The sequence below is a fragment of the Bibersteinia trehalosi genome (genome assembly GCF_004346205.1).
In the GTDB taxonomy this organism is placed as follows: Bacteria; Pseudomonadota; Gammaproteobacteria; order Enterobacterales; family Pasteurellaceae; genus Bibersteinia; species Bibersteinia trehalosi.
In genome coordinates this window covers 1-221,695 of record NZ_SMAM01000005.1, presented here as the reverse complement: position 1 = coordinate 221,695, position 221,695 = coordinate 1, and the positions used below count along the sequence as shown (strand labels likewise).

The window sequence follows — 221,695 nt, the reverse complement described above, 5'->3', positions numbered from 1 at the left end:
AAGCGACAACGGTAAAGTTATCTTGAAACTACAAGGTAATGCGAATACCCGTGGAGACTTTGGTGGTTCTGTTGGTGTAGGTTATCAATGGTAATTTCGCCAAAAGAAGATAAATAAGCGAAAACGGAGAGCTTAGGCTCTCCGTTTTTTTATGGGCGGTATAATCGATATTCATGCCAGTATGGCTGTACAAGCTTCTCATATTACACGATTTTTTGCCAAACTTTAGTAAGAAATAACCGCTTGTTGTTTATAGTTTATCTGCGTGATGAATTAATACAAACCGTTCCCAAAGTTGTTCTTCGCTTTCAATATTTTCGGGATCGGTAATAATGCAGTTATTGATCGGGCAAACTTTCTGGCAGGTTGGCGTTTCGTAGTGTCCAACGCATTCAGTGCAGAGTGCAGGGTCAATAACGTAGATTTCTTCTCCCATCGAAATAGCCTGATTGGGGCATTCCGGCTCGCACATGTCGCAGTTTGTGCATTTGTGGGTGATGAGTAACGCCATAGCAAAATGTTTAGTGAAGTTTCCAAAAGGCGGGCATTATCTACGATCCACTATACATTGTCCATTGATAAAACCACTCTTTTAGCCTATCATTTAAACTGAGTTTTTGGGGGAATCATGTCTAATTTTGCTTATCTTCAACACAAGCGTAAACAGCTTAATTTAAAAGTAAACGATATTTGTCAGCAAGCAGGCGTTACTCGAGCCTACTTTAACCAGCTGGTAAGTGGGAAAATTAAAAATCCGAGTGCCGCAAAGCTACAGGCCTTGCATAAGACGTTGGAGATTGTTGATGAGCCTTCTTTGCGTGTTGGTGTGATTTTTGGGAAGTTTTATCCGGTGCATACAGGGCATATCAATATGATCTACGAGGCATTTAGCAAAGTTGATATGCTACATGTTGTGGTTTGTACCGATACTGAGCGCGATTTACAACTCTTCCACGATAGTAAAATGAAACGTATGCCGACCAACGAAGATAGGCTACGTTGGATGCAGCAGATTTTTAAATATCAACAAAAGCAGATCATTATTCATCATTTAAATGAAGACGGTATTCCAAGCTATCCGAATGGCTGGGAAGGCTGGGCAAATCGGGTAAAAGAATTGTTTCAAGAAAAGAATATTCAGCCTAGCATTGTCTTTAGCAGTGAAATACAAGATAAAGTACCGTATGAGCAATATCTTGGCTTAGAAGTTCATTTGGTTGATCCAGAGCGAAGTTCGTTTAATGTTTCTGCGACGAAAATTCGTAATAATCCTTTCCAATACTGGCGTTTTATTCCGAAAGAGGTTCGCCCGTTTTTTGTAAAAACAATCGCCATTTTAGGTGGAGAAAGCAGTGGTAAGAGTGTATTGGTTAGTAAACTAGCTAATGTGTTTAATACAACCTCAGCTTGGGAATATGGGCGAGAGTTTGTTTTTGAGCAGCTTGGTGGAAATGAGCAAGCGATGCAATATTCAGATTACCCGCAAATGGCATTAGGGCATAAACGTTATGTTGATTTTGCGATGAAACAAGCCCATAAAGTGGCAATTATTGATACTGACTATATTACGACTCAGGCATTTTGTATCCAATATGAGGGTAAAGCGCATCCGTTCTTAGATTCTATGATCAAAGAGTATCCGTTTGATGTGACGATTTTGTTGTCAAATAATACCAAATGGGTGGATGACGGCTTACGTAGTCTTGGTTCGCAGAAGCAACGTCAGGCATTTCAGCAGTTGTTAAAAAAATTGCTGGAGAAATATAAAGTGCCTTACATCGAAATTGAATCGCCGAGCTATTTAGATCGCTATAATCAAACTAAACAGATTATTGAAGCGATTTTGAATGAAGAGCCAATTTCATTGACATTTAAAACTGATAACGAGAAGAAAGAATGATACTGTTTGCGGGTGATCCACATGGAAGTTACGCTCATCTTTACCCCTTTGTGCAAGAGCAGGAAAATGTAGCCTTAGTCATTTTAGGCGATTTGCAGCTAACTACGCCAGGTGAGTTAGACCAACTGGCGCAGCACTGTGATATTTGGTTTATCCATGGTAATCATGATAGTAAAACAGTGCAGGCGTTTGATGCAATTTGGGGATCAGAATGGAAACAGCGTAATCTGCATAGCCGAGTCGTTGATATCCAAGGGGTTAAAATTGCAGGGTTAGGTGGCGTTTTCCGCGGGCATATTTGGATGCCTCCTCACCGCCCAATGTTTTTTGATCCAATCCATTATTGTCAATATTGTCCACAGGAGCGTATTTGGCGAGGCGGTGTTCCATTACGCCATCGTTCCTCTATTTTTCCGTCAGATATTGAAAATTTGGAACAGCAGCAAGCCGATATATTGATTACTCATGAGGCACCGCGTCCGCATCCACAAGGATTCTCCGTAATTAATCAACTGGCGCGTAAAATGGGGGTGAAGAAAATATTCCATGGTCATCACCACGATAATTTTGATTACCGTCCAATTAATCGTAATAAAGCTTGCGAGATCTTTAATATTGGCTTTCGTAGTTTAGCAGATATTAATGGTAACTATTTATTGGTTGGCGTAGATGATAGGGATCTCAAATAATGGCAAAAGTAGGCTTAGTACTAGAAGGCGGCGCGATGCGGGGGATGTTTACCGCAGGAGTGCTGGATGTATTTTTAGATGAAGCTATTCAAATTGACGGCATTGTTGCCGTGTCTGCTGGCGCGTTATTTGGGGTAAATTTCCCGTCAAAACAACGTGGGCGGGCATTACGTTATAACCTACGTTTTCTTACTAATCCGCGCTATATTGGGTTCCGTAATTGGTTACGAGAGGGTAATGTAGTTGGGCGAGATTTCGCTTTTTACGATGTGCCATTCAAGCTAGATATTTTTGATAATCAGACATTTAAGCAATCAAAAATCCCCTTTTATGCTACGCTTACTAATGTATCAACCGGCAAAGCAGAGTATCATCAAATTCACGATGTCTTTGAACAAATGGAAACATTACGAGCAACCTCAGCACTCCCTTTCTTTTCTAAGATGGTTGAAGTTAATGGGCAAAAATATCTTGATGGTGCAGAAGCCGATAGTATACCTTTAAATTTTTGCCAACAGCTTGGTTTTGACAAAATTATTGTAGTTTTAACGCGTCCTGCTGATTATCGTAAAGCACCTGCTTTGCAGTGGTTAAATAAATTGGTTTATGGTAAATACCCTAATTTAGTAAACACGATGAATAATCGCTACGCTGATTATAATCAGCGTATTGAACAAATTAATCAATTGGGTGAACAAGGTGATATTTTTGTTTTGCGTCCGTCACAAAAGATAGCGATAAAACGTTTAGAAAATGACCCCAAGAAGATCCAAGCAATGTATGAGCTCGGGATAAGAGATGCAACCGCGCAAATGCCGCTGTTGAAAACATACCTTACAACCTAACCGTGAATGCCCGCTATCAAGCGGGTATTTTTTCATTAAATTCTGCAAATTGTGGTAGTAACTGCACAATCAGTCGTAGTTGCTGTATTAAGACTAGCGACTGTGCATTTAACTGTGTTTTATATGTTTGTTCAAGTTGCTTAATTTGTTGATCTATTTGTTCAATTTCAGTGTGGCAATTTTGTTGCTGAGCAATTCTCTCCAGAATAATTGCAATTAATTTGCTCTGTTTGAAAAATGCGCTGGCAAAATCAATATGTTGGTTGATCTCTGCACCTTCTTGGCGGTGAGCGGCCAGTGCTGAAATATAGCTGAGCAATGTGTAATTGAGCCCTAGTAATGTCGGCGCAATGGTAAGCGTTTTAGAGTATTTTTTTGGCTCTTCTGTAATATGAGAGACTGCGGTGCTTAATGCTGCCGCAGCATTTTGTGCAGCACGCCGTGCGATGCGATAGCTAAAGAGATCTCGATAGCCGAATTGAAGCTGGGCGATAATGTGTCGTAAATATGTCGCACAACTTTGTAAAGATGTTGCCACATTTTGCTGTAAATTGAGGTACTTCCAATCTGGCCACAAATAAGCCACAGCAATCCAAGCAATGCCAGCGCCAAGTAGTGTGTCGAATACTCTGGGTAAGATGGCGCTATTTGCGCCAAAACCGACAACATCAAAACTGACTAGAACTTGAATTGTAATAAAAAAAGTAGAGAAGCTATAGTTATTTGTACGAAACAAGAAAAACAGCGTACTTGACGCCACAATAATGCCCAATTGTGCTTCTAACGTTGGCGAGAGATAACGCAATGACATGCCAACGATCACCCCTAAAATTGTGCCGATTATCCGTTGGATAAGGCGTTTTTTGGTAGCAGAATAATTTGGCTGACACACAAGAATAGCGGTGAGTAAAATCCAATAGCCTTGTTCTATATGGAAGAATTCAACGAGCAAACTGGCGATAAAAACCACTATGGATAAGCGTACGGCATGGCGGAATAATTGTGAGCGAAAATGACATTGGCTTCGCACTGCTTGCAACATATTACGCCAACCTGAAACATTTTCAGCGATCAAGCGGGCTGATTTTACTGATTTTTTGCCATTAGGCGTATGATTTTCTAGCTGGGAAAGTTGTCCTTCAATATGCCGCAGATTATCTATAATAGATTGTAGTTTATGTAGCTGTTGAGCTTTATTTTGTTTATGGAAAGTCATGGAATGGGCTAGCCCCGCAAGAACTCTTTCACCACGAGTATTATGTGTATAAACAGTGTTATGGCGTAATGCGCTGGCAATTTGTTGGCAGGCTATGGCTTGTAATTCCAGAATGCGTTGTAGGCGGAAGATAAGATCACTATTTTGCCAGCCATCAAAAAGTTTTTGATATTCAGAATGGCTTGAACCTGCACGTTCCCAAATATCTTGTGCGGTGAAAAAATAGCGTAACATTTTCTGTGTTCTTAAATGGCGGTGTTGCCCACGTAAGCGGTAAAAAAGTGAGACTCGTGCTTTGTCTAATGTACTCATCACGATGCTATTCGCTTTAGCGAGGGCAAGCTGCTTCTGCGGTAGATTGTCTGTGTCATCAGGATCAAAAAAATCGGCTTTAATTTGTAGATATTGGCTCAGTGCTTCATAGTATTGCGCCATATTTTCTTGTACAGCTCGGTTTGGGAAAAGTAGATAAATAATAACGGCCACAAGCCCATAAATTAGGGTGCCAAATAAAATCAATAGTGTATTTGAATACCAAGCGACATCTGGCGTGTAGCTGAGCGTAGTATAGATAGCCACAAGCAGAGTACCAAATGCAATAGTGCTATAGCGTTGCCCAATTGCGCCTAGCATAATGACAATAAAAGTAATGATTGTGATCAAGGGGATAAATAACCAACTATGTGTAAGCGCAAGCTGTGAGCTAAGTGAAGAAATCGCAAAAGCAATTAAGGTAAATAGTAGGTTTGCAATTCGACCTGTAAGGCGATTATCTAAGTCAGATAAACCAGCGGCAATAATGCCGAGTACAAGTGGCATAGTATGTTGTGAAATATTAAGTTGCCAAATAACGAATGCAGCGAGGTTGGCGGCAAAAAAGATAGGCAATGTGCCAATAAGATTAGCATTTAACCAATATAATGGTAGTTTATGGCGTAAGGTATTCATAATAAGCGGTCGGTTTAGGGCAATATTTTGCAAATACGTAGCTATATAATGAAATAGAAAAAACCCCGAACAGAGTCGGGGCTTATGATTTAAAGACAAGATTATTTAAATTCGTAACGATGAATTGTTTTTAAATCTGCATCTTCATGGTTGTATTCGTCAGTCACGTTCACACGCGCGCCTACAGCGGCGTGAGCATCATATTTACGAGTCATGGTGACTAATTCACCGTTGTCTTTTTGTACAACTAATTCAACAACTTCAGGTGATAAATCTTTGCTCGATAAAATTGTTGCATTGCCTTTTGTCGAGTAAACATCCTGAGTACAAGCCGCCAATGCAGCGCCCATTAATACAACAAGAGAAAGTTTTTTCATTGTGTTTCCTTAAATTTAAAAGGTTAATAATTATAAAAGGGAAACGTTGAGATCGGAGCTAGAGCCTACGATTCTAACACGTTTTCCAGGAACAAAACCGTCCTCTTTCTTTTGAACGACAACGATTTCTTGTCCATCATCTTTGCGAATTACCATTTCTAATGAAGAAACTTGATTCGCTTTTTCTTCTACTGTGCTACCGATCATTGCACCAGCAATTGCACCTACTGCACTTGCTACTGCTGAGCCTCGTCCACCACCGATAGTTGAGCCAGCAATACCACCTAGTACGCCACCACCAACTGTACCAATTGCACCAGAGCTATCCGCTTGGATTTTTACTTCACGTACAGAAACGATAGTACCGTAATTAATAGAACGGGCTTCTTTTGCTTGGTCACCGCGATAAACATTACCACTGTAAATATCCGTATTTGCACAGCCAGCTAAAGTTAAACTTGCCATTAATGCCGCAGCTAATCCAAATTTTTTCATATTCTTTATTCTCCAATAGAGTTAAGGACGCCCAAAACTAGAAAATATCAGGCTATTTATAACACAATGCGATTGTTTAAGACAAGAATTATTGTAATTAGTTGCAGCGTTTAAATTAATTTTGCCGACAAATTTCTTGTATTGAATAAGGATGTAATTTTAGCGCGCAGAAATTATAAAATTCTTTATTAAGCGAAATGGCAATACTTGGGTTTGGCAATAATTCCCCTGCTACCTGAGGCTGACTAATTTTTAGATGAATTTGCAAATTTTCTTGTAAATTCCACCGCTTGCAGCAACGTTCAATCCACTGCTCCACACTTTCATTTTCCTGCATAGGTACGACAATCTCAATATGTTCCCAGCCTTCTTGTGGGTAAGTTTTGCCTTTGGGAAAAGGGAGTTCAATAATAGATACGGATTGTTCGCAAAACATGGGTGGTTGATTGAGGATAAATAATCCGATAGGGCGACCGTTCACCTCGCTTTCTTTTAAAATTGTCGCATCGGTTAATAACATTTCTCGCCATATTTTTGCAGTTTCAAGTTGATTCATTCTAACTGCAAGATGATCGATTTCAAACTGGCTTAAATCAATGCTACAAATTTCAGCGATTTGTTGAATTTTCTGCTCAAATTCAGCCAAATTACCAAAACAAGCGGTCAATTTGTGGGAAAAATCTGCATTTTCTTGTATCATAGACGGCATTTTTCACTTGTTAAAATTAGGAATTTATTTTGAATATTCAGCATATTTTATCTGAAAAAGTAAAATCGGCAATGATTGCAGCAGGGGCGGCAAATGATGTTGAGCCGTTAGTGCGTCAATCTGGTAAAGTGCAATTTGGTGATTATCAAGCTAACGGTATCATGGGTGCTGCGAAAAAATTAGGGTTAAATCCACGAGAGTTTGCACAAAAAACCTTAGAACATTTAGATTTATCCGATATCGCAGAGAAACTAGAAATTGCTGGGCCGGGGTTTATTAACATTTTCTTAAAACCACAATGGTTGGCTCAGAATGCAGATTTAGCCTTACAAGCGGTCAATTTCGGCATAAAAACAGCAAATCCACAAACTGTCGTGGTGGATTACTCTTCGCCAAACGTAGCAAAAGAGATGCACGTCGGGCATTTGCGTTCAACCATTATTGGTGATGCAGTAGTGCGTGCATTGGAATTTATGGGCAATAATGTGATTCGTGCTAACCACGTGGGCGACTGGGGAACGCAATTTGGTATGCTTATCGCTTATCTTGAAAAAATGGAAAACGAACATGCCAGCGCAATGGAATTAAGCGATTTAGAAGCTTTTTACCGTGCTGCGAAAGAGCATTATGACAGCGATGCCGATTTTGCCGAAAAAGCGCGTGGTTATGTGGTGAAATTACAAGGTGGTGATGCGTATTGTCGCACAATGTGGAAAAAGCTTGTGGATATGACAATGAGCCAAAACCAACGTAACTATGAACGCTTAAATGTGACGCTCACCGAAAACGATGTGATGGGTGAAAGCCTTTACAATCCAATGTTACCTGAAATTGTGGCAGATTTGAAAGCACAAGGCTTAGCGGTGGAAGATGATGGGGCGTTGGTGGTTTACCTTGATGAATTTAAAAATAAAGAAGGTGAACCTATGGGTGTGATCGTGCAGAAAAAAGATGGCGGCTTCCTTTATACCACCACTGACATTGCAGCCGCAAAATATCGTTTCCATACTTTACACGCAGACCGCGCATTAGTTTTCTCAGACACTCGCCAAAGCCAACATATGCAACAGGCGTGGTTAATTACCCGTAAAGCAGGTTATGTGCCAGAGAGTTTCAGCCTTGAACATCACAACTTCGGTATGATGCTAGGCAAAGATGGTAAGCCATTTAAAACTCGCACAGGTGGTACGGTAAAACTGGTGGATTTGCTTGATGAAGCCGAAGAGCGTGCGGAAAAATTGATTCGTGAGAAAAATCCAGCATTGAGCGAAACAGAATTGCGTGCAGTGGTAGAAGCGGTGGGCATTGGCTCGGTGAAATATGCTGACCTTGCGAAAAATCGCACGACTGATTATGTGTTTGACTGGGACAATATGCTGAGTTTTGAAGGCAATACTGCACCTTATATGCAATATGCTTATACCCGTATCCGTTCTATTTTTAGCCGAGCGGGGATTGACGCTGACAGCGTTGTTGGCGACATTGCGATCAATGAAGAAAAAGAACGTGCATTAGCGGTTAAATTACTGCAATTTGAAGAAGCGGTATCCACAGTGGCAAAAGACGGGACACCGCACGTACTTTGCCAATATATTTATGAATTAGCTGGCATTTTCTCTTCATTCTATGAGGCTTGTCCAATTTTGAATGCGGAGGAAAATGTGAAAAACAGCCGTTTAAAATTAGCTAATTTAACGGCGAAAACCTTAAAACAAGGGTTGGATTTGTTAGGCATTAAGACAGCTGAGAAGATGTAGTTAGCTTTTTGTTAATTGCTTAAAATCTGCTTGATTAGGGTGCGATATTTGTGATATATTTCGCACCCTATTTGCATAGGGCAAGTAGATTCGTCCCGAAAGGGTGTTTTTTTTATTTAACGGAGCACTAATATGATCCAAGAACAGACTATGCTGGATGTTGCTGATAACTCAGGGGCTCGTAGCGTAATGTGTATCAAGGTTCTAGGTGGCTCGCACCGTCGTTACGCTGCTATCGGCGATATCATCAAAGTTACCGTGAAGGAAGCAATTCCACGTGGTAAAGTAAAAAAAGGTGATGTGTTAAAAGCAGTTGTGGTGCGCACCAAGAAGGGTGTTCGTCGCCCAGATGGCGCTGTTATTCGCTTCGATGGTAACGCTTGTGTAATTTTAAATAATAACACTGAGCAACCAATCGGTACTCGTATTTTTGGACCTGTGACTCGTGAACTTCGTTCTGAGAAGTTTATGAAGATCATCTCTTTAGCTCCAGAAGTACTGTAAGGAGAAGTGAAAAATGGCATCTAAAATCCGTCAAAATGACGAAGTGATCGTTCTTACCGGTAAAGATAAAGGTAAGCGTGGCAAGGTAACTAAAGTGTTACCAAACGGTAAAGTGGTTGTTGAAGGTATCAATATCGTAACTAAACACGAAAAACCAGTTCCTGCATTAGGCAAGGCTGGCGGTTTAGTGAAAAAAGAAGCAGCAATTGACGTATCAAACGTTGCGATCTTTAACCCTGAAACAAATAAAGCTGACCGTGTAGGATTTAGATTTGAAGATGGTAAAAAAGTACGTTTCTTCAAATCTAACGAGAAAACTATTTAATTAACTGGAGTAATGTGATGGCGAAACTGCATGATTACTACAGAGATACAGTAGTTAATGAATTAAAAGCAAAATTCAACTACTCATCTGTCATGCAAGTCCCACGAATCGAAAAGATTACCCTGAATATGGGTGTGGGTGAAGCATTGACCGACAAAAAACTGTTAGATAACGCAGTAGCGGATTTAGCAGCAATCAGCGGTCAAAAACCTTTAGTAACTAAAGCTCGCAAATCTGTTGCAGGCTTTAAAATCCGTCAAGGGTATCCAATCGGTTGCAAAGTGACCCTACGTGGTGAACGTATGTGGGAATTCTTTGAAAGATTGATTACTATCGCTGTTCCACGTATCCGTGACTTCCGTGGTTTAAACGCTAAGTCATTTGATGGTCGTGGTAATTACAGTATGGGTGTTCGTGAACAAATCATTTTCCCTGAAATCGACTACGATAAAGTAGATCGTGTGCGTGGTTTAGATATTACTATCACCACTACAGCGAAAAGTGATGAAGAAGGTCAGGCTTTATTAGCGGCTTTCAATTTCCCATTCCGTAAATAAGGTAGGTTATCGTGGCAAAACAATCAATGATCGCACGCGATGTGAAACGTGCTAAATTAGCTGATAAATTTTACGCGAAACGTCAAGAGCTGAAAAAAATCATTTCTGATGTGAATGCTTCTGACGAAGACCGTTGGGCAGCAGTGTTAAAATTACAAACACTTCCACGTGATTCAAGCCCAAGCCGTCAGCGTAATCGTTGCCGCCAAACTGGTCGTCCACATGGTGTACTTCGTAAGTTTGGTTTAAGCCGTATTAAGGTTCGTGAAGCTGCTATGCGTGGCGAAATCCCGGGTCTTAAGAAAGCAAGCTGGTAATAACCTCTTTTAATTTGGAATCATGGGAGTAAATACATGAGCATGCAAGATCCAATCGCAGATATGCTGACCCGTATTCGTAACGGTCAAGCTGCGAATAAAGTTGCAATCAGTATGCCTTCATCTAAGTTAAAAGTTGCTATTGCAAATGTTTTAGCTGAAGAAGGTTATATCGAAAGCGTTAAAGTTGTTGAGGGTGTTAAACCTGAACTGGAAATTACTTTAAAATATTTCCAAAACAAACCAGTTGTAGAAAGTATTCAACGTGTGAGCCGCCCTGGTTTACGTATTTATAAACGTAAAGATGAATTACCAAAAGTAATGGGTGGTTTAGGTATCGCAGTTGTTTCTACTTCTAAAGGTGTAATGACCGACCGTGCTGCACGTCAAGCAGGCCTCGGCGGTGAAATTATCTGTTACGTAGCATAATAGTGAGGTAGGAAAATATGTCTCGTGTTGCAAAGGCACCTGTTAATGTTCCTGCCGGTGTTGAAGTTAAACTCAACGGTCAGCTATTAACAGTTAAAGGTAAAAACGGCGAGTTATCTCGTGAAATTCACAATGCAGTTGAAGTAAAATTTGATGCTAACGTGTTTACTTTTGCACCAAAAGATGAGACTGCTCAAGCAAACGCTTTAGCAGGTACAACTCGTGCATTAGTAAACAACATGGTTATCGGTGTTACCGAGGGCTTTACTAAGAAATTGCAATTAGTGGGTGTTGGTTACAGAGCACAAATGAAAGGCAATTCTGTTGCTTTAAGTTTAGGTTTTTCTCACCCAGTAGAACACGCTCTACCAGCTGGTGTAACTGGTGAATGTCCATCACAAACAGAAATTGTTCTGAAAAGTGCTGACAAACAGTTGATCGGTCAAGTAGCAGCAGATATTCGTGCATACCGCAAACCTGAGCCTTATAAAGGTAAAGGTGTACGTTACGCTGATGAAGTTGTACGTACTAAAGAAGCGAAGAAAAAGTAAGGTAAGGTAACACTATGGATAAGAAAGTAGCTCGTATCCGTCGTGCAAGCCGTGCACGTCACTTAATGAGAGAGCAAGGTGCAACACGCTTAGTCGTGCATCGTACCCCGCGTCATATCTATGCGCAGGTTATCGCACCAAACGGCTCAGAAGTTTTAGCAGCAGCTTCAACTGTTGAGAAAGTAATTAAAGAGCAAGTTAAATATACTGGTAATAAAGATGCAGCAGCAGTAGTTGGTAAACTCGTTGCGGAGCGTGCTTTAGAAAAAGGTATTAAAGCAGTTGCATTTGACCGTTCTGGTTTCAAATACCATGGTCGTGTGCAAGTATTAGCAGATGCTGCTCGTGAAGCTGGTCTTCAGTTCTAATAGAGGAATTTTAGATGTCAAACATCGAAAAACAAGCTGGTGAACTGCAGGAAAAGCTAATCGCGGTTAACCGTGTATCAAAAACCGTAAAAGGTGGTCGTATTATGAGTTTCACTGCTTTAACAGTAGTGGGCGATGGTAACGGTCGTGTAGGTTTTGGTTATGGTAAAGCTCGTGAAGTTCCAGCAGCAATCCAAAAAGCGATGGAAAAAGCTCGTCGCAATATGGTTAATGTCGCGTTAAAAGACGGTACATTACAACACCCTGTTAAGGGTTCTCATACTGGTTCACGCGTATTTATGCAACCAGCTAGCGAAGGTACAGGTATCATCGCAGGTGGTGCAATGCGTGCAGTATTAGAAGTTGCAGGTGTTCACAACGTACTTTCTAAAGCGTACGGTTCAACCAACCCAATTAACGTTGTTCGTGCAACTATTGATGCACTTGCAAATATGAAATCACCTGAAATGGTTGCTGCGAAACGTGGCAAAACCGTTGAAGAAATTTTGGGGTAATTGAATATGGCAAAAATTAAAGTAACTCAAACTCGTAGCTCTATCGCTCGTTTACCGAAACATAAAGCAACGTTGAAAGGCTTAGGTCTTCGTCATATTCGTCATACTGTTGAGTTGGAAGATACTCCAGCTATTCGTGGTATGATTAATCAAGTTTCTTACATGGTTAAGGTTGAGGAGTAATAGAATGCGTTTAAATACTCTCTCTCCAGCTGAAGGTGCTAAACACAGTGCTAAACGTCTTGGTCGTGGTATTGGTTCTGGTTTAGGTAAAACTGGTGGTCGTGGTCATAAAGGTCAAAAATCTCGTACCGGTGGTAAAGTTCGCCGCGGTTTCGAAGGTGGTCAAATGCCTTTATACCGTCGTTTACCAAAATTTGGTTTTACTTCATTAAAATCATTCCATGTTGCTGAGATTCGTTTAGATGAATTAGCAAAAGTAGATGGCAATGTAGTAACCTTAGAAGCATTAAAAGCTGCTAACGTAATCACCAAAGATATTTTATCTGCAAAAGTTATTCTTTCTGGTAAAGTTGAGAAAGCATTCGTAGTAAAAGGCTTAGGTGTAACCAAAGGTGCTAAAGCTGCTATCGAAGCTGCTGGTGGTTCTATCGAGGAATAATAAATGGCTAAACAACCAGGTTATCAAGGGAATACTCAAAAAAGTACTGGTGAATTAAAATCTAGATTATTGTTCGTATTAGGTGCATTAATCGTTTTCCGTATCGGTTCTTTTATTCCTGTTCCTGGTATTGATGCTTCAGTATTATCCGATTTAGTACAGCAACAAAAAGGCACCATCATTGATATGTTTAATATGTTCTCTGGTGGTGCTTTAAGCCGAGCGTCTATTTTTGCGTTGGGTATTATGCCTTATATTTCTGCGTCAATTATTATTCAGCTATTGACGGCAGTTCATCCTGCATTGGCTGAATTGAAAAAAGAAGGTGAAGCAGGAAGACGTAAAATCAGTAAATATACACGCTATGCAACGTTATTATTAGCATTTATTCAGTCTATTGGTATTTCTTTGGCCCTTCCAGGAATGGTACAAGGATTAGTTCCTAATCCAAATGTCTTATTCTATGTGACGTCTGTTGTCAGTTTAGTGACAGGGACAATGTTCCTTATGTGGTTAGGTGAGCAAATCACCGAACGTGGTATTGGAAACGGCATCTCTCTCATTATCTTTGCAGGGATTGTTGCAGACTTACCTTCCGCTATCGGGCAGACAATCGAACAATCACGTCAAGGTGAAATTTCTTTACTTGTCTTATTACTAATAGCTGTTATAGCATTTGCTGTAACGTATTTTGTTGTCTTTGTTGAACGTGGACAAAGAAGAATTGTTGTAAACTACGCAAGTCGCCAACAAGGTAGAATGATGGCTCCCGCGAGATCATCTCATTTACCTTTAAAAGTAAATATGGCTGGTGTAATTCCAGCAATCTTCGCATCGAGTATTATTCTATTCCCTGCAACAGTTGCACAATGGTTTGGCTCAAGTGAAGGTTTTGAATGGTTATTTGATTTATCTCAGCTGCTTCAGCCGGGACAGCCTTTATATATCATTCTATTTACGATGGCAGTTATCTTCTTTGCATTTTTCTATACAGGAATGCAATATAATCCTCGTGATACTGCGGATAATCTGAAAAAATCAGGTGCGTTTGTACCAGGTTATCGACCAGGCGAGCAAACTTCTCGTTATATCGATAAAGTAATGACGCGTTTGACCTTAATTGGTGCGTTATATATTACCTTTGTTTGTTTGGTTCCTTATATCATTACATCAGTTTGGAAGGTCTCTTTCCAATTAGGTGGTACTTCATTACTGATTGTTGTGGTTGTTATTATGGATTTCATCGCACAGGTTCAAAGTCATTTAATGTCATTACAGTATGACTCTGTGTTGAAGAAAGCCAATTTGAAAGGCTTAGGTCAATAAGACCTTAAGAAAAGGATAAGCAATGAAAGTTCGTGCTTCAGTAAAAAGAATGTGTCGTAACTGTAAAGTTGTTAAACGTGAAGGTGTTGTTCGTGTAATTTGTAGCGACCCTAAACATAAACAACGTCAAGGTTAATTTGATAAATTTCTTGCAAAGAACCTGCTGAGCAGTTATACTGCTCAGCTCATTTCGTCCTGATATGCTGTTTGAGTATCCTGAAACGGGCTTTTCAAGATCAGCATATCAATAACTTTAAATAATAGGAGTGCATAGTGGCCCGTATTGCAGGCATTAACATTCCTGATCAAAAACATACTGTAATCGCTTTAACTGCAATTTATGGTATCGGTAAGACTCGTGCAAAAGCTATCTGTGCTGCAACGGGTATTGCTGAAGATGTAAAGATCAGAGAATTGTCTGAAGAGCAGATTGAAAAACTGCGTGAAGAAGTTGGTAAATTTACTGTCGAAGGTGATTTACGTCGTGAAGTAACTTTAAGCATCAAACGTCTTTTAGACCTTGGTTGCTACCGTGGTTTACGTCACCGTCGTAGTCTCCCTGTACGTGGTCAACGTACTAAGACTAATGCGCGTACCCGTAAGGGTCCTCGTAAACCGATCAAGAAATAATCGGAGTAAATAATGGCTAAAACACCAGTTCGCGCACGTAAGCGCGTTAAAAAACAGATCGCAGATGGCGTAGCTCATATCCACGCATCTTTCAATAATACAATCGTGACTATTACTGACCGTCAAGGCAATGCTCTAGCATGGGCTACTGCTGGTGGTTCTGGTTTCCGTGGTTCTCGTAAATCAACTCCGTTTGCTGCACAAGTTGCTGCTGAACGTTGTGCCGAAATGGTAAAAGAGTTCGGTTTAAAGAATTTGGAAGTTATGGTTAAAGGTCCGGGTCCAGGTCGTGAATCTACAATCCGCGCATTAAATGCAGCAGGTTTCCGTATCACGAATATTACTGATGTGACTCCGATTCCTCATAACGGTTGTCGTCCACCGAAAAAACGTCGCGTGTAATTGACGTTAGGATAATTGGAGAAAGAAAATGGCAAGATATTTGGGTCCAAAACTCAAGCTAAGCCGTCGTGAAGGTACCGATTTATTCCTTAAATCAGGTGTTCGCGCGATCGAGTCAAAATGTAAAATTGATACCGCACCAGGTCAACATGGTGCTCGTAAACCTCGCTTATCTGACTACGGTAGTCAGCTTCGTGAAAAACAAAAAGTTCGCCGTATCTATGGTATTTTGGAACGTCAATTCCGTAACTACTATAAAGAAGCTAACCGCTTAAAAGGCAATACCGGTGAGAACTTATTAGTATTGTTAGAAGGTCGTTTAGACAACGTTGTTTATCGTTTAGGTTTCGCAGCAACTCGTGCAGAAGCTCGCCAATTAGTGAGCCACAAATCTATCGTAGTAAATGGTCGTGTTGTAAACATCCCTTCATATCAAGTTTCTGTTGATGATGTCATTGCAGTGCGTGAAAAATCTAAAAAACAAGCACGTATCAAAGCTGCATTGGAATTAGCTGCAAGTAACCGTGAAAAACCGACTTGGTTAGAAGTTGATGCAACTAAAATGGAAGGTGTATTTAAACGCACTCCAGAGCGTTCTGATCTATCAGCAGATATTAATGAACATCTGATCGTTGAGCTTTACTCTAAATAATAGTTAATTTTTTAATTACATTATTTTTAGTTATTAAAGCTTAAAAGCAAAGAGAGGATAAAATGCAGGGTTCTGTAACAGAATTTTTAAAGCCCCACTTAGTGAATATTGAACAGGTTAGTTCAACTCACGCAAAAGTGACCTTAGAGCCGTTAGAACGTGGCTTTGGCCACACCTTAGGTAACGCACTTCGTCGCATTTTACTTTCGTCTATGCCTGGTTGCGCAGTTACAGAAGTAGAAATTGATGGTGTATTACATGAATACAGCAGCAAAGAAGGCGTACAAGAAGATATTCTTGAAGTATTGTTAAACCTTAAAGGTCTAGCGGTAAAAGTGCAAAATAAAGACGATATTATTTTGACACTAACTAAATCTGGGATTGGCCCTGTAACTGCAGCCGATATCACCGCCGATGCTGATGTTGAAATTGTGAACCCAGATCACGTTATCTGTCATTTAACAGATAAAAATGCCTCTATTAGCATGCGCATTCGTGTACAGCGTGGTCGTGGTTATGTGCCAGCATCTGCTCGTGTACATTCACAACATGAAGATCGTCCAATCGGTCGCTTATTAGTCGATGCTCGTTTCTCACCTGTAGATCGTATTGCTTACAATGTTGAAGCTGCTCGTGTTGAACAACGCACAGACTTAGATAAGCTTGTTATTGAGATGGAAACTAATGGAACATTAGATCCAGAAGAAGCCATCCGTCGTGCTGCAACGATTTTAGCAGAGCAACTCGCTGCATTCGTTGATTTGCGTGATGTTCGTCAGCCAGAAGTGAAAGAGGAAAAACCGGAGTTTGATCCAATTCTTCTTCGTCCAGTAGATGACTTAGAGCTGACAGTTCGTTCTGCTAACTGTTTGAAAGCAGAGACAATTCACTATATCGGTGATTTAGTCCAACGTACGGAAGTTGAACTACTTAAAACCCCTAACTTGGGTAAAAAATCTCTTACTGAGATTAAAGATGTACTCGCTTCTCGTGGCTTATCACTGGGTATGCGCCTTGAAAACTGGCCGCCTGCAAGTATTGCAGAAGACTAGTTTCGGTATAGATTTTCTAAGAAGGAATAGGTTATGCGCCATCGTAAGAGTGGACGTCAATTAAACCGTAACAGTAGCCATCGCCAAGCGATGTTCCGTAATATGGCAAGTTCTCTTGTTGAACACGAAATCATCAAGACTACGTTACCAAAAGCGAAAGAGTTACGTCGTGTAGTTGAACCATTAATCACATTAGCAAAAGTGGATAGCGTTGCTAACCGTCGTTTAGCTTTTGCTCGTACTCGCAACATCGAAACCGTTGCAAAATTATTCAATGAATTAGGTCCACGTTTTGCACAGCGTGCTGGTGGTTACACCCGTATCTTAAAATGTGGTTTCCGTGCAGGTGACAATGCGCCAATGGCTTACATTGAGTTAGTTGATCGTCCTGAAGTTGCAGAAGCAGCGGAATAATCTCTAAATTAGATTGAAGCAAAGCCCCGATAGAACTATCGGGGTTTTGTTTTTATGATTTATAGCATTCTTATTATTAATAAGAGTAAAAATAATTTAGTCAAAAGCGTGATTAAGGGAGTATTTCTTGTTTTTTTGCAAAAAATCTGTATAATCCGACCGCTTGTTTTCCATTTTGAGAGAGCAAGTTCACGCCCTCACCTCGAACGAGGGTTTTTCTTTTTACTATCATTTATTTTTAAGGAACGTTATGGTAACCATTCGTTTAACTCGTGGCGGAGCTAAAAAACGCCCATTCTATCAAATCGTGGTTGCGGACAGCCGTAGCCCACGTGACGGTCGCTTCATCGAGCGTATCGGTTTCTTCAACCCAATCGCAGCTGGTCAAGCTGAGCGTTTACGCTTAGATGTGGCTAAAGTAGATGCATGGTTAGCAAAAGGTGCATCACTGTCTGACCGTGTTGCAGCATTAGTGAAAGAAGCGCGTAAAGCAGCTTAATTCCACAAATTTAATAATAGGTGGCGAAAATGAGCGAACAAAAAATTGAAACTGTCGGTAAACTAGGTTCAACCTATGGGATCCGTGGTTGGTTACGCCTTTATTCTTCCACCGAATACCCAGAAAGCATTTTTGACTACCAGCCGTGGTTCTTAAAAATTAAAGGGCAATGGCAGGGCGTTGAATTAGAAAGCTGGCGTTATCACAACAATGATTTGATTGTGAAACTCAAAGGCACAGACGACCGTGAAACCGCTCAGCTCTTAACCAATGCCGAAATCGGCGTGGATTTGAGTGTCTTCCCTGAGTTGGAAGAAGGCGATTACTACTGGCACGATTTGATCGGCTGTTCAGTGGTAAACGAACAAGGTTACACAATGGGCGTGGTTGCTGAAATGATGGAAACAGGTTCAAATGATGTGTTAGTGGTACGCAATAGCGGTAAAGATGCTTTCGGTAAACAAGAACGACTTATTCCGTTCTTATATGAACAAGTAGTTAAAAGAGTAGATCTCACCACCAAAACCATTACGGTGGATTGGGACGCTGGTTTCTAACCTCAGGTATGCAGTGAGCTTTTAAGGAACATTATGTGGATTGGCATAATCTCGCTCTTCCCCGAAATGTTTAAAGCAATTACTGAATACGGGGTAACAGGCAGAGCCGTAAAACAGAATCTGTTGCAAGTACAAACGTGGAATCCTCGTGATTTTACCTTTGATAAACATAAAACGGTGGACGACCGTCCTTATGGCGGTGGGCCGGGAATGTTGATGATGGTGCAGCCCTTGCGTGATGCAATAAAATCCGCAAAAGCGACCGCTTGCAAACAGGGTGGAGAAGTTAAAGTGATTTATCTTTCTCCGCAGGGACGTAAACTAGATCAAGCTGGCGTAGAAGAGTTATCCAAAAATCAAAATTTAATTTTGGTTTGTGGTCGCTACGAAGGTATTGATGAAAGATTGATTCAAACTGAAATTGATGAGGAATGGTCAATCGGTGATTATGTCCTAACAGGGGGAGAATTACCTGCAATGACATTGATTGATGCTGTTGCAAGGTTTATTCCGGGCGTATTAGGCAAACAGGCTTCCGCGTTAGAAGATTCTTTTGCAGAAGGGTTATTAGATTGCCCACACTATACCCGCCCCGAAGTGTTAGATGGTTTGGAAGTGCCACCCGTGCTGATGTCGGGACACCACGAACAAATTCGCAAATGGCGGTTGGAACAATCGCTAGAACGAACGTGGTTAAGACGCCCTGAGCTATTGGATAGCCTAGCTCTGACTGACGAACAAAAGGCGTTGCTGAAACAAATCAAACAGCGACACAAACTCAGTTAATTCTAGGATTTAGAAGGTTTTTATAATGAGCAACATTATCAAACAAATTGAACAAGAACAGTTAAAACAAAACGTACCTAGCTTCCGTCCAGGTGACACATTAGAAGTGAAGGTATGGGTAGTAGAAGGTAGCAAAAAGCGTTTGCAAGCGTTCGAAGGCGTGGTTATTGCAATTCGTAACCGTGGCTTGCACTCTGCATTCACATTACGCAAAATCTCAAACGGCGTAGGTGTTGAACGTGTATTCCAAACTCACTCACCAGCAATTGACAGCATCGCTGTTAAACGTAAAGGTGCGGTACGTAAAGCGAAACTTTACTACTTACGTGAGCGTAGCGGTAAATCTGCACGTATCAAAGAGCGTTTGGGCGACTAATTATCGCTTTGATGTGAAAAGAAAGGCTTGGGATCTCCAAGCCTTTAATTCTTTTAATAAATTATTTTGTTTTTAACAACTCAATCACCTCTTTCAACGCAGTAATTTCATTCTCTTTAGCTTCTAACAACAATTTCAATTTCTCATTTTCCATTGCCACAATTTCATTTACGCCAACATAATTATGGTTATTTGTGTTATCCCCAATAGAAAAAAAGAAAGAACGATCATTTTGGGCAATCAATTCCACGACATCAATATTAAAAATCTGAGCAATCTGTTTTAATTTATCTAGGGTTAAATTAGTTTTACCGTGTTCAATTTTGGCATAACCTGTAGGCGACATTTCTAATTTTTCCGCCATCTCTTCTTGCGACCACTGATTGATTTCTCGCATTACTCTGATTTTATCATGGACTTCCATTTTTATTTCCTAATTGTTTGATTTTAAAGACTATTTGTCAGATTTTGATAACCGATAGTTTATGGTTTATGAAATGTTAGCAGTATATCATTCTTTACTGTTTAATATGCAATCTATAGGTGAACTTATGAACAAATTACTTTCTTTGGCATTATCTGTAAGCTTATTGTCTGCTTGTTCTTCTCAATTTGTAGGAAATACAAGTTTAAGAGATACCCACAACAGTATAATTGACCAAAAAATTATTCCGAATGAAACCACTAAACAGCAAGTAAGAGAAATGTTTGGTGAACCAACGAAAACTGAAACTAGACCCTATGATTTGAGTGAGATTTGGACATATGATGCATATGATGAACATACAAACTATGTCCCAACAGCACTGTTTCCTATCACTTTACCATTAAGTATTGTGTTTGGGCATAATTTAATGAGACCAACGGTAAAAAAAGAAAATCAAAAGCAATTACGTATTCAATTTGAAAACAACAAGGCAACAAAATTTTCTACTGCAGTAGATAATAAGAACTGGTATTAATGCAAAGACTATTTGTCAGATTTTCTGACTTTTAGTTTATGGTTTAGTAAACGGTGTGAGTATATCATCTTGACGTTTTTTATCCAACTTAGGAGTAACTATGCAACGTCATTTTCTTAAATCTTTATTTGCAACAGCAGTCATCGTCGGTTTAACTGCTTGTGGTTCTAGCGGTGGTGGTTCAGGCTCTGCGACAACCCCTGATGGTGATACAATCAATTTATCAGGTAGCCCACAAGGTACAATTACAGCAGATACTACCTATGGCAACTTAACAGGGCAAAATAACCCAAATTCATTCTATGGGGTATGGCAACACAATAGTGGTTCACTCTATCAATTGCGTTATCAAGGCACAGAAGCAACCAATATTCCGACTTCTGGTAAAGCAACTTATGTTGGTGATGCTATTTGGTTAGGTTCACTTTCTAATTCTTATCGTCAAGGTGGAACAACCACATTAAATGTGGATTTTGGACAAAAAACCGTAGATGGCAAAATTGCATTTAGTTTGTTAAATGATGGTCGTTCTCGTGATATTACACTTCATCAAACCACACTTAATGGGACAAAATTTAGCGGGCAAGCCAGTGTATTATTAAACAGCAGTGGTACTCATAAAGGAGCTTTATTCGGAAATGGGGCAACCGAAGCAGCTGGGCTGGTTAATTTTGCTAATGATAGTTCTCTTGATGTTAGCTTTGGCGGTAAACGTTAATCGCTATTTTCAATGATATAAATCTGTATTTTGAATCAAACTGTTGCTCAAAATGCAGATTTTTTCTTAATTATTCAATGATGAAAAAAGCACTTCTTTCCATTTTTCTTATCCCCTCTCTGCTTTTGGCACAAGAAACGGAGAGCAGTTATCGTGTCGCGGAATTAAAGCAAGATCCTGCGACAACAGAACGTTTGTTAATTTTTGCTTTGCAAACAGAGCAATGGTTTTCAGTAAAACGTTTATTGGCTATTTATTCGACGTTTTCCCAAACAGATCAGCGACTTGTCAGTTACGCTAACATTCGCCTTGCCCAGCAGTCATTTTTTAATTACCGAAATCGTGAAGCACGCAAAGCATTTCAAGCGGTGCAAAATCAGGCAAATGTAGCCAATGAAGAACGAGAAATTGTTGAGCAGTATTTGAGTGTGATTGATAAACGAGAAAGCTGGCAATTTTCAGGGCGGGTGAATTATGTTTATGACAAAAACGTGAATAAAACCTCATCAGATCATCATATTGAAGATACAGGGTTTATTAAAGGCGAGGGAATGTTACCTCAAAAAGCACACGGTTTTGCTTATTCGGCAGAAGTGGAGAAAAATTGGAATTTAAACGGTTCACACAATCTCAATTTTGCCAATGAAATCAGTGGAAAAAGCTATTGGGATAACCATGATTATGATGAATTAAATAATCGTACCTATTTGGGATATGCGTTCCAAAATGCCCAATATCGTTGGGCAATAAGACCATTTTATGAACGTCAATGGCTTGGCAACCATCGCTATAATTGGGCAAATGGGGTGAGAATGGAATATCGCCAAGCCTTTGCAAAAAATTGGCAAATTTCTACCGCTTGGGAGTTTAGCCAGCCACGTTATTTTAAACAGCAAGATCGTAATGGCACAATTAAATTAGCTTCGGCTACACTTGTTTATGCGTTTAGTGAAAAAGGTTATCTCTATTTAGGCACGGATTTTATCCGTGAACAAACAAGGGAAAAACAGTACAGCAATGATCTAAAATCATTGCGTGCAGGGTGGAAACAGACGTGGGGTTATAGTATTAGCACACAATTAAACGGCTCAATTTCACTACGACAATATAAAGATTTTGCCTCTTTGGGTGGGATTTTGCCATTAAATGCAATTCGCCGAGATAAAATCTACACAGCAAATTTAACGCTTTGGAAAAATAATTGGCATTGGTATGGATTTACCCCGAAGGTTCAATGGCGATGGAAACGGCAAAGTAGCAACATTCCATCTATGTTCTCTTATTCGGATAACTATGTGCAGATGCTAATAGAGAAAGCGTTTTAAACTGAATTAAAAGCTTGGAAGCTTGAGTGGCTCCCAAGCCTTTGGGGTTTAAGCGGTTATCTTTTCGATAAATCTTGCAAAATTATCGAAAAATTTACCCGCTTGTTGAGTTTCTTTCAATGCTAAAAATCTTCAAAGAATTGTTGAATCGTTGCAATATCATTTGTTTGTGTTAAAGCAAGTTGTAGTAATACCCGAGCTTTTTGAGGATTGAGTGTGCCTGAGGCAGCAAAACCTAACTTGCTGTCATCTACTTCTGCATCTCTCGTGGTATAACCTGTTGGTACGCGAGACGAACGTACTACAGCTATGCCTTTTTTCGCCGCTTCTTCTAAAAGCGCAAGATTTGCCGCATTCATATTTCCATTACCCACACCAGCAATAACGATTCCTTTATAACCAGCATCTAATAAGGCTTGGAGAGGTTCAGTAGGCATATTCGAATAGGCATAGATGATACCTACTTTCGGTAGTTCGCTTAATTTATCAACGTTGAATGGAGTATTTACGGTATGCTTGCTTTCAGGAGAACGCTCATAATCTACTTTGCTATTATGAATATAGCCGAGAGAACCAAAATTTGGTGAGCTAAATGTGTGCACGGCGGTTGTACTGGTTTTGGTCACATCTCTTGCCCCCAAAACGGTATCGTTCATCGCAACTAACACACCACGTTTTGCTGATTTTGGATCTTTGGCAACAACAATTGAATTGTATAAATTCAATGGGCCATCAGCACTTTTTTCTGTAGCAGGTCTCATAGCCCCGACTAGTACTACAGGTTTTTCGCATTTAACGGTCATATCCAAAAAGTAAGCCGTTTCTTCCATGGTATCTGTACCGTGTGTAATCACAAAACCATCAGTATCTGCACATTGCTGATTAATTGATTTTGCTAGTTTTAGCCATACTTCATCAGACATATCTTGTGAGCCAATTTTGACAATTTGTTCTCCTTTGATATTGGCTAATGTTTTCATTTCAGGTACTGCTTCGATTAAGACATCAATATTTAATTGCCCTGCTTGGTAAGCACTACTATTAGCATTTTGCTGGCTACCAGCAATGGTTCCCCCTGTTGCTAAAATAGTAATACTAGGCAATTCTGTTGCATTTACACAGGTTAATGCGCTGGCTAAAAGTGCAGAGAGTAATAATTTTTTAAATTTCATATAAACTCCTTAAAGGTAAAAAAGCGAGCTGATCGTACTGTTAAATGCACATAAATAGTTTGATCGCAAACATGAAAGTGAAAAGTAGAGTGCAAATAAAAAAGTGCGGTGATTTTCATCACTGCACTTTTGCATTTTTTCTGTAATGTTTACCGCTTGTTTTGCTGAAATAACCATTCTTTTATCGTCTTAATATCATAAGCTATCTTCCATGTTGCAATATGTGCTCCTGTGAGGCTTTTAGCGTTGGCTTGCGCTTGGTCAGGCAAAGTTTGTGATTTAACTGTCATATAGTAGATATTACCTTCACGTGCTAACAGCTGCTCAACTTCTTGATTGATTTGGCTCAAGTCAGCATTGCCGTTAGGTAAAATGGCTTTTTGCACAATAGCACCATTTAAAGCAAGCTCTTCGATGATCTTATTTTGTTCAGGGAAGGCTTTAGGATCATCTTCTGAAACAAGGATAAATTGATGAGTTCGAGCCATTGGGGCAACTTTTTCCGCAGCCCATTGCCCAGCAACAATATAGCTAGCGGCAAAGAAATCAGGGTATTTGATATTCATTGCAATAGACATCATCGCACCGTCTGATTGCCCTGTGGTATAGAGACGGTTTTCATCGATACTATATTCAGCCATGAGCGATTTAATGAGATTCATCGTTGGATCTAAATCGGTAGGATCATCGGCATTATCATTAACAATAGGGTGATCAAATTGTGGTGCAAGTACAAAAGCAGGGTGTTCGTTCTGCCAAATCGGATCTGCCCAAGTAGTTGCACCATTACCTTGCCATAGCGTGTTTCTTACATTGCTATTAGTTGCCTCTGCATCATGGATAAACATCACCAGAGGATAGTTTTTTTGTGGGTCGTAATTTTGTGGAACAAATAAGTTATAGCGAATCTTTACACCACTCTTGTCATGAAATTCCCGTTGTTCAAATTGCTCAGCAATTTGATGGCTAACGGTTTGAGTTTCAATCTGTTGTGGTGCTATTTCAATAATACTATTTTGTTGCTCAGCATAAATATTTTCAGTTTGGATAATTTGGAATTGCGGCTGGCGTTCTAGCGCAGCAGTCCGAGGAGCAGGCTGCATCGTCACTTTTAAATAGCGATCATTAGGATCGGGCATGGCTAAGTGTAAAACCAACTCATGGCTGCGACAAATTTTGCGATTATCAACACATTTACCAAGTGATATACGTTCAATTTGATGATCTTTGAGCGTGAATGCGCTGAGATTTGGTAAATATTCTGCATTTAGTAATTCATCGTAACGAATAATGACACGACTATAACGTTGTCCATAACCACTCGGTTCACTGATAACTTTAGCAGATTGCATACCTGCTTGAGCGACGGGAACGCAGGCTAACAGCATGAAACTCAGTAGCGCTCTATGCATAAGCTTTCCTAAGGAGTGTTGAGAATTCAAATTCATTAGAGATTGCCTCTAGCAATGATTATTTAAAAAAGCATGCTTATCTTTGATATCCAAGCTTTCGTGTAGTTCAGACCAAACGATAACGACTTTATCTGATTTAAGCTGTGCAAGCAGTCGTTCACGTTTCTCTTCCAAACTGAGTTCTCGCTCTCCGTAATCGGTTCCTTCACGTAAAATAAAGGAATCCAACACATTATATAATGTGCTTTCTTCCAATTCTTGCCAAGGGATAATCATAGTAGCTCCTAGTAGAATAGCGGTTTGAGATATGCCCACTGCTTTTCAAAATTTTGCTGTGGATTAAATGCAAAGTTCGAACGCACGAGTCGGACAAACTGTCCTTCACAAAAATTGACTAAATAACCCGCTAGTGCGCGTTCATCAGAAAAAGCTTTACCCTCGCGCAGTTTGCTCATTTGCAGAATATTGATAAATTGCAATTCTAAGCCATCAAAGAATTTAGCTACGCGCGCCTTTAGCATCTGATCTTCAAACATCAGTGCGTGGCTAGTAAGAATACGGGTCACACCTGGATTTTTTTGTGCAAAATCAATGACAGAACGCAAAATAGCTTTTATTGCTTCTGCCGTGCTATTTTGACGTTTTGCAGCATTCACATAGCTATTGAGCGTAATTTCGATTTGCTCAATCAATGCTTCAAACATTTTGGTTTTACTTGGGAAATAGCGATATAACGCTCCTTCCGACACACCGACTTCCTTGGCAAGTCGTTCGGTAGTAATACGTTGCATGCCATCTTCAGAATTCAGCAACTTAATTAACTCTTCTAAAACTTGCTGACGACGCTCTTTTACCGGGCGTTTTGGCATCTTAATACTAATTTCCACCATTCTTATTCCTTATTGCTTACCAGAATGCCCAAAACCGCCTTCGCCACGTTCGGTCTGAGTGAATTCTTGCACAATGTTAAAGCTTGCTTGTACCACAGGTACAAATACAAGTTGTGCAATGCGGTCACCTACATTCACGCTAAAATCTTCTTGGCTACGGTTCCACAGAGAAACTTTAAGTTCGCCTTGATAGTCACTGTCAATTAAGCCCACTAAATTGCCTAACACAATTCCATTCTTATGCCCTAAGCCAGAACGAGGTAAAATCACGGCCGCTAAATTCGGATCGGCAATATAAATTGAAATACCGGTTGGAATTAACACGGTTTCCCCTGCTTTCACCGTAAGTGGTTCAGTGATTAACGCACGTAAATCTAAACCAGCAGAACCTTCTGTGGCATAAGCAGGAAGCGGAAATTCATTGCCAATACGGCTGTCTAAAATTTTTAAATCAATTTGTTTCATTTTGTTTTTCCTTTTGTAAATTGTTCCGAAATCTCTTGAACTAACTGTTTTGCGAGTTGATTTTTATCGGCAAGCGGTAATTTTTTCTCGCCGTTTTGCCAAAAAATATGTAGTGCATTGTGATCTTGTCCGAACACTTGCCCGCCTGAGACATCATTGGCACAAATCATATCTAAATTTTTGCGTTGTAATTTCGATTTCGCATATTCCGCTACATTTTGTGTTTCAGCGGCAAAGCCGACAACGAATGGGCGATTTTCCTTTATTTTCGCTACTGTTGCGATAATATCGGGGTTTTTCACCAGTTTTAGCGTCAGTTCATCGCTGTCATCCGTTTTCTTGATTTTTTGATCGGAAACGTTCGCCACTCGATAATCCGCCACTGCTGCACAACCAATAAAAATGGCAGATTTTGAAGCAAATTTGACCGCTTGTTCAAACATCTCTTGGGCGGAAACCACATCGACACGCTCGACATTTTGCGGGGTTGGCAAGTTAGTCACACCCGAAATCAGCACCACTTTCGCCCCTCGTTTGGCAAAGTTTTCGGCAATCGCATAGCCCATTTTGCCCGAGCTGTGGTTGCTGATATAACGCACCGGATCAATAGCCTCCCGTGTGCCGCCGGCAGTAATGACGACACTGAGATCGGCAAGGTCGTGACAAGCAGTCAGAATTTGCTGAATTTCTGCAAAAATCTCGGCGGGTTCAGACATTCGCCCTTCGCCCACATCGCCACAGGCTTGGAAACCGCTGTTCGGCCCGACCGTTAAAACGCCTTGCTCCCGCACTTTTTGCAAATTTTCTTGCACCGCAGACCGCTTGTACATCTGCTGATTCATCGCAGGGGCAAGCAAAATAGGCGCAGGTGTTGCTAGGCAAAGCGTTGAAAGCAAATCATTGCCCATTCCAATACGCAAGCGAGCGATAAAGTCAGCACTTGCTGGTGCTATTACTACTAAATCCGCCCATTTCGCCAATTCAATATGCCCCATTGCAAGCTCAGCTTGTGGGTCGAGTAATGAGGTGGAAACCACGTTGCCTGAAATGGCTTGTAAAGTCAAAGGCGTAACAAATTCCGCCGCTGCAGGGGTTAGCACTACTCGCACTTCTGCATTGGCTTTTTTTAACAAGCGGATAAGCTCAATGCTTTTGTAAGCGGCAATGCCACCTGTAACGCCGACTAAAATATTCTTGTTTGCCAACATAGGCGTTCCTTTGTTTGGTAGGGTCAGAAAAAATTGCTGGCTATTTTACGCAAACACCCACTCACTTACAACGCCCAATTTTTTCGATCTCGATCGAAAATTAACAAAAATTTTTTGAGGAAGTAGAGCGAATTCGCTAATCTGTGGCTGAATTTTACTCAGATAAGATAAGCAATGAACCAAGAAGAACAGAATTTAATGCCACGAGAGAAATTATTACGTTTCGGGGCTGATAAGTTAAGTGATATTGAATTACTCGCGATTTTCTTACGCACAGGTATAAAAAATATACCTGTGATGACGTTATCTGAGCATGTATTGCAGAAATTTGGTTCCTTAAGAGGGTTATTAACCGCAGATATTGAGCAATTTTGTCAAGTAAAGGGGTTGGGGCAGACTCAGTATATCCAGTTGCAAGCAACGAAAGAGATGACTAAACGTTATCTTGTGCAGCAGATGGAGAAGAATGACACGATCACCGACCCAATGTTAGCGGTAATGTACTCACAGGCAGAATTAGAAAATGATGAACGTGAGGTTTTTATGGTGCTATTTTTAGATAATCAGCATCGCTTACTTAAAATTGAAAAGTTGTTTTTTGGTACGGTAAATCAGACAGAAGTACATCCTAGAGAAATTATCAAAGCAGTGCTGAAATATAATGCAGCGGCAATTATTATTGCACATAATCATCCTTCCGGTAGTTGTGAACCGAGTGAAGCAGATAGAAGTGTGACACAAAAAATTGAAAGTGCTTGTGAACTGTTCAATATTCGGATGCTAGATCATATTATTGTCGGGAAAGGAGACTATTTTTCATTTGCTGAAGAGAAGTTGGAGCTGGAAATTCCTTCATTTACCCCTTGAAGGGAGGGGAGAAGATCTGTATAATCTGCGGTCTTTAAATGTCTGTGGTCGGGTTAATGCCTGACGAGGCAATCAAACGGAAAAGCCAGTTGAGCGGCTTTTTTTGTGCCTGATCGCCCGAACCATTTTTAAGCTTAAAATTATTGGAGAAATTCAAATGTCTAGAGTTTGCCAAGTAACCGGCAAGCGTCCAGCAGTTGGTAACAACCGCTCACACGCAATGAATGCGACTAAACGTCGTTTCTTACCTAACCTTCATACTCACCGTTTCTGGGTTGAGAGCGAAAACCGTTTCGTAACCTTACGTTTAACTGCGAAAGGTATGCGTATTATCGACAAAAAAGGCATTGATGCAGTATTAGCTGAAATCCGTGCTCGTGGCGAAAAAATCTAAGGAGTTGAGAAATGGCAGCTAAAGGTAATCGTGAGAAAATCCGTTTAGTTTCTACTGCAGAAACCGGTCACTTCTACACTACAACTAAAAACAAACGTAATATGCCAGAAAAAATGGAAATCAAAAAATTTGATCCAGTTGTGCGTAAACACGTTATCTACAAAGAAGCAAAAATCAAATAATTTGCTTTGGATAGAAAAACCCAGCTTTTTAGCTGGGTTTTTTGCTATTTAAGTTTCACGCCAAAATGATTCGCTACTTGTCGTTCACTACCTTGCAGAATTGGTAAAGAATTGACCCGCTTGTTTTCGACTACCATGCCTGAACTTCCGCCACCATCTAAGTTGATGGCGCGTGAGAGCCCCAGATTTTTTGCAAGCGTTGCTAATTCATCTAGCGAGACACCTCGAAAAGTGAGCTGCCTTCCTTCTACAACCACCAGATAAAGTAAGTTCTTTTCTTCATCTAAGCCGAGCATAGTACGAGGATGTTTGCCGTCATAAATATCCTGCTTACAGCCAACTTTATCTGTGGGCGCGCATTCAAATTTTCCTGTTTTCGCATTATAAAAGTGCCAACCGGCAATGGCGAGTTGCCATTTTTTATTTAGTGGTGTTGCTTTATTTTTATCCTCAATAAAACAGTTATTCGCTTTATCACAAGCAAAAACCACTCGAGAACGTGTATCACCATATTTTGACCAACGTTTGCCATTGCTAACCACAAGCCCAATTGGCGTATAATCTTTCCAATAGAAATTCGCATTAATGGCAACATTTGTTTGATATTTATTGGCAAATTCAGAAACAGTTTTACCGTTATCGCTTTTTTCTGAACCAAGAAGTTCTATATTTTTGCAGTTGAGATCTACTCGAGCAATATGAAATGGCGACTTATTTAGATACTCAATGCAATTTTTTGCATAAACTGAACCGCTTGCAAGTAAGAAAAACAGAGGAAAGAAGCTTTTCATAACGTTTAATTAAGAGGATTGACATTAGGCATGCCAAGTATACCTTATTTGGTATAAGCCTTCACTTGTGGCTGAAGGGGATAATTACCCTTAATTTTGCTCAGGCTGCCATGCTATAAATTTTTAATTGAGTCAATCACGACATCCCAAAAACGCACGGTATCTAATTTTTTTGCTACCCAAGTATTGCACGGTTTAGGAGGATAACGGAAATCTGCTACCGTCATTCCTAATGTATGCGTGCCTGTTAATTCAATATTCACTGGTACTTGTTGCACTTCTATCAATGTTGGGTCAATGACATAAGCCACAGCGCAGGCATCGTGTACTGGTGGAGAATCAAAGTTTTGCGCTTGCTTATACATTTTTCCGAAAAACTCAAGCAGCTCTACCACGAATTTCCCCGGTTTACTGTTAAGTGCAGCAAAACGAGCCACCACATCAGGCGTAGCAAGAGCTTGGTGAGTGAGATCAAGCCCTACCATGGTAACTTTCCAGCCGGCATTAAAGACAATATGAGCAGCCTCAGGATCGATCTTAATATTAAATTCTGCTACTGCACTCCAGTTCCCTGTATGGTAACCACCGCCCATGAGCACCACTTCTTTTACTCGTTCAATAATTCGTGGTTCTAATCGTGCTGCTAAAGCAATATTAGTTAAGCCAGCGGTTGGTACTAATGTGATTGTTTTGGGAGGGTATGACATCACCAGCTCAATAATTAAAAGTGCGGCATGTTTATCTGAAAATTGCTGAGTGGGTTCAGGTAATAACGGGCCATCCATTCCGGAATCACCATGGATATCTGGTGCGTTTTCGACTTCTCGTACTAATGGTCTAGGGCAGCCTTTCGCAAATGGAATATGACGAATATTCGCAATTTCCGCCACGGCTAATGCGTTGCGAGATACTTTTTCTAAGGTTTGGTTACCAACTACGGTCGTAACAGCCAATAAATCAATGTTAGGATTTCCCCAAGCTAACATCATCGCAATCGCGTCATCATGCCCTGGGTCACAGTCTAAGATAATTTTTTGAGCCATTCTCATCTCCTTTAAAAAAGGGAGAGCCGAAGCTCTCCCTAAATTCAGTTGCGATTAGCAGTCTTGTTTGCCGTACTTCTCTTGGCGGAGAATCTGGCGTACAGACTCGTCAAACTGTGCCAATACTTCATCGGCATTTTTCGGATCAGTGCCGCGTGCATCTAAGTAGAATTTCACTTTTGGTTCAGTACCGGAAGGACGCACGATTAAACGGCTGCCGTTTTCTAATACGAATACCAAGATGTCGCTTGCGCGGTCAGTTTTAGTGTGGTCGATGAATTGTGCTACTTTAAACCCACCCACTTCTACTGGGGGATCATTGCGCAGCGCAGTCATCATTTTGCCGATATCTGGCAACTCATTTACACGAATAGAGATCTGTCCGCTGACATAAGCACCAAATTCGGCAGTGAAGTCGTTAGCGTAATCAGCAAGGGTTTTGCCTTGTTTTTTCAAGCTACGAACTAAATCTAAGAAAACAATTGCCGCGGAGATACCATCTTTATCGCGTACTTTATCTGGATCGACTAAGTAACCTAATGCTTCTTCAAAGCCAAATAATAAGCCATTTACTTTGCCGATATATTTAAAGCCAGTTAAGGTTTCTTCTGATTTAAAGCCGTATTTATTAGCAATTTCAGCTAATGCTGGGCTAGAAACTAATGAGCAAGCTAATGTACCTTGTTTACCTTGTGCATGGTACTGCTTCGCTAAGTACCAACCTAAGAAACAGCCAATCACATTACCGTGTAAAGGCTTCCAGTTACCTTGCGCATCCGGCACTGCTACTGCTAAACGGTCTGCATCTGGGTCATTGGCAATGATAAATTCGGCATTTTTCTCTTTGGCGACTTTAATTGCTAAGTCTAATGCGCCTTTTTCTTCTGGGTTAGGGAAGTTTACTGTTGGGAATGTACCGTCTGGCCATACTTGCTCTGCAACAACATGTGGTTGTGGTAAACCAGCTTTTGCTAAGGTTTTACTTAACACTTCGTAGCCTACACCATGCATAGCTGTATAAACATAGTTGATGTCAGCCTCAGGTTCTTTGGCAAGACTTGCTGTTTTAGTAATATAAGCATCAACAATTTCATCATCTAAGATGGTGAAATCTTGGCTGCGTGGTAGGTGACGAATATCGCCTGCAGCGACTTTGTCGATTAACGCTGCAATATCTTTATCTGCCGGAGAAACGATTTGACCGCCACCATTTGCTTTGCCTAAATATACTTTGTAACCATTATCTTCTGGTGGATTGTGGCTTGCTGTCACCATTACTCCTGCAGTGGTATCAAAATATTGGATAGCATAAGCAAGAACAGGTGTTGGTAATTTGCGTGATAGCAAGTAAGTTTTAATACCTGCTCCAGCCATAATTTCTGCTGTATCGCGTGCAAAAACATCTGAATTCTTACGGCCATCGTAACCAATTACAATAGATGGTTCTTTATCATATTCTTTTAGGTAATCAGCTAAACCGCCTGCTGCTTGTGCAACTAATACGCGATTCATGCCCATTGAGCCAGCCATGAGACGACCACGTAGACCAGCTGTACCAAATTGTAAACGGCCATCAAAGCGTGCTGCTAATTCTTTGTGAGCGTTAGCATCACCAGCTTGTGCTTGATTGAGCAATGCTTCCAGTTCTGCACGGGTTTCCACATCGGGATCTTGCGCTAACCAATTTTGAGCAGTAGTAAAAAGTGTAGTCATAGGATCTCCTCCATATTTAAGAATAGACGACAATTGCAACGAGTATATAACAGCTTGAAAGGTAAATCATTTCCAATTTCTGCTTTTTGTGCATTTATTTGAGAGAACGCAAAGTTAAACGTTTGGCAATGTTTTTCGTTAAATATTGCGTTTGTAAAACCAATGATAACAAGCTTGTTGGTTTGCTCCGAGCGTTTGGTAGCAGGCTATTGCCGCATGATTTTCCGGTTGTGTCGCAACCCAAAGAGAATCAGCTTTCTGCTGCTTAGCCCATTGTTTTGCTGCTTGAAGTAAACGAGTTGCTACGCCGTGGCGTTGAAAGTTTGGTGAGACGGCGAGTAAACCAATACGGGCAATCTTGGCATGAAGACGCACGCTAATTGCGCCACAAATGACATCATCTACTTTTTCAAGCAAACAAATATCATCAAAAGTTCCTTGTACAGCTTGGCTAATCCAATGACGATAGAAATGTTGTTGTTCTGCTAAGCTGAAGTAAGGAGGACGAAAACGGCTATGTGGAAAAGCAGATTCAAACAATTTATGCAAGGCTGGTATATCTTGTGTGCTTGCATAGCAAAAAGGGTGGGCGGGGAGAGGTAATGTGCTAAGTGTAAAGCAGAAATCCACTTCACCGGTGACTAACTCAAACCCTTGCTGTTGGAGCAAGCTAATTTGCGTTTTTGCCTGACAGGCAATTTTGGCTTGGATTAAATCGTAATGCTGATGAGGTAACCAAGATGGTGAATGGGAAAATTGTAGTGTACCAATCTTTCTACCAAAAAACGCGCTTTCCCACTGGCTTGGAACGACTACGCCAAGCATATTTTTTTCTAACGCAGCCATATGCCTCGAGTATCCACGATTACTTTGTTTTCCGGTGCTTGCATCTGTTTGAAGGCTTGGTGATCTACCAGTAAAACCACCACATCCGCAGATTGTAATGCTTGTGCAAGCGGTACTAAATTTGCTTTATTTTGCAAAATGGTTGGTAATTGTTGAATATGGGGCTCAACCACCCAAAGTTCACCTTGATGCCATTGAGCCAAATTTTGGGTAATTTCTAGTGCGGGGCTTTCTCGTAGGTCATCAACATCAGCTTTAAAGCTTAAACCTAGACAAGCAATGCGAATATCACTTGGCTTTTTATCGTTAGCCATCGCATAATCTGCTACAGCTAGTTTGACTTTTTCAATTACCCATGCTGGTTTACTGTCATTTACCGTGCGTGCCATGTGGATTAAACGAGCCTGCTTCGGGGATTGCGCCACGATGAAATGGGGATCGACTGCAATACAGTGCCCCCCAACCCCAGCTCCAGGTTGTAAGATATTGACTCTAGGGTGACGATTAGCAAGGCGAATCAGCTCCCACACGCTGATATTAAGATGATCGCAGATCAATGATAATTCATTCGCAAACGCAATATTGACATCACGGAAACTATTTTCGGTGAGCTTACACATTTCTGCTAAGCGAGCGCTGGTAGGCACACATTCACCTTTGGTAAAAATTTGGTATAAATGTACCGCTTGCGCAGTGGCTTGTGCGCTTAAACCGCCAATAATACGATCGTTATGATAGATCTCTTGCATCATTTTTCCTGGCAACACACGTTCGGGACAATAGGCAAAAAGTAACTCAGAGAGATCTGGGCGGAGCTCTTTTAACCATTGGGCTAATTGTTCTGTCGTGCCAACAGGTGAGGTTGATTCCAATACGATTAAATTGCCGTTAGCCAACACTGGAGCAATGCTTTCACTTGCTTGGCGGATATAGCTCAGATCTGGCTGTTGGGCATCATTTAATGGGGTTGGAACAGCAATAATAAACACATCAGCAGCTTCAGGACGAGATTTTGCAGAAAAATAGCCACTTTGGAGCGCTTGTTGTAGCTTCTCTGTAAGCTGGGGTTCAAGAAAGTGCAGTTTCCCTTGGGCTAAGCTCTCAATCACTTGTGGATTGGTATCTACGCCGATAACTTGTTTGCCTGCCAGTGCAAAAACGGTTGCAGTGGGTAAGCCGATATAACCTAAGCCGATAACGCAGAGTTTATTGATCATATTGGAATTTGTATCCTTGCTTGAGAATTTGCACAATATATTGGCTGGCCTGCCCATTGCCATAAGGGCTTTGGGCTTGTGTCATTGCTTGGTAACTTGTTTGATCATCAAGTAGCTGTTGCACATGTTGCACAATACGCATGGCATCTGTGCCGACTAATTTTACACTGCCTGCATGAATTGCCTCATGGCGCTCACTTGTCTCGCGCATAACCAGCACAGGCTTTGATAATGCGGTTGCTTCTTCTTGAATACCGCCAGAGTCGGTTAAAATAAGGTAAGCTTGTTCCATTAGATAGACAAACGACACATACTCTTGTGGCTTGATTAAAAATACATTCTCAATATTGCCGAGTAGTCGGTAAACAGGTGCCTGCACATGCGGATTGAGATGAACAGGATAGACAAATTGTACATCTTGATATTGGTGAGCAAGCTTAGCAATTGCGAGACAAATCTGTTCCACACCATCGCCGAAACTTTCTCGCCGATGCCCTGTAACCAATATGAGCTTTTTATCCTGCTTCAGGAATGGATAGCAGCTTGCACATTGTTGAACAAGCGCTGGATTTTGCTGAATTTTTTGCAAAGTTTGTTGTAAGGTATCTATTACAGTATTACCTGTGACCCAAATTTGTTCAGCAGGGATCCCTTCATTTAATAGATGCTGTTTTGCACTGAAGGTTGGAGCAAAATGCCACTGGGCAAGTACAGCAGTTAAACGCCGGTTGATTTCTTCAGGGAAGGGGCTATAGCGCTGATAGGTGCGTAAACCAGCTTCCACATGTGCTACGGGAATTTTTTGGTAAAAAGCCGCGAGGCTAGTTGCAAAGCTGGTTGTTGTATCGCCATGAACAATGACGAGATGAGGGCGAAATTTACTTAACACGGCATGCATTTTTTGCAGAATTCGGCTAGTCAGATCGCCAAGATCTTGTTCAGCTTGCATTAAATCTAAATCATAGTCTGGAGCAATCTCAAATAGCTGCAACACCTGATCAAGCATCTGGCGATGCTGAGCTGTGTTGCAGATTTTCAATTCAAACGCGCTATCTTGTTGCAGGAGCTTAATTAAGGGAACGAGTTTGATTGCCTCAGGCCGCGTACCGAATACGATGAGAGTTTTTATTTTGCTCATTATTTCCGGCGGAATAAGGTAAGCAGTAAGCCCAATAAAAATCCGATGCCTGCACCGAACCCAATGGATTCAGTAAGGTTGTCGGGTTGTTCTGCTTTAGTTGCTGGGCTTGGTTTTTGCTCAAAATGGTACGCGGTCAATTGATTATCTAATGGTTGAACTGACTGCATTAAATTCAATTTACCTTTCCAGCTCTCACCTAAATTTGCATCTGCTGATTGTTTTACATTTTGGAATAAGAACTTCCATTTCGCAACTAAATCATCATTTAATACTTTACGGCTTTGTTCTGTAGTTAAAGCAATGAACTCATTTAATACTTGTACGGACTGAGTCGGATTAACCAGCGCAAAACTTAAGCTGTTATCTGCTGGGTTGAATTGCAGTTTTTCGCTTAGTTGGTTTACAACCTCATTCAAGGGTTTGTTATGCACTTCGGCAATCTGCTTTATTATCGCATTATTACTTAAGAACTGTTGGCGGTTATCCGCTGAAGCGAGTTGGCGTGTAAATTCAGTAAAGGCGGCCTGTGTGACATTTTGCTCTAAATTAGGATCTGCTTTGCCATCATTTTGTACTAATGTATAGGTGCTTAGTAATGAGAAATAGTTGCCCAGATCGGCAACTTTTGGCGCTTCAAATTTTGCTGTAGCTTTCCACTGCTGCGGCTGTGAAGTTGCATGCCAATAGCCTGCACCAGCGCCGCTGGCGGCTAGAATAAGCGCTGTGAGGAAGCTGGTCATAAAGCCACTTTTTACGGTATTTTGAGTTTGTTCTGATTGCATGATAGATCCTTAAATAAGTTGTTTTTTTCTAGCACGGCGTTTATGACGGCGCACAAAACGAGTAATCCGCCACGCATGCACAATAGAATAAGAATATAAGAAAAACAGAGAAACGAAAGAGAGAAACATCACCCATTGGTTCCAATAATAGACTTCTCCCAGCACGCCAAAAGCGGCACAAAGTGCTGAGCCAAATGTGATTACGGCAAGCGCTTGGCGGGAAGAAAGACCTGCACGCATCATTAAATGATGGATATGCAAGCGATCTGGACGGAAGGGGCTTTTTCCTTTTTTTAGACGGCGGAAGAAGACGGCTACCATATCAATTAATGGTACAGCAATCAGCCATAAGCCCGTAATTGGGCTAATTGGGTGGCCCTGTCCCTGCGTACTAAGGAGCAGAATCCAAATAATGGTAAAGCCAATTAACGTACTTCCTGAATCGCCCATAAAGACTTTCCATCTTGCTCCAAACAGACTTAAATTAAACAGTGCATAGGGAAGTAATACTAAGATAATTGCTAGGCACCAACCGGCAATATTGTATTGCCCATCAAGATACATTAATGTGCCTAACCCAGCAAAACTGACACTAGATAAACCCGCTAGTAGGCCATCAATCCCATCAATCATATTAAAAGCGTTAATTACACCAATGGTGATAAACACGGTGAGAACAATGCCTAATGCACCGATTTCTAGACTAAATGGGGCGATGAGCTGTCCGAGATTTTCGATAGATAAACCGCTATAAATCATTGCGCCAGCAAGCAGAGCTTGGATCCCCGCACGTAAAAATGGGCTGATGTCGAAACGATCATCTAATACTCCAATGACTAATAAGATCGTTAAAGCGCTTAGATAAAGTTCGGGTAATCGCATTTGTTGCCATTCTAAAAGATAGAAGGCTAGGTTACCAAGATAGAGGGCGATGCCACCGATAAGTGGGATAACGCCCTGGTGGCGTTTACGGAAATTGGGCTTATCGACTAAGCCTATCTTTTCGGCAACAGGACGCATAGCCATCAGTGTAATAAAGGACACTGATAATACTGCGAGAAATGTTAGCCACATAGTTGAAAATACCCAAATAAAAGACAGAAAAACGGTGGTTAGCATAGCATAAGAACAGCATAAAGTAGAGAGTAGGCTAAGGAAAATCAGGTGAGATTAGAGTAGAATAGCTCGGTTGCCTAATTTAATCGCTTGTATGAGGAGTATAGAATGAAATTTAAACTTATTGGGTTTGATCTTGATGGAACATTGGTAGATAGTTTACCTGATCTGGCTTTATCGCTAAATTCAGCATTGAGCGAATTTGCATTACCGAATGCACCAGAAGAGTTGGTACTCACTTGGATTGGGAATGGGGCTGATATCTTGTTAGCAAGAGCGCTAGAATGGACAGGAAGATCTGATGAATTTCAAGGTGAAAAACTACAACAATTAAAGCAGTGTTTTAGCAGCCATTACGGTAAAAATGTGTGTAATAAAAGCCGTTTATATCCAAATGTGCGGGAAACATTAGAAGCTCTGCATAGCAAGGGCTATCTACTCGCCGTAGTCACCAATAAACCTACAAAACATGTCTTGCCAGTATTAAAAGCATTTAAAATTGATCATTTATTTGTAGAAAGCCTCGGTGGGCAGTCACTCCCCGTAATTAAACCACACCCTGCGCCGCTCTATTATTTGTGTGGAAAATTTGGTTTATATCCATATGAGATGCTTTTTGTAGGAGATTCTAAGAACGATATCCTTGCTGCAAAAGCGGTGGGGTGTCAAAGTGTTGGGCTCACCTATGGCTATAATTACAATTTGCCAATTGCTGATAGTCAGCCTGATTATGTATTTGATGATTTCGCAAAATTAGTAGAGATCGTGTAGTGTTGTGCCAAGTAAATTTCCCTTATTAGGGATACGAGGCTTCGGAGTGTGCATTTGCAAAATATGTTAGTAATGTCACCGCTTGTTATCTGCTTTTCTCAAGATAATTCAGACCACTTTTACTTGGTCGTCTATTTAAAGAGTGATATTTCAGGCGATGGTATTATTCTTTGAATTGTAGCCAGTAAAAAACCCTGCTAAATGCAGGGTTCTTAAATAGCTTCTGAAGATTATTCAGCAATGATGCTTACATATTTGCGATTTTTATCGCCTTTTACTTCAAATTTTACTTTACCATCGGCAGTTGCGAATAAAGTGTGGTCTTTACCCATACCTACGTTTTGACCTGCGTGGAATTTAGTACCACGTTGACGCACGATGATGCTGCCTGCTAATACTGATTCGCCACCGAAACGTTTAACACCAAGGCGTTTAGCTTCAGAATCACGACCGTTACGAGTTGAACCACCAGCTTTTTTAGTTGCCATCTTCTAGATCTCCTCTGAAATTATGCTTGAATACCAGTGATTTTCACTTCGGTGAACCACTGACGATGACCTTGTTGTTTACGGCTGTGTTTACGACGACGGAATTTAACGATGCGAACTTTTTCGCCACGACCGTGTGCAACCACTTCTGCCACTACTTTACCACCAGCAACAACTGGGGTACCGATTTTAACATCTTCACCGTTAACGACCATCAACACTGAATCGAATTCAACTTTCTCACCAGTTGCTACTTCAAGTTTTTCTAAACGAACAACTTGACCTTCACTTACTCGGTGTTGTTTGCCGCCACTTTGGAAAACTGCGTACATATTTACTCCGCTAATTTGTGCCATTTGCTTATCCATAAGGGTTTGCGCTAGGCACGCTTAAATTCATACAAAATAGGGCGACAATTCTACGCAAAAAGAAGATTGAGAGCAAGCAAGATTTGCAGAAATTTTGTAGATTTTAACCGCTTGTTGGAAAAAATGACTTAATTTGCGTTCCAAACGCCATTCACCACGGTACCAATCACTTTAAATTGATTGTCAAAAACAGCGATATTAGCGATTTTTCCAACTTCAATAGACCCTAATTTATCCTCAACATGAATGGCTTTGGCAGGATAAAGCGTACACATTCGGATCGCTTCTTCAAGAGAAATATCACAATGCTGGATCACATTGCGGATCGACTCGATCATGGTGATCGAAGCTCCCCCTAAAGCTCCAAATTCATCAACACATTTGCCATCAATGACTTTAACAACTTTGCCCACAAAGATAAACTGCTCAATGTTCGCTCCAGCAGCGGCGGTAGAATCCGTCACAATAATGAGCTTATCGCCCTTAGCTTTTTTCGCAATGCGGATATTACCCCAATCAACATGTAAACCATCGACGATGATACCTGCGTAAATATCACTATCCAATACTGCCCCTACGACACCACCTTCACGCCCACTACTTACTGGCGACATCGCATTATGCAGATGGGTCGCAAATCCTACACCTTGCTCAATGCGTGCTTTGGTTTGTGCGTAGGTTGCATTGGAATGCCCAACGGAAACAATAATACCTGCATCTTTTAATTTCGGTAAATAATCCATTGTGGCATTTTCAGCAGCAATGGTCATTTTGGTGATGACATCGCTATTTTTGCAAAAAAAGTCGATCATTTCAGCGCTTGCTTCGCGGATATATTCGGGGCGATGCACACCTTTTTTGGCAACGCTTAAATAAGGCCCTTCCAAATGTAGCCCTAATGCCTGATTTTGGTATTGGGATAAATATTCACGCATGGTTTGTACCGCCCTTTTCATACCTTCATCAGTATCGGTGATAAAGGTAGGTAAATAGCTGGTACAGCCTGATTTCAAATTAGTTTCCTGCATAATTTCGAGCGTGCGAACGCTGGTGTCCTCATTAAACATCACCCCTCCACAGCCATTGAGTTGCAGATCAATAAAACCTGCTGAAAGATTTGCGCCTTGTAGATCGATTCGCGTGATCTCATGTGGTAGCCTTTCTTGTGGCACAATCGCGGCAATTTTATCGTCTTGAATTATTACTGCATGCTGATATAGCACCTTTTCGCCGGTATAAATAACGCAGTTGCTTAACGCATAATGGGTCATAATTTATCCTTTTTAACGAGCGATATTTTGCTCTAACTGTTTGAAATATTTGACGGTTTTTACTTTCAGTTCTTGAGTAGCTGGCTCATCGCAGACAATAATTGCTCGGCGGTGAAGTTGTAGCGCAGAAATTGTCCATAAATGATTCACCGGCCCTTCTACCCCTGCTTGTAACGCCAGTGCTTTATTATAGCCTGTAACTAACAATAAGACCTCTTCTGCATCAAGTAAAGTTCCCACACCAACAGTTAAGGCAAATTTTGGCACCTGATTAATATCATCGTCAAAGAAGCGAGAATTGGCGAGCAAAGTATCTTCGGTGAGTGTTTTGATTCGAGTTCGCGAGCTAAGTGAAGAGGCTGGCTCATTGAAAGCGATATGCCCATCAACACCCACCCCCCCCATAAAGAGATGAATTTTTCCATATGCACGGATTTTTGCTTCATAACGTGCACATTCTGCTTCAATATCTTCGGCCATGCCATTTAGCAAATTGATATTCGCTTCAGGAATATCAATATATTGGAAGAAATTTTTGTACATAAAAGTGTGATAACTTTCAGGATGATCGGCAGGCAAACCCACGTATTCATCCATATTAAACGTCACTACATGTTTAAAGCTGACCTTACCTGCTTGGTAGAGCTTAATGAGTTCTTGGTAAGTTGCCAATGGCGTACCGCCGGTTGGTAAGCCTAAGACAAATGGTTTTTCAGCTGTTGGCTGGAAAGCATTGATTTTATCAGCGATGTAACGAGCAGCCCAGCGGCTGACTTGTTCTGCGCTATCTAATGGTACTAAACGCATAATTTCTTCCTCATAATAGTAATTTGAAATAAAACTTCATAAATTTGGATTATAGAAGAAATTTTGCTTCAGTAATGGTTAATCTTACAAAAATTTGAAGTAAATCACATTTATCGTGTTTGGATTAAACGACTTACTACTTGCCCTGCACTTTTCTCTTTTAAAATTTGCCAATTTTCAGGTAGAGATAGCGGTGCATGTGTTTTTTCCGTCTCCACATAAATTAATGCATTTTCCGCAAGCCAGCCGTTTTCTGCTAATGATTGCAAGACTTGAGGGACAAAACCTTGATGGAAAGGGGGGTCGATAAACACAATGTCAAAAGGCGCTTCGCTATTTTTTTGAGCAAGAAACAGCAAACTATCGGTGTTAAAAACTTTGCCTTTTTCGGTTTTTAACGCCTGTAAATTCTTTTTAAGTTGATTAGCCGCATTTGCAAATTTTTCAAGAAAAACCACCGCTTGTGCTTGGCGAGATAAGGCCTCAATCCCAAGTGAGCCACTGCCTGAAAAGCAGTCTAAGCAACGGCTTTCTGCAATATCCATCATCAACCAATTAAAGAGAGTCTCCTTTACTCGGTCGGTGGTTGGACGTAGCCCTTCGGCGTTTAATACGGGCAATTTACGCCCACGCCAAAGCCCTGCGATGATTCGAACTTCGCCTAATGCCTGTTTTTGTTGTGGATTTCGATTTTTTTTCATACTCAATTTATTGTAAATAGTGGTAAACTCTTGCGTAATTGTGTTTAGTGTATTCCATTTTTAGTGAAAAATGGATTTTTAATTTTAGAGAGAAAAAAATGGCAGAAGAGAAGAAAAAAGGTTTTTGGTCGTGGTTAGGCTTCGGTAAAAAGGAAGAACAGGCTGAAACCGTAGCAACGATTGAGGAAGAAAGTGAAGGAATTGCTTTACCACAAGACGAAGCCGTAGGGGCGGAAAATGTCCACCCGAGCGAGCCAGAAATCACAGATGTTGCTGATGATGAAAATGGGCGTATGCCATACGCCTCTACAGAACCACTGGGAGAGCAAGCGGTTGAAATTTCAGAAAATTCTGCAAATGCTTCTGAAGAGATTACAACCAACGAAGAAACCACAGGGGCGGAAAATGTACGCCCAAGCGAACGAGAAACAACCGATTTGGTTGATGATGAAAATGGGCGTATGCCATACGCCCCTACAGAACCACTGGAAGAGCAAGCGGTTGAAATTTCAGAAAATTCTGCAAATGCTTCTGAAGAGATTACAACCAGCGAAGAAAACGTAGGGGTGGAAAATGTACGCCCAAGCGAACGAGAAATAACTGATGTAGTTGATGATGAAAATGGGCGTATGCCATACGCCCCTACAGAACCACTGGAAGAGCAAGCGCTTGAAATTTCAGAAAATTCTGCAAAATCAAATGAGCCTGAAACCCAAGAAAAACCAAGTGAAGGTGGTTTTTTCAGTCGCCTCATTAAAGGATTAATTAAAACTAAACAAAATATCGGTTCTGGTTTCCGCAATCTTTTCCGTGGCAAAAAAATTGATGATGATCTCTTTGAAGAATTAGAGGAACAGCTCTTAATTGCTGACCTTGGTATGCCAACGACTACCAAAATCATCAATAATCTCACTCAACATGCTACCAAAGCTCAACTGCGTGATGCAGAGCAACTTTATGTCAAACTCAAAGACGAGTTAGCTGAAGTATTAAAACCTGTGGCTCAGCCATTGGTGCTAGAAAATAAAAAGCCTTATGTGATTTTGATGGTAGGTGTGAATGGCGTGGGCAAAACGACAACTATTGGCAAACTGGCACGTAAATTCCAAGCAGAAGGCAAATCGGTGATGCTTGCCGCTGGCGATACTTTCCGCGCTGCGGCTGTGGAGCAATTACAAGTTTGGGGTGAGCGTAATCAGATTCCTGTCGTTGCTCAAGCAACTGGGGCTGATTCAGCTTCGGTGATTTTCGATGCAATGCAATCGGCGGCGGCGAAAGGTATTGATGTGCTGATTGCGGATACAGCAGGACGTTTGCAGAATAAAAATAACTTGATGGATGAGCTGAAAAAAATCGTGCGAGTCATGAAAAAATATGATGAGACTGCACCACATGAAATTATGCTGACGCTTGATGCTGGTACTGGGCAGAATGCAATTAGCCAAGCGAAACTGTTTAATGAGGCGGTAGGGCTAACAGGTATTACGCTGACTAAATTAGATGGTACAGCAAAAGGTGGTGTCATTTTTGCGATTGCCGATCAATTTAATATTCCGATTCGCTATATCGGTGTAGGTGAGAAAATTGATGATTTACGTCCATTCAATGCTGAAGAATTTATCGAAGCGTTATTTAGTCATGAGGATGAAAAATAATGATCAAATTTAGCAACGTGAGTAAAGTCTATAAAGGCGGTGGAAAGCCCGCTTTACAAGGAATTAGCTTCCATTTGCCGAAAGGAGAAATGGCATATATTACTGGGCATTCGGGGGCGGGGAAAACCACGTTGCTGAAATTGATTATGGGCATTGAGCGTGCCAATGGTGGGCAGATAGTGTTTAATGGGCATGATATTACTCGCCTCACGGAGCACGAGCTGCCGTTTTTACGTCGCCAAATTGGTATGGTGCATCAAAATTATAGTCTACTGACTGATCGTTCAGTATTAGATAATGTGGCCTTACCGCTGATTATTATGGGACAGAGCCAAACTATTGTAGAACGTGAAGCAAAAATGGCGCTCAAACTTGTCGGATTAGAAAATAAGGCAAACTTTTTACCGATGCATTTGTCTGGCGGTGAACAACAGCGAGTGGATATTGCTAGAGCAATCGTGCATCGCCCTCAGTTACTGTTGGCTGATGAGCCAACAGGGAATTTAGACGACCGTTTATCCTTTGAGATTTTCCGTTTATTTGAAGAGATCAACAAAACAGGCACAACGGTGCTCATTGCCACCCACGATACGCATATTATTGCCCAACGTCCAAAACCACGTTTGGAGCTAGAAGAAGGCTATTTGAAGTAAGGAAAGAATATGAATTTCTTGAGTATGCAAACACGTTATATTTTACGCTCCGTCTGGCAAGATCTGCTCAAACGCAAATTTGCGACCTTTCTTACCGTACTCGTGATTGCGGTATCATTAACGATTCCTACCGTGAGTTATTTATTGTGGAAAAATACCTCTCAGGCGGTATCACAATTTTATCCTGAACCAGAATTGACCATCTATCTGCACAAGAATCTAGCAGAACACGATGTAAATGCAGTGGTTGAGAATATTCGTCGTTTTGAAAATGAGAAGATGGAAAATTTACACTACATTTCTCGTCAGCAAAGTATGGAAGAATTTCGAGCTTGGTCGGCAACCTTAAGTGATGCGTTGGATATTTTAGATGATAATCCTCTGCCAGCCGTAGTGGTACTTAAGCCTAAAAAAGCGTTTCGTTCGACCAATCACATGATTACTTTCCGCGATGGTTTACAACAGATTAAAGGCGTACAAGATGTGCGATTAGATAATGATTGGATAGCCAAGTTGGCGGCACTCAGTACCTTGATTGCTCGCGTTGCTATTACTTGTACGCTGCTGATGTTCTTTGCCGTCTTTTTGGTGATTAGCAATAGCGTACGTTCGGATGTAGCAAATCGCCGAGCATCAATTGATGTGATGCAGCTATTGGGGGCAACCGACTACTTTATTTCTCGCCCGTTTGTTTATGTGGCAATGATATACGGCTTTTTAGGTAGCTTGCTGGCAATGTTATTTAGCATGATGACGATCAGTTATTTTACTGGGGTAGTGCGTTATGTGGCGGATATGTTCACCGTTAAATTTGAGATTCATGGTTTCAATGCCAGTGAGATGCTCCTTATTGTGGTGAGTAGCGTTTTCTTAGGCTGGCTCTCGGCAAACATTGCTACAAATCGCTATATTCAAAAAATAGGTGGGCGTCATTAAGTAAAAGCAAGCGCTTGAAAATGCGCAATAATTTGCAAAAAGGCTGAGCTCGCTCAGCCTTTTTTAGGTTTTAGAATTTATAACTTACACTTGCATTAATGTTCCGTCCTGCACCGTAGTAGCAGTAGTTATCACAAGCTGCAACATAACGGCGGTCTCCGACATTATCTGCATTAACTTGTAATGCAATGCCATTTTTAAATTGGTAGCGTGCCATTAAATCTACCACTGTTGCACTTGGTACACGCACACTTGGGTAAATTGCATAATCTTTTTGTCCTACACTAGAACCAATATGGCGAACGCCAGCTCCGAGCATTAAACCTTCGAAGGCACCAGAGAAGTTATAAGCTGTACGAGCAGCTAAGGTATTTTTGGGCAGTAATGGACGACGTACATTTCCGACAGGTGTTTGTGAGTAGGCTTGTAGATAAGTATAAGCCATGCCCAAATTCCAGTTATTGGTCAGATTAACATCGGCTTGTAATTCTATCCCACGGCGACGAATAGGATCTTCGCTGCTAACGGTTGCCCCTCTATCACGAGACACTAATGCTCCTGTATCTTTTGCTTGGAAAGTAGCAATAGAAATTGTGCCATCTAGCCAAGTTGGAAGGTATTTTATGCCTACTTCATATTGTTTCGTTGTTTGTGGACTGTAGAGTTTATTTACTCCGCTTATCCCAACGGGCATATGGAATGCTTCACTGTATGAAAGATACGGATTAATCCCAACAGCAGATTCATACATCAATGAATATGAGTAAGATGTTTCATTATATTTTGCCTCTTCGGCTAATTGATATTCTTTAATCTTTGCACGGTCGTGGCGAATGCCCAACCCTAGCACTAGGTTCTCTGCAAAACGGCTTTGATTTTGTAGATAGAAGCCGAATTGTTGAGCTTTGAGATTCACATGTGGTGCTGTACTCACATCTTGTGCTTGATTATAACCTGCTGTTGGATTTGAAATATCTGCTTCTGAAGTTGTTCCAAATAAAGTATAACGGGCATCGACATTTTGATAGCGATAGTCAGTGCCGATCACTAAAGTATTTTTGAACCAATTAGTAATATTTGCGTTCCAGGTTAAGTGATTATCGGCGGTGTGTGATTTCGCTTTACCATCATTGAAGACAACGCCACGAATCACGCTATAATTATTTGCACTTGGAGTGATTAGATTCCAAGTGGCATCGTAAGCAGACGGATAGATGTATGAACCTCGGTGGAAATTATCAATATGGCTATAACGATAGCGAGAATTAATGCTTAAGCCGTTAGCAAAATCGTGGGCAAATTCATACCCTACGCTATATTGGCGGTTGGTTTCGGTATCATTTACAGGGTCACCAAAGTTTGCCGAGCGAGAAATATAACCATTTGGCGATGCAATAACAGTGCCTTCCTGTGGTAAGAAATTGGAACTCGGGATACCGTGATCACGCTGATAATTAGCAAGCAAAGTTAAGCGCGTACGCTCTGTCAGATCAAATTCCACACTCGGCGCAATATAAATTGTTTCATTTTTCGTATTATCTGATTGCCCATCTTTACCACCATAGTAACCTACAAAACGATAACGAGCATTTTCCGCAAACTGTCCTGTATAATCAGCACCAATACCATACTGAGTATTATTACCAATATTCAGTTTTAACTCGCCTTGCCCTACTTGTTCTTTATGTGGACGTTTAGAAACATAGTTAATTAAACCACCAGATTGCGCAGCTCCGAAAGTCATCGCATCAGCCCCTTTGGTGATTTCCACTGCTTCTAAGCCAAAACTATTCACATAAGGATTAAAGAAACCATAGCTAAATGTAGGTAAACCATCCACCGCTTGTGAAACTTCTGCTCCACGTACACGCAACCAGTTGGTATTAGTATCTTCACCAAAAATTTGATTTGCAAAACCTGCTTGGTAACGGGCAATTTCGTCCACTTTATTCACCGCTTGCTGATCGAGCATTTCACGGTTTATTGCCACTGCGGATTTTGCTTGATGAACAGGCACTTCCCCCATACGGTACATTGAACCACCAGAAACGGTAATTTCATCTAAATGGGCAATCTCTTCATTTGCCATTGCAGGCAGTGTAATAGCAACAAAAATAGCTTGTGAAAGTGCGGAAATCGCAAAGTTTTTTTTCATTTTTTGTCCTTAAAAATGTTGTTAAGAAAATGATAAGGTAAATTAGTCATTTAAATGTCGTATTTGGTTGTAGGGGCGGACCGATGTGTCCGCCCATTTTATTTTGTGGTTAATTTATTGGTGCATAATGCACCAGCATCAATTATTAAATTCTTCTCACCATCAATAAAAAATAAGTTCCCCCAATCAATGTCGCCACTAAACCTGCTGGAATTTCATAAGGGAAGAGTATTTGTCTGCCAAGAAAATCGGCAAATACCATCATCAATCCGCCTAATAACGCAGAGATAAACAGCTGGCTGCGTACCTGTGTTGCCCCTAAAAAATGGCTGATTTGCGGCACGAGCAAACCAATAAAACTTAATGGCCCGATCATCAATGTGGCGAGAGCCGTTAATAATGCACTAAACAGAATTAACACTAAACGGCTATGTTTGATATTCAGCCCCAATGCCTGTGCGGTTGGGACTTGCAAAGAGAATAATGCTAACCAACGGCTAAAGAGCAAACTGATGCCCCATAATGCCATTGCAACACCTAAAAACGGTAAAGCAAATGAGAGCGTGGCTTGTTGTGTTGAACCCGATGTCCAGCTGAGTAGCTGTAATGCACGCAAATCACCGCTAGCAATCGCAAGGCGTTGTAAACTATCAAATAATGCCGAAAGGCTAATCCCTGTCAGTAATACTTTTTCGGGTAACATACCATTACGTTGGTTAATCAACATAATCACTAATAGTGCAATAATCGCACCAATAATGCCTGCTAATCCAAATAGGCTTTGATGTTCACTCGTTGATACAAAAAGTAAGATCAAAATGCCGATACTTGTCCCCGATGAGACCCCTAATAGTTCGGGGCTTGCCATCGGATTGAGCGTTAGCCGTTGCAAAATAACCCCTGCCACCGCCAACAATATGCCCACAGCAAAGGCAACTAAAATACGTGGTATGCGAAGGGCGATTAACTCTGGCGAGTATGACCAAGTCCAACCTGTTGTACTGCGACCAAATAGAAAAGCGATCAGTAATGTGATGATAAAAAGTGCAGTCAGCCCATAAGCAGTTTGCTTGGTAAAACGTTGTGTTATCCGTTGCCCTTGCTCGGTGAATCGCCCTGTATGGGCAAGGCTACGAAACATCAACCATAATAATAGCGGCGTGCCGATCAGTGCCGTTACCGCCCCAGTAGGTAAATGGATCGCATAGTAGTGAGCAATCAGTTGCAAGCCGAGATCGGTAATAGCGAGTAATAGCCCACCTAACAAAAATGCACCAAGTAGTTGCCCTTTAAAATGTTGTACGCCAAGTTGGCGAATTAACGTCGCCGCAGCCAAGCCAACAAAGCCCAGCATACCTACTTTACTCACGACCGCTGCAATAAGCAATGCACTGATGAAGACCCCAATTAAACGTAATTTGGCGACTGGGACCCCCAAACTTTGAGCGTTATTATCATTCAACGACAACAGACTAAATGGGCGAATCAACATTATCATTAACCCAAGTGGTATAACCGCTTGCAATGCTAATAATTGACTGTCCCACCAGCTTTCTTGCACTAGCGAACCCGCCCCCCATTGAGCAAGTCCCCTGCTCTCTTCGGGGTAAAACAACATCATCAAGGCAGAAAATGAGCCAAAATAGAGATTGACCACTAATCCTGCCAGAATGAGTAAGAGGGGAGAAAGGGTTTTACGCATGGCTAAACCGAGTACCAACAATAAACTCACTCCAGCACCAATCAAAGCGATAATGCTCGCACCATATTCCAACCAATTTGGCATAAAAATCGCCGTTAAAAAGAGTGCAAACTGCGATCCTGCACTGATCCCGAGTGTATTATCCGAAGCCAAAGGATTATTCATTATCTGCTGTAAAAGCAAACTTGCCACACCAAGTAGCCCACCAGCGAGCAATGCCATCGCAATACGAGGTAGGGTATAGTTTTGTAGCAAAAGCAGATCGAGATTTTCACTTGGGGAAAATAGGGCAAACAAAGATGAATTGGTTGGCAAAATAGCGGAAAGCAGCCAAATAAAAAGGGCGATAAATACCACGAGTAAGATCGCTAAACTAGCGAGCGCAAAATACGAATATGACAGACGCAAGCGTTGCGTCCCGACATTTTTATTTTTTACCATTGCTCACCACCATTCAATAATCCGTCCGCTAAACTTTGCGCAAATCGCTGTGCAGACGGTACCCCACCAAAGGTCCAAATGGCAGGTAAAATCAACGGATCTTTTGCCAAAGGCAATTGTTGCCAAAGCGTATTGTGTTTTAATGCGGTTTCAATGTTGGCAGGGTAAGGCTTTATCACCACCAAACGGCTATTTTTCGGCAATTTTGCCAACTGAGTGATCTCAATGTTTTCAAAGCCCCAAAAATTCACCTCTGTTTGCCAAGCGTTCATCAAGCCTAACTGGTTTAATACCTCACCAAAAGGGCTATTTTTGCCATAAATTCGCAGATGACGACTATCTGCAAATTGCACCAGTGCTATCGGGCGAGTTTGATAAGGCTGAACAAGCGGTTGGATTTCCGCTATTTTTTGCGAAAAATCGTTAATCAACTGTTCGGCTTGTTTGGGTTTGCCAATGTGTTTCGCCACTTGGCGAGTCGCAGTGAGAATATTCTGCCATGCATTACCTGCCTGATAAAAATCCACGATCTCTACTGTGCCAAATCGGTTTAAGTTTGTGGTTGTTTGGGCATAAAACGAGGTATTGATAAACACCATTTCACCCTGTTGTTTCAACGCCAAAAGCTGTTCCAAATTCGGTTGTAAGCGAACGCCGAGATCGTAGGTTGTATCGGGCAAACTGGGCTGTTGTACCCACACTTGATAGCTCTGCTTATTTCCCACTGCAATTGGTTTTTCCCCCAGTGCAATTAAAGTTTCAGCCACCGTCCAGTCTAGGGTGGCGATTTTGGCGAAAAGGGGATTTGCAAAGAATAAGGATAAAACGACCGCTATGAACTTGATTTGCACCGATCTGATCCCCCTCTTTAGCAAAGAGGGGTTAGGGGAGATTTGGCAGAAGTCATTTCCGAAGAAAGCGAGTGTTTTTAAATCTCCCCCCCGCCCCTCTTTTTCAAAGAGGGGAGCTTGTTTTGTACTTAATTTCAACATCAATAAAAACTCACTGGACGTTTGGTTTGTGGGTGTTCAATCACATTCAACTCAATACCATAAATCGCTTTGAGTGATGGTGAATTAACAATTTGATGGGCATTGCCTTCGGCAAGCAGCTTTCCGCTGTGTAAGGCAACAAGATGATCACAGTAGCGTGCAGCAAGGTTGATGTCGTGAATGACGATAATCACGCCTAAATTGAGTTCTCGGCTGAGTTTATGAATCAGTTCCATGACTTCCACTTGATGAGCAATGTCTAATGCGGCTAGCGGTTCATCGAGCAATAAAAATTGGCTCTGCTGAGCCAGCAACATCGCTAGCCAAACACGAGAACGCTCACCGCCTGATAAAACATCTATATTTTGATTGGCAAATTTTTCCGTGTGCGTTAAAGCGAGTGCTTGCTCAATGGCTTGGCGGTCTGCATTACTTTCTCGCCCAAATAAACCTTGATGAGCATAACGCCCCATCGCAACGAGTTCTCGAGCGGTTAAGTTGGTGGCATTGGGTAAATGTTGTGGCAGATAGGCAACGTGGCGAGCAAATTCGCGGCTTGACCAATGTGCAAGCGGTCGGTTTTGGAAAAAAATCTGCCCTGTTGACATCGCTTGTTGCTTAGCAAGCAATTTGATCAGTGTAGATTTACCTGAACCATTGTGCCCAATTAAACCGTAGATTTTGCCTTGCTCAAAGGTAAGTGAAATAGGCTGTAGCAGGGGACGCTCAGGAATGGCAAAACTAGCTTGCTCCACAGTAAACACAATGACTCCATGTCAAAATAAAAAACGTTCCCATTTTAATTAAAAACGATTGCGCTTTGAAGTCTTTTCTCTTTTGGTAAAATTTTGTGGATTTCTGGGCGCTTGTAAATCAGTTATACTGCGAACAGATTTCACATTTGAAGAGTATCAGGATGAAATACAAAAATTTACGTGATTTTTTGGCATTACTGGAGCAAAAAGGCGAACTTAAACGTATTTACCAAGAAATCGATCCTTATTTGGAAATGACCGAAATTGCTGACCGTACATTGCGTATGGGCGGACCAGCATTACTATTTGAAAATCCAAAGGGCTATGATATGCCTGTGCTGTGCAATCTGTTTGGTACACCAAAGCGTGTGGCAATGGGTATGGGACAGGAAGACGTTTCCTCTTTGCGTGATCTGGGGAAATTACTGGCTTTTTTGAAAGAGCCTGAGCCACCGAAGGGATTTAAAGATCTGATTGGGCAGTTGCCTCAATGGAAACAAATTCTCAATATGCCAAGTAAAGTATTAGGCAAAGCGGAATGTCAGCAAATCGTGCTTTCTGGTGATGAGGTTGATTTGTACAAATTACCGATAATGCACTGTTGGCAGGGCGATATTGCCCCACTTGTCACGTGGGGGCTCACCATTACCAAAGGCCCACTCAAAAAACGTTTAAATCTAGGCATTTATCGCCAACAGCTGATTGGCAAAAATAAATTGATTATGCGTTGGCTTTCCCATCGTGGAGGGGCGTTAGATTTTCAAGAGTGGAAAGAAACGCACCCGAATGAGCCTTTCCCTGTGTCTGTGGCGTTGGGGGCTGATCCTGCGACCATTCTTGCGGCGGTTACTCCTGTGCCAGATACATTGTCGGAATATGCGTTTGCAGGGCTGTTGCGAGGCAATAAAACCGAAACCGTCAAATCAGTAAGTAATGATTTGGAAGTGCCTGCCAGTGCGGAAATTGTGTTAGAGGGCTATATTGATCCAAATGAAACGGCATTGGAAGGCCCTTATGGCGACCACACAGGCTACTACAACGAGCAGGAATACTTCCCTGTGTTTACGATAACACATATCACAATGCGCAAAGATCCGATTTATCACAGCACCTACACGGGCAGACCGCCTGATGAACCTGCGGTATTAGGTGAAGCGTTAAATGAAGTGTTTATCCCGATTTTGCAAAAGCAATTCCCTGAAATTGTGGATTTTTACCTACCGCCAGAAGGCTGTTCTTACCGCTTGGCAGTGGTAACGATTAAGAAACAGTATGCAGGGCACGCTAAGCGTGTGATGATGGGGGTTTGGTCGTTTTTACGTCAGTTTATGTACACCAAATTTGTGATTGTGTGTGATGATGATGTGAACGCCCGAGATTGGAAAGATGTGATTTGGGCGATTACCACCCGTTGCGATCCTGCACGAGATACCACGATGATTGAACATACTCCGATTGATTACTTGGATTTCGCTTCCCCTATCGCAGGGCTTGGCTCAAAAATGGGGATTGATGCCACCAACAAATGGGCAGGTGAAACCAACCGAGAATGGGGCGTGCCAATTAAAAAAGATCCTGATGTGGTAAAACGTATTGATGAAATTTGGGACGATTTGCAGATTTTTACGGAAAAATAATCGCTTGTTTAACTAAAAGCCGCTATACTTGACCGCTTTTCAGCCTATCTGTTTTCGGGCTGGAAAGCGGTAGTTTTTTCGCTCTTTTTTGCAAAAATTGCAAAAGCGTTTTTTCACTCTCTAGATAGAAGGACTAAAAAAATTGGTTAAATTCGGTCGTACATTTTTTGCCAAAATATTGGCAACTGTGGTGGCTTTTTCTGCGTTAAGTGCACAAGCAGCAGAGAAACTCTATGTGTATAACTGGACGGAATATGTACCGTCATCGTTGCTTGAACAGTTTCAAAAAGAAACGGGCATTGAGGTGATTTATTCCACCTTTGAAAGCAATGAGGAAATGTATTCTAAATTAAAACTTTCTAATGGTGGCGGCTACGACATCGTTTTTCCATCAAGCTACTATGTGGGCAAAATGGCAAAAGAAGGCATGCTGGCAGAAATTGAGCATGCTAAATTAAGCAATTTTGCGAATGTGAGCAAAGAATTGATGGGCAAGCCGTTTGACCCTGAAAATAAATACTCTCTTCCTTATGTTTACGGCTTAACTGGAATTGGAGTGAATACCGCTGAAATCGACTCAAGTAGCTTAAATAGCTGGGGCGATTTGTGGAGAAAAGAATTCAAAGGCAAAGTGTTGCTAATGAATGACGCGCGTGAAGTATTCCATATCGCTTTGTTGTTAGATGGCAAATCGCCAAATACACAAGACGAAACGGAAATTAAAGCCGCTTACGAGCGTTTACAAAAACTCGTGCCAAATGTGTTGGTGTTTAATTCAGACTCGCCAGAAATGCCTTATTTACAGGGGGAAGTGGCAGTTGGAATGCAATGGACAGGTTCGGCACACCGTGCGAAAAGCGAAAATCCAGATATTCAATTTATTTTCCCAAAAGAAGGGGCGGTAGTTTGGATGGATAATTACGCAATTCCAAAACAGGCAAAAAACAAGGAAGCAGCACATAAGTTTATCGACTTTTTGTTGCGTCCTGAAAGCGCCAAAGAGGTGATCGAAACAATGGGATTCTCAATGCCGAATGAAGCAGTAAAAGCAATTTTACCTGTAGAAACGGTTGAAGATCCGTTAGTTTTTCCACCGATTGAAGAAATTGAAAAAGGTATTTTGCAAGCAGATGTTGGCGAAGCTGTCGATATTTATGAGAAATACTGGAACTTACTCAGAACACAAAAATAGAGGTTTTAAATGTCAGCTCCAAATTCAGGAACTAACCCGGCTCCGCTCGGTTTATGCGGTTTTGCTTTAACCACTTTCTTATTAAGCTTAATTAACAATGGCACATTCAGTGGCGAAAATGTGGGCTTAGTATTAGCCATGGGCTTTGCTTTTGGCGGTACGGCACAGATGATCGCAGGGATGTTTGAGTTTGCCAAAGGTAATACTTTTGGTTTTACGGCATTTACTAGCTATGGCGCATTCTGGTGGTCTTTCGCACTGTTTAAAGTATTCTTTGCTGAAGGTGTATCTGCTGATTTTGTGGGTTGGTACTTGATTGCATGGGGAACATTCACGTTGATGATGTTTATCGGTACTTTAGCAAAAGCACGCGCATTACAAGCCATTTTCCTGTTCTTAACCATTACGTTCTATCTCCTTGCTTGGGGGGATTTCTCTGGTAGTAAAGCGATCACTCACATTGGTGGTAACTTTGGTTTAATCACAGCTTTCTTAGCGTTTTATTTAGCGGCAGCTGATATTATTAACGAAAGTTTTGGTCGCACAGTATTACCAATCGGTGAGCCGAAATAATTTTGTAAATTTTTACTTAAAAATGACCGCTTACAGTGCTTTGCTGTAAGCGGTTTTTTTGTGATTTTTTGATAATTTTTTTGTTAGAAAAAAATAAAATATAGAGATTTTTGACGAAATTTCCCATAAAAATATGAACCAGATCACATTTTTAGTGAAACTAACTTGCTCATAGCCCAGAAAGTTTTAGAATTCGCTCCAATTTCACTCTATTTGAGATGAAAATCCTTTTTGTTTTTAATCATCCTAAGGAGCATACGATGAGCATTGCTATCATCATAGCAACCCACGGTGTCGCCGCAGAGCAGCTTCTCAAAACCACTGAGATGTTGATTGGTGAGCAAAGCGATGTAGCTTACATTGACTTTGTTGCCGGTGAAAATGCGGAAACTATTATGGGTAAATATCAGGAAAAACTCAGCACAGAACTCGCTCACTGCGATGAAGTGTTGTTTTTGGTAGATATGTGGGGCGGTAGCCCGTTTAATGCCGCAAACCGTGTAATTGACGGTAAAACTAACATGGATATCGTTGCTGGTGTCAATATTCCAATGTTGGTGAATACCTGTATGGCACGTGATGACGTAGAAACCCTTGCCGAATTAGTGGAGGTGGCATTGGAATCTGGGTTAAGCGGTGTGCGTTCGCTCAACTTCCAACCAGCAGAAAAAACGGAAGCTGCGCCACAGCCAGCAGCAACAGAAACTGCTCCTGCACAGCCACTAAAAGAAGGTAATTTGGTCGTTGGTCTCGCTCGTATTGATGACCGTTTAATTCATGGTCAGGTTGCTACTCGCTGGACTAAAGAGAGCCGAGTTTCTCGCATTGTGGTTGTCAGCGATGAAGTTGCGAAAGATAAAGTGCGCACGCAAATGCTGAAAAGTGTTGCACCGCCAGGGGTAACCGCTCATGTAGTGGATGTTCAGAAGATGATTCGTGTTTGGAATAACCCTGAATATGCCGATGAGCGTATGATGTTACTCTTTACTAATCCAACTGATGTTCTTGCATTACTTGAGGCAGGTGTAGATATTAAATCGGTGAATATCGGTGGTATGGCATACCGTGAAGGTAAACAGATGATCACTAGCGCTGTTTCAGTAGATGATAAAGACATTGCTGCATTTAAAGCGATTGATGCAATGAATATTGAGCTGGATGTGCGTAAAGTATCAAATGATAGCCGTCAATATATGATGGATCTGTTAAAAGCGAAAAATCTAATCTAAGGAAATTATTATGGAAATTTCTGCAATTCAAATTGTACTTGTATTTTTGGTTGCCTGTATCTCTGGTATGGGTTCAATTCTTGACGAATGGCAAACACACCGTCCACTGATTGCTTGTACCTTAATTGGTATCGTATTAGGCGATATGAAAACCGGCATTATTGTTGGCGGTTCATTAGAATTATTGGCTTTAGGCTGGATGAACATTGGTGCGGCACTTGCTCCTGATGCAGCATTAGCTTCTGTAGTTTCTACTATCTTGGTTATCGTAGGTGGTCAAGATATTTCAACAGGTATTGCAATTGCGATTCCGCTTGCTGCTGCAGGTCAAGTATTAACTTATGTGGTGCGTGCAATCACTGTTGGTTTCCAACACGCAGCGGATAAATCAATTGAAGATGGTAACTTAAACCGTTTAGACTGGATTCATCGTGGTGCATTGTTATTACAAGCGATGCGTATCGCAATCCCTGCGCTATTAGTTGCATTAACTGCAGGCACAGATACTGTTCAAACCATGCTTGCGGCGATCCCTGATGTGGTAACTACAGGTCTGAAAATTGCAGGTGGTTTCATTGCTGTAGTGGGTTATGCGATGGTAATCAATATGATGCGTGCAGGTCACTTAATGCCATTCTTCTATGCAGGTTTTGTGGTTGCGGCATTTACCGATTTCAACCTTGTCGCATTAGGGGTAATCGGCACCATTATGGCAATCATCTACATTCAACTTCACCCGAAATATAACAAAAGCCAAGTTGTACAAGTAGTAAACAGCAACAACGGCGCAGACAACCGTTTAGACTAAGAGGGCATTTAAAATGACAACAGAAATCAAAAAAGTAACTCAAAGCGATTTGAATGCCGTTGTACGCCGTTCAAACTTATTCCAAGGCTCGTGGAACTTTGAGCGTATGCAAGCACTTGGTTTTGCTTACTCAATGGTACCTGTAATTAAACGTTTATATCCAGATCCAAATTCACAAGAACGTAAAGATGCGATTAAACGCCACCTTGAATTCTTTAATACTCAACCATTCGTTGCTGCACCTGTACTTGGTGTAACCATTGCAATGGAAGAAGAGCGTGCTAATGGTAAAGAGATTGATGATGCAGCAATCAACGGTATCAAAGTCGGCTTAATGGGACCGCTTGCAGGTGTGGGTGATCCAATCTATTGGGGGACTGCACGCCCTGTCTTTGCTGCATTAGGTGCGGGTTTAGCGTTAAGTGGTAATATTCTCGGCCCAATCTTATTCTTCTTGCTATTTAACTTAGTGCGTTTAGGCACTCGTTACTATGGCGTAACCTATGGCTATAAAAAAGGCTTAGACGTGGTGCAAGACATGAGTGGCGGTTTACTACAAAAACTGACTGAAGGGGCATCAATTCTCGGCTTATTTATTATGGGGGCATTGGTGCAGAAATGGACAAGCATTAATGTACCATTCAAGGTAGCTGAAATTCAAATGCAAGATGGTTCAGTGAAAGTAGAAACGGTGCAAACTATTTTAGATAGCTTAATGCCAGGTTTACTGCCATTGTTATTAACATTCGCTTGTATGTGGTTGTTACGTAACCGTGTAAATGCACTCTGGATTATCATTGGTTTCTTTGCGATTGGTATCTTCGGTGCTTGGACTGGTATCCTTGCATAATCTCCACCAATTTAGACCGCTTGCATGCCAAGCGGTCTTTTTTCGTTAAAAATCTGCAAATTTGATATGACAAACACGATTCTTTTTCTAATTATTTTTACCTGTTTAGCATATGCTATTTATGATCAATTTCTATTGTCTCGCTTAAATGGCGAAACAAAATTAGCAGTAAGTTTACAGCGCCAAACGATAGACGGCTGGATTTTATTTGGTTTAATTTTATTAACTGCTACACAAGGGCTAGCTGAAGGATTAAGCTCATTAACACTATTCTTATTGGCGGTATGTATTACACTTGCATTGTATGCCGTACTATTTCGTGAGCCCCGCTGGTTATTTAAAACGCAAGGGTTTTATTTGAATGCCCTTTTCATTGATTACAAGAAAATTCGCGCGGTGAATCAGGCTGAGTTTAAAAATAAGCCCGTATTTGTGATTGATTTAACCAATGGTAAGCGGTTATTTGCGCGCCTAAAAGTGCAAGAAGATGCAGAAAAAATTATTAAATTTTTAGCGAATGTGGGAGAAAAAGCATGATTTTTAAACTACAAGGGAGTTATCAACATTATGCATGGGGAGGCTCAGATTTTATTCCCTGCTGGCAACAGTTGGCTATGCAAACGCCTCATAAACCTTATGCAGAATATTGGCTTGGTGCTCACCCTTCATCACCTTCGTTGATTACAGCGGGGCAAGACTCCTTAGCGCTTGATCAGTTATTAGCGGCTCATCCTGAGCTACTTGGCACAAAAAGTCGCGAGCAATTTGGCGATGAGTTACCGTTTTTATTGAAAATTTTAGATGTTAAGCAACCCCTTTCAATTCAGCTTCACCCAACTAAAGCCCAGGCAGAGCAAGGATTTGAACGGGAAAATCAAGCGGGCATTGCATTGGATGCTCCAAATCGAACTTATAAAGATCGTAATCACAAACCAGAAATGATGATTGCCTTATCAGATTTTTGGTTATTGCATGGCTTTCAGCCGATTGAGCAGATTAAGGTGAATTTAAGTTGCCATCCAAGTTTGCAGCCGCTGAAAATATTGCTTGAAAACCAAGGGCTAGAAGCACTTTACAAGCAGATTATGCTGGCTGAACAAGCCAAACTCGCTGAATGGTTACTACCTATCATACACGCTCGAAAATCTGACTTTAACGCAGGGAAAATTGCTTTGCATGAGCCAGATTACTGGCTGCTTTATGCAATGCAAGCGATGGATATCCATGAGGAGAAATTAGATGCTGGCTTACTCTGTTTTTACTTATTTAATATTGTTAATGTGAAAAAAGACGAAGGGATTTATCAAGGGGCAGGCTTGCCACATGCTTATTTACGCGGTCAGTGTATTGAATTGATGGCCGCTTCAGATAATGTGATTCGTGGTGGGCTTACACCAAAATATATTGATATTCCAGCACTCCTACAAACAGTGGACTATTGTGAAATTGTGCCGCAGCTGATTGCTCCAGCGCCTCAAATAACGGGGCAGAGTTATCTTTATCCGACACCCGCGGCAAAAGATTTTGCGTTGCAACATTTGGCATTTGGTGCAAGTGAAGCTTATTCACAAGCCATTGAGAATGCAGCAATTTTATTGGTGATGGAAGGAATAATTGAAGCGAGTGAGCAGGATAATATATACCGCTTAAAGCAGGGGGAAGCACTCTTTATCGGCGCTAACAGCACATTGAATTTGACTGTGCAACAAGCCGGATACGCGGTATTGGCGACTTTGCCATAACTATTTTGCATTTTTTGCAATAAAACAGACCGCTTGCGATTTCACAATCAACTTGAGTGCTTAAACATGGTGGAGCTACCGTATTTTGCCAATCTTTAGCTAAACAGATTTGAAGGATTAGCACCAGCCAAGCGCTGGTGCTATTTTTTTGATGAGTTTGTATCGTTTGGCCAGAAATCCAGCACTTGCTTGTGGCGTGTTAAGCCTCAGGTCTTAGCAGGAATAAGCCTTGTTGAGAAAGTTGAACATATGCTTGCTGTATATTTGGATTAAAACCCTCTGGATTTGCATTCACCCAAAGCTCTGTCCCCCCCCAATCGGCAACGACTTCCCAGTGGTTGCCCATATACACTGCTTTTTTAATTTCACAGCGTTGTGCTTCTTCACCACTGCTAGCAAGGGTTACCGCTTCTGGGCGAATACCGACCAAGCATTTGCCATCAGATAAACCAAATTGAGCTGCATTTTCCACAGGATAGCGATGTCCATTAATGATGACGTTATCCTGTTGTAACTCCCCATTAAAAATACTACTTTCGCCCATAAAGTTGGCAAGGAAAAGCGAGTTAGGGCGCTGATAAAGCTCTTTTGCAGGGGCTTTTTGCATAATTTTACCCTTGTTCATTACGATAACTTCATCTGAAACCGCAAAAGCTTCGGTTTGGTCGTGGGTAACATAAAGGGAAGTAATGCCTAAACGTTGTTGCAATTCACGGATTTTTTCACGCATTGAACGACGCAAGTTCGCATCAAGGTTACTTAACGGTTCATCAAAGAGTAATACTTTTGGTTTGAGAACTAATGCACGAGCAAGTGCAACACGTTGTTGCTGACCACCAGAAATTTGATCCACATAGCGATCTTCAAAGCCCCCTAAGTCCACCAATTCCAACGCTTCTTTTACACGCTGTTCACGTTCTGCTTTATCCACGCCTTGCATTTTTAAGCCGTAGCCCACGTTATCACCAATAGACATATGCGGGAATAAAGCGTAAGACTGGAATACGATACAAATATCACGATTTTGGATTGAAGATTTAGTCACATCTTCACCATCAATAAAAATTTGACCACTTGTCGGATTTTCCAAACCTGCCACTAAGCGTAATACGGTTGTTTTCCCACAGCCAGAAGGCCCTAATAGCGTAACCATTGTGCCACGTTTGATCACTAAGTCTAAGTTATCAATCACTGTTGCTTTACCGAATGATTTGGTAATGTTTTTTAATACTAAAAAATCGTTGTTCATAATTCAGTTCCTTCTAATTCATTTTTTTTGCTTTGGAACGAGAGATACGGGTGTCTCCTACAATCCAGTCAAAGAAGAGAATAATTGCCATCATCACCACAATGAGAATTGAGCCGTAAGCGATCGCAATACCATATTCGCCATCTTCTACTCGGTTTAAGATGTAAGCGGTTGCCACACGAGTATCCGCAGTAACTAAGAAGACTATCGCACTCACTGTGGTCATTGCACGTACGAAGCTGGTCACAAGCGCTGAGAGTAACGCAGGTTTGAGTAGAGGGAAAACGATAAACCAAATTGTTTTAAATGAGCTGCCTTTGAGTGATAAAGAGGCTTCATCGAGTGATTTATCTAATTGTCCTAAACCTGCAATCGCTGCACGCATACCAATTGGTAAATCACGCATCACCATTGAGATGATAATAATGATACCTGTACCAGTGATATACATTGGTGCATTGTTAAACGCAAGGATATAAGAGACCCCAGCTACAGTACCTGGTACCGCAAAGCAAAGCATGGTTAAAAATTCAAGGGTTTTCTTACCTTGGAAATCTTTACGCACCACGATATAAGCAATAAGTAAGCCGAATAATGCAGTAAGCGGTGCAGAAATACCTGCATAGATTAAAGTGTTGATGAGTGAAGGCCACGCGCCATCGCTTAAACCTTGACCAAATAACATCGTATAGTTTTTCATGGTTAAGGTGTAATCCACACCCCAGTTCACGGTGAAGCTACCGTAGAAAATACTGCCGTAAAGTGCAAGGTTGAATGCAATCCAGAAAGCAAGCATGACCACAATGGTATATTTCAAGCCATTTGGTAATTCTTGCACATCACCACGATACGATTTTCCTGACACCGTTACATAAGAGCGGTTACCAATCCAAATATATTGAATCACGAAAATCGCCAATGAGAAGATTAACAACATTGAACCAAGCGTACTTGCAGAGGCATAATCTAATTGTGAACCTGCGATGTAGAAGTAGATTTGAGTTGCAATCACGTCAAAGCTACCACCAAGCACCAATGGGTTACTAAAATCGGCAAGTGATTGAATAAACACAATCAAGAATGAGTTAGCCAATGCTGGACGAAGAAGAGGAAAAATGATGTTATAGAATGTTTGGTAACGGTTTGCACGCAAGGTGTAAGAGGCTTCTTCTACTGATGGGTGAATCGATTTCAACGCACCATCTAAAATCATAAATGACATTGGCGAGAAAGCGAGAATTTGTGCAATTGCAATCCCATTGAAACCATAAAGCCAGTTGCTGCTAAGACCAAACCAACTATTGAGCCATTCGGTTACATAGCCAGAACGACCTAGCATTAAGGTTACCCCTAAACCAACTACAAAAGGAGGAGTAACAATCGGTAAGATAGAGAAAATTTTACCAATAAATGCCGTACGGCGCGCAATACGAGTGGTATAAAGCGCAAACGCCAAACCAAATACCGTAGAGACCAAACCAACGAAAGAAGATAAGAACAGTGAATTACTGATTACCCGAACAATATAGCCTTGACTTAAAATCGTAACGACTTGCTCAGGTGCAAAGGTATCACCGTCGTAGAACATTGACACAAAAATCGCCAATGTTGGGTAAACGATAAAGAAGAAAATCAGCAAGATAATGCAAAGCAGTGATGCGATAATAAATTTATCGCCTTGCATTACTTTCAATTTGGCTAACGATAGAGTAGCAAGGGCTGTCAGTACCATAAACAGTACAACGATTGAATAGCCTAGGCTTACTTTTAGAATGCTTGCTGAAATAAAGACAAATAAAGCGTTAAATGCGATAAGAGCAAGCTCAGCTTTAGCCTGTTTTATGCTGTCAAGCCCTAATGTGGGCAGAATAAAGAAAGCAAGCAGGGGCAAAAACCAAAGCTGTGTGATATTGATGGATGACCATCCCATTGCTGCTAAAAATTCATCCGAAGTGCTATCTAAAATACCGTAATCTAACGCAGTAGATGGTAGAACTAGAAATGCAATAAATGCAAGAATGACCCAAAAGGATGCTTTCTGTGTCATTGGTGTTTTTATACAATCCATAAAAACCTCAAGATAAAATGAAAAAGCAGGGGATATACCCCTGCTCGGAGGGAGAGATTATTTGGCGAGTTTAACTTCATTTACCCATTTGTTGATTAAGCGTTTCCGCTCATCAGAGGCACCATATTTTTCAAAATCGTAGTTGATTAAGTTTAGTTTCTCAGGGTCGAAAGCGTGTGGAGATTGTTCAGCTGTTGTATTTGTCAGCGTTTGGAAAGCTTGTCCTTTTTTCCATGCTAATTCTTGACCTTCTTTAGATAGCGCCCAATCAACGAATAGTTTTGCATTATCAATATTACGAGCACCTTTAATGATGCTTACTCCGCCAAGCTCATAGCCAGTGCCTTCACAAGGCACAACCATTTCAACAGGTGCACCATTTTGGATTTGTAGCGCGTAGTCATGTAAAAAACCAACCCCGATAGTCGTTTCGCCGCGTGCCGTATTTTGAGAAGGGGTTACGCCAGATTTTGTATATTGAGAAACATTTGGATGTAAATCTTTGAAGAATTTGAATGCTTCATCTTCTCCCCAGAGTTGTACGAAAGTCGCAATTGCCGTATAAGCCGTGCCCGCACTTTGTGGATCTGAAATTTGTACTTCACCTTTTAAGCGCGGATCGGTTAAGTCTTTCCAGCATTTTGGCACCTCGGTAATGCCTAATTTTTTCAAACGTTCGGTATTTACCCCAAAACCTAAAATACCCATATAAATAGCAGAGCTTAAGTTACCTTTTACTTTTGCAGGATCTTGGAAACGTGGCATAATTTGATCAACATTTGGGGAGCGATAAGCTTCTAACAAACCAATTTCACCAGCTTGTGATTGAGGGTCTAGCGTGCCACCATACCAAACATCAGCTTGAGGATTATTTTTCTCTGCTTCTAATTTTGCGAATGTGCTACCAGAACCATTGCGAATAAAGGAAGTTTTCACATCATATTTTTCGCCGAAGGCTTTAGTTTCTTCCTCACACATAATATTAGTTGCACTACAATAAACCACTAAGCGACCTTTTGCTTGAGCGATATTACTGCTTGCAGCTAAGCCTGTTACGGCAATGCTGACGGCTAATGCCGCTGTTTTTAATGCTGTTTTCATCGTATTTTCCTTATATTTGTTAGTGAGATACCGCGTTATTATAGTCAAACTTACTGACTAAAACCGTGATCCACTTCACAAAATACTGGACGTAAAAACAATAAAAAAGCTGAACCCTTGCAGATTCAGCTTCTCGTTAGCGTTTAAGAAATTAACCTTCACAGCTACTACAGCTCAATAAATTACGGTTAAATACTTGTGCCGCACTCATTGAGTATTGGTAGTAAATAGATTTCAGACCAAGTTCTTCTGCGGTGAGATAGAGTTGGTTCAAATCTCTTGCCGGTGTTGCTGGGTGCACCATAATGTTGATGCTTTGTCCTTGGTCAATATATTTTTGACGTTGTGCTGCTTGTTGAATTACGCTTAATTGGCTGATTTCAGAGAAGGTTTTAAACACTTCTTTTTCATGCTCTGAAAGCTGTTCTAAGTGCTGCACAGAACCATCATTGAGTAGGATGCTTTCCCATGTTTCTTCGGTATCTAAACCTTTTTCTTGAAGTAATTTTTCTAAGAATGGGTTTTTGTACACGGTTTTGATCTTAGCTAGATCTTTTACATAGTAGTTTGATTTAAATGGTTCAACCGAAGGAGATACACTACCTAAAATAAAACTACTTGATTTCGTTGGTGCGATACTCATTAAGGTTGTATTACGGCGCCCATAGCCTTTGAGAATTTCTGGCTCACCAAAGCGACGCGCTAATTCTTGTGAAGCTTTTAACGTTTTTTCTTGCAGGGTTCTGAAGATTAAATTGTTCTTCTGCATCGCTTCAAAACTATCAAACGCAATGTTATTTGCTTGCAAGTAACTATGCCATCCGAGCACTCCTAAGCCTAGAGCACGATGGCGGCGCGCAAAGCGATTCGCGCGATCTAGGAATGGCATATCGGCACTTTTCTCAATAAACTCGCTCATGACTACATCCAAGAAGTAAGTCAAAACTTCAGGTGCATCGGTGTCTTTCCACTCATCAAAATAGAGTAGATTCATTGACGATAAGCAGCAAACAAAACTTTCCTCGTTGTTTGATGGCAACATAATCTCTGTACAGAGATTTGAAGCATGAATAGTCATATTTTTATCTTTATACACATCAGGGCGACCTGCATTTGCGTTGTCTTTAAAGAATAAATATGGAATTCCAGTTTCCGTTTTTCTTTGCAAAAGTTTTGCCCAAAGCTGGCGCTTGTATGGGTCACCGGCTTTCATTGATTCTAACCAATCATGCCCTACGCAAACACCGTAGTACATCAGCTGAATAGGGTTACCTTCAGTATGAATATCCAGCCATTCATCAATATCGCCATGCTCAATATCAATATAACCCGCAAATTGTCCTTTACGTGAAGTGCCTTGTGAAATCACGTCAATGACAGTATCAAACAGTTTACTAAAGTTAAATGAGCCATCGGATTTACCGTTATTCTTGATAGCACTACCACGCGGGCGAATATCACCAAAGTAAGCAGAGGTGCCACCACCAATTTTGCTCATCATCCCGACTTCAGCGGTTGTTACCATAATTTCATGGATAGAATCGCCAATGTAGCTCCCAAAGCAAGAAATAGGTAAGCCACGATCTAATCCAAAGTTAGACCAAATTGGTGAAGAGAGTGAGAAGTAGCCACGCGCCATATAGTGATAGAATTTATCCGCATAGCCTTCGATGCCAAGTTTGTGCTCAGCATGCTCAGCGATAAAGCGGATACGATCTAATGCTGTAGTGCCTTCTAGCAGATAACCGCGTTGCAAAAATAAACGGCTATCTTCATTTAGCCAAGCAAAATCAGGACGTTCAGAATTTGTATAAGTCATTTTAAACAGTATTCGTTAATAAAATAGAAAATAGTTGGGTGCAACATGTTGCACCCTACGAATTAGAATAGATCATCAGCAGTAATCTGCTTCATTTTTTTGCTGTAATCGGTACTGCGTTTGTTGAAGAAATCGGTTTCTTTAGTAGAAAGGATTTCAATATCAAACCACTCTGTTTCCTTTAATAAGTCAGGATCAACATCATACGGTGGTTCCAAACCTAAAGTCATTAATGAATTGTTATAGCGAGATCTAATGTAGTTCTCTACAGTTTTTTGGCTGATAAAGCTTAAATCACCTTCTTCAAAGATCCAGTCTAAAATACCTCGTTCTGCTTCAAAAGCCTGTTGTGATAAGGTTTTTAGCTCTTCATAGAATTCAGCTGTAAAGAGTTCGCTGTGTTCATCACGTAGAATTTCGTAAAGTGCTATGCCGAAACGGCCGTGGATCTCTTCTTCTTTAGAAGTTGCCTCAACAGCATTCGAAATCCCTTTAAACAGGTTTTTATGCTTGTTGAACGACATCATAATTAAGAACTGACCAAACAGGGAAATGTGTTCAACAAAGAGAGAAAATAACACTAAAGAAAGTACAAATTGCCCTTTACCTGCATCTTTCTCACGCATGAACTCTTCCATATATTCAATCCGCTTCATTAGCGGTTTGATTTCAGTGATTTGTGAGAACATTTCATTCAAGCCAAGTTTTTCCAGCAAGAAAGAATAAGCATCTTTATGGCGAACTTCACTTTCTGCAAAGGTACCACCCACATCATCCATTTCTGGTTTTGGAAAGTAGCGATATAACTCCCCCCAGAAACGCTTTACATTCACTTCGATCTGAGAAATTGCCAACATTGCACGGGTTAGCACATGACGCTCGTGATCGTTGATATTAGTTCGATAGTCCTGAATATCACCAGTGAAATTAAATTCGGTATGCAACCAATATGAGTGACGAATAGCGTCTTTAAACTCCAAGAGTTCTGGGTATTCATAAGGTTTGATTTGAATACGTTTTTTGAAAATATTACGGGACATAGCGAGCCTAAGATTTGAATAAAGATGCGCAGTATTCTAGTCATATTTTTTCATAGAACAAGTCTTGACAAATTTTGCTGGTTGAAACTTGGTAAGTAGTGTTTGATTTTAAAGGGATTTTTTATTCTGATAGATCCTGTAGTTTCACTCCAAAAGTTTAGATAAGGATGGATTAAAAGTTCGGCTTTGTTTTATGTGAAATAGCGTTTATAATCCGCACAATTTTCGAAACGAAAGATGAATCGAAACAAAAGTGTCTAAACGAAATACACAACAACGTCGCCAATTTATTGCAAATTTAGTTCAAACAATAGGTGAAGTGAGCGTTGAACAGCTTGCAATGGAATTAGAAACCTCTGAAGTGACTATTCGTAAAGATCTTACCGCTTTAGAAGAAAGCGGTTTTTTATTGCGCCGTTATGGTGGGGCAATTCGAATGCCACTTGAGATCGCAGAGGAAAATGAGGCTACGTTTTCAAAACAAAAGTTAGCGATAGCCTTGGCTGCACTGAACCATATTCGCGAGCATAATCGGATTATTATTGATAGTGGCAGTACCACGAAAGCTCTGGTGAAACAGTTAAATTTGCAGGGGCTAGTGGTGATGACTAATTCACTATCATTAGCCAATGAACTGACCACGTTAGAATGTGAACCAACAATTTTAATGACAGGTGGAACTTGGGATACTCGCTCGGAGTCTTTCCAAGGCAAGGTCGCGGAACAGGTATTACGTTCGTATGATTTCGATCAGCTTTTTATTGGCGCTGATGGTATTGATTTAGCGCGTGGCACAACAACTTTTAACGAGCTGCTTAGTTTAAGTCAAGTGATGGCAGATGTGAGTCGTGAAGTGATAGTCTTAATTGAATCACAGAAAATTGGACGCAAAATGCCAAATGTAGAACTCACGTGGCAGCAGATTGATAAATTGATTACCGATGATCAGCTTGAACCTGAAATTCAGCAACAAATTGAAGCAAAAGGCGTAAAAGTGATTATCGCTAAATAATGCAAGCGCCTCCTTTTGCAGAAAATTTTGCAAAATTGACCGCTTGCTAGGCAAGAATCTTTTAACTTTATAAATAAGGAAACAAAACTATGTGTGGAATTGTTGGGGCAATTGCCCAACGTGATATCGCAGAGATCTTAGTAGATGGGTTACATCGCTTAGAATATCGTGGTTATGACTCAGCAGGTGTTGCGGTATTAGATCAAAATCACAATATGCAAATTGTACGTCGAGTAGGTAAAGTGAAAGCATTAGACGATGCATTAGCTGAAAATTTCACCCATGGCGGTACGGGGATCGCACACACTCGCTGGGCAACCCATGGTGAGCCTTCTGAAACCAATGCACACCCACATCGTAGTGGTAAAATTGCCGTGGTACATAATGGGATTATTGAAAACTACGAAGAATTACGTGAATCGCTACAAGCTCGTGGTTATATTTTCCAATCGCAAACCGATACTGAAGTTATCGCTCACTTAGTGGAGTGGGAATTTCGTACAGCTGCTTCTTTATTAGAGGCAGTACAAAAAACCGTAAAACAATTACGTGGTGCTTATGGTACTGTGGTAATGAATCAAGACGATCCAAACCGCTTAATTGTGGCACGTTCAGGCAGTCCGCTTGTTATCGGACACGGTATTGGTGAAAACTTTATCGCCTCTGATCCATTAGCATTATTAAGCGTAACTAGCCGTTTTACTTACTTAGAAGAGGGGGATGTCGCAGAAATCACGCGTGAAAGTGTGGCAATTTTTGATCATAATGGCAATAAAGTAGAGCGTGAGTTACACGAAGGAAACTTTGAACACGATGCGGCAGATAAAGGTCCATATCGCCACTATATGCAGAAAGAAATTTTTGAGCAACCAGTAGCAATTCGCAACACGCTAGAAGGGCGTATCGCGAACGACCGTGTTTTAATTGATGCGATCGGGGCAAATGCTGAAGAAATTCTGAAAAAAGTAGAACATGTACAAATTGTGGCTTGTGGTACGTCTTACAATGCAGGTATGGTGGCTCGTTATTGGTTTGAAGCAATTGCTGGGGTTTCTTGTGATGTGGAAATTGCCTCAGAATTCCGTTACCGCAAATTTGTTACTCGCCCAAATAGCTTATTAATCACCCTTTCACAATCTGGTGAAACTGCAGATACCCTTGCGGCACTACGCTTAGCGAAAGAGTCTGGTTTTATGTCTGCTATGACAATTTGTAACGTAGCAAGCTCATCACTTGTACGTGAATCGGATTTTGCCTTTATGACTAAAGCGGGGGTAGAAATTGGCGTAGCTTCAACCAAAGCTTTTACCACCCAATTAACCTGCTTATTGCTTTTAAATGTCGCGATTGGTCGTTTAAAAGGTACGGTAAGTGAAGAAAAAGAGCGTGAGATTATCCATGCATTGCAATTATTACCTGCACAGGTAGAAAGCGCGTTAGTCTTCGATAAAGCGATTGAGAAACTTTCTGAAGACTTTGCCAATAAACATCACACGCTCTTCTTAGGCCGTGGTGAATATTACCCAATCGCGATGGAATCTGCATTGAAATTAAAAGAGATTTCTTATATTCACGCAGAGGCTTATGCGGCAGGAGAATTAAAACATGGCCCACTAGCATTAATTGATAGTGATATGCCTGTAATTGTCGTTGCGCCGGAAAATGATTTACTTGAAAAAGTAAAATCAAACATTGAAGAAGTGCGTGCTCGTGGCGGTCAGCTCTATGTGTTTGCCGATAACGAAGCCGGTTTTGCAGATGCGGAAGGGTTTAAAACCATCACATTGCCAAAAGTAAGCGAAGTAACAGCACCAATTTTCTATACTGTGCCGTTACAATTACTTTCTTACCACATTGCTTTAATTAAAGGAACTGACGTGGATCAGCCACGTAACCTTGCGAAAGCGGTAACAGTAGAATAATTTGTAAAATTCTGATGAAAAATAACCGCTTGTATTTTTACAAGCGGTTATTTTTCTAATTCGTTTATAAGAAATATATTATTTCACGCTAATGTCTTTACCGAAGAACTGTTCACCGATTTTTTTCAATGTACCCTCTTCGCGTAACTCAACAATTGCCGCACTAATTTTAGCTAAAGCCTCATCATTGCCTTTGTTTGCGATTAAACCAGCCCCAACTTTTTCCTCTGCTTCCCAAACAATTTTTAGGCCTGAATTAGGATTTTTCTTTAAGTAATCTAACAGTGACAAACTATCGTTGAAGGTGGCATCTGCTCGTTTTTGTTGGATTAATAATAACCCTTGTGCCATTCCATCGATAGGTACGATTTCAGCCCCGTTATCGCGAGCCATCTCGCCATAGTTAGAACTTAACGTTTGTGCAGTTTTTACGCCTTTCACATCTGCGGGTTTAGTGATAGTGGTATTATCTTCGCGTGTCACTAGTGCTGCGCCAGACCAGCTATAAGACTCTGATTTATCGAAAGTCGCTTGGCGTTCTGGCGTTGTTAAGCCCACTTGGTTTGCCACTAAATCAAAACGCTCGCCTTTTAAACCAGCTAACATGGCATCCCATTGAGTTTCTTTAAAATCAACGGTTACGCCCAGTTTTTCTGCTACTGCACGTGTTACTTCCACATCATAACCTGTTAATTTACCGCTTTCATCATGGTAAGTATAAGGAGCATAAGTACCTTCTGTCCCTACTGTAATAGTGCCTTTTGCGTTAATGCGATCAAGCAGTGAATCTCTTGCAGAAGCTGAAACTGAAACCGCTAGAGCTAATGCGACAACAGATAATTTTTTTAACATATGTTATTCCTTTGTGTGTTCACAATCTATTTTTGCAAATTTATGCGGATTTCTGAGCGCTTGCAAATAACTAAATGGAATAATAAATAATAAAGTGCCAGAGTTGCTTGAGATTTTTACTGATTTAATTAAAATTGAGAATTAATATTATTTTTTGTGTAATGCTAATGGTATTGAAAAACTTTTTAATGGTAGTCGGTTTACTAAGTGCAATCGGCATAAAAATGACTTACACATTTCTTTACCCAAGAGAACAGTTTCCTGATTGGCTTTTTTGGGGACTTATGTGGGTATGTGGAGTCTCTTTTTATGGGATTTTTAGATTAGGATATCGTTACTTTCAGCTGTCTTTTAAGCTATACCAGCATGCCTTAAGCTTATTATTGCTGATTCCAATAGTGATAGTTATGTGGCGCTTATATCTGCTTTATGCTTGTAACTGTCCCTATCAAGGTGGTATAGCTTATGTGATTCTTGTTATGTTTGGTAGCTTGATTTTTGCTGTGCAGCTTAAAAAAGTAACTGCACAAGATTTGCAGAAAATTAGCAAGCAATCACCGCTATAGCACGCCGCAACAGTGCTTAAATTTCTTTCCCGAGCCACAAATACAGGCTTGTTTCATGCTGGGGAGCGGTACGGTTGGATCAACGAAATACCAATTCCCATCAATCTGTACAAATAGTGAGAGCTCGTGGTGGGTATCAAGACCATTTTCTGTTTGGAAGTGAGCTTTAAATTCCACTGTAGCATGTTGTTTGGAAAAGCGAGGGTTGTATTTCAGAATTTCTAGCCCCGCCCATTGGGTATTCTTTCCCCATTCATGCATAGCCTGCTGATCGAGTAAATTCTGTTGGCTAGGTACAGTTGTCGCAATAATATAGTCGATATTTACCATGGTGTAAGCTGTATAACGCGAGCGCATGAGTTGCTCGGCTGTCGAGGGCATTTGCTTGCCAGTATGAAAAGGTTGGCAACATTCGGCATAAGATTTGTTAGATTGGCAAGGGCAAAGTGAAACTGTCATTTTGTAAAATTTTTTAAAAAAGAGAGCGCTTGAAATAAAAAACCTGCATATCGCTATGCAGGTTCATTATCAATTATTTATGGCGACTATGTAAGCCTTTTTTCTCTAAATTACGATAGATTAGCCATTGCTGCACAATCGTAATTAGGTTTGAAGTGAGCCAGTAAAGTACTAAACCTGATGGGAACCATAAGAAGAATACAGTAAACATCACCGGCATAAAGGTCATCACTTTTTGCTGCATAGGATCAGCAACAGGTGTTGGTGACATTTTCTGTAATAAGAACATTGAGCCGCCCATGAGTAGTGGCAGAATGTAATATGGATCTTGTGCCGATAAGTCTTGAATCCAACCAAAGAATGGAGCATGGCGCAGCTCTACTGCTTCCATAAATGTCCAGTATAACGCAATGAAGATCGGCATTTGCAGCAAGATTGGTAAACAGCCACCCATTGGGTTTACTTTCTCTTCTTTATAGAGCTTCATCATTTCTTGGCTCATGCGTTGGCGGTCATCACCGAAACGTTCACGCATTTCTTGAATGCGTGGTTGCAGCATACGCATTTTTGCCATAGAAGTGTATTGTGCTTTGGTGAGTGGATAAAGAATAGTTTTTACTACCAGTGTTACCCCAATAATTGCTAAACCCCAGTTGCTGACGATGCTCTGAATGAAAGTCAGTAACCAGAATAGCGGTTTTGCAATGAACCACGCCCAGCCATAGTCCACGGTTAAATCAAAGTTGTTGGCAGCGGCTGCCATCGCATCTTGATCTTTCGGACCAGTCCATAAGTTACTGCTGATAGTTGCTTGAGAATTTGGTGCAACGCTAGTTATTTCACCGCGATAACCGATTGTAGCGATGCCATTTGCAGTGCGAGTATAAAGATTATTTTGTGCATCTTGGTTTGGAATCCAAGCTGAAACAAAATAGTGTTGTAGCACCGCAGCCCAGCCGGCTTTAGTATCAATAGATAAGTTTGCTTTAGCCATATCATCGAAACTATATTTTTTGTAATTTGTTTCAGATGAAGAATAAGCGCCCCCTGTATAAGTAGGCATCGCAAAGTTGCCAGAGCTTTCTACGATCGAGTGTTTTAATTGACCATATGGCTGAACTTCTAACGTTTCAGCAGTTGGGTTATTGATATTAAAATCAACTGCAATATTGTAGCTGCCACGTTTGAGCGTGAAGGTTTTGGTATAGGTGACACCATCTTTTTCAAATACTAATGGCACGGCAATTTCATCTTGGCCTTCTGCAAGTGTAAAGCTATCTGCACTGGTTTGATATTGCGGGCGACCAGCATTAGTATCAATACCGTTTTTACCCACTAAACCACTTTGTGCGACATAGGTAAAGTTGCCTTTATTTTGTAATAGCTCAAATGGGGTATTGGAATGAAGTTCGGCATTGTGTTGTAACAATTTAGAATCGACTACATCACCACCTAATGTATCTACGGTTAAACGCAATACATCGGTTTCGATTGTGATAGTTTTACCTTGAGCAGCGAGATCGCTAATCGGTGTATTCGCATTGGAAGAGGCTGGAACATCGCCAGATTGCATTGCAACTTGTGCTTGCTGTGCTTGTTTTTGCGCTTGAATTTCAGGATCGAAATCTTGTTGCCACTGAATAAACATCAAAAACGACACAAGCAGCAAACCCATAATTAGTAAACTACGGTTTGAGTTCATTTTAGGTTCTCTGTGTGATTAAAGTGAAATGGGTTTCCCCACGCTGAAAGGCTCATATTCTAATATAGCAAGGGGCTGTGAACAATTTATTTTTAAACAAACAAGCGGACAAATTTTGCATTTTTTCTGCAAAATCTGCCCGCTTGCTTAATGAGTGAGATTATTTACGGTTATGTAACGCTTGCACCGAATACACATCAAATTCGTTGATATGTGCCACCGCATAAGAAACCGCTTCAGCCCCTGCCACCGTGGTGTAAACAGGAATGCGTTGTTGCAATGCGGTGCGGCGGATAGAATGGCTATCTGCAATCACTTCGGGATCGCCGTTTACTGTATTGACAATTAACGCAATTTCATTGTTTTTGATTGCATCAACAATATGCGGTCTGCCTTCACGCACTTTATTGATGGTTTGGATCACAATGCCGTTTTCACGCAGGAATTTTGCCGTGCCGAAAGTCGCACACAAGCCATAGCCTTGCTCTTGTAGGCGTTTTGCCACTTCAAGAGTGCGAGCTTTATCTTGATCAGTAACCGATAAGAACACTTTACCCACGCTTGGAATACGCTCGTTTGCCCCTAATTGTGATTTATAGAAGGCTTCAGCAAAGGTTTCACCTACGCCCATCACTTCACCGGTTGAACGCATTTCTGGCCCAAGAATGGTATCTACACCCGGGAATTTAATGAATGGGAAGACGGCTTCTTTGACGAAGTATTTGCTTGGGATCACTTCTTTGGTTGCACCAAGCTGTGCAAGGGTTTCCCCCGCCATCACACGAGCAGCAATTTTTGCGAGCGGTTGTCCCGTTGCTTTACTGACAAACGGCACAGTACGGCTAGCACGAGGATTGACTTCCAACACATAGACCACATCATTTTGTACCGCAAATTGTACGTTCATCAAGCCTTTCACGCCCAATGCAAACGCCATTTCTTTGGTTTGTCGGCGGATTTCATCTTGAATCTCTTTACCGAGTGAATATGGCGGTAACGAACAAGCGGAGTCGCCACTGTGGATCCCTGCTTGCTCGATATGTTGCATAATGCCACCGATAACGACATTTTCGCCATCGCAGATACAGTCCACGTCCACTTCTATGGCATTATTTAAGAAGTGATCGAGTAGAATTGGGCTGTCGTTAGAGACTGATACCGCCTCACGCATATATTTGTTTAGCTCTTCATCGTTATAGACGATCTGCATTGCACGCCCACCGAGTACATAAGATGGACGTACCACCAGCGGATAGCCGACTTCATTAGCAAGTTCTACCGCTTCAATCGCATTGCGAGCTGTGCGATTGGCCGGCTGTTTTAAGTTGAGTTTATGCAGGATTTGTTGGAAACGTTCACGGTCTTCGGCAGCATCAATGCTATCTGCTGATGTCCCGATAATGTTTACCCCATTTTCGTGTAATGCATTGGCTAATTTCAGTGGGGTTTGACCACCATAATGCACAATCACGCCCCACGGTTGTTCTACACGCACGATTTCTAACACATCTTCAAGGGTTAATGGCTCAAAATACAAGCGGTCGGAGGTGTCAAAATCGGTAGAAACGGTTTCAGGGTTGCAGTTCACCATAATGGTTTCAAAACCTGCTTCACGCAAGGCGAGGCTGGCGTGCACACAGCAGTAGTCAAACTCAATCCCTTGTCCGATACGATTCGGGCCACCGCCTAAGATCATTACTTTTTTACGATCTGATGGGTTGGCTTCGCACTCTTCTTCATAAGTTGAATAGAGGTAAGCAGTATCACTTGCAAATTCAGCCGCACAGGTATCCACACGTTTATACACCGGCACAACGCCCAAGCTGTGGCGGTAATCACGCACGGCTTTTTCGCTGACTTTGGTCAGTTGGGCGATACGTTTATCGGAAAACCCTTTGCGTTTTAAACGGCGAATTTCGGCTTTATCTAAATCGCTGAATTGTTTTTTCTCTAATGCTAATTCTTCTTGCACCAGATCTTGGATCTGAATTAAGAACCACGGATCAATTTTGGAGTAGTGGTGAACTTCTTCTAATGAGAAACCAGCACCGAATGCGTCTGCCACATAAAGAATACGGTTCGGGCCTGGATTTGCCAGCTCACGGCGGATTTTTTCAGGCTCTTCAGAAAGCAAGTTGAAGCCGCAAATCCCCGTTTCTAAGCCACGCAACGCTTTTTGCAAACTTTCTTGGAAGGTTCTGCCCATTGCCATCACTTCGCCCACCGATTTCATTTGGGTCGTCAAGCGGTCGTCAGCATTGGCAAATTTTTCAAAGGCAAAGCGTGGGATTTTGGTCACGACATAGTCCAGCGTTGGCTCAAAAGAGGCAGGAATTAAACCGCCAGTGATGTCGTTACGCAATTCATTTAAGGTGTAACCCACCGCTAATTTCGCTGCCACTTTCGCAATTGGGAAACCTGTTGCTTTTGAAGCCAATGCAGAAGAACGGCTCACACGAGGGTTCATCTCAATCACGATCATTTCACCATTTTCAGGGTTGATCGCAAACTGCACGTTTGAACCGCCAGTATCCACCCCGATTTCACGCAACACCGCCAAAGAGGCATTACGCATAATTTGGTATTCACGGTCGGTTAAGGTTTGAGCAGGTGCAACAGTGATAGAGTCGCCAGTATGCACGCCCATTGGGTCAAAGTTTTCAATTGAGCAGACGATAATGCAGTTATCCGCTTTATCACGCACCACTTCCATTTCGTACTCTTTCCAACCAAGCACTGACTGCTCAATCAATAATTCGTGGGTTGGCGAGGCCTCAAAACCACGTTCGCAAATCGCCATAAATTCATCTTTGTTATAAGCGATACCGCCACCCGAACCGCCCATTGTAAACGATGGACGAATTAAGGTTGGGAAACCCACTTGCTCTTGTGCTGCCAACGCTTCTTCAAAGCTGTGGCACACGAACGATTTTGGCGTATTTAAACCAATTTTGGTCATCGCATCTTTGAAACGACCACGATCTTCGGCTTTATCAATCGCATCTTCACTTGCCCCGATCAACTCCACGCCATATTTTTTCAATACACCATTTTTAGAAAGATCCAACGCACAGTTCAATGCGGTTTGCCCGCCCATTGTCGGCAAAATCGCATCTGGGCGTTCTTTTTCAATGATTTTCTCAACGGTTTTCCACTCAATCGGCTCGATGTAGGTCACATCTGCCATATTTGGATCGGTCATAATGGTCGCTGGGTTAGAGTTTACCAACACCACTTTATAGCCTTCTTCCCGCAACGCCTTACACGCCTGTGCACCCGAGTAGTCAAATTCACACGCCTGCCCGATAACGATTGGGCCTGCACCGATAATTAAGATAGTTTTTATGTCTGTTCTTTTTGGCATAATTAAATTCCCTTTCTCTATAATTTTGCTCGATCTGATCCCCCTCTTTAGCAAAGAGGGGTTAGGGGAGATTTGGCAGACTTCATTGGCGAAGTGAGAGAATGAATAGGTGATTTTTGATGTTATACAACCAAGGCAACTTAAATTATGCTCTCGTTAATCACTTCTGCCAAATCTCCCCCCGCCCCTCTTTGCTAAAGAGGGGTGTTCGATCTCTATAACTTTCTCATTCTTCTGTCTTCATCGATAAGTGGTCTCTTTTTGCCGATTTTTTACAAAATCAAACCGCTTGTTACCCCTTCGCTTTTTGCATATCGCGAATAAAGCGATCAAACAAATAAGCCACATCGTGCGGGCCGGGGCTGGCTTCTGGGTGCCCTTGGAAAGAAAACGCAGGTTGGTCGGTAAGTTCAATCCCTTGCACTGTACCGTCAAATAATGAGCGGTGAGTCACACGCACATTTGCTGGTAAACTCGCTTCGTCCACTTCAAAACCGTGATTTTGGCTGGTGATGAGCACTTTTTGGCTATCTAAATCTTGCACAGGGTGGTTCGCACCGTGGTGTCCGAACGCCATTTTTTTGGTTTTACCGCCTGCGGCTAAGCCTAAGAGCTGATGCCCCAAACAGATGCCGAACACAGGGAGCTTCGTTTCAAGAATGGTTTTAATCGCAGAAATTGCATAATCGCACGGCTCTGGATCGCCTGGCCCATTAGAAAGGAATACACCATCAGGATTATAGGCAAGCACTTCTTCGGCAGTGGTTTTCGCAGGTACAACGGTAATTTTGCAACCACGCTCTGCAAGCATACGCAAGATATTGGTTTTTACGCCAAAATCGTACGCGACGATATGAAATTCGGGATGTTGTTGCGTGTTGAATGGTTTGCCATGATTGGTAACAGGTAAATGCCATTCGCATTCTGTCCATTCGTAAGGCTGCTCACAGGTGACGACTTGGGCAAGATCAAGCCCAGCCATTGAGCCGAAAGATTTTGCTAACGCTAACGCTTTCGCTTCATCATCGCCCACTAAAATACAGCCTGCTTGTGCGCCTTTATCACGCAAAATACGGGTTAAACGGCGAGTATCAATATCGGCAATAGCGACAACGTTATGTTGAATGAGGTAATCAGAAAGGGAGGAATTTGCTCGGAAATTGCTATGAATTAAAGGGAGATCACGAATGATTAAACCGCTGGCACAGATTTTTTTGGATTCTTCGTCTTCGTTATTTGTTCCTGTATTGCCAATATGGGGATAGGTTAGCGTTACCATCTGCTTAGTATAGGAAGGATCGGTGAGAATTTCTTGATAGCCTGTCATTGCCGTGTTGAAGACAACTTCACCGATACTATGACCGTCCGCCCCAATGGATTTACCGTGAAAAACCGAACCATCGGCGAGAACGAGAATTGCGGGTTTGAACATTCTTTTTACTCCTAATATCAAATTGATTTCGCCTTAGAAGTAAGGCGGCTAAGTTTAATCAAGCAAACGGTTGCGTTCAAGTGAAAATTCGCAAAAGTTGTTGATGTTGTGTTTTATTGAAAAATTATGCATTTATTTTGCATTTTTATTCACTGTTAAGCAAGGAAAAATTTATGATTTTTAGCTGACAAGCGGGTAGAATGGCATCATTTTATGCAAAAACGATAGAGAATTAATAAGATGCATACTCAATTTCCTTTTTCAGATCAACTGCTTGCAATTGTTAGGCGCGATGTCGCACCGGCTTTAGGTTGTACTGAACCAATTTCTCTTGCGCTTGCTGCGGCAATTGCAAAATCCTATCTCTCTTCGCCATTAAGCGCAATTCAAGCTAAGGTATCACCTAATCTAATGAAAAATGGTATGGGGGTTACTGTACCAGGTACGGGAATGGTTGGTTTACCTATTGCTGCAAGTATTGGTGCTATTGCAGGAGATGCGCATGCTGGTTTGGAAGTGTTAAAAAAGATTCAGCCTACGGATGTGCTGGCAGCCAAAGATTTTCTTCCTAAAGTGAGTGTTGATATTGCTAATGTGGATTTTCCACTCTATTCCGAGGCGCTATTACTCGGAGAACACGATTGGGTAAAAGTATGCATTCAGGATAGTCATACAAATGTTGTGCGAATTGAGAAAAATGGTGAGGTATTGTTTGAACAAGCCGTACAAGCAGTAGATATTCCAGATGAGTATGCTTTTTTTGAGCATCTTTCTGCTCAGCAAATCTATGACTTTGCTATGCAAGCACCATTAGAGCAGCTCGCTTTTATTGCTGAATCTGCACAATTAAATGCGGCGCTTTCTAAAGAAGGGCTGGCACAAGAATATGGATTGCATATTGGGCGAACATTAAAAAATCAGATTGCACGTGGGTTAATGTCAGATGATTTATTGAGCAAAATTGTGATTGAAACGACTGCCGCGAGCGATGCGCGTATGGGCGGAGCGCTGTTACCGGCGATGAGTAATTCTGGTTCAGGTAATCAGGGGATTGCGGCTACAATGCCCTCAGTTGTTGTTGCACGTTTTGTTGATGCCGATGATGAACAGCTTATTCGAGCGCTATTTTTGTCGCATACCATTGCGATTTATATTCACTCTAAGCTACCGAAACTTTCGGCGCTTTGTGCAGTAACAACCGCGGCAATGGGCAGTGCTGCGGGAATGGCATATTTGCTGGGGGGGGATTTCAAAGCGGTAAGTCAAGCAATTTGCAGTATGATTGGTGATATTAGTGGCGTGCTTTGCGATGGTGCAGCCAATAGCTGTGCAATGAAAGTCTCAACAGGCGTTTCGTCTGCTTACAAGGCTGTGCTGATGGCGTTAGAAAATAGCCGTGTAACAGGGGATGAAGGGATTGTAGAACATAGTGTCGATAAATCGATCAACAACCTTTGTGCTATCGCATCAAAATCTATGGTTTATATGGATAGGCAGATCATTGAAATTATGTCGGCAAAGGGGCAAGAATGCTAGGGTTGTCAGGCATTTAAATGAATTGGTGCTGGCTTTTCATCTCAATATAGTCAAACAGACCGCTTACAAGCGGTCTGTTCTCAACAAAATTTTACAAATTTACCACATATTTTCCCACGCCTAGCTCATCTTCTTTACGAGTGCGTTGGATAACGGCTTGTGGCGATTGCACCACACGCAATCCCATCTGCTCTTCGGTGCGAACGACTTCGCCACGCAATGAGTTAGTGTAAACATCGGTAATTTTTACATCAACAAATTTACCAATCATATCTGGTGTGCCTTGGAAATTCACAATGCGGTTAGTTTCCGTTCTGCCAGTGAGTTCCATAATGTCTTTTTTGCTTGGGCCTTCGACCAAAATACGCTGTTCTGTACCGAGCATTAAGCGGCTAAATTGCTGAGCTTGGTGGTTAATACGTTGTTGTAGGCGATAGAGTCGCTCTTTTTTCTCTTCATCGCTCACATCATCAGGTAAATCCGCCGCAGGTGTTCCTGGACGAGCAGAATAAATGAAGCTAAAACTCATATCAAAATTAACTTGCTCGATGATTTTCATGGTATCTTCAAAATCTTTGGCGGTTTCGCCCGGAAAACCAACAATGAAATCTGAACTGATTTGAATATTTGGACGAGCTTCACGCAGTTTGCGGATAATCGCTTTATATTCTAATGCGGTGTGGCTACGTTTCATCATGGTTAGAACTCGGTCTGAACCGCTTTGAATTGGTAAATGCAAGAAACTCACTAATTCTGGTGTATCGCGATAGACTTCAATAATATCATCACTAAATTCAATCGGGTGGCTAGTGGTAAAACGCAGGCGATCAATACCGTCAATACTCGCCACTAAACGGAGTAATTCAGCAAAAGTACAGATGCCGCCGTCAAAGGTTTCACCACGATAGGCATTTACATTTTGTCCAAGTAAATTGACCTCACGAACGCCTTGTTCGGCAAGTTGAGCGATTTCAAATAATACATCGTCCACCGGACGGCTCACTTCTTCCCCACGAGTGTAAGGCACCACGCAGAATGAGCAGTATTTATTACAACCTTCCATAATGGAAACGAATGCGGTAGGGCCTTCTGCTTTCGGCTCTGGCAAGCGGTCAAATTTCTCTATTTCTGGGAAAGAAATATCCACCACTGAACTTTTACCGCCACGAATTTGGTTAATCATTTCAGGTAAGCGATGTAAGGTCTGTGGCCCAAAAATAATATCCACATAAGGTGCGCGCTCACGAATGTGTTCGCCTTCTTGAGAAGCCACGCAGCCTCCAACACCAATGATAAGATCAGGTTTGTCTTGCTTCCAGTTTTTCCAACGTCCTAGTTGAGAAAACACTTTTTCCTGTGCTTTCTCGCGGATAGAACATGTATTTAGCAGTAAAACATCGGCATCTTCAGGATTTTCGGTGAGTTCAAAACCGTGTGTAGAATTGAGTAAATCAGCCATTTTTGAAGAGTCATACTCATTCATCTGGCAGCCCCAAGTGGTAATATGTAATTTCTGTGTCATTGTAAAATAATAAGTGAATCAAATAGTTAGAAAAGAAAAGCGTAAAGCATAATTTAACTTAGGCTTTACGCAAAAACTTGGGCGCTATTCTACCCGTTTGATTGGATTTTGGCTATAAAAAAACCACGACAAGCGGTCGTGGTTTCACTATTTTTTGCAAATTATTTGGTTAAGGTCAATACGACACTTTCGCCTTGTTTAACTTCGCCAGACAATTTTTGTAAGTTACTGATTTCATCCATATTGGAAATCACGATAGGAGTTAATACTGATTTTGCTTTATCAGTTAAAAACGCGAGATCAAATTTGATAATTGGGTCACCAATTTTTACGCTCTGTCCTTCTTCAGCTAAGCGGGTAAAGCCTTCACCTTTTAGCTCTACAGTATCAATGCCGAAGTGAACAAATAGCTCAACACCTTCTTCTGATTCAATAGAAAATGCGTGATTGGTTTCAAAAATTTTACCAATCGTACCATTAACAGGCGCTACAATAGTATCACCAGCAGGTTTGATTGCTACACCATCTCCTACAATTTTCTCAGAAAATACCACATCGGGCACATCTTCAATATTCACAATCTCACCAGAAAGAGGCGCGTAAATCTTTACTTCTTTAGCAACAGCTTCTTTCTTACCAAAGATTTTATCAAGAAATCCCATAGTTAGTCTCCATTCATTTATGAACAAAATTCCCGCATATTTTATACGAGAATTTTGCATTTGTATTGTTTAATTGAGTTTTTGGTAGAATTCGTCAACTAATTTTTCGATATCTGCCGCAGTTGGTTGTGCTAATGCTTCATCAGCGAGTGCTTTAGCTTGTGCGAAATTGATACTGCGAACAAGTTTTTTCACATGTGGTACAGAGATACCGCTCATGCTAAATTCGTCTAAGCCCATGCCAAGCAGTAAAGCGGTTGCTTTAACATCACCGGCTAATTCTCCACACATTCCTGTCCATTTACCTTCAGCATGCGATGCATCAATCACCTGTTTAATGAGATTTAGCACTGACGGCGTCATTGGGTTGTATAAGTGCGCAATGAGCTCATTACCGCGATCTACCGCTAATGTATATTGAGTTAAGTCATTTGTGCCAATGCTGAAGAAATCAACTTCTTTTGCCAAGTGGCGAGCATTGACCGCAGCAGACGGAGTTTCCACCATTACGCCAACTTGTAGATTATTATCAAAGGCTTTCCCTTCAATATGCAATTGCTCTTTTAACTCAGCAATAATGCCTTTTAGAGTGCGGATCTCTTCCACAGAGATAATCATTGGGAACATGACTGCAAGCTTACCAAATGCAGATGCTCGTAATACTGCACGTAACTGGGTATTCAAGATTTCACGACGATCTAAGCCGATCCGTACCGCACGCCAGCCTAAGAATGGATTCATTTCTTTTGGTAATTCTAAATAAGGCAAATCTTTATCACCACCAATATCCATCGTACGCAATACGACTAATTTACCTTGCATTGCTTCGACAATTTCTTTGTAAGCTTGGAATTGTTCTTCTTCACCTGGTAATTGGTTTCTATCCATAAATAGGAACTCGGTACGATATAAGCCAACTCCTTCGCCACCATTACGTAGTACGCCGTCCACATCACGAATTGTACCAATATTTCCTACAACCTCAACACGATGTCCATCTAAGGTTTCAGCTGGTAGGTCTTTTAATTTAGCTAATTCGGCTTTTTCGGCTGCGATTTTGTCTTGTAATGTTTGGGCTGCGGCTAATTTTTCTGCGCTAGGGTTAATTTCTACGCTATTATTAATTGCATCTAAAATTAATGTATCGCCAGTATTTACAAGGCTGGTGACATTATTTGTTCCCACAATTGCTGGTAGTTCTAAAGAACGTGCCATGATTGAGGTGTGAGAGGTACGACCACCAATATCGGTAACAAATCCCAGCACTTTATCTAAGTTTAGCTGTGCAGTTTCTGATGGTGTTAAGTCGTAAGCAACTAAGATTACTTCTTCCTGAATATCACCTAAATCAATGATATGCATACCAAGAATGTTACGAATTAGACGGTTACCAATATCACGGATATCGCCTGCACGTTCTTTTAGATATTCATCATCAATTTCAGATAACATTGCTACCTGCATATCAATGATTTTGCTAGCTGCAACATCTGCGGTGACTAAATTCTCTTCTAGATAAGCAAGAATTTCTTCTTCTAATTCTTCATCTTCTAAGATCATTAAATGACCTTCAAAGATAGCCTCTTTTTCTTCGCCTAATGTGCGTTTAGCCTTTTCTTTGATAGCGATAAGCTGCTCAGCCGCTTTTTCACGACCTGCAAAAAATTTGGCTTTTTCACTATCAACTTGATTTGGTGTGATTTTTTGCGTGTTGAGAATAATTGGTTCTTCTTTTAGTACAAGTGCTTTACCAAAGACGATACCAGGAGAAGCAGGAATACCTGTAATCATAAATGAGTCCTTTAGGGAATGATTCAATGGTGCTAAATAGCATAAACGACTTTATCGGCAAAACGATAAAGTCGTCAATTCAGTGCGGATTATTCCAAAGTAGGGATTAAATCTACTAGCGTATCGACCGCTTTTTGCTCGTCTTCGCCTTCAGCAGAAATAGTGATAACGGTACCTTGAGTTAAGCCTAAAGTTTGTAATTTGAACAGACTTTTTGCGCTCGCTTCTTTACCGCCAGATACTACGGTGATGCTTGAAGCGAAACTTTTTGCTACTTTCACAAACTCAGCCGCAGGGCGGGTATGCAATCCATTTGGAGCCGTAATCGTTACTTCTTTTGAGTACATAAAGAACTTCCTCTTTTATCAAATAAAGTTAAAAAAATCTGTTAAGACATCATGGAAGAATGTCTGAAATACAGCGCTCACTTTACTACAAAATTGAGCCAATTACACGCTCAAACGGGCTGAATTTCGCAATTAATTTAATAAATTTATTTAATTCGTCGCGAAACTCGCCAGATTTTTGATAAAAATCAAATGCCTTATTGGAGTTACTAGGCAAACGATGACTAAAATTTTAAGGAGTGAATTAATTTGAATTATTAGTAATTTCTTAGGCTGCTGAGCAAAATTTGGCAAATAAATTAAATCATTTGCAATTGTGCATAAAATCTTGTATTTATCCTATTTTCACTTTAAACAAACACAACTTTTTAGGAGCAAAAAATGCAAAATGTCGGTTTCGTCGGTTGGCGCGGTATGGTGGGTTCTGTTTTAATGGACAGAATGGTACAAGAGAATAACTTCGCTAACATTAACCCTATCTTTTTCACCACTTCACAAGCGGGTCAAAAAGCCCCAACTTTTGCAGGCAAAGATGCTGGCACACTCAAAAATGCTTTTGACATTGAAGAACTACAAAAATTAGACATCATTGTTACCTGTCAAGGCGGCGATTACACCAACGAAGTTTATCCAAAATTAAAAGCAATAGGCTGGAACGGATATTGGATTGATGCAGCGTCTGCATTGCGTATGGAAAAAGATGCGATCATCGTATTAGATCCTGTAAACCAAAATGTGATTGATGAAGGCTTAAAAAATGGTATTAAAACCTTTGTTGGTGGTAACTGCACCGTAAGCCTTATGTTAATGGCAATTGGTGGCTTGTTTGAGAAAGATTTGGTTGAATGGGTATCCGTGGCGACCTATCAAGCGGCAAGTGGTGCAGGTGCAAAAAATATGCGTGAATTGCTTTCACAGATGGGCATTTTAGAGCAATCAGTGAAAGCAGAATTGGCTGACCCTGCCTCTTCTATTTTAGAGATTGAACGTAAAGTGACTGCACAAATGCGAGCAGACGATTTCCCAACTGCAAACTTTGGGGCAGCATTAGGCGGTAGCCTTATTCCTTGGATTGATAAACTTTTACCAGAAACGGGGCAAACCAAAGAAGAGTGGAAAGGCTATGCAGAAACTAACAAAATTCTAGGTTTAAGCGACAATCCAATTCCAGTTGATGGCTTATGTGTGCGTATCGGTGCATTACGTTGCCATAGCCAAGCGTTTACCATCAAGCTCAAAAAAGATTTACCACTTGAAGAAATTGAACAAATTATCGCCTCGCATAACGAGTGGGTGAAAGTGATTCCAAATGATAAAGAAACCACTTTACGTGAATTAACCCCTGCGAAAGTAACAGGTACATTAAGCGTACCAGTTGGACGTTTACGTAAACTCGCAATGGGCGGTGAATACCTTGCAGCCTTTACCGTTGGCGACCAATTATTATGGGGTGCCGCAGAGCCTGTTCGCCGTATTTTGGTGCAATTGACTCAGTAAATCTGGGCTCCCCTTTGTCTTAAGGGGCGTTTAAAACCCTTATAGCCCTGCAAGCGCTCGTTTTGCGGGGCTTTTTTGCAAAAGGAAAAACCATGTTTTTAAGACGTTTGGAAATTATTGGTTTTCGGGGCATAAATCGCCTGTCTATGACCTTGCAGCCAAATATGGTGTTAATTGGGGAAAACGCTTGGGGTAAAACCAGTTTATTTGATGCACTAAGTTTGATTTTTAACCATCAGCAGACGCTGTATCGTTTTTGTGAGTCTGACTTTCATATTGCTCAAAAAGATGGACAGCGCACCAAACAAATCACTTTATTATTCACCTTTGCCGAGCATTTTCCAAATGAGCGACATGATGCTCATAATTATCTGTTTCAGCGTTTTTTTATTGCAAATGGCGCGAAAGATTATCAGATTTATTTGAGGGTAAATGGCTCGATTTCTGCAGATAATCAAATTCATACCGATTATGCTTTTCTTGACCAAGATGGACGAGAGATCCAAACAGCAAAAGTGAGTGAATTAGTGAAAGCATTGATAGCGCGCTTTCCTATTTACTCCATTCGTCATGTAGCGTTACACGATAGTCGGCATTTAGTCGATTTAAGTCAGTTTGATCCACAAATTCGGCAACAGCCCTATTACGATAAAATTCAAGCCTTTTCATTACTAATTCAATACTATTATTTTAATCATGAAGCAAGGCAGTTTGTTGGTTCGAAGCTGCAAGATCTCTCTGCATTATGGGGGAAGGTCAAAGAATTGTGTTATTTGCTACGTTTGGGGGATCGAGAATTACGTCAGCGGTTATTTCGCCTGTTTTCTCAGCTTTTTGTTGCAGAGGGGGCATTAATGCCAGTAGATGGCATACATCCTATCGTATTATTTGAAGATCCCGATGCGCGTCTACATCCGCGTTTAGTTGCAATTATGTGGGAGCTTATCAGCTATTTGCCTTTACAGCGAATTACAACAACCAATTCCGTGGAATTACTTTCGCAAGTGGCATTGCATGAAATTTGCCGCCTAGTACGTACGTCTAACGAAATTAAAACCTATCGTTTAAGCCGGCATAGTTTGTCGAAGCAAGCATTACGGCGGCTCACATTCCATATTCACTATAATCGTAGTCTTGCGCTATTTGCCAGTAGCTGGATTTTAGTTGAAGGTGAAACGGAAGTGTGGCTTCTTTCTGCCTTAGCAGAACAGATGGGGTTGAATTTGGAGCTAGAGGGCATAAAGATTGTTGAGTTTGCCCAGTGCGGGCTTTCTCCTTTGATTAAATATGTTAAAGCAATGGGGATTGAATGGCATGTTTTAGCTGATGGCGATAGCGCTGGTAAGAAATATGCAGATACGGTTCGATCATTATTAGATAAAAATGAAACTCTGCTTACACGTTTAACACTTTTACCAAAACGTGATATTGAGCATTTTCTTTATTTTTCAGGTTTTGAGCATGTTTTTGTGCGGCTTGCTCGCTGGCAAGATTTGAGCAATTCTCGTCCTGCAAGCCGTATTATTCAGCAGGCGATAAAAAAGAGCTCAAAGCCAGATTTAGCCATAGCCCTTGCCGGCGAGATTGAACGTCAGGGCAAACATGCAATTCCAATTCTATTACAGCGAATGTTTAGAAAGGTACTTAATTTAACTAAAGGATAAAACATGAATATCTATCATATTGAAGCGAAGGGCAGTATGGAGCAGCTGTCACATTTGGAAATGGAGCTACTTACCGAGCAAGCTGAAGGGGAGCTCTACACGTTATTTCGTAACTGTGCATTAGCGGTATTAAATTCGGGGGCGATTACTGATGACAGTCGTGCCTTGTTAAGTCGTTACCGTGATTTTAAAATCAATCTTATTCGTCATGAGCGGGGAATGGCGCTGGAATTACACAATCCGCCGGAGTCTGCATTTGTCGATGATAAAATGATTTTGAATATTCAATATCATCTCTTTGCTGTTTTGCGCGATATTCTATTTTTGAATGCGCTCACACCTTGTGTACAAATTGGTGAACGAAACCTGACGACTGCACAAACCAACCAGATTTTTCTGATTTTGCGTAATGCAAAAATGTTGCCGCTGAATAATGATCCTAATATTGCCGTTTGTTGGGGTGGGCATTCAATTAGTGAGATAGAATACCAATATTGCCGAGCGGTTGGTTTGGAACTGGGCTTGCGTGAAATGAATATCATGACCGGCTGTGGCACTGGTGTGATGGAGGCTCCAATGAAAGGGGCGGCAGTAGGGCATGCCAACCAACGTTATCGCAATAGCCGTTTTATTGGGGTGACCGAGCCGTCAATTATTGCTTCTGAACCACCTAATCCGATTGTGAATGAATTGGTGATTATGCCAGATATTGAAAAGCGCTTAGAAGCTTTTGTACGATTAGGGCATGCAATTATTATTTTTCCTGGTGGCCCAGGGACATTTGAAGAGCTACTCTATATTTTAGGGGTGAAACTGAACCCCGAAAATAGCCAGCAGAAACTACCACTGATTTTAACTGGACCAGAAGAAAGCCGTGCTTATTTCGATGCGATTGATCGTTTTATTGGTGAAACGCTGGGTAAGCAGGCGCAAGCCATGTATGAAATTATTATTAATGATCCTGTGCAAGTGGCGCAAAAAGTAAGTCGTTCAATGAAAGAGATTAAAGAATATCGCCGTGTAATTGGTGATTCTTATGCGTTTAATTGGACGCTCAAAATTGCGGAGGAATTACAGCAGCCATTTTTCCCAACCCATGAAAATATGGCAGCACTGAATCTGACTCTTGAGCAATCACAATCTGAACTCGTTGCCAATTTGCGCCGAGCATTTTCTGGTATTGTGGCGGGGAATATAAAATCAGAAACTGTTGAGCAAATTGAACAAAAAGGCCGATTTAAGCTTTCGGGGGATCCGGCGTTAATGGCAAAAATTGATCGCTTATTGTGGGATTTTATTGAGCAAGATCGTATGAAATTGCCAAGTGATGAACCTTATCAGCCCTGTTATGAGATTGTGTAATCTAAATAAAAATCCCAAAGGTGTTAGTCTTTGGGATTTCTCGTTTAAGTTAAGCAAGCGGTTTAATTTGGATAATTTTTTGCAAAATTAAGCCAGAACTCGAGCGCTTGTATGCTTACCAGTAAACACGGAAGCCGGCAACGGTGGTATTATTGCGTGATTTATTGCCAGTTTGAACGCCGTTTGTATAGTGTTTAGTACGGGTAGTTTGCCATTCTAAGAATGCTTTCGCGCGCAGTTTGTATTGTGCAAGCGTTTCTTTTGCAATAGCGTGTTCAGTACCAATCATAAATTGGTTTTTTCGGCTTTCAGATGTTACGCCATTTACTGCGTTTAATTTGTTACGTTTGTGAGCGTACATCCCATAAGCATTCCATTGATCAGTTAAACGATGGAATAATACGGTACGCACTTCTTTTTCAACACGCTCGTTACCAATAACATATTGATCTTCAGTATTGCGACGTTCTAAATCAAGACCAAGCGTTGTTGCTCCGAAAGTATAAGCCGTACCAAATGCGTAAGCGACACGGTTGAATTCTGGTAATGCCGCATTTGCTTTATAGTTTTCACGGGTAAAACCTGCGCCGAATTTCACGCTTTGGTTATCAGCTAATTGCCAACGATAAGTTGCACCAGCACCATATTCGTTATCAAGTTTCTGTATTAAATCGCGGTTTGCATCGTTACGCTTGCTGCTACCCGCATAGTAACCACCAATACGTAAGCCTTCTACGCCGTTGTAAACATATTGTACTGAACGACGTGCTGCAAAATCCAATAAACCATCACTTAGGCTTAAGGTATTTGGCAAATCGGTTTGTTTTACTTCATCGGTAATGGTGGTTTGGTTACCGTAAGTTAATTCACCTAATTGCTTATGACCAATACCTGCATAAAGCTGACGCACATAAAGGTGGTCGAAATCATGTTGTGATGAAGAAACACCTTCAGTATCCATACCACGAGCACGCCATTCAACACGTCCTAATGCATAGAACCCTTCTGCTAAATCTTGCGTAATTTTGAAACCAAAACGTGAACCATTGTTACTAATTGCGTGGTTAACGTGGTTACGAGTTACTACGTGATTTGCGGTAGTTGAACGATCTGAAGTGCTTTTCCACATTAAACGTAGAGAACCTGTAAAGTCCACTTTCGTACCTGTTTCTTGGCTATCAACGATAGTTAAAGCAGATGCTGAATTTGCTGCAAACGCCGCAACGCTTAATGCTAACAGAGTTTTTTTCATAAGTTTGCTCCCACAAAAGACAAATAATTATAAATGGAAAATAATCTCCAAATGAAGTGTAGTGTACTCCGTTGCGCAAAGTCAATCGGATTTTGTTCTGCCATATGCAGAAGTGTTATAACACTGTTTGCGGTTGTAAGGCTGAACCCCCTATAATAGCGGTTGTTTTTTCTTAATTTTTTGCAAAATATGACCACTTTATCTCCAACTATTGCGATTGTTGCTGGCGAAGTCTCAGGCGATATTTTAGGGGCAGGCTTGATCGATGCGCTTAAACAACATTATCCCAATGCCCGTTTTATTGGTGTTGCAGGCGAGCACATGCTCAGTGCCGGTTGCGAAACCTTGTTTGATATGGAAGAACTTTCGGTAATGGGGTTAGCAGAAGTATTGAAACATTTACCGAGATTGCTCAAACGCCGTCAACAGGTGATAGACACGATGCTGCAATTAAAGCCTGATGTATTTATTGGGATTGATGCCCCTGATTTTAATTTGACGGTGGAAGAAAAACTTAAAACTGCAGGGATCAAAACGATTCACTATGTGAGTCCGTCAGTGTGGGCATGGCGGCAAAAGCGAGTGTTTAAAATCAAGCGAGCGGTCGATATGGTGCTTGCCTTTTTGCCGTTTGAAAAGGCGTTTTATGATCGTTTTGATGTGCCGTGTCGTTTTATCGGGCATACCATGGCAGACAGTATTGAGATTGAGCCAAATCGAGCAGAGGCTTGTGCCAAATTAAATCTTGACCCAAACCAACGTTATCTCGCGATTTTGGTCGGTAGTCGAGGCAGTGAAGTAGGCTTTTTGGCAGAGCCTTTCTTACAAACCGCACAATTATTGAAAGCAAGATTCCCTGATTTGCAATTTCTTGTTCCCTTGGTTAATCAAAAACGGCGTGAACAGTTTATTGAGATAAAGGCTCGTTTTGCCCCTGATTTAGATCTGATTTTGCTTGATGGTAATGCCCGTCAAGCGATGATTGCTGCCGATGCAACTTTGCTCGCTTCAGGCACAGCAGCATTGGAAGCAATGTTATGTAAGTCGCCAATGGTAGTAGGGTATCGAATGAAACCTCTGACTTATTGGCTTGCTAAGCGTTTAGTCAAAACAGATTACATCTCTTTGCCAAATTTACTCGCAAATGCACCGCTTGTGCCTGAGTTGATACAAGCAGAATGTAATCCACAAAATCTTGCAAAGCATTTAGGCGAGTATCTCTCTGATGAACCTACTGCTCAGCAAAAAACCGCTGAATTAAAACAGCGGTTTGTCGAGCTTCATCAACAGATTCAATGCGATGCTGATAAGCAGGCGGCGCAAGCAGTAGTAGATTTATTGTCGCAAGAGCGAAAATCGTAAAAATTCAACAAAATGATACGCCCAATGGCTTTCATGGTGAATTTCATTCGCCATTATTTTCAGACGGATATTATCAAGCGGATGCCCTGTACGGATTAAGGCTTGATAATAATGCAGGGTACAGTCGATGTAGGCTTGATTCATATTTTGAATAAATTTAGCATCGACTTCATCACCTTCGTTTGTTCCCACTTGGATAAAAACGCGGTTGTCGTGGTTGAGCGGTTTTTTATGTAAGAAATCGAGAAAGTCAGGCTCACTAAACCACGAAGCGAGTGAGAATACACCTAAATGTCCAAATACCTCAGGATAAGCAGCCCCCATATAAGCAGTGATAATGCCGCCCATTGAGCTACCTGCGAGCAACGTATTTTCTCGTTCTGGCATTGTGCGATAATGGTAATCAATAAAGGGCTTAACATGATGGACTACCCAATCGCCATATTTAATTCCATCACCGCCAGCGCTAGAAAAATCGTGTGTGCCAGTATTCGTTTGCCACGGGCCATATTCATCTAAACGGCGTTCACCTGCGTTATCAATTCCCACTACAATAAATTTTGGAAATTCTTTGTGCTTTTTAATCGTTGGAATAATTTTCCACGAATAGCCTGAATAGGACTCTTTGCTATAAAACACATTCTGCCCATCATGCATATAAAGTACCGGATAACGATGCCAAGGTTCATTGTAATAGCCTTCGGGCAGTAAAACACGAATACGGCGATGGTGGTTATAATAGGGAACAAACAGATGATGTTCTTCCATTTTTAATTGAGAATAAAAACTGAGTGGTTTTTTCACTAGGAATCCTGCTGTATCTGATGGTGTTTATTTGGGCGGACCATGTGTCCGCCCTGATATTTCTAAGATATTAATTTCGGAGTTTCGCCAAAACGCCTTTCAATCTCTTATCCAATGGCGCAGTTACCACCATTTCTTCCCCTGTTTTAGGGTGTTGAAAACGGATTGAATAAGCGTGGAGAAATAAGCGGTTTAAGCCGATTTCTTGCATTTTTTGGTCGAAATCACGTTCACCGTATTTATCATCGCAGGCGATTGGGTGTCCTGCATATTGGGTATGCACACGGATTTGGTGCGTTCTGCCCGTGACAGGTGATGCTTTGACTAATGTCGCTATTTCATAACGTTCTTCAATACGGAAACGAGTTTCAGACGGCTTTCCCTGTTCACTGACTTTGACAATCCGTTCACCGCTAGCAAGCTCGTTTTTTAGTAGAGGGGCTTTAATCACTTTGACGTGAGATTGCCACTGCCCACGCACCAAGGCAAGATAGTCTTTCTGCACCACTTTTTCACGCAGTTGCTCGTGAAGCGAGCGTAGAGCAGAGCGTTTTTTTGCCACCAGTAAAATACCTGAGGTATCACGGTCGATACGGTGGACTAACTCTAAAAAACGGGCTTGTGGCCGCAAGGCTCGTAATGCTTCGATCACGCCAAAACTTAATCCGCTACCACCGTGTACTGCAATGCCTGATGGTTTGTTAATGATCAGCATTACATCATCTTCAAATAGAATTTGGTTTTCTAATTCGGCAACTTTATTTAGTTTAGTTGAGATTTGTGGCTCATTTTTTTCCGCAACACGCACAGGTGGCACACGCACCACATCGCCATCTTGCAATTTGTATTCAGGCTTAATCCTGCCTTTGTTTACTCGCACTTCGCCTTTTCGCACAATACGATAAATAAGGCTTTTTGGCACGCCTTTGAGCTTGGCAAGTAAGAAATTATCAAGGCGTTGCCCGCTCTCATCATCGCTGATGGTAAAAAACTGCACACTGGCACTGATGACTTTGTCGTTCATGGTTATTCAATATTCAAAAAATTTTGCAGATCCTACCATAAATTCAATGAATTTTGATCTGATACGACTTGGATAAATTGCAAAACTAAACCGTTTTAGCTAGTATGTCGCATGAATATTTTTGACTAAAAAAGGAACATTTATGAGCAAGATTTGGGTACTCGGTGATGCGGTGGTGGATTTAATCCCTGATGGTGAAAATCACTACTTAAAATGCGCCGGTGGCGCACCAGCAAACGTTGCAGTTGGCGTTTCCCGCTTAGGCGTTTCTGCTGGCTTTATTGGACGAGTGGGTCATGATCCACTAGGTAAATTTATGCAACAAACGCTCAAAGCCGAAAATGTTGGTGTTGAGCAAATGATTTTAGATCCTAAGCAACGTACCTCAACGGTGATTGTGGGATTAGATGATGGTGAGCGTAGTTTTACTTTTATGGTCAATCCAAGTGCTGATCAATTTTTAGAAGTAGCCGATCTACCTCAATTCCAAGCTGACGAATGGCTACACTGCTGTTCAATTGCGTTAATTAACGAGCCGTCTCGTTCAACGACTTTTGAGGCCATTCGCAGAATTAAACAAGCTGGTGGTTTTTTCTCTTTTGATCCAAACTTGCGTGAAAGTTTATGGAAATCGCTAGATGAGATGAAACAAGTGGTGAATCAAGCGGTTGCTTTAGCTGATGTATTGAAATTTTCGGAAGAAGAATTAACCCTTTTGACTGATACAACAACCCTTGAAGCCGCAACGGCAGCGATTACGGCACAGTACCCGGAAAAACTGATTATTATTACACTAGGCAAAGACGGTGCGGTTTACCATTTAAATGGCGAAAGCAAATTAGTTGCTGGTAAAGCGTTAAAGCCTGTGGATACTACAGGGGCTGGCGATGCTTTCGTGAGTGGTTTACTCGCCGGACTTTCCCAATCAAGCGATTGGAAAAAAGAAAGCGTTTTAGTTGATATTATTCGCAAAGCAAATGCGTCTGGTGCATTGGCAACTACCCAAAAAGGGGCGATGTCAGCATTGCCAAGTAAAGCCCAATTAGAGCAATTTTTGGCAGAATAAAAACTCCCCTCTTTTTCAAAGAGGGGGATCAGATCGAAGTAAAATTGATTTTATAAGACTTAGAAACCTATGCAAATTTTCAACAACGGCAAATATAAATCACTACATGCCCAATCTGAAGGCGAATTATCCGCTATTGCGGCAACAGTAGCTCAAGATATTCATTTTCGCCCCAGCTACCATCTTACTCCGCCAACAGGCTTGCTGAATGATCCAAATGGTTTGATTTTTGATGGCGAAAAATATCACATTTTTTACCAATGGTTTCCTTATGACGCTATTCACGGAATGAAACACTGGAAACATTTTATTACCACTGATTTTCAGTCCTATATGGAAGCCGATCCACTTATTCCTGATGAAATGTTTGAGAGCCACGGTTGCTATTCAGGAGGGGCTATCTTGTGGCAGGATAAAATCGTCGCGTTTTATACGGGGAATACTCGTAGAGCGAGTGATAACCAGCGTGTACCACATCAAAATATCGCAGTTTTCAACAAAGATGGTAAATTACTAGAAAAGCGTTGCATTATTGAGCAAGCCCCTCAAGGCTATAGCGAACATGTACGTGATCCGAAGCCTTTTGTGACCAAAGACGGTAAAATCCGCTTTGTGCTTGGTGCTCAACGGGAAAACCTTACCGGCACGGCATTGTTATATGAGATGGACGATTTAAAGAGTACGCCACGTTTGCTTGGTGAGCTGGATATTAATGGCTTTGATAACCACAATGTATTTATGTGGGAATGTCCGGATTTATTCCAACTTAGCGGTAAAGATGTGTTTGTTTGGTCACCACAAGGTAAATTACGTGAAGCAACACGTTTTCAAAATAATTATCATGCGACTTATGCTCTTGGTTCATTAAATGGCTTGAGTTTCAATGTAGAACAGCTTGATGAGTTAGATTACGGCTTTGATTTCTATGCACCACAAACCGTACAAAATAGTGATCGTATTTTATTTGGTTGGGTAGGATTGCCAGATTTAACGTATCCTACCGATCGCTATAAATGGCATTCTATGCTGAGTTTGCCGCGCAAAATTGCTTTAGAAAATGGCAAAATTAAACAACAGCCCATCGTGCAATTAGCTAAAAAGCAAGCGGTCGAATTAAGCGAAAAATCTGCAATCTCAGGATTAGATAGCAGCTATTTGCAAATTTCTGTGCAAAATCAACCGCTTGAGTTGAAATTTTTTGAGAATGAACAAGGGCAGCATTTAGCATTGCGCTATGAAAATGGCGTATTAAGCTTAGATCGTTCTCATACAGAACAGACAGACTTAATGCAACAATTTGGTTCGCTACGCCATTGTGAAGTCGGTGAATTGCACACACTTGAGTGCTATTTTGATCGTTCTGTCTTAGAAATTTTTATTAATGATGGTGAAAAAGTGATGACTTCACGCTTCTTCATTGCAAATCGCTCAATACAGTTAGAGAGTTCACGCAATATTACGGCAATAGTTGCACAGATTGCACCAATCGTTTATAAATAGTGGTGTTTGAGGGCGTAATCATACGCCCTCTTTTTATGACTGAGAGTAAGAGAATGATAATAAAAAAGCGGATGACATTAAGTGACATCGCATTGCTCGCCGGGGTATCTAAAACCACTGCAAGTATGATTTTAAATGGGCAAGCGGATCAGTATCGAATTAAAGAAGAGACACGAGAGAAAGTCTTAGCAGTTGCTAAACAGTATGGCTATCGAGCTAATGCTTATGCCAAGGCTTTAAAATTACGCCGAACCAATGTGGTCGGTTTAATTATTCCTGATCTTACGAACTATGGTTTTGCAACGACCGCTAAGGGACTTGAAAAACTTTGTCGTGAAAATGGGCTGTATCTATTGATTGCTTGTTCAGATGATAATCCTCAACAAGAAAAAATGGTGATTGAACGCTTACTTGATCGCCAAGTCGATTTGTTAGTGACTGCTCCAACTCATCAGGATCCAACTTATTATAAATCAGTACAAAAGCAGACATTATTACTACAGCTTGATCGCCAAGTGCCAGATTTAGAACTCTGTTATGTAGGCAGTGCGGATAGTGAAAAAATTGCAGAATTAGTGTCGAAGATGGTTAAAAGTTACCAACTAGATGAGTTTTTTTATTTTGGTGGGCAGCTTTCTCTTTCACCGAGTAATTCACGTTTAAATGGCTTTCGTCAAGGCTTAGCGGACGCAGAATTGGTTGAAAATGCACAGTGGATTTTGCATAAAGATTATCAGCCTCATTCTGGGTATGTATTAATGCAACAAACTGTGGAGCGTTTAGGACGTTTGCCACAAGCGGTATTTACGGCGTCTTATACGATTTTGGAGGGCGTATTACGCTATCTTGCTGAACACAATTACACGGATAAATTGATTCAGCAAGAATTACATCTTGCGACCTTTGATGATCATCATTTGTTAAATGCATTACCATTCCATATTCATTCTATTTCACAAGATCATGAGCAGATTGTTACGCAATTATTTAAGCTTATTCAACAAAAATTGCAGGGTAACAAGCAAATTTATGCTGTGAAAGCTGAATGTCAGATAATTTGGCGAGAATAGTCGAAATTTTGTTAAATTATTGAGAAATTTTTAACATGAGGTTGTTCTGCATTTTATCTTTTCAGTTAGTGTAAAGAACTGCTTTGGAAAATAAATTAGAATAAAAAACCATGATTATTTAAAATTATGGTTTTTTGTTTCTAAAATTGCTTCAATGTGTCAGATTTTTAGCACTTTACATTGATAAAATAATTAGGCATAGTTTCTAACCTTGCGAATCTGTCGCAATAGGAATTCTATTTAAAATGATGAGAAGTTAGGGCTTATTTGTTAAGTTGAACCAAATGTCAATAGGTACTGACTCGTTTTAATAAATAGGTATTAACTATATTTGAGGTACTTACTGTGTCTAATTCAAATTCAAAAGCACCGAAAAGAGAAACCTTCTCTGGACGTAGTGCGTTTATTTTAGCTGCTATCGGCTCTGCTGTTGGTCTTGGCAATATCTGGCGTTTCCCTTATACCACTTATGAAAATGGTGGCGGTGCATTTATTGTGCCTTATCTAATTGCTTTATTAACCGCAGGGATTCCGCTGCTTTTCTTAGATTATGCCATCGGGCATAAACATCGTGGTGGTGCACCACTTTCTTTCCATCGTTTTGTTCCTAAATTTGAAACCTTTGGTTGGTGGCAGGTGATGATCAATGTGATTATTGGTGTTTACTATGCAGTGGTTTTAGGTTGGGCCGCGAGCTATACCTATTTCTCAATTAGCGGCGCTTGGGGAGATAAACCGGTTGATTTCTTTATTGGCGAATTCTTAAAAATGGGCGATATAGCTAATGGCGTAAGCTTTGAATTTGTTGGTATGGTAACCGGCCCATTAATTGCTGTATGGCTTGTTGCATTAGGTGTATTAGCGTTAGGGATTCAAAAAGGAATTTCTAAATCGGCAAATATCTTAATGCCGGTGTTAATCGTGATGTTTTTAACCTTAGTTGGCTACGCTTTAACCTTACCAGGGGCTGCAAAAGGCTTAGATGCACTCTTTACTCCAGATTGGTCAAAATTAACTGATCCAAGTGTGTGGATTGCCGCTTATGGTCAAATTTTCTTCTCTCTTTCTATCTGTTTTGGGATTATGATCACCTATTCTTCTTACTTGAAGAAAGACACAGATTTAACGGGGTCAGGCTTGGTAGTTGGTTTTGCTAACTCAAGTTTTGAATTGTTGGCAGGTATCGGTGTGTTTGCTGCATTAGGTTTTATGGCAACAGCAGCAGGTTCAGAGGTTAATGAAGTGGCAAAAGGCGGTATTGGCTTAGCTTTCTTTGCTTTCCCAACGATTATTAACGAAGCTCCATTTGGTACATTACTCGGTATTTTATTCTTTGGTTCATTAACCTTTGCGGCTTTAACTTCTTTCATTTCTGTTATTGAAGTTATTATCTCTGCGGTACAAGATAAATTCAATTTACGCCGTGCAAAAGCAACCTTTATGGTTGGTTTACCAATGATGTTTGTTTCTGTGATTTTATTTGGTACAACCACTGGCTTACCAATGTTAGATGTGTTCGATAAATTCGTGAATTATTTTGGTATTGTTGCGGTTGCCTTTGTTTCTTTGATCGCAATTGTAGCAAACGAAAAATTAGGCGTATTAGGTGATCATTTAAATGAAACGTCATCATTCAAAGTAGGCTTTATCTGGCGCTTATGTATTGTAGTAACCACAGGTATCCTTGCCTTTATGTTATTCAGCGAAGGAGCAAAAGTGTACTCCGAAGGCTATGAAGGTTATCCAAGTTGGTTTGTAAATACGTTTGGATGGGGTATGGCGATTGCTTTAGTCGTCGTGTCTTACTTACTTTCTCGTCTGCCATGGAAACATGAAGTAAAAGGAGCATAATATGAGTAGCGCAGCAATTATAACTATGCTTGTTGCAATGGCAATTCTTTGGGGTGGATTAGCTTTTGCAATTAAACGCTTGCCAAAAGAAGAGCAATAGTTTGCCAATTTAGTCTAAAAAGAGACCGCTTGTAGTATGTGTGATACAAGCGGTCTTTTTTGACCATTTTTTCACAAATAATTAGATGCTGAACGAAGAGCCACAGCCGCAGGTCGAACTAGCATTTGGATTTTGTACCACAAAACGGGAACCTTCTAAGCCATCGACATAATCCACTGTTGCCCCAATCAAATATTGTAAGCTCATCGGATCGACCACCAAGCCAACATTTTGATTTTCTACGGTCAAATCACCGTCATTAATTTGATCATCGAATGTAAAGCCATATTGGAAACCACTACAGCCACCGCCAGTGATATAAACACGTAAACGTAGGTTTGGATTATCTTCGCCTTCGATAAGGAACTTCACCTTGTTTGCTGCTGCATCGGTGAAAGTCAGAGGAATGTTGATATCGTTCATTTTTGTTTTAGATCAAGATTTATAAATTAGGTTATTATCTAATAATTGTTTGCCTAGGGCAATGATAGATTAAGTTTTCCTTTCTGTTATAATTCTAAAAAGTTTTTACTTTTCAAAAGGCAATTATGAAAATCCTCATCACAGGCGGTGCGGGCTTTATTGGCTCTGCAGTGGTGCGCCATATTATTAACCACACCCAAGATACAGTTATCAATCTAGATAAATTGACCTATGCAGGTAATTTGGAATCGCTTGAAAGTGTGGCTAATAGTCCTCGTTATCATTTTGAACAGGTAGATATTTGTAATCGTGCAGAGTTAGATCGTGTGTTTACTCAATATCAGCCTGATGCAGTCATGCATTTGGCGGCTGAAAGCCACGTAGATCGCTCTATTGATGGACCAGCGGCATTTATTGAAACCAATATCGTTGGTACTTACACATTATTAGAAGCTGCTCGTAACTACAGGAATGGCTTACCAGACGATAAAAAATCCGCATTCCGTTTCCACCATATTTCAACCGATGAAGTTTATGGCGATTTAGAAGGGACGGACGATCTATTCACCGAAACCACGCCTTATTCCCCGAGTAGCCCTTATTCTGCTTCAAAAGCGTCTAGCGATCATTTAGTGCGTGCATGGCTGCGTACTTATGGTTTACCAACGATTGTTACTAACTGCTCTAATAATTATGGGCCTTTCCACTTCCCTGAAAAATTGATTCCTTTAATGATTTTAAATGCAATCAGCGGTAAAAAATTACCAGTGTATGGCAATGGTATGCAAATTCGTGATTGGTTGTTTGTCGAAGATCACGCACGAGCCTTGTATAAAGTGGTTACCGAAGGGGCGGTAGGTGAAACCTACAACATTGGCGGACACAATGAAAAAGCGAACATTGAAGTAGTGCGTACCATCTGTGCCTTATTGGAAGAACTTGTACCAAACAAACCAGCAGGGGTCGCAAAATACGAAGATTTGATTACCTATGTAACAGACCGACCAGGACACGATGTGCGTTATGCGATTGATGCGGAAAAAATTGGGCGGGAACTTGGCTGGACACCACAAGAAACGTTTGAAAGCGGTATTCGTAAAACGGTGGAATGGTATTTAGCCAATGAAAACTGGTGGAAGCGTGTGTTAGACGGTTCATACAATATGGAACGTTTAGGCACAAAATAGGGGGAAAAATGAAAGGGATTATTCTCGCAGGCGGTTCTGGCACTCGCCTTTATCCGATTACTCGTGGCGTATCTAAACAGCTTTTGCCTGTTTACGATAAACCGATGATCTATTATCCACTTTCCGTGTTAATGTTAGCAGGGATTCGTGAAATTCTCATTATTACTACCCCCGAAGATAATGCCAGTTTTCACCGTTTGCTTGGTGATGGCTCAGATTTCGGTATTAAATTAGAATATGCCATTCAACCTAGCCCTGATGGTTTAGCACAGGCATTTTTAATTGGCGAAGAATTTATCGGTGATGAGAGTGTTTGCTTGGTATTAGGCGATAATATTTTCTATGGGCAAGGTTTTACTCAAACGCTACACAATGCCAAAGCCGATGCGGAACAAGGCAGAGCAACCGTATTTGGCTATCAAGTCAAAGATCCTGAGCGTTTTGGCGTGGTGGAATTTGATGAGAACTACCGTGCAGTTTCGATTGAAGAAAAACCAAGCCAACCAAAATCCGATTGGGCAGTAACAGGCTTATATTTTTACGATAATCGTGTGGTGGAATTTGCCAAACAAGTTAAACCTTCGGCACGTGGAGAGCTAGAAATTACCACCTTAAATGAAATGTATCTCAATGATGGCTCGCTTAATGTGCAAATTTTAGGACGAGGTTTTGCTTGGTTAGATACAGGCACGCACGCCAGCCTTCACGAAGCTTCTTCATTTGTGCGTACGGTGCAAAACATTCAGAATTTACAGGTAGCCTGTTTAGAAGAAATTGCGTGGCGAAATGGCTGGCTTTCATCGGAACAAGTTGAACAAATAGCCAAACCAATGAGCAAAAATGAGTATGGTCAGTATTTGTTACGCTTAATCAAAGGAAACGAATAATGGCAAAATTTTTGATTACAGGTGCAAATGGGCAAGTCGGATTTTGCTTAACGCAGCAATTGCAAGGTAAAGCAGAAGTATTAGCCGTAGATCGGGATAAATTAGATATTACCGATCGTGAGGCGGTATTTCGTACGGTTGCAGAATTTCAACCTGATGTGATTATTAACGCTGCAGCTCATACAGCGGTCGATCGTGCGGAAAGTGAAACAGCATTATCTGAAGCGATCAATGTTAATGGGGCAAAATATCTTGCCGAAGCGAGTGCGGAGATTGGTGCGTTAATGCTACATATTTCCACTGATTATGTGTTTAATGGGCAAGGCAACCAAGCTTACACAGAAGATGATCGTGTTGATCCGCAAGGTGTTTATGGCAGAACCAAACAAGCGGGTGAAATAGCGGTATTAAATGCAAACCCTAAATCGGTGATACTACGTACTGCTTGGGTGTTTGGTGAACACGGGCATAACTTTGTCAAAACAATGTTGAGATTAGGTAAGGAACGTGAAACACTTGGTGTAGTAGCCGATCAAATTGGGGCGCCAACCTATGCAGGGGATATTGCAGCGGCATTGATTGAGATTGCCAACCAAATTTTAACAGGCAAACATAATGCGTTTGGCATATACCATTTTAGCGGACAGCCTTACATCAGCTGGCACGGCTTTGCCGAAGAAATTTTCCACCAAGCTGTTTTGCAAAAAATGTTAGAAAAAGCACCGCTTGTTAATGCCATTTCAACTAGTGATTATCCAACACCTGCGAAACGTCCGGCAAATTCTCGTTTGGATTTAACGAAAATCCAACAGGCGTTTGGTATTAAACCAAGTGATTGGCGTAAAGCCTTGTTGCATTTAAAAGATTATTAGGAAAAACAATGAAAATTATTGAAACGAAAATCCCAGAAGTTAAATTATTAGAGCCACAAGTTTTCGGTGATGAACGAGGCTTTTTTATGGAAACTTTCCGAGATGAATGGTTTAAGCAAAATGTGGCAAATCGCACTTTCGTACAAGAAAATCATTCAAAATCCGTAAAAGGTGTATTACGTGGTTTACATTACCAAACAGAAAATACGCAGGGCAAATTAGTCCGAGTAGTGAGTGGAGCAGTGCTTGATGTGGCGGTGGATTTACGCAAAAGCTCACCAACTTTTGGGCAATATGTTGCTGAAATTTTATCAGCTGAAAATAAACGCCAACTTTGGGTACCCGAAGGCTTTGCACACGGTTTTTATGTGTTAAGTGATGAGGCAGAATTTGTATATAAATGCACCGATTATTACAATCCAAAAGCGGAGCATTCCTTAATTTGGAATGATCCTTCTGTGGGAATTGAATGGCATTTAGAAGGTGAGCCTAGCTTGTCTGCGAAAGATTTGGCTGGGAAAAGTTTACAGGATGCTGTAACATTTTAGGAATAAAACGAATGTTATTATCTAAATTAATTTCATCTTGGAAGTATGGTGAACTTTTAGAACAATTGGTCGTAAAAGATATAAAACTCAAATATCGCCGTAGTTATTTGGGCTATGTTTGGAGTATTCTTAACCCATTATTAATGATGATGGTATTGGTGGTTGTATTCTCTAATATTTTCCGTTTTGATATTCCCAATTTCCCAGTTTATCTTCTTGCAGGTCAAGTTATTTTTGGCTTTATGGCAGAAGCAACAAATAGCTCTGCAAATGCTATTGTTGAAAATGCACCTTTATTAAAGAAGACCTATTTACCTAAATATATATTTACGCTATCAAAAGTCACTAGTGCATTAGTGAATTTTTTATTTTCTTTGATCGCATTATTTATTGTTGTTATATTTAGCGATGTAGAAATTAGCTGGAGTTTATTGTTTTTCCCTATTGTTATAGTACAGTTATATATTTTTAGTTTAGGACTAAGTTTCGTTCTATCTACTATTTCTGTGTTTTTTCGAGATATACAATATCTCTGGAATGTATTTGTTACAATGTGGATGTATCTAACGCCAATTTTCTATCCAGTGAGTATTATTCCTGATAGTTACCGTAACTTATATACAGCTTTAAACCCTATGTATCATTATCTTTTTCAATTTAGAGAGATAGTTTTATATGGTAATGCCTTATGTATGTTTGATATATTTTGTGGTTTAACAATTTCAGTTTTGGTATTCATTATAGGGTTGTTTGTTTTTAGTAGAAAACAGGATGAGTTTATTTTATATATATAATTATGGATAAAGATATTGTAATTGATGTAAGTAATGCTTCAGTTATTTTTAATAAGTCTTCGGAAAATGTAACTGGCTTGAAAGAATATGTAATAAAACTGTTAAAAAAAGAGCTGATGTTTGAAGAGTTTTATGCTTTAAAAGATATTAACTTCCAAGTAAAAAAAGGGGAGTCTTGGGGGTTGATCGGTACAAATGGCTCAGGTAAGTCTACTTTATTAAAATTAATTTGTGGTATATTAAAGCCCTCTAGAGGCAATGTTAATATTACTGGAAATATTTCTCCTTTGATTGAATTAGGAGCAGGTTTTAATTGGGACCTGACCGCTAGGGAAAATATTTATCTAAATGGTGTGATACTGGGATACAGTAAAAAATTTATTCAAGAAAAATTTGATGAAATAGTTGAATTTGCAGAGCTAAAAGATTTTTTAGATATGCCAATTAAAAATTTCTCGTCAGGTATGGCTGCACGTTTGGGTTTTTCTATTGCCACAGTTGTAAAACCAGAAATTCTTATTGTTGATGAGGTTTTAGCGGTTGGAGATATTGCTTTTCAGCAAAAATGTCAAAAACGAATGGAAGCTATGTTAGCTGATGGTACTACATTACTATTTGTTTCTCATACGGCGGATCAAGTGAAAGAGCTGTGTCAAAATGCAATATGGTTAGATAAAGGGTGTGTAAAAGAGATTGGCTTTACGGATACCGTATTACAATCTTATCACCATTATTTAGGTGTCGTTAATTCTTAAATTATTATATCCAAGGTTATTTAAATGGAAAAACAAAATTTGCCTAAGTCTAATTCTGATATGGAAATGTATTTAATATCACAATTAAAAGATAAATATGAAGAGATTTCTAATTTAAAAGAGAAGTTTATGCATAGCAATCAAAATAATAGATTACTAAAGCATAGTTATCAACAAAAGAAAAAAGAGTTTGAAATAGAGGTAAGATCTAAACAAGAAGAAATTATTACCTTAGGGCATAAAGTAGAATTATTAGCACAAGTTAATGCTAATCTGCATGCTGATGTACGATCTTTGAGAGCAACAATTGCTTTATTTGAAAATAGTCTTTCTTGGAAAATAACAAGACCGCTAAGAATAATGATGAAGATCATAAAAAAATCTCTTTCATTATTATCTAGAATTGCTAAAGAGCCTAGCCTTATTAAGAAAGGAATTATTGCGACTAAAAAATACGGTGTTAAGTATGCAATTAATAAAGTGTTAAATATTACTAGAGATGTGAATAATCGTGTATCAGTAAATAAAGCTGTATTTGAACTACATAAACAGAGACAGATTTATATCTTAACAACAAAGCATTGTTTTTTCATAGCGAAATTAATTCAGGAAAATTTGAACAAATTAAATATATCCTCTGATATTGTTTATGGTAAGCCTGTAAATGGATTTGGTGATGGTATACATTTTGTTATCTGCCCACAGATGTTTGATGAGTTACCGAGCGTTTATATTGCCTTTCAATTAGAACAATCAGTCAGCTCTCGCTGGTTTACAGATAATTATATTCGTACGTTAGAGAATTCTTATGCCATCTTTGATTATTCTTTAGAAAATATCAAGTTTTTACAATCTAAAGGATTATATTATCAACAAATTTATTTTATGCCTTTAGCTTATAATGCTTATTACGCAGAAGATTATATAAGTTCAGATAAAGAAGAGTATGATGTTTTATTTTATGGGGATATAAATAATGAACGTCGTAAGAAATTTATTGAAAATCTATCTAAGAAATTTAAAGTAAAAATAGTTAAAGATGTTTTTGGAGAGGAGCTTTATAAAGAGCTAAATAAGGCAAAAGTTATTGTGAATATTCATTATTATGAAGGGGCTTTGTTAGAAACAACCCGTTTATATGAGTGTCTTTCTTTGAATAAGCTAATAGTTTCAGAAACAAGTTCAGATATTGATAAACATAAAGATATGCAAAAATGTATTGATTTCATTGAAGTTGGCGATGTTGATGCTATGTGTGAGAGAGTTGACTTTTGGCTTAAAAATGATGAAAAACGTAAAGAACAGATTCGATTTAATATTGATTATTTAAATCAATCTCCGAATTGGTTTGAGTATTATTTTATGCGTTTTATGCTAGCAAATGATTGGATTGACTTTGAAAAATTCTATGAAATTGCTGGTCGCCATATTCATTTTGATACTGACTTTATCTGTTTAGGATTACCTGAATCAGTAGATCGTGTTACTGATTTCGAAAAAGATAACCACTATAACATTCAGTTATTCCCGGGGTTGAGGCATAAAAAAGGCTGGATTGGTTGTGGAATGAGCTATAAGTTTATGCTTAAAAAAGCTCAAGAACAAAAAATAAAACAAATTACGATTTGTGAAGATGATGTTGAGTTTAAACAAGGCTTTGAACAGAAATATAGCCAAATTAAGGACTACTTGAATAGTAAGAATGATTGGGATGTTTTTTCAGGATTGATTGCTGATTTACATAGTAATGTAAAAATATTAACTATAGAAAATAGTAACGGTAATGCCTATATTCACCTTGATAAAATGACAAGTATGGTCTTCAATATTTATTCAGAGAAGTTTTATCCTAAATTATTGGCTTGGGATGAAAAAAATCATAATGTTGAAGAAAATGCGGTAGATCGTTTTATCGAAAATACTGTGGAATGTATAACAATTACGACTAACCCATATTTAGTCGGACATAAAGAAGATTTACATTCAACATTATGGGGTGCGAATAATTCTATTTATTCAGAAATGATTAAAACAAGTGAAAGAAAATTGTCTGAGAAGATAAAGAATTTTAATCATAAAGTGTAATGATAGCATTTAATTTAATTATTCCAACTTACAATGCGGGTTCTCTTTGGAAAACTTGGATCAATCGTTATCAATCACAATCGCTGAAAGCAAATAAAGTAATTGTGATTGATTCGTCATCTACAGACAATACCGCCATGCTTGCTAAGCAAGCGGGCTTTTTTGTGCATAAAATTGCAAAATTAGATTTTAATCACGGTGGAACTCGGGATTTAGCAGTACAGTTTGCTGATCCGCAGTGTGAGATTTTGGTGTTTATGACTCAAGATGCACTACTTGCCGATGAGAATGCGTTAGAAAACTTACTTAAACCGTTTGAAGATCCTCAAGTGGCAGCAGTTTGTGGACGACAGCTTCCACACTCCGATGCCAATCCGTTGGCTGCTCACGCACGGTTGTTTAATTATCCGTCTGAAAGTCGAATAAAAACAAAAGAGGATATTGCTGATTTAGGTATCAAAACGGTATTTATGTCAAATTCTTTTGCTGCGTATCGTAAAAGTGTTTTTAAGCAGTTAGGTGGTTTTCCCAGAAATACCATTCTTGCTGAAGATATGTATTTAAGTGCTAAAATGATTTTAGCTGGCTTTAAAGTTGCTTATTGTGCAAAAGCTGTTGTGCAGCATTCTCACAATTATACTCTTAAACAAGAGTTTCAGCGTTATTTTGATACGGGGGTTTTCCAAGCTTGTGAGCCGTGGATTGGGCGGCAATTTGGTAACGCTAGTAGTGAAGGTAAAAAATTTGTCTGTTCTGAATTAGGCTATTTAGCTAGAAATGCACCGCTTTGGTTACCTAAAGCATTCTGTTCAACCCTTTGTAAATATATTGGATTCAAGCTAGGTTTACATTGGAAAAAACTTCCTTCTACTTGGAGGCAGAAGTTAAGCATGCATGGTTTTTATTGGGAATGGAAATGATAGTGGGTATAAAAATACGATGAAAAAGCAAATTTATTCAAAATATATTTTAGCACTCACAGATCTTTGTTTTTTTACCTTGTCATTGCTGTTAAGCATTATACTTTTATTTTATATATCGAATGATTTTGAAACCTATGTGCCTTTAAATGAAGTTTCAGATAGGCTAGCAATTCATTTTTCGTTAGTCTGTTTTGGTGTACTATGGTTCTGGCTACGCCTACGTCATTACACCTATCGTAAACCCTTCTGGTTTGAACTTAAAGAGATCTTACGTACCTTGCTTATTCTTGCTGTTATGGAATTGGCAATTATTGGCTTCTCTAAGCTCTATTTTTCTCGTTATTTATGGGCAATGGTTTGGTTAATCTCTTTCATTTTAGTACCACTTGGGCGGATTTATTTGAAAAAGTGGCTAATTAAGCGAAAATTCTATCTGAAAAAAACAATCATCATAGGCGGTGGTGAAAATGCAATAGATGCTTATCGCGCATTGCAAAGTGAACCTTATTTAGGTTTGAATGTAAAATATTTTGTTTCAGATAAGCCATCAATTGAGCTTTCAAAACTAGGTATTCCCGTTATCCAGAATTTTGAAAAGGGTCTGTGGAAATTAGTTAGCGATAAATCGGATCAATTTATTATTGCACTAGATGATAATGATGTAGAAGAGAGGGATAAATGGTTACGCTATCTTTCTAAACAGAATTATCGCTCTGTCTCCGTGATTCCAAGCTTGCGTGGGTTGCCACTTTATAGCACAGATATGTCTTTTTTATTTAGCTATGATGTGATTTTGCTTCGTATTAATCATAACCTTGCAAAGCGTTCTTCTCGCTTAATTAAACGTAGTGTAGATATTGTTTTATCTAGTGTTGGTTTAGTTATTCTTGCTCCACTATTTGTATGGTTAGCGGTAAAAATTCGTCAAGATGGTGGCAAAGCGATTTATGAGCATAAGCGTATTGGGCAAAATGGCAAAATATTTTCTTGTTTAAAATTCCGCACAATGGTGCTAAATTCTGAAGAGGTTTTGCAAAATTTATTGAGAAATGACCCGCTTGCAAAAGCAGAGTGGGAGCGAGATTTTAAATTAAAAGATGATCCAAGAATAACTCCTATTGGATATTTCTTACGCCGTACGAGTCTAGATGAGCTACCTCAGCTATGGAATGTGCTAAAGGGAGATATGAGCCTAGTTGGTCCTCGTCCTGTCGTTAAAGAAGAGCTTGCCCGCTATCACGATGAGGTGGAGTATTATTTAATGGCAAAACCTGGAATGACCGGTCTGTGGCAAGTGAGTGGTCGGAATGATGTAGATTATGCTAAACGAGTTTATTTTGATACGTGGTACGTAAAAAATTGGTCACTTTGGAATGATGTAGTGATTTTATTTAAGACAATGACTATTCTTATAACAAAGAAAGGCGCATATTAAGCTTATTTTGATAAATAGCCTGCTTGCTGGAAATTCACTATAATAGGTTTGTGAATAGCAATTATAAGGAATTTCTAGCATGAGAAATGAAAGAATTGGTGTACTGTTAGCGAATTTAGGTACGCCAGATGAGCCTACCACGCCAGCGGTTAAACGCTATCTTAAGCAATTTTTGAGTGATCCTCGAGTTATTGATCTGCCTAAATTGAAATGGCAGCTTATCTTAAATCTTTTTGTTTTACCTAAACGTTCGCCGAAAGTAGCAAAAGCTTACAAAGGTATCTGGACAGAGCAGGGCTCACCATTGTTAGCTATTTCCCGCCAACAGCAAAGATCTCTCCAAACTTATTTTCATGCTAAAGGCAAAGATGTTGTGGTGGAATTAGGTATGAGTTATGGCTCTCCAAGCATTGAAAGCGCGGTTTCCAATCTGTTACAGCAAAATGTTGAGAGAATCATTGTATTACCGCTTTATCCTCAATACAGCTCAAGCACGACTGCTTCGGTGTTTGATGCTTTTGCCCGAGGACAAGCGCAGCATAAGAAAATGGTGCCGTTTGAATTTATTCATAATTACCACAATCACCCACTTTACATTAAAGCCTTAGCCAATAGCGTGCAATTAGCAGAAGATGAGTTATTACTCTTTTCATTCCATGGTATTCCGCAGCGTTATGCGGCGGAAGGCGATTGTTACCCTGAACATTGTCAAACCACGGCTAAGCTAGTGGCAAAAGAATTGGGATTGCATGAAAAGCAGTGGTTTATGTCGTTTCAATCTCGCTTTGGCGATGAAGTTTGGCTACAACCGTATACTGATGAAACATTAATGCACTTTCCTCTCGAAGGGGTGAAAAAGGTGGCGGTGATTTGCCCTGGATTTGCGGCAGATTGCCTTGAAACAATTGAAGAAATTGCCGAAGAAAATAAAGAAAACTTTATCCATGCAGGTGGGGAAAGCTATCGTTATATTGAAGCATTAAATGCGAAAGCTGATCATATCAAGTTACTGGTAAGTTTAATTGAAGAGAAAATCTAAATTTAAGCGCGCTACGATCACGATCATTTTACAACTATGCGGTGATAATGGTGCGCTTGTTATAGGAGCAAGCATGAAAAAATTATTCATTTCCCTCATTTCATTGGCAGTCTTGAGCGCTTGTCATGGCACAAAAACATATCAAAGTACATTAACTGAAGGTATGGATGACAATGTTGCTCCACAGCATGATTTTTATCGTTATGTAAATGGTAAGTGGCAAGAAAGTGCTCAAATTCCGGCTGATCGTACCTCGTGGGGGACGTTAGCCGAGTTGAATGAAATTAATGAAAAACGCGCTATTACGTTGTTACAAGCGGTGATTTCTGAGCCAAAATTTGCAAAAGATCCGCGTGCTATGCGTTTAAATGCACTCTATCAAACTTATACCGATTTAGAAACTAGAGAACAATTAGGGCTTGCCCCAATTCAGTCCGAGTTGGCAAAAATCGACCAAATTAAAACATTGGCGGATTTAAATCATTACCTCATTGAGGAGACCAAACAAGGTAACGAAATGCTATTTGGCTGGTCGGTATTTGCACATCTCAAAAATTCGCGCCAAAACGCTATCTATTTTAGTAATCAAGATTTAGTTTTAAGCAATGATTACTATCAAAAAGATACACCGGAAAATCGACAGACGCTCAAGCTCTATCAAGACTATATTGCACAAATGCTGCGTTTTATTGGTGAAAAACAGGCAACGCAAAAAGCCAAAGCGATAGTTGCTTTTGAGAAGCTAATTGCGCAAAGTTTATTCACAAATGAAGAAGGTCGCGATATTGAAAAACGCTATAACCCTTACTCTATGGATGAATTGGCTACACTAAGCAAAAATATTAACCTTGCTGATTATTTACATGCTGTGGGGGTAGAAACGGATGAGGTGATTGTATGGGAGCCTCGCTGGATCAAGCGGTTTGATTCTTTGATTAATTTGCAAAATTTAGCGGTGATCAAAGATTATTTACGTTTTCGGACAATTTCTGATGCCGCGCCTTATTTAAATAAAGCGCTAGACGATGCCAGTTTTACTTTTTTTGGCAAAAAATTAGTGGGACAGCAACAGCAGCGTTCACTAGAAAAGCGGGCATTGAGTTTGATTAACGGGCAAATTGGACAAGAGTTTGCGCAATTCTATGTGGACAAGTTTTTCCCTGTAAGAGCTAAACAAGATTTAAATGAAATGGCTGGTTATTTGGTTAAAGCTTATCATCAACGGATTGATAATTTAGCTTGGATGTCAGAAACCACTAAGCAGAAAGCGAAAACGAAATTAGATAAATTTATTGTAGAAGTGGGCTATCCAAATAAATGGAAAGACTACAGCCAGTTGAGTTTGAAAACAACAGAGCAAGGCGGTAATCTTTATCAAAATTTGCAAGAAATTGCAAAATGGAACTATCAGGATGCTTTACGCAAAGTTGGAAAGCCAGTAGATTTATACGAATGGGGCATGTTGCCGCAAGTAGTCAATGCTTCTTATAGCCCATTGATGAATCGTATTGTCTTCCCTGCTGGGATTTTACAAGCGCCACTATATGATATTCATGCAGATCCTGCGGTAAATTTTGGTGCTATAGGGGCGATTATTGGGCATGAAATTACCCATGGTTTTGATGATAGTGGCTCAAAATTTGATGGTGATGGCAATCTTACTGATTGGTGGACAACAGAAGATCGTCAAAAATTTGAAAAACTTGCCGATCAATTAGTTGAGCAATTTAACCAATTTGAAGTTGCCCCAAAAGTGTTTGTGAATGGCCGCTTTACCTTAGGTGAAAATATTGCTGATTTAGGTGGTTTGAGCATTGCTTATGATGCTTTAAAACTGTATGAGCAAGATCATGGGCAAGTACCATTGATTGAAAATCTAACCCAAGATCAACGATTTTTTATGAGCTGGACACGCTCATGGCGCAACAAAGCTACGGTACAAGCGCTTACTCACCAAGTAAAAAGTGATCCTCATGCACCTGGGCAATTTCGTGCGTTTGCCCCAATTCTAAATATTCATGGTTTTCACAATGCATTCGCAACTAAACAGGGGGATGCAATGTTTAAACCGATTAATCAACGTATTCAAATTTGGTAAAAAACTGCTCGGATCTGCCCGCTTGTGACCATTTATCGGTTCAGGCTGGGCGGAAAATCGGGTAGAATAGCTAAGTTTTTAATCTTTAAGAAAGGATATCCAGAATGAAAAGAGTGGTGATCACAGGCTTAGGCGTGATTTCAAGTATTGGTAACAACAAACAAGAAGTGTTGGAATCTCTCAAGGCGGGTAAATCAGGGATTGAATTTGTACCAGAATTCGCTGAAGTTGGTATGCGTAGCCAAGTTGCAGGAACAATCAAATTAAACCCAGCGGAACTTATCGATCGTAAAGTGTATCGTTTCATGGGGGATGCAGCAGCTTACGCGTATTTGTCAATGAAAGAAGCCATTGCTGATTCTGGTTTAACCGAAGAACAGGTTTCTCATGAACGTACCGGCTTGGTGATTGGCGCAGGAACAGGTTCTGCACATAGCCAATTAGTGGCATGTGATGCAGTTCGTGGTCCACGAGGCGTAAAAGCTGTGGGGCCTTATGCAGTAACTAAAACCATGGCATCAAGTGTGTCTGCTTGTTTAGCAACACCATATAAAATCAAAGGCGTGAACTACTCTATTAGTTCTGCTTGTGCGACTTCAGCACACTGTATTGGGCATGCCATGGAGCTGATCCAATTAGGTAAGCAAGATGTTGTTTTCGCAGGTGGTGCGGAAGAACTTTCTTGGGAATGTGCAACAGAATTTGATGCAATGGGTGCAGTTTCAACTAAATATAATGATACTCCAAGCAAAGCAAGCCGTGCTTATGATGCTAATCGTGACGGTTTTGTGATTGCTGGCGGCGGTGCAGTTGTTGTTGTAGAAGAGCTTGAGCATGCCTTAGCGCGCGGAGCTAAAATTTATGCTGAAATTGTTGGTTATGGTGCGACCTCTGACGGTTATGACATGGTTGCACCGAGCGGTGAAGGTGCAGAGCGTTGTATGCGCCAAGCCTTAGCAACGGTTAATGGTGAAATTGAGTACATCAATGTGCATGGTACTTCAACACCTGTGGGTGATGTGAAAGAGTTAGGCGCGATTCGCAATGTATTTGGTGAGCAGAAACCTGCAATTTCATCAACTAAATCAATGACAGGGCACTCACTAGGTGCAGCAGGTGCGCATGAAGCTATTTATTCATTGTTGATGTTAGAACACGGCTTTATTGCACCAAGTATCAATATTGAGACTCTAGATGAACAAGCCGAAGGTTTGAATATTGTCACCGAGCGCCAAGATAAAGCGCTCACAACAGTGATGTCAAATAGCTTTGGTTTTGGTGGTACTAACGCCTGCTTAGTGTTCCAAAAATATCAAGGTTAATTTTAATTACGAATGATTTAAAGCGTAGGCAGAAGTCTACGCTTTTTGTTATGTTGGAGTGTATGATGAAATTAAGACAGCTTTTTGCTTTATTGATGTTAGGTCTAGCAAGTTTTGCTAGCGCGAATGTATCGATGGAAATGTTTCAAATGAATCGTCAAGTTGGTGGTTTGATTAATGCCACTTCAGTAGAAGCTTTCCAACAAAGTGCAACAGATTTTGTTAAAGCCGCAAATGAAGCTCGTGAAAAAATGCCAAGAAGCCTGATTGATGAGCCTGAGCGTTTTGAAGGTTACCAAAAGGCGATGGATGAAGTGATTGATATCGTCATGACAGCCTATGAGTTGGCGGGGCAGGGTAAACTTGAGGAAGCGAAAGCGCTTGCAAGTAAGTTAAACCAGCTTAAAAAGCAGTATCATACTGAATATAAATAGTTTACAAGCGGTCGATTTTTGTAAAAAATGTGCAAAGATCTCCTGCTTATTTAATATTCTATATGCAACAAACTTCTTTAACCCGTGTTTTTGTGGCGATGGCTGCAATCGTGATTATTTTAGCTGGCGTAAAATTGGCATCTGAAATAGTGATCCCTTTCTTACTCTCGCTATTTATTGCGATCATCTGTTCTCCGATTATTCAAGCAATGACTGCGCGGAAAATCCCGCTTTGGCTGGCAATCTCTCTACTTCTTGTACTGTTTGGTACGGTGTTTATGTTTTTAGCCGGTTTAGTCAATAGTGCTGTGCGCGAGTTTAGCGCCTCGATTCCTCAATATAAACTCTTACTCTTAGAGCGTTTAACTACCTTAATGCAGCTGGCACAACGTTGGGATATCCCGCTTGCCCTATCGCGTGAGCAAATTTTAGATCTGTTTGACCCGAGCATTATTATGAATTTTGTTAGCCGCTTGTTATTAAGCTTTTCAAGCGTGGTCACCAATATTCTGATTTTGCTGTTAGTGGTTGTGTTTATGTTATTTGAAGCTCCAACAGCAAAACATAAATTGGCTGTTGCATTAGGTGGGCGTGGGCAGAGTATTAATGCCAAGGAGAACCATATTGATCGTGTATTGCAAGGCATCATTAATTACCTTGGTGTGAAAACAGTCATTAGTTTGACTACCGGAATTGCTATTTGGATATTGCTTGAAATCTTCGGGGTGCAATACGCAGTATTGTGGGCAACCTTAAGTTTTTTATTTAATTACATTCCCAATATCGGCTCTTTTATCGCGGGTGTACCGATTGTGGTGCAAGCATTGCTACTCAATGGGTTTTCAATCGGTTTTGGTGTGCTGATTGGGGTAGTTGCAATAAATATGCTGATTGGCAATGTGATTGAGCCCCGTATGATGGGCAGACGCTTGGGGCTTTCGACCTTGGTGGTATTCCTTTCTTTGCTCTTTTGGGGGTGGTTACTCGGTACTGTCGGCATGTTACTTTCCGTACCCCTGACCATGGCATTAAAAATTGCATTAGAATCCAGCCCTAGTACGCTTCGTTACGCAGGGCTATTGGGCGATGTTCCTGAAGAACTGAGTGAACAAGCGGATTAAATTTGTGTAAAAAATGCAAAAGCCAATCTACTGATTGGCTTTTATTATGCTACTTAGTCCCTGTAAATGCACCTTGTACGGAACTATCTTGGGCAGTATTGTTGGTACTAAATGTGCCAGTAACCCCTTCAGCATGCTCACCGGTAAAAATACCTTGGTAAGTACCGCTGCCGTCACCTTTGGCGTTAGGTAGGAAACCATACCCATAGTTAAATTGAGCATCACCGCTAAAGCCAACCATATCGTCCGTAATTTTAATTTCACTATTTTTGAAGCTAATTATTTCTGCTGCTTGACCAAGCTCTGCTCGTTTTGCCATATTGGCTGCGTTTGTATTTACAATGCCACCACTGATGTGGTTATCTTTGACATTGAGTGTTAGCTCATATTGATATTCACCTTGGTTGGTTTTTTCCATTAAGGTTATGTAATTCATCGTGGAGAATGCTGCACTGCCTTTATAAGTCGCATCTACCACAGCAGCCTTATCTGTCGTTGCTGTTTTCGCTAATGCCACAAAATGGTTAAATGGCGAGTTACCACCGCCAATACTTTCCGAATAATTTTCACGAACTACCGCATACCCACCATAGTTATTGGCTGTAGTGGTGAGTAGTGTACCTGCCGGCAATTTAGCATTAGCGCCAATTAAACTGTTAATATTTTTGTTTTCCGTCATGGCTTGCTTTTGCAATACCGTACCTTCTGCTAATGCTTGAGCCAGCTCGGTTTTGCTCACAGAAGTATCGCCAAGGACGTAATTAGTTGCTTTTTCTAATAGTAAGCGAGCGGTTTCTTCTGTCGCTTTTTGTTTATCAGCTTCAGCTTGCTGTTTTTCTGCTTCGAGTTTGGCTTGTGCTTCTTTTAAGCGCGCTTCTTCTTCGGCAATACGTTGTTTTTCTTGTTCACTACTGGCAAGCTGTTTTTGTAAATCTAACATTTTATTTTGCAATTCAATAACGGTTTGATTTGCGGCTAATTTAGCAGCTTGTGCATCCTCTAATTGCGCCTGTAGTGCACTACTATTTTCTTTTTGCTCAGCTAATTCTGCTTGTAAGCTGTTTAACTTGGCTTGCGCACTTTCTGCAGCTTGTTGAGCTTGTTCTAATTTTGTTTGTAGCTCTGCTAAAGCAGCGTTGTTATCTGTGGTTGTTGCTGAGTTAGCTCCTGCTTGAATTTGCTGAGGAATGGCACCTGTCGAACTACCCCCAGAACATGCAGTGATGCCCATTGTAAGAAGTATAGATATAGCTAAGGTGATTTTTGATTTCATACGAGATATTCCTTTGATGCTTGTAATAATCGCAGACAATTTTACGCTGATGCAAAATAATTTCAAACGGAATGCAAGTTATTCTCAAGAAAGGATCGTTCCCAATAAAATAACTGCTGATTTTTTGTGGTACTAAAAAGGCGAGTAGCTTAGTTGCTCTCGCCTTGAGAATGTATTTAGAAACGATATGCTGCAGTGGCAGAAAATGCATTGCCTTTTAATTTATTGCCATGGTATTTTAAGTTGCTACGCAGATACTCTGCACCCACTTCAATGTCGTTTGATATGGCATATTTTGCCCCCGCGCCATAACCAAAACCTTTGAATGTGCCAATATCCCCGACTTTGCTTAAGCTGTAATTTGCTTTAACGTATGGTAGTAAATCAGGTAAGACACGATAACCCTGTGCATAGCCTAGGCTGAATTGATTTTTTTGTTTGGTATCATTAAAGATTTTGCTACTGCCTAGTTTTGCTTTCCCTTCTACAATACCAAGTACGTTATTGCCATAATCAAGCGCATAATCCAGCACAAAGTTAGCACCAGTGGCCTGCTTGCCCTTTAAGTTGCTATTTTTGTATTTAACGGTGGTGAGATCAAGCCCAACACCTACACCAGTAAAAGTTTCACCGACTGGGGCAGCGAAAGTAGATACAGAAAGAAAGGCTGTTGCCATCATTGCTAATTTTTTCATGATCAATCTCCAGTTAAAAAATAGGCGTGCAGTTTAACTGCGATACGCAGTTTTGTAAATTTTTTGCCATTTTGTACCGCTTGTATTACCAGTTATAAGCTACTCCAAACCAGTATTGGCGACCTAGCTGATAAGAGACACTATCGGCATCGCTACGAGAAGAAAGCAATTTTGAATTAGTGTTTGCGGTTGCAACTCGGCTGTTAAATACATTCAGCACATCAACGCTTAGTTCTAATTTTGTTGCTTTAGGCAATGGTATTTCATACAAGAAACTCCAATCGACCACAAAGGCTTTTTTATGCTGGACGGTACGGTAAACACTGACTTTATCTCCGTCGGCACGGCAGCCGTTAGAAAAGACAGTTTCGCCACAAATTCCTTGTTTAAAACCGTGTGAGGTATAGCCTGGACGATAGTTAAGATAGTGTGTCCATTTAAAATTATATTGTGGTAAATCCGTGTTAATTTCTAAAAAGGCATTCCAGCGGGCATCAAAGTTAAGCGCTGGTAGTACACCTCGCATAGCATTAAAATCATCATAACTTTGATCGTTGTAAATATAATAATCACCACGGGTCTGTGAGTCATCGCTGATACTGGTTTCTTCGCTATTTGAGCTGTTCAGATAACCAGTTAAGCTATTGGACTTAATTTTCTGTAAATTAAAACCCAGTTGATAGCTTAATTCTAGTGCGCCCCAACGTAGAGGTTGCATATTACGCAGCACAAAAGTGAGACTGTTAGAGTGGTTTTCACCATCATTGCTCATTACGGTTGCTTTGACTGTTTTGCCATTCGGCAGGGTTATTAGATCATTTTGATCGGTATAAGACATAAATTGTCTTTGCCCGTGACGATAAACATATTTAGCACTAAAGAGCTGATCCCAAAATTGCATGCTAAAACCGAAGTTAGCTTCATCACTATATGGCGTTTTGAGATGGCGAATATTGTTATAACGTATCCAGCGATTGTAATTTAACAATTCATATTCTGTGTTACCGGCTTTACGATAGTGCAATTCATCGGGTGGAATAGTAGAACGTAATGCATTGGCTAAAATATTCCCTGAGTAGTAGCGGTTTAAGCCTCCTGAAAGGGTGAATTTTTTCTCACCGATGATATCCCAATTAAACATAAAGCGAGGCGCAATGTTAAGGTTTTTTAAGAATGAATCATAGGTGACATTCATCGCAGGGTGTAATTCCCAACCGCCAAAAGTCCATTCATCATCAAAATACAGGCTATAATTATTTACTAGTGCTTTGCCATAATATTGTGGATAACGAATTAACATGGTTTGGAATTGTTCGTTCGGCAAGCAATCGGTACAGTCTGAAGGCACTACAATCTTACCACTTTCCCAATCGTTACGAGAGATTCCAGCTCTAGGATCGGTATTATAGTAAAAACGTGCATCATGTGGGCGCGCGGAAGTCGCTCTTGCCAAACTAGCCGACCAACCAAAATCTAGTTGATGCGTTCCCCATTGGGTTTCGATAGGGAGCATTTCGTAATCTTGTTTGAGTGTCCATGTTTTCGTTTCAGTATTTAGCTCTCCTAGGCCTCCTTCACGCGAGAATGCACAATATGGCACGCCATTTTTACGCAAAACAGAGGAACACCAATCCAGAGACGTATTTGGCATATTCCCGATCCAAATATAGCGAGGTGCATTGGTATCATATTTCACACGGTTACGCTGGTAGCTATAGTCTAGAGAGGTTTTGACTTGACCGAAATGATCAATAAATAATTCAGAGCTTAATGCTGCCCGATAGCCGCCGCCTGAAGTGCTATAACGTCCATTTTTTATATTATCCGCGTAATAGACATTTTTATGCGGAGAGTAGATGAAACTAGCGTTGAGCTTATGGCTATCCGATGCCCAATGTGTTGCCTTTAACATATAAGTTTCGGCAAGACGTTTTTCTTCCACTCGCTGTCCGAGCAACCAATGATTTTCAGGAATGAATGATTGTGTGCGATTGTAAGAAAACAATAGCGCAGTTTTATCACTTAACGGCTGATTTGCAGTTAGATTATAGATATGTTTACGAAATTCTGGCTGAATATTATTCAATGCATCGTTATAGGCAATTTGTTCAGATTCTTGAGGGTTGAAATGGAAATAAGTCCAACGATCACGCGTAGTTCGATAGCTAATCCGCCCGCTAGCCTTTTGTGGATCGGCATCTTTGAGTTCGGCATCAACTACCCCGCCAGTGAAGTTGGTGTATTTGGCTGGCACATTACTATCATAAATACTGATTTTACGCAGCAGAGCGCTATCAATTTGAAAAGATTCGGGAGAACCTGGGGCAAGATATAAATTTGCACCGGTTTCAAAAGAGTTTTCTACCGAATTATAGCCGCCGTTGCTATACCCCGGGTTGATAATATCGTTGTTAGACAAACCATCGATTAAGAATAAGTTGTTATAGTATGGTTCCCCATGAAAACTGACCAGTTCAGGTTCAATCTCTCCACCTTTCACGGAGTTATTACTATTATTAGAATAGTGAATCGCGCCGTTTTTTCGCAGTAAGCTGTTAATCGTACTATTGCCTTTGGGGGTTCGTTTGATTTCTGCTTCGCTCAATTGTTGTGGCTTATTATTGTGAGAATGAACTTCCGCGACAACCTCAATGGTATCAAGCATTTCAATGTCATTATTATCGGGGGCATTTTCATTTGCCAAAGTGCAAGTAGAATAACTTGCGAGTGTGGTGAGCACAAGATGATAAATCGGGGAATAGGTAAAACGCATAAGACTCTCCCAAAGATAAATAATAAGAAAGCATAATGAGAATAGTTTTTGGAATCAAGGGGATAGCAAATTGGGAACGTTTTTTGCAAAAAATTCCTAAAAACTAACCGCTTGTTTTGTGATCTTGTTCGCAAAATTTCTAGCCAGAAACAGTGGTTTCTCACATGCCAAAATGGCATTCGATTACGCAATAGTGGGAAGGCCAGCATTTTTTGCGTATAATATGCATCATTATTTTTGACGAGAAGTACAGATGAATAGCAGAATTTTAGCGACTGGCAGTTACATGCCAGCTCAGATCCGCACTAATGCGGATTTAGAAAAAATGGTAGATACCAGTGATGAATGGATTTTTACTCGTTCGGGCATGCGTGAACGCCGTATCGCAGCAGATGATGAGACCGTTTCGAGTATAGGCTATTTAGCCGCAAAAAATGCCTTAGAAATGGCAAACATAGATCCACAAGAGATTGATTTAATTGTGGTAGCAACGACCAGTAATTCGCATGCTTATCCAAGCGCTGCTTGCCAAATTCAAGGTATGCTCGGTATTGATGATGCCATTGCTTTTGATGTTGCTGCTGCTTGTACCGGCTTTGTATATGCCCTTGGTATTGCAGATCAATTTGTGAAAACTGGCAAAGTGAAAAAAGCCTTGGTGGTTGGTGCTGATATTAACTCACGCAAATTAAACCCAGAAGATCGTACCACCCTTGTTTTGTTTGGTGATGGTGCAGGTGCCGTGATTTTAGAGGCAAGTGAGCAGGAAGGGATTTTATCGACTCATCTGCACTCATCTAGCGATAAAACTAGCGCTTTAGTGCTACCAAATGAAAATCGCCAAGATAATCAATCGGGTTATATTTCAATGCAGGGACAAGCAACATTTAAATTAGCCGTACGAGAATTGGCGAATGTTGTCGAAGAAACCTTGGCTGAAAATAATTTGGATAAATCCGAATTAGATTGGTTAATTCCACATCAAGCGAATATCCGTATTATTTCAGCGACCGCGGATAAACTCGGCATGGATATGTCACAAGTAGTGCTGACGGTAGAAAAATACGGTAATACCAGTGCAGCAACTGTGCCGGTGGCGCTGGATGAAGCTGTCCGCGATGGACGTATTAAACGTGGACAATTGCTCCTTCTTGAAGCTTTTGGTGGCGGTTGGACTTGGGGATCAGCGCTCGTTCGTTTTTAACAAGCGCTTGAAATTATTCAATATTTTACAAAATCACTTAACAATAGGCGGAAGAAATTCCGCCTCTCACATTTTATTTACTATGTCAGAAAAAATTACCTTTGCCGATAAAAAACGTAAAACTGTTGAGCAAGCTGAATTTACCGAAGATGGTCGCTATTTGCGCAAAGTACGTAGCTTTGTATTACGCACGGGGCGCTTGAGCGACTATCAACGCGATATGATGAACAACAACTGGGCAAATTTAGGCTTGGATTACCAAGCGACACCTTTTGATTTTAAAACGATTTTTGGCAACGAAAGCCCTGTTATCTTAGAAATCGGTTTTGGTATGGGGAAAAGCTTGGTTGAAATGGCAGAGGCAAATCCTGATAAAAATTATATTGGTATTGAAGTTCATACACCGGGTGTCGGTGCATGTATTGCTTATGCCTTAGAAAAAGGGATAAAAAATTTGCGTGTGATTTGCCACGATGCGACTGAAATTTTACGAGATAGCATTGCCGATAATAGCTTAGGTGGTTTACAGCTCTTTTTCCCTGATCCTTGGCAAAAAGCGAAACACCATAAACGTCGCATAGTGCAGCCTGCCTTTGTTGAACGTGTCATTGAGAAATTAACGCCAAACGGCTTTGTGCATTTTGCAACAGATTGGGAAAACTATTCTGAACATATGTTGGAAGTATTACGCCAATTTCCACAGCTAAAAAATCAGTCGGCCACTAATGATTTTATCCCGCGTCCAGATTTTCGCCCGCTTACCAAATTTGAAGCGCGTGGGCATAAATTAGGACATGGCGTTTGGGATCTCTATTTTGTGAAGAAATAGTGTTAGAATAAATCTGAACTTAATTCCTATAGGAGAAGAAAAATGACTCAACCAATCCGTAATCGCAGACAGCGTAAAAAAATGCACTTAGCTGAATTCCAAGAATTAGGCTTTTTAGTTAAATTCCAATTTAAAGATGGCACAGGTATTGATCAAATTGATGCCACTGTTGATCGTTTTATTGATGAAGTCATCAAAGCGAACGGCTTAGCGTATGAAGGTAGTGGTTACTTACACTGGGAAGGTCTAGTTTGTCTAGAAAAATTGGGTAAATGCGATGAATCTCATCGCCAACTCGTGCAAAAATGGTTAGAAGATAACGGCTTAACTGAAATTGAAGTGAGTGCGTTATTTGATATTTGGTGGGATTTACCAATTAATGAGTAAAAGCAAAGCAAGGGGCTTTAAGGCCCCTTGTGCAATTATTTAGGAGTAGAATTTTGGAGTTTCTCGCCCCTATTCTTGCCCTTGTTATTGGGCTGTTTAATTTCATTTTAATTTTGCGAGCATGGTTACAATATTGCCGTGTTGATATTCGTTTGCCAATTTCACAGACTATTCTGCGTCTGACTTCACCCATTGTTGATCCTGTCAGTAAATTTATTCCAACAGTACGTCGCATTAATTTTGCCGCAATCTTTTTAGCCGGTGTTATTGTGACGATTCAATTTCTGATTTTAGGTATCGACCCAATGAGTGCAGGCATTATTGGTGTACTCAGTATTTTGAAAACTTTCGGGCAAATCCTGTTTTATACAACATTAATTCGGGCGCTAATGAGCTGGGTAACACAGGGCAATCATCCATTGGATTATCTCATTGCTCAAATCACCGAGCCAGTATTAGGGATAATCCGCAAAGTGCTACCGCGCACGGGGATGTTAGATTTTTCAGTGATGGTGCTTGGCTTCGGTTTGCTATTGCTTAATAATGCTATGCTTCGTGTATTTGGCGGACTTTGGGTATTAGCATAAGGAAAGCATATGCAAGCGGTCGAAATGTGTGAAAATCCGCAAGGTTTACGTTTGCGGATTTTTTTACAACCCAAAGCCAGCCGAGATCAGATTATCGGTTTACACGATAGTGAACTCAAAGTTGCTATTACTGCGCCACCTGTTGATGGGGCGGCAAATGCGCATTTATTGAAATATCTAAGCAAACTATTCAAAGTCCCTAAAAGCAGTATTAGGCTAGAAAAAGGCGAGTTGCAACGGCATAAACAGATTTTTATTCCGCAACCCAAACAAATCCCTACGGAAATTTTGCAAATTTTAGAGCAAAATTAAGCGCTTGCAGAATGGAAATCCAGCCGTCTAGATTGCAAGATGGCTAAATTTTGATTAGAATGCCAGCCGATTTTAGTAACTAGAGTAGGAAAAAGCATGGCAGATTGGAATGGTGAATATATCAGCCCCTATGCGGAGCATGGTAAAAAAAGCGAGCAGGTTAAAAAAATAACAGTTTCTATCCCGATTAAAGTGCTAGAAATTCTAACTAATGAACGCACCCGCCGTCAAATTCGTAATCTACGTCATGCTACAAACAGCGAGTTGTTATGTGAAGCTTTTTTGCACGCATTTACGGGGCAGCCATTGCCAACGGATGACGATTTAATGAAAGAGCGACATGATGAGATCCCAGAAGAAGCCAAAGCACAAATGCGAGAGCTTGGGATCAATCCAGATGAATGGGAATATTAGTCCCATGTCCAGCCCTGCATTTGCGGGGCTATTTTTTAACTAAAAGGAGGAATGCAGATGAATCATCCGCAAATCATCAAAGAAGCACGTTGGGCGTTATGGCTCACACTCTTATATATACTTGGCTGGCTTGCAGCTTATTTCTTACCAGCACAGCGCGGGCTATTTGGTTTTCCGCTTTGGTTTGAGGCAGCGTGTATTTTTGTTCCTGTGATTTTCATTTTGTTGATTTCTATTGTCATCAAAAAATACTTTAAAGAAATTGATTTGGAGGAAACAGAATGAATAATGCTATGCTCTTACCTTTAGTCGTTTATTTGCTCTTTGTATTTGGCGTGGCATTCTATGCTTACCGCCAACGTCAAGGAAGTAGCTTTATGTCCGAATATTATGTTGGCGGGCGCTCAATGTCGGGATTTGTACTAGCAATGACTACCGCGGCTACTTATGTCGGTGCAAGTTCTTTTATTGGCGGCCCTGGAGCGGCTTATAAATATGGCTTAGGTTGGGTCTTACTTGCTATGATCCAAGTTCCGGCAGTATTGCTTACTCTTGGCGTTATGGGGAAAAAGTTAGCCATTCTTGCCCGCAAAACCAATAGTGTGACAATTAATGATATTCTGATGGCACGTTATCAAAATCGCTGGGTCGTTTGGGTCTCAAGTCTTGCGTTATTGCTCTCCTTCTTTGCGATGATGACAGTGCAATTTATTGGTGCAGGACGTTTGCTGGAAACTATTCTAGGGATCTCCTATCAAAGTGCGATTTTAATTTTTGCGCTGACTGTAGGGCTTTATACTTTTATTGGGGGCTTCCGAGCGGTAGTTCTTACAGATACTATTCAAGGCTTAGTCATGACGGTTGGTACATTATTATTGCTCGGTGGTGTCATTTATGCTGCAGGAGGTATCAGCAACGCAGTAGATAGCCTTGAAGCAATTAATCCTCAGCTTATTACTCCTTATGGCATTGATGAACGCCCATTAGATTTTACTTTTATGACATCATTTTGGGTTTTAGTCTGTTTTGGTTTAATTGGCTTACCGCATTTAGTTGTGCGTAGCATGGCGTATAAAGATAGCAAAGCACTCCATCGCGCATTGATTATTGGTACTATTGTGGTGGCAATTTTGATGTTTGGTATGCATCTTGCAGGTAGCTTAGGGCGAGCAGTCTTACCAGAACTGAAAGTTGCTGACCAAGTTATTCCAAGCCTTATGCTCGCAGTATTGCCACCTGTCGTTGCAGGGATTTTCCTTGCAGCACCTATGGCTGCGATAATGTCTTCGATTGACTCAATGCTTATTCAAGCATCATCAACTTTAATTAAAGATCTCTACCTAGCGGTGCGCCCACAAGCGGTTGAAAATGAGCAAAAAATTAAAAAATTCTCTACGCTGACGACGCTGGTCATTAGCATCCTACTCATTTTTGCCGCAATTAACCCGCCAGATATGCTAATTTGGCTAAACTTACTTTCATTAGGTGGGCTAGAAGCAACCTTCTTATGGGTAATTGTATTCGGTCTATTCTGGAAAAAAGCGAATGCGACAGGCGCAATTTGCTCAATGCTGGCAGGTTTGGCGAGCTATATTATCATGACAACATTTAAAATTTCTATTTTTAGCTTCCATGCGATTGTGCCAGCGTTATGCATAGGACTTATTGCCTTCTTGATTGGGAATAAATTAGGAACGGCTACTAGAAATTAAGCATTAAATAAAGGGCAGGGGAACTGATCAAACACTGCCCTTTTACTTAGCCTGAATTGTACTAGTTAGCTTTATATTTTAGGATACAAGCACGGATATTTGTGCCATGGAGCTAATGTTTCAAGACTGTGAGCGAAGTATTATATCGTTGCATGACAATTATTCGCCCACCAAGTTGCACCAATTAAACCCGCATCCTGTGCATAGTAAGCTGTTGTGATTTCAGGGCGATAAATTTCAGGCATTTGTGCCAGAAATTTTTGTACACAATCTAAATAGCCCTCTGCTAAGCCAATACTCCCACCAATCGCAATGCGTTGAATATCAAGATTAATAGCCAAGTCAGCAATGAGATTTGCTATCGCTTTTGCAGATTTTTCGACTAATTCGACCGCTTGTTTATCACCTTGTTGGAAGCGGGTAAATACTTCAGGTGGTTCACAGGGGGAATGCCATTTACTTGCTTCTCGGGCAATGGCTCGACCAGAAGCGATAGCCTCTACACAGCCTCTTCGACCACAGCCACACATTTCACCATTTGGATCAGCAAGGCTATGCCCAATGTGTCCAGCGACACCATTTGTGCCTGTAAATAGTTGGCGATTTAAAATAACACCGCCGCCAACACCGGTAGAAACCGTAATAAAGGCAAAATTCTCTATATCGCTGTTATGTAGATATTCAGCACAGGCTGCCGCTTGGGCATCATTAAGTAAGTAGAGTGGTTTGTTAGTGTATTTTTTGAGGCTTTGTTCGAGTGGGAAAAAGGCGAGGTTACCGAGATTTTTAGGATTAAGCGCGGTAAGTATGCCATTTTGTATAATCCCAGTTGAAGCCACGGCGATGTGTGTGAAACGAGCCTCAAAATGTCTTAGGATTTGACAAAGTGCCTGTTCAAGAGCTTCTGCTGTGGGAGCTTGAGGTGTATGAATTTGAATGCGGTCTTGAATTTCACAATGTGTTGTATCTAAGTTGATCAATGCAGCTGCAATTTTAGTGCCACCAATATCAATGGCTAAACAAGCGGTCATTTTGGCTTCCTTTTTTGCAAATTAGTTTTGACGATTTTCAATGGCGCGGACAAACCAGCTGACAATGTGCTCTAAACGGGTAAGCGCTGATCCGACTGTGACTGCAAAAGCCCCATTTTCTATTGCAAGTTTTGCCAGTTCTGGTGTGTTATAGCGTCCTTCCGCCATCACGCGGCAACCTTGTGCAACAAGATCTTGTACAAGTTGTAGATCGGGTTCAACAGGAATCTTACCGCCGGTATAGCCAGACATTGTACTACCGATGAGATCCACGCCAAGTTGCTGGCAATATATGCCTTCTGCAAAATTAGAGCAATCAGCCATCGACATTATGCCTAATGCTTGAATGCGTTTAACACAAGCTTCAATACTTGTTGGGCGTATGCGATCTGTGCCGTCGAAGGCAATAATATCTGCACCAGCGTGATAGAGATCGTCAATATCTTGTAGAAATGGTGTAATCCGTACAGGGCTATCGGGCAAATCGCGCTTAACAATGCCAATAATTGGAACATTAACGACTTTTCGAGCTGCTTTTAGGTTTTCAATGCCTTCAATGCGTAGCCCTGCAGCCCCACCTGCCACCGAAGCAGCGGCCATTGCCGCTACAATTTCTGGTTTGTCCATCGGACCATTATCAACAGGCTGGCAGGAGGCAATAAGCCCATGTTGGATCTGGGCTAAAATCTGCTCTTTGGATAATCTTGACATAAAAACTCCAATATTTTTTATAAAAACAGAAATTTGCTCCAAAGATTAATCTTGTAGACGAGGAAAAACAATTGGATTAGGTAAAAATTGAGAAGTAGATCAAATTTCTCACTATAAAATGCTTCAAAATAGAAAAGTGGTAAGATTTTATAAAAATAAATTTGTATAATGCGGGAACTTTTTCACACCGGTTGTTCATAATCGGTTTTTTTATCACAAGAGGTATCTTATGGGTATGTTAAACAGCCTGCTAGGCATAGTAGCATTGTTAGCAATAGCTTTCCTGTTATCAAATAATAAAAAGGCAATCAATCTGAGAACCGTACTGGGAGCATTGGCAATTCAAATTTCAATTGGTGCCGTGATCCTATATTGGGAAGCAGGGCGTCATGCTTTAAAAGCAACAGCGGAAGCGGTCAGTAAAGTGATTAGCTACGGTAATGAAGGTATTAATTTTGTATTCGGTGGTTTACCAGGTACAGGCGGCGAAGGTTTTGTTTTTGCATTAGGTGTACTGGCTCCAATCGTTTTCTTCTCTTCTCTTATTTCCGTTCTCTACTATCTCGGCATCATGCAGATTGTTATCCGTATTCTTGGCGGGGCATTACAAAAAGTATTAGGTACTTCTAAACCAGAATCAATGTCTGCGGCAGCGAATATCTTTGTTGGTCAAACAGAGGCGCCATTAGTGGTCAAACAGAGGCGCCATTAGTGGTCAAACCATTTATTAAATCCATGACAGATTCAGAGTTATTTGCCATTATGTGTGGCGGTTTAGCTTCTGTATCTGGTGCGGTAATGATCGGTTATGCTCAGATGGTTGGTGCAGCAATGCCAGATCAAAAAGAAGCATTCTTAGCGTATTTAATCGCTGCGGCATTTATGGCTGCGCCAGGCGGTTTACTATTTGCGAAAATTTTACATCCTCAAACTGAATCATTTAAAGATGAGTTAGAAGATGCAGATTACGATGAAAAACCAACGAATATTTTGGATGCAGCAGCAGCTGGTGCATCGTCTGGTATGCAATTAGCTATGAATGTTGGTGCAATGTTATTAGCATTCATTGCGTTAATCGCTATGTTAAATGCCTTTATCGGCTGGATTGGTGCATTATTTGGCTTTGAGGGAGTGACCATGCAGTCACTACTTGGCTATATCTTCCAACCATTAGCGTGGGTAATTGGTGTACCATGGGGTGAAGAAGCGCAAATTGCGGGTTCATTAATTGGTTCAAAAATTATTGTCAATGAATTTGTGGCTTATGCTGATTTAGTGAAATATGTAGGCCCTGAAGCGACAGTACAATTAGGTGCGAAAACAATCGCAATTATCACCTTCGCACTGTGTGGTTTTGCAAATTTAAGCTCTGTGGCAATTTTAATCGGCGGCTTAGGCGGAATGGCGGCTAATCGTCGTGGTGATGTAGCAAGAATGGGCTTAAAAGCGGTTGCTGCCGGTACACTTTCTAACTTAATGAGTGCGACTATCGCAGGCCTGTTTATCGGGCTGGGCGGTTCCATCATGTAATTCATTCACTCACAACACCGCAGGCAACTGCGGTGTTGTCGTTTTTGCAGTAGTAAAACGATTGCGTAAGGAGTAAATAGTTATGAATTTAAAACAGTATGCAGAAAAAGCATTATCATTAATGGATTTAACTACGTTAAATGATGATGATACAGATGCGAAAGTGATTGCATTATGTCAAAATGCTAAGACTTCATTTGGCACACCTGCTGCCGTTTGTGTGTATCCCCGTTTTGTGCCGATTGCGCGTAAAACGTTAAAACAGCTTGGCATTGAGCAGGTAAAAATTGCGACAGTTACTAATTTCCCACATGGTAATGATGACATTGAAATAGCGCTTGCTGAAACGCAAGCCGCGATTGCCTATGGCGCAGATGAGGTTGATGTTGTATTTCCTTACCGTGCATTAATGGCGGGGGATGAACAAATCGGCTTTGAGTTAGTAAAACGTTGTAAAGCAGCATGTGCAGAAAATAATGTATTATTAAAAGTCATTATTGAATCAGGTGAGCTAAAAACCGAAGCGCTTATTCGTAAAGCGAGCGAGATTTCGATTCAGGCAGGGGCTGATTTTATTAAGACTTCCACCGGTAAAGTTGCCGTTAATGCTACACCAGAAAGTGCGAAAGTGATGTTAGAAACAATTCGTGATCTTGGTGTTGCCGACAAAGTTGGCTTTAAAGCTGCAGGTGGTGTGAAAACCGCAGAAGAAGCAAAACTATATTTAGAGCTTGCTAGCGAGATTCTCGGCAAAACATGGGCAGATTCTGCACATTTCCGTTTTGGCGCATCAAGCTTATTGGCAAATTTATTAGCCACATTAAATGATCAAGAGGCCACAGAAGTTACTGGCTACTAATGAAGCGGTTTATTTTGGTAAAAAATTTGCAAATTTAAACCGCTTGAACTCGACAATTTAACAGTAAAACAAGAGGAACAAAAAATGACTCCACATATTAACGCACCTGCAGGTGCATTCGCTGATGTAGTATTAATGCCTGGCGACCCACTCCGTGCAAAATATATTGCTGAAACTTTCTTAGAAAATGCAGAACAAGTAACAAATGTACGTAACATGTTTGGTTACACAGGGACTTATAAAGGCCGCCGTATCTCGGTAATGGGTCATGGTATGGGGATTCCATCTTGCTCAATCTATGCAAAAGAGCTAATTACAGAGTATGGCGTGAAGAAAATTATCCGTGTAGGTTCTTGTGGCGCTGTGCGTGCTGACGTTAAATTACGTGAAGTTGTGATTGGTCTTGGTGCTTGTACTGATTCTAAAGTGAATCGTATTCGCTTTAAAGATAATGATTTTGCTGCAATTGCAGATTTTGAAATGACGCAAGCAGCAGTACAAGCCGCAAAACAAAAAGGAGTAAATGTCCGCGTTGGTAACCTATATTCAGCAGATTTATTCTATACGCCAGATGTTGAAATGTTTGACGTAATGGAAAAATACGGCATTTTAGGTGTAGAAATGGAAGCTGCGGGTATCTATGGTGTTGCCGCGGAATTTGGTGCAAAAGCACTAACTATTTGCACAGTTTCAGATCACATTCGTACGCATGAGCAAACGACAGCAGAAGAACGCCAGCTGACGTTCAATGATATGATTGAAATTGCGTTAGAATCAGTATTAATTGGCGATCAAGCTTAGGTTTCTAAATGAAAGGCAGTGTAAGAACACTGCCTTTTTTCTACTCTAATACCGACAATCCCGGCAAAGTGTTGAAACTTTCTCGTTTTACTGTATGGTGAAAATCTTCAAAGTAAGCAGTATTTTGATCATTTTCACGAATGGCACCATACAGCGTACTATGTAACCCCTGTTCCGTGATTTTACGTGCAACGACATAGCCCCGTTCTAAATAGGGTTTTACTGCCCAATATGGTAAGGTGGCAATGCCGCGTTTGCTTGCGACTAATTGAATAATTGCAATTGTTAGTTCACTGGTACGGCGGCTTGGATTAATTCCCGCAGGAAAGAGAACTTTACGTAATAAATCCAACATATCATCAGGCACAGGATAAGTGATAAGCGTTTCATCGCGGAAATCTTCAGCCAGCCAAACCTCTTTTTGTGCTAAAGGGTGATCTTTGGAGCAAATACCCACCATTTCGTAAGAGAAAAGAGGCTGGAAGATAATGCCTGCAGTTTCTTCAATCTCAGCAACAACAGCCCAATCCGCACGATGATTTAGGAGTAAGCCTACTGTATCGGTATGGAAACCGGAAACAATATCTAGCTCCACCTGCCCCCAGCTCTGACGGAATTTATCCATCGCTGGCATCAGCCAGTCGAAGCATGTATGGCATTCAACTGCAATACGTAGCTCGCCCGCTTCACCTTGCTTAATTCGAGCTAAATCCAACTCTGCTTGAATGACTTTAGGCAAAATATCATAGCCAAGGCGAATCAATCGTTCTCCTGCTGGTGTAAAGCGAATCGGCATACTTTTACGCTCAAAAAGCTGCAAATCATATTGATCCTCAATTAATTTGATTTGGTGGGAAAGTGCGGATTGGGTTAAATGTACTTGCTTTGCGGCAAGAGAAATACTGCCACTTTCTTTTAAAGCAATCAGCGTTTTTAAATGGCGGAGTTCAAGGAAAGTCGGTTTCATATATTGTCTTTGTGATCAAGGACTCAAAAATGAAATTATGATACCGCTTTTTATTGAAGATAATAAGGCTTTTATTTACACTGCCGTGGGTTTTCTGCTAAAACGTTAAATGGCACAATGAATGCCGAAACAGTGGATGTCATTAATCTAAATGCCAATATAAGCGGTAATAGTTTTACCGGTTCTGCAAATTCAGCCTCCTTAAGCGGCACGGCTAAAGTAGAAGGTAAATTCTACGGTGAAAATGCAAAAGAGCGCGGAGGCATGTTTAAAGCGGCGGATTGGGTTGGTGCATTTGGCGCGAGCAAATAATTTCTTCGCTTAAACAAGCGGTTGGATTTTGGGATAATTTTGCAAAAAATTGTAAAAATCTGACCGCTTATATTTGATAAAACCTGCTAAAAATTCGCCTTTCCTACGGTTATCGTGTAAAATCTCCGCCTTTTCTGAACAGTTCCATCTAAGTAAATTTATGCAACAAAAACCTTTGCGTGGCTTTCTCTATGCATTACTCGCATCCATGACATGGGGAACCTTACCAATTGCCGTTCAGCCATTGCTTGCGACTATTGATGCGCAAACCTTGGTATGGTATCGATTTTGGGTTGCTGGGCTAGGTTTGGCGCTATTTTTTGTTTTAACTAAGCGATTGCCTAGCGCCAGAGCATTTAGTCCACGAGTGTTTAAGTTAATCTTTTTAGGTGTGTGTGGCTTGGCGGCAAATTTTTTCCTGTTCAGTGAAGCCTTAAATTATATTTCACCGACCACCAACCAAGTTTTATGGCAGCTCGCGCCTTTCACCATGATTTTGTGCGGGGTGGTGATTTTTAGAGAGAAATTTGGGCAACATCAGAAAATGGGTTTAATTCTGTTGCTTATTGGTTTAGCCGCATTTTTTAATGAACGAATGGGCGAAATTCTGCAATTTGGTGATTATGCAGTGGGAATTCTTATTTCAGCTTCTGCTGCTATCATTTGGGTTTGCTATGGCATTGCGCAAAAATTACTTTCGGCAACGTTTAGCTCACAGCAAATTTTGATGATTATTTATCTTGGTTGTGGCGTGGCAATTTCTCCCTTTGTATCACCAAGCCAACTATTTGAAATTAATGGCTTTTTAATAGGCTGTTTTTTATATTGTTGCTTAAATACTTTTATAGGCTATGGCGCTTATGCCGAAGCATTAAACTATTGGGATGCCACTAAGGTGAGCGTGGTAACCATTTTATTGCCGATTTTTACGATGATCTTTTCCCATTTAGGGCATTGGTTAATGCCTGATTTTGTCCCTGAGCTAACCATGAATTGGCTGAGCTATCTTGGTGCTTTTATTGTCGTGGCGGGGACCATTTTATCGGCGATTGGGCATAAGATTTTTAAATAATTTAACTCTCTTTCTATGGTATTCAGCGAAAGAGGTTACAGGAGAATAGAATAATGAAATTTATTGATGAAGCACTAATTCGTGTTGAAGCTGGCGATGGCGGTAATGGTTGTGTCAGTTTCCGCCGTGAAAAGTTTATCCCGAAAGGCGGGCCGGATGGCGGTGATGGCGGTGATGGCGGTGATGTGTATCTAGTTGCAGATGAGAATCTAAATACACTTATCGATTACCGTTTTACCAAGCGTTTTGCCGCTGGGCGTGGTGAAAATGGACGTAGCTCTGACTGTACTGGGCATCGTGGTAAAGATATCACTTTGCGTGTACCAGTTGGAACGCGCGCAATCGATAATGATACCCAAGAGGTGCTGGGCGATTTGACTAAGCACGGAATGAAAATGCTGGTGGCCAAAGGCGGCTATCACGGTTTAGGGAATACCCGTTTTAAATCTTCGGTAAATCGTGCACCACGTCAAAAAACCAATGGCACGCCTGGGGAAAAACGTGATTTACAGCTTGAGCTTATGCTGCTGGCTGATGTGGGGATGCTTGGGTTACCGAATGCAGGCAAATCAACCTTTATCCGTGCGGTTTCTGCGGCAAAACCGAAAGTTGCCGATTATCCATTTACTACACTTGTACCAAGTTTAGGTGTAGCTCGCGTAGGCTCTGATCGCAGTTTCGTGGTGGCGGATATTCCGGGATTGATCGAAGGCGCGGCGGACGGCGCTGGTTTAGGGATACGTTTCCTAAAACACTTAGAGCGTTGCCGTGTATTAATTCACTTAGTGGATATCTTACCAATTGATGAAAGCGATCCTGCTCAAAATATCTCAATTATTGAAAGCGAACTCTTCCAATACAGTGAAAAGTTATCAGAAAAACCAACGTGGTTAGTCTTCAATAAAATTGATACGATTGGCGAAGAAGAAGCTCGTGAAATTGCAGACAAAATCTGTGAAGAAATTGGTTGGGAAGGTGATTATTACTTAATTTCTGCCGCAACAGGGCAAAATGTACAAGATTTAACTCGTGATATTATGGATTTCATTGAGGCTAATCCGCGTCTTGAGGCAGAAGAAAAAGCAACTGAAGAAGTTGCGTTCAAATGGGATGATTACCATCAACAAGCAATGCAAAATCCAATTACTGAAGATGATTGGGATGACTTAGACGACGATGATTGGACAGAAGAGGATGACGAAGGGGTAGAGATTATCTACGAACGTCGTTAAGTGCATTGAGATAACACAAAAATTAACAGCACGTATTTGAGTCATTTTCAAGTACGTGCTGTTTTATTTTCAAGTCGCTTGATTTGCTTTTTCTATCTGCTTAGAAGCACGAGCTTTAAGGGGCTACTTGAACAGGTTACTATTTAAGAAAATAGCGATAAGCGGGACTTTGGCTAACATTTTCATAAGTATAGCCTAATTTAGCTAAATCTTGCTCGAATGTAGTTTGCTCTTGCTCTGGCACAACAAATGCCGCCAAAATATCGCCATAATCTGCACCGTGAGCCCGGTAATGGAATAATGAAATATCCCAGTTGATTAAGGTTTCCAAGAATTTGCGTAGCGCGCCTTTTTGTTCTGGGAATTCGAAGTTATAGAGCTGCTCGCGTACAATACTTTGTGGTCTGCCTCCCACCATATAGCGAATATGTGTTTTGGCGATTTCGTCATCTGACATATCGGTAACATCATAACCATTGTGTTGGAGATCGGTAATAATTTCGGCAATTTCTGTTTTGCCTGAAACACGTACTCCAACAAAAATACATGCTTGAGTATCATCTGAATGGCGATAATTAAACTCTGTTACGGCACGATTACCCAGTACTTCACTGAATTTTAAGAAACTGCCGTTTTGCTCAGGAATGGTTACAGCCAGTAAGGCTTCGTGTTTTTCACCAATTTCGCAGCGTTCAGAAACATAGCGTAGTGTGTGGAAATTGAGATTTGCTCCAGAAAGCACGCAGGCTAAATTTTTTCCTTGTGGATGATGTTGCTCAACATATTTTTTCAAACCAGCTAAGGAGGTTGCGCCGCTTGGTTCGGCAATTGCGCGTACGTTTTCAAAAATATCTTTTAGGGCAGCACAAATTTCATCGTTGTCTACTAGCACAATATCATCTACATATTGCTGGCAAAGACGGAAGGTTTCATCACCAATGCGTTTAACCGCAATCCCATCGGCAAATAATCCTACACGCTCAAGATCGCAAGGAGCCCCTTTTTTTAATGCATGATACAGGCAAGCAGAATCCTTACTTTCCACTCCGATAATTTTTATCTCAGGAGCTAGTTGTTTGATGAGTGTCGCAATCCCTGCAATTAGCCCACCGCCACCAACAGGAACAAATATCATATCCAGATCGGAATGTTGCTGTAGTAGCTCCATACCAATAGTACCTTGCCCTGCAATGACCAGAGGATGATCGAAAGGTGGAATAAAAGTCATACCAAGTTCTTGAGATAATTCAATCGCCTTGGCTTTAGCTTCATCAAAATTTGCACCAAATAATAATGCTTCACCACCGTATCCTCGCACTGCATCCACTTTAATTGAGGGCGTGTTTTGTGGCATGACAATTAATGCGCGTAGCCCAAGATGCTTTGCTGAAAGCGCTACACCCTGTGCATGATTGCCGGCTGAGGCGGTGATCACCCCCACATTTTTTTGGGCAGGCGAGAGATTAGAAATCATGGCATAAGCACCACGTAGCTTGAAGCTGTGTACTGGCTGTCGATCTTCCCGTTTAATGAAAATAGTATTTCCCAAACGCTCAGAAAGTTTTTCCATTTTTTGTAGGGGAGTATGTTGGGCAAGATCGTAGATTTTTGAACTGACAATAGCACGTAGATAATCCGTGCCGTTCATTTGCTGGTTATCACTCATTTTGTTTTCCTGTGTTTGTATAGCTGAATATATTTTCCCTTTTAAATTCACTGTTTCAATACAGTTGTTTTTGAGAAGAAACATATTTTGATTTCGTTCAGAGATAGAAATCAGCAGGGGAGTAAGCTATAAATTGTTTCGATTTTTCTATTTTTTATTCTGATCAAAAAACGGGGGACAAAATCCCCCGTCATTGAATAAAAATTACTGTTTATTGCATTTTTCATCAGCTGTGTGATGATGGTGATGATGTTCATCACAGCATTCACCATTATGATGATGGTGATGATGCTCATCACAGCAGCCTTCATGAGCTTCTTCGTGATGATGACCTCCGCAGCCACAGCCATTGTGGTGATGATGGTGGTGGTGACCGCCGCAACCACAGCCGTGACCTTCTTCATCGCTATCATGCCCACCACAGCAGCCACCATGCTCGCCGTGAATATGACCGTGAGCAATCTCTTCGAGGGTTGCTTCACGGATTGAGACTACTTCCACAGAGAATAGCAACTCTTGGCCTGCTAACATGTGGTTACCGTCCACCACTACTTCATCGCCATCTACTTCAGTGATAACGACCGGTAATGGGCCAATGTCTGTATCTGCGATAAAACGCATACCCACTTCTAATTCATCTACGCCCATAAATACATCTTTTGGCACACGTTGCACCATATTGTCGTTATATTCACCATAGCCTTCTTCAGGTTTTACACGCACTTCAAAAGTCTCACCCACGGCTTTACCTTCTAAAGCATTTTCTAAGCCCACCACAAGGTTATTATGACCGTGTAGATACTCTAACGGTTGTTCAACAGGTGCTTCATCGACTAATACGCCATCTTGAGTACGAACTTGGTACGCGATGCTTGGCACAAGATTTTTTGCGATTTTCATTTTAAATTCCTTTCTTTAAGTGTAAAAGTTCAAGCATTGTAACGGTTTGTTGGGGATTTGCAAATTTTCCCCAAAAAAAGACCGCTTGTTGCATAATCTACAAGCGGTCCGGTTTTTACAATTTGCTGTTAATCTGTGATATCCGGGGTAACTGCATCTACCACGGTAACAGCAGTACTCACTGCTGCGCCAGCAACTGAGGCTGCTGCACCAACTACCGAGGTAACTAAGCAGCCGCTTAACAAGCAAGTTGAGGTAATAAGAAAAATCAATTTTTGCATATCGAGTTTTAAACAAGAAACCCCATCAGCGATGGGGTTACAATCAAAGTGAGATTATTTTTCTTCTGCAATGAAACGGTAAACCAATGCGCCAATTACCGCACCAACGATTGGTGCAACCCAGAATAACCATAATTGTTCAATAGCCCAGCTACCTTGGAAGAGTGCAACACCAGTAGAGCGTGCAGGGTTTACAGAGGTGTTGGTGACAGGAATACTGATCAAGTGGATTAAGGTTAAAGCCAAACCGATTGCAATTGGGGCAAAACCTGCCGGTGCACGTTTATCTGTTGCGCCCATAATGATGATTAAGAAGAACGCGGTTAATACGATCTCAATTAATAGCGCAGCAACTAAGCTATAACCGTGTGGAGAGTGCTCTGCATAACCGTTGCTTGCAAAACCAGCAGTTGCATCAAAGCCTGCAGCGCCAGATGCGATAGTATAAAGCACAGCGGCTGCCGCGATTGCACCTAAAACTTGTGATGCAATGTATGGTAGTAAGTCTTTGCTGTTGAAACGACCACCGACTAATAAACCGATAGATACAGCAGGGTTGAAGTGACCACCAGAGATATGGCCAACCGCATAAGCCATGGTTAATACGGTTAAACCGAAAGCCAATGAAACGCCAGCGTAGCCGATACCTAAATCAGGGATACCTGCTGCTAATACTGCGCTACCACAACCACCAAATACTAACCAGAATGTACCGAAAAATTCGGCAAAATATTTTTTCATGTTTAAGTTCCTTTTAAGGTAAATATTCAATACGTTTTTACGTATCGTCCGAGTGAATTGCCGATTATCGGCATTATTAGCAAAGCAGGCTCCGCCTACTTATCTAATTCTGTTATTCAAAAACCACTTTACCAGAGGCTGTGGCACTGATGAGCTGTTTGCCTGCTTCTAGTGGCAATTTGTTCTCTGTTGCCATTTTGGCGCTACTTAATGCGTACATTCTACTCTCATCATGTGGTGCATAGCCGTTTGGCGTATTTAATTGCACCTCTGTCAGTGTATATTTTTGGGCATTTAACCCTTTTTGAATGATTTCGGCTTTATGTTGAAACTGTTTGATAATTTCTAATGTCATCTCATCCTCTAAAGCCGCAGCTTTTTCTGGTGAAACGCTAAAATCAATAGCAGTGATAGCAATTTCCTCATCTAAATGGTCAAGGATATTGGCTATAGCATCAAAATTCTTACTGATTAAGCGAATTCGCCCTTCTGCCACCCAGCCTATTACCTTGCCTTTTTGATCATAATCCGCGTAGTTTGAAATGCCTTCGGCAATTAGCTCAATATCTGCATTTTGTTTGGCTTGTTCAAGCACTTTGTTTAAGTTCGCTGAGACTGCTTTTTTCAATTCTGGTAGTTTTTTACCGGCTTTACGACTGAATACTTCGGCAGTCATTAAATCTTTCTCAACCGTACGACTCACTTGGGTTGAAAATTGAAAGGTCGCGCCTTTTTCATGAGGGGCAGGCTGTGCATGAGCATGTAGCGCGAATCCGAGAGCCATCATTGCAAGCATCAGAGAATGTGTTAATTTCATGGTTTGTCTCCTTATCAAAATTGCCGAGCTTAGAGTGATTTGATTAAGCTAAGTTCCCTCAGTTACGCTCAAAACAATGGCTTTGCCGAAATTTTCAGCATCTATTTGCCATTTAATATTACAGCCTGCCAAACTCATACCATAAATTCGCTGACTGGCTTTACCTTGTTGATAAGCGGGGCGCGGGTCTTGTTCTAAAACCTCACGGATAAAGTTTAGCGGATTGGAAATTGAAAATTTTGCAAAATTTGAACAATTTTGCACCGCTTGCTGTGCTTCGGGGCTAAATTCTACGCTTAATGTTGCAGGTGGCTTTTGTTGTGCAAAGCCGGAAAGTGCATTTGGCTCATTGTCTGCATAGGCGATATAAGGCTTAATATCTAAAATAGGCGTACCATTGACTAAATCTACGCTACCTAAATGTAACAAAACTTCGCCGTTACTGATTTCAACCTGACGCAGTGCCACTTTTGACAATCCAATCGGGTTAGGACGATGAGTGGCTCGGCTTGCGAAAACGCCGATTCGCTCATTTCCACCTAAGCGAGGAGGACGTACGGTTGCATGCCAGCTACGCTCAGGAATTTGATGAAACTGAAAAATAAGCCAGAGATGGCTAAATTGCTCAATATCACGCACAGCATCTGCTTGATTAAACGGCGGTAGCAAACGCAAAATGCCGTGACCTTCCTGCACTAAATTCGGTTGCCGAGGCACGGCAAATTTTTCATCAAACGGGCTTTCCATCACACCGATTGGCTGGATGGTCAGACTTGTGAATGTACTCGGCATAAAGTGTTAATTTTCTGCTAAAAATCAAAAACAAAGTCGTTATTTTGTAATAATATGCTTCGCTTTGAAAGTAAAAGCACAGAAATTTGTCGTAAACGGGATAACAATGAATAAAAATTCAACATTTTCAATTTGGTTTAGTACTGCACGTCCAAAAACATTGCCATTAGCATTGGCTTCTATTTTAGTCGGTTCGGCATTGGCATATTGGGCAGGGCATTTTGATTGGATGACAACCCTGCTTGCCTTACTAACCACGACTTTATTACAAATTCTGTCTAATTTTGCCAATGATTATGGTGATCATATTAAGGGCTCGGATACGGCAGAACGTATCGGGCCAAAGCGAGCAATTCAGCATGGGGCAATTAATGGTGAGCAGCTTAAAAAATCACTTTATATCGTTGGGGCACTAAGCTTTTTGTCTGGGGTATCGCTTATTGTTTATGCCTATCAATCATTGCAAGATTTAGTCGTTTTCTTGAGTCTCGGCATTATCGCAATTATTGCTGCTATTACTTATACGGTCGGGAAAAAACCCTATGGCTATTTGGGGTTAGGTGATATTTCTGTGCTGATTTTTTTTGGTTTTTTAGCGGTATTAGGCACATTCTATCTGCAAGCTCATAGTGTGCCATTGCTGATTTATTTGCCTGCGTTAGGTTGTGGTTTACTTTCCGTGGCAGTGTTAAATATCAATAATCTGCGGGATATTGAACAAGATCGTAAAGCGGGCAAAACGACCTTGATTGTCCGCATTGGCAGCCAGAATGGTCGTTGTTACCACCTTGTCTTACTGGTATTAGCGGTATTGTCTTATTTCATTTTTGGTTTGTTTGCTTTTCAACATTGGTATAGTTTTGTATTTTTGCTTGCTGTGCCATTATTAGCCAAACACGGATATTTTGTGTATCAACATAAAGATCCTAGTGAATTACGGCCTATTTTAGGGCAGATGGCAGGCTTAGCGTTGCTCACAAATGTGTTATTTAGTATGGGGTTGGCCTTTTAACAAGCGGGGGATTTTGCAAAATTTTCTGCAAAATTAACCGCTTACATTTAAATAGGAGAACTCAATGAAAAAAGTTGCACTATCTTTTCTCGCACTCCACCACATAAATTTCAAGATGCCGTAGGAAATGTGATCATCAGCTATGCTTATTGTACTGGTAATAAAATAACTTTTACTGCGAAGGCTGGGAAGGATTATGAGGTCGTGCCAAGCCAATCTAGCCAAGAATGTGGTGTAACACTTTACGAATTAAATTAACGAAATGCCCTCAAAGGATAGTTTGAGGGCATTGTTTTAGAATAATTAAGCAAGATCTGCACCGTTTGAAGCGATCACTTTTTTATACCAGAAGAAGGAATCCTTGCGTAGGCGCTGGCGGCTACCGTTACCATCATCATCAATGTCTACATAGATAAAGCCGTAGCGTTTGGACATTTCAGAGGTAGACATACTCACCAGATCAATAGGCCCCCATTCCAAATAGCCCCAAAGTTCAACGCCATCGCTAATGGCTTCTTGCATTTGTTCGATATGTGCGCGTAAATAATCAATGCGATAGCTATCGTGAATTTTGCCATCTTCCACAACATCGTAAGCACCTAAACCGTTTTCAACGATAAATAGTGGTTTTTGATAGCGGTCGTACATTTCATTTAAAGTGAGACGTAAGCCAATCGGATCAATTTGCCAACCCCAATCGGAGGCTTGTAGGTAAGGATTTTTTACGCCTTCAATTAAGTTGCCCCCTACTTTTTCCCCTTGATCTTCGTGTTGGGTAACACAAACAGACATATAGTAACTAAACGAAATAAAATCGACTGGGTATTGTTTTAAAATGGCATCATCGCCCAAGGCTTTTTGAATATGTACATTATTTTCTTGCCAGTGGCGAAGCATATATTTTGGATATTCACCACGTGCATGTACATCTGTATAAAAGAGGTTTTGCTGATTGCCCCATTGAGCTTTGCGCTGGTCGATAGGATCGGCGGTCAAAGCATAGTGTAACATGCGTGCAAGCATACAGCCCATTTTAGCATCGGGAATAATTTCATGTAGCGCTTTGGTTGCAAGGCTGCTGGCAATAAATTGATGGTGCAGGGCTTGATATTTTGCATTTTCACGTTCTGCTGGCGGAATGCGATCTAATATTACTCCCGCACCGGTATATGGGCTGTGCATGGTCACCATATTAATTTCATTGAAGGTGAGCCAGTATTTCACTTTATCTTTATAGCGATGGAAGACGGTTTCCGCATAGCGCACAAAATGCCCAACAACGGCTCTATCTAAAAAGCCATTATATTTTTGCACCAGACCAAGTGGAATTTCATAGTGACAGAGTGTCACCATTGGCTGAATGCCGTGTTTGAGCAATTCATCAAAAACTTGATCGTAGAAAGCTAATCCTTCCTCGTTTGGCTGTTCATCGTAGCCATTCGGGAAAATTCGAGCCCAATGTAGTGAAATACGGAACATTTTAAAGCCCATTTCAGCTAAGAGTGCGATATCTTCTTTGTAAGTATGGTAAAAATCGATTCCCTCGCGTTTTGGAAAACGTGCTTGGAATTTGCCTGCAAGAATATCTTCAATGCGTTGTGATGAGACCTCAATAGATGCACTATGTGCCCCTCGTTCCGCTTTAGGGACATAGGCAACCATATCTGCACTGGAAAGCCCTTTACCGCCTAAATCAAAGCCTCCTTCAATTTGGTTAGCAGCAGTTGCGCCGCCCCAGAGAAAATGATTTGGAAATGGTTTTAAACTACTCATGTTTTACTCCTGTTTGTAAAATTTTGTTAAAAATTGACCGCTTGTCTTATGCATCGATCTTATGCTTTATTGGCAACTACCTTCATCAACGGTTCGCCGTGATAGATATGGGGCTCGGTCGTGGTGATGACATCCAGATAATCATCGCTATTGGCGATAATAATAGGGGTCATGAGTGAATAACCTGCTTGGCTGATTTTCTCAATATCAAAACGGCTAAGTAGTTGTCCTGCGCTAATTCGTTCGCCTTCTTTGACAAATACCTCAAAATGTTCTCCGTTTAGTTGGACAGTATCAATACCAACATGAATTAAGATTTCTAGCCCGTCGTCAGAGATTAAGTTAATCGCATGTTTGGTTGCAAAAATAGAACTGATTGTGCCGTTTATCGGGGCATGTAATTCTCCTTTTTCTGGCAAAATGGCTATACCTTTGCCCAGCGCCTCGGACGCAAATAGCGGGTCAGCAATAGTGCTGAGTTTATGCACTTCACCTGCAAGCGGGCTAATTAAGCTATATTTTTGCAAAGGAATGGTGGAAACAGGAGAAGTCGTGCTGGTTTTGTCCGCTTTCATTGTATTGGCATTTTTGTTGGGTAGCATGGCATCGCTATATCCGAAGAGATAGGTGAGTACTCCTGCTGCGATAAATGCCGTTAGCATACCTAAGGTGTAAGTAATGATATTGCTACCTTCACCAATAATCACAGGGTAAAGCAGTAAACCTGAGAAACCAAAGGCAAACATTTTAGTTCCTCCCCAACCAATCAGCGCTCCACCAATAGCTCCACCAATCACGCCACAGATAAATGGTTTTTTAAAGCGTAGGGTTATACCGTAGATCAGCGGTTCGGTGATTCCGAGTACCCCACTAAAGGTGGTGGAACCGGCCAGTGATTTAATTTGTGGATCACGGCTTTTTAAAAATACAGCGAATGTTGCCCCTGCTTGACCAAGCACAGCCGCTGCGGTTAATGGACCGATTAAATCAAAGCCAACTACCGCCATGTTGTTGATCATTATTGGCACAATGCTCCAGTGAATTCCGAAGATCACTAATACTTGCCAAATAGCACCAACTACAATCCCTGTTGCAATAGGGCTTGCGTCATACAACCAAGCTAGTACGGTTGCAATGCCACTGCCGATACCACTGCCTATCGGGCCGATCACTGCAAAAGTAAAAGGCACTATTACCAAGAGTGTGCAAGCCGGAGCGAAGAAGTTTCGGACAGACTCATGCCAAATGCTTTCAAAGAAACGTTGTATGTAGGCTTGTACAGACACAGCGATTAAAATTGGAATAACGCTATAGGCGTAGTTCATCATTGCTAATTCGAAGCCCAGAAAATGTAGCCCTTCACCTTTCGCCGTGATTTCTACGATATTTGGATAAAGTAATGCACCAGCAACGGCTACCGCAATATAAGGGCTGGCTTTTACTTTATTTGCACAGGTAATCGCAAGTAAGATTGGCAAGAAATAGAAGGTGGAACTGGCTGCCGCATCAAGTACTGCGTAAGTGCCATCGCTTGTTTCGAGTAAGCCTGTAACCTGCAAAATTGCAATCAGACCTTTTAAGATACCAGCCCCTGCCATCACGCCAATTAGAGGAGTGAAAGAACCTGAGAGGAAATCAATCGCACGGTTAATTAAGCTTGGTTTTGGCAAGTCGGTTTCACTTCCTGCTTCAATCTGGGCAATTTGCATAATTTGTGCATAGACTTTTGGGACATTATTACCGATGACAATCTGAAATTGCCCTCCACTTTCTACTACACTAATCACTCCTGCGGTTTGATTAAGTACATCTTTATTTGCTTTGGCTTTATCTTTATCTTTTAGCACAAAGCGTAGTCGAGTGGCACAGTGTACCAGTGAATGAATATTTTGTTCGCCGCCGACTAATTTGACAATCTCTGCGGCGAGTTTGCTGAAGTCTTTTGCCATAAAGAGCTCCTCTGCTTGAAAAGCAAAAAAGCCTAAATTCCGCTCGCAGTTTGACTGTGGAGTGGAATTTAGGCTTGCCGAATAAACGTAACACCCTAAATGTGTTTATGGAATTCAAGGTATAAAAAAGCTTGAATGGTTTGAATATGTAATCTTATCCAAACCATTCAAGCCTTGCCCTTAAGGTTACAACCTTGACAGGAGGGAATTTAGGTGATTTTGATGTTTAATGCAACGTATAATGTTTTAAATTGTGATCTGCTTCACATTTTGCAGAAAAATAGCAAAAATTTACCGCTTGTCTCCGATGACACGCTGAATATGGATAATTAAATAGAGTTGTTCGTCATGATTAAGGGCTTTATTAAATTGATTTTGTAGGTAGCGAGCAATTTTTTCAACACAGCGAAAAGCCTCTGGGTAAGCAATTTGTGTTTGAGTATAGAGAAAATCATCATGGCTACTGTAAATGGTTTGGGGCTGGAACAGGCGAAAAGCAAAGTGCTGCAAATGCGTAATAAAACGGGTGTAGTCATAGCTTTCTTCGTTAAGCTGTTGATGAAAATGGTGGCTCACAATGTTGAGAATATCTTTAATAATTTGTGTGGTACGGTAGGTTTCTTGCATATCAGCATCGGTTCTGGCATTAAAAATATGCAGGGCAATAAATGCGGCTTCATCTTCGTCCATTTGGATATCAAATTGCTGTTGGATCTGTGCTACCGCATCTAATCCTATCTGGTATTCAGTACGATATAGGCGACGAATTTCATAACTGAGCCCTTTGCCAAAGTTTTGCCTCTTCTGTGCTCGTTGTACCGCATGGAAGAGGTGATCGGTAAGACTGACATATATCATCTGGCTGAGCTGTGTGCCAAGGCGCTGGTTGGCTTGATTGACGATTTGATTGGTGAGACGAAAATAGTCGCTAGGGATTTCTTCAAGAATTTCAAGTAGCCGAATGGAGAATGGATTTTTAGTAATAGCGAAAGTCTTCTCAACCAGCTGTTCATCAGCATAATCGCCAACTTTCTTACCAAAAGCAATGCCTTTGCCTAGGACTACTAACTCTGTGCCGAGTAAATCAATGGTTTGCAATGCATTATTATTGAAAATTTTAGTGATTTTTAGCATAGCGTTTTCTCCCTTGCAACACCTCTTGAAGTTTACGCCAGAAAATTGCGATTGTAAAAGCAAAACCCTGAGGGGAAATCTCAGGGTTTTGCTTTGGGTTATTGTTAATGCTATTTAATTAAAATCCAGCTTGTTTTTCTAGCTGTTCAACTAAGGCTGGTTCTAGGCCGAGCGCATTTGCCAAATCGTTTAAGAAAACGATCTCTTGACGAGAAAGTTCTTGGCAAACTAAGCGCGCAGCAAGATAAGCTTGAGCTGCTAGCGCTGGGTTATTGCCAACATTTTGGGCAATTTCTTGTACGCTTGCAGGCTGAGAAACTAATTCAGCTAAGGCTGGGTTATCTGCGGCTTCTTTTTCTAAGATTGCTTGTTCGCTGTCGTCTAATTCACCGTCTGCATAGGCGGCTGCAATCATCGCTTGTAAAATTACCGCATTCCCGATGTCGGTGGTTTCTGCTGCAAAAGATTGTGCAACATCCTGTGATGGAGCAACAGATTGTGCTTTCTGATAATCTTGGTAAGCTTTGTATGCCATGCTACCTAATGCTGCTAATGAACCTAGCTTGGTGAGGTTCGCACCGCCATTTCTTCCCAACACCATGGATAAAATACCAACTAACGCCGTACCACCGCCTAATTTCGTAATGGCATCGGTATTGCCAGTTTTAGCTTGCCCTACTGTACCTAATACCGCATTTAAGATACCGCCTAAATCAGATTTACCTTGGTTCGCACTACTGCCCACCGAACCTAAAACTGAATTAAGGATATTGCCTAAATCGCTTTTTCCTTGTTGGTTTGAGCCGTTAGTTGCAGCACCTAACACGCCTTTTAAAATGTCGTTGAAATTCATAGTAATTTCCTTATTGTGAAAAATGACAGGATTTGAGACCATAATCTGCCAAAAAAATTCCGATTTTCTGCTAAGATAGCCGAAAATTTTTAGGTTATTTTTCTATGGCATTAATTGAATATCATCCGCCACAAGATCCGTGGCTAGACGTAGTGTATCAAGATAATCACATTCTCGTCATTAATAAACCAAGTGGTTTGCTGTCTGTTCCTGGCAATCGCCCAGAATATTTTGATAGTGCGATGACACGTGTGCAGCAAAAATATGGTTTTACCGAGCCGGCTCACCGCCTAGATATGGCAACCAGTGGCATTTTATTATTTGCGTTGAGTAAGGTGGCAGAGAAAGAATTAAAACGCCAATTTCGGGAACGTGAGCCGAAAAAGCACTATATCGCAATAGTTTGGGGTAAATTGGGTGAGAAAATTGGTGATTGTGGTGTAATGGATTTCCCGCTTATTTGCGATTGGGAAAACCGCCCACGGCAAAAAATTTGCTATGAAAGAGGCAAAAAAGCCCAGACACACTATGAAGTATTAGCCCACTATCCGAATAATACGACACGGGTAAAATTAACCCCCATTACTGGACGTTCACACCAGTTACGAGTACATTGTTTGGCGTTGGGGCATCCTATTCTAGGCGATAAGTTTTATGCAAATCCACTGGCAAAAAGCCTAGCCCCTCGGTTGTATTTGCATGCAGAAAGTTTGACGATTACGCACCCGATTACGCATGAGGCGATAACATTTAGTGCGACTCCCACATTTTAATGACTACGATTAATTAACTAAATGAACAGCAGGCACTAACAAGCGGTTGTTTTTCTTCAATATTTTACAAAAGAGTCACTATGAATCTTCAATGGCATCGTTATCCACAAAATACCAAAAATTTATTTAAGCTTGCTTTGCCGATCTTTATTTCGCAACTTGCTTCCTCGGGCATGGGATTTGCAGATATTGTGATGGCAGGTATGATTAGCGATGATGATGTCTCTGCAATTGCAGTGAGTAACTCAATTTATTTCCCGCTTTTGCTGTTTGTAATTGGCGTGTTAAATGCTATTACACCAACCGTTTCTTATTTGAATGGTTCAAATCAGCGTCATCTAATTTCCCACCAAGTTAAGCAAGGTTCTTGGATCGCATTGCTATTTAGTCTGCCGTTATTTACCGTTTATCTTGGCAGTGATTGGATTTTACAAAGTATGGATACGCCAGCGGCTTTTGCGCATAAAGCGGCGGATTATATGGCGATGTTATGTATCGGGCTTTTGCCTGCATTAATGGCAGTGAATTTGCGCTGTTTTAATGATGGGCTGTCTAATCCACGTCCTGCTATGTTGATCACCTTCTTTGGGCTTTTGCTCAATATTCCGCTGAACTATATTTTTATGTTTGGTAAATTTGGTTTGCCAGCAATGGGGGCTGTGGGGTGTGGGCTTGCCACTTCAATTGTAAACTGGGTAATGTTTTTACTGATTTTGCACTATTGCTATCGTAGCTCGTCACAAAAGGATATTGGTTTATTTAATCGTTTTTGGGAAAAGCCAAATCGGGTTACGCAAGTAAAATTATTAAAACTCGGTTTACCAATTGGTTTTGCTCTATTTACTGAGGTGATGCTTTTTGCTACCTCATCATTAATTTTATCGCCATTGGGCGCGCAAGTGGTAGCAAGCCATCAAGTGGCATTACAAACCAGTTCGTTATTTTTTATGATCCCTCTCTCAGTTAGCATGGCGACTACCATCATGGTAGGGCAGACATTGGGAGCAAAGGATGTACAAGGAGCAAAATACTTGACGTTCCATGCTATCTTTACCTGCATCTTAATTGCTTTTGCCATGGCAGTTGTGATTTTAAGTTTAAAAGATTGGATTCCGCATATTTTCACGAGCGATCCTACTTCAATTACGATAGCCTCCAGTTTATTGATTTTTTCTGCAATCTATCAAATTCCTGACTCGGTGCAATCGGTTTGTAACGGTATTTTACGTGGTTATAAATATACTCGGCCAATTTTAGGTGTTACGCTCATTTGCTATTGGTTGATTGGTATGCCGCTTGGAATTGTCTTGGCAAGAACGGATTGGTTAGTAATGCCAATGGCTGCCAGTGGTTTCTGGTTGGTATTCTGCATTTGTTTAAGCATTGCTGCGATGTTCTTTTTTTACTATATGCGGAAAATCCAATGCTTGAGTGATGAGGCTCTACTTGCCAGATTAGAACGGATAAAATAATCAATAAGCCTTTCTCCATACAGAGAAAGGCTTATTTTTACTGCTCTTGCCACATCATAAAGCCAACACGATAGCGAGAATGAATGCGACGTTTTAGTCGGTAAATATGCCGTAAGCGACGTAAAGTATTATTGTTTCTCAATCGCTTGGCTTTTTGTTTCTGTTTGCGTTTCTTCAACATGATGTTCCCCTTCAAGAAGTGCTGGAATGTTTGTTGTGGTAGTTTGTTCGTTATGCGTTTGCTCAGCCGATAATCTGGCATTTAACTCTTGCTCAATCCGTTGATGGTTGATAATGCTGTTGTAATAGCGCCGAATGTTTTCTACATATTGTAATGCCTCAAAACCGCGGGCATAGCCATATTTTAGTTTGCTATAGTAACGTTTTTCCGCCAATAGTGGTAAATTCTTTTTCACATCTAGCCATTCATCAGGATCGCCGCCGAGTTGTTTGGTTAGCCGGCGTAAATCAAGTAAATGCCCGTTGCCCATATTGTATGCGGCTAAACCAAACCAAATACGATCTTCTGATTTAATTGTTTGTGGCAGTTGGTTCATCAGTAAATGTAAATATTCTGAACCGCCACGGATACTTTGCTCAGCATCTGTGCGGTTGCTTACATGCATACGATCAGCCGTATCTTTGGTCAGCATCATCATGCCACGTACTCCTGTAGGAGAGGTTGCATTCGGATCCCAGTGAGATTCTTGATAAGCAATTGCGGCTAACATTTGCCATTCTAGGTCACCTTTATATTTTTCAAACAGTGATTGATATTTGGGCAGGATTTTCTCAATTGCTCTTAAATAGCTTTGTGAATCAACATAGTCAAAGCGTGAAAGATGGCTAAAATACTTCTCTTCAATACGAGAGATTAAGCCACTTTCATTTGCTTGATTCATAAATTCTAAGACGGTAGCTTGTAATTCGCTGTAAACACTGTTCTGTAAATACCATACTACGGGTTTTTCATCAGTCAGATCAAAGCCAATGGCAATATTCGGTTTAATATGCTGTGCCGCCGATACATCCACTGATACGGCAACAGTATAAGGGATAGTGCCATCGGCAACTTGGAAGAGTAACTCTTCTTGGGTAAATTGATCACTTATGCGCCATTTTAGATTAGGCTGGCGCTCTGCTAGCGATTGCAAAATTGGTAACACGCTAGAGCCAGCAGGAATAACGAGCTCTTCTTTTAAATCATCTAGGCTATATGGGCGTTGTGTCCCCTTTTTATAGACAACTTGCCATGAGGTAGAATAATAGCCGGCACCAATTTGGTAGTGAGCTGCAAGCTCTGTTTGAAAAGGTAAGCCTGCGGCTGCGATATCAATTTGGTTGCTATCAAGTGCATGAAACAGTTGCTCACTATTTTCAAATGGCTTAATTTCTAACTGCACACCAATAAAATCAGCGAATGCTTTTGCTAGTTCATATTCAATGCCCGAAGTGCCTTCTGCGGCAACAAAATAGGAAATAGGGTGGTTGATCATGCCTAACCGAACCACTTGGCGTTGTTGGATTTGACGATAGCGGTTTTCTTCGGCTTGCATGGTTCGTTGCCAAGGAAAAACCATATCCCAAGCCCAAAGTAATAATGCAAGCCCCGCGGCTAGGCGAATTGCTAATCCTTTCAAACTATTTTCTCATTAAAAAATAAAGCCGAAGTTTAGCAAACTTCGGCTGGGTTGCAAAAGTAACAAGCGGTGATTTTTTGCACTTTTTCTGCAAAAGATGCCCGCTTGCAAAGATTATTCAGGCAAGAACCCACCACTTTGGTGTGCCCAGAGTTTGGCATACACACCGCCGAGTGCGAGTAGTTCATCGTGTGAGCCTTGTTCCACGATTTCGCCTTTATCGAGTACGATTAAGCGGTCCATTGCCATAATGGTCGATAAGCGGTGGGCGATTGCCACAACGGTTTTGCCTTCCATTAACTCGGTTAGGTTTTCTTGAATTGCCACTTCCACTTCGGAATCCAACGCACTGGTTGCTTCATCGAGTAAGAGAATTGGAGCATCTTTGAGCATCACACGGGCAATCGCAATACGTTGGCGTTGTCCGCCAGAGAGTTTCACACCTCGTTCACCAACGTGAGCATCAAAGCCTGTTCTGCCTTTGGCATCTTGCAGATTTGGAATAAACTCGGCTGCCGCAGCACGTTCAACGGCTTTAAGCATCTCTTCTTCGGTAGCGTTAGGTCTGCCGTACATTAAGTTTTCACGCACAGAGCGGTGTAGTAGTGAAGTATCTTGAGTCACTAACCCGATTTGTGAGCGTAGGCTTTCTTGGGTAATATCTGCCACGTTTTGTCCGTCAATCGAGATTTGCCCATTTTGCACATCGTAGAAACGCAAAAGTAGATTAGTGAGTGTTGATTTACCTGCCCCACTGCGACCTACTAAGCCAACTTTTTCGCCAGCTTTAATGGTTAAGTTGAAATCTTTAAGTAACGGTTTTTTCGGATCATAAGCAAAATTGACGTGCTCAAATTTAATTTCACCTTTTTCTACGGATAACGGTGTTGCATCCGCTTTATCTACCACCGTATGTGGTTTGGATAAGGTGATCATGCCATCTTGTACTGTCCCTAGATTTTCAAATAAACGTGCAAATTCCCACATAATCCATTGTGATAAGCCTTTGATACGCAGTGCCAGTGCGGTGGAGGTTGCAATTGCTCCTGCGGTAACAATGCTTGCTCCCCACAGCCATAGCCCAATAGCCGCAGTGCTCACAATCAAGAAAATGCTATTGAAGTAGGTGAGTGTTTCGATAGTGGTGACTAAACGCATCTGTTTATGTACTGTAACCATAAACTCTTCCATTGATTCTTTGGCATAGCGAGATTCTCGGTTGCCGTGTGAAAATAATTTCACAGTAGCAATGTTAGAATAGGCATCAGTGATGCGCCCTGTCATCAGGCTTCTTGCATCAGATTGTTCCTGTGCGGCAGTCGCGAGTTTAGGTACATAAATACGGATAACAGTTGCAAGTACGACAATCCAAATAATAAAGGGTAAGAATAGCCAGCTATCTAGCTGAATTAGGATAACACTTGTGGTGGTAAGATAAACAACCGTGTACACTAACATATCGGCACAGGTCATAATGACATCACGCACAGCGAGAGCAGTTTGCATCACTTTAGCGGACACTCGCCCAGCAAATTCATCTTGATAGAATCCCATACTTTGTCCAAGCATTAGGCGGTGGAAGTTCCAGCGCAACCGCATGGGAAATACACCTTGTAATGTTTGGAAACGGAATGAACTGCCTAGAAAAACAAATACTACGCTAAGCAGTGCGACAATGCCCATCCAGATAATTGACCAGCCTTTTGTATCCCAGAGTTCAGTAGGAGAGTATTTATTTACCCAATCGACGAGTTCTCCCATATATTGGAAGAGTACACCCTCAATAATGCCAATTAAGGCAACGAGAACAACAACCAACGCAAGATATAAACGCATACCTTTGGTTGCTTCCCAAATAAAAGGGACTACGCCCGATTTTGGCGTACTTGGCATTTCATCGGGATAGGGATCGATACGGCTTTCGAACCACGAAAACAGTTTATTTAGGATATTCATAAGTTGCTTTCCAATAAAACAAATAAATAAAACCAATAAGCTATCTATTGGTTTGATAGGGCTCCCCGCTTTTATAAAGCGGGGCTAAAAATTATGGATTTAACAATTTCTCATCTAACGCTAAATCTTCATTGTGGTTAATGCCGATTGGTTGTTTTAGCACGTTACGGGCAATTTCATGGGCATCGGCTAACGAATGCTCTTTATAGGAACCGCATTGGTATTCATTGAGTTCTGGAATATGTGCTTCATCCGGCACTTTATTTAGTGCATCTTCCATCGATTTTTTCCACGCATCAGCCACTCGTTCTGCTGATGGTGAGCCGATTAACGACATATAGAACCCAGTACGGCACCCCATTGGCGAAATATCGATAATTTCTACATCGTCTGCATTTAAATGATCACGCATAAAACCAGCAAATAAATGTTCCATGGTGTGAATGCCACGAGGAGAAAGAATTTCCACATTTGGACGAACAAAACGAAGATCGTAAACCGTAATAATATCGCCTTTTGGCGTGGTCATCGTTTTAGCAACACGCACAGCTGGGGCATGCATTTTAGTATGATCAACTTTAAAACTATCTAATAAAGGCATTTTTTAACTCCAAAAATAAAAGTAATGTTAAGTTATTGTGCAATTCCTATATCCCAACCTAAAGCACCTTCAGGGGTTTTACGCTGTAATCGGAAATGACGATTGGCTTCGGCTTGTGGTTGCACCACTTTACCTGAAGGGGTAGAGAAACTAATACCGCCATTAAGCAACTGTGACATCGTACCGGAATTCATACTGATACCACTTAAACTCACGTCCATGGTATAACCTGAGGCTGCCCAAAATTGCGAGTTTTTGCGAACAAGATGTTTGTGTTTATTCTCAATAAGCAAATGAATAAATACTCTGTCGCCTAACTCGCTTAAACTTAAGCGTTGTACCATACCCACTTGCATACCACGATACAATACTGGTGCATCAGGTGTAATGCCATCGGCATCTGTGGTTTCTACAATAATTGGAAAACCGTTACCATATTGACTGGTTTTACTGTGGCTATCACTCAGCGGGAAATGCCACTGATGCTGCCCATTGCCTGCCTCTACGCTAATATAATTTTGTAATGCGGCATCAAGGTTTTTAAAACCTGTAGTATCTACTTCAGGCGAAATAGTACGGAATATACTGCCTGCTTTGGCAATAATGCTGTAGTATTCCTTTTCAATAAATGCACGGACATTAATCTGTTTATGGGCGTTATCTAAAAGTAGATTTTCAACTTGACCAACTGTTAGCCCCATGTATTTTATTGGCATTCCTTTACTCAGTTTTGATGCATCTTGAGCTGTTAAAGTAATATATGTTTTAGTTGCTGTTGCTTTCTGGTAGCTAGGATAGAGAGTTTTATCACTTTTTGTCCCACCATTATCAAAACTGATTGCGCCTTTTAGCGTTCGCATTAACGGGGCTGCTTGCACCGTTAGGCCATTAAGCGAGAGATCAACTTGTGCCGCGGGTTCAATCCAAAATCGGCTTTTTTCACTTAGCAGTTTGCGCTGTGTAGGCTCAATAAAGAGTGAGACTTCAAAATGATCTTTTTTAGGCTCTATTTGCAAGATTTCACCGATTTGGAAGTTACGGTAAAGCACCAATGAGCCTTTATCAATACCGGCTATTTCCTTCGCATTTAATGTTAGTGTCACATGTTTCTCAGTATTAAGAATACCAGCTTCTGCGCTCTCAATATCTTTATAGAGTGGATAGCTGCTTTTTGCAGCAGTGGTTGATTTACTTGGCAGTAGACGAATTCCGCCCTTTAACCACTCACTTGGTGATCCTGCATGCACTTTTAATCCGTCTAAACTCAGTGACATATCCAGATTTGAGATTGCAATAAATCTGCTTTCCCCACTTACTAAATGACGATAAGGAGGAAAAATAATTGCTTGAAAGCTTACATTTTCTAAATTCAGCTGGCGCTTTAAAATTTCACCAATTTGTACATCGTTATAATAAATACCCTGCCCTTGATCGACACCATAAGACTGAGCCGCTTCTAGATTTAGCGCGAGAATATTTGGATGAGAGAGTAGATAATCAGACTCTTTTTGCACATTAAATTCAAATTTGGGTTCTCCTTCACCTGCGCTGAGATCAAAATAAAGCCCGCGGAAGAGCTCGCCAATTTTACTGATCTGCTCTTTGTTTAAATTAAAACGTGGTTCTTTAAGCAAAATACGCGTATTACTCCGAAGTAAATCAGTGTGATTTGGATCGATCAATAAGGTGCCACGCAACATGCCTTTGGGAATATCACTCTGCTCTTTATTTGGCATTTGTAGGCGAATTAATGTCCCGATTTGTACATTTTCATGATAAACCGCCGTTTCATTCACCTTTAAATTTGCCACCATTGGCAATAATACTTTGACTTCTTGCCCTCGTTGTGCGGCTTTTAAGCTCTCGAACAGTTCGAATTTTTGCCCTTGCTCAACAGTCGGTGACTCATCTGGTGAATCAAATGCTACAGCACCTTGCACTACAGAAGCCAAACTTTCTACATTAACATTTAGGCCTTTACTAAAGCTTGCATCTACATTAATTCCGCTAATGTTCCAGAAACGGCTGTCTTGTTTTACAAGATTGGCATATTTTTTCTCAATAACTAAATCAATTTCGACTTTTTTCTGATCCGGAGTAAAGCGATAGTCAGCAATAGTGCCTACGGGGACTTTGCGAAAATAAACGCTGGCCCCAACAGTTAATGAACCAAGATCATGTGAGACTAGTCGAATTAATAGATCCCCATCCGTAACGCTGATCGCTGGTGGTTCATCTTCAGCAATAAATTCATGCTGGTTTTTAGCTTCGGGATCTTCCGTTGGCATGAGTGTAATATAGTTACCCGAAACGAGAGCATCTAGTCCTGAAACACCAGCGAGAGAAGCAGTTGGTTTAACCACCCAAAATTTGGTTCCTTCTTTTAAGATAGATTTGGCTTCTGGGTTAATTTCTGCTTCAACCTCGACTTTTTTCAAATTTTCGACAAAGTAAACTTTCTTCACTTGCCCAATTTGTAATCCTTGGTAGCGAATTAAAGTTTTACCGGCACTTAAGCCATCGCCGTCATTAAAGCGAATTTTAATTCTCTCGCCTTGCTCTTGAAGGATTTGAAAAAAAAGTAATGCACCAATAAAAAACGCAACTATTGGTAAGAGCCAAAAGGGCGAAATTTTACGTGGTTGGCGGATTTTAGCTGGTAGGCTTTGTTCAATATTCTCAGACATATTTTGCAATTTACAGATACGCATAAGCGGTGGAATTTTGCAAAAAATTTGCAAAATTCCACCGCTTGGTTAAATCATACTGGAAATAAAAGGCAAAAATTATTTTTTGTCTTTCTCATCACAGTTATGGAGATCACTACATTTACCATAGAGATACAGGCTGTGATTAGTGAGTTCCATGCCGTGTTTTTGGCTGATCTCACGTTGGCGACGTTCAATTTCAGGATCACTAAACTCAAAAATTTTGCCGCAATCTGTACAGATAATATGATCGTGTTGGTGATTGAAATTGAGCTCATACACAGCTTTATTGGCATCAAAGTTGTGGCGAGTTAAGATATTCACTTCTTCAAATTGATTTAACACGCGATAAACTGTTGCTAAGCCAATTTCCGAATGGCGCTCTAAGAGCAGTTTATAAATATCTTCTGCAGAAAAATGTTGCATTTCATCTCGAGTATCCTGCATTAACTGAAGGATTGTCAAACGGGGTTCTGTAACTTTTAAACCGACGCTTTTTAATAGTTTGATGTTTTCTTCTGACATGGGATTTCCTCCAAATTAGGCAAGTTCCGAGAGGTACATTTCATCAAAAATTTGTTTGCACCAACGGCTTACGCGTTCTTCCGTTAACTCAGGTTGACGATCTTCGTCAATACATAAGCCGACGAATGTATTTTCATCGACTAAAGCTTGTGATGCTTCAAATGAATAGCCTTCCGTTGGCCATAAACCAACGATAGTACCACCGTTTGGCTCAACAACATCACGTACAGTGCCCATTGCATCACAGAAATATTCTGCGTAATCTTCTTGGTCACCGCAACCGAAAATACCAACAATTTTGTTGGTAAAATCAATTTCTTTTAAGGTTGGCATAAAGTCGTCCCAATCTGCTTGAGATTCTCCGTAATACCAAGTTGGAATACCAAATAGCAAAAAGTCATAAGCTTCAATATCTTCTTTACTGCTTTTTGCAATATCACGAATATCAACTAGTTCTGCACCGAGTTGTTTTTGAATCATTTTTGAGACGTTTTCTGTATTTCCGGTGTCACTGCCGTAAAATAGACCGACCACTGCTGCCATTTAAATTACCTTTCCTAATTAAAACTCAACGATTAATCGTTGAAATATTCAGTTAAAATACGTTCAATCAATTGCCCCCGCGAAACCCCTTTGGCGATCGCCTCTTTTTCTAAGGCTTCAACCATATCGGCATGTAGCTTTAGCTCCACCCGTTTTAAGCCTGATGAACGGTCGCGTCGTAACTGATTACGCTTATTGATGCGCACTTGTTGTTCACGGCTGAGAGGGTTGGTGCGAGGTCGCCCCACTTTAGGTACGAGAGCAAACAGATCTTCGGTTATACAATCTGTGTCCTGTTTTGCCATTTGAGTTCGTGGGTTTTGCTCTCTTAATGAGAATGAGAGCTAACGAAAAAATTTTGCGAACTATACCATAAACATTATTTGTTGAGAATAGCAAGAATTGCTATCAAATCGATTTTACTCACCTATCTCGCAAAAATTTGCATTTAATAAAATCTTTAGATCTTGTGGGGAAAGTTCAATATCTAAGCCGCGTTTACCGCCTGAGACATAAATGCTGGCAAACTGCAAGGCGGAAGCATCAATGATGGTGGTTAAGCGTTTTTTTTGCCCTAAGGGGCTGATTCCTCCTAACAGATAGCCTGTTGTTTTTTGAGCAATTTCTTTGTCTGCCATTTCCACTTTTTTTACCGAGAGGGCGTAAGCCGCTTTTTTGAGATTGAGCATTTTTGCCACAGGTACAACCATCACGGCCAATTTTTTTTGATCGCCATTTTCAGCGACTAGTAAGGTTTTGAAAGTTTGTTCTGGTGAAATACCTAATTTTTCTACGGCTTCTTGGCCAAAATTCGTATTATTGGGATCATGTTCGTAGGGATGTAATTTAAAATCAATTTTTTGCTTTTTTAATAGATTCACAGCGGGTGTCATCGTTTTTCCTCAAAAATAGCGTAAAATATGCCTTTATTTTGACGAGAGAAAAGTATTATGGCAAATCTTCATTTAGCAATTGCAGCAGATTTTTTATTAGCAGAAAAATTATTGGAAGCATTAGAGCAGAGTGAATTAGATATAGAGCAGATTTCTGCAGTGGAATTAGAGAGTTTTGGTGAAGAGCATTCGCTGCGCTTTGGCGCAAGAGCTGTCCCTCAGCTTGCATTAGATGAAGTTGATTGGTCGCAATTTAGTCACGTTTTATTTGCGGGTAAAATGGAGCAGGCAGAGATTTTAGCAAAAGCCGTACAGGCAGGGTGTCTTGTATTGGATCTCTATGGCATCACTGCTTTAATCGCGAATGTGCCGGTAATTGTGCCGAGTATAAATGATGACATGGTTGCTGATATACGTGAGCGAAATATTGTCGCGTTGGCAAATCCGCAAATTAGCCAGCTGGTTTTAGCTTTAAGACCATTGCTTAACCAACCTATTCAGCAGATTTTTGTCAGTTCATTACTGCCTTCAGCCTATTTTGGCGATGAGAAAGTGCGAGAATTAGCTGGGCAAACGGCACAGTTGTTAAATGGCATTCCACTTGATGATGATAAACCAAGAGTGGCCTTTGACGCCGTCCCTGCGAATGTGCAGGGTGAGGAGAAAGCGTTGCCGTTTTCAAAAGCCTTTGAACTGCAATTTGCAAAAATTTTGCCGAATCTAGCCGCTTGTACCACATTCCACAGTGTGCAAGTACCCGTTTTTTATGGTATTTCGCAAATGGTCTCAGTGCAAACAGAGTATCCTCTTGATGTGGAAAATTTAAGCCAGCAATGGCAAAGTCAGGCGTGGCTGGACTTTCATGAAAATGCGGTGATTACCGCAGTACAAAATGGTGAAAATGAAGAGAGTAATGCTTTACAAATTAGCCAATTACTGCAAAAAAATGAACATAGTGTGCAATTTTGGAGTGTGTCTGATGAGCAGAAGTTTAGTCTTGCGTTTTTAAGTGTACAGTTACTGATAAGTGTACTAGGCTATTAATAGCTTATAACAATTAAAACAATAAAATTAATTGGATTTTCTTTATAAAATAGCTCCCCTATAATCTGACCCCGGTGACCCATCGGGGTTATTTTGTTTATAGCGAACCCATTTTGAAGGAAATTCTTATGAAAGAGATGAAAGTATCAGGCTGCCCAGTACACGGCAGTAACACCATTGAAGGTCAAAGCGTGATGGCGTGGTGGCCAAAAACTTTAAATTTAGACATTCTTCACCAACACGATAAAAAAGTGAACCCAATGGGTGAAGAGTTTAACTACGCAGAAGAATTAAAAAAATTAGACGTAGAAGCATTAAAAGCTGATATTCGTGCTTTATTACGTGATAGCCAAGAATGGTGGCCAGCAGACTATGGTTACTACGGCGGTTTAATGGCACGTATGGCGTGGCACGCAGCAGGTAGCTATCGTGCAATGGACGGTCGTGGTGGCGGTAACACCGGTAACCAACGTTTTGCGCCATTAAACAGCTGGCCAGATAACGCAAACTTAGATAAAGCTCGCCGTTTATTGTTCCCAATCAAACAAAAATACGGTAACAAAATCTCTTGGGCGGATTTAATCATCTTAGCGGGTACATTAGGTTATGAAGCAGCAGGCTTAAAAACCTTTGGTTTCGGCTTTGGTCGTGAAGATATTTGGCACCCAGAAAAAGATACCTATTGGGGTTCTGAAAAAGAGTGGTTAGCAGCAACAGGTTCAGAAGGTAACCGTTGGAGCGATGATCACCAAGAATTAGAAAATCCACTTGCCTCTGTAATGATGGGCTTAATCTATGTGAATCCAGAAGGGGTGGACGGTAATCCAGATCCAATCAAAACAGCACGTGATATGCGTGTGACTTTTGCTCGTATGGGTATGAACGATGAAGAGACTGTGGCATTAACCGCAGGTGGTCATACCATCGGTAAAATGCACGGTAACGGCAATGCGGCGAAAGTGGGTGCAGATCCAGAAGCGGCGGATATTCACGAACAAGGTTTAGGTTGGAGCTATGAAAAACCGGGAATGGTTACCTCAGGTTTAGAAGGGGCTTGGACAACTAACCCAGACCGTTGGGATAACGAGTTCTTCAAATTATTATTCAAATACGAAGATAAATTCGTGAGCGTGAAATCACCAGCTGGCGCAAAACAGTGGGAACCGTCTGAAATGGACGAAGAAGATATGCCAGTGGATTCTTTTAATCCAAGCAAAAAACGCAAAATTGCGATGACTGATGCCGATATGGCGTTAATCAAAGATCCGATTTACCGTGAGATTTCATTACGTTTCTTAAACGATCAAGCGGCATTAGACGATGCCTTTGCTCGTGCGTGGTTTAAACTGACTCACCGTGATATGGGGCCAAAATCTCGTTATATCGGTCCAGATGTACCAGCAGAAGATTTAATTTGGCAAGATCCAATTCCTGCGCCAAAACATGTTCCAACTGAGGCAGAAGTAGAAAGCTTGAAAGCGAAAATTTTAGCAAGCGGTTTAACAACGGCTGAATTAGTCGCAACCGCTTGGGACAGTGCGCGTACTTTCCGTGGCTCAGACTATCGTGGTGGTGCAAACGGTGCACGTATTCGTTTAGCCCCGCAAAAAGATTGGATCGGCAACGAACCTGAGCGTTTAGCGAAAGTCTTAGCGGTATATGAAAATATCTCTGCTGAAACTAACGTCTCTATTGCAGATTTAATTGTATTAGGTGGTACTGCTGCTGTTGAGCAAGCGGCACGTGCGGCTGGTGTGAATATCACTGTGCCATTTGCCGCAGGTCGTGGTGATGCAACTCAAGAGCAAACCGATTTAGAAAGCTTTGAGTTCTTAAAACCAATTCACGATGGTTTCCGTAACTTCCAAGAAGCACACTATGCGCCACAACCAGAAGAGTTGTTATTAGATCGTGCACAATTATTAGGCTTAACCGCACCAGAGATGACGGTATTAGTCGGTGGTTTACGTGTGTTAGGTGCAAACTTCGGTGGGGATAAACGTGGTGTGTTCACCCAAAACGAAGGCGTATTAAGCACTGATTTCTTCCGTGTTCTCGTTGATATGAACTACAAGTGGGAGCCGACAGGTCGCAACAGCTATAACATTGTTGAGCGTAAATCAGGGGAAACCAAATACACCGCAAGCCGTGTGGACTTAGTATTCGGTTCTAACTCTATCTTACGAGCATACGCAGAGCTCTATGCCCAAGACGACAGCAAAGAGAAATTTGTGAAAGATTTCGTGAAAGCGTGGGTGAAAGTGATGAACGCAGATCGTTTTGATTTGAAAAAATAATTAAACGAATAGCGAAATAAAGGAAAACCTGACTGTGTAAGCAGTCAGGTTTTTTTGCAAATTTGTTAAATTTTTTGACCGCTTGCATTGGCAAACGGTTGCTTTTTGGTTTTTGCTTCACTAGAATGCGGTTTTTAACAACCTTTGGAAATCTCAATGCTTGAAAAACTCTTCCGCCTTTCCGAAAAAGGCACAAATGTGAAAACCGAAATTATTGCGGGAATCACCACTTTCTTCACGATGGTTTACATCGTTTTCGTTAATCCTTCTATTCTTGGTGTGGCAGGTATGGATACCCAAGTCGTATTCGTGACCACCTGCTTAATTGCCGCATTTGGCACGATTGCAATGGGCTTATTTAGTAATCTACCTATTGCGCTTGCGCCAGCGATGGGCTTGAATGCATTTTTTGCTTTCGTTGTGGTGCAAAAGTTGGGGTTCTCTTGGCAAGTAGGCATGGGAACCATTTTTTGGGGTTCTGTTGGGCTGTTTATTTTAACCGTATTACAAGTACGTTATTGGTTTATGTCGGCAATTCCATTAGGGTTACGTGTAGGGATTGGCGCTGGTATCGGTTTGTTTATCGCACTTATCGGTTTTAAAAATATGGGCTTAGTGGTTGCCAATCCTGCTACTTTAGTAGCGCTTGGAGAGCTGCATGATCCTAAAGTATTAATGGGGATTTTAGGTTTCTTTATTATAGTGGTATTAGCCGCGAAAAACGTACATTCAGGTGTCTTAATTTCGATTGTTGCTGTAACTACATTAGCCCTCATTTTTGATCCAGATGTGAAATTTAGTGGTGTAATCTCTACGCCTCCGAGTCTTGATGCTGTAGTTGGGCAAGTTGATATTGCTGGCGCTTTAGATACAGCACTGCTGGGAATTATTTTTTCCTTTATGTTGGTAAACCTGTTCGATTCATCCGGCACATTGATTGCGGTAACAGATAAAGCCGGTATCGCTGATAAACAAGGTAAATTCCCGAAAATGAAACAGGCACTGTATGTTGATAGTATCAGCGCTATGGCGGGTTCTTATATGGGAACATCAGCAATTTCTACTTATATCGAAAGTGGTTCAGGTGTTTCTGTTGGAGGTCGTACAGGCTTAACAGCCATTACTGTGGGGGTATTGTTCTTATTAACGATTTTCTTCTCGCCATTGGCTAGCGTTGTGCCTGCATATGCTACCGCAGGGGCATTAGTGTTTGTTGGTATTTTAATGGCATCAAGCTTAATTGAGGTGCAGTGGGATGATCTTACTGAAGCCACTCCAGCATTTATTACTACGGCAATGATGCCATTTACGTATTCAATTACAGAAGGAATTGCGTTTGGCTTTATCAGTTATTGTGTAATGAAAACCTTCACCGGTCGTCTGAAAGAAATTAATCCAGCGGTTGCGGTGGTTTCACTTTTATTTGTGATTAAATTTGTCTGGGTTGGCTAGGCTATTCCCCCTGTTTTCTCGCGTGGGAATAAATAGTTAAGCAAGCGGTCTTTTTCTGTTAAAATTTTGCAAATTTTGAGTGGAAAAAGACCGCTTGTCTTGTTTATGAAGGAGAAATAATGAGTGAACAATTAACAGAACAGCAAATTGACCATTTAATTGATACGGCTTACGATATTTTTCTAGAGATGGCTCCAGAGAATCTTGAGCCTGCGGATATTTTACTATTTAATCTGCAATTTGAAGAACGTGGTGCGGTAGAAATGGTGGAAACTGGTGAAGATTGGGATCAAGAAATAGGGGTGCTAATCGATCCTGAAGCATTTGCTGAAATTTGGGTTGGCTTGGTGAATGAACAAGATGTCATGGATGATGTATTCGCTCGTTTTCTCATTTCGCTCGATCAGGAAAATCCTGAATATCACGTAGTTTGGAAGGAGTAATATGCAACAGCAATTTCGAGATGCAATGGCGCATTTGGCCGCTGCGGTGAGTATTGTTACCAGTAAAGGTAAAGCAGGAAAAATTGGGATTACTGTTTCTTCGGTGACATCGGTCAGTGATAGCCCTGCAACATTGCTATTTTGTATCAATAAAAATAGTGATTTACATGATTTACTGATTGAAAACGGCGAAGTTTGTATAAATGTATTGGCAGCTGAGCAAGCAGAATTAGCTAAACATTTTGCCGCTATGTTAGGTAGTTCTATGGCAGAGCGCTTTAGTTGGGATATTTGGAAAGATGATATTAAGCTCAAGGATGCGGTAGCTAATTTATCAGGTAGAATTGTTGCTACTCATTCTGTGGCGACACATTCTATTTTCATTGTAGAGTTAAATGATATTGAGGTGAATCCAAAATCTGCGCTTACCTATTTTGCTCGTCAATTTAAATGCTTAGAAATTTGATGAATATCAACCGAGTGACAAAAAGCCGATCTTTTGATCGGTTTTTTATTGGCAGAATTTTCCAGAGCGCTAGAATTATCCTACTTTTTTACTCAACTATTAGGAATAAAAATGGAAAATCTTATTTGCTACAAACAAATGCCCGTTTGGACAAAAGCAACTTTGCCACAAATGTTTCAAGAACAACATAATACTAAAGTGGGAACTTGGGCAAAATTAACCATTCATAAAGGCGCACTAAAATATTATGAGCGGACAGAAAGTGGTGAAGTTCTTAGCGAAGCGGTATTTGATGTTGAGCATCAACCTCCCTTTGTTGAACCTCAAGTTTGGCATAATGTTGAAGCGCTATCAGATGATTTAGAATGTCAGCTAGCATTTTATTGCAGACCGGAAGATTATTATGCGAAAAAATATAACTTAACGACAACTCATTCTGAAGTTTTACATGCGCTCAATTATATTCAAGGGGGGAAAGCGTTAGATCTAGGCTGTGGGCGTGGGCGGAATGCGCTCTATTTAAATTTACGTGGTTTCGATGTGCAAGCGGTTGATCATAATGCAGAAAGTGTTCACTTTTTGGATATGATTATTGAAAAAGAGCAATTAACCCAGTTACAAACTGCGGTGTACGATATTAATCAGGCGGATATTCAAGGCGAGTTTGATTTGATCGTTTCGACCGTAGTAATGATGTTTTTAGAACGTTCTCGTATTCCTGCAATTATCCAAAATATGCAGCAAAATACCAAAGTTGGTGGTTATAATCTGATTGTTTGTGCGATGAATACAGCGGCGTATCCTTGCCCGATGCCATTCTCATTTACTTTCGCAGAAGGGGAGCTGGCTAATTATTATCAAGGCTGGGAATTGGTAAAATATAATGAAAATTTAGGTGAGCTGCATAAAACTGATGCAAACGGCAATCGAATTAAAATGAAATTTGCGACAATGCTAGCTAAGAAGCTTGCATAATAGAGAAAAGGCACTTTAGTGGTATCCTAAAGTGCCTTAATTTTAGGTTATTCTGTTTCTGTTTCTACGGGATCGAGCAATTCTGGTGAAAGGATAATCCCAGTTAAATCTGCATAAACATAATCTTCTGGTAAAAATGTTACGCCACCAAAATTAACAGGTGTATCAACTTCACCATGAGTATCATCCTCTGCACCTACAGGAATTGGAGCTAATGCCTGAATACCAATATCTAGGGTTTCCAGAACATCTAATTGTCGCACAGCACCATTTACAATAATACCCGCCCAACCATTATCTACGGCAAGTTGAGCCAGCTCTGCATCAATTAATGCACGGCGAACAGCACCACCGCCATCAACAAGCAGAACACGCCCTTCACCATTTTCTTCGAGTACTTCTGCAATTAAGCCGTTACTTTCGAAACATTTTACGGTTGTGATTTTACCAAAGAAAGAAGATACGCCACCAAAGCTAGAAAAAATGGGTTCGACAACATCCACTTGATCAGAATAAATATCGCAAAGCTCTGAAGTATCAACACGCATAATTATGCTCCTGTTTTTGTTATTTCGGGCAAAAGTATAAACCTTTGCACAATTTTGTTCAAATTTAGCCGCTTGTATGGGATTGATTCTCACGATGAATCCGCCATAACATTCTCGCATCAAGATAACTTGATGAAATCATGGTTAAGAAAACGGCTGCACCGAAATAGAATGCCGCCTCTCCTACAGAAAAACTAATAATTTGTCCACGTTCAACTAACGACATCATTAAGGCTAACACAAATAAATCAAGCATCGACCAACGCCCGACAAAATGCACATAGTGAAGTAATTTCATCTGCCAATGTATAGGATGCTTCCAACGATAGTGAATCGCTAATAATAAATAGAAAATGACAGCGATTTTGCTAAAGGGTACCGCAATACTGGCAATAAACACGATAGCTGCAACCGCATAACTCCCCATCGATAAAAAAGTCATCACGCCGCTCATTAAGGTATCAGCAGACTCTACACCTGCCAATTCTACCGATGAAATTGGAAAAATGTTGGCAGGAATCATCATAATTGCACCTGCGATTAATGTTGCCCATACGCGCTGTAATTTAATGTTATCGCTAATATCTAAATTGCTTTCACAGCGAGGGCAACGCTGATGCCCTTTTTTATCAACAATGGTTTCATCAAAGCTATATTCACACTCTGGACATAAGCTTACTCGCCCGTTGTGATCATGGGGAAGTGAGTGATATTCGGGATAAAAATCAGCCCACCAGCGTTGTGGATCGATTTTAATGAAAAGCAGCGTCGTTAAGAGAGCGGTAAAAATAAACGCAATAATGTGAATATCAAATTCTAACGTGGCATATTCACGCACTTTATAAGCTGCAACCGCAAGTCCAACAAGATAAACATCTAGCATTACCCACGGTTTTGATTTGGTGAGTAGCAGCAGGGTATAACGAGGGCGTTGCCCAATAAGCCGTTGTACCCAAATAAGCACGACCAGACTGGCAAAGGAAATAGGCATAATAATCGCACAAAAGAGAATCATAAATGCCGTATATTGGAAACCTGCAGTCGCCATTTTCCACGTTCCCCCCCAGACCGAGGCATAAATTTTGATGCCGAGTAAGTCAATGTTCATTAAGGGTAACATTAAAGCAAATGGTAATAGGATCAAAATTGCCATGGCAATAATCGCACAGCGTTTTAATGACCAACGCTCACCTGCCTGCAATATATCGCCACAATTTGGGCAACAAGCGTGTTGCAGTGTTAAAGATTTCTTAATTTGCACAATGCTATCGCACTCGCCACAGCGTTGCAGGTAAAATTCTTCCTTTTTCATAATCTTTTTGCTACAGGTGCAAAACTTTTACGATGAAATGGGGTAACCCCAAATTGTTCTAACATTTCAAAATGTAGTTTGGTTGGATAGCCTTTATGTTTAGCAAAACCGTATTCAGGATACTGTTGATCCAGTGCTAACATCTCTTGATCACGTGAGACTTTCGCAAGGATCGAGGCGGCACTAATCTCTGCGACGAGACTATCGCCTTTCACAACCGCTTGAGCAGGCATTGGTAATTGGGGAATACGATTACCATCGACTAAAACAAAATCAGGCTGAATACTTAAACCTGCCACCGCTCGTTGCATTGCCAACATGGTGGCATGCAGAATATTGAGTTCATCAATTTCTTCTACTTCTGCACGTCCGAGCGACCAAGCCAATGCCTTTACTTTAATTTCCTCAGCAAGAACAAGTCGGCGTTTTTCTGAAAGTTTTTTTGAATCTGCTAAGCCTTCAATCGGATTATTCGGGTCTAAAATGACAGCGGCAGTCACCACCGCACCAACCAAAGGCCCTCGCCCGACTTCATCGACACCCGCAATCAGATTGGCAAGAGGATATTGAAATTCTGCCATTACGCTTCAACCTCATAAGGGAGCGGATAAATGCAAAGATGGGTTTCGCCTAAACGGAATTGGCTGTCTGCTTCCAGCTCACGATTTAACACAACTTGTAGCCACAATTTATTTTCCGCCACGACAAAACTTAAAATTGTCCCTGTGGCACGCCAATTTTCGCCCAGCTGCATTTCAATTGCCCCCCCGATTTCCGGCAATATGCTTGGATTCTCGCCTACAAGGGTAAACATCGCTCGCTTGTTTGCTCCACGATATTTTGCTCTTGCGACCGTTTCCTGCCCAATATAGCAGCCTTTGGTAAAAGAGATAGCTTGATCTAACATTTGCAGATTGGTTGCCTGTGGAATCAGCTCAAATTGGTTGGCTTTATAAAGCAGAGGAATGCCTTGTTGAATATCCAATAAATCCCATGCCGAAGGTTCTGCGTTGGTATCTATAGTTAAGTCTTCGCCCCAAATTAAATAACGTCTTGGCTCGGTTTCCAACGTACAAGCGGTTGTTTCTTGGCAAAATTTTGCAAAAATTTCACCGCTTGTCGTGCCATAAATTGGCGTATCTAATTCGCTAAAACTTACTTTTGAGAAAACGGCATATTTTTTTAATTGATCCAGCGCCTCAGGCAAGAGATCTTTAGCGATAATAGCAAAAAAATGCTCACTACTTGCTTTATATAAACGGAACAAAGCACTCATTTTTCCTTTGGGATCGCAATGAGCCGCGAGAGTTTGACTGCCATCAGCTAATTTTGCCACATCGCAAGTCAGTTGCCCTTGTAGATATTTTTGTGCATCAACACCGTTAATTTCAATTAAGCGGTATTGAGAAAGTTGAATGGTTAATTGCATCTGTTTTTCTCTGTGATAAAAAATGTTGCTCATCATACCGCTAAAATCGTTTTTTTGCATTGACTAACGAAAGCGAACCGCTACAATCAATGCGTTTTTTGCATTTCCGATAGGATAATAAAATGAACTTATACAACATCAAACACCCCGAAGAGCAAGTAAATTTTGCTCAAGCTGTCCGTCAAGGTTTAGGTAAAGATCAAGGTTTGTTCTTTCCTGAAACTATCCCTTCTTTCAATGAACAAGAAATCGAAGAACTGTTAGCGTTGCCATTAGTTGAGCGTAGCCAAAAAATTCTTGGTGCGTTAATTGGCGAGGAAATTCCTGCTGAAACCTTAAATGCGATGGTAAAAAATGCCTTCACCTTCCCTGCCCCTGTAGCAAAAGTGAATGAGAATATCTATGCATTAGAGTTATTCCACGGCCCAACACTTGCTTTTAAAGATTTTGGTGGTCGTTTTATGGCACAAGCGTTAAGTGCAGTGCGTGGTGAGGAAAAAATCACGATTTTAACGGCAACTTCAGGTGATACCGGTGCAGCGGTTGCTCATGCATTTTATGGCTTAGAAAATATCAATGTCGTGATTCTTTATCCAAAAGGTAAAATCAGCCCGTTACAAGAAAAATTATTCTGCACCCTTGGCGGTAACATTCGCACTGTCGCAATTGAATCTGATTTTGATGCGTGCCAAGCCTTAGTAAAACAAGCCTTTGATGATGCGGAGCTTCGCCAAGCAATCGGCTTAAACTCGGCAAACTCAATCAATATCAGCCGTTTACTCGCTCAAATCTGCTACTACTTTGAAGCAGTCGCACAACTGCCGAAAGAAAAACGTTCAGAAGTGGTAGTGTCAGTGCCGAGTGGTAACTTTGGTAACTTAACTGCAGGTTTAATTGCCAAAAGTTTAGGCTTACCAATTAAACGTTTCATCGCATCAACCAATGCGAATGATACTGTGCCTCGCTATTTAGCAACGGGTGAATGGCAACCAAATGCAACAGTAGCCACCCTTTCTAATGCCATGGATGTAAGCCGTCCGAATAACTGGCCACGTGTCGAAGAGCTATTCAAACGTAATGGTTGGGCATTGAGCGAATTAGGTTCAGGTGCATTAAGCGATGTTGAAACAGAATCGGCATTAAAAGCACAATATGCAGAAGGTTATTTATGTGAGCCGCATGGTGCGATTGCTTATGATGTATTAAAAAATCAACTGAACGAAGGAGAAACGGGTATTTTCCTTTGTACGGCTCACCCTGCTAAATTTAAAGAAAGTGTAGAGCGTATTCTTGAGCTTGAGTTGCCACTGCCTGAAGCGTTAGATAAACATAATAAATTGCCTCTGCTTTCAGATATTATGGCGGCAGATTTTAATGCATTGCGCAATTATCTTTTAGCTAAATAATTTGGGCAAATAAAAAATGGTTGTGAACTGTTAGCAATAACGATTCACAACCATTTTATTTTTAGCTATTGGCTATAGCTCACTTTTTCAAGAGCGAGCTGTTATATCAATTATCTTGCACGGAAAATAATACGACCTTTGCTTAAATCGTATGGAGTCATTTCAACGGTAACTTTATCGCCTGTTAAAATACGGATATAGTTTTTACGCATTTTTCCTGAAATATGTGCTGTTACAACATGACCATTTTCCAGTTCAACGCGGAACATAGTGTTAGGTAAGGTTTCTAAAATTGTTCCTTGCATTTCAATGCAATCTTCTTTTGCCATTTCTTCCTCTTTTGTTTGAATAGCGAATAAAATAAAAAAACGGGCGATATTATACGCCCGTTTGTCTGAATTTCCAACTTTTGCCGCGTATATTGGCTATTTTCGCACGAAGGCTCGGCGACGAGAATGGAATCGCTGAGTTTGCTTTTTCTCTGTCGCTCGCTGTATTTTACGATTATGGTAGACAATATGGATATTTTTACGACGAAAAATATAGAAACAGCTAACAAATAATCCGCCGGCTAAAAAGAGTATTAGCAGTTCTCCATAAAGGAGATGAAAGAGCGCATTAATTTTATTGCGAGTCGTTTGTCCATATTCTGCGTTAAATGTTACGCGTAAAAAACCAGATAATTCTTGTTGAATAAATATCGGTTCAACAATTTGCTGGGTGGTATTAATTTGTGCGAGTTCAGAGGCTTTAAAGCTTAATGCGTTACTACTTTGTGCAATAAGTGTTCCATTAGTGCTGTATAAACTTGCATCAATGACAAAGTCTTCTTTAGCAAAATGCTCTAATGCTTCATTAATTTCCTCATGGCGGGCATTTTTCATTAGGATTAATGAAAACAGATTGGCTTGTTGGCGAACCAGTAGGTGTGACAAATGTGACACTTGATTAACCGTAGCGAGCTGAGAGCCGGCTTTAAATTGATTAATTCCATTCAAAATCAATGCCACGATGGCAAAACAAAAGACAAAAACCAAACCAATTATGCTGAATTTAATGGTTTTTTCTCGGTTTATATACATAGATTCCCCCAGAGTAGGGGCATGATTGTAGCATATTCTGGTTAAAGGAGACGAATATAGACAGATAACGATTATTTTTTTATCATCTCATCACTGTTTTCTCTAGTTTATCTCATCTATGCAACCTATCTTTTTTCTTTATGCTAAAACGCTGACAAACCAACAAGCGGTTAATTTTGCTGAAAAAACTGCAAATCAATTACTGGGTTTGTGTCACTATCTTGATTATTCAATTGCCTTTTTTACAGGAGAACTCAACGCAGAGGCAGTGCAGCAGGCTAATCATTTGAGAGCCGACTATAGTTTGCTTGAAGTTATTCCAAGCCTTGAGCAACCGGGGCTGCTTGTGATGGATATGGATTCTACCGCAATAAAAATAGAGTGTATTGATGAAATTGCTAAACTGGCAGGAAGCGGCGAAAATGTTGCCGCTATTACTGCAGCAGCAATGCGGGGAGAATTGGACTTTGAGCAAAGTTTGCGTAAACGTGTTGGCACACTAGCAAATTCTCCTGAGGAGATTTTGCAAAAAGTACGTGAAAATCTACCGCTTATGGATGGTTTTGAAACGCTAATCGTAGAATTGAAAAAATATGGTTGGAAGATTGCAATTGCTTCAGGAGGCTTTGATTATTTTGCGGATTATTTAAAAGCCAACTATGGTTTAGATGAAGCAGTGGCCAATAAACTTGAAATTGTTGATGGTCAATTAACAGGGAATCTTTTAGGTCAAGTGGTTCATGCGGAATATAAAGCAGAAACATTGCAACGCTTAGGGCACGAATTTTCGATTCCGAAGCAGCAATGGGTTGCAGTAGGTGATGGCGCGAATGATTTACTCATGTTGAAAATGGCAAGCCTCGGTGTTGCCTTACACGCCAAGCCAAAAGTACAGGAACAAGCTAAATTTGTGGTAAACTTTGGCGATTTGGGTGCGTTGGCTGTTTTGCTCAATGCAAGAAAATTATTTAATGAATTAAATTAGGAGAGAAAAATGCCTTCTTTTGATATTGTGTCTGAAATTACCATGCACGAGGTGCGTAATGCAGTAGAAAATGCGAATCGTGTATTAAGTACTCGTTATGATTTTCGTGGCGTAGAAGCTACGATTGAGTTAAATGAAAAGAGTGAGAGTATTAAAATCACAACGGAATCTGATTTCCAACTTGAGCAACTGGTTGAAGTGTTGATTGGTGCTTGTATTAAGCGAGATATAGAGAGTACCTCATTAGATATTCCAACTGAAAGTGAACATCACGGTAAGTTATACAGTAAAGAAATCAAGCTCAAGCAGGGAATTGAAACTGAGATGGCGAAAAAGATTACGAAATTGGTGAAAGATTCTAAAATTAAAGTACAAACTCAGATTCAAGGTGATCAAGTGCGTGTAACGGGTAAATCTCGGGATGATCTACAAGCAGTTATTCAATTGGTAAAAAATGCAGAACTTGGGCAGCCGTTCCAATTTAATAATTTTCGTGACTAAAAATATAAGAGCGAACAAGAGTTCGCTCTTATATTTTGTACAAAGTGAAAGAAAATTAAACATATCGCCTACTAACTCGACAACCATTTATTTTTCATAAAAAAAAATTTGACATATTTTCAGAACCTAGTAATATGCACGCCACAGACACAGTGAGTGGTGAGATGGCCGAGCAGGCTGAAGGCGCTCCCCTGCTAAGGGAGTATAGGGTTAAAAAGCTCTATCGAGGGTTCGAATCCCTCTCTCACCGCCATTTACTTTATCACGCACCCGTAGCTCAGCTGGATAGAGTACTCGGCTACGAACCGAGCGGTCAGAGGTTCGAATCCTCTCGGGTGCGCCATTTTATTTAATACTCTAGAATAAAATGGTCGCTGATAAACTAAATTCTCACAATATTTCAAACATGCACCCGTAGCTCAGCTGGATAGAGTACTCGGCTACGAACCGAGCGGTCAGAGGTTCGAATCCTCTCGGGTGCGCCATTTCACTTAAGTTCTTATTTTCTTCAATATTTAGATTCAATTGGGCTTTTATGCTTACCTTTGCTCATCAAGAACATTTTCGTACCTATTACTCAGAAACGCGTAATATCCATTTTACCCTACCAAGTTTAACAGAAAAAATAACTGCCGATGTTTGTATTATTGGTGCAGGTTTTCTTGGACTTTCAACCGCTTTAGAACTTGCAGAACAAGGCAAAAGTGTTGTGGTTCTAGAAGGTGCGAGGGTTGGCTTTGGGGCTTCAGGTCGAAACGGTGGACAGGCGATTAACGGTTTTGAAGATGGTATTGATGAGTACATTGAGCAGGTCGGCTTTGAGCAAGCTCGTAAATTATGGGAGATGTCGCTTGAGGCGATAGCGATCATTGATGAGCGTGTCAATAAGTATAATATTCAATGTGATTGGAAAAAAGGTTATGCAACCTTGGCATTAAACCATCGCCGTATGGAAGACTTAGTTGCTATAGAGCGAGCAAGCCGAGAACACTTTGGCTATTCACATATGCAATTGTGGGATAAAGCCCAGTTACAACAATATCTTGGCAGTGAAATTTATGTGGGAGGGCTTTATGATAGTCAATCTGGTCATCTTCATCCATTAAACTACTGCTTAGGATTGGCACAAGCTTGTTTATCACTTGGAGTAAAAATTTATGAACATAGCCCAGCGATTGATTTGAATAATCAGGCTCAACACACAATCATTTTTACGCCAGAAGGGCAAGTTAAAGCACAATCTATCGTGCTTGCTACCAATGCTTATATTGATGCTAAGCAAAATAAACGGATCAGTTTTAATTTACCTCGTAAGATCTTACCTGTAGAGAGCTTTATTATTGCCACGGAGCGTTTAGAGCCAAAAATTGCAGCAAGTTTGATTAATAATGGGATGTCGGTTTGTGACAATAATATTTTGCTGGATTATTATCGTTTAACTGCTGATAACCGTTTGCTGTTTGGCAGTGATTCAAGCAGCAATGTCGATATGGTCGCTAAAATGCGTCGTAATATGCTTGAAGTATTTCCACAGCTTGAAAAAGTTAAAATTGAATATGGCTGGGGAGGACCTATTGATATGACGCTAAATGCAGCCCCTCATTTTGGAGAAATTCAACCAAATATTTATTTTGCCCAAGGGTTTTCTGGACATGGCGTTGCTTTAACAGGGCTAGCAGGACGGATTATTGCGGAAGCCATTCAAGGTAATAAGGAGCGTCTTGCCGTTTTTGAGCAATTAAAAGTCCCTAGTTTTTTTGGTGGGCGTTTAGTAAAAAAAATGGCGGTTAGACTCGGTATTCAATATTATAAATTTTTGGATAAATATCGTTAATAAAGTACGAAGCATTGTGATGCTTCGTGCTTTATTATATAGATGAGTTAATTTTGTGGATAAAGATCAAGTTTGTTCATTAATAACTGATCACGATCTTCTTCTGGATTTTCTGTAGTGAGCAGCTTATCTCCATAAAAAATAGAATTTGCACCAGCCATAAAACAGAGTGCTTGCATGGCCTCTGGCATATCACTTCTTCCTGCAGATAGACGTACATAGCTTTTCGGCATTGTGATACGTGCAACCGCAATAGTGCGAACAAATTCTGTCCAATCCAGTGTTTCTGCATTGGCTAGTGGCGTGCCTTCTACTTTAACTAATTGGTTAATGGGGACACTTTCAGGCTGTGGATCAAGATTAGCAAGACTAGCAATTAAACCTGCTCGTTCAGCACGGGTTTCATTCATGCCAATGATGCCGCCACAGCAGACTTTTAGTCCAGCATTACGAACCTTACCAAGTGTATCCATGCGGTCATCGTGGTTACGAGTGTGGACAATTTTATGATAACGAGCAGGATCCGTGTCTAAATTGTGGTTATAGTAATCTAGCCCTGCGGCTTTCAAATCTTCTGCCATTCCTGCTTCTAGCATGCCAAATGTGCCACAGGTTTCTAACCCTAACGCTTTTACCGCAGTAATAATTTGAGAGACAGTTTCAATGTCCTTTGGCTTTGGCCCCCGCCATGCAGCCCCCATACAGAAGCGGTTTGCGCCCCGAGCTTTTGCTATTTTCGCTTTTTCAACAATCTCTTCAATACAAAGCATCGTTTGACGAGCCAATCCTGTGTCATAACGTGCGGATTGTGGACAGTATTCACAATCTTCAGGGCAACCACCGGTTTTAATTGAAAGTAGTGTAGAAAGTTGAATTTCTCGTGGATTAAAGTGTTCTCGGTGAATTTGTGCCGCTTTAAAGATGAGCTCCATAAAGGGCATGGAAAAGAGTTCTTCGACTTGGCATTTACGCCAATATTGTACGGTGGGGTGCTGTGTTAGCTCATTTTTAGCTTTAAGATGCAGATTAAAAATTGTCACAGTCTCTCCTTTTTGCATGTTGGCCGATAAATTAAAGTGGGCATATTTGCCCACTCTATTTTAGTAACTGTCGTGAATTCTCAGCGGCAGCTAAAATTAATTTACGCTTTTTATTATTATGCTTTGCGATATTTTGAATGTTGTTTCACTGCTTTGCGGATTTGTCTAGTACTGGTACGGCGTCGATTTCGCACATCCAGTTTCGTTTCTGTTTCGGGTTTCAAACCAACTAAATCACGCAGATAGTTTACTTGCTCTAATGGCATTTCTTCCCAACCACCTCGAGGTAGCGTTTTTTCTAATTTGATATTGCCATAGCGAATACGAATTAAGCGACTGACTTGAATACCTTGGCTTTCCCATAAGCGGCGTACTTCACGGTTGCGACCTTCGGTTAGCGTGACGTCAAACCATTGATTCAAACCTGTTCCTCCCACAGCTTTAATTTGCTTGAAATTCGCTGGTCCATCTTCCAATTGCACGCCTTTGCGTAAGCGCTGTAACATTGCTTCATCCACTTCGCCAAACACTCGAACAGAGTATTCACGTTCTACTTCGCGGCTTGGATGCATTAAACGATTAGCAAGTTCACCATCAGTGGTAAAAAGTAATAGGCCAGAAGTATTGATATCTAAGCGCCCTACTGCAATCCATCTTGCGCCGTTTAGACGTGGTAAGCGGTCGAAAACAGTTGCACGACCTTCAGGGTCTGAGCGTGTACAAAGTTCACCTTCTGGCTTATAGTACATTAATACTCGGCAGATCTCTTTTTGGGCAGGGGTTAAACTGACTAAATGCCCATCAATCCGAATTTTGGTATTGGCATTCACTTGGACACGGTCACCAAGCTGGGCAATTTTACCATCAACACTAACGCGTCCTGCGGCAATTACTTCTTCTAATTCACGGCGCGAACCCTTGCCGGCATTGGCGAGAATTTTTTGCAGTTTTTCACCAAGTACTTTCACCTTTTTGTTTTGTTCAACAGGTGATTTTTCTATTGGCTTTACCGTTTTTTTCGGAGCAAATGGACGCATAGGTTTTTGCATTTTTTTCTCAGAATCAGAGCGCTTGTTGCTGCCTGATTGGCTGGGTTTACGAAATGTTGTCATTTAAAGTTCCTTTGTCGCTTTCACAAGCGTCGAATAGCTGATGGCTGAGCTTGTCGAAGCCATCAATGTTAAAGAAGAGCGTTTAGACAAGCTCAACGACCTATAAATTTATTGAAAGGGTGAAGGATCCCCTGAGCCTTGACGAATAAGACGTGGATTATCTTCGCTTAAATCAATCACAGTTGTAGGAGATTCCCCTAAATAACCACCATGAATAACCAATTCTACTTGATGAGCTAATAAATCGTGGATTTCATCAGGATCAGAAAGCGTACGATCTTCCACATTAGGTAACATTAATGAACAAGATAGAATAGGTTCACCCAATGTTTGGAGCAGTGATAATGCAATCGCATTATCAGGTACGCGTAACCCGATAGTTTTACGTTTCGTCATGAGGCGACGAGGTAGCTCTTTAGTCGCCGGAAGAATAAATGTATACGGATTTGGTACGTTATTTTTAATCAAACGATAGACTTGGTTATTTACCATCGCGTAGGTAGCAATTTCAGAGAGATCGCTACATACCAAGGTAAAATTATGATTCTCAGGCAACTTACGAATAGCAACAATTCGATCCATTGCATGCTTATCACCAATACCACAACCTAACGCATAGCCAGAATCTGTCGGATAAACAATTACACCACCTTTTCTAATAATTTCCACTGCTTGATTAATCAAACGAGGTTGTGGATTTTCTGGATGAATATAAAACAGCTGGGCTCGGCTCATAGCAATTTCCCTTTAATAACATTGGCTTGGAATTATACGCTTAAACAGGCTTGGGCAAAAGGCAACAAGCGGTGCATTTTTGCAGAAAAATTGCAAAAACATACCGCTTGTGGTGAGTGATGGATTATTCGCAAAAAAACTCATGAAGTACGTGGAGCATTTTTTCAGCTCGAGGATCAGTAATGAAATAGAGCCGTTCTCGATGCTTAATTTCACAATCTACCAGCCCAGCTTCGCGTAAAATTGTCAGCTGATTCGACAAAGCGGCTTGCGGAATATTAAGTTTTTGGCTTAGCTCAGTCACGTTATAACGGCGTTCTAGCAATGAGCAGAGCACCATAAGTCGATTTGGGTTCGCTAATAATTTTAAGAATGTGGTGGCCTCACCACATTTTGAGAACATATCTTCCATTTTTTGTTTCCCACCATATAAAGAGCTATTTTATCATACTCCTTTGGCGGTTTTTTGTAAAAATTTAAGATATTTATAAAAAACAAATAGCGTCATTATGATCGCGAATAAACTTTCTAGCCAAGCTAATGCGGTTAAAAAGGCTGAATTGCCAAAGAGAGACAAACTTTCCCAAAGACTATTGGCGCTAATAATGAATGGAAACGTTAATGCAGCATAACTTGGAAAAAAGCCATTTTTTAAGAAGTGTGGTACTTGATTTAATACGATGAAAAAGAGTGCTTGAGAAAGTAATAAGGCTAGGTTCAAATATATTGTGGAGTGTGCTAATGGCAAGCGGATATAACCCACAATCAACATCGCCAATGGCGCGGTGTAGATAGCAAATACCGGCTTGGCTGGAAGTTCATCAACAGGCAATTTCCAGTAGCGTAGCGATATAAGCCCAAACATTACGATAAATGCAGCGGCAGAAAAATTAAATAATGCATAGCGCCAAGTTTCAAGCATCGGATAGTGTTCAGCAAGATGGTGTGAAGTCATCACTGGCACACAAAAACCAACAAAAGGAATAAAAAATGCGGCAAATACATTTTTTAGTTGAAAATGTAAAAGATATCTCCAGACAAACCAACTCACATAAACTAGTGTTGCAACGCAGGAGATGAGCCACAAACCAAGCGCTAATGTTGGATAAGACGACGATAGATAACTCGCATCAAGCATTATTGTAAAAGGGATCACTGGCACAACAGCTGCTTGAATTGGGTGATTTAAATTTGCTTTCGCCACTTGTGGAAAATAGTAAATTTTAAGTAAAGCAATTAGCAACACCGCAAAGCCAAGCATGCCAAATAATGGCATAGCCCAAAAGCCTTGACCTAATTCAGCAAATAGTCCGCCTAAAGCGGTTAAACCAAATGCAAGACCAGCAACGGGCAGAGGGGTATTTTTTAGGATATTTTCTATTCCTGTGTGCATATTTTTTCCCTTTATTTATAGCATTTCTAATGCCTAAATTTATGCTTGGGAACTGCCCTAAGCGAAAGAAAATATGAGTTTGTGTGGGGAGGGCATTTTCTTTCAAGAGCAGTTCCCAAGCATAAATTCAGGCGAATTTATTGATTCCATGGCATTTTGTCTAGCAGTATGGCCATTCCACAAAAACCTGAAAGCCCAGCAAAAACTAATCCCGCGCCAACAAAGCTGGCAAGTAGATAAAAAAATGGGCTAATAGCAGCACCTAACAACATACTGAGTAATATGAGTGATCCTGCTGCAATTTGTACTTGCCGTGTTATTGGTAAGACGTTGCGATTGCGAATAACTGACAAGCCCGCATTTTTCCAGCCAATTAGCCCTCCTTCTAAGATATAAATATTGCATTTGTTATCTACATTTAGTCGTGCTAACTGATGGCAGAGGCTTTGAGTACGCCCGCCTGATTTGCAATAAAAAATCAGACAGTGGTTTGATATTCTTTCTGGCAAATCTTGCTGTAGTTGATCAGAAGGCAGACAAATCGCGCCATTAATATGCTCTCGTTGAAATTCAGCATGTTCGCGAATATCAATCAAGATTGCCCCACTGGCGAGCTTTTGTTGTGCAATATTTGGTGGGATAAGGTTAATCGACATTTAATCTCCATAGGTGGGCGAATGCCCACCTGCTATTATTTTTGACAACTTTTACAGCTAGAAGACCAGCCTAATAATGTATAAACGAGTAGTGTACTTGCGATAAAACCAGCAAAATAGCTGAACATAAGAATAAAAAGATCAATTGGCGAACTTAGATCATTTAGATCGGATTGTGAGCCTAGGAAGAGCATAATTAAGGTGAGAATCCCGCCTACAATACCTGCTCTTTTTGCCCACGTATAACGTTTAATCATAAGTTGGCGCTCTTTGGCAATTAATGTACTAAACGTGACCGCTAGCAAAGCCAGTAATAACAAAACAGGGTAGAAAAAAGCACCAAATAATTCTTGCATGATCGCCCAAAGCATTGAAAATTCTAATTGATTCATATAATTTCCTCTTAATTAAGTTAAGCCAGCCCGCGTAACATCGTTAAATAGGTTGATTTTAAACCGATAGTTTCTATCAGCCAGCTTGCCCATTGCTCTTCCAATGGCGCGATAACACCAGGGAAAGAATGATAGAGGTTATTTTCATAATCAAACTCGACTAACATGGCTTTACCAATTTGCGTAATGAGTGGGCAAGAAGTATAGCCCCAATAGCGAGCATCACTCTGCTTACCTTGTAAATCTGCCAGCAAATGCTCCACTGCAACAGGCACTTGCCATTTCACGCTGGCGGCAGTTTTCCCTTTTGGAACGCCGGCAATATCACCTATGGCAAAGACATTGCGATAGCGAACATGTCTGAGCGTTGATTTATCAACTTCAACCCAGCCTTCATCTTGCCAAATCCCTTGCCGCCAAGAAAGTGCTGAATTTTTTACTGCATCCGGTGCGGTCATTGGGGGAATAACATTGATAAAGTCATAATGATAATCCACTCTGCCTTGTGCTTTATCAGCAAAAGTAGCTACGCGGTTATGTGGATCAATGGCAACTAATTGGCGATCATAGTGGGTGTCTATTCCCCGCTGTTTAAAGAGCATTCGTACTTTTTCTGAAACGATTGGCACACTAAACAACGCTTTGTTATTCGAGTTGTAAATTATTTTTGATTTATTGAGTGTGCCACGGCGCCGTAGTACATCGCGTGTGATAAGGGTGTATTTGAGGGGCGCTCCTGCACACTTCATTTCTGTATTGGGGCGCTGAAATATAGCAATCCCACCAGTCTGAGCAAATTGATCAAGCATTTGCCAGGTTTTAAATGCACCTTCTGGGCTATGGTAAATACTACCCAAGCCATTTTTCCCAATAAGGTTCTCATCCATACCAGCAATTGCGGCATAATCGAGTTTTAAGCCCGTAGCTACAAACAGGTAGTCATACGATATTTTTTCGCCTTTATTGGTGGTAACAGTATTGCTATCTGGATCAAATTCGGCGACATGCGCTTGAACCCATTTCACATTTGGAGGCAGATAATTAGCTGTTTGGCTGATAGTGTATTCTGCAGGCTTTAACCCAGCAGCAACTAAAGTGAAACCTGGTTGATAATAATGCTGAATGCGAGAGTCAATAATGATAATTTCTGCTTTTTCATCTAGCCGAGCGGCAAGGTGGGAAGCGATGCTTAAACCTGCTGCCCCTGCACCCGCAATCACAATTTTGGCGGGAATCGAGATCTTGGGCAATGCTGCTAAGGCATTAGGGGGCAGCAATAAACTACTGACAGAAGTTAAGCCACCTGCGCTGATGGTACATAAACCGCTTTGTAGCAATAACCGACGATTTTTATTAACAGAGCGGTGGGCAACATAGCTATTCATGGTGCATCCTTATTTTTTGGTTGAACAGGTATTAATGCCAAGCAGGCTGTATAAGGCACAACGAGAAAAAATGCCTGTTGCGAGTGGAATAACGCCCAGCCAACCCCACCAGCCAACCGTGTCTGTAAAGCTGAGTAAAATTAATATTGCTCCGAGTGTGATTCGGACAGCGCTATCTACGCTACCTACATTTTTGTTTATCATAGTTGTCTCCTTTTATATTTTAAAATATTAATGTTTAATTATTTTTATATTATGAAGTGATAATGTCAATATAAATTTTTATGATTTTGTGAAAAATGTTTCATTAGTGTAAAAAATAAAGAGCTGAAAATAATCAGCCCTCTTGATGAATTGAGATGATGATTTAAGTGCTAAGATTTGTTGAAAAAACAAGCAGGTATTTTAGCTAGTGCTATGTGATTTAATTGATAATGAGCTAGTGTAGTACCACCAGAATCGCGGCAAGAACCACCAAAATCAGCCCAGCAAAATCTTGAATTTTTAATCGCTCTTTAAAGATAAAATACGAGATAGCAAGAATGAAAAATATTTCAACTTGCTCGAGCGTTTTTACAAAAGCAACGTGGTTTAAACTCATGGCATTAAACCAGCCGAATGAGCCAAGGAAAGAGAATAGGCTTGTGAGCATGCCAAGTTTAGGATAGCGGAAAAATTGGCGCAACGTTTGTGGTTGGCGGATTGCTAGATACAGTGTTAGGCCGACAGCTTCTAGTGTAATTACCGCAAAGAGTACCCAAGCGGCTGCAAGGAGATAATGGCTTTGAAGTTGTAGGCTGGCCTCTCGTACCCATAAAGACGTAAGTGCAAAACATAAACCACTTGCCACGCCTAAATAGAGTGTTTCCCAAGAAAGTTGGCGGAGATTACCACTGCCTGTCATTAAGAAAATCGCAATACCCCCTATGGCCACGCCAAGCCAACCGAGTATAGAGATTTCCACACCAAAGAATAGTACACCAAGAATCGCCGCAATCACGGCTTCGCTTTTTGCAAGCCCGACACCGATGGCATAGTTTTTTAAACTAAATAGTTTAACCATTAACGATGTCGCCAGAATTTGTGCGACAGCAGCCCCGATAATATAAATATAAAACAACAGGGAAAAATGAGGTATTTCGAGCGATAGATCACGCTGGTAGAGAAAATAGAGATAGAGGCTAGCAAGTGGCACAGCATAGAAAAAGCGCGCGAGTGTTACTCCTAAAACAGGCACATTGATACTTAATTGTTTTTGAAATGCATTTCGCCCCGCCTGAGCGGTTGCTGCAAGTAGTGTGAACCAAATCCACATAGATTTATTTCCGAGCTAAAAAGTGGAATAGTACGCTTTTTCTTTAAGTTTGCAAGCGGGTACAAAACAATTAAAATTTGCAAAAAATTTGAGAGAGAATGATGACTTTTCCACGTATTTATCTTGGTACAGGCGGTTATGCCGATACGGATTTGATCGGGACACTTTATCCGTTTGGGACAAAAAAAGAGGATTTTTTAACTGTTTATAGCCAGCATTACGACACGTTAGAAATCAATAGCACTTTCCACGCACCACTTGGTGCAAAAGCTTTTGCAGGTATGCTGGCAAAACTTGCCGAGCCACTACAATTCTCAGTGAAATTACATCAAGATTTTAGCCATAATCGGGTTGCTACCCGTGAAAATGCGAAAGCGTTTTTAAATGCGTTACAGCCTTTAATTGAAGCAAATTGCCTTGCTAATCTGTTTTTGCAATTTCCGAGTCAATTTGAACGCACACTTGCCAACCGCCGTTATCTTGCCGATTTGCAAAATTGGTTTGAAAATCAACCGCTTGCGATTGAGTTTCGTCATTCAAGTTGGCATATTCCCCCCGTGTTTGACACCTTTGCGAAAAGTGAAAACTTGATTTGGTGCAATGTGGATTATCCGCAAAATATCGGTTTACCTGCTTTTCATTTTTACGCCAATCAACGTCGTATCTATTTAAGATTGCATGGACGTAATCCCAATTGGTGGAAAGGGCAGAGTGCAGCCGAGCGACACGATTATCGTTATTCCGAGAAAGAATTGCAGGCGTTAGCGACATTATTAGCCGCACACAGAAATGAATTTGATGTGCTCTATCTCTATTTTGAAAATACCACGAAAAGCCATGCGTTTTACAATATTGCGATGTTGAAAGCGTTTCTTACTGAGTTAGGTTTTCAAATTAAGCCAGAGCCTGAAACATTATCGGGGCAGCAGTCGTTATTTTAGCCAAGAAAAAACCGAATTTGAGCACCAAATTCGGTTTGTGGGATTAAAGTTGTTTAAGCAAATTCACCATCTCAATGGCAACCATTGCACACTCTTCGCCTTTATTGCCTGCTTTGGTACCTGAGCGTTCAATCGCTTGTTCTAGGTTTTCAACGGTTAAAACGCCATTTGCAATTGGCACACCAGTTTGAAGACTGGTCATCGCAATGCCTTTTGCAGATTCGTTTACCACCACGTCGTAGTGAGACGTTGCGCCACGCACCACTGCCCCTAAGCAGATAATGGCATCATATTTACCGCTTTCCGCCATTTTTTTCGCTGCAATTGCAATTTCTAATGCACCGGGTACCCATACCGTGTCAATATCATTTTCGTTCACACCGTGACGGATAAGTTTGTCTTTTGCACCGTGTAACAGTTGGTCAATAAAAATTTTGTGCCAGTTAGTTGCCACGATACCGAATTTTAAGCCTGTTGCAACGTAGTTGCCTTGAATTGTTGCCATTTGTTTTTCCTTCTGAGATTGAGAAATTGTAGGGGCGGACCGGTGTGTCCGCCCAAAAATCGTTGGTATATCAGGGCGGACACATCGGTCCGCCCCTACGGTTTAATTATTTATCAAAGTTAAACATATGTCTCATTTTGATTTGCTTGACTTTTAGGTATTCCAAATCGTGTTTATTTGGCTCAACCATAATCGGTTCTCTTGCCACGATATTTAAACCCACCTCTTGTAATCCTTCAATTTTCGCAGGATTGTTGGTGAGCAAGCGGATACTTTTTACGCCTAATTTGCGAAACATTTGTGCACCGATGTGGTATTCACGTTCGTCATCTTTAAAGCCTAGCGCACGGTTGGCTTCCACCGTGTCCATTCCCTGATCTTGCAGTTCGTAGGCACGCAATTTGTTGAGTAAGCCAATCCCACGTCCTTCTTGACGAAGATAGAGGAGTACACCTCGTCCTTCTTGTTCAATTTGACTCATTGCTGCGGCAAATTGTTGTCCACAATCGCAACGTTGTGAACCAAAAGCATCGCCAGTTAAGCATTCAGAATGGATACGGCATAACACATTTTCGCCATCGCCAATATCGCCTTTTACCAGTGCAACGTGGTCTTTACCACTAATAATTTCCTCAAAGCTATGCGCAACAAATTCACCATATTTAGTTGGCATTTTCACCACAGAAACTTGTTTAACCAGATTATCGTGTTTACGGCGATATTCTTGTAATTGGGCAATGGTGATAAACGGTATATCATGTTTGGTGGCAAATTTTTGCAGATCGGGCATCGTCATCATTGTGCCGTCTTCTGCCATAATTTCGCAACAAAGCCCAGCAGGTTTTAAGCCTGCAAGACGAGCTAAATCTACGGTGGCTTCGGTATGACCATTACGCACTAATACACCGCCTTCTTTTGCCACCAATGGGAACATATGTCCCGGACGGCGGAAATCATCGGCTTTGGCATTCTCATCTAACAGTTTTAATGCGGTGAGTGAACGTTCAAACGCCGAAATACCCGTGCCTGTTTCAATATGGTCAATTGCCACCGTAAAAGCGGTTTCGTGATTGTCGGTGTTTTTTGGCACCATTGGGTGTAAATGTAGTTTATCGGCAATGCTTTGAGCAATCGGCATACAGATTAAGCCTTTACCGTGTGTTGCCATAAAATTGATATTTTCTGGGGTAGCAAATTCACCTGCACAGATAAAATCGCCTTCGTTTTCACGATCTTCATCATCGGTCACTAAAATAATTTTGCCTTGACGGATTGCTTCAATAGCTTGTTCTACGGTTGAAAATTGGAACATAAGTTGTTTCTCTTTGTTGTTTTCCCCTCTCCCTGATTTTCACTTCTAAACGAAGCGAAAATCTGTCCTTCCCCCCACTGGGGGGAGGGTGGAGAAAATCCGTAGGATTTTCGGAGGGAGAGGGGAGATAATATTTAGAAATTAAAATCCTGCCTTTCTTAAAAATTCTTCGCTGATGTTGCTTTTTGGACTATCGCTTGTTGGTGTAAGCAATTTTTCCACATATTTGCCAATCACATCATTTTCTAAATTGACGATTGAGCCGACTTTTTTACTGCCTAAATTTGTGTGAGCAATCGTATGTGGAATGATAGAAACACGGAATCCTTGTTCATCACAGTCCACTACCGTTAGGCTAATACCATCAATCGTGATAGAGCCTTTTTCAATAATGTAACGCATAATTTTCGGGCTAGTATGAATGCGATACCACACCGCATTATCCGCAGGGGTAATGCTTGCGACAGTACCTGTACCATCAATATGCCCTGATACAATATGCCCACCAAAACGCCCATTTGCCGCCATTGCACGCTCTAAATTCACTGAGCTGCCCACTTGCACTTCGCTCAGTGAGGTGCGGTTTAAAGTTTCCGACATCACGTCAGCAGTAAAATAATCGTTGCCAAAAGAGGTTACCGTTAAACAAACGCCATTTACCGCAATACTATCGCCGAGTTGCACATCTTCTAATACTTTTGAACCGTTAATGGTTAGCACAGCAAATTCGCCCTGTTTTTGAATTTTGGCGATTTTGCCCACTTCTTCAATAATGCCTGTGAACATTTTATTCTCCGCTATTTATGCGGACGCCAGCGTGGCGTCCCTACTGTTCTACTTCGTAATCGATTAAAATATCTTCGCCAATTTGTGAAATTTTCGGATTTGTTAATTTCACTGCATGGGCAATTTCTGCAATGCCCGCCCCGCCGATTGGTGTTTTAGCACTCATACCGCCCACTAATTTTGGCGCAATGTAGCAATGCACTCGATTGATCAAGCCTTGTGCTAATACACTGAAATTCAGTTGTGAACCGCCTTCAATCAAGAGGCTATCTATGCCCATTTCGCCTAATTTTTGCAAAAGATCGCTCAAATCTACCCGCTTGTCTTTTGCTTTTGTGCGTAAAATTTCCACGCCACAAGCGGTATATTTTTCGCATTTTTTTGCATCATCGCAAAGGGTGGCGATAATGGTACGATACTGTTTAGCGGTTTGGACTAACTGGCTTTCCAATGGCGTGCGTAGTTGACTATCGCACACAATCCGCACAGGTTGTTTGGCGTTTTCCATTCGGCTATTGAGCATAGGATCGTCTGCCAATACGGTTTCCACCCCAACCATAATCGCACTGTATTCGTGGCGAGTGCGTTGCACATTTTTTCTTGCTTGTTCGCCAGTAATCCATTTGGATTGTCCACCGCTAGTGGCGATTTTACCGTCTGCGGTCATTGCATATTTGAGCAAGACATAAGGGCGTTTGGTTTGAATATAGTGGAAAAAAATGGGGTTTAACGCATCGCATTCTTCTTTTAAAAAATCTTCCACGACTTCCATCCCTGCTTGGCGAAGTTGTTCAGCACCTTTGCCAGAGACCAGCGGATTGGGATCTCGTGAGCCAATCACCACTTTTTTGATACCACGCTCAATCAACAAATCGGAGCAAGGTGGCGTTTTACCGTGATGACAACAAGGTTCAAGGGTAACGTAGGCCGTCGCACCGCTCAGATCTGCTTGGGCTTTTAAAATCGCATTGCGTTCAGCGTGCCAACCGCCACAGCGTTCGTGATAACCTTCGGCAATAATTTCACCATTTTTGACAATCACACAGCCGACAAGCGGATTCGGATTTGTCCAACCACGTGCTTTTTCTGCAAGCGTGATCGCACGACGCATATAATCAAAATCGTTCATTAGAAATTTTTAAATGGGTGGGGTAGAATGGACGTTTCTCCCCGCTTCCTCCGAAAATCTTAACGGATTTTCTCCACCTTCACCCCGTGGGGAGAGGGACTTTTTGCTTTACTCAAAAGCAAAACAGGGAGAGGGAAATATAAAAAACGCCTTGAAATCAGTGATCTCAAGGCGTGCGAAAGCATAGAAAATGCGCGCAACATTGCACACATTCTTACTCTTCTCCTATCCAGACTATACTGTCGGTTTTGGAATTTCACCAAATCCTGCAACCTTTTTCGTTGCTCGCGGACTTTACCGCCGATCGGGAATTTCACCCTGCCCCGAAGATTAAAAAATTGTTACAAATTCTACCCCGAATTTGTAAAGTGTCAAGCTATCGAACTAAAAGGCTCCAACGATGCTAGAGCCTTTAATTTTATTAATGTGAGCTATTTTGTTGTTGCTCAATAAATTCTTGGTTAATTTCAATTTTGGCACGATCACGCAGATCTTGTACTACATTATTAAATAATAATACTTGTTCTGCTGCAGCAAATTGGCTGGCAACCGTATCAAATTGCGCTTTATCCCCATCTTCAATTTTATCTAATGCAATAATAAGCATATCACCATGGCTGTCACGTGCTATACGGTAGCTTGGCTTATCTGTAGGTTTTGGCATTGAAAACACAGTATCGGCAATTTCTGGTTGTTGAATTTGTGCCTGTGCAAAGATGATTTCCAATGAAGGGGAGAAAGTAGTACTATTGCTTTCGCCTGCTTGCAATGCTTTTAGTTCGTTTTCAACTTTTGTTTGTAGCGCGATATTGGCTTTCTCCAGTTTTACAGCTTCGCTTACGGCTGTTTTTGCCTCGTCTAAGCTTTGAGTTCTTTCCGCTTGATATTGGCTAACACGTAAAAACAAGGTTTTCGCTTCGCTACCATTACCTAATTCAATGCCTTCAGAAACTTGCCCATTACGACGTAAATCACTATTAAATAGCACTTTTAATACTTTTTCATCGTTTAAGGCTGTTGGTACATTGTCAGCAGTGAATTCTTCAGTGGTTTGAACTGTAACTCCGCCTAATTTTGCAATATCTGCTAAAGAGCCGCTGTTGTCATAGGCAGTTTTTGCCATTTCACGAGCCGTATTGGCATATTCGCTTTGAATCAGTTCTTGTCGGATTGTGTCTGCAATTTGTTGTTTTACTTGCTCAAGTGGGATATTTTTTTCGCCTTTGTGATTGAGTAATTTGATAATGTGGTAAGCGTTATCAATTTTTACTGCTTGGCTAGTTTCTCCGACTTTTAATCCGCTTGCGGCAGCTTCGAATGCCGCTGGGTAGGTGCCAGCCTTCGCCCAACCTAAATCACCACCTTGAGCGGCTGAGCCTTTATCAAGCGATTTTTCTTGGGCTAATTTGGCAAAATCTTCACCATTTTTGAGCGCTTGCAACACGGCATTTGCATCTTGCTCATTGGCAACTTGGATATGCGCGAGCTGTGATTCTGCGCTAGAAACATAGTTGGCTTTGTTGGTTTGGTAGTAGGTTTCAATTTGAGCGTCTGAAACTTCTACTTTTGAAGCAACATCCTGCGGGCTGAATTCAATATACTCCACGGTGAATTTTTCAGGTGTTTTAAAGCTGTTTTGATGCTTTTGATAGAATGCTTGAATTTCTTCATCCGTCGCACTTTGCTCTGCGATTTCATTTGCAATTGGGTAAGTTGCAATGCGAATGTGGCGTTTTTGTAATAGTAATTTGGCTAACAATTCTTGTTGGGCTGGTACACTAAAATTACTGGTAATAATACCTTCTTGTAACTGCGACATTAACATACCTTGTGCGACAATGGCTGCATAATGTTCAGCGCTGATGCCGTTGTTGCGTAGGGTTTGTAGATAAAGCGCATTGTCAAATTTACCATTTTGCTGAAATGCTGGTGTATGGACGATTTGCGATTTAACTTGTTCTGCGCTGATATTTAGCTTGAGATCGCTGGCATATTGACGTAACAATTCATCATTAATTAATTGATTGAATACATCATTGTTAAATGCTTGCACATATGCAGGATCGTCTAATTTATCCCAGAATTTTTCACCTTCTTGAGCATTGCGTAAATTCTGTTCACGGTTTTTCGCTTGGATAAACTGTTGTTGAGAGATCTCTTCGCCATTAACTTTGACTGCAGAGTGATCTTGGAGCATTAATCCCCCACCAATTCCCCCCAGTACAAAAGAGAGCGAAACCAAAGCAAAAATAATTTTGAACAGAGGGCTGTTCGTCTTATCGTGCATTTTCTCGATCATTATTCTTTCCTAATTAAAATAAAAAATTTCGCAGATTATACGTTAAAGCAACCAATTCTCAAATTCGAATTTTCATTAGTACATTTGCAAAATTTTTGGAAAAAACGAGCGCTTGTCGTGGGAAATTTTTGCTTTTATAAGGGATTTTTGTTTTAATTCTCACCGTTTGGTTATTCATTTATAAGGATTTTTTATGGGAATTTACGCCTATATCTGTTTTTTATCGGCGTTCTCAATTTTACTCGGTTTTGTTACCAGCAAAATCAGTGATAAGGTGCAATCGACCATTGCAATTACTGCCGCCGCGATGGTGAGTTCTTTGATTGTTTTGCTATTTGGTGCGTTTGGTTGGTTTAATATTGATACTGTCGCGAAAGAAGTGATGGAGCAGATCGATTTTAAAAGTTTCTTACTCAACGGGATTTTAGGATTCTTACTATTTGCTGGTTCGCTCGGGATAAAACTGCCTTTACTGAAAGACCAAAAATGGGAAATTGCTACTTTTGCACTCTTTTCTACCATTGCTTCTACTTTCTTTATTGGCTCAATGATTTATGGTTTTTGCCATTTAATTGGGCTCCCGATTGATTTTATCTATTGTGTTTTATTCGGTTCACTGATTTCACCAAACGACCCGATAGCCGTGATTGCCATTATAAAAAATTTGCGCGCACCAAAACGGATTGCTATTCAGGTAGAAGGCGAATCGTTGTTTAATGATGGGGTAGGTTTAGTGGTCTTTGTTACCCTGTTAGCTGTTGCTTTTGGGGGGCAAGAAGCCAGCTTCTCAGGCATTATGGGGTTATTCTTACATGAAGCGATTGGCGGAATTCTGTTTGGTTTTGTGCTCGGTTTTATTGCACATATTTTAATTGCTAACACCGATGATGGAAGTTTAGAAATTTTATTGACTTTAACCATTCCTACAGCAGGTTTTATGTTTGCAACCAATGTATTGCATGTTTCTGGTGCGCTCGCGATGGTTGTTTCTGGCATTATGATTGGTAACTGGACACGCCGTTCAGGCTTTTCTGAACAGAGCCAGCGTTACCTTGATCACTTTTGGGAGATGATCGATCACTTCTTAAATGCGTTGTTATTCTTTCTCATTGGTTTTGCATTGTTGCTGATTGATTTTAATATCTACGGTATTATTTTGATGCTTGTTGCGGTGCCTGTTTGCTTGGCAGCGCGTTATGCAAGTCTTTGGATACCTTTCCAATTACTTAAACGAGTGCGTACCTATAATCCTTATACTTTAAAAATTATGACATGGGGCGGGCTACGAGGAGGGTTAGCACTGGCGATGGCGCTTTCGATTCCATCAAAAACCGCTTTTGTGAATGGGATTGACGTGAAAGAGTTAGTGCTGGTAATGACGTATTCAGTCGTCATGTTCTCAATTTTAGTGCAAGGTTCAACGGTTGAGCCGATGATTCGAAAAGCTAAAGCCGTAGATCCTAATCGGGAAGAGTATTTAACACCGCAAAGTAAAAATCATTGATTTTTTATCCGCTTGCCGTATAATCCACAGCTTCCGTGTCACAGCTGAATTAGAGATCGGCTGTTGATGAATTTAAACATACTTTTTAGGAGTAAAAAATGTCTCTAAGCGTAGAAGCAAAAGCAAAAATCGTTGCTGAATTTGGTCGTGATGCAAAAGATACTGGTTCTTCAGAAGTGCAAATCGCACTTTTAACTGCACAGATCAACCACTTACAAGCACACTTTGCAGTACATAAAAAAGATCACCATGGTCGTCGTGGTCTATTAAAAATGGTTTCACGTCGTCGTAAACTATTAGACTACTTAAAACGTACTGATCTTGCTAAATACTCAGAAACTATCGCACGTTTAGGTTTACGTCGCTAATTTCAGATTTTGAAAACCGAGCTTTGGCTCGGTTTTTTTATATCTCCGTCTTTCCCTGCAAATAAGAAGGAGATATTGCTGCAAAAAAAAAGCCACCCGAAGGTGGCTTAATTAGAATAAGTTTAAATTACAGACTTTCTGTGAAAGTACGTGTAATGACATCACGTTGTTGCTCAGGTGTTAGCGAGTTAAAACGCACGGCATAGCCAGAAACACGAATGGTTAATTGTGGATATTTTTCTGGATTTTTCACTGCGTCTTCTAACGTTTCACGACGTAATACATTCACATTTAAGTGCTGACCACCTTCCACTTTAATTGTTGGGGCAACATTAACAGGGACTTCACGATAGCTAATTTGACCTAATTCGCTGATTGCCACAACCTGATCTTCTGCGTAATCAGCTTTAGCCGCTAGACAGCGTGCTTCGTTTTTCTCTTCATCTAATAACCAGAAAGAGTTAAGCAGATTTTTGTTATCAGAGGCAGTAATTTGAACACCTTTAATCATAGTAGAGCTCCTAATTTTAAAAAAAGTTGAAAGTTTCAAAAATTGTTGAGCATTTTACACTGTTTAAAAAATAACGCTAGTATTTTTTGAACTTTTCAACAAAAGTTGAGGAATAAGATGAAAACTTGGAAAGACGCCATTGGTGAAGAAAAACAGCAACCCTACTTTCAACAGATCTTGCAATTTGTACATCATGAACGACTCTCGGGAAAAATGATTTTTCCGCCGCAGAGTGAAGTCTTTAGCGCCTTTGCGCTGACTGAATTTTCAGATGTCAAAGTGGTTATTTTAGGGCAAGATCCTTATCATGGATTGAATCAAGCACATGGTTTAGCATTTTCTGTTAAGCCCAGCATAGCGCCCCCCCCGTCATTAGTGAATATCTATAAAGAATTAGCACAAGATGTTGGTTTTCAAATACCGTCTCACGGTTATTTAGTCGAATGGGCAAAGCAAGGAGTATTGCTGCTCAATACTGTTTTAACCGTAGAGCAGGGGAAAGCGCATTCTCACGCAAACATTGGTTGGGAGCGTTTTACTGATAAAGTGATTGAGCAACTTAATTCGCATCGGGAAAAGTTAGTCTTCCTACTTTGGGGAAGCCACGCTCAGAAAAAGGGGCAATTTATTGATCGTCATCGTCATCATGTATTAACAGCCCCACATCCATCACCGCTTTCTGCACACCGTGGTTTTTTGGGGTGTCGCCATTTTTCTAAAGCGAACGCATATTTGAGCTCGCAGGGAATTCGCGAGATCAATTGGCAACTTCCATTATAAAAATGCCTTTCAAGGCGAGCAAATAACCGCTAGAATATACTATGTTTTTTTACAGTATTTAATTCGTAATGATTGATGACATTTGGCTTTATGTGGCGATAGCTGTTTTGGCTTTTATCGCCCTTTTTCTGTTTTTCTTCCATTCTCATTCACAACGTGATGCTTTTGAGCTTCAGCAAGATCTCACACAGCTTCAAACACAGTTTGAGCAACTTTCGCTACGCCATGAACAACTTAGTTTTGAGAAAAATCAGTTGGAGCAGTTTGCCATACAGCAACAGACCCTTGCTCAAACTCAGCTTGAGCGTTTAGGTGAACGAGAACAGAGTATCGCTAAATTACAGCAGAAAATCGAATTGGCACAAGAGCAAGAAAATCAGCTTGAACGCTATATTAATGAACTCAAAGAGCGAGTGGGCGCAGCCGTTGCAAAATCGGAAAGCTTAGATGAGCAGCTACAGGCGGCAACACAGAGCTTACAACATAAAGATAGAGAGAATGCGGAGTTATACAATCGCCTTAGTCATGTTCAGCAAGAACTTGTTGAGTTACGCACCTCTTTAAGTGAAAAACAGGCAAATTTTGAGAGCCAACAACGCCATTTTCTTGAGGTGCGTCAGCAACTCAATGTGGAATTTCAGCATCTTGCCCAGCAGATTTTGGAAGAGAAAAGCCAATCTTTTTCGCAAAGTAATCAAACTGCTTTAGATCTCTTATTGAAGCCATTTAAAGAACAGATTGACAGTTTTCAGAAGCGGGTAAATGAGGTGCATTCTGAGGCAATAAAAGGTAATGCGAATTTGGAAGCTGAGATTAAACGTGTGCTTGAAATCGGTTTGTCAATGTCGGCAGAAGCCCAGAATTTGACGACAGCTTTAAAAGGTAATAACAAGGTGGCAGGGAATTGGGGGGAAGTGCAGCTTGAAAGTGCATTACAATCTGCAGGCTTGTTGGCTGGAGAACATTATCTGGCACAAGAAAGTTATCGAGATGCCGAAGGTAACCGTTTTGCGCCTGATTTTGTAGTGAAATTGCCCGATAATAAGCATTTGATCATTGATAGTAAAGTTTCTTTAGTCGCTTATGATCAAGCGGTGCGTTCGGAAGAAAATTTTGCAATTTCTCAGGCACTTGATGAGCATTGCCGTTCATTACGGGCTCATATTGATGGCTTATCAAAGAAAAACTATAGCAACCTGATAGGTATTAAAAGCCCTGATTTTGTTTTACTATTTGTGCCGATTGAGCCTGCCTATATTGAAGCGATGAAACACGATAGCCAGCTGTTTAACTATGGCTATGAGAAAAATGTGATCTTAGTTTCTCATACAACGCTAATGCCGATTTTACGTACAGTGGCGAATTTATGGCGGATTGAGCGAGGTAATGCAGAGGCTCGCGAAATTAGCGAAAAAGCAGGGGAAATTTACAATCAAGTTTGCACCATTGCCGAGCGTTTAGCCAAATTGGGGAATACACTGAATACTGCAAGCAATCAATATAATCTGACAGTGACTTCATTGGTGGGTAAGCAAGGGTTACTCGGAAAAGTAGAACGTTTTCAGCAACTTTCAGCAAAAGCGAGCCAAAGTGTGCCGCAGATCGAGCTACTTGAAAATGATTGGGATACAAGTCGCTTAGAACTGATTGTAGAAAAACCGCCAGAACATTTAGCCAACATGGAATTAGCGGAGTAAAGCAATGTTGCTCATTATCGATAATCACGATTCCTTCACCTTCAATTTAGTTGAGCTGGTTCGCAAAATAGGTGTAGAGATGGAAGTCGTTAATATAGAAGAACTGGATCTTGATAGGGTGGAGAAATTCAGCCATATTATGATCTCGCCCGGCCCAGACGTGCCAAGTGCTTATCCGAAATTATTTGCGATGTTGTCACGCTATTATCAATGTAAATCTATTTTGGGTGTGTGTTTAGGGCATCAAACCATATGTGAATTTTTTGGTGGCAAACTCTATAATTTAAACATGGTTCGCCATGGGCAACAGAGGGCACTGATTCAGTTACGCCCCAATTTACTATTTAAAGATTTACCTGTGCAATTTAAGATTGGGCTGTACCATTCTTGGGGAATTTTGCAAAATTCTTTAGAAAACACACCGCTTGTGGTTACCAGTTTATGTGATCAAAATGTGGTGATGGCAACCCAGCACCAATGTTTGCCTATCTATACCGTACAATTTCATCCTGAATCTTTTATCACCGAATATGGTGAGCAAATGCTGAGAAATTGGTTAAATCGCTAAGAAAAGCAAACTATTTTTGTGATCTTGCTCCCAAAACTCGGTGTAAATTCTGCCTTTCTTTTCACAAACTGCTAGGCTCTCAATAAAAAGGAGTGCCTATGTTTTTTGCAAAATTGCCTCAATATTTAAGCGCTTGCTTGCTGATTTTTTCACTCAGTGGTTGCGTGAACTCACAAACGTCAGCTGATTTTGATAGAGATGAAGCACTAATAGCGCGAGCAAGCCTTGCTCTTGCTTATCTTGAACAGCAGGATTTCTCAAAAGCGAAAGAGAATATAGAGAAAGCCTTGAGCCATAACAGCCAACATTATTTGGCGCACCTTGTTGCAGCTTATTACTATCAGCAACTTAGCGATGTTCAGCATGCTGAGCAAAGTTATCAGGCAGCGATTCGTTTAAGTCATCAGATTAAGCAAAATTCACCATTGCCTGAGGTGCTCAATAACTATGGGACATTTTTATGCCAACAAGGTAAATTTGTTCAAGCTTATACGCAATTTGAGCAAGCACTTACAGGAGAAAAAGCTTATCTACGCCAAGGCGATACATTAGAAAATATGGTATTGTGTGCCAAGCAGGCTAACCAGTTAGAGAAAATGGCTCAGGCACTAGCGCGCTTAGCGCTATTAGATGCAGAACGGGCTACAAAACTTGCAAAAATTGTCAAATAGCGGGACTCGGAGTACACTGCTTTCTTTTGGTAAGAGCTCGACTAGGGAGTGTTGATGTTACTCGAATCGCTGCAATTTAGTTTAAATGTAACATTACCGACTATCTTTATGATTTTACTCGGTATTTTTTTGCGTCGTCGCCGTTGGATTGATGATAATTTCTGCAATATGGCCTCTAAAGTCGTATTTAATTTTGCTTTACCTGCAACATTATTTCTCAATGTGGCTCGTAGTCCATCGGATTATTCAGGGCAGATAAATCTGATTTTGAGTGGGGCGATAGGTACACTATTGGTCTATTTAATCGCTGAATGGTGGGCTGGTAAATATATCCAAACACGTGGTTTACGCGCGATTTTTACACAAGGGACTTTCCGCTCTAATGCGGCGATTTTGGGTTTGGCTTTAGCCGTGAATGCTTATGGCTCAAGTGCTATGGGGAAAATTTCAGTATTTGTGGCTGTGTTAGTGATTATGTTTAATGTACTAGGGGTTGTGACATTACTAAAATCATTATCAGATAAGAAGATGAACCTAATGAATTTAACCCTTTCCATTTTGAAAAATCCATTGATTCTCGCGGTGATGTCGGGAATTATTGTGAGTGAATTTGAGCTATTTCCATTTATTCCAACAGCACTTAGCAAAACAGCGGATTACCTCGCGCATATTAGTTTACCGTTGGCATTAATTTGTACAGGGGCGAGTCTAAATTTCAAGCAATTAACCAAATTTAGCTCAACGGCAACCGTAGAAAACGAAGGAAGCCGAGTCGTATTTCTATCGGCTAGTGTACGGCTAATTATTGTGCCATTGTTGATGCTTGCGATTGGCAAATGGGGCTTTCACCTAGATCCAATTTCGCTAGGTATTCTCTTTTTGACGACTTCTAGTCCTGTAGCATCTGCGGTGTATGCGATGGTAAGACATTATGGCGGCGATGCAACTGTCACCGCTAATTTGATTGGCATTACGACTATCGGGTCAATTTTTACCTCTAGTATCGGTTTATTTTTATTGCGTCAAATAGGTTGGGTATAAGCATTGTGGCAAATAATCTCACTAATTTGCTTTAAGCCATTTAAGCGGGTGCTGGTTAAATTTTTTGCAATATTTAGTTGATTAAAGACCGCTTGTAAATCCAATTTAGCTAATTCTTGCTTAGGAAGCTCATTAACGAATGTTATCACAATGGCGAGTATTCCCTGCATTAAGCGAGCATCACTATAGGCTTGAATTAGGCGTGGCTCTGCTTGGAATTTGAACCATAGCCTGCTTTCACAGCCGTAAATTTCAGGTAAGTTGGCAAGCTCGCTTTCCGTGTATTTGGGTAAACTGCGACTAAGTTGAATAAGCAAGCGGTATCTTTCTTCCCAAGATTTGCAAAGGCTAAATTGTTGCTCAATTTCGTTGAATGTCATAGGCATCCCCCTAAAAGTAAAAGGCGCATTGTACTTTTCCTGCTACTTTATGCAACCTCTAAAGTTTGTTAGAATTGCACGTTTTTCATTATATGTAAGGAACCAATATGTCAGTTATTCCTATGGTCGTTGAGCAGAGTGCGAAAGGTGAACGCGCTTACGACATCTATTCTCGCCTGCTTAAAGAGCGAATCATTTTTTTAAATGGTGGAGTAGAGGATGAGATGGCGAAATTAATCGTAGCACAACTTCTTTTCCTTGAAGCTGAAGATCCTGAAAAAGATATCTATATGTATATCAACTCTCCTGGTGGTGTAGTTACAGCTGGTATGGCAATTTATGACACCATGAATTTCATTAAGCCAGACGTGAGCACGCTTTGCATTGGACAGGCTTGTTCAATGGGTGCATTTTTATTATCTGGTGGTGCAAAGGGTAAACGTTTTGCTCTGCCACATGCACGCGTGATGATTCACCAACCGCTTGGTGGCTATCGTGGGCAGGCAACCGATATTGAAATTCATGCGGAAGAAATTTTAAAAATCAAACGTACATTAACGCAACGTATGGCAGAGCATTCTGGTAAGCCGTATGAGCAAGTGGCGAAAGATACTGAGCGCGATAATTTTATGTCGGCCCAAGAAGCGAAAGAATACGGTTTGATTGATGATGTAATTAGCCATAGAGAGCAAAAATAATGAGTAATTTTGAACAAGAGCCGCATTGCAGTTTTTGTGGCAAAAACCGCAAAGAAGTTGATGCACTAATTGAAGGCACAGAAGGTTATATTTGTAATGAATGCATCAATGAATCTTATGCATTATTAAATGGTGAGGAAGAGCCTTTAATTGATGAGGAAGATCGTATAACGCCAAGTAATTTCTTTGAAAATGTGCCAACGCCACATGCCATTCATGCACATTTAGATGATTATGTTATTGGGCAAGAGCACGCTAAAAAAGTGTTATCAGTGGCGGTGTATAATCACTATAAACGCCTACGCAGTGCCTTATCTGAGAATAAGGAAAGCGATGGTGTGGAATTAGGCAAAAGCAATATTTTGCTTATCGGCCCGACAGGTAGTGGTAAAACTTTGCTTGCTGAAACCCTTGCACGCCAACTAAAAGTGCCATTTGCTGTTTCTGATGCTACTACCTTAACTGAGGCGGGGTATGTAGGCGAAGATGCAGAAAATGTGATCCAAAAATTACTGATGAAATGCGACTTTGATGTAGAGCAAGCGGAGCGTGGTATTATCTTTATTGATGAAATTGATAAATTGACGCGTAAATCCGAAAATCCATCGCTGACACGCGATGTTTCGGGTGAAGGGGTGCAACAAGCGCTATTGAAATTGGTGGAAGGGACGATTGCTAATATTAATCCGAAAGGGGCGAGAAAGCATCCTAAACAAGAAACCATTCAAGTAGATACGTCAAAAATTCTGTTTATCTGTGGCGGCGCTTTTGATGGTTTAGATAAAGTAGTAGAAAAACGTACTCATAAACAAGGTAGTATTGGTTTTGGGGCGGAATTAAAACAAAAACGTGATAAGGTTGAGCTGACAGAACTGTTCAAACAAGTTGAGCCAGAAGATTTAGTCAAATTTGGTTTAATTCCGGAGTTAATTGGACGTTTACCTGTTATCACACCGCTTTCAGAGCTAGATGAAAAAGCTTTAATTAAGATTTTAACCGAGCCGAAAAATGCGATTATCAAGCAGTATCAAGCGCTGTTTAAAATGGAAGGCACAGAGTTAGTATTCACCAAAGATGCACTGATTGCAATTGCTCAAAAGGCAATTTCACGTAAAACGGGAGCAAGGGGCTTACGTTCTATTGTTGAAAATCTCTTGCTAGATACTATGTACGATTTACCAACCCTGAAAGCAAAGAAAGTCACGATTGGTAAAGGCTGTGTGGAAAAAGGTGACAAACCAAAGATTGAATAAAATAGCTCTCCTATTAACATCGCGCGCGTTCCTTTTAAGGGCGCGCGTTTATGGCATCATACAGTATTGAGCAACGAGCAAAGAGAAAACAAGCGGTGGTTTTTCTGCTGAGTTTTACAAAATTCTCTCTTTACTCATTATCAGCGGCTCAGCGCTTAGGCAGAATTATATGAAAATCTGGCAATCCTTTAATTTTTTTACCATTCTACTTTTACCATTCTCTTTATTATTTTGGCTACTGAGCCAATGTCGTAAATGGTTGTATGCGAAACATATTTTATCTAGCTATCGTGCGCCTGTGCCTGTGCTAATCGTTGGCAATATTTCTGTTGGTGGCAATGGTAAAACACCTGTAGTGATTTGGCTTGTTGAACAATTGCAACAACATGGGATAAAAGTCGGAGTGATTTCGCGAGGCTATGGTGGCGAGAATAAAATTTTCCCACAATTGATTAGCGCAACAAGTAGTCCTCAGCAAATGGGGGATGAGCCGGTATTGATTGCGCAGCGCACTGGCGTGCCTGTTGCAGTTGCTCCTAATCGTCGGCAGAGCATTGAATTATTGCTCAGCCAATTTGAACTCGATTTAATTATCGCGGACGATGGTTTGCAACATTACGCTTTACAACGTGATATTGAGTGGGTTGTCATTGATGGTACACGCCGTTTCGGTAATGGCTTTCTGTTGCCTGCCGGTGGGTTACGCGAGTTACCAAGCCGTCTGCAAGATGTACAAGCGGTAATTTGTAACGGAAAAAATGCAAAAGCAGGTGAACATTTAATGCAGCTTGAAACTCATATGGCGGTAAATTTAAAAACAGGAGAACATCTTGCCCTACAGGAATTTAGCTATAAAAAAGTGGTGGCGATAGCTGGTATTGGGTATCCGCCACGTTTTTTTACTATGCTGGAAAATTTAGGCGTGACACTTTGTCAGCGCCATGCTTTTGCAGATCACCAAGCTTATGATTTGGCTCGTTTACAGCCACTAACCAAATCAGATGAAATACTGCTAATGACGGAAAAAGATGCGGTGAAATGTCGCCATTTTGCACAAGATAATTGGTGGTATGTACCTGTTTCTGTACAATTTTCTGCAGAATCTACCGCTTGTTTACTTAAACCAATTCTAAATATCGTGAGAAAAAATGATGAATGAAAAATTAGTTGAACAGCTTGCTTGCCCTATCTCTAATGGTAAATTGGAGTGGGGTAAAGAACATAATCGTTTGATTAGTCGCACTGCTAATGTGGCTTATCCAATTGAAAATGGTATTCCAGTGATGCTGCCAGAAAAAGCGGAGCAATTAGCTTAATTGTGTTGTAGTAAAATGAGAAAGAAGAGCACATGCGATTTTTTGATTGCCATACTCACTTAGACTACCTTGCGGAAAGCTTAAATGTATCTGTCTCACAATTGCAGCAAAATGCACAACAGGCGCAGGTTGAACGCTTGCTTGTGGTAGCGGTTTTTGCAGAAAACTTTGCAAAAGTTAGCGCTTGTAGCCAAGCTTGCCCTGAGCATATTGTATATGGCTTAGGTTTACACCCTCTCTTTATTCGCCAACATCAGCGTGAACATCTTGATTTACTTGAAAAAAAACTGGCAGAGTTGGATCCTGCTTGTACCGCAGTGGCAGAAATTGGTTTGGAAAAAAACGTTGCTGAGCTTTGTACGCCAATATTATGGCAAAAGCAGTGTGAGTTTTTAGAAGCCCAATTAGCATTTGCCAAGCGTTTTCATCTGCCTGTTAATTTGCATTCTCGCAAAAGTCACGATGTGCTTGCATCATTTTTACGTAAGGCTCAGCTGGCACGAGCCGGAGTTGTGCACGGTTTTGCGGGGAGTTATGAGCAAGCGAAACGCTTTGTTGATTTAGGCTATAAGATTGGCGTGGGGGGAACAATTACCTATGTTCGAGCAAATAAAACTCGAGAAGCTATTCGGAAATTGCCATTAGACAGTTTGCTGTTAGAAACAGATTCTCCAGATATGCCGGTTTTTGGTTTCCAAGGGCAGCCTAATCGTCCAGAACGGTTACAGATTACTTTTCGAACATTATGTGAACTGCGCCAAGAGCCCGCAGAGCAGATTGCAGAAACCATCTGGCAAAGCAGTGAACAGCTATTCTGGAAAAGCGCGAGTCAATAAGGCTGGCTTATTAACCGATGCCTAAGCTCGAGCTAATGTCCAAACTAAAATCTCACGCACGCCTTGTTTTTTTAATTCGGCACAAATAGCATTAAGTGTTGCGCCTGTTGTGACGACATCGTCGACGATTGCAACACATTGATAGGGTTTAATCGGAGCATAGCGAAAAGCAGCGCGTAGATTTTGCCGTCGTTCTCGCGCGGTCAATTTGCGTTGTGGTATTGTAGCACGGATACGCTGCAAACTGTGTGTATCAAGTGGAATATTGAGCCATTTTGCTAATGGACGGGCGATTAGTTCTGCTTGATTATAGCCTCGAAGCCACTGTCGTTGCCAGAACAGCGGGACTGGTAGAATGGCTTCAGGCAAGTGAAAGTAACACACTCGTCGTTGCGTGAGAATTTCTAATAGGAGCAAGCGAGCAAGTGCTTGATCTAGCCAATAATCTCCTCTGAATTTGAAACGTTGAATCCACTGGGTAAGCGGTGCTTTATAGGTGGAAATTTGCAAAATACGTTGCCATTTCGGTTCGTTTTGTAGGCAGATACCACAATAGGGTTGATATTCAGTTAATGTGGAGCCGCAATGTAGGCAGTAAGGTTTTTTTTCTAGCAATTTTACGCACTGTGAGCAAAAACCATGTGAAGCGATTGCAATTGGCCCGGCACAATGTAAGCAACGAAAAGCGAATAAGTTCATCCTATTATTTCGTTATAACACCATATTTAGTATTTACTGTAGCAGTTTTTTGTGAGTAGATTTGATCTAATTTTGGGATCGAGATCGAAAAAATCGCTAAAATAAATGCTACGACAAGAGGAGTATTTATGCTACAGACACAACCTAAAATTGTTTTTTTTGATATTGATGAGACTCTTTATCTCAAAGCCGAAAAACGTATTCCAAATTCCATCATCGAACAAGTCATTCCTCGTTTGAAAGCGAAGGGAGTGATTCCCGCAATTGCAACAGGACGTTGTATTGGCGCATTTCCAGAAGCGCTCAAGCCATTATTAAATGAAGATGGCTTTGAACTATTAGTGAGTGTGAATGGACAATATAACTGCTATCAAAATCAAGTCATTAGCCAATATCCATTACCCTTTGAACGCATTGAACAGGCAATTGATAAACTAAATACATTAGGTATTGCGTATGCGTTGGTGAGTCATGATGAAATTGCTGTGTCATGTGCAACAGAAACGGTACATAATGCAATTTTTCCGATCAAAACTGACTATATTGTTGAACCCAACCTGCACCATCAGCAAGCAGTTTATCAATTATTAGCCTTTTTTTCTGAATCACAGGAACAGCAAGTTATTGAAAGTGGTATTTTAGGTGAGGATTTAAAAATTGTTCGTTGGCATACAGACGGTGTTGATCTGCTAAGCAAACACAATTCAAAAGCTAAAGGAATTCAAGATGTTTTACGATACTTTGGCTTTAGCTTGGGACAAGCAATGGCATTTGGTGATGGCTTAAATGATCTGGAGATGTTGAGCCAGGTTGGTATCGGGATAGCGATGGGCAATGCTGAGCCGGCATTGAAGGCTCTCGCAGATTATGTCACATTGCCAATAGATCAAGATGGTATTTTACATGCACTTGAACATTATGGGGTGATTTAATACATCGCCAGTTTTCTATTAGCTAATTTTAAGCTAAACTATTCTCATTTTTAAGTGGTTATGGAGGAGGCCTTGTCATAACCGCTTATCTTTTTTATACGGTAATACTATGCAAAAATTATTCATTTCATCACTTTCCTTAACTCTTGCATGTACAGTTTTAGCAAATGAGCAGCAGAAAATTAACGATCGACTAGAGGATTCTCGCATTCAAACTGAGCAAAAAATGCCAGATTTCCCAACAGTAAAGAAAACAGCAGCACCGCAGCAAAGTACGGCTAATCATAGTATTAGTATGACCAAAGAACAGCTCGCCCAACATCCTGATTTAGTCATACGGGCTTTAGAGCCGGCTTTACTTTCTGGTAATGCTGACACCTTATCGCTGATTTTTCCTATCTATCAACAATTACCAGAGCAATATCGCCACCCTTTAGCGACTAAATGGGCAATGGCGATCTTAGCGCGAGAACAAGAGAATTATAGGCAATCTATTCGACTTTACCGTGAAATCTTGGCAGAAGATGCGAATAATGAGGTAGTACGCTTGCAATTAGCCACGGTACTTTTTTCAAATAACGAATTAGAGGCAGCGGAAGATCAATTTAAAAAGCTACGTGCTGAGCCATTGCCACAAACAATTCAAGTATTAATTGATAATTATCTTGAAGCGATCACTCGTAAAGATCGTTGGACATTAAGCGGCGGGTTGACTTATCTAAATGATCCAAATATTAATAATGCGCCGAAATCAGGGACGACTTATGGTAACTGGAGCGCACCAAAGCGTGAAAGTGCAGAAGGTATAGGCTTTAATCTTGCGCTAGGTAAGAAATGGTCTTGGGGCAATGGTTTTTACAATGAATTGCGCTTAAATGGCAGTGGAAAATATTATTGGGATAACCGTAAATATAACGAAGTGACTGGACGTTCAAGTTTAGGGTTAGGTTTTCAAAATGCCAAAACAAACTTGGTGATTTTACCTTTTATGGAGCAAACGCTATATGCTGGTGGTAGCCGCCAAAGTGAAACGTTAAAACGTTTTTCTAAAGCAGCAGGTGGAACGCTTGAACTACAACATTGGTTAAATTCAAAATGGCAGTTTAATAGTTCTTATGAATATGCTGAACAACGTTATACTAGCCGTAAACATCTTAATGGCAATTATCATTATGTTTCTATGGGAGGGGTATATTTAGTGAATGCTAAACAGTATTGGTTTAGCAATGTGAATTATACCCGAATGTCCACTCGAGATGCGGATGACAGTTACTTCCGCCGTGGAGTTAATCTTGGCTGGCAACAAGAATGGAATTGGGGACTTTCCACCCGTTTTAGTGTTAGCCTAGCAGAAAAACGTTATAAAGCACCAATGCCAATCTTCCAAATTACGCAGCGGAATAAAGAATATGGGTTGCAAGGTTCAATCTGGCATCGCGCTGTACACTATTGGGGAATTACACCAAGATTGACTTATAGTTTTACTCGAACAAGGAGCAATCACGCATTTTATAGCTATGATAAGCACCGTGTATTTATTGATTTTAGTCGCTCATTTTAAGTAATAACGCCGATTATCAATATCTTTTTACAAGCGGCCTAAATCTTGCAAATTTTTGCAAAATTTAGGCCGCTTGTTTTTTTAAGAGAATAAATATGTGAGCAAGATCACAAAATGGGAATGTTCCCATTGATGGTTTTTAATGCAAAATCTATAATTTTGTTGATTTTTTAACTTTGAGAGGGAAGAGCGATGGCAAAGGCAAAGTTAGATCCACAAAACGTGGATAAGTTGATTGAAATGGTCGGCGGCAAAGAAAATATCGCAACCGTCACGCATTGTATTACTCGCTTACGCTTTGTGTTAAATGATGAAAGTAAAATTGACAGCCATGGGATTGAAGCACTACCTATGGTGAAAGGAAATTTCTCGGTAGGCGGGCAGTATCAGGTAGTTATTGGGCAAGAAGTGGGCGATTACTACCAAGTTTTGCTTGAAAAAACGGGGTTAGCCAGTGTGGATAAAGAACAGGTGAAAGCCGTAGCACGAAAGAATCAGAAATGGTATGAAAGTGCTATTTCACATATGGCGGATATCTTTATTCCGCTATTGCCAGCATTAATTTCGGGCGGTTTGATTCTCGGTTTTCGCAATGTCATCGGCGATATCAAAATGTTTGAAGATGGCACAAAGGCATTGGTAGACATCAGCGCTTTTTGGGCAAGTATGCACGCATTTTTATGGTTAATTGGTGAGGCGATATTTTTCTTCCTCCCAGTTGGAATCTGCTGGTCTATTGCTCGAAAAATGGGGACATCGCCTATTTTAGGTATTGTGCTGGGCATCACTCTTGTTTCATCACAGTTAATGAATTCTTACGCATTGGGCTCACAAATTCCAGAAACATGGGATTTCGGCTGGTTTGCAATTGAGAAAGTAGGTTATCAGGCACAAGTTATTCCAGCTATCATGGCAGGCCTTACTCTCTCCTATATTGAGCGCTTTTTGACAAAAATCGTGCCAGATTTTTTAAATCTAATTATCGTCCCTGTTTGTTCCATCATTCTAGCTGTTTTCCTTGCTCACGCCATTATTGGGCCAATTGGGCGTGAAATTGGCAATGGGGTTGCCTTTGTGGTGAAAAGTGCAATGACCGGCGAGTTTGCCCCGATTGGCGCAGCATTATTTGGCTTTCTTTACGCACCATTAGTTGTAACCGGCGTACACCAAACCTCGCTTGCCATTGATATGCAAATGATTCAAAGCATTGGTGGCACTCCTGTGTGGCCATTGATCGCACTTTCTAATATTGCACAAGCCTCCGCGGTGGTTGCAATCTTGATTATGGCGAAAAAAGCAACGGTACGAGAAGTCGCAGTACCCGCTGCACTCTCTGCTTATCTTGGGGTTACCGAACCGGCAATGTACGGTATTAACCTTAAATACCGTTTCCCAATGCTATGTGCCATGATTGGTTCAGCTTGTGCTGCATTAGTTTGTGGTTTTGCTGGGGTTCTGGCAAGTAGTATCGGCGTAGGCGGATTACCTGGCATTCTCTCTATTCAACATCAATTCTGGGGAACTTTTGCGATTGCGATGCTAGTCGCAATTATCGTACCGATCGTGCTAACAATGGTTGTATATAAGCGCAAGGCGATAAAAGGTGAAATTGAATAGCATCTTATTTTATCGCTTCTCTTTTCGTTGAGATAAACAAGCGGTTACTTTTTCAATATTTTTTACAAGGACAAAAATGAATAATTCTCCATGGTGGAAAAATGGTGTGATTTACCAAATCTACCCCAAATCATTCCAAGATACTACGGGCTCTGGTACTGGCGATATTCAAGGTATTATTAAGCGCTTAGATTATTTGCAAACGCTAGGTGTTGAGGCTATTTGGATTACGCCAATGTATGTCTCCCCTCAAGTAGATAACGGCTACGATATTGCGGATTATCGTAATATTGACCCAAGCTACGGTACGATGGCTGATTTTGAACAACTGATCAGTGAAGCTCATCAACGCAATATCAAAATAGTGATGGACATGGTATTTAACCACAGTTCCACGTTGCATGAGTGGTTTAAGCAGGGCGAAGATCCACAAAGCGAATACCATGACTACTATATTTGGCGGGAGAATCCAACTAACTGGCAATCCAAGTTTGGAGGCTCTGCTTGGAAATGGTCGGATAAAGCACAAAAATATTATTTGCACCTTTTTGCACCAGAACAAGCAGACTTAAATTGGGAAAATCCTGCCTTACGTCAAGAGCTATTTGATATTTGCCGTTTTTGGGCAGAAAAAGGTGTTGATGGTTTACGCTTGGATGTGGTTAATCTGATTTCTAAACCTGAAACCTTTGAAGATGATTTGGAAGGAGATGGACGACGCTTTTATACGGACGGGCATAAAATCCATCAATATTTACAAGAACTCAATCAAAAAGCTTTATCCCCATACGGTTTAATGACGGTAGGCGAGATGTCTTCGACCCAGCTAGAACATTGCCAACAGTATGCAAATTTAGCGGGTAGTGAATTGTCGATGACTTTCAATTTTCACCACTTAAAAGTGGATTATCCTAATGGGGAAAAATGGACACTCGCAAAACCCGATTATGTTGAGCTGAAGCGCATTTTTAACTATTGGCAACAGGGAATGTACGGCAAAGCGTGGAATGCACTATTTTGGTGTAATCATGACCAGCCAAGGATTGTCAGCCGCTTTGGCTCAGAAGGCGAACTGCGCACAAAATCAGCAAAAATGCTGGCGATGCTACTACATGGTATGCAAGGTACACCTTATATTTATCAAGGTGAAGAGATAGGGATGACAAACCCGAATTTTAGTCATATTGCGCAGTATAGAGACGTTGAAAGCTTAAATGCGTTTAATATTTTGCAGAAAAAAGGTGTAAATACACCGCTTGCATTACAAATTCTTGCTCAGAAATCGCGCGATAATAGTCGTACTCCTGTGCAGTGGGATTATTCAAAGAATGCGGGGTTTAGTACCGGAACACCGTGGATTGCGGTGGCTGAAAATTACCGTGAAATCAATGTAGAAAAAGCATTGGCTGATAAAAATTCGGTATTCTATACCTATCAACACTTAATTCGTTTGCGTAAGGAATTAGCAATATTTACGGATGGAAATTATCGCGATCTTTTACCCGAACATCCGGCTGTTTGGGCATATCAGCGTAGTCACGCAGAACAAACGTTATGGGTTGTTGCAAACTTAAGTGCCACAACGCAATGTGTTGAACTAAATTTGGCTGGACAAGTGCTATTGAATAACGACTGTGAATTTTGCCTGCAAAATGGGCAAGTCACGTTGCAGCCTTATCAAGCGGTGTATCTGCTAAGCTAAATTAGCGTTTTATTATGGCTGAATGGTATTTATCCATATCAGCCTTTTTACATTGTGGGGCTTATGTAAGTCGTTATGCCATTTGCGTTGAACTGTTATGCTCCCCTAAAATACTGTAGCTAAAATGCCAATTTCCTTGAGCTATTTGTTGGCTGTAAAAATAGGGTAAATTGACATCTACCACGAATTCGCCTTCTCTTTCTTTGACTGGGGAAATATAAGAACAGATTTCCTGATTCTGCTGGTTTTTTAAGTACCAACGAACTTTATTAACATGACTTTTCTCTTTTAAGCTAAAACTCGCAGTGTTAATGCTAGAATCAATCATCCCAATATGAAAATATGGGAGCTTTTCAATATCGGACAGCGGATAATCTGGGAATACATGGCTATCAGGATCAAGCAGATAGTTATCATGAATTAATACGCTTTGTGCCACTGTGGGATATAGCGTACGTAAGAAATGTTGATCGATAGTTTTATTCAGAACTTTTAATTTGCGATAGAATTTTTCAGATAAATTTTCAATACTGCCGAAAATACCACTATAACCCCCCCACATTCCGGCAAGGATTAATTCGGAATGTTCTAATGCATCACGCATAATATGAAACCATTTGCCTGAGCTAAGCCATTGCTCGACTGCTGCTTTCTCTTTATAAGAAAGCATTGAATCTGCATCTCGAATAATAAAACACTGCACTGATGGATCATCAAAAATAAAGAAACGCCAAAATAGCCCAGAGATTTTTTTCTGCGCGGGGGTGACTTTGATAATTTCAGCCCCCGCTTTTTCTAAGCGTAGCACAACCTCAGCTGGTACACTTTCATCTAAATAAAAACGGCAAGTCCATTCTGGGTAGATTTTTTTGGCCAGTTCTACATTTAGCACGGACGTTTCGCAGTAGCGGGGGGAACTGCCAAACAAGGAAAAGCAGATGATATTTTTGCGTTTATCATGGCTTAACCCTGGTGCTTTTTCTGCGGGCAGCGGGAAAATCTCTGGCGGTTGTTGTACAAGCAGCTCTTTTTTACGTCTTAATGAAAGTTTGGCATAGTAGCGAGCTTCTTCAAAACGTTTCATACTAAAGCAGGTGCTTGTAAGAGAGTCATAAACTTCAGGATCAATGACTGTATTGTTATCTAATGCTTGCATCAAATAACGATATGCTTGTAATGGGTTATTCAGTTTCTTTTCACAGTAAGCGAGATCACTCAAGACAATTTGATGATTCGGTACGAGGTTTAGTGCTTGTGTTAAGAGAATGTGCTTTGCCGTCTCAAACTCATGTGAATCAAGTAACTTTCGCACTTGTTTAGCAATCTTTTCGAGCTGGGCATTCAAGCTAAGCACTTCTTCTTGCGTGTACTGTTTCGACATAATGATTATTCCGTTCTTGTTTGTGGGAGCATAGTTTGTTGATATTGATAGCCCTGCTCATTCGGTATAAATTCAAAAAGGTGAGTAATGCAATCAGGTGCATCTTGATCCTGGTGTGAGACAAACAGTAGTTGCGTCTGGCTATTTTGCACCAGTTGATCGATAAAATGTTTAACTAGCTTACGATTTAAGCCATCAAGCCCTTGTAGAGGTTCATCTAAAATCAAAATAGGTGGGTGTTTGACCATCGCTCGGGTGATGAGTAATAATCGCTGCTGTCCCCAAGAGAGTGGGCGAAATGGCTTGTGAGCTAGATGACTTAAATTAAGTCGAGCTAACCACTCATTGGCTTTGAGCTTTAGGGATTCAGGAATTTGTTGATAAATCCCGACAGAGTCAAAAAATCCTGAAATAATGACATCTCGAGCTGAGCTATTTACGCGGTAGTCCATATGCAGTTGGCTGCTTACATAACCGATATTTCTTTTTATTTCCCATATGGTTTCACCGCTACCACGCTGTTTGCCAAATAATACGACGTGATTTGCATAGGCTTGAGGATGATCGCCTGTAATTAGCGAAAGCAGCGTCGATTTGCCCGCCCCATTCGGACCTTTTATCCACCAATGCTGGTTAGGCTGTACTGTCCATGAAAGGTTATTCAGAATTTTTTGCTCACCATACTGCACGGTCACATTTTTTAGCTCAAATGGATTTTGATTTTCAGGTAAGTGAATAAGTGGAGCAGCGCTTTCTGGTAGTGGGATATTCATCGCATTTTCAGCATAAACTAACTGTTGATAGAGTGGATCGGTTTCAATATCTGCTTTTTCGCCTTGCATAATAAGCTTGAGATTATCAAGCAGAGCAAGGTGGCTTGCAAAAACAGGAATGTCATTCAATCGACTTAAAATCAACACCACGGCCATTTGTTGATTAAGTTCGGCAAGGAGTTCAAGCCATGCGGTGACGCTAGCTTTATCTAAACCTTCAAAGGCTTCGTCTAATATGAGTAAATCGGGTTGGCTGATAAGTAACTGGCAGAGCAGCACTTTACGGCTTTCGCCGGTAGAAAGCTGGATAAAAGGTCGATCCAGCAAGGTTGAAATGTGTAATTTTTCCGCATATTGTGCACAAAGTTGCTGATCTTCACTGCCGTTTAAGATCATTTCCCGAACGGTGATGCCAAAATCATCAGGGTTTACACAGTCGTTATTACGATCATGGAAGACTTTTTCAATAATTTTTTGCTGTTGCTCAAAACTTGAGATCGCAATTTTGCAAAAGTCTGTCGAAAATTGACCGCTTGTTAAGGGGATTTTGCCTGCGAGAGCTTGGGCAAAAGCACTTTTCCCCGAGCCATTGCCACCCACAATCACCCAAAAATCACGATTTGTAACGCCAAAATGCTCAATTCTGAGTACTTTTTTTGCCAGCTGAAACTCGGCATTTTGAATGGATAACGCCATTTAGAAAATTCCCATCATACCTTCGTAAATAAGTTTTAAGCCAAATAAGATGAATACCACGCCGGCAGCATTATCTAAATAGCGGTTGTTTTTGGCGTAGAAACGGCGGATTTTATTTTGTGAAAAGAGAATAGCCACTGTCCAAAACCAGATTAATGTGCTGCCCATTAAAATGGCTAGAACGGCGAGAATATCTTTGAATGCCGAGATATTTGCCACATAGCCTGCGAGTACGCTACTAAAAAAGACGACAACTTTAGGATTTGAAAGATTAATGGCTAACCCACCGAGAATTTCTTTCCATACCGGCGATTTTTCATTAGCCTGCGATTTGAGATTTTCATCAATTTCTACACTTTTGCGAACTTGTACCATCTTGATACCACAATAAGCAAGATAGCTGCCGCCTAATAGCATTAAATAGAATTGGAAATTGGGAATGGTGTGATTTAAAAATGTGAGCCCAAATAATACGATGACCGCCCAAAAGCCAACACCTAATGCAATGCCTAATGCACCTAACATTGCATTACGGCGGCTATCTGCCATTGCTTTACGACAAACATAGAAAAAGTCAGGACCGGGGCTGATTAAGCCGATGAGTTGCACAAAGAAGATAGTCCACATAGTGCTTTCCTAAAATAGTAGTTAAAAAATCCAATAAACCAAATAAATGGCTAATAGGGCATAAATTGCAGCAAGGGTATCATCTAGCATAATACCTAAGCCCCCCTGTAAATGAGCATCGATATTACGAATCGGGAAGGGCTTAATAATATCAAAGAGCCGAAAAGTAGCAAAGGTGAGCAGATAATAGAAAAGATCATGTTGTGGCAAACCTACAAAGATCAGAAAAATTGCCGCAATTTCGTCCCAGACAATACGACTATCATCGTGTACACCAAGCTCATGGCTCATTTTTTCACAAATATAGATGCCCGCGATAAAGGCAACAATGCTCAATAAAATAAAGAAAACCACGCTTTCGCTTATTTCCCATAAAAGAATAGAAAGCAGCAAGCCTGCAAGGCTCCCCCAAGTTCCAGGGGCTGGTTTGAGTAACCCAGAACCAAAGCCGAGAGCGAGAAAATGGAGTGGATTTTTTAAATTGATATTCATAATACTTATCCAAAGTGATCAAATCCTAAAGAGCTAGGTAAATGATAGGGTTTGTGGTGTTTAAGTAGCGAAATTTGTTCACGGGGTGCGGTAATCACGCCAATTTGCGTACAGGGGGTATGAAGTTGTTTTGCTAATAGTTTAACCTCTGCGATATTTTCTACAGGCACAGTAAAACAAAGTTCATAATCTTCCCCACCTGTTAGCGCAAATTGTTCTGCTTGTTCCAACTTATAGCTACGTGTTAGAGCGGAAGAGAGAGGTAAATTCTCTACATAAATCTCTGCTCCGCATTGGCTTGCTTTTAAGATATGACGGAGATCTGCGAGTAGCCCGTCAGAAATATCTAGAGCGCATTGTGAGTTAGTTAAGAGCGCTTGTCCGAGTGCAACACGTGGTGTTGGGCGTAAATGGCGGTGTAGGAGATATTGTTGATCAGTATTGTTGATACGTTGCTGCGCTAATAAGAGAGCCAAGCCGGCTGCGCTATCGCCTAGTGTGCCAGAGACAAAAATAGCATCACCTACTTTAGCTTTATGGCGAAATAGTCCTTTCCCTGTCGGCAAGAAACCTTGTGCAGTTAGGGTTAAGCTGAGAGGGCCTTTAGTTGTATCTCCCCCAATTAAAGCGGTCTGAAATTGCGATAATGTTGCAAAAAAGCTTTGGCTAAAACTTTCTAGCCAAACGGGATTAATAGTGGGTAAGGTTAAAGCTAGTGAGATCCACGCAGGTTTCGCCCCCTGTGCCGCCAAATCACTTAAATTGACGGCGAGGGATTTATAGGCAAGATCGCTGGGGTTGATTGTCTCAAGAAAATGCGTACCACAGACTAACGTATCAGTACTCATTGCCAATTGATGGCCTTTAGGCACGCAAGTTACTGCACAGTCATCGCCTACCGAATAAATGATATCTTCACGTAGGAGGTGTTTGTGTCGGCTAAAATAGTGTTCGATGAGATCAAATTCACCCATTGCAATTCGATAGGATTATTTGCGTTTTAATGCTGGAGCAAGCTGATCTAATACACCATTAATATATTTATGGCTATCGTCAGAGCCGAATACTTTTGCAACTTCGATTCCTTCATTGATAACCACTTTGTATGGGACATCAAGTTCAAATTGTAATTCATAAGCGGAGAGACGCAACACAGAGCGTTCAATTGGATCCAATTCTTCTTCTTTACGATCTAAAAATGGGCGGAGTGAGCCATCTACAGCTTCAATATGTTCAACAACACCGCGTAACAGCTTACGGAAATAAGGCATATCTACGCCTTGCATATCTTGATCGGTAACAAAAGCGAGTTCAACTTGCTCAATGCTGTTTTGTGAAATATGCCAAGAGTAGATTGCTTGAACTGCACACTCTCTTGCTCTGCGGCGAGGGGATACTTTTTGCTGAGTTGTCATAAAACCTTCAATTTATTACAGGAAAATGGTTGCAGATTCTAACACAACAGGGCTTAAACTCTCAATTCTCAATTCTCTCCGATTTCACAATATAAGGGGTGACAAAAATGACTAATTCACGTTTAGCGATTTTATCGCGACTTTGGCTAAATAGGTGCTTGATCACTGGAATTGAACCTAAGATCGGTACGCGATCTTCACCTTTTGCGATGAGATGCTGGAAAATTCCACCTAAAACAATGGTTTCTCCATGTTTTGCAAATACCTGAGTATTAATTTCTTGTTTATCAATTGTTACCATATCACTGCCTGTTGTCTGGCTATTGGGTGAATTTTGGCTCACGACTAAATCCAGCAGAATTTGGTTATTCTTAGAAAGATGAGGAGTCACTTCCAAGCCTAAAACCGCTTCCCGAAATTCGATATTTCTCAGTTCGTCTTTTTGACTATAGACTGCATAAGGGATCTCTGTGCCTTGTTTAATGTTGGCACTTTTTTTGTTCGTTGTAAGTAATCTTGGGCTGGCAATAATTTCAACGCTATTTTCTCGTTCAAGCGCGGTGAGCTCTAAATCTAAAACACGGCTATTGATACTTGCAACTTGAAGCACCATCGAAGCGGCATTATTAACAGGAAAATTGACATTTAAGTTATTCATTGGCAAACCACTACCTTCAAGATTTCCTGAGAATCTATGATGATGAGTATTAGGCGAAAACATTCCCCAACGAACGCCCAGTTCTTGTAAATTTTCACTATTGATGGTAACGATACGAGCTTCAATTGCAATTTGTTCTGTTGGTTGGTCAAGTTGTGCAATTAAAGCACGAAGATTTTTAATTGATGTGGCGGTGTCTTTGATAATCACACTGTTACTGCGTTCATCAAAGTGAATATAGCCATTTTCAGCAAGCATTGTGCCACTACCTTGTGTGAGCGAATGAATGACTTCTGAAGCTTTAGCATAATGCAATTTAATCGTTTTAGTGATGAGTTTGGGCATTTTAGGAGTGATGCTAGCAATAGGATTTGCTTTCGCAGGTTCTAATGGTTTTTCACTAATATAATAAATGCCCTTTTCCTGTTTTAGTGAAAATTGATGTAATTTGGCTAAACTTTGCAGAATTTGCTCGAATGTGAAATTTTCTAATCTAAGTGATTTTATGTCACTTAAATTATCCGATAGCACTACATTTTTGCCACTTTCTTCCGCTAGATAACTAATGATTTCTGCGGTAGGCGCATTTTTTAAATTTAAACTGATTGTTTGTGCCATAGTAAAGGAAATCATGGTGCTAAATAACAAAAGAATATAACGCATAGCGCCTCCTAAAATCGGAATGATTGAATAGTTGGATTTTCACAATGTTCCACTTTCTGCCAATAGATATAGCGAACCTGCTTCAAATTGATTTCTACTATTTCAATTTGTTCAGGCTCAACTAAATCACCAATTTTTAGATCGATAATTTGTCGTTGATTATCATGAAAGAGCGCACGAAACTCATGCTTAATTTGGGCGATACCAATAAGTTTTAGTTCGTCAAAAGGTAAATTTAGATTTACGCGATTTAACGTATTTTGAGGCGTACAAGCGGGTTGATTACTAAAATTTTTTGCAAAATTAGGTAAATTTGCAGAATATTGCTCAATTTCGTCCGCTTGCTCAGTTTCTAACTCATCAATATAAAAAGGATCCGCGACACTGTAGAATGAAATAAAAATGAAAAAGAGCGTTTGGTATTTCATATTTTTTCCTATTTCACGGTAATTTCAGCGCTAAGCTGAACCTGTTTTTTTTGATTTAATTTCAGCAGTGATAGCTGCTTAAAATGTAGCTGCTTAATCACGGTCATTTGCTCAATAAATGGAAAAATTGTTTGACTCTTCTGTTGCAAAACCAATTCAATCTGTTTGCCATGGCTAAAGCGCCATTGTAGGGTTTCTATTGTTGCTTGCTGTTGGCTGGCAAGGTTTTTTATTTGCTGGTTTATTGCTGCGATTTGGTTGTCTTTTTGATTATCTTGCTGATGAATTTGCTGTAAACCCTCTAATAATTTTGTTTGTTGAGCAAGATATTGCTGTTTTTCATTTTGCAAGGTTTGCCAATGTTGCTGTTGGTAAAAAGCTTGGCTTGTTATAAAAAGTGGGTAAGCTAATAAAATCGCTAAGCCAATTAGGCTAAGATATAGCCAATAGCAACGCGAGTTTTCTAATAGGCGATAGCCCCAATGTTCTGGTTCAAGGTAGATGGCTAACAGTGATTGCCACATTATTGTGTCTCCTGTTTTGGTTTAAGCCATAAACTTAAATTAAACGCTAACCCATGCGTTTCATTATTTTGTAAATGCTCAATTTGATAGTGATATTGTTCTTGCTTTAAATATTGCTCAAGTTGAGAGAAAACGGTAGAAGAAACCTTCCCTATCAGTACAATTTTAGCGGGTGATTCGGCTTCAATTTGTGCAAATTCTAGTCCGCCTTTTAAGGGTAATTGGCGCAAAATTTGCAAAAAATGGTGAATTTCAACCGCTTGTAAATGTGTTTTGTCATTCGTATTGTTATTATTCTTCAGCTGAGAAATAGCCTGCTCAGTTTGCTTGATATTCTGTTCTAATTGCCTTACTTGCTGTTGTAAGTTACGGTTTTTTATTTGAAGATTGCCAGCCCTTTGCCACATTCCCAATGCGATAATACTGCCTAAAGTTAAGCTAATAATTAGCGTTGCAAGGCTAGATAAACTTTGTGTAAGCCAAAGAGTGGCATATTGGTTATTTAGATTTATTCCTCGCCATTCCATAAACTTGCTCCAAGGGCTTTTAAATAAAGCATTTGTTCATCTTTACGATAGGAGTTATTCACAAAAGTGAGTAATTGGCTTTGTTCAGGAAGTGTTGTGTAAAATTGCACGCCACTGTTTTGCAAAGTAAAAAATTGTTGCTCAAAGGGGAAATAAAATTGCTCAATTTGTGCAGAATCCTGTTGGTTTAAATAGAGCAACGCACGAGCAATACAGTGCAGTTCGCAATCAAAAATCACATCTTTAGATAAAATGAGTGGAAGTTGGGTATGATAATTTTTCCGCAATGCAAATAGCGCTATTCGCAAACTTTGCGCTATAGGTTGGATATAATAATCGAAACAAATTTCTTCTAAAGATAAAGGTAGCTCTTGTTTTAATAAACGTACAATTTTTGCATGTAAATTTTGTTTATTAAGGTGGGGAAGAAAAAAGATTTTCCGCCAAATATGTTGGTGAGGAAGCGCATAGATTACGCGGCATTTTATAGGTAAAAATTCCGCGAGCTGATGTTGTGTTTCAAACCATTGTGTGAGAGAAGGTGTTACACAGCAAGAGCAGTTCTCATTTAAGGCAATGCCATATTGGGTTGTTTGCATAGATGAGCTGAAACACATTACTTTACTCCTCGTAGAAAAACAGGGACAGGGTGGTACTTTTCGCTTATAATTGACTAATTTTGTATTTCAATGGTGGGCTTGTTCCTATCCATATTTTTAATTTATTTGTGGCATATTGACCGCAAATTTTTATTTCGTCATTCAGCAAAAGAGAATTTTTCGATGAAGATCGTAAAAATAATATTAAGTGCTTTACTTACACTTATTATTGTGGCAGGGATTGCTTTGGGGCTGTTGTATGTACAGGCAAGAGACAATTTGCCGAACGTGCGTGAGCTAAAAACAGTAGAATTAAGCCAGCCAATGCAGATTTTTACTGCAGATGGTAAGCTTATTGGCGAGGTGGGAGAACAGCGTCGTATTCCTGTGAAGCTGGCGGAAGTCCCCCCTCTCTTAATTGATGCATTTATTGCGACTGAAGATAGCCGTTTTTATGAGCATAAAGGGATCGACCCGAAAGGGATTTTACGCGCGATTGTACGTTCGGCACAGGGTGACACACAAGGCGCGAGTACCATCACTCAACAGCTAGCACGTAATTTTTACCTTTCGCCAGAACGCACTCTTCAACGTAAATTTAATGAAGTTGTATTGGCGTTAGAAATTGAAAATCAGCTTTCTAAAGATGAAATTCTAGAGCTCTATTTAAATAAAATTTTCTTGGGTTATCGGTCTTATGGCATTGCAGGGGCTGCAAAAACCTATTTTGGTAAAAATTTGGATGAGCTCACACTTTCTGAAATGGCGATTATTGCTGGTTTGCCGAAAGCACCTTCTACTATGAATCCACTCCATTCTATTAAGCGAGCGGAAGCTCGCCGTAATGTGGTACTTGGACGTATGTTGGAAATGGGGAAAATCAGCAAAGCACAGTATGAACAAGCTAAAGCAGAGCCTGTTGTTGCTCGTGCGCAGGGTGCTATTTTAGAATTTCGCGCTGATTATGTAAGTGAAATGATTCGCCAAGAGATGGTAAAACGTTATGGGGCAGATGATGCTTATACCAAAGGGTTTAAAGTCTATGCAACGGTGCTCTCTGCAGACCAAAAAGAAGCCGAAAAAGCTTTGCGAGATAATTTAATCAATTACGATCGCAAACATGGGTGGCGAGGTGCAGAAGTATTGTGGCAGCCAAAAGAAAAAGCTTGGTCGGAAGAGGAAATTATTACACATTTAGCTGGTTTACCTCACTCAGAGCCTTTTGTACCTGCCGCAGTGTTGAGTATTGCCAAAAACAGTGCCAAGGTGTTGTTGGCAGATGGCGAACAAGCAGAGTTAAAATTTGCAGGGATGAAATGGGCTCGGAAATTTATTAATGATTCTGCTCAGGGTAAAGCGCCAACAGCTGTGAAAGACGTGATCAACGTAGGGCAGCAAATTTGGGTAAGAAAAAATGCGCGAGGAGAATATGAGCTGGGGCAAATTCCTGAAGTAAACTCTGCTTTGGTGTCATTAGATAGCAATAATGGGGCGATAGAAGCAATTGTTGGTGGTTTTAGCTTTGAACAAAGTAAATTCAATCGTGCCACCCAATCCCTTGTACAAGTGGGCTCAACAATTAAACCGTTTATTTATGCAGCTGCCTTGAATAAGGGGGCAAGCTTAGCTACAACAATAAGTGACCAGCCAATCACTATTACGAAAAAAGGGCAGAAGCCATGGTCACCGAAGAACTCTCCAAATACCTATTCACCAACGCCGTTACGCTTAAAAGTGGGATTGGGACAATCAAAGAATATGGTGATGGTGCGTACCATGCAGATGGCGGGTATAGATTATGTTGCTGAATATTTAGAACGCTTTGGTTTTAAACGTTCGCAATATTTAGCGACAGAAGCATTAGCACTAGGTGCAGCCTCTTTTACGCCGCTTGAAATGGCAAGAGCTTATGCGGTTTTCGATAATGGAGGCTATTTAATTGAGCCTTATATTATTGAACGTATTTTAGATAGCCAAGGGAATGAGTTATTTAAAGCCAATCCTGCACGTGCTTGTTTAGAATGTGATGAACGTCCAGTTATCTATCCTGAACCAGTCTATTTTGATTTTGTGCAAGCACAAGATTATCGTGATTCGTTGGATAGCAAATTTGCGCAACTAGCATCAGAAAACAGCAAAGAGGAGAGTGATGAAAGCAATCCTGAATTAGATATTGCCACTAAAATTATAGAAGATGCCCCGAGTTTAATTAGTCGTTCTGATAAAGAGGTACGTTATGCGCCACGAGTGATCAGTGGTGAAATTGCTTTTCTAATGCGAAATGCGTTAAAAACGGCAATCTTTGGTGAACAAGGACAAGGCTGGCGAGGGACGAGTTGGCGCTTAGCAAATGAATTTAAACGTCAAGATATTGGGGGTAAAACAGGGACGACCAATAATTCAAAAGTAACTTGGTATGCTGGGTTTGGGGCGAATATAGTCACAACGGTTTATGTTGGCTTCGATGATAATAAACGTACTCTCGGTCGTGGTGAAGCTGGTGCTGAAACCGCAATGCCAGCATGGACAAAGTATATGAAAGTTGCTTTATCTGATAAACAAGTACGTAAGGATACGCCTCCAAGTAATATTATTGAAGTCAAAATTGATGCGGTAAGTGGTGGTTTAGGCAATGCATTAAATGAATATTTCATTAAAGGAACTGAGCCAACTAAAGCATTGAACGTTGAAAGTGAAGTAAATGCGGCTGAGAAAAAAGCGCATCCTGCATTGCAGCAGCGTTTGGGATTACCACCAGCGGGTGTGTTACAAATTAAAGGGCAAGAATTGTTCTAAATTATTCATGTTTTGAGGTTGAAAAACAGGGCTGTTTATTGCGATAATACAGCCCATTTTTATTTAGGCGATTTGCGGGTGAGCAACAAAGGTTTTACAACTTTTTGCATTTTTTCTTAAAAACAGACCGCTTGTAAGCATCAAGCGGTCTGTTTTTTCCATTTTTTCGCAAATCAGTGTATTCATTTTATTTTGCAAGAATAACAACATGGCAGAAAAACGTAACATTTTTCTAATCGGCCCGATGGGTGCCGGTAAAAGCACTATTGGGCGTCAATTGGCTCAAATGTTGAATATGGATTTTTTAGATTCTGACAGCGTGATTGAAGAAAGAGCTGGAGCTGATATTGATTGGATTTTCGATATTGAAGGGGAAGAAGGATTCCGTAAACGTGAAGAGCGTGTTTTAAATGAACTGACACAGTCTCAAGGTTTAGTTCTTTCCACTGGGGGTGGTTCGATTATTTCTAAAGATAACCGTAATGTGTTATCTGCACGCGGTATTGTGGTTTATCTGGAAACAACGGTTGATAAGCAATTTGAACGTACCCAGCGTGATAAAAAACGTCCACTATTGCAAACAGAAGATCCGTATCAAACTTTAGTTGAGTTAGCTAAGGTGCGTAACCCGCTTTATGAAGAAATTGCCGATATTACGATTAAAACCGATGAGCAGAGCGCTAAAGTCGTTGCTAATCAGATTATCGACATGATGGACAATTTACAATAATCAAAACACAAGGAATAGCCTATGCTGCAAGTCAATGTGGAATTAAAAGAGCGAGCATATCCAATCTCTATCGGTAGTGGTTTATTAAAAGATCCTAATAGTTATCGTCCATTAAAAGCGGGCGATAAAGTGATGATTGTGACTAACCCAACTATCGCTCCACATTATCTTGCAACAGTTGAACAAGCTTTAGCTAAATTAGGCTGTAGCGTAGATAGTGTACAAATCCCAGATGGTGAAAAATATAAAACACTGGAATCGCTCAACTTAATTTTTACTGCGTTACTTGAAAAAAATCATAATCGTGATAGCACTGTGATTGCTTTAGGTGGTGGTGTGATTGGTGATGTTGCTGGTTATGCCGCCGCCAGTTATCAGCGTGGTGTGCGCTTTATGCAAATTCCAACGACACTGCTTGCGCAAGTTGATTCTTCCGTGGGGGGAAAAACGGGCGTGAACCATGCTTTAGGCAAAAATATGATTGGGGCTTTTAAACAGCCTGTATCGGTCATTATTGATACTGATACTTTGCATACATTGGCAAAGCGTGAAGTCAGTGCAGGCTTAGCGGAGGTGATCAAATATGGTGCAATTTTTGATATTGATTTCTTCCAATGGCTAGAGCGTAATATTGAGTGTTTAGTCGCTTTAGAGCAAGAGGCATTAGAATATTGTATTCAACGCTGTTGTCAACTCAAGGCGGATGTTGTTGCTCGAGATGAAACCGAGAAAGGTGATCGCGCATTACTAAATTTAGGGCATACTTTTGGGCATGCAATTGAAGCTCATCTAGGTTATGGTAATTGGTTACACGGCGAAGCGGTTGCTGTTGGTATGTTAGAGGCGGCAGCTCTTTCTGAGATTTTAGGTGATTTAACAGCTGAAGATGTTGCGCGTTTAGAGCGATTGATTGCTCGGGCCGTATTACCTACAATTTCGCCAGACGGTATGCAAGCCCAAGAATATTTGCCATACATGTGGCGTGATAAAAAAGTGTTAGCTGGTCAATTGCGCCTTATTTTGTTAAAAAAATTAGGGCAAGCCTATGTCACCTCGGCCGCGACAGAAACACAAGTACTTGATGCAATTGAGCGTTTTACTCAAGCATAATTCTCCCTTATGAAACAGCGAGCCTTTTTGAAATGGGCAGGCGGAAAATTCCGCTTAACCGATGAAATTTCCCGCTATTTGCCGAAAAAGGCTTGCTTAGTTGAGCCTTTTGTGGGTGCTGGTTCGGTGTTTCTTAATACTGATTTCGAGCGCTATATTTTGGCAGATGTCAATCCTGACTTAATTAACTTATTTAATACGGTTAAGCAGGATGTGGATGCTTATATTCAACATTCGTTAGCACTTTTTTTAGCACCTAACGCGAATACTCGGGAATTTTATAATGCTCAGCGTGAGCGATTTAACCATTCCTCAGATCCTTTCACCCGATCGGTTATTTTTCTCTATTTGAATCGTTTTGGCTTTAATGGGTTATGCCGTTATAACAAAAAACAGCAATATAATGTGCCATTCGGGCGTTATAAAAAACACTATTTCCCAGAAAAAGAGCTACGTTTTTTTGCAGAAAAAGCACAAAAAGCGACATTTATTTGTGCTGATTTTCAGCAAACATTTGATCTCTTGCTGGAGAATAGCGATGACTATGTCGTTTACTGTGATCCGCCTTATGCTCCCATTCAGCAAGAGACAAATTTTACTCATTATGCAGGAGGCGGGTTTAGTTTAGAGCAACAGCAGGCGTTAGCAGAACGAGCTAAACAAGCAAATATACCGGTGTTGATCTCCAATCATGACACGCCATTTACCCGCCAAATTTATGCTGGAGCCAAATTGCATAGTTTGAAAGTGCAACGCAGTATTGGGAAATCAGCCGAGACCCGAGTGAAGATTGATGAATTGCTTGCATTATTTAAATAATGGACTTTTCTCGTAAAATTATTCACATTGATATGGATTGCTTTTACGCTGCCGTAGAAATGCGTGAAAATCCAAGCCTACAGGGCAAGCCTGTTGCTGTTGGCGGCAGCCCACAGCAACGAGGTGTGCTCGCCACTTGCAATTATGAGGCAAGAAAATTTGGTTTGCACAGTGCGATGGCGTCAGCACAAGCGGTTAAGCTTTGTCCTAATCTTATCTTGATTCCTCCTAACTTTCCATTGTATAAATCGGTCTCTGCTCAAATTCATCAGATATTTAAACGCTATACCGATATTATTGAACCTCTTTCACTTGACGAAGCTTATCTCGATGTGACGGATTGCCCGCAGTGTTTTGGTTCGGCAACTTGGATTGCTCAAGAAATTCGTCAAGCAATTTGGCAAGAGTTAAAACTCACTGCATCAGCTGGCGTGGCTCCGCTAAAATTTTTGGCAAAGTTGGCTTCTGAACAGAATAAACCTAATGGGCAGTTTGTGATCCGCCCTGAAGATGTGCAAAATTTTATTAAAAATCTACCGCTTGGTAAGATCCATGGCGTTGGTAAAGTGACGGAGCAGAAACTTGCAAAGCTAGGGTTAAAGACTTGCTTTGATGTACAGCAGACAGAACAAAGTATGATTTATCAACACTGTGGTAAGTTTGGTAAACGGCTTTGGGAATTTTGCCATGGTATTGATACTCGCCAGATTGAAAGTAATCGCCCACGTAAATCAATTGCGGTTGAAAATACATTATTAGAAGACATTGATGAACTTGCCCAAGCGGAAAGATTCGTAAAAACGCTTTATCAGAAATTAGTTTTTCGTATTCAGCGCAATACAGATTTACCTTTAAATGAATTTAAGAAAATTGGGGTGAAATTAAAATTTGAGGATTTTACACAAACAACATTAGAGCGAACGGATAACTCTTTTAGTGAAATCAGCTTTTTAGATCTATTACAACAAATTTGGTCTCGTAGGGAAGGGCGGAAAATTCGCTTAATTGGAATTAACGCTCATTTCCCTGAAGCTAAGCATTCAACACAACAACTTTCATTATGGGAAGATAGCCAAAGATGATTTATGGATTGATGGTGGCATTTGTGCCGCTTTTTTTAGGGTATTTATTTCAAATAAGCCACCCAATAATTACACAGCTTGTGAATAAAACCGTGACGGTTTGCCTATACTTAATTTTATTCATTATGGGGATTTCGCTTGGGCAGTTAGATGATCTTACGACCAAATTACCACAAATTGCACTAACTGCATTTGGGCTAAGTGCAATTTTACACCTTGGCAATATCATTGCTTTAGGATTATTTGATAAGCTCTATCCGATGCAACGTGAAGTACAAACAATGGAAACGCTACCATCTCGTTGGAAAGCCTTATCAGAAAGCCTTGTATTATGTGGCACAGTTATTATGGGAGCTGTATTTGGTTACGTTTCTAAAGGATTGTTGAATTTCCCATTAACATCAAGCACTTATGTCTTGGTTGTGATGATTTTTTGCGTTGGTATTCAGCTACGTAACAGTGGCATTCCTGTACGGGAAGTTTTTTTAAACAAGCGGGGGATTTATACATCACTCATTTTTATCGTAAGCGGTTTACTTAGTGGTGTGGTGGCAGCCTTTATTTTGGACTTAACTTTGCCACAAGCACTGACTTTTGCTTCAGGGTTTGGTTGGTATTCATTATCGAGCGTATTGGTAAATGACGCTTGGGGGGCAATGTATGGCAGCATTGCTTTTTTCAACGATCTCTCACGTGAAATTCTCTGCTTGTTTACAATTCCATTTTTTATGCGCCATTTGCCTTCAACAGCCGTAGGGTTAGGAGGGGCAACAGCGCTAGATTGTACCTTGCCAATTATCCAGAAGTCAGGAGGTATTCAAATGGTACCCCTAGCAATTAGCTTTGGTTTTATTATTAATCTTGCAGTGCCATTCTTATTAGCATTTTTTATTGGATTAGCATAGTGAAGTCTTTACATTTGGGTTAATTCCCAGCAAGCGGCACAAATTTTGTAAAGTTTTGCAAATTGTGCCGTTTTTATCGTTATCTTTATTTGAGAGTGATTATAATCTTTGCCCGATTCATTCCC

The 221,695-nt window shown here is 40.7% G+C and carries 225 protein-coding genes, 3 tRNA genes, 2 pseudogenes and 1 riboswitch; of the genes and pseudogenes, 124 read left to right on the top strand and 106 right to left on the bottom strand.

Annotation, left to right across the window (positions count from 1 at the left end; genetic code table 11):
- A partial coding sequence (locus tag EDC51_RS07035; RefSeq protein WP_170169275.1) for a YadA-like family protein occupies nucleotides 1-94 on the top strand: 94 nt, incomplete at its 5' end.
- Between the two features lie 156 nt (nucleotides 95-250).
- Here the strand turns inward: EDC51_RS07035 and EDC51_RS07030 are convergent.
- Nucleotides 251-511, bottom strand: coding sequence for a YfhL family 4Fe-4S dicluster ferredoxin (locus EDC51_RS07030; protein WP_025266713.1), 261 nt, complete (start codon nucleotides 509-511; stop codon nucleotides 251-253).
- A gap of 117 nt (nucleotides 512-628) precedes the next feature.
- Here EDC51_RS07030 and nadR point away from each other — a divergent pair, with 117 nt between their 5' ends.
- From nadR to EDC51_RS07015, 3 genes are read left to right on the top strand one after another with little or no spacing between them, the layout of a single operon-like run.
- Entirely contained in the window at nucleotides 629-1,900 is a 1,272-nt protein-coding gene (nadR, locus tag EDC51_RS07025) for a multifunctional transcriptional regulator/nicotinamide-nucleotide adenylyltransferase/ribosylnicotinamide kinase NadR (protein WP_015433448.1), read from the top strand.
- Nucleotides 1,897-2,589, top strand: coding sequence for a metallophosphoesterase family protein (locus EDC51_RS07020; protein ID WP_015433447.1), 693 nt, complete (start codon nucleotides 1,897-1,899; stop codon nucleotides 2,587-2,589). Before nadR ends, EDC51_RS07020 begins: the two co-directional genes overlap by 4 nt.
- Nucleotides 2,589-3,434, top strand: coding sequence for a patatin-like phospholipase family protein (locus EDC51_RS07015; RefSeq protein ID WP_125135234.1), 846 nt, complete (start codon nucleotides 2,589-2,591; stop codon nucleotides 3,432-3,434). Before EDC51_RS07020 ends, EDC51_RS07015 begins: the two co-directional genes overlap by 1 nt.
- Nucleotides 3,435-3,450: 16 nt before the next feature.
- Here EDC51_RS07015 and yccS read toward each other — a convergent pair whose 3' ends face one another.
- The 4 genes from yccS to EDC51_RS06995 all read right to left on the bottom strand — a co-directional run bounded on the left by yccS (nucleotide 3,451) and on the right by EDC51_RS06995 (nucleotide 7,170).
- Complete coding sequence (gene yccS / locus EDC51_RS07010) at nucleotides 3,451-5,598, bottom strand: YccS family putative transporter (RefSeq protein ID WP_131928541.1); 2,148 nt, start codon at nucleotides 5,596-5,598, stop codon at nucleotides 3,451-3,453.
- A gap of 101 nt (nucleotides 5,599-5,699) precedes the next feature.
- Nucleotides 5,700-5,975 carry a hypothetical protein gene (locus tag EDC51_RS07005; RefSeq protein WP_015433444.1) on the bottom strand — a complete coding sequence of 92 codons (276 nt, stop codon included), beginning with the start codon at nucleotides 5,973-5,975 and terminating at the stop codon, nucleotides 5,700-5,702.
- A gap of 30 nt (nucleotides 5,976-6,005) precedes the next feature.
- Nucleotides 6,006-6,470, bottom strand: a complete 465-nt coding sequence (locus EDC51_RS07000; RefSeq protein WP_025289881.1) for an outer membrane lipoprotein — start codon at nucleotides 6,468-6,470, stop codon at nucleotides 6,006-6,008.
- 115 nt (nucleotides 6,471-6,585) lie between these two features.
- Nucleotides 6,586-7,170: a VOC family protein gene (locus EDC51_RS06995; RefSeq protein ID WP_131928540.1), complete on the bottom strand. Its 585-nt coding sequence runs from the start codon at nucleotides 7,168-7,170 to the stop codon at nucleotides 6,586-6,588.
- Between the two features lie 38 nt (nucleotides 7,171-7,208).
- Here EDC51_RS06995 and argS point away from each other — a divergent pair, with 38 nt between their 5' ends.
- The 22 genes from argS to rplS all read left to right on the top strand — a co-directional run bounded on the left by argS (nucleotide 7,209) and on the right by rplS (nucleotide 19,818).
- The gene (gene argS / locus EDC51_RS06990) at nucleotides 7,209-8,936 is read left to right on the top strand and encodes an arginine--tRNA ligase (RefSeq protein WP_131928532.1); all 1,728 of its coding nucleotides are present in this window, start codon (nucleotides 7,209-7,211) and stop codon (nucleotides 8,934-8,936) included.
- A 132-nt stretch (nucleotides 8,937-9,068) separates the two neighbouring features.
- Nucleotides 9,069-9,440, top strand: a complete 372-nt coding sequence (gene rplN, locus EDC51_RS06985) for a 50S ribosomal protein L14 (protein WP_005711998.1) — start codon at nucleotides 9,069-9,071, stop codon at nucleotides 9,438-9,440.
- A gap of 13 nt (nucleotides 9,441-9,453) precedes the next feature.
- Nucleotides 9,454-9,765 (top strand): 50S ribosomal protein L24, encoded by a 312-nt coding sequence (gene rplX, locus EDC51_RS06980; RefSeq protein ID WP_015433440.1) that lies wholly within the window; start codon nucleotides 9,454-9,456, stop codon nucleotides 9,763-9,765.
- Nucleotides 9,766-9,782: 17 nt separating this feature from the next.
- Nucleotides 9,783-10,322 (top strand): 50S ribosomal protein L5, encoded by a 540-nt coding sequence (rplE, locus tag EDC51_RS06975; protein WP_025216414.1) that lies wholly within the window; start codon nucleotides 9,783-9,785, stop codon nucleotides 10,320-10,322.
- An 11-nt stretch (nucleotides 10,323-10,333) separates the two neighbouring features.
- Nucleotides 10,334-10,639 (top strand): 30S ribosomal protein S14, encoded by a 306-nt coding sequence (gene rpsN / locus EDC51_RS06970; RefSeq protein ID WP_015433438.1) that lies wholly within the window; start codon nucleotides 10,334-10,336, stop codon nucleotides 10,637-10,639.
- Between the two features lie 36 nt (nucleotides 10,640-10,675).
- Entirely contained in the window at nucleotides 10,676-11,068 is a 393-nt protein-coding gene (rpsH, locus tag EDC51_RS06965) for a 30S ribosomal protein S8 (RefSeq protein WP_006250025.1), read from the top strand.
- Between the two features lie 17 nt (nucleotides 11,069-11,085).
- Complete coding sequence (rplF, locus tag EDC51_RS06960) at nucleotides 11,086-11,619, top strand: 50S ribosomal protein L6 (protein WP_015433437.1); 534 nt, start codon at nucleotides 11,086-11,088, stop codon at nucleotides 11,617-11,619.
- 14 nt (nucleotides 11,620-11,633) lie between these two features.
- Nucleotides 11,634-11,987: a 50S ribosomal protein L18 gene (rplR, locus tag EDC51_RS06955; protein WP_015433436.1), complete on the top strand. Its 354-nt coding sequence runs from the start codon at nucleotides 11,634-11,636 to the stop codon at nucleotides 11,985-11,987.
- Between the two features lie 14 nt (nucleotides 11,988-12,001).
- Nucleotides 12,002-12,502, top strand: coding sequence for a 30S ribosomal protein S5 (gene rpsE, locus EDC51_RS06950; protein ID WP_015433435.1), 501 nt, complete (start codon nucleotides 12,002-12,004; stop codon nucleotides 12,500-12,502).
- A 6-nt stretch (nucleotides 12,503-12,508) separates the two neighbouring features.
- Nucleotides 12,509-12,685 (top strand): 50S ribosomal protein L30, encoded by a 177-nt coding sequence (gene rpmD / locus EDC51_RS06945; RefSeq protein ID WP_015433434.1) that lies wholly within the window; start codon nucleotides 12,509-12,511, stop codon nucleotides 12,683-12,685.
- Nucleotides 12,686-12,689: 4 nt separating this feature from the next.
- On the top strand, nucleotides 12,690-13,124 hold the full coding sequence (rplO, locus tag EDC51_RS06940; RefSeq protein ID WP_015433433.1) for a 50S ribosomal protein L15: 435 nt from the start codon (nucleotides 12,690-12,692) through the stop codon (nucleotides 13,122-13,124).
- Between the two features lie 3 nt (nucleotides 13,125-13,127).
- Nucleotides 13,128-14,450, top strand: coding sequence for a preprotein translocase subunit SecY (gene secY, locus EDC51_RS06935; RefSeq protein ID WP_015433432.1), 1,323 nt, complete (start codon nucleotides 13,128-13,130; stop codon nucleotides 14,448-14,450).
- Between the two features lie 22 nt (nucleotides 14,451-14,472).
- Nucleotides 14,473-14,586, top strand: a complete 114-nt coding sequence (rpmJ, locus tag EDC51_RS06930) for a 50S ribosomal protein L36 (RefSeq protein WP_005705974.1) — start codon at nucleotides 14,473-14,475, stop codon at nucleotides 14,584-14,586.
- Nucleotides 14,587-14,723: 137 nt separating this feature from the next.
- Nucleotides 14,724-15,080 (top strand): 30S ribosomal protein S13, encoded by a 357-nt coding sequence (gene rpsM, locus EDC51_RS06925; RefSeq protein ID WP_005599322.1) that lies wholly within the window; start codon nucleotides 14,724-14,726, stop codon nucleotides 15,078-15,080.
- A gap of 12 nt (nucleotides 15,081-15,092) precedes the next feature.
- Nucleotides 15,093-15,482 (top strand): 30S ribosomal protein S11, encoded by a 390-nt coding sequence (rpsK, locus tag EDC51_RS06920; protein WP_005705959.1) that lies wholly within the window; start codon nucleotides 15,093-15,095, stop codon nucleotides 15,480-15,482.
- A 28-nt stretch (nucleotides 15,483-15,510) separates the two neighbouring features.
- Nucleotides 15,511-16,134 carry a 30S ribosomal protein S4 gene (rpsD, locus tag EDC51_RS06915; RefSeq protein ID WP_025266715.1) on the top strand — a complete coding sequence of 208 codons (624 nt, stop codon included), beginning with the start codon at nucleotides 15,511-15,513 and terminating at the stop codon, nucleotides 16,132-16,134.
- A 62-nt stretch (nucleotides 16,135-16,196) separates the two neighbouring features.
- Nucleotides 16,197-17,186, top strand: coding sequence for a DNA-directed RNA polymerase subunit alpha (locus tag EDC51_RS06910; protein ID WP_015433430.1), 990 nt, complete (start codon nucleotides 16,197-16,199; stop codon nucleotides 17,184-17,186).
- Nucleotides 17,187-17,219: 33 nt separating this feature from the next.
- A complete protein-coding gene (gene rplQ / locus EDC51_RS06905) occupies nucleotides 17,220-17,600 on the top strand; it encodes a 50S ribosomal protein L17 (protein ID WP_015433429.1) in 381 nt (126 codons plus the stop codon).
- 250 nt (nucleotides 17,601-17,850) lie between these two features.
- Nucleotides 17,851-18,099 (top strand): 30S ribosomal protein S16, encoded by a 249-nt coding sequence (rpsP, locus tag EDC51_RS06900; protein WP_015433428.1) that lies wholly within the window; start codon nucleotides 17,851-17,853, stop codon nucleotides 18,097-18,099.
- Between the two features lie 29 nt (nucleotides 18,100-18,128).
- The gene (gene rimM / locus EDC51_RS06895) at nucleotides 18,129-18,656 is read left to right on the top strand and encodes a ribosome maturation factor RimM (RefSeq protein WP_025266716.1); all 528 of its coding nucleotides are present in this window, start codon (nucleotides 18,129-18,131) and stop codon (nucleotides 18,654-18,656) included.
- Between the two features lie 33 nt (nucleotides 18,657-18,689).
- On the top strand, nucleotides 18,690-19,442 hold the full coding sequence (trmD, locus tag EDC51_RS06890; RefSeq protein ID WP_015433426.1) for a tRNA (guanosine(37)-N1)-methyltransferase TrmD: 753 nt from the start codon (nucleotides 18,690-18,692) through the stop codon (nucleotides 19,440-19,442).
- A 25-nt stretch (nucleotides 19,443-19,467) separates the two neighbouring features.
- Nucleotides 19,468-19,818: a 50S ribosomal protein L19 gene (gene rplS, locus EDC51_RS06885; protein WP_015433425.1), complete on the top strand. Its 351-nt coding sequence runs from the start codon at nucleotides 19,468-19,470 to the stop codon at nucleotides 19,816-19,818.
- Between the two features lie 61 nt (nucleotides 19,819-19,879).
- Here rplS and EDC51_RS06880 read toward each other — a convergent pair whose 3' ends face one another.
- The gene (locus tag EDC51_RS06880) at nucleotides 19,880-20,242 is read right to left on the bottom strand and encodes a helix-turn-helix domain-containing protein (RefSeq protein ID WP_131928531.1); all 363 of its coding nucleotides are present in this window, start codon (nucleotides 20,240-20,242) and stop codon (nucleotides 19,880-19,882) included.
- Nucleotides 20,243-20,369: 127 nt separating this feature from the next.
- Between EDC51_RS06880 and EDC51_RS06875 the strand changes: the two genes are divergently transcribed.
- The 3 genes from EDC51_RS06875 to EDC51_RS06865 all read left to right on the top strand — a co-directional run bounded on the left by EDC51_RS06875 (nucleotide 20,370) and on the right by EDC51_RS06865 (nucleotide 22,823).
- Nucleotides 20,370-20,780: a hypothetical protein gene (locus EDC51_RS06875; RefSeq protein ID WP_131928530.1), complete on the top strand. Its 411-nt coding sequence runs from the start codon at nucleotides 20,370-20,372 to the stop codon at nucleotides 20,778-20,780.
- Nucleotides 20,781-20,880: 100 nt separating this feature from the next.
- A complete protein-coding gene (locus tag EDC51_RS06870; protein WP_131928529.1) occupies nucleotides 20,881-21,498 on the top strand; it encodes a transferrin-binding protein-like solute binding protein in 618 nt (205 codons plus the stop codon).
- Between the two features lie 77 nt (nucleotides 21,499-21,575).
- On the top strand, nucleotides 21,576-22,823 hold the full coding sequence (locus EDC51_RS06865; RefSeq protein ID WP_131928528.1) for a surface lipoprotein assembly modifier: 1,248 nt from the start codon (nucleotides 21,576-21,578) through the stop codon (nucleotides 22,821-22,823).
- A 122-nt stretch (nucleotides 22,824-22,945) separates the two neighbouring features.
- Here the strand turns inward: EDC51_RS06865 and ansB are convergent, their stop codons facing one another.
- From ansB to coaBC, 6 genes are all read right to left on the bottom strand, one after another.
- Nucleotides 22,946-23,995, bottom strand: coding sequence for an L-asparaginase 2 (gene ansB / locus EDC51_RS06860; protein WP_015433421.1), 1,050 nt, complete (start codon nucleotides 23,993-23,995; stop codon nucleotides 22,946-22,948).
- 149 nt (nucleotides 23,996-24,144) lie between these two features.
- On the bottom strand, nucleotides 24,145-25,407 hold the full coding sequence (locus EDC51_RS06855; RefSeq protein ID WP_170169274.1) for a carboxylesterase family protein: 1,263 nt from the start codon (nucleotides 25,405-25,407) through the stop codon (nucleotides 24,145-24,147).
- A 48-nt stretch (nucleotides 25,408-25,455) separates the two neighbouring features.
- Nucleotides 25,456-25,683: a YheU family protein gene (locus tag EDC51_RS06850; RefSeq protein ID WP_015433418.1), complete on the bottom strand. Its 228-nt coding sequence runs from the start codon at nucleotides 25,681-25,683 to the stop codon at nucleotides 25,456-25,458.
- Between the two features lie 8 nt (nucleotides 25,684-25,691).
- The gene (gene slmA / locus EDC51_RS06845) at nucleotides 25,692-26,297 is read right to left on the bottom strand and encodes a nucleoid occlusion factor SlmA (protein WP_131928526.1); all 606 of its coding nucleotides are present in this window, start codon (nucleotides 26,295-26,297) and stop codon (nucleotides 25,692-25,694) included.
- A gap of 9 nt (nucleotides 26,298-26,306) precedes the next feature.
- Complete coding sequence (gene dut / locus EDC51_RS06840; protein ID WP_015433416.1) at nucleotides 26,307-26,762, bottom strand: dUTP diphosphatase; 456 nt, start codon at nucleotides 26,760-26,762, stop codon at nucleotides 26,307-26,309.
- Entirely contained in the window at nucleotides 26,759-27,970 is a 1,212-nt protein-coding gene (gene coaBC, locus EDC51_RS06835; protein ID WP_131928525.1) for a bifunctional phosphopantothenoylcysteine decarboxylase/phosphopantothenate--cysteine ligase CoaBC, read from the bottom strand. The genes dut and coaBC overlap by 4 nt, the downstream gene beginning before the upstream one ends.
- 174 nt (nucleotides 27,971-28,144) lie before the next feature.
- Here coaBC and radC point away from each other — a divergent pair, with 174 nt between their 5' ends.
- The 3 genes from radC (at nucleotide 28,145) to rpmG (ending at nucleotide 29,413) form a co-directional block, all read left to right on the top strand.
- Entirely contained in the window at nucleotides 28,145-28,837 is a 693-nt protein-coding gene (gene radC, locus EDC51_RS06830) for a RadC family protein (RefSeq protein ID WP_015433414.1), read from the top strand.
- Nucleotides 28,838-28,994: 157 nt separating this feature from the next.
- On the top strand, nucleotides 28,995-29,231 hold the full coding sequence (rpmB, locus tag EDC51_RS06825; RefSeq protein WP_006251446.1) for a 50S ribosomal protein L28: 237 nt from the start codon (nucleotides 28,995-28,997) through the stop codon (nucleotides 29,229-29,231).
- A gap of 11 nt (nucleotides 29,232-29,242) precedes the next feature.
- The gene (gene rpmG, locus EDC51_RS06820) at nucleotides 29,243-29,413 is read left to right on the top strand and encodes a 50S ribosomal protein L33 (RefSeq protein ID WP_015433412.1); all 171 of its coding nucleotides are present in this window, start codon (nucleotides 29,243-29,245) and stop codon (nucleotides 29,411-29,413) included.
- Nucleotides 29,414-29,457: 44 nt separating this feature from the next.
- Here rpmG and EDC51_RS06815 read toward each other — a convergent pair whose 3' ends face one another.
- From EDC51_RS06815 to wecA, 8 genes are all read right to left on the bottom strand, one after another.
- The gene (locus tag EDC51_RS06815) at nucleotides 29,458-30,204 is read right to left on the bottom strand and encodes a phosphodiester glycosidase family protein (protein ID WP_131928524.1); all 747 of its coding nucleotides are present in this window, start codon (nucleotides 30,202-30,204) and stop codon (nucleotides 29,458-29,460) included.
- A gap of 113 nt (nucleotides 30,205-30,317) precedes the next feature.
- Complete coding sequence (uriH, locus tag EDC51_RS06810; RefSeq protein ID WP_125135222.1) at nucleotides 30,318-31,247, bottom strand: uridine-preferring nucleoside hydrolase UriH; 930 nt, start codon at nucleotides 31,245-31,247, stop codon at nucleotides 30,318-30,320.
- Nucleotides 31,248-31,301: 54 nt separating this feature from the next.
- Nucleotides 31,302-32,960 carry a phospho-sugar mutase gene (locus EDC51_RS06805; RefSeq protein WP_131928523.1) on the bottom strand — a complete coding sequence of 553 codons (1,659 nt, stop codon included), beginning with the start codon at nucleotides 32,958-32,960 and terminating at the stop codon, nucleotides 31,302-31,304.
- Nucleotides 32,961-33,098: 138 nt separating this feature from the next.
- Nucleotides 33,099-33,806 (bottom strand): dTDP-4-amino-4,6-dideoxy-D-galactose acyltransferase, encoded by a 708-nt coding sequence (gene rffC / locus EDC51_RS06800; protein WP_131928522.1) that lies wholly within the window; start codon nucleotides 33,804-33,806, stop codon nucleotides 33,099-33,101.
- Nucleotides 33,794-35,023, bottom strand: a complete 1,230-nt coding sequence (wecC, locus tag EDC51_RS06795; protein ID WP_131928521.1) for a UDP-N-acetyl-D-mannosamine dehydrogenase — start codon at nucleotides 35,021-35,023, stop codon at nucleotides 33,794-33,796. The genes rffC and wecC overlap by 13 nt, the downstream gene beginning before the upstream one ends.
- The gene (gene wecB / locus EDC51_RS06790; protein WP_131928520.1) at nucleotides 35,013-36,164 is read right to left on the bottom strand and encodes a non-hydrolyzing UDP-N-acetylglucosamine 2-epimerase; all 1,152 of its coding nucleotides are present in this window, start codon (nucleotides 36,162-36,164) and stop codon (nucleotides 35,013-35,015) included. Before wecB ends, wecC begins: the two co-directional genes overlap by 11 nt.
- Nucleotides 36,161-36,946 carry a hypothetical protein gene (locus tag EDC51_RS06785; RefSeq protein ID WP_131928519.1) on the bottom strand — a complete coding sequence of 262 codons (786 nt, stop codon included), beginning with the start codon at nucleotides 36,944-36,946 and terminating at the stop codon, nucleotides 36,161-36,163. The genes wecB and EDC51_RS06785 overlap by 4 nt, the downstream gene beginning before the upstream one ends.
- A gap of 9 nt (nucleotides 36,947-36,955) precedes the next feature.
- The gene (gene wecA / locus EDC51_RS06780; protein WP_025266722.1) at nucleotides 36,956-38,020 is read right to left on the bottom strand and encodes a UDP-N-acetylglucosamine--undecaprenyl-phosphate N-acetylglucosaminephosphotransferase; all 1,065 of its coding nucleotides are present in this window, start codon (nucleotides 38,018-38,020) and stop codon (nucleotides 36,956-36,958) included.
- A 150-nt stretch (nucleotides 38,021-38,170) separates the two neighbouring features.
- Between wecA and EDC51_RS06775 the strand changes: the two genes are divergently transcribed.
- The gene (locus EDC51_RS06775; protein WP_015433403.1) at nucleotides 38,171-38,833 is read left to right on the top strand and encodes a phosphoglycolate phosphatase; all 663 of its coding nucleotides are present in this window, start codon (nucleotides 38,171-38,173) and stop codon (nucleotides 38,831-38,833) included.
- A gap of 230 nt (nucleotides 38,834-39,063) precedes the next feature.
- Here the strand turns inward: EDC51_RS06775 and rpmA are convergent, their stop codons facing one another.
- From rpmA to rsmD, 5 genes are all read right to left on the bottom strand, one after another.
- On the bottom strand, nucleotides 39,064-39,321 hold the full coding sequence (gene rpmA, locus EDC51_RS06770; RefSeq protein ID WP_015433401.1) for a 50S ribosomal protein L27: 258 nt from the start codon (nucleotides 39,319-39,321) through the stop codon (nucleotides 39,064-39,066).
- Between the two features lie 20 nt (nucleotides 39,322-39,341).
- On the bottom strand, nucleotides 39,342-39,653 hold the full coding sequence (rplU, locus tag EDC51_RS06765) for a 50S ribosomal protein L21 (RefSeq protein WP_005711422.1): 312 nt from the start codon (nucleotides 39,651-39,653) through the stop codon (nucleotides 39,342-39,344).
- Nucleotides 39,654-39,817: 164 nt separating this feature from the next.
- On the bottom strand, nucleotides 39,818-40,960 hold the full coding sequence (gene nagA, locus EDC51_RS06760) for an N-acetylglucosamine-6-phosphate deacetylase (RefSeq protein ID WP_131928518.1): 1,143 nt from the start codon (nucleotides 40,958-40,960) through the stop codon (nucleotides 39,818-39,820).
- 12 nt (nucleotides 40,961-40,972) lie between these two features.
- Nucleotides 40,973-41,767, bottom strand: a complete 795-nt coding sequence (gene nagB / locus EDC51_RS06755; RefSeq protein WP_015433397.1) for a glucosamine-6-phosphate deaminase — start codon at nucleotides 41,765-41,767, stop codon at nucleotides 40,973-40,975.
- A 110-nt stretch (nucleotides 41,768-41,877) separates the two neighbouring features.
- The gene (gene rsmD / locus EDC51_RS06750; RefSeq protein ID WP_131928517.1) at nucleotides 41,878-42,468 is read right to left on the bottom strand and encodes a 16S rRNA (guanine(966)-N(2))-methyltransferase RsmD; all 591 of its coding nucleotides are present in this window, start codon (nucleotides 42,466-42,468) and stop codon (nucleotides 41,878-41,880) included.
- Between the two features lie 98 nt (nucleotides 42,469-42,566).
- On the opposite strand from rsmD, the gene ftsY reads away from it, so the two are divergent.
- The 3 genes from ftsY to ftsX are packed head-to-tail and all read left to right on the top strand — an operon-like array spanning nucleotide 42,567 to nucleotide 45,712.
- Complete coding sequence (ftsY, locus tag EDC51_RS06745) at nucleotides 42,567-44,123, top strand: signal recognition particle-docking protein FtsY (RefSeq protein WP_131928516.1); 1,557 nt, start codon at nucleotides 42,567-42,569, stop codon at nucleotides 44,121-44,123.
- On the top strand, nucleotides 44,123-44,776 hold the full coding sequence (ftsE, locus tag EDC51_RS06740) for a cell division ATP-binding protein FtsE (protein ID WP_015433394.1): 654 nt from the start codon (nucleotides 44,123-44,125) through the stop codon (nucleotides 44,774-44,776). Before ftsY ends, ftsE begins: the two co-directional genes overlap by 1 nt.
- A gap of 9 nt (nucleotides 44,777-44,785) precedes the next feature.
- Entirely contained in the window at nucleotides 44,786-45,712 is a 927-nt protein-coding gene (gene ftsX, locus EDC51_RS06735; RefSeq protein WP_131928515.1) for a permease-like cell division protein FtsX, read from the top strand.
- Between the two features lie 70 nt (nucleotides 45,713-45,782).
- On the opposite strand, the gene EDC51_RS06730 is transcribed toward ftsX, so the two are convergent.
- The 4 genes from EDC51_RS06730 to EDC51_RS06715 all read right to left on the bottom strand — a co-directional run bounded on the left by EDC51_RS06730 (nucleotide 45,783) and on the right by EDC51_RS06715 (nucleotide 51,766).
- The gene (locus EDC51_RS06730) at nucleotides 45,783-47,867 is read right to left on the bottom strand and encodes a TonB-dependent siderophore receptor (protein WP_131928514.1); all 2,085 of its coding nucleotides are present in this window, start codon (nucleotides 47,865-47,867) and stop codon (nucleotides 45,783-45,785) included.
- Between the two features lie 145 nt (nucleotides 47,868-48,012).
- The gene (gene fhuB / locus EDC51_RS06725) at nucleotides 48,013-50,010 is read right to left on the bottom strand and encodes a Fe(3+)-hydroxamate ABC transporter permease FhuB (protein ID WP_249038482.1); all 1,998 of its coding nucleotides are present in this window, start codon (nucleotides 50,008-50,010) and stop codon (nucleotides 48,013-48,015) included.
- Nucleotides 50,004-50,861: an iron-siderophore ABC transporter substrate-binding protein gene (locus EDC51_RS06720; RefSeq protein WP_409360075.1), complete on the bottom strand. Its 858-nt coding sequence runs from the start codon at nucleotides 50,859-50,861 to the stop codon at nucleotides 50,004-50,006. Before EDC51_RS06720 ends, fhuB begins: the two co-directional genes overlap by 7 nt.
- Nucleotides 50,862-51,001: 140 nt before the next feature.
- Nucleotides 51,002-51,766: an ABC transporter ATP-binding protein gene (locus EDC51_RS06715; protein WP_131928513.1), complete on the bottom strand. Its 765-nt coding sequence runs from the start codon at nucleotides 51,764-51,766 to the stop codon at nucleotides 51,002-51,004.
- A gap of 152 nt (nucleotides 51,767-51,918) precedes the next feature.
- Between EDC51_RS06715 and ubiD the strand changes: the two genes are divergently transcribed.
- The 8 genes from ubiD to manA all read left to right on the top strand — a co-directional run bounded on the left by ubiD (nucleotide 51,919) and on the right by manA (nucleotide 59,788).
- Nucleotides 51,919-53,394: a 4-hydroxy-3-polyprenylbenzoate decarboxylase gene (ubiD, locus tag EDC51_RS06710; protein WP_131928512.1), complete on the top strand. Its 1,476-nt coding sequence runs from the start codon at nucleotides 51,919-51,921 to the stop codon at nucleotides 53,392-53,394.
- Nucleotides 53,395-53,536: 142 nt separating this feature from the next.
- Nucleotides 53,537-54,586 carry an extracellular solute-binding protein gene (locus EDC51_RS06705; protein WP_125135207.1) on the top strand — a complete coding sequence of 350 codons (1,050 nt, stop codon included), beginning with the start codon at nucleotides 53,537-53,539 and terminating at the stop codon, nucleotides 54,584-54,586.
- A gap of 9 nt (nucleotides 54,587-54,595) precedes the next feature.
- The gene (locus EDC51_RS06700) at nucleotides 54,596-55,159 is read left to right on the top strand and encodes an acetate uptake transporter (protein WP_025289853.1); all 564 of its coding nucleotides are present in this window, start codon (nucleotides 54,596-54,598) and stop codon (nucleotides 55,157-55,159) included.
- Between the two features lie 260 nt (nucleotides 55,160-55,419).
- Nucleotides 55,420-56,388 (top strand): PTS mannose transporter subunit IIAB, encoded by a 969-nt coding sequence (gene manX, locus EDC51_RS06695; RefSeq protein ID WP_125135206.1) that lies wholly within the window; start codon nucleotides 55,420-55,422, stop codon nucleotides 56,386-56,388.
- A 10-nt stretch (nucleotides 56,389-56,398) separates the two neighbouring features.
- Nucleotides 56,399-57,196: a PTS mannose/fructose/sorbose transporter subunit IIC gene (locus EDC51_RS06690; protein WP_015433384.1), complete on the top strand. Its 798-nt coding sequence runs from the start codon at nucleotides 56,399-56,401 to the stop codon at nucleotides 57,194-57,196.
- 13 nt (nucleotides 57,197-57,209) lie between these two features.
- Nucleotides 57,210-58,046 carry a PTS mannose transporter subunit IID gene (locus EDC51_RS06685; protein ID WP_015433383.1) on the top strand — a complete coding sequence of 279 codons (837 nt, stop codon included), beginning with the start codon at nucleotides 57,210-57,212 and terminating at the stop codon, nucleotides 58,044-58,046.
- A gap of 66 nt (nucleotides 58,047-58,112) precedes the next feature.
- Nucleotides 58,113-58,583 carry a DUF986 domain-containing protein gene (locus EDC51_RS06680; protein ID WP_170169273.1) on the top strand — a complete coding sequence of 157 codons (471 nt, stop codon included), beginning with the start codon at nucleotides 58,113-58,115 and terminating at the stop codon, nucleotides 58,581-58,583.
- Nucleotides 58,580-59,788, top strand: a complete 1,209-nt coding sequence (gene manA, locus EDC51_RS06675; protein ID WP_131928510.1) for a mannose-6-phosphate isomerase, class I — start codon at nucleotides 58,580-58,582, stop codon at nucleotides 59,786-59,788. Before EDC51_RS06680 ends, manA begins: the two co-directional genes overlap by 4 nt.
- Before the next feature lie 199 nt (nucleotides 59,789-59,987).
- Here the strand turns inward: manA and fbpC are convergent, their stop codons facing one another.
- The 5 genes from fbpC to EDC51_RS06650 all read right to left on the bottom strand — a co-directional run bounded on the left by fbpC (nucleotide 59,988) and on the right by EDC51_RS06650 (nucleotide 67,065).
- Entirely contained in the window at nucleotides 59,988-61,037 is a 1,050-nt protein-coding gene (gene fbpC, locus EDC51_RS06670) for a ferric ABC transporter ATP-binding protein (protein ID WP_131928509.1), read from the bottom strand.
- A gap of 13 nt (nucleotides 61,038-61,050) precedes the next feature.
- The gene (locus EDC51_RS06665; RefSeq protein ID WP_409360074.1) at nucleotides 61,051-63,084 is read right to left on the bottom strand and encodes an ABC transporter permease; all 2,034 of its coding nucleotides are present in this window, start codon (nucleotides 63,082-63,084) and stop codon (nucleotides 61,051-61,053) included.
- A gap of 78 nt (nucleotides 63,085-63,162) precedes the next feature.
- Nucleotides 63,163-64,206 (bottom strand): ABC transporter substrate-binding protein, encoded by a 1,044-nt coding sequence (locus EDC51_RS06660; protein ID WP_015433378.1) that lies wholly within the window; start codon nucleotides 64,204-64,206, stop codon nucleotides 63,163-63,165.
- A gap of 151 nt (nucleotides 64,207-64,357) precedes the next feature.
- The gene (locus EDC51_RS06655; protein ID WP_015433377.1) at nucleotides 64,358-66,025 is read right to left on the bottom strand and encodes a ribonucleoside-diphosphate reductase subunit alpha; all 1,668 of its coding nucleotides are present in this window, start codon (nucleotides 66,023-66,025) and stop codon (nucleotides 64,358-64,360) included.
- Nucleotides 66,026-66,087: 62 nt separating this feature from the next.
- Nucleotides 66,088-67,065, bottom strand: coding sequence for a ribonucleotide-diphosphate reductase subunit beta (locus EDC51_RS06650; RefSeq protein ID WP_131928507.1), 978 nt, complete (start codon nucleotides 67,063-67,065; stop codon nucleotides 66,088-66,090).
- Between the two features lie 253 nt (nucleotides 67,066-67,318).
- On the opposite strand from EDC51_RS06650, the gene EDC51_RS06645 reads away from it, so the two are divergent.
- Nucleotides 67,319-68,077: a DeoR/GlpR family DNA-binding transcription regulator gene (locus tag EDC51_RS06645; RefSeq protein ID WP_064318663.1), complete on the top strand. Its 759-nt coding sequence runs from the start codon at nucleotides 67,319-67,321 to the stop codon at nucleotides 68,075-68,077.
- Nucleotides 68,078-68,166: 89 nt separating this feature from the next.
- A complete protein-coding gene (gene glmS / locus EDC51_RS06640; RefSeq protein ID WP_131928506.1) occupies nucleotides 68,167-69,999 on the top strand; it encodes a glutamine--fructose-6-phosphate transaminase (isomerizing) in 1,833 nt (610 codons plus the stop codon).
- Nucleotides 70,000-70,077: 78 nt separating this feature from the next.
- On the opposite strand, the gene EDC51_RS06635 is transcribed toward glmS, so the two are convergent.
- Nucleotides 70,078-70,851 carry an amino acid ABC transporter substrate-binding protein gene (locus tag EDC51_RS06635; RefSeq protein ID WP_131928505.1) on the bottom strand — a complete coding sequence of 258 codons (774 nt, stop codon included), beginning with the start codon at nucleotides 70,849-70,851 and terminating at the stop codon, nucleotides 70,078-70,080.
- 224 nt (nucleotides 70,852-71,075) lie between these two features.
- Here EDC51_RS06635 and EDC51_RS06630 point away from each other — a divergent pair, with 224 nt between their 5' ends.
- The gene (locus EDC51_RS06630) at nucleotides 71,076-71,417 is read left to right on the top strand and encodes a hypothetical protein (RefSeq protein WP_131928504.1); all 342 of its coding nucleotides are present in this window, start codon (nucleotides 71,076-71,078) and stop codon (nucleotides 71,415-71,417) included.
- Here the strand turns inward: EDC51_RS06630 and EDC51_RS06625 are convergent.
- The 4 genes from EDC51_RS06625 to carA all read right to left on the bottom strand — a co-directional run bounded on the left by EDC51_RS06625 (nucleotide 71,412) and on the right by carA (nucleotide 78,374).
- Nucleotides 71,412-71,876, bottom strand: coding sequence for a YchJ family protein (locus tag EDC51_RS06625; protein ID WP_025266735.1), 465 nt, complete (start codon nucleotides 71,874-71,876; stop codon nucleotides 71,412-71,414). The two genes, EDC51_RS06630 and EDC51_RS06625, sit on opposite strands and share 6 nt — an antisense overlap.
- A 73-nt stretch (nucleotides 71,877-71,949) precedes the next feature.
- On the bottom strand, nucleotides 71,950-73,578 hold the full coding sequence (gene yidC, locus EDC51_RS06620) for a membrane protein insertase YidC (RefSeq protein ID WP_025289841.1): 1,629 nt from the start codon (nucleotides 73,576-73,578) through the stop codon (nucleotides 71,950-71,952).
- 160 nt (nucleotides 73,579-73,738) lie between these two features.
- Nucleotides 73,739-76,942: a carbamoyl-phosphate synthase large subunit gene (carB, locus tag EDC51_RS06615; protein WP_131928503.1), complete on the bottom strand. Its 3,204-nt coding sequence runs from the start codon at nucleotides 76,940-76,942 to the stop codon at nucleotides 73,739-73,741.
- A gap of 292 nt (nucleotides 76,943-77,234) precedes the next feature.
- Entirely contained in the window at nucleotides 77,235-78,374 is a 1,140-nt protein-coding gene (gene carA, locus EDC51_RS06610) for a glutamine-hydrolyzing carbamoyl-phosphate synthase small subunit (RefSeq protein ID WP_131928502.1), read from the bottom strand.
- 240 nt (nucleotides 78,375-78,614) lie between these two features.
- Here carA and EDC51_RS06605 point away from each other — a divergent pair, with 240 nt between their 5' ends.
- Complete coding sequence (locus EDC51_RS06605; protein WP_015433364.1) at nucleotides 78,615-79,910, top strand: L-cysteine desulfidase family protein; 1,296 nt, start codon at nucleotides 78,615-78,617, stop codon at nucleotides 79,908-79,910.
- Nucleotides 79,911-80,001: 91 nt separating this feature from the next.
- Here EDC51_RS06605 and miaB read toward each other — a convergent pair whose 3' ends face one another.
- The 4 genes from miaB to ptsH all read right to left on the bottom strand — a co-directional run bounded on the left by miaB (nucleotide 80,002) and on the right by ptsH (nucleotide 84,232).
- Nucleotides 80,002-81,432, bottom strand: a complete 1,431-nt coding sequence (gene miaB / locus EDC51_RS06600) for a tRNA (N6-isopentenyl adenosine(37)-C2)-methylthiotransferase MiaB (protein WP_025289838.1) — start codon at nucleotides 81,430-81,432, stop codon at nucleotides 80,002-80,004.
- 161 nt (nucleotides 81,433-81,593) lie between these two features.
- Nucleotides 81,594-82,094 carry a PTS glucose transporter subunit IIA gene (crr, locus tag EDC51_RS06595; protein WP_015433362.1) on the bottom strand — a complete coding sequence of 167 codons (501 nt, stop codon included), beginning with the start codon at nucleotides 82,092-82,094 and terminating at the stop codon, nucleotides 81,594-81,596.
- Nucleotides 82,095-82,163: 69 nt separating this feature from the next.
- Complete coding sequence (gene ptsI / locus EDC51_RS06590; protein WP_025289837.1) at nucleotides 82,164-83,885, bottom strand: phosphoenolpyruvate-protein phosphotransferase PtsI; 1,722 nt, start codon at nucleotides 83,883-83,885, stop codon at nucleotides 82,164-82,166.
- 89 nt (nucleotides 83,886-83,974) lie between these two features.
- Nucleotides 83,975-84,232 (bottom strand): phosphocarrier protein Hpr, encoded by a 258-nt coding sequence (gene ptsH / locus EDC51_RS06585; protein ID WP_015433360.1) that lies wholly within the window; start codon nucleotides 84,230-84,232, stop codon nucleotides 83,975-83,977.
- A 381-nt stretch (nucleotides 84,233-84,613) separates the two neighbouring features.
- Between ptsH and asd the strand changes: the two genes are divergently transcribed.
- From asd to ppnN, 3 genes are all read left to right on the top strand, one after another.
- Nucleotides 84,614-85,729, top strand: coding sequence for an aspartate-semialdehyde dehydrogenase (gene asd, locus EDC51_RS06580; RefSeq protein ID WP_131928501.1), 1,116 nt, complete (start codon nucleotides 84,614-84,616; stop codon nucleotides 85,727-85,729).
- Between the two features lie 92 nt (nucleotides 85,730-85,821).
- Nucleotides 85,822-87,393 (top strand): ATP-dependent nuclease, encoded by a 1,572-nt coding sequence (locus tag EDC51_RS06575; RefSeq protein WP_131928500.1) that lies wholly within the window; start codon nucleotides 85,822-85,824, stop codon nucleotides 87,391-87,393.
- 3 nt (nucleotides 87,394-87,396) lie between these two features.
- Entirely contained in the window at nucleotides 87,397-88,755 is a 1,359-nt protein-coding gene (gene ppnN / locus EDC51_RS06570) for a nucleotide 5'-monophosphate nucleosidase PpnN (RefSeq protein ID WP_131928499.1), read from the top strand.
- A gap of 115 nt (nucleotides 88,756-88,870) precedes the next feature.
- Here ppnN and EDC51_RS06565 read toward each other — a convergent pair whose 3' ends face one another.
- Nucleotides 88,871-90,007 (bottom strand): porin, encoded by a 1,137-nt coding sequence (locus tag EDC51_RS06565; RefSeq protein WP_131928498.1) that lies wholly within the window; start codon nucleotides 90,005-90,007, stop codon nucleotides 88,871-88,873.
- A gap of 189 nt (nucleotides 90,008-90,196) precedes the next feature.
- Between EDC51_RS06565 and lpxB the strand changes: the two genes are divergently transcribed.
- Nucleotides 90,197-91,369 carry a lipid-A-disaccharide synthase gene (gene lpxB, locus EDC51_RS06560; RefSeq protein WP_131928497.1) on the top strand — a complete coding sequence of 391 codons (1,173 nt, stop codon included), beginning with the start codon at nucleotides 90,197-90,199 and terminating at the stop codon, nucleotides 91,367-91,369.
- Here lpxB and EDC51_RS06555 read toward each other — a convergent pair.
- Nucleotides 91,343-92,137 carry an alpha/beta hydrolase gene (locus EDC51_RS06555; RefSeq protein ID WP_038443196.1) on the bottom strand — a complete coding sequence of 265 codons (795 nt, stop codon included), beginning with the start codon at nucleotides 92,135-92,137 and terminating at the stop codon, nucleotides 91,343-91,345. The genes lpxB and EDC51_RS06555 overlap by 27 nt on opposite strands.
- A gap of 106 nt (nucleotides 92,138-92,243) precedes the next feature.
- On the bottom strand, nucleotides 92,244-93,197 hold the full coding sequence (gene rluC, locus EDC51_RS06550) for a 23S rRNA pseudouridine(955/2504/2580) synthase RluC (RefSeq protein WP_064318682.1): 954 nt from the start codon (nucleotides 93,195-93,197) through the stop codon (nucleotides 92,244-92,246).
- Between the two features lie 142 nt (nucleotides 93,198-93,339).
- Between rluC and EDC51_RS06545 the strand changes: the two genes are divergently transcribed.
- From EDC51_RS06545 to EDC51_RS06525, 5 genes are all read left to right on the top strand, one after another.
- A complete protein-coding gene (locus tag EDC51_RS06545; RefSeq protein ID WP_131928496.1) occupies nucleotides 93,340-94,263 on the top strand; it encodes an aminoimidazole riboside kinase in 924 nt (307 codons plus the stop codon).
- 69 nt (nucleotides 94,264-94,332) lie between these two features.
- The gene (locus EDC51_RS06540; protein ID WP_131928495.1) at nucleotides 94,333-95,763 is read left to right on the top strand and encodes a glycoside hydrolase family 32 protein; all 1,431 of its coding nucleotides are present in this window, start codon (nucleotides 94,333-94,335) and stop codon (nucleotides 95,761-95,763) included.
- Nucleotides 95,764-95,816: 53 nt separating this feature from the next.
- On the top strand, nucleotides 95,817-96,833 hold the full coding sequence (locus EDC51_RS06535) for a LacI family DNA-binding transcriptional regulator (RefSeq protein ID WP_025266743.1): 1,017 nt from the start codon (nucleotides 95,817-95,819) through the stop codon (nucleotides 96,831-96,833).
- 345 nt (nucleotides 96,834-97,178) lie between these two features.
- Nucleotides 97,179-98,684 (top strand): sodium-dependent transporter, encoded by a 1,506-nt coding sequence (locus EDC51_RS06530; protein WP_015433346.1) that lies wholly within the window; start codon nucleotides 97,179-97,181, stop codon nucleotides 98,682-98,684.
- A gap of 1 nt (nucleotide 98,685) precedes the next feature.
- Nucleotides 98,686-98,784: a methionine/alanine import family NSS transporter small subunit gene (locus EDC51_RS06525; protein WP_025266744.1), complete on the top strand. Its 99-nt coding sequence runs from the start codon at nucleotides 98,686-98,688 to the stop codon at nucleotides 98,782-98,784.
- A gap of 81 nt (nucleotides 98,785-98,865) precedes the next feature.
- Here the strand turns inward: EDC51_RS06525 and erpA are convergent, their stop codons facing one another.
- Nucleotides 98,866-99,207, bottom strand: coding sequence for an iron-sulfur cluster insertion protein ErpA (gene erpA, locus EDC51_RS06520; RefSeq protein ID WP_015433345.1), 342 nt, complete (start codon nucleotides 99,205-99,207; stop codon nucleotides 98,866-98,868).
- 125 nt (nucleotides 99,208-99,332) lie between these two features.
- Here erpA and rffG point away from each other — a divergent pair, with 125 nt between their 5' ends.
- The 14 genes from rffG to EDC51_RS06450 all read left to right on the top strand — a co-directional run bounded on the left by rffG (nucleotide 99,333) and on the right by EDC51_RS06450 (nucleotide 114,707).
- On the top strand, nucleotides 99,333-100,394 hold the full coding sequence (gene rffG, locus EDC51_RS06515) for a dTDP-glucose 4,6-dehydratase (RefSeq protein ID WP_131928494.1): 1,062 nt from the start codon (nucleotides 99,333-99,335) through the stop codon (nucleotides 100,392-100,394).
- An 8-nt stretch (nucleotides 100,395-100,402) separates the two neighbouring features.
- Nucleotides 100,403-101,281, top strand: coding sequence for a glucose-1-phosphate thymidylyltransferase RfbA (rfbA, locus tag EDC51_RS06510; RefSeq protein ID WP_131928493.1), 879 nt, complete (start codon nucleotides 100,403-100,405; stop codon nucleotides 101,279-101,281).
- On the top strand, nucleotides 101,281-102,153 hold the full coding sequence (rfbD, locus tag EDC51_RS06505; RefSeq protein WP_131928492.1) for a dTDP-4-dehydrorhamnose reductase: 873 nt from the start codon (nucleotides 101,281-101,283) through the stop codon (nucleotides 102,151-102,153). Before rfbA ends, rfbD begins: the two co-directional genes overlap by 1 nt.
- 8 nt (nucleotides 102,154-102,161) lie before the next feature.
- Nucleotides 102,162-102,701 carry a dTDP-4-dehydrorhamnose 3,5-epimerase gene (rfbC, locus tag EDC51_RS06500; RefSeq protein WP_015433341.1) on the top strand — a complete coding sequence of 180 codons (540 nt, stop codon included), beginning with the start codon at nucleotides 102,162-102,164 and terminating at the stop codon, nucleotides 102,699-102,701.
- Nucleotides 102,702-102,712: 11 nt separating this feature from the next.
- The gene (locus EDC51_RS06495; protein WP_015433340.1) at nucleotides 102,713-103,495 is read left to right on the top strand and encodes an ABC transporter permease; all 783 of its coding nucleotides are present in this window, start codon (nucleotides 102,713-102,715) and stop codon (nucleotides 103,493-103,495) included.
- A gap of 2 nt (nucleotides 103,496-103,497) precedes the next feature.
- On the top strand, nucleotides 103,498-104,250 hold the full coding sequence (locus EDC51_RS06490; RefSeq protein ID WP_015433339.1) for an ABC transporter ATP-binding protein: 753 nt from the start codon (nucleotides 103,498-103,500) through the stop codon (nucleotides 104,248-104,250).
- A gap of 24 nt (nucleotides 104,251-104,274) precedes the next feature.
- Nucleotides 104,275-106,335 carry a glycosyltransferase family 25 protein gene (locus EDC51_RS06485; protein WP_131928491.1) on the top strand — a complete coding sequence of 687 codons (2,061 nt, stop codon included), beginning with the start codon at nucleotides 104,275-104,277 and terminating at the stop codon, nucleotides 106,333-106,335.
- Entirely contained in the window at nucleotides 106,335-107,255 is a 921-nt protein-coding gene (locus EDC51_RS06480) for a glycosyltransferase family 2 protein (RefSeq protein WP_015433337.1), read from the top strand. The genes EDC51_RS06485 and EDC51_RS06480 overlap by 1 nt, the downstream gene beginning before the upstream one ends.
- A 19-nt stretch (nucleotides 107,256-107,274) precedes the next feature.
- Nucleotides 107,275-108,693 carry an undecaprenyl-phosphate galactose phosphotransferase WbaP gene (wbaP, locus tag EDC51_RS06475; protein ID WP_131928490.1) on the top strand — a complete coding sequence of 473 codons (1,419 nt, stop codon included), beginning with the start codon at nucleotides 107,275-107,277 and terminating at the stop codon, nucleotides 108,691-108,693.
- Between the two features lie 79 nt (nucleotides 108,694-108,772).
- Nucleotides 108,773-109,732 carry a ferrochelatase gene (hemH, locus tag EDC51_RS06470; RefSeq protein WP_131928489.1) on the top strand — a complete coding sequence of 320 codons (960 nt, stop codon included), beginning with the start codon at nucleotides 108,773-108,775 and terminating at the stop codon, nucleotides 109,730-109,732.
- Between the two features lie 73 nt (nucleotides 109,733-109,805).
- Nucleotides 109,806-111,830 carry a M13 family metallopeptidase gene (locus EDC51_RS06465; protein ID WP_131928488.1) on the top strand — a complete coding sequence of 675 codons (2,025 nt, stop codon included), beginning with the start codon at nucleotides 109,806-109,808 and terminating at the stop codon, nucleotides 111,828-111,830.
- A 104-nt stretch (nucleotides 111,831-111,934) separates the two neighbouring features.
- Nucleotides 111,935-113,152, top strand: a complete 1,218-nt coding sequence (gene fabB, locus EDC51_RS06460) for a beta-ketoacyl-ACP synthase I (RefSeq protein ID WP_015433333.1) — start codon at nucleotides 111,935-111,937, stop codon at nucleotides 113,150-113,152.
- A 62-nt stretch (nucleotides 113,153-113,214) separates the two neighbouring features.
- Entirely contained in the window at nucleotides 113,215-113,586 is a 372-nt protein-coding gene (locus EDC51_RS06455; RefSeq protein ID WP_025266751.1) for a cytochrome b562, read from the top strand.
- A gap of 62 nt (nucleotides 113,587-113,648) precedes the next feature.
- On the top strand, nucleotides 113,649-114,707 hold the full coding sequence (locus EDC51_RS06450) for an AI-2E family transporter (RefSeq protein WP_131928487.1): 1,059 nt from the start codon (nucleotides 113,649-113,651) through the stop codon (nucleotides 114,705-114,707).
- Nucleotides 114,708-114,756: 49 nt separating this feature from the next.
- Here EDC51_RS06450 and EDC51_RS06445 read toward each other — a convergent pair whose 3' ends face one another.
- The 3 genes from EDC51_RS06445 to EDC51_RS06435 all read right to left on the bottom strand — a co-directional run bounded on the left by EDC51_RS06445 (nucleotide 114,757) and on the right by EDC51_RS06435 (nucleotide 119,448).
- Complete coding sequence (locus EDC51_RS06445) at nucleotides 114,757-115,980, bottom strand: hypothetical protein (RefSeq protein ID WP_131928486.1); 1,224 nt, start codon at nucleotides 115,978-115,980, stop codon at nucleotides 114,757-114,759.
- 176 nt (nucleotides 115,981-116,156) lie between these two features.
- A complete protein-coding gene (locus EDC51_RS06440) occupies nucleotides 116,157-116,675 on the bottom strand; it encodes a porin family protein (protein ID WP_131928485.1) in 519 nt (172 codons plus the stop codon).
- Between the two features lie 85 nt (nucleotides 116,676-116,760).
- On the bottom strand, nucleotides 116,761-119,448 hold the full coding sequence (locus tag EDC51_RS06435) for a TonB-dependent receptor (RefSeq protein ID WP_131928484.1): 2,688 nt from the start codon (nucleotides 119,446-119,448) through the stop codon (nucleotides 116,761-116,763).
- 253 nt (nucleotides 119,449-119,701) lie between these two features.
- Between EDC51_RS06435 and EDC51_RS06430 the strand changes: the two genes are divergently transcribed.
- The 8 genes from EDC51_RS06430 to panF all read left to right on the top strand — a co-directional run bounded on the left by EDC51_RS06430 (nucleotide 119,702) and on the right by panF (nucleotide 124,893).
- Nucleotides 119,702-120,652, top strand: coding sequence for a beta-ketoacyl-ACP synthase III (locus EDC51_RS06430; RefSeq protein ID WP_025266753.1), 951 nt, complete (start codon nucleotides 119,702-119,704; stop codon nucleotides 120,650-120,652).
- Between the two features lie 82 nt (nucleotides 120,653-120,734).
- Nucleotides 120,735-121,481, top strand: a complete 747-nt coding sequence (gene trmB, locus EDC51_RS06425; protein ID WP_131928483.1) for a tRNA (guanosine(46)-N7)-methyltransferase TrmB — start codon at nucleotides 120,735-120,737, stop codon at nucleotides 121,479-121,481.
- 42 nt (nucleotides 121,482-121,523) lie between these two features.
- A complete protein-coding gene (locus tag EDC51_RS06420) occupies nucleotides 121,524-121,868 on the top strand; it encodes a YggL family protein (RefSeq protein ID WP_025266754.1) in 345 nt (114 codons plus the stop codon).
- A 53-nt stretch (nucleotides 121,869-121,921) separates the two neighbouring features.
- Nucleotides 121,922-122,455, top strand: a complete 534-nt coding sequence (locus tag EDC51_RS06415; protein WP_015433324.1) for a YggT family protein — start codon at nucleotides 121,922-121,924, stop codon at nucleotides 122,453-122,455.
- 9 nt (nucleotides 122,456-122,464) lie between these two features.
- On the top strand, nucleotides 122,465-122,767 hold the full coding sequence (gene yggU, locus EDC51_RS06410) for a DUF167 family protein YggU (protein ID WP_015433323.1): 303 nt from the start codon (nucleotides 122,465-122,467) through the stop codon (nucleotides 122,765-122,767).
- Between the two features lie 96 nt (nucleotides 122,768-122,863).
- Nucleotides 122,864-123,181: a met regulon transcriptional regulator MetJ gene (gene metJ / locus EDC51_RS06405; RefSeq protein ID WP_015433322.1), complete on the top strand. Its 318-nt coding sequence runs from the start codon at nucleotides 122,864-122,866 to the stop codon at nucleotides 123,179-123,181.
- A 51-nt stretch (nucleotides 123,182-123,232) separates the two neighbouring features.
- Nucleotides 123,233-123,466 carry a YhdT family protein gene (locus tag EDC51_RS06400; RefSeq protein ID WP_409360073.1) on the top strand — a complete coding sequence of 78 codons (234 nt, stop codon included), beginning with the start codon at nucleotides 123,233-123,235 and terminating at the stop codon, nucleotides 123,464-123,466.
- Nucleotides 123,463-124,893 (top strand): sodium/pantothenate symporter, encoded by a 1,431-nt coding sequence (panF, locus tag EDC51_RS06395; RefSeq protein WP_131928482.1) that lies wholly within the window; start codon nucleotides 123,463-123,465, stop codon nucleotides 124,891-124,893. The genes EDC51_RS06400 and panF overlap by 4 nt, the downstream gene beginning before the upstream one ends.
- Before the next feature lie 140 nt (nucleotides 124,894-125,033).
- Here the strand turns inward: panF and EDC51_RS06390 are convergent, their stop codons facing one another.
- Together EDC51_RS06390 and EDC51_RS06385 are read right to left on the bottom strand one after the other, a co-directional pair.
- Complete coding sequence (locus tag EDC51_RS06390) at nucleotides 125,034-125,924, bottom strand: N-acetylmannosamine kinase (protein ID WP_131928481.1); 891 nt, start codon at nucleotides 125,922-125,924, stop codon at nucleotides 125,034-125,036.
- Between the two features lie 21 nt (nucleotides 125,925-125,945).
- Nucleotides 125,946-126,635: an N-acetylmannosamine-6-phosphate 2-epimerase gene (locus tag EDC51_RS06385; protein ID WP_025266756.1), complete on the bottom strand. Its 690-nt coding sequence runs from the start codon at nucleotides 126,633-126,635 to the stop codon at nucleotides 125,946-125,948.
- 229 nt (nucleotides 126,636-126,864) lie between these two features.
- Here EDC51_RS06385 and EDC51_RS06380 point away from each other — a divergent pair.
- The 3 genes and pseudogenes from EDC51_RS06380 (at nucleotide 126,865) to deoD (ending at nucleotide 129,825) form a co-directional block, all read left to right on the top strand.
- Nucleotides 126,865-128,165 (top strand): annotated as a pseudogene (locus tag EDC51_RS06380) (NupC/NupG family nucleoside CNT transporter).
- Nucleotides 128,166-128,247: 82 nt separating this feature from the next.
- Entirely contained in the window at nucleotides 128,248-129,024 is a 777-nt protein-coding gene (gene deoC, locus EDC51_RS06375; RefSeq protein ID WP_131928480.1) for a deoxyribose-phosphate aldolase, read from the top strand.
- An 84-nt stretch (nucleotides 129,025-129,108) separates the two neighbouring features.
- The gene (deoD, locus tag EDC51_RS06370) at nucleotides 129,109-129,825 is read left to right on the top strand and encodes a purine-nucleoside phosphorylase (protein WP_015433315.1); all 717 of its coding nucleotides are present in this window, start codon (nucleotides 129,109-129,111) and stop codon (nucleotides 129,823-129,825) included.
- A 40-nt stretch (nucleotides 129,826-129,865) separates the two neighbouring features.
- On the opposite strand, the gene EDC51_RS06365 is transcribed toward deoD, so the two are convergent.
- Complete coding sequence (locus EDC51_RS06365) at nucleotides 129,866-130,792, bottom strand: LysR family transcriptional regulator (RefSeq protein ID WP_015433314.1); 927 nt, start codon at nucleotides 130,790-130,792, stop codon at nucleotides 129,866-129,868.
- Nucleotides 130,793-130,894: 102 nt separating this feature from the next.
- Here EDC51_RS06365 and EDC51_RS06360 point away from each other — a divergent pair.
- The 3 genes and pseudogenes from EDC51_RS06360 to cgtA form a co-directional block, all read left to right on the top strand.
- A pseudogene (locus tag EDC51_RS06360) lies at nucleotides 130,895-131,104 on the top strand (transferrin-binding protein-like solute binding protein); the annotation flags it as partial.
- Between the two features lie 160 nt (nucleotides 131,105-131,264).
- Complete coding sequence (locus EDC51_RS06355; protein WP_131928478.1) at nucleotides 131,265-132,176, top strand: DMT family transporter; 912 nt, start codon at nucleotides 131,265-131,267, stop codon at nucleotides 132,174-132,176.
- A 53-nt stretch (nucleotides 132,177-132,229) separates the two neighbouring features.
- Nucleotides 132,230-133,408, top strand: a complete 1,179-nt coding sequence (gene cgtA, locus EDC51_RS06350) for an Obg family GTPase CgtA (RefSeq protein WP_025289798.1) — start codon at nucleotides 132,230-132,232, stop codon at nucleotides 133,406-133,408.
- A 139-nt stretch (nucleotides 133,409-133,547) separates the two neighbouring features.
- Here cgtA and ilvA read toward each other — a convergent pair whose 3' ends face one another.
- The 6 genes from ilvA to tsaA all read right to left on the bottom strand — a co-directional run bounded on the left by ilvA (nucleotide 133,548) and on the right by tsaA (nucleotide 138,605).
- Nucleotides 133,548-135,074: a threonine ammonia-lyase, biosynthetic gene (ilvA, locus tag EDC51_RS06345; RefSeq protein ID WP_131928477.1), complete on the bottom strand. Its 1,527-nt coding sequence runs from the start codon at nucleotides 135,072-135,074 to the stop codon at nucleotides 133,548-133,550.
- A 204-nt stretch (nucleotides 135,075-135,278) separates the two neighbouring features.
- Entirely contained in the window at nucleotides 135,279-135,974 is a 696-nt protein-coding gene (gene slyD / locus EDC51_RS06340) for a peptidylprolyl isomerase (RefSeq protein ID WP_015433308.1), read from the bottom strand.
- A 128-nt stretch (nucleotides 135,975-136,102) separates the two neighbouring features.
- Nucleotides 136,103-136,255, bottom strand: a complete 153-nt coding sequence (locus EDC51_RS10860) for a hypothetical protein (RefSeq protein ID WP_015433307.1) — start codon at nucleotides 136,253-136,255, stop codon at nucleotides 136,103-136,105.
- Nucleotides 136,256-136,309: 54 nt separating this feature from the next.
- On the bottom strand, nucleotides 136,310-136,996 hold the full coding sequence (aqpZ, locus tag EDC51_RS06335; protein WP_064318707.1) for an aquaporin Z: 687 nt from the start codon (nucleotides 136,994-136,996) through the stop codon (nucleotides 136,310-136,312).
- A 112-nt stretch (nucleotides 136,997-137,108) separates the two neighbouring features.
- The gene (locus tag EDC51_RS06330) at nucleotides 137,109-137,813 is read right to left on the bottom strand and encodes an SIMPL domain-containing protein (RefSeq protein WP_131928476.1); all 705 of its coding nucleotides are present in this window, start codon (nucleotides 137,811-137,813) and stop codon (nucleotides 137,109-137,111) included.
- Nucleotides 137,814-137,861: 48 nt separating this feature from the next.
- Complete coding sequence (tsaA, locus tag EDC51_RS06325) at nucleotides 137,862-138,605, bottom strand: tRNA (N6-threonylcarbamoyladenosine(37)-N6)-methyltransferase TrmO (RefSeq protein WP_131928475.1); 744 nt, start codon at nucleotides 138,603-138,605, stop codon at nucleotides 137,862-137,864.
- A 106-nt stretch (nucleotides 138,606-138,711) separates the two neighbouring features.
- On the opposite strand from tsaA, the gene EDC51_RS06320 reads away from it, so the two are divergent.
- Nucleotides 138,712-139,617 (top strand): 1,4-dihydroxy-2-naphthoate polyprenyltransferase, encoded by a 906-nt coding sequence (locus EDC51_RS06320; protein WP_131928474.1) that lies wholly within the window; start codon nucleotides 138,712-138,714, stop codon nucleotides 139,615-139,617.
- A 303-nt stretch (nucleotides 139,618-139,920) separates the two neighbouring features.
- Here EDC51_RS06320 and EDC51_RS06315 read toward each other — a convergent pair whose 3' ends face one another.
- The 4 genes from EDC51_RS06315 to EDC51_RS06300 all read right to left on the bottom strand — a co-directional run bounded on the left by EDC51_RS06315 (nucleotide 139,921) and on the right by EDC51_RS06300 (nucleotide 145,326).
- A complete protein-coding gene (locus tag EDC51_RS06315; RefSeq protein ID WP_015433301.1) occupies nucleotides 139,921-141,390 on the bottom strand; it encodes a glycoside hydrolase family 1 protein in 1,470 nt (489 codons plus the stop codon).
- Between the two features lie 59 nt (nucleotides 141,391-141,449).
- A complete protein-coding gene (locus EDC51_RS06310; RefSeq protein ID WP_131928473.1) occupies nucleotides 141,450-143,339 on the bottom strand; it encodes a beta-glucoside-specific PTS transporter subunit IIABC in 1,890 nt (629 codons plus the stop codon).
- A gap of 291 nt (nucleotides 143,340-143,630) precedes the next feature.
- Nucleotides 143,631-144,473 (bottom strand): BglG family transcription antiterminator LicT, encoded by an 843-nt coding sequence (gene licT, locus EDC51_RS06305; RefSeq protein ID WP_131928472.1) that lies wholly within the window; start codon nucleotides 144,471-144,473, stop codon nucleotides 143,631-143,633.
- 118 nt (nucleotides 144,474-144,591) lie between these two features.
- The gene (locus tag EDC51_RS06300; RefSeq protein WP_025289790.1) at nucleotides 144,592-145,326 is read right to left on the bottom strand and encodes a tellurite resistance TerB family protein; all 735 of its coding nucleotides are present in this window, start codon (nucleotides 145,324-145,326) and stop codon (nucleotides 144,592-144,594) included.
- A gap of 104 nt (nucleotides 145,327-145,430) precedes the next feature.
- Here EDC51_RS06300 and rluA point away from each other — a divergent pair, with 104 nt between their 5' ends.
- Together rluA and EDC51_RS06290 are read left to right on the top strand one after the other, a co-directional pair.
- On the top strand, nucleotides 145,431-146,099 hold the full coding sequence (gene rluA, locus EDC51_RS06295; RefSeq protein ID WP_131928471.1) for a bifunctional tRNA pseudouridine(32) synthase/23S rRNA pseudouridine(746) synthase RluA: 669 nt from the start codon (nucleotides 145,431-145,433) through the stop codon (nucleotides 146,097-146,099).
- A gap of 80 nt (nucleotides 146,100-146,179) precedes the next feature.
- Complete coding sequence (locus EDC51_RS06290) at nucleotides 146,180-147,571, top strand: MATE family efflux transporter (protein ID WP_131928470.1); 1,392 nt, start codon at nucleotides 146,180-146,182, stop codon at nucleotides 147,569-147,571.
- Between the two features lie 128 nt (nucleotides 147,572-147,699).
- Here EDC51_RS06290 and mltF read toward each other — a convergent pair whose 3' ends face one another.
- The 8 genes from mltF to ybaK form a co-directional block, all read right to left on the bottom strand.
- Nucleotides 147,700-149,211 carry a membrane-bound lytic murein transglycosylase MltF gene (gene mltF, locus EDC51_RS06285; protein ID WP_131928469.1) on the bottom strand — a complete coding sequence of 504 codons (1,512 nt, stop codon included), beginning with the start codon at nucleotides 149,209-149,211 and terminating at the stop codon, nucleotides 147,700-147,702.
- A 114-nt stretch (nucleotides 149,212-149,325) separates the two neighbouring features.
- On the bottom strand, nucleotides 149,326-151,161 hold the full coding sequence (locus EDC51_RS06280; RefSeq protein ID WP_131928536.1) for an ABC transporter ATP-binding protein: 1,836 nt from the start codon (nucleotides 151,159-151,161) through the stop codon (nucleotides 149,326-149,328).
- Between the two features lie 97 nt (nucleotides 151,162-151,258).
- Nucleotides 151,259-151,768 (bottom strand): S-ribosylhomocysteine lyase, encoded by a 510-nt coding sequence (luxS, locus tag EDC51_RS06275; protein WP_015433291.1) that lies wholly within the window; start codon nucleotides 151,766-151,768, stop codon nucleotides 151,259-151,261.
- Between the two features lie 32 nt (nucleotides 151,769-151,800).
- On the bottom strand, nucleotides 151,801-154,455 hold the full coding sequence (locus tag EDC51_RS06270) for an MlaD family protein (RefSeq protein ID WP_131928468.1): 2,655 nt from the start codon (nucleotides 154,453-154,455) through the stop codon (nucleotides 151,801-151,803).
- 99 nt (nucleotides 154,456-154,554) lie between these two features.
- Nucleotides 154,555-155,001, bottom strand: a complete 447-nt coding sequence (gene fur / locus EDC51_RS06265; RefSeq protein ID WP_025266763.1) for a ferric iron uptake transcriptional regulator — start codon at nucleotides 154,999-155,001, stop codon at nucleotides 154,555-154,557.
- 15 nt (nucleotides 155,002-155,016) lie between these two features.
- Nucleotides 155,017-155,544: a flavodoxin FldA gene (gene fldA, locus EDC51_RS06260; RefSeq protein WP_015433288.1), complete on the bottom strand. Its 528-nt coding sequence runs from the start codon at nucleotides 155,542-155,544 to the stop codon at nucleotides 155,017-155,019.
- 32 nt (nucleotides 155,545-155,576) lie between these two features.
- On the bottom strand, nucleotides 155,577-155,849 hold the full coding sequence (gene ybfE, locus EDC51_RS06255; RefSeq protein ID WP_038442990.1) for a LexA regulated protein: 273 nt from the start codon (nucleotides 155,847-155,849) through the stop codon (nucleotides 155,577-155,579).
- A gap of 114 nt (nucleotides 155,850-155,963) precedes the next feature.
- The gene (gene ybaK / locus EDC51_RS06250) at nucleotides 155,964-156,437 is read right to left on the bottom strand and encodes a Cys-tRNA(Pro)/Cys-tRNA(Cys) deacylase YbaK (RefSeq protein WP_125135149.1); all 474 of its coding nucleotides are present in this window, start codon (nucleotides 156,435-156,437) and stop codon (nucleotides 155,964-155,966) included.
- Between the two features lie 57 nt (nucleotides 156,438-156,494).
- Between ybaK and EDC51_RS06245 the strand changes: the two genes are divergently transcribed.
- From EDC51_RS06245 to tehB, 6 genes are all read left to right on the top strand, one after another.
- Complete coding sequence (locus EDC51_RS06245) at nucleotides 156,495-157,481, top strand: oxidoreductase (RefSeq protein ID WP_131928467.1); 987 nt, start codon at nucleotides 156,495-156,497, stop codon at nucleotides 157,479-157,481.
- A 128-nt stretch (nucleotides 157,482-157,609) separates the two neighbouring features.
- On the top strand, nucleotides 157,610-159,778 hold the full coding sequence (gene katG / locus EDC51_RS06240; protein ID WP_131928466.1) for a catalase/peroxidase HPI: 2,169 nt from the start codon (nucleotides 157,610-157,612) through the stop codon (nucleotides 159,776-159,778).
- A gap of 156 nt (nucleotides 159,779-159,934) precedes the next feature.
- Nucleotides 159,935-161,230, top strand: a complete 1,296-nt coding sequence (locus EDC51_RS06235; protein ID WP_131928465.1) for an NCS2 family permease — start codon at nucleotides 159,935-159,937, stop codon at nucleotides 161,228-161,230.
- A 119-nt stretch (nucleotides 161,231-161,349) separates the two neighbouring features.
- Nucleotides 161,350-161,673, top strand: a complete 324-nt coding sequence (locus EDC51_RS06230; protein WP_015433281.1) for an HI1450 family dsDNA-mimic protein — start codon at nucleotides 161,350-161,352, stop codon at nucleotides 161,671-161,673.
- Nucleotide 161,674: 1 nt separating this feature from the next.
- Nucleotides 161,675-162,139, top strand: coding sequence for a 4-hydroxyphenylacetate 3-monooxygenase, reductase component (hpaC, locus tag EDC51_RS06225; RefSeq protein WP_015433280.1), 465 nt, complete (start codon nucleotides 161,675-161,677; stop codon nucleotides 162,137-162,139).
- Between the two features lie 111 nt (nucleotides 162,140-162,250).
- Nucleotides 162,251-163,114, top strand: a complete 864-nt coding sequence (tehB, locus tag EDC51_RS06220; protein ID WP_131928464.1) for an SAM-dependent methyltransferase TehB — start codon at nucleotides 162,251-162,253, stop codon at nucleotides 163,112-163,114.
- 47 nt (nucleotides 163,115-163,161) lie between these two features.
- Here tehB and rraA read toward each other — a convergent pair whose 3' ends face one another.
- From rraA to ygfZ, 4 genes are all read right to left on the bottom strand, one after another.
- Complete coding sequence (gene rraA, locus EDC51_RS06215) at nucleotides 163,162-163,662, bottom strand: ribonuclease E activity regulator RraA (protein WP_015433278.1); 501 nt, start codon at nucleotides 163,660-163,662, stop codon at nucleotides 163,162-163,164.
- Between the two features lie 64 nt (nucleotides 163,663-163,726).
- Nucleotides 163,727-164,974 (bottom strand): paraquat-inducible protein A, encoded by a 1,248-nt coding sequence (locus tag EDC51_RS06210; protein ID WP_131928463.1) that lies wholly within the window; start codon nucleotides 164,972-164,974, stop codon nucleotides 163,727-163,729.
- Complete coding sequence (gene rnhB, locus EDC51_RS06205) at nucleotides 164,971-165,555, bottom strand: ribonuclease HII (RefSeq protein ID WP_064318722.1); 585 nt, start codon at nucleotides 165,553-165,555, stop codon at nucleotides 164,971-164,973. Before rnhB ends, EDC51_RS06210 begins: the two co-directional genes overlap by 4 nt.
- On the bottom strand, nucleotides 165,555-166,403 hold the full coding sequence (gene ygfZ, locus EDC51_RS06200) for a CAF17-like 4Fe-4S cluster assembly/insertion protein YgfZ (RefSeq protein ID WP_249038481.1): 849 nt from the start codon (nucleotides 166,401-166,403) through the stop codon (nucleotides 165,555-165,557). Before ygfZ ends, rnhB begins: the two co-directional genes overlap by 1 nt.
- A gap of 122 nt (nucleotides 166,404-166,525) precedes the next feature.
- Between ygfZ and thrC the strand changes: the two genes are divergently transcribed.
- Nucleotides 166,526-167,809 carry a threonine synthase gene (thrC, locus tag EDC51_RS06195; RefSeq protein ID WP_131928462.1) on the top strand — a complete coding sequence of 428 codons (1,284 nt, stop codon included), beginning with the start codon at nucleotides 166,526-166,528 and terminating at the stop codon, nucleotides 167,807-167,809.
- A gap of 110 nt (nucleotides 167,810-167,919) precedes the next feature.
- Here thrC and infA read toward each other — a convergent pair whose 3' ends face one another.
- Together infA and EDC51_RS06185 are read right to left on the bottom strand one after the other, a co-directional pair.
- Complete coding sequence (infA, locus tag EDC51_RS06190) at nucleotides 167,920-168,138, bottom strand: translation initiation factor IF-1 (RefSeq protein ID WP_005712424.1); 219 nt, start codon at nucleotides 168,136-168,138, stop codon at nucleotides 167,920-167,922.
- Nucleotides 168,139-168,234: 96 nt separating this feature from the next.
- Nucleotides 168,235-168,891, bottom strand: a complete 657-nt coding sequence (locus EDC51_RS06185) for a YtjB family periplasmic protein (RefSeq protein ID WP_025266770.1) — start codon at nucleotides 168,889-168,891, stop codon at nucleotides 168,235-168,237.
- Between the two features lie 118 nt (nucleotides 168,892-169,009).
- Here EDC51_RS06185 and serB point away from each other — a divergent pair, with 118 nt between their 5' ends.
- The 6 genes from serB to EDC51_RS06155 all read left to right on the top strand — a co-directional run bounded on the left by serB (nucleotide 169,010) and on the right by EDC51_RS06155 (nucleotide 172,211).
- Nucleotides 169,010-169,876, top strand: a complete 867-nt coding sequence (gene serB / locus EDC51_RS06180; RefSeq protein WP_015433272.1) for a phosphoserine phosphatase SerB — start codon at nucleotides 169,010-169,012, stop codon at nucleotides 169,874-169,876.
- A 9-nt stretch (nucleotides 169,877-169,885) separates the two neighbouring features.
- Nucleotides 169,886-170,377: a YajQ family cyclic di-GMP-binding protein gene (locus EDC51_RS06175; protein ID WP_015433271.1), complete on the top strand. Its 492-nt coding sequence runs from the start codon at nucleotides 169,886-169,888 to the stop codon at nucleotides 170,375-170,377.
- 158 nt (nucleotides 170,378-170,535) lie between these two features.
- Nucleotides 170,536-170,630: transfer RNA gene (locus EDC51_RS06170), tRNA-Ser, on the top strand.
- A gap of 13 nt (nucleotides 170,631-170,643) precedes the next feature.
- Nucleotides 170,644-170,720, top strand: a tRNA-Arg gene (locus EDC51_RS06165).
- Nucleotides 170,721-170,785: 65 nt separating this feature from the next.
- Nucleotides 170,786-170,862, top strand: a tRNA-Arg gene (locus EDC51_RS06160).
- Between the two features lie 50 nt (nucleotides 170,863-170,912).
- Nucleotides 170,913-172,211, top strand: coding sequence for an NAD(P)/FAD-dependent oxidoreductase (locus tag EDC51_RS06155; protein ID WP_131928461.1), 1,299 nt, complete (start codon nucleotides 170,913-170,915; stop codon nucleotides 172,209-172,211).
- Nucleotides 172,212-172,258: 47 nt separating this feature from the next.
- Here EDC51_RS06155 and bioB read toward each other — a convergent pair whose 3' ends face one another.
- The 10 genes from bioB to EDC51_RS06105 form a co-directional block, all read right to left on the bottom strand.
- Nucleotides 172,259-173,251 (bottom strand): biotin synthase BioB, encoded by a 993-nt coding sequence (bioB, locus tag EDC51_RS06150; RefSeq protein ID WP_025266774.1) that lies wholly within the window; start codon nucleotides 173,249-173,251, stop codon nucleotides 172,259-172,261.
- A gap of 116 nt (nucleotides 173,252-173,367) precedes the next feature.
- Nucleotides 173,368-174,363, bottom strand: coding sequence for a 23S rRNA pseudouridine(2605) synthase RluB (rluB, locus tag EDC51_RS06145; RefSeq protein WP_131928460.1), 996 nt, complete (start codon nucleotides 174,361-174,363; stop codon nucleotides 173,368-173,370).
- Between the two features lie 108 nt (nucleotides 174,364-174,471).
- A complete protein-coding gene (locus EDC51_RS06140; RefSeq protein WP_015433266.1) occupies nucleotides 174,472-175,098 on the bottom strand; it encodes an L-threonylcarbamoyladenylate synthase in 627 nt (208 codons plus the stop codon).
- Nucleotides 175,099-175,222: 124 nt separating this feature from the next.
- Entirely contained in the window at nucleotides 175,223-175,510 is a 288-nt protein-coding gene (locus EDC51_RS06135) for an ArsR/SmtB family transcription factor (RefSeq protein WP_015433265.1), read from the bottom strand.
- 33 nt (nucleotides 175,511-175,543) lie between these two features.
- Entirely contained in the window at nucleotides 175,544-176,491 is a 948-nt protein-coding gene (locus EDC51_RS06130) for a TDT family transporter (protein WP_131928459.1), read from the bottom strand.
- A gap of 137 nt (nucleotides 176,492-176,628) precedes the next feature.
- A complete protein-coding gene (locus EDC51_RS06125) occupies nucleotides 176,629-177,147 on the bottom strand; it encodes a rhodanese family protein (RefSeq protein ID WP_131928458.1) in 519 nt (172 codons plus the stop codon).
- A 35-nt stretch (nucleotides 177,148-177,182) separates the two neighbouring features.
- Nucleotides 177,183-177,539, bottom strand: coding sequence for a DUF5368 domain-containing protein (locus EDC51_RS06120; protein WP_131928457.1), 357 nt, complete (start codon nucleotides 177,537-177,539; stop codon nucleotides 177,183-177,185).
- A 20-nt stretch (nucleotides 177,540-177,559) separates the two neighbouring features.
- Nucleotides 177,560-178,924, bottom strand: a complete 1,365-nt coding sequence (locus EDC51_RS06115) for an NAD(P)/FAD-dependent oxidoreductase (RefSeq protein ID WP_131928456.1) — start codon at nucleotides 178,922-178,924, stop codon at nucleotides 177,560-177,562.
- Between the two features lie 9 nt (nucleotides 178,925-178,933).
- Nucleotides 178,934-179,128, bottom strand: coding sequence for a YgaP family membrane protein (locus tag EDC51_RS06110; protein WP_038442986.1), 195 nt, complete (start codon nucleotides 179,126-179,128; stop codon nucleotides 178,934-178,936).
- A 235-nt stretch (nucleotides 179,129-179,363) separates the two neighbouring features.
- Nucleotides 179,364-180,239, bottom strand: coding sequence for a DMT family transporter (locus tag EDC51_RS06105; protein ID WP_131928455.1), 876 nt, complete (start codon nucleotides 180,237-180,239; stop codon nucleotides 179,364-179,366).
- Nucleotides 180,240-180,340: 101 nt separating this feature from the next.
- On the opposite strand from EDC51_RS06105, the gene EDC51_RS06100 reads away from it, so the two are divergent.
- The gene (locus EDC51_RS06100) at nucleotides 180,341-181,180 is read left to right on the top strand and encodes a DUF72 domain-containing protein (protein WP_131928534.1); all 840 of its coding nucleotides are present in this window, start codon (nucleotides 180,341-180,343) and stop codon (nucleotides 181,178-181,180) included.
- Nucleotides 181,181-181,223: 43 nt separating this feature from the next.
- Here EDC51_RS06100 and ribH read toward each other — a convergent pair whose 3' ends face one another.
- The 5 genes from ribH to EDC51_RS06075 all read right to left on the bottom strand — a co-directional run bounded on the left by ribH (nucleotide 181,224) and on the right by EDC51_RS06075 (nucleotide 187,211).
- Nucleotides 181,224-181,685, bottom strand: a complete 462-nt coding sequence (ribH, locus tag EDC51_RS06095) for a 6,7-dimethyl-8-ribityllumazine synthase (RefSeq protein ID WP_015433257.1) — start codon at nucleotides 181,683-181,685, stop codon at nucleotides 181,224-181,226.
- Nucleotides 181,686-181,791: 106 nt separating this feature from the next.
- A complete protein-coding gene (locus tag EDC51_RS06090) occupies nucleotides 181,792-182,997 on the bottom strand; it encodes a bifunctional 3,4-dihydroxy-2-butanone-4-phosphate synthase/GTP cyclohydrolase II (RefSeq protein WP_015433256.1) in 1,206 nt (401 codons plus the stop codon).
- Between the two features lie 141 nt (nucleotides 182,998-183,138).
- Complete coding sequence (locus tag EDC51_RS06085; protein ID WP_131928454.1) at nucleotides 183,139-183,783, bottom strand: riboflavin synthase; 645 nt, start codon at nucleotides 183,781-183,783, stop codon at nucleotides 183,139-183,141.
- Between the two features lie 40 nt (nucleotides 183,784-183,823).
- A complete protein-coding gene (gene ribD, locus EDC51_RS06080; RefSeq protein ID WP_131928453.1) occupies nucleotides 183,824-184,912 on the bottom strand; it encodes a bifunctional diaminohydroxyphosphoribosylaminopyrimidine deaminase/5-amino-6-(5-phosphoribosylamino)uracil reductase RibD in 1,089 nt (362 codons plus the stop codon).
- Between the two features lie 213 nt (nucleotides 184,913-185,125).
- Nucleotides 185,126-185,247, bottom strand: a riboswitch (FMN riboswitch).
- Nucleotides 185,248-185,333: 86 nt separating this feature from the next.
- Nucleotides 185,334-187,211, bottom strand: coding sequence for a SurA N-terminal domain-containing protein (locus tag EDC51_RS06075; RefSeq protein ID WP_131928452.1), 1,878 nt, complete (start codon nucleotides 187,209-187,211; stop codon nucleotides 185,334-185,336).
- Nucleotides 187,212-187,404: 193 nt separating this feature from the next.
- Here EDC51_RS06075 and EDC51_RS06070 point away from each other — a divergent pair, with 193 nt between their 5' ends.
- Nucleotides 187,405-188,715 (top strand): cation:proton antiporter, encoded by a 1,311-nt coding sequence (locus EDC51_RS06070; RefSeq protein ID WP_015433250.1) that lies wholly within the window; start codon nucleotides 187,405-187,407, stop codon nucleotides 188,713-188,715.
- Between the two features lie 98 nt (nucleotides 188,716-188,813).
- Nucleotides 188,814-189,083, top strand: a complete 270-nt coding sequence (rpsO, locus tag EDC51_RS06065) for a 30S ribosomal protein S15 (protein WP_015433249.1) — start codon at nucleotides 188,814-188,816, stop codon at nucleotides 189,081-189,083.
- Nucleotides 189,084-189,210: 127 nt separating this feature from the next.
- Here the strand turns inward: rpsO and grcA are convergent, their stop codons facing one another.
- Nucleotides 189,211-189,594 (bottom strand): autonomous glycyl radical cofactor GrcA, encoded by a 384-nt coding sequence (grcA, locus tag EDC51_RS06060; RefSeq protein ID WP_015433248.1) that lies wholly within the window; start codon nucleotides 189,592-189,594, stop codon nucleotides 189,211-189,213.
- Between the two features lie 117 nt (nucleotides 189,595-189,711).
- On the opposite strand from grcA, the gene ung reads away from it, so the two are divergent.
- From ung to EDC51_RS06035, 5 genes are all read left to right on the top strand, one after another.
- Nucleotides 189,712-190,374, top strand: a complete 663-nt coding sequence (ung, locus tag EDC51_RS06055; RefSeq protein WP_015433247.1) for a uracil-DNA glycosylase — start codon at nucleotides 189,712-189,714, stop codon at nucleotides 190,372-190,374.
- Nucleotides 190,375-190,442: 68 nt separating this feature from the next.
- The gene (rmuC, locus tag EDC51_RS06050; RefSeq protein ID WP_131928451.1) at nucleotides 190,443-192,071 is read left to right on the top strand and encodes a DNA recombination protein RmuC; all 1,629 of its coding nucleotides are present in this window, start codon (nucleotides 190,443-190,445) and stop codon (nucleotides 192,069-192,071) included.
- Nucleotides 192,072-192,075: 4 nt separating this feature from the next.
- Nucleotides 192,076-192,639, top strand: coding sequence for an anthranilate synthase component II (locus EDC51_RS06045; protein ID WP_131928450.1), 564 nt, complete (start codon nucleotides 192,076-192,078; stop codon nucleotides 192,637-192,639).
- A gap of 98 nt (nucleotides 192,640-192,737) precedes the next feature.
- Nucleotides 192,738-193,310, top strand: coding sequence for a tetratricopeptide repeat protein (locus tag EDC51_RS06040; protein ID WP_015433244.1), 573 nt, complete (start codon nucleotides 192,738-192,740; stop codon nucleotides 193,308-193,310).
- Between the two features lie 54 nt (nucleotides 193,311-193,364).
- Nucleotides 193,365-194,351 carry an AEC family transporter gene (locus tag EDC51_RS06035; RefSeq protein ID WP_025266792.1) on the top strand — a complete coding sequence of 329 codons (987 nt, stop codon included), beginning with the start codon at nucleotides 193,365-193,367 and terminating at the stop codon, nucleotides 194,349-194,351.
- Here the strand turns inward: EDC51_RS06035 and EDC51_RS06030 are convergent.
- The gene (locus tag EDC51_RS06030) at nucleotides 194,333-194,731 is read right to left on the bottom strand and encodes a SufE family protein (protein ID WP_015433242.1); all 399 of its coding nucleotides are present in this window, start codon (nucleotides 194,729-194,731) and stop codon (nucleotides 194,333-194,335) included. The genes EDC51_RS06035 and EDC51_RS06030 overlap by 19 nt on opposite strands.
- A 107-nt stretch (nucleotides 194,732-194,838) precedes the next feature.
- Here EDC51_RS06030 and clpP point away from each other — a divergent pair, with 107 nt between their 5' ends.
- The 5 genes from clpP (at nucleotide 194,839) to EDC51_RS06005 (ending at nucleotide 198,834) form a co-directional block, all read left to right on the top strand.
- Nucleotides 194,839-195,429 (top strand): ATP-dependent Clp endopeptidase proteolytic subunit ClpP, encoded by a 591-nt coding sequence (clpP, locus tag EDC51_RS06025; RefSeq protein WP_025266793.1) that lies wholly within the window; start codon nucleotides 194,839-194,841, stop codon nucleotides 195,427-195,429.
- A complete protein-coding gene (gene clpX / locus EDC51_RS06020; RefSeq protein WP_131928449.1) occupies nucleotides 195,429-196,682 on the top strand; it encodes an ATP-dependent protease ATP-binding subunit ClpX in 1,254 nt (417 codons plus the stop codon). The genes clpP and clpX overlap by 1 nt, the downstream gene beginning before the upstream one ends.
- A 169-nt stretch (nucleotides 196,683-196,851) precedes the next feature.
- The gene (gene lpxK, locus EDC51_RS06015) at nucleotides 196,852-197,841 is read left to right on the top strand and encodes a tetraacyldisaccharide 4'-kinase (protein ID WP_131928448.1); all 990 of its coding nucleotides are present in this window, start codon (nucleotides 196,852-196,854) and stop codon (nucleotides 197,839-197,841) included.
- Nucleotides 197,834-197,998 carry a Trm112 family protein gene (locus EDC51_RS06010; RefSeq protein ID WP_131928533.1) on the top strand — a complete coding sequence of 55 codons (165 nt, stop codon included), beginning with the start codon at nucleotides 197,834-197,836 and terminating at the stop codon, nucleotides 197,996-197,998. Before lpxK ends, EDC51_RS06010 begins: the two co-directional genes overlap by 8 nt.
- 32 nt (nucleotides 197,999-198,030) lie before the next feature.
- Entirely contained in the window at nucleotides 198,031-198,834 is an 804-nt protein-coding gene (locus tag EDC51_RS06005) for a TatD family hydrolase (RefSeq protein WP_131928447.1), read from the top strand.
- A gap of 21 nt (nucleotides 198,835-198,855) precedes the next feature.
- Here EDC51_RS06005 and EDC51_RS06000 read toward each other — a convergent pair whose 3' ends face one another.
- Nucleotides 198,856-199,533: a ComF family protein gene (locus EDC51_RS06000; protein WP_125135128.1), complete on the bottom strand. Its 678-nt coding sequence runs from the start codon at nucleotides 199,531-199,533 to the stop codon at nucleotides 198,856-198,858.
- A 128-nt stretch (nucleotides 199,534-199,661) separates the two neighbouring features.
- Here EDC51_RS06000 and EDC51_RS05995 point away from each other — a divergent pair, with 128 nt between their 5' ends.
- The 4 genes from EDC51_RS05995 to treC all read left to right on the top strand — a co-directional run bounded on the left by EDC51_RS05995 (nucleotide 199,662) and on the right by treC (nucleotide 205,345).
- A complete protein-coding gene (locus tag EDC51_RS05995) occupies nucleotides 199,662-200,465 on the top strand; it encodes a Cof-type HAD-IIB family hydrolase (RefSeq protein WP_025266797.1) in 804 nt (267 codons plus the stop codon).
- A 109-nt stretch (nucleotides 200,466-200,574) separates the two neighbouring features.
- A complete protein-coding gene (locus EDC51_RS05990; RefSeq protein WP_025289753.1) occupies nucleotides 200,575-202,026 on the top strand; it encodes a porin family protein in 1,452 nt (483 codons plus the stop codon).
- A 192-nt stretch (nucleotides 202,027-202,218) separates the two neighbouring features.
- Nucleotides 202,219-203,643 (top strand): PTS trehalose transporter subunit IIBC, encoded by a 1,425-nt coding sequence (gene treB, locus EDC51_RS05985; RefSeq protein ID WP_015433232.1) that lies wholly within the window; start codon nucleotides 202,219-202,221, stop codon nucleotides 203,641-203,643.
- A 76-nt stretch (nucleotides 203,644-203,719) separates the two neighbouring features.
- Complete coding sequence (gene treC / locus EDC51_RS05980; protein WP_131928446.1) at nucleotides 203,720-205,345, top strand: alpha,alpha-phosphotrehalase; 1,626 nt, start codon at nucleotides 203,720-203,722, stop codon at nucleotides 205,343-205,345.
- Between the two features lie 73 nt (nucleotides 205,346-205,418).
- On the opposite strand, the gene EDC51_RS05975 is transcribed toward treC, so the two are convergent.
- From EDC51_RS05975 to EDC51_RS05925, 11 genes are all read right to left on the bottom strand, one after another.
- A complete protein-coding gene (locus EDC51_RS05975) occupies nucleotides 205,419-206,726 on the bottom strand; it encodes a tetratricopeptide repeat protein (protein ID WP_015433230.1) in 1,308 nt (435 codons plus the stop codon).
- Between the two features lie 5 nt (nucleotides 206,727-206,731).
- Nucleotides 206,732-208,195 (bottom strand): molybdate ABC transporter ATP-binding protein ModF, encoded by a 1,464-nt coding sequence (gene modF, locus EDC51_RS05970; protein WP_131928445.1) that lies wholly within the window; start codon nucleotides 208,193-208,195, stop codon nucleotides 206,732-206,734.
- The gene (locus tag EDC51_RS05965; RefSeq protein ID WP_131928444.1) at nucleotides 208,196-208,822 is read right to left on the bottom strand and encodes a LysE family transporter; all 627 of its coding nucleotides are present in this window, start codon (nucleotides 208,820-208,822) and stop codon (nucleotides 208,196-208,198) included.
- A 21-nt stretch (nucleotides 208,823-208,843) separates the two neighbouring features.
- The gene (locus tag EDC51_RS05960; protein ID WP_025266803.1) at nucleotides 208,844-209,317 is read right to left on the bottom strand and encodes a phosphatidylglycerophosphatase A family protein; all 474 of its coding nucleotides are present in this window, start codon (nucleotides 209,315-209,317) and stop codon (nucleotides 208,844-208,846) included.
- 2 nt (nucleotides 209,318-209,319) lie between these two features.
- Complete coding sequence (gene thiL / locus EDC51_RS05955) at nucleotides 209,320-210,288, bottom strand: thiamine-phosphate kinase (protein WP_015433226.1); 969 nt, start codon at nucleotides 210,286-210,288, stop codon at nucleotides 209,320-209,322.
- 15 nt (nucleotides 210,289-210,303) lie between these two features.
- Nucleotides 210,304-210,729, bottom strand: a complete 426-nt coding sequence (nusB, locus tag EDC51_RS05950; RefSeq protein ID WP_015433225.1) for a transcription antitermination factor NusB — start codon at nucleotides 210,727-210,729, stop codon at nucleotides 210,304-210,306.
- Nucleotides 210,730-210,790: 61 nt separating this feature from the next.
- A complete protein-coding gene (pilQ, locus tag EDC51_RS05945) occupies nucleotides 210,791-212,050 on the bottom strand; it encodes a type IV pilus secretin PilQ (protein WP_131928443.1) in 1,260 nt (419 codons plus the stop codon).
- A gap of 8 nt (nucleotides 212,051-212,058) precedes the next feature.
- On the bottom strand, nucleotides 212,059-212,478 hold the full coding sequence (locus tag EDC51_RS05940; protein WP_131928442.1) for a hypothetical protein: 420 nt from the start codon (nucleotides 212,476-212,478) through the stop codon (nucleotides 212,059-212,061).
- A gap of 8 nt (nucleotides 212,479-212,486) precedes the next feature.
- The gene (locus tag EDC51_RS05935; protein ID WP_131928441.1) at nucleotides 212,487-213,002 is read right to left on the bottom strand and encodes a hypothetical protein; all 516 of its coding nucleotides are present in this window, start codon (nucleotides 213,000-213,002) and stop codon (nucleotides 212,487-212,489) included.
- On the bottom strand, nucleotides 213,002-213,529 hold the full coding sequence (locus EDC51_RS05930; protein ID WP_015433221.1) for a hypothetical protein: 528 nt from the start codon (nucleotides 213,527-213,529) through the stop codon (nucleotides 213,002-213,004). The genes EDC51_RS05935 and EDC51_RS05930 overlap by 1 nt, the downstream gene beginning before the upstream one ends.
- A complete protein-coding gene (locus EDC51_RS05925) occupies nucleotides 213,511-214,146 on the bottom strand; it encodes a hypothetical protein (RefSeq protein WP_131928440.1) in 636 nt (211 codons plus the stop codon). The genes EDC51_RS05930 and EDC51_RS05925 overlap by 19 nt, the downstream gene beginning before the upstream one ends.
- A 165-nt stretch (nucleotides 214,147-214,311) precedes the next feature.
- Here EDC51_RS05925 and EDC51_RS05920 point away from each other — a divergent pair, with 165 nt between their 5' ends.
- The 6 genes from EDC51_RS05920 to EDC51_RS05895 all read left to right on the top strand — a co-directional run bounded on the left by EDC51_RS05920 (nucleotide 214,312) and on the right by EDC51_RS05895 (nucleotide 221,570).
- Entirely contained in the window at nucleotides 214,312-216,924 is a 2,613-nt protein-coding gene (locus EDC51_RS05920; RefSeq protein ID WP_131928439.1) for a penicillin-binding protein 1A, read from the top strand.
- A 208-nt stretch (nucleotides 216,925-217,132) separates the two neighbouring features.
- Complete coding sequence (gene aroK, locus EDC51_RS05915) at nucleotides 217,133-217,654, top strand: shikimate kinase AroK (protein WP_025266809.1); 522 nt, start codon at nucleotides 217,133-217,135, stop codon at nucleotides 217,652-217,654.
- 21 nt (nucleotides 217,655-217,675) lie between these two features.
- Nucleotides 217,676-218,764, top strand: a complete 1,089-nt coding sequence (gene aroB / locus EDC51_RS05910; RefSeq protein ID WP_064318748.1) for a 3-dehydroquinate synthase — start codon at nucleotides 217,676-217,678, stop codon at nucleotides 218,762-218,764.
- A gap of 9 nt (nucleotides 218,765-218,773) precedes the next feature.
- A complete protein-coding gene (locus tag EDC51_RS05905) occupies nucleotides 218,774-219,583 on the top strand; it encodes a Dam family site-specific DNA-(adenine-N6)-methyltransferase (RefSeq protein ID WP_025289742.1) in 810 nt (269 codons plus the stop codon).
- A complete protein-coding gene (dinB, locus tag EDC51_RS05900) occupies nucleotides 219,583-220,665 on the top strand; it encodes a DNA polymerase IV (RefSeq protein ID WP_131928438.1) in 1,083 nt (360 codons plus the stop codon). The genes EDC51_RS05905 and dinB overlap by 1 nt, the downstream gene beginning before the upstream one ends.
- Nucleotides 220,662-221,570, top strand: coding sequence for a LysO family transporter (locus tag EDC51_RS05895; RefSeq protein ID WP_131928437.1), 909 nt, complete (start codon nucleotides 220,662-220,664; stop codon nucleotides 221,568-221,570). The genes dinB and EDC51_RS05895 overlap by 4 nt, the downstream gene beginning before the upstream one ends.
- Nucleotides 221,571-221,695: the final 125 nt, after the last annotated feature.

Excerpts from the sequence above, each read along its gene's own strand:
- EDC51_RS05905 (WP_025289742.1), top strand. The coding sequence starts at position 218,774 with ATGAAACAGCGAGCCTTTTTGAAATGGGCAGGCGGAAAATTCCGCTTA.
- EDC51_RS06665 (WP_409360074.1), bottom strand. The coding sequence starts at position 63,084 with ATGACACAGAAAGCATCCTTTTGGGTCATTCTTGCATTTATTGCATTT.
- ftsX (WP_131928515.1), top strand. The coding sequence starts at position 44,786 with ATGAATTTCTTGAGTATGCAAACACGTTATATTTTACGCTCCGTCTGG.
- ilvA (WP_131928477.1), bottom strand. The coding sequence starts at position 135,074 with ATGAGTGATAACCAGCAAATGAACGGCACGGATTATCTACGTGCTATT.
- EDC51_RS06185 (WP_025266770.1), bottom strand. The coding sequence starts at position 168,891 with ATGTATATAAACCGAGAAAAAACCATTAAATTCAGCATAATTGGTTTG.
- rpsP (WP_015433428.1), top strand. The coding sequence starts at position 17,851 with ATGGTAACCATTCGTTTAACTCGTGGCGGAGCTAAAAAACGCCCATTC.
- trmB (WP_131928483.1), top strand. The coding sequence starts at position 120,735 with ATGTCAGAAAAAATTACCTTTGCCGATAAAAAACGTAAAACTGTTGAG.
- EDC51_RS06465 (WP_131928488.1), top strand. The coding sequence starts at position 109,806 with ATGAAAAAATTATTCATTTCCCTCATTTCATTGGCAGTCTTGAGCGCT.
- EDC51_RS06230 (WP_015433281.1), top strand. The coding sequence starts at position 161,350 with ATGAGTGAACAATTAACAGAACAGCAAATTGACCATTTAATTGATACG.
- EDC51_RS06910 (WP_015433430.1), top strand. The coding sequence starts at position 16,197 with ATGCAGGGTTCTGTAACAGAATTTTTAAAGCCCCACTTAGTGAATATT.
- EDC51_RS06685 (WP_015433383.1), top strand. The coding sequence starts at position 57,210 with ATGACAACAGAAATCAAAAAAGTAACTCAAAGCGATTTGAATGCCGTT.
- EDC51_RS06525 (WP_025266744.1), top strand. The coding sequence starts at position 98,686 with ATGAGTAGCGCAGCAATTATAACTATGCTTGTTGCAATGGCAATTCTT.
- EDC51_RS06075 (WP_131928452.1), bottom strand. The coding sequence starts at position 187,211 with ATGATCGAGAAAATGCACGATAAGACGAACAGCCCTCTGTTCAAAATT.
- EDC51_RS06135 (WP_015433265.1), bottom strand. The coding sequence starts at position 175,510 with ATGGAAGATATGTTCTCAAAATGTGGTGAGGCCACCACATTCTTAAAA.
- ybaK (WP_125135149.1), bottom strand. The coding sequence starts at position 156,437 with ATGACACCCGCTGTGAATCTATTAAAAAAGCAAAAAATTGATTTTAAA.
- EDC51_RS06390 (WP_131928481.1), bottom strand. The coding sequence starts at position 125,924 with ATGACCGCTTGTTTAGCCATTGATATTGGTGGCACTAAAATTGCAGCT.
- EDC51_RS10860 (WP_015433307.1), bottom strand. The coding sequence starts at position 136,255 with ATGCAAAAATTGATTTTTCTTATTACCTCAACTTGCTTGTTAAGCGGC.
- EDC51_RS06290 (WP_131928470.1), top strand. The coding sequence starts at position 146,180 with ATGAATCTTCAATGGCATCGTTATCCACAAAATACCAAAAATTTATTT.
- EDC51_RS06005 (WP_131928447.1), top strand. The coding sequence starts at position 198,031 with ATGCGATTTTTTGATTGCCATACTCACTTAGACTACCTTGCGGAAAGC.
- nagA (WP_131928518.1), bottom strand. The coding sequence starts at position 40,960 with ATGACCCATTATGCGTTAAGCAACTGCGTTATTTATACCGGCGAAAAG.
- infA (WP_005712424.1), bottom strand. The coding sequence starts at position 168,138 with ATGGCAAAAGAAGATTGCATTGAAATGCAAGGAACAATTTTAGAAACC.
- carB (WP_131928503.1), bottom strand. The coding sequence starts at position 76,942 with ATGCCAAAAAGAACAGACATAAAAACTATCTTAATTATCGGTGCAGGC.
- grcA (WP_015433248.1), bottom strand. The coding sequence starts at position 189,594 with ATGATTAAAGGTGTTCAAATTACTGCCTCTGATAACAAAAATCTGCTT.
- licT (WP_131928472.1), bottom strand. The coding sequence starts at position 144,473 with ATGCTAAAAATCACTAAAATTTTCAATAATAATGCATTGCAAACCATT.
- slmA (WP_131928526.1), bottom strand. The coding sequence starts at position 26,297 with ATGGTGGAAATTAGTATTAAGATGCCAAAACGCCCGGTAAAAGAGCGT.
- EDC51_RS06105 (WP_131928455.1), bottom strand. The coding sequence starts at position 180,239 with ATGTGGATTTGGTTCACACTACTTGCAGCAACCGCTCAGGCGGGGCGA.
- EDC51_RS06130 (WP_131928459.1), bottom strand. The coding sequence starts at position 176,491 with ATGCACACAGGAATAGAAAATATCCTAAAAAATACCCCTCTGCCCGTT.
- EDC51_RS06140 (WP_015433266.1), bottom strand. The coding sequence starts at position 175,098 with ATGAGCCGAGCCCAGCTGTTTTATATTCATCCAGAAAATCCACAACCT.
- aroB (WP_064318748.1), top strand. The coding sequence starts at position 217,676 with ATGCTGCAAGTCAATGTGGAATTAAAAGAGCGAGCATATCCAATCTCT.
- EDC51_RS06660 (WP_015433378.1), bottom strand. The coding sequence starts at position 64,206 with ATGAAAACAGCATTAAAAACAGCGGCATTAGCCGTCAGCATTGCCGTA.
- ygfZ (WP_249038481.1), bottom strand. The coding sequence starts at position 166,403 with ATGCAATTAACCATTCAACTTTCTCAATACCGCTTAATTGAAATTAAC.
- EDC51_RS06120 (WP_131928457.1), bottom strand. The coding sequence starts at position 177,539 with ATGAATCAATTAGAATTTTCAATGCTTTGGGCGATCATGCAAGAATTA.
- tsaA (WP_131928475.1), bottom strand. The coding sequence starts at position 138,605 with ATGCCGAGTACATTCACAAGTCTGACCATCCAGCCAATCGGTGTGATG.
- EDC51_RS06365 (WP_015433314.1), bottom strand. The coding sequence starts at position 130,792 with ATGAAACCGACTTTCCTTGAACTCCGCCATTTAAAAACGCTGATTGCT.
- modF (WP_131928445.1), bottom strand. The coding sequence starts at position 208,195 with ATGGCGTTATCCATTCAAAATGCCGAGTTTCAGCTGGCAAAAAAAGTA.
- EDC51_RS05935 (WP_131928441.1), bottom strand. The coding sequence starts at position 213,002 with ATGTGGCAATCACTGTTAGCCATCTACCTTGAACCAGAACATTGGGGC.
- EDC51_RS05990 (WP_025289753.1), top strand. The coding sequence starts at position 200,575 with ATGCAAAAATTATTCATTTCATCACTTTCCTTAACTCTTGCATGTACA.
- EDC51_RS07020 (WP_015433447.1), top strand. The coding sequence starts at position 1,897 with ATGATACTGTTTGCGGGTGATCCACATGGAAGTTACGCTCATCTTTAC.
- yidC (WP_025289841.1), bottom strand. The coding sequence starts at position 73,578 with ATGAACTCAAACCGTAGTTTACTAATTATGGGTTTGCTGCTTGTGTCG.
- EDC51_RS05930 (WP_015433221.1), bottom strand. The coding sequence starts at position 213,529 with ATGGAATGGCGAGGAATAAATCTAAATAACCAATATGCCACTCTTTGG.
- thiL (WP_015433226.1), bottom strand. The coding sequence starts at position 210,288 with ATGGGTGAATTTGATCTCATCGAACACTATTTTAGCCGACACAAACAC.
- EDC51_RS06385 (WP_025266756.1), bottom strand. The coding sequence starts at position 126,635 with ATGTCAAGATTATCCAAAGAGCAGATTTTAGCCCAGATCCAACATGGG.
- miaB (WP_025289838.1), bottom strand. The coding sequence starts at position 81,432 with ATGACACAGAAATTACATATTACCACTTGGGGCTGCCAGATGAATGAG.
- EDC51_RS06110 (WP_038442986.1), bottom strand. The coding sequence starts at position 179,128 with ATGATAAACAAAAATGTAGGTAGCGTAGATAGCGCTGTCCGAATCACA.
- ftsY (WP_131928516.1), top strand. The coding sequence starts at position 42,567 with ATGGCAGAAGAGAAGAAAAAAGGTTTTTGGTCGTGGTTAGGCTTCGGT.
- EDC51_RS05895 (WP_131928437.1), top strand. The coding sequence starts at position 220,662 with ATGATTTATGGATTGATGGTGGCATTTGTGCCGCTTTTTTTAGGGTAT.
- deoD (WP_015433315.1), top strand. The coding sequence starts at position 129,109 with ATGACTCCACATATTAACGCACCTGCAGGTGCATTCGCTGATGTAGTA.
- EDC51_RS06785 (WP_131928519.1), bottom strand. The coding sequence starts at position 36,946 with ATGCAATCAGAACAAACTCAAAATACCGTAAAAAGTGGCTTTATGACC.
- EDC51_RS06420 (WP_025266754.1), top strand. The coding sequence starts at position 121,524 with ATGACTCAACCAATCCGTAATCGCAGACAGCGTAAAAAAATGCACTTA.
- nagB (WP_015433397.1), bottom strand. The coding sequence starts at position 41,767 with ATGCGTTTAGTACCATTAGATAGCGCAGAACAAGTCAGCCGCTGGGCT.
- rfbD (WP_131928492.1), top strand. The coding sequence starts at position 101,281 with ATGGCAAAATTTTTGATTACAGGTGCAAATGGGCAAGTCGGATTTTGC.
- cgtA (WP_025289798.1), top strand. The coding sequence starts at position 132,230 with ATGAAATTTATTGATGAAGCACTAATTCGTGTTGAAGCTGGCGATGGC.
- EDC51_RS06870 (WP_131928529.1), top strand. The coding sequence starts at position 20,881 with ATGCAACGTCATTTTCTTAAATCTTTATTTGCAACAGCAGTCATCGTC.
- clpP (WP_025266793.1), top strand. The coding sequence starts at position 194,839 with ATGTCAGTTATTCCTATGGTCGTTGAGCAGAGTGCGAAAGGTGAACGC.
- EDC51_RS06865 (WP_131928528.1), top strand. The coding sequence starts at position 21,576 with ATGATGAAAAAAGCACTTCTTTCCATTTTTCTTATCCCCTCTCTGCTT.
- EDC51_RS06435 (WP_131928484.1), bottom strand. The coding sequence starts at position 119,448 with ATGCGTTTTACCTATTCCCCGATTTATCATCTTGTGCTCACCACACTC.
- EDC51_RS06320 (WP_131928474.1), top strand. The coding sequence starts at position 138,712 with ATGAATAAAAATTCAACATTTTCAATTTGGTTTAGTACTGCACGTCCA.
- wecC (WP_131928521.1), bottom strand. The coding sequence starts at position 35,023 with ATGATCAATAAACTCTGCGTTATCGGCTTAGGTTATATCGGCTTACCC.
- EDC51_RS06040 (WP_015433244.1), top strand. The coding sequence starts at position 192,738 with ATGTTTTTTGCAAAATTGCCTCAATATTTAAGCGCTTGCTTGCTGATT.
- wbaP (WP_131928490.1), top strand. The coding sequence starts at position 107,275 with ATGAAAAAGCAAATTTATTCAAAATATATTTTAGCACTCACAGATCTT.
- EDC51_RS06300 (WP_025289790.1), bottom strand. The coding sequence starts at position 145,326 with ATGAATTTCAACGACATTTTAAAAGGCGTGTTAGGTGCTGCAACTAAC.
- EDC51_RS06875 (WP_131928530.1), top strand. The coding sequence starts at position 20,370 with ATGAACAAATTACTTTCTTTGGCATTATCTGTAAGCTTATTGTCTGCT.
- EDC51_RS06235 (WP_131928465.1), top strand. The coding sequence starts at position 159,935 with ATGCTTGAAAAACTCTTCCGCCTTTCCGAAAAAGGCACAAATGTGAAA.
- EDC51_RS05975 (WP_015433230.1), bottom strand. The coding sequence starts at position 206,726 with ATGTCGAAACAGTACACGCAAGAAGAAGTGCTTAGCTTGAATGCCCAG.
- ribH (WP_015433257.1), bottom strand. The coding sequence starts at position 181,685 with ATGGCAACAATTCAAGGCAACTACGTTGCAACAGGCTTAAAATTCGGT.
- EDC51_RS06775 (WP_015433403.1), top strand. The coding sequence starts at position 38,171 with ATGAAATTTAAACTTATTGGGTTTGATCTTGATGGAACATTGGTAGAT.
- rmuC (WP_131928451.1), top strand. The coding sequence starts at position 190,443 with ATGATTGATGACATTTGGCTTTATGTGGCGATAGCTGTTTTGGCTTTT.
- lpxB (WP_131928497.1), top strand. The coding sequence starts at position 90,197 with ATGACCACTTTATCTCCAACTATTGCGATTGTTGCTGGCGAAGTCTCA.
- rpmD (WP_015433434.1), top strand. The coding sequence starts at position 12,509 with ATGGCAAAAATTAAAGTAACTCAAACTCGTAGCTCTATCGCTCGTTTA.
- EDC51_RS06565 (WP_131928498.1), bottom strand. The coding sequence starts at position 90,007 with ATGAAAAAAACTCTGTTAGCATTAAGCGTTGCGGCGTTTGCAGCAAAT.
- panF (WP_131928482.1), top strand. The coding sequence starts at position 123,463 with ATGAATAATGCTATGCTCTTACCTTTAGTCGTTTATTTGCTCTTTGTA.
- rimM (WP_025266716.1), top strand. The coding sequence starts at position 18,129 with ATGAGCGAACAAAAAATTGAAACTGTCGGTAAACTAGGTTCAACCTAT.
- EDC51_RS06805 (WP_131928523.1), bottom strand. The coding sequence starts at position 32,960 with ATGACTACACTTTTTACTACTGCTCAAAATTGGTTAGCGCAAGATCCC.
- ftsE (WP_015433394.1), top strand. The coding sequence starts at position 44,123 with ATGATCAAATTTAGCAACGTGAGTAAAGTCTATAAAGGCGGTGGAAAG.
- EDC51_RS07030 (WP_025266713.1), bottom strand. The coding sequence starts at position 511 with ATGGCGTTACTCATCACCCACAAATGCACAAACTGCGACATGTGCGAG.
- rffG (WP_131928494.1), top strand. The coding sequence starts at position 99,333 with ATGAAAATCCTCATCACAGGCGGTGCGGGCTTTATTGGCTCTGCAGTG.
- EDC51_RS06400 (WP_409360073.1), top strand. The coding sequence starts at position 123,233 with ATGCAGATGAATCATCCGCAAATCATCAAAGAAGCACGTTGGGCGTTA.
- EDC51_RS06655 (WP_015433377.1), bottom strand. The coding sequence starts at position 66,025 with ATGACTTATACAAATTCTGAACGTCCTGATTTTGCTTGGCTAAATGAA.
- rpmA (WP_015433401.1), bottom strand. The coding sequence starts at position 39,321 with ATGGCAACTAAAAAAGCTGGTGGTTCAACTCGTAACGGTCGTGATTCT.
- EDC51_RS06115 (WP_131928456.1), bottom strand. The coding sequence starts at position 178,924 with ATGAATAGCTATGTTGCCCACCGCTCTGTTAATAAAAATCGTCGGTTA.
- slyD (WP_015433308.1), bottom strand. The coding sequence starts at position 135,974 with ATGAAAATCGCAAAAAATCTTGTGCCAAGCATCGCGTACCAAGTTCGT.
- EDC51_RS06070 (WP_015433250.1), top strand. The coding sequence starts at position 187,405 with ATGGGAATTTACGCCTATATCTGTTTTTTATCGGCGTTCTCAATTTTA.
- EDC51_RS06480 (WP_015433337.1), top strand. The coding sequence starts at position 106,335 with ATGATAGCATTTAATTTAATTATTCCAACTTACAATGCGGGTTCTCTT.
- EDC51_RS06330 (WP_131928476.1), bottom strand. The coding sequence starts at position 137,813 with ATGAAATTAACACATTCTCTGATGCTTGCAATGATGGCTCTCGGATTC.
- yggU (WP_015433323.1), top strand. The coding sequence starts at position 122,465 with ATGCAAGCGGTCGAAATGTGTGAAAATCCGCAAGGTTTACGTTTGCGG.
- radC (WP_015433414.1), top strand. The coding sequence starts at position 28,145 with ATGAACCAAGAAGAACAGAATTTAATGCCACGAGAGAAATTATTACGT.
- aroK (WP_025266809.1), top strand. The coding sequence starts at position 217,133 with ATGGCAGAAAAACGTAACATTTTTCTAATCGGCCCGATGGGTGCCGGT.
- rluB (WP_131928460.1), bottom strand. The coding sequence starts at position 174,363 with ATGACAACATTTCGTAAACCCAGCCAATCAGGCAGCAACAAGCGCTCT.
- EDC51_RS06700 (WP_025289853.1), top strand. The coding sequence starts at position 54,596 with ATGTCAGCTCCAAATTCAGGAACTAACCCGGCTCCGCTCGGTTTATGC.
- trmD (WP_015433426.1), top strand. The coding sequence starts at position 18,690 with ATGTGGATTGGCATAATCTCGCTCTTCCCCGAAATGTTTAAAGCAATT.
- pilQ (WP_131928443.1), bottom strand. The coding sequence starts at position 212,050 with ATGCGTTATATTCTTTTGTTATTTAGCACCATGATTTCCTTTACTATG.
- ung (WP_015433247.1), top strand. The coding sequence starts at position 189,712 with ATGAAAACTTGGAAAGACGCCATTGGTGAAGAAAAACAGCAACCCTAC.
- rplE (WP_025216414.1), top strand. The coding sequence starts at position 9,783 with ATGGCGAAACTGCATGATTACTACAGAGATACAGTAGTTAATGAATTA.
- deoC (WP_131928480.1), top strand. The coding sequence starts at position 128,248 with ATGAATTTAAAACAGTATGCAGAAAAAGCATTATCATTAATGGATTTA.
- rplR (WP_015433436.1), top strand. The coding sequence starts at position 11,634 with ATGGATAAGAAAGTAGCTCGTATCCGTCGTGCAAGCCGTGCACGTCAC.
- EDC51_RS06455 (WP_025266751.1), top strand. The coding sequence starts at position 113,215 with ATGATGAAATTAAGACAGCTTTTTGCTTTATTGATGTTAGGTCTAGCA.
- EDC51_RS06995 (WP_131928540.1), bottom strand. The coding sequence starts at position 7,170 with ATGATACAAGAAAATGCAGATTTTTCCCACAAATTGACCGCTTGTTTT.
- EDC51_RS06310 (WP_131928473.1), bottom strand. The coding sequence starts at position 143,339 with ATGGCAAAAGACTTCAGCAAACTCGCCGCAGAGATTGTCAAATTAGTC.
- EDC51_RS06850 (WP_015433418.1), bottom strand. The coding sequence starts at position 25,683 with ATGATTATCCCTTGGCAAGAATTGGAAGAAAGCACATTATATAATGTG.
- rplN (WP_005711998.1), top strand. The coding sequence starts at position 9,069 with ATGATCCAAGAACAGACTATGCTGGATGTTGCTGATAACTCAGGGGCT.
- EDC51_RS06650 (WP_131928507.1), bottom strand. The coding sequence starts at position 67,065 with ATGTCCCGTAATATTTTCAAAAAACGTATTCAAATCAAACCTTATGAA.
- ribD (WP_131928453.1), bottom strand. The coding sequence starts at position 184,912 with ATGAACGATTTTGATTATATGCGTCGTGCGATCACGCTTGCAGAAAAA.
- nadR (WP_015433448.1), top strand. The coding sequence starts at position 629 with ATGTCTAATTTTGCTTATCTTCAACACAAGCGTAAACAGCTTAATTTA.
- fabB (WP_015433333.1), top strand. The coding sequence starts at position 111,935 with ATGAAAAGAGTGGTGATCACAGGCTTAGGCGTGATTTCAAGTATTGGT.
- aqpZ (WP_064318707.1), bottom strand. The coding sequence starts at position 136,996 with ATGAAAAAATATTTTGCCGAATTTTTCGGTACATTCTGGTTAGTATTT.
- EDC51_RS06535 (WP_025266743.1), top strand. The coding sequence starts at position 95,817 with ATGATAATAAAAAAGCGGATGACATTAAGTGACATCGCATTGCTCGCC.
- treC (WP_131928446.1), top strand. The coding sequence starts at position 203,720 with ATGAATAATTCTCCATGGTGGAAAAATGGTGTGATTTACCAAATCTAC.
- clpX (WP_131928449.1), top strand. The coding sequence starts at position 195,429 with ATGAGTAATTTTGAACAAGAGCCGCATTGCAGTTTTTGTGGCAAAAAC.
- rpmG (WP_015433412.1), top strand. The coding sequence starts at position 29,243 with ATGGCAGCTAAAGGTAATCGTGAGAAAATCCGTTTAGTTTCTACTGCA.
- EDC51_RS06815 (WP_131928524.1), bottom strand. The coding sequence starts at position 30,204 with ATGAAAAGCTTCTTTCCTCTGTTTTTCTTACTTGCAAGCGGTTCAGTT.
- EDC51_RS06175 (WP_015433271.1), top strand. The coding sequence starts at position 169,886 with ATGCCTTCTTTTGATATTGTGTCTGAAATTACCATGCACGAGGTGCGT.
- metJ (WP_015433322.1), top strand. The coding sequence starts at position 122,864 with ATGGCAGATTGGAATGGTGAATATATCAGCCCCTATGCGGAGCATGGT.
- EDC51_RS06030 (WP_015433242.1), bottom strand. The coding sequence starts at position 194,731 with ATGACATTCAACGAAATTGAGCAACAATTTAGCCTTTGCAAATCTTGG.
- EDC51_RS05925 (WP_131928440.1), bottom strand. The coding sequence starts at position 214,146 with ATGTGTTTCAGCTCATCTATGCAAACAACCCAATATGGCATTGCCTTA.
- EDC51_RS06485 (WP_131928491.1), top strand. The coding sequence starts at position 104,275 with ATGGAAAAACAAAATTTGCCTAAGTCTAATTCTGATATGGAAATGTAT.
- rfbC (WP_015433341.1), top strand. The coding sequence starts at position 102,162 with ATGAAAATTATTGAAACGAAAATCCCAGAAGTTAAATTATTAGAGCCA.
- EDC51_RS05920 (WP_131928439.1), top strand. The coding sequence starts at position 214,312 with ATGAAGATCGTAAAAATAATATTAAGTGCTTTACTTACACTTATTATT.
- ansB (WP_015433421.1), bottom strand. The coding sequence starts at position 23,995 with ATGAAATTTAAAAAATTATTACTCTCTGCACTTTTAGCCAGCGCATTA.
- rplS (WP_015433425.1), top strand. The coding sequence starts at position 19,468 with ATGAGCAACATTATCAAACAAATTGAACAAGAACAGTTAAAACAAAAC.
- uriH (WP_125135222.1), bottom strand. The coding sequence starts at position 31,247 with ATGGCTCAAAAAATTATCTTAGACTGTGACCCAGGGCATGATGACGCG.
- ybfE (WP_038442990.1), bottom strand. The coding sequence starts at position 155,849 with ATGGCAAAACAGGACACAGATTGTATAACCGAAGATCTGTTTGCTCTC.
- fhuB (WP_249038482.1), bottom strand. The coding sequence starts at position 50,010 with ATGGTAAAAAATAAAAATGTCGGGACGCAACGCTTGCGTCTGTCATAT.
- rluC (WP_064318682.1), bottom strand. The coding sequence starts at position 93,197 with ATGAACGACAAAGTCATCAGTGCCAGTGTGCAGTTTTTTACCATCAGC.
- ptsI (WP_025289837.1), bottom strand. The coding sequence starts at position 83,885 with ATGATTACAGGTATTCCTGCTTCTCCTGGTATCGTCTTTGGTAAAGCA.
- manX (WP_125135206.1), top strand. The coding sequence starts at position 55,420 with ATGAGCATTGCTATCATCATAGCAACCCACGGTGTCGCCGCAGAGCAG.
- EDC51_RS06125 (WP_131928458.1), bottom strand. The coding sequence starts at position 177,147 with ATGTCGATTAACCTTATCCCACCAAATATTGCACAACAAAAGCTCGCC.
- EDC51_RS06730 (WP_131928514.1), bottom strand. The coding sequence starts at position 47,867 with ATGAAAAAAAACTTTGCGATTTCCGCACTTTCACAAGCTATTTTTGTT.
- coaBC (WP_131928525.1), bottom strand. The coding sequence starts at position 27,970 with ATGTTGGCAAACAAGAATATTTTAGTCGGCGTTACAGGTGGCATTGCC.
- EDC51_RS06100 (WP_131928534.1), top strand. The coding sequence starts at position 180,341 with ATGACTTTTCCACGTATTTATCTTGGTACAGGCGGTTATGCCGATACG.
- EDC51_RS06635 (WP_131928505.1), bottom strand. The coding sequence starts at position 70,851 with ATGTTAAAAAAATTATCTGTTGTCGCATTAGCTCTAGCGGTTTCAGTT.
- EDC51_RS06880 (WP_131928531.1), bottom strand. The coding sequence starts at position 20,242 with ATGGAAGTCCATGATAAAATCAGAGTAATGCGAGAAATCAATCAGTGG.
- EDC51_RS06090 (WP_015433256.1), bottom strand. The coding sequence starts at position 182,997 with ATGTTCCAATTTTCAACCGTAGAACAAGCTATTGAAGCAATCCGTCAA.
- rpsO (WP_015433249.1), top strand. The coding sequence starts at position 188,814 with ATGTCTCTAAGCGTAGAAGCAAAAGCAAAAATCGTTGCTGAATTTGGT.
- tehB (WP_131928464.1), top strand. The coding sequence starts at position 162,251 with ATGGAAAATCTTATTTGCTACAAACAAATGCCCGTTTGGACAAAAGCA.
- manA (WP_131928510.1), top strand. The coding sequence starts at position 58,580 with ATGATTTTTAAACTACAAGGGAGTTATCAACATTATGCATGGGGAGGC.
- rplF (WP_015433437.1), top strand. The coding sequence starts at position 11,086 with ATGTCTCGTGTTGCAAAGGCACCTGTTAATGTTCCTGCCGGTGTTGAA.
- EDC51_RS06855 (WP_170169274.1), bottom strand. The coding sequence starts at position 25,407 with ATGCATAGAGCGCTACTGAGTTTCATGCTGTTAGCCTGCGTTCCCGTC.
- rplO (WP_015433433.1), top strand. The coding sequence starts at position 12,690 with ATGCGTTTAAATACTCTCTCTCCAGCTGAAGGTGCTAAACACAGTGCT.
- hemH (WP_131928489.1), top strand. The coding sequence starts at position 108,773 with ATGAGAAATGAAAGAATTGGTGTACTGTTAGCGAATTTAGGTACGCCA.
- EDC51_RS06490 (WP_015433339.1), top strand. The coding sequence starts at position 103,498 with ATGGATAAAGATATTGTAATTGATGTAAGTAATGCTTCAGTTATTTTT.
- rpsK (WP_005705959.1), top strand. The coding sequence starts at position 15,093 with ATGGCTAAAACACCAGTTCGCGCACGTAAGCGCGTTAAAAAACAGATC.
- EDC51_RS07015 (WP_125135234.1), top strand. The coding sequence starts at position 2,589 with ATGGCAAAAGTAGGCTTAGTACTAGAAGGCGGCGCGATGCGGGGGATG.
- lpxK (WP_131928448.1), top strand. The coding sequence starts at position 196,852 with ATGAAAATCTGGCAATCCTTTAATTTTTTTACCATTCTACTTTTACCA.
- rplU (WP_005711422.1), bottom strand. The coding sequence starts at position 39,653 with ATGTACGCAGTTTTCCAAAGTGGCGGCAAACAACACCGAGTAAGTGAA.
- EDC51_RS06630 (WP_131928504.1), top strand. The coding sequence starts at position 71,076 with ATGACTTACACATTTCTTTACCCAAGAGAACAGTTTCCTGATTGGCTT.
- yccS (WP_131928541.1), bottom strand. The coding sequence starts at position 5,598 with ATGAATACCTTACGCCATAAACTACCATTATATTGGTTAAATGCTAAT.
- dut (WP_015433416.1), bottom strand. The coding sequence starts at position 26,762 with ATGAAACAAATTGATTTAAAAATTTTAGACAGCCGTATTGGCAATGAA.
- katG (WP_131928466.1), top strand. The coding sequence starts at position 157,610 with ATGAAAGAGATGAAAGTATCAGGCTGCCCAGTACACGGCAGTAACACC.
- dinB (WP_131928438.1), top strand. The coding sequence starts at position 219,583 with ATGGACTTTTCTCGTAAAATTATTCACATTGATATGGATTGCTTTTAC.
- EDC51_RS06245 (WP_131928467.1), top strand. The coding sequence starts at position 156,495 with ATGGCAAATCTTCATTTAGCAATTGCAGCAGATTTTTTATTAGCAGAA.
- rsmD (WP_131928517.1), bottom strand. The coding sequence starts at position 42,468 with ATGAAAAAAAATCGAAATCCACAACAAAAACAGGCATTAGGCGAAGTT.
- EDC51_RS06045 (WP_131928450.1), top strand. The coding sequence starts at position 192,076 with ATGTTGCTCATTATCGATAATCACGATTCCTTCACCTTCAATTTAGTT.
- EDC51_RS06605 (WP_015433364.1), top strand. The coding sequence starts at position 78,615 with ATGCATACTCAATTTCCTTTTTCAGATCAACTGCTTGCAATTGTTAGG.
- EDC51_RS06690 (WP_015433384.1), top strand. The coding sequence starts at position 56,399 with ATGGAAATTTCTGCAATTCAAATTGTACTTGTATTTTTGGTTGCCTGT.
- wecA (WP_025266722.1), bottom strand. The coding sequence starts at position 38,020 with ATGTGGCTAACATTTCTCGCAGTATTATCAGTGTCCTTTATTACACTG.
- fur (WP_025266763.1), bottom strand. The coding sequence starts at position 155,001 with ATGTCAGAAGAAAACATCAAACTATTAAAAAGCGTCGGTTTAAAAGTT.
- thrC (WP_131928462.1), top strand. The coding sequence starts at position 166,526 with ATGAACTTATACAACATCAAACACCCCGAAGAGCAAGTAAATTTTGCT.
- EDC51_RS05965 (WP_131928444.1), bottom strand. The coding sequence starts at position 208,822 with ATGTGGACTATCTTCTTTGTGCAACTCATCGGCTTAATCAGCCCCGGT.
- secY (WP_015433432.1), top strand. The coding sequence starts at position 13,128 with ATGGCTAAACAACCAGGTTATCAAGGGAATACTCAAAAAAGTACTGGT.
- rplQ (WP_015433429.1), top strand. The coding sequence starts at position 17,220 with ATGCGCCATCGTAAGAGTGGACGTCAATTAAACCGTAACAGTAGCCAT.
- EDC51_RS06210 (WP_131928463.1), bottom strand. The coding sequence starts at position 164,974 with ATGAAAAAGGAAGAATTTTACCTGCAACGCTGTGGCGAGTGCGATAGC.
- glmS (WP_131928506.1), top strand. The coding sequence starts at position 68,167 with ATGTGTGGAATTGTTGGGGCAATTGCCCAACGTGATATCGCAGAGATC.
- ptsH (WP_015433360.1), bottom strand. The coding sequence starts at position 84,232 with ATGTACTCAAAAGAAGTAACGATTACGGCTCCAAATGGATTGCATACC.
- erpA (WP_015433345.1), bottom strand. The coding sequence starts at position 99,207 with ATGAACGATATCAACATTCCTCTGACTTTCACCGATGCAGCAGCAAAC.
- EDC51_RS06445 (WP_131928486.1), bottom strand. The coding sequence starts at position 115,980 with ATGAAATCAAAAATCACCTTAGCTATATCTATACTTCTTACAATGGGC.
- EDC51_RS06450 (WP_131928487.1), top strand. The coding sequence starts at position 113,649 with ATGCAACAAACTTCTTTAACCCGTGTTTTTGTGGCGATGGCTGCAATC.
- rpmJ (WP_005705974.1), top strand. The coding sequence starts at position 14,473 with ATGAAAGTTCGTGCTTCAGTAAAAAGAATGTGTCGTAACTGTAAAGTT.
- EDC51_RS06495 (WP_015433340.1), top strand. The coding sequence starts at position 102,713 with ATGTTATTATCTAAATTAATTTCATCTTGGAAGTATGGTGAACTTTTA.
- EDC51_RS05995 (WP_025266797.1), top strand. The coding sequence starts at position 199,662 with ATGCTACAGACACAACCTAAAATTGTTTTTTTTGATATTGATGAGACT.
- EDC51_RS06085 (WP_131928454.1), bottom strand. The coding sequence starts at position 183,783 with ATGTTCACAGGCATTATTGAAGAAGTGGGCAAAATCGCCAAAATTCAA.
- crr (WP_015433362.1), bottom strand. The coding sequence starts at position 82,094 with ATGGGATTTCTTGATAAAATCTTTGGTAAGAAAGAAGCTGTTGCTAAA.
- EDC51_RS06440 (WP_131928485.1), bottom strand. The coding sequence starts at position 116,675 with ATGAAAAAATTAGCAATGATGGCAACAGCCTTTCTTTCTGTATCTACT.
- treB (WP_015433232.1), top strand. The coding sequence starts at position 202,219 with ATGGCAAAGGCAAAGTTAGATCCACAAAACGTGGATAAGTTGATTGAA.
- carA (WP_131928502.1), bottom strand. The coding sequence starts at position 78,374 with ATGTTCAAACCCGCAATTCTCGTTCTCGCCGATGGTTCGGTTTTTCAC.
- EDC51_RS07000 (WP_025289881.1), bottom strand. The coding sequence starts at position 6,470 with ATGAAAAAATTTGGATTAGCTGCGGCATTAATGGCAAGTTTAACTTTA.
- asd (WP_131928501.1), top strand. The coding sequence starts at position 84,614 with ATGCAAAATGTCGGTTTCGTCGGTTGGCGCGGTATGGTGGGTTCTGTT.
- EDC51_RS06000 (WP_125135128.1), bottom strand. The coding sequence starts at position 199,533 with ATGAACTTATTCGCTTTTCGTTGCTTACATTGTGCCGGGCCAATTGCA.
- EDC51_RS06430 (WP_025266753.1), top strand. The coding sequence starts at position 119,702 with ATGAATAGCAGAATTTTAGCGACTGGCAGTTACATGCCAGCTCAGATC.
- ppnN (WP_131928499.1), top strand. The coding sequence starts at position 87,397 with ATGAATATCTATCATATTGAAGCGAAGGGCAGTATGGAGCAGCTGTCA.
- nusB (WP_015433225.1), bottom strand. The coding sequence starts at position 210,729 with ATGACAACTCAGCAAAAAGTATCCCCTCGCCGCAGAGCAAGAGAGTGT.
- EDC51_RS06575 (WP_131928500.1), top strand. The coding sequence starts at position 85,822 with ATGTTTTTAAGACGTTTGGAAATTATTGGTTTTCGGGGCATAAATCGC.
- rfbA (WP_131928493.1), top strand. The coding sequence starts at position 100,403 with ATGAAAGGGATTATTCTCGCAGGCGGTTCTGGCACTCGCCTTTATCCG.
- EDC51_RS05940 (WP_131928442.1), bottom strand. The coding sequence starts at position 212,478 with ATGAAATACCAAACGCTCTTTTTCATTTTTATTTCATTCTACAGTGTC.
- rpmB (WP_006251446.1), top strand. The coding sequence starts at position 28,995 with ATGTCTAGAGTTTGCCAAGTAACCGGCAAGCGTCCAGCAGTTGGTAAC.
- luxS (WP_015433291.1), bottom strand. The coding sequence starts at position 151,768 with ATGCCTTTATTAGATAGTTTTAAAGTTGATCATACTAAAATGCATGCC.
- rpsH (WP_006250025.1), top strand. The coding sequence starts at position 10,676 with ATGAGCATGCAAGATCCAATCGCAGATATGCTGACCCGTATTCGTAAC.
- rffC (WP_131928522.1), bottom strand. The coding sequence starts at position 33,806 with ATGGCTGCGTTAGAAAAAAATATGCTTGGCGTAGTCGTTCCAAGCCAG.
- rpsD (WP_025266715.1), top strand. The coding sequence starts at position 15,511 with ATGGCAAGATATTTGGGTCCAAAACTCAAGCTAAGCCGTCGTGAAGGT.
- EDC51_RS06545 (WP_131928496.1), top strand. The coding sequence starts at position 93,340 with ATGAGCAAGATTTGGGTACTCGGTGATGCGGTGGTGGATTTAATCCCT.
- EDC51_RS06540 (WP_131928495.1), top strand. The coding sequence starts at position 94,333 with ATGCAAATTTTCAACAACGGCAAATATAAATCACTACATGCCCAATCT.
- EDC51_RS06035 (WP_025266792.1), top strand. The coding sequence starts at position 193,365 with ATGTTACTCGAATCGCTGCAATTTAGTTTAAATGTAACATTACCGACT.
- EDC51_RS06625 (WP_025266735.1), bottom strand. The coding sequence starts at position 71,876 with ATGACAGTTTCACTTTGCCCTTGCCAATCTAACAAATCTTATGCCGAA.
- rpsE (WP_015433435.1), top strand. The coding sequence starts at position 12,002 with ATGTCAAACATCGAAAAACAAGCTGGTGAACTGCAGGAAAAGCTAATC.
- EDC51_RS06155 (WP_131928461.1), top strand. The coding sequence starts at position 170,913 with ATGCTTACCTTTGCTCATCAAGAACATTTTCGTACCTATTACTCAGAA.
- fldA (WP_015433288.1), bottom strand. The coding sequence starts at position 155,544 with ATGGCAGCAGTGGTCGGTCTATTTTACGGCAGTGACACCGGAAATACA.
- rraA (WP_015433278.1), bottom strand. The coding sequence starts at position 163,662 with ATGCGTGTTGATACTTCAGAGCTTTGCGATATTTATTCTGATCAAGTG.
- ubiD (WP_131928512.1), top strand. The coding sequence starts at position 51,919 with ATGAAATACAAAAATTTACGTGATTTTTTGGCATTACTGGAGCAAAAA.
- EDC51_RS06680 (WP_170169273.1), top strand. The coding sequence starts at position 58,113 with ATGACAAACACGATTCTTTTTCTAATTATTTTTACCTGTTTAGCATAT.
- fbpC (WP_131928509.1), bottom strand. The coding sequence starts at position 61,037 with ATGAACAACGATTTTTTAGTATTAAAAAACATTACCAAATCATTCGGT.
- EDC51_RS06315 (WP_015433301.1), bottom strand. The coding sequence starts at position 141,390 with ATGAGTAGTTTAAAACCATTTCCAAATCATTTTCTCTGGGGCGGCGCA.
- serB (WP_015433272.1), top strand. The coding sequence starts at position 169,010 with ATGCAACCTATCTTTTTTCTTTATGCTAAAACGCTGACAAACCAACAA.
- rnhB (WP_064318722.1), bottom strand. The coding sequence starts at position 165,555 with ATGGCAGAATTTCAATATCCTCTTGCCAATCTGATTGCGGGTGTCGAT.
- EDC51_RS07005 (WP_015433444.1), bottom strand. The coding sequence starts at position 5,975 with ATGAAAAAACTTTCTCTTGTTGTATTAATGGGCGCTGCATTGGCGGCT.
- hpaC (WP_015433280.1), top strand. The coding sequence starts at position 161,675 with ATGCAACAGCAATTTCGAGATGCAATGGCGCATTTGGCCGCTGCGGTG.
- rluA (WP_131928471.1), top strand. The coding sequence starts at position 145,431 with ATGGCATTAATTGAATATCATCCGCCACAAGATCCGTGGCTAGACGTA.
- EDC51_RS06555 (WP_038443196.1), bottom strand. The coding sequence starts at position 92,137 with ATGGAAGAACATCATCTGTTTGTTCCCTATTATAACCACCATCGCCGT.
- EDC51_RS06355 (WP_131928478.1), top strand. The coding sequence starts at position 131,265 with ATGCAACAAAAACCTTTGCGTGGCTTTCTCTATGCATTACTCGCATCC.
- EDC51_RS06010 (WP_131928533.1), top strand. The coding sequence starts at position 197,834 with ATGAATGAAAAATTAGTTGAACAGCTTGCTTGCCCTATCTCTAATGGT.
- EDC51_RS06270 (WP_131928468.1), bottom strand. The coding sequence starts at position 154,455 with ATGTCTGAGAATATTGAACAAAGCCTACCAGCTAAAATCCGCCAACCA.
- rplX (WP_015433440.1), top strand. The coding sequence starts at position 9,454 with ATGGCATCTAAAATCCGTCAAAATGACGAAGTGATCGTTCTTACCGGT.